This is a genomic window from Arthrobacter russicus, from assembly GCF_031454135.1.
Classification (GTDB): Bacteria; Actinomycetota; Actinomycetes; order Actinomycetales; family Micrococcaceae; genus Renibacterium; species Renibacterium russicum.
Window position 1 is genome coordinate 2,450,886 of record NZ_JAVDQF010000001.1, and the last position, 223,614, is coordinate 2,674,499.

Genomic DNA, 223,614 nt, shown 5'->3' on the forward strand with positions numbered 1-223,614 from the left:
CGCGATGCGCCTGGTGGGTTTGTTGATCGAAGAATGGCAGACGCTGGGAATGGCGCGCCGGGCGCGGGGAGTGGGCAGCAACGCCGGGTTCTTCGGCCGGCTCAAAGCCTCCTGGGGGCAGGCCATGGCGCTTCTGGTGCAGGCGCTTCGCCGGGCCGGACGCTTGGCCGTGACCATGGAGGCCAAGGGCTTCGGTTCCGGGCCGCGGACCTGGGCGCGCGACTCGACCTTCGGCTGGTTGGATCTCTGGGTGGCGCTGGGCGCCCTGGCGGTGATCGGGCTTTCGATCGGTTTGGCGATTGCTGCAGGGCGGTGGAACCCGGTCTTCTGGTAATCGACCGAGCGCCAAAATATCGCATGTAACGAATAGATCACGACTCGCTGCGGTCGGCTGCGTGTTCAATTGTTGCATTTATGCTTCCTGTGATATTTTTTAGACGTGACGACCGATGTGCAAGAAACCGCAGAAACCGTAGCCCAGATCCTCCGCGACGCCCGTCTGGGCAAAGGCTGGACGCAAGGGAAGCTCGCTGCCGAGCTGGGGACCAGCCAGAGCGCAGTCGCCCGGATGGAACAGGGCAAGCAGAATCTGAGCCTGAAGATGATCCAGCGGATGGAGACGATCTTCGGGCACAGCATTGTCAATGTCGGAGGCTCGATGAAATCCAAAATGACCCACCTGCGGGTCACCGGCGGGCACACCCTCTCCGGCGTCGTCGACGTCAACTCGTCGAAAAACGCGGGCGTGGCCCTGTTGTGCGCTTCGCTGCTCAACCGGGGGACCACCACCTTGCGCCGGTTGGCCCGGATCGAGGAAGTCAACCGGATCGTCGAGGTGCTGACGTCGATCGGCGTGGAATGCACCTGGCTCAACGCCAATGACTTGCAGATCCGCAGGCCCGCGGTGCTGGACCTCGACTCGATGGATGTCGAGGCTGCCCGGCGGACCCGCAGCGTGATCATGCTCCTCGGACCGTTGCTGGACCAGGAAGAGACCTACCGGCTGCCCTACGCCGGCGGCTGCGATCTGGGCACCCGGACGGTCGAGCCGCATATGCAGGCATTGCGCCAGTTCGGTCTTTCGGTCGAAGCGCACCAGGGTTTTTACGGCGTGCAGACTCCGCCGGCCGATGCCGAGGACCGGATCTTCGTGCTCACCGAACGCGGCGATACGGTCACCGAAAACGCCATCATGGCGGCCGCGCACCGGGTGGGCAAGACCGTGATCCGCAATGCGAGCCCCAACTACATGGTCCAGGACCTCTGCTTCTACCTGCAGGAATTGGGCGTATCCGTGGAAGGGATCGGCTCCACGACCTTGACCATCCGGGGCAAGGCGCTGATCGACCTGGACATCGAATACGCCCCTTCGGAAGATCCGATCGAGGCGATGAGCCTGATCACCGCGGGCATCGTCACCGGTTCCGAAGTGACGATCCGCCGGGTGCCGATCGAGTTCATGGAAATCGAGCTTTCGGTGTTGGAGCAGATGGGCTTCAAATACCGCAAAACCGAGGAATACACGGCCCGGAACGGGCATACCCGGTTGGTCGACATCACCACCTTGCCGTCCGAGTTGAAGGCCGCGCCGGACAAGATCCACCCGATGCCGTTCCCCGGCTTGAACATCGACAATCTGCCGTTCTTCGCAGTGATCGCCTCCTGCGCCGAGGGCACCACGCTGATCCACGACTGGGTCTACGAGAACCGGGCGATCTACCTGACCGAGCTCAACAAGCTCGGCGCACGGGTGCGCTTGCTCGATCCGCACCGGATCGACGTCGAAGGCCCTACCCGTTGGCGTGCCGCGGAGATCGGCTGCCCGCCGGCATTGCGGCCGGCCGCGTGCATCCTGTTGGCGATGCTGGCAGCCCGGGGCACCTCGGAATTGCGGAACATCTACGTGATCGAGCGCGGTTACGAAGACCTCGCCGAGCGGTTGAACACCCTCGGCGCCGAGATCGAATACTTCCAGGACTGACCGTTTCAGATAGCCTTCTGCGTCTCGGATAGCCGTTTGCGCGTCAAACCGCTATCTCATGCGCAAGCGACTATCCGAAACAGGGCTTAGCGTGCAGCGAGGGCTTGGGCCAGGTCGCCGCGCAAATCCTCGAGGTCTTCCAGTCCTACGGACAGCCGGACCACGCCGTCGCCCAGCCCGATCGCGGCGCGGCCTTCCGGGCCCATCGCGCGGTGCGTGGTGGTCGCCGGGTGTGTGATCAGGGATTTCGAATCGCCCAGGTTGTTCGAAATGTCGATGACTTTGAGCGCATTGAGCAGCGAAAACGCTTCGGCCTTGCCGCCGCCTGCTCCCGTAGCGCGCAGCGCGAAGGTCAACACGGTGCCGCCCGCGGACATCTGCGCCGCGGCCAGTTCATACTGCGGGTGCGATTTCAGCAGCGGGTACTTCACCCATTCGACCTCGGGCTGCTGTTCCAGGAACTCGGCCAGGGCCAGCGCCGAGGCCGAAGAGTGGTTCACCCGCAGCGCCAGGGTCTCCAGGCCCTTGGTCAAAACCCAGGCATTGAAGGACGACAACGACGGCCCGGTGTGCCGCATCAGTTGTTTGACCGGTCCGTCGATGAATTCCTTGCTGCCCAGGATCGCGCCGCCCATCACCCGGCCCTGGCCGTCGATGTGCTTGGTCCCGGAATAGACCACGACGTCGGCGCCGAGCTCGGTGCAGCGCTGCAGCAACGGGGTGGCGAAGACATTGTCGGCGACCACGGTGGCGCCGGCCGCATGCGCCAAATCGCAGACCGCCCGGATGTCGACGATTTCCTGCATCGGGTTGGACGGCGACTCGAAGAACACCGCAGTGGTCGGCGCCGACAGGGCTTCGCGCCATTGCGCCAGGTCCGGCCCGTCGACGAACACCGTTTCGACTCCCCATCGCGGCAGGATCTCGTTCAGAATCACGAAACACGATCCGAAGAGCGACCGCGAGGCGACCACCCGGTCACCGGCTGCGAGCAGCGCACCCAAAGCCACGAACACTGCGGACATCCCGGAGGCCGTGGCGAAGCAGGCTTCGGTGCCTTCGAGCAGCCGGAGCCGTTCCTGGAAGGTCGCCACGGTCGGATTGCCGTAGCGCGAGTAGACGAATCGTTCGTCCTCCCCGGTGAAGGCGCGTTCGGCGGCTTCGGCGGAGTCGTAGACGAAACCGGAGTTGGTGAATATCGCCTCCGAGGTTTCGAAGAAGCCGGTCCGGTCCAAGCCGCCGCGCACCGCCTGGGTGTCCGCGGCCCATTCGGCAGCCAAGGGGTTGAAAGCCATCGCTTTATGCCTCCAGGCGGTTCTGGTCGGCGAGCGTTTTCCAGGGCAGTTTGCGGTTCTTCCAGCCGTTCACGGTGCGGTCGCCATAGGAGTTCGGTACGCCTTCGAACCCTTCGAGCACGTTGTAGGCGGTGAACCCGGCCTCGGTTGCGGCTTCGGCGGCGGAAATCGATCTGGCTCCGGAGCGGCACAGGAAGACCAGGTCTGCCCCGGCCGGAACCGCTTCCGCCAGTTGCGCCAGGAATTCGGAATTCCAGACGTTTCCGGCCAGGTTCCACTGCACGAACACCGGTTCGACGGCGATCGAACCGGTGTCCGGCACTCCGATCACCTGCCATTCGGCTTCGGTTCGCACATCGACCAGGGTCGCGCCGTCGGCGACCTTCTGCCAGGCTGCCTCCGGGCTGAGGTCTCCCGCGTAGCTCATCGGGCGTCGGCCGGATCGAAGCTGGGCAGGATCACGGCTTGTGCCACCACGATTTTGCCGCCATTCGCGGTGATCGCCGGGCTGCCGTGGAGCACATAGCCCTCGGCGATCGCATCGGACACCCGATGACAGAACGATGAATCGTCGGGACCGGTCAGTAGCCGGTAGGTCAGGCGGTTTTCAGCCATCGGAAACTCCTTTTGCAGTGGGTGCAAAAGGGAGCGAACCCGCTTGCAACCCGTTGACGTTGCCGAGTATTCACCTGAGGCACCCCGCCGGAAGAGAGGGTTGCCGGCCAGCAAGTCAGGGCGGTGCGACGGAAGCCTCCCCTGGGGGAATTCCGGAGCGTGCTGGCGCTCGTTACTCGAGAGCAAAATTAGCACAATCCGCCCGGCCGGGTGGCATGGGCGTGACTTTGTTTCGCGCTCAGATTGTGACGCCCGAAAATCGCAGCGAGCCGCCTGGTGCGGTCTGCGCTCCGAGGTGCAGTGATGCGTTTGAACTATTCATTCCCGAATCATTGACGGGAAGGGTGCCGTGCCTGAAAATTTGATTCGGGCGGTTTAGGCGCCCGAACCCTTGGCAGCTTCGGCGGGAACGTCGAGCGGCTATCAATTATCCATTACATCGATTTATTGGGGGAGAATTTATGGAGTAATTTCGATGAACCCGATCATTCGGCGAGCCAAAAAACTGGCCACATATACGGCGGTCATATGTTTGCTTCTGGCGTCGGCATCGACGCCCCTGCCGGCCATTGCAGCCGGAAATGCCGGGGAGCTGGTGATCGACGCCCCGGAATCCGCGCCAATCTCCGGTCCGAGCAATCCGAACTCGCTGAGCTACTCGTTCGGCAGCCGATGGAACTCGTTGACCGGCTCCGTCCAGCAACTCGGAGTCACCATGCCGATGAGCGCGAACGGTATGGTGAACGTCGTCGACGTCGACATCGACACGAGCCGACTAGGCGCCGCGGACCGCAGCCAAAGCATCCTTTCACGGGAGATCTTCAACGACGAACTCGAACGTGCGGGGGAATCAACCCTGACGCTGCAAGGCGGCCAACAGGTGATGATTGGCACTACCTTGGGCGAATTGGTCAATGTCAGCCTGGCCGATTTGCAAACTACTGCGGTCGGCATTCCTGCCGGAACCGCTTCGTCGATCCTCAATATGTACGATGACGGCCCGAATGTCCTCCTGGGCACCCGTTCTGCGACCTACCGGCAATCCGCCGATCGGGGCAGCGGACAGGTGTTGAAATTGAAATACTCCTGTGTTTATGCGCAATGCAATGAGACCGAACGGTGGACCCGATACGGTGCTCCGGTAGCTGGGAATACCCATGTTTATGGGGTGAGTTCGTGGCGGGGGGCGGTCATTGCCGCAAGCGGCGACCAGCGAGCGGTATTGAGCATCTACCAGAATGGCGAGTGGCAAGAACTGGACACGGTCCCGGCATCCGGAGCCGGCCAAGCCGAGCGCTTCACTCAAGCACGCGTCATGGGGGATTACCTCTACGCGTCCTACCAAGGCACGAATACGACGAAATACGGGACTCATGTGTACCGGCTGAGCCAGGACGCCAATGGCCTGGTCGCCGCAACCTGGGTGCGAAACCTCGGCGCGACGGCCTGGATCGTCAGCCCCGTGGCGCCAGGCATGGGGTACAGCGAATCCAGCATTTTGTACCGCGGTCCGGGGGATTCATTGACCATTTTCGACCCGCTGGCCCCACCAACCGGCGCCAACACGGTTTGGGGCGTATTCAAGCCGCAGCAAATGCCCGAGGGAAGCGGCCTCGGGGCATTGCCGACTTCTTCCTGCTGGATGACTCCGGCGAAGATGTGCGCCACCTGGAACCCCGGGGGCAGCGACATCGTACTTGCCACGAAAGCCGGAGGCTCCGGCTCCGAGACCATCAAGCAGGTCCGTTCGATCTCTGCCGGGGACGCAGTGGTCATCAATGGCGGACGCCGCAGCATTTCGAGGCTTGCTGCCGGGCCGGGCAACTCCGGACTATTTGCCAGCACTTCCTATTTCGGCCATTACGTGCGCCAGATCAACCCCAATACTGGTCAGACGAAAGATCGACCACTGCGCTCCAACCGTGACAGTCTTGGCGGTGCGCCGCAAGTGGAGGGGTTGGGCGCGGTGGGCGATCAACTTCTTGCCGGCATCTATCCGCAAGGCGGCACGATATCCCAGATCGACCCGGCGAAGCCGGTGACCTGTGAGAACCAGATTGACCGAAGCGGCGATGATTGCAACCCTACGATCACCACCGGCGACCGGATCATCGGCTTCGGGCAGGCGCGACCAGTGGCGATTGCGGACCTCGGCGGCGGCCGCGCGGCGATTGCCTCTTATGGTGCCCGGAACAATGCAGCCGGGGCGTTGACTCTTTACAACACGACGACGAAGAAAATCACCGACCGCATCCCACTCCAAGACGCCAACGGAATCAAGCTCAGTGAAATGGGCCTGTCCACCGTCGCCGACCGGGACCTCGCCGCGACCGGTGGCTGGATTTACGCCGGAACCAACGCTGCGCCACCGGACAACACCTCCACCCAGCCGCGGGCAGCGGTCATCAGATACAACGTCACGACGAAAGTCACCGAAGCGATTGAGGTTTCTCGCAAGCTCGTCAGCGCGCTCAAATTCGGCGCCGACGGGCGGCTGTATGCGATGACTGGTTATAGCTTCCTCACCATCGATCCGGGCCTTGACGGTCGGCCGTTCGCTGTAGTCGACAGCATCAACATCGGTACGCGGTGGTCGGCTCCGGGCGCCTCGATGGCGGCCCTGGCAGATGGAACTTTCGCGGTCGTGGCGGGTTCTGGGGATACCTATCCTGGTCCGCTATACCTGGTCGATCCGCGCGGTGCAGGCAAGGCCCGGGCTACCTCGCTCGGCGGCGAGGAAGCTTACGGAGTCGTGGTCGTCAGTGCTCCCTCAGGGCTTGGCTCTCGTTGGTATTACACCCGGGGATTCGGCATCTTCTACCAGGACCAGCCCCAGATCGCTGGACCGTTGCGTTGACGCAGTTTGCCAAGGCTCAGCGGTTTCCAGGGTACGGTGCGGCCGACTCCACGCTCAGGCCGGAGTCTGCGGTAGCGCGGAATTGACTTGTTCCGCATACAGGGCGGCATAGCGCCCGTTGAGCGCCAGCAACTCGTGGTGCGTGCCGCGTTCCACGATCCGGCCCTGTTCGACGACGAAAATCACGTCTGCGGCGACCACGGTGGACAACCGGTGCGCGATGGCCACCGTGGTCCGCCCATGCGCCGCGGTCTCCAGCGCGGACTGGACCACGCGCTCGGAGATCGAGTCCAGCGCGCTCGTGGCTTCGTCCAAGACCAATACCGCGGGATCCTTCAACAACACTCGGGCAATGGCGATCCGTTGCTTTTCGCCGCCGGACAGCCGGTACCCGCGTTCGCCGACCAAGGTGCCGAACCCGTCTGGAAAGCTCATGATGGTTTGGTGGATATTGGCCCGGCGGGTGGCTTCTTCCAGTTCGGCCTGGCTGGCGTCCGGCTTCGCATAGCGCAAATTGTCGGCGATCGTGGCGTGGAAAAGGTAGGTTTCCTGGCTCACGATGCCGATGTGGGCTACCAGGGATTCCTGCAAAAGATCCTTGACGTCGCTTCCGCTGAACTCGATCCGGCCGGAACTGGCCTCGTAGAGCCGTGGGATCAGATAGGAAATCGTGGTTTTCCCGGCTCCGGACGATCCGACGAAGGCCGCGAATTGCCCCGGCTCGATCCGGAACGAAACTCCGTCCAGAGTGGGACGTTCCCCAGGTTGGGCATCCGGATAGGCGAAGCTCACCCCGTCGAACTCGATCCGGCCCAGCTGGCCCAGGTCGCGGAGCGGTCCGGCGCCGGACCGGTCGGCGATGGCCGGTTTCAGGTCGAGGTATTCGAAGATCCGGGCGAACAGCGCGCCGGAGGTCTGCACGTCCAGCGCCACCCGCATCAGGCTGGTCAGCGGGAACAGCAACCGCGCCTGGACCGTGGTGAACGCGACGATGGTTCCGGCCGTGATCGCCTGCGCGCCGCCGTCGACCAGCAAACCGGCCACGAAGTAGACGATCGCCGGAATCGAGGACAAGAAGATCGTGACGATCGCGAAGAACCATTGGCCGCTCATCGCCTGGCTCAGCTGCAGCCGGATCTGGTTCTTGTTCTCCGCGGAATAGCGTTGCACCTCAGCGCCCTGCATGTTGAAGCTCTTGGCGAGGAGGATTCCGGAGACGCTCAAGGTCTCCTGGGTGATCGCGGACATCTCGGAGAGCGATTCCTGGGTCTTGGTCGCGATCCGGGCCCTTACCCGGCCGACCCGGCGCTGCGCGATCACCAGAATCGGCATCAGCACCACCGCGACCACGGTCAATTGCCAGTTCAATAGCAGCATCGCGACGAAAGCCGCGATCACGGTGACGGTATTGCCCAGGATCGAGGAAACGGTATTGGTCAGCACACTCGCCACGCCGCCGACGTCGTTCTGCAAGCGGGATTGGATCACCCCGGTTTTGGTCCGGGTGAAGAAACTCAAATCCATGGCCTGCAGATGCCCGAACAATCGCACGCGGAGCGCGCCCATCACCTGGTTGCCCACCGAAGCGGTGAGATAGGTCTGCCAGACGCCGAGCAGCGCGGAACCAATGTAGACCAGGATCATCAGGCCCACGATCAGGCTCAGCACTGGAAGGTCCGGCCGGCCGGCGGCTGGGAAGAGGCCGTCGTCGAAGGCCCGTTGGGTGAGCAGCGGCGGTACTACGGAGAGCGCGGCACCGATCAGAACCAGGATCGCAGTGCCGATCAGTGCCCGGCGGTGCGGCGCGAAAAGGCCGTAGACCCGGCGGAACAAATGCTCGATCACCGGGGCCTGGGCATTCGCCGCGCGTTGTGCCTCTTCGTCGCTGCCGCTGAGCCGTCCCCGGCCGCCGGCTGCTGCTCGCATCCCGCTCATGGTGCTGAGCCTATCCTGCAGAGCGGAACCGGCGGTGCCCAGGCGTGGCACTTTGAGTTGCCTGAAAGTCCCTGGCCGCAACATCCCCGGATGCATAGGATTTTGAGCATCGCTGCTCGCGTGGCCCGACGCCGCACAGCACCGGCCTCTTGCTTCCCGATTCGCTAAGGACCCCCACCCGTGAAGACGCTGTCCCTGTGGCGCTCCGTCGCCACCGCAACCGCACTGTCCGTTTCGCTCCTGACCGGCGGTGCCGCTGCGCAGGCTGCACCCGCGCCCGCTTTTGCGCCGGTGGCGCAGACGCCTGCCGCCAATGCTGCAGCGCACCGGGATTACATCGCCGATTGGCTCAGGGGCCGGATCACGGCTGCCAAGGACCCGAATTCACCCGCAGTCGACCCCTTGCGGGCAGCGCTCTACCAATGGCTGAAGATCCAAGCCGGTCCGGACCAGCACGCGACCATCGAAGCGGTGGTCAAGACCATGCGTGAGCCGGACGGCGGATTCACCTGGAGCCCGGTGACCGGAATCGTGCCGACCCTGGGTTTCGCGGTTTCGCCGTTCCCGAAGCGTTCGAAGACCGTCGACCTGGCCGGGATGAGCGACGTCCAGATCATTGCCGCGGTGCGTGACTACGCCACGCAGAACAACGATTTGCTGGCCAAGCCGGGATACTACTTGGGTGGCTGGAACGATCCGGCCACCGGAATCGTCTACCTGGACGTGTCCACGGTCCTGGACAATCCGTTCCAAGCGCGCAAACTCTGCTTGACCTCGGCGCAAATCGCCTTCTTCGACCTGCAGACGATGTCCAGCGTGACCGCCAAACCGGCTTTGCTGCCGGTGGGCTGACGCGCCCGGGCTTCTACTGCCCAGCTCGGCAGGTTCAACGGGGTAAACAGGTTCACATGTGAACCTGTTTACCCCGTTGAACCTGCTTTTTGTTCGTCCGGAAGCCGGCCCGTGCTAACTTAGGTTTACCTAACTCAGGAGGGCTTCGGTGGGCGAACGATTGGAGCGGGCACTGCTGCGTGCCTTCCGGGCGCCGAGTTTCGAGCTCCGGGTGGTCGGCACCGAGCATCTGGCGCCGAGATTGCTGAAGCTGGACGTCGACTGCCCGGATTTCATCGAAGCCGCGGAGATCCATCCCGGGCTCTGGCTCCGGTTGTGGATTCCGGGCCCGCAAGGGAAATTCCAGCGCGCCTATACCGTGATCGGGGCCGACCGCGAGGCCGGGACGTTCAGTCTGGAGTTCTACTTGCACGGCGGCGGCGGAGTGGCGGAGACGTGGGCCCGCGCTGCCCGGCCCGGTATGCGGATCGAGGCGGCGCTCTACGAAGGCAAAAGCGTTTTCGATCCGGGTGAGGCTGCGGAAGTGCTCCTGGTCGGGGATCTGACGTCCCTGCCGGCGATCAATGAGATCTGTGCGAGCACCGAGTTGCCGAAGACCGTGATCCTCGAGGCCACGGCTCCCGGAGACGAATCGTTCCCCACCGAGGTGGACCGTCCGCTGTGGCTGGAGCAGCGCGTCGACAGCGCCAACACCTTGGCCGCGTTGCCGAAACGGGACCTGTCCGGATGCGCCTGCTTCATCGCCGGAGAAACCTCGATGGTGCGATCGGTGCGCAAGGAGCTGCTGGCACGCGGGGCGCAAAAGCGGTTGCTGAAAAGCCAAGGCTATTGGATTCGCGGGCGTTCGATGGGCACTGCGGTGAAATGAGCCTCAGTCCAGCAGCGGGCCCAGGGTTTTCGCCCAGATCGACTCGTTGCCGGCCCGGAAGAAACCGAAGTGGCCGATCCGGGAAACGCCCAGGTCCGCCGGGGCATAGCGCAGCATCCGCCGGTTCCGGAGCGGATACAGATCGTGCAGCGTGCTGATGCTCGCACCGGAGAGCAATTCGTCGTCGGTGAAAGAAATCGAGGTCAGCGGTGTCTGGAACTCGGCGAACCTGGCCCGCAACTCCGGGAACTCGCCGATCAGGTAATCCGGGTGCATGCACCAGCGGGACCATTGCCGCATCACATTCGGCGGCAGGTCGCCGAGCAGCTTCAGCTTGGCCCCCGGGTAGTAGCCGGTCAGTCTGATCGCAGCCGGGCCGATGCCTTTCCACAGCAGCGGCGCGATGAACCGCAGAGCGCCCGGATTGCTCCGCCAGTACCCGCTGCCGGATGCCACCGTGATCGCGGAGGCCAAGCGCCGGTGCTCCGCCAAGGGGAGCACTAGGCCGCCCAGGCTGTGGCCCAGCCAGGTGACCGGCACGCCGTCGGCGCCGTCGAGCAGCCAATCCAGAGTGTCCGCCGCGTCCTGCGCCCAGCGCATCAGGTCATTGCGCACTTTGCGCAGGTCGCCGTCGCCGGAATCGCCGTAGCCGCGGTAATCGAAGACCAGTGCTGCGATGCCCTGCCCGCTGAGCCATTCGGCCAACGGCGTGTAAAAACGGGCCTTGGTTGCCATCGCCGCGGCGATCAGCACGATCCGGCGCGGTGGCCCGTCCGGCCGGAACCAACGTCCGTTCAGGGTGACGCCGTCGTCGGTGGGGATCTGCACGGACTCGGTTCCGGGCATCAGGCGACCGCGGGCAGATCAGGGTAGCCGACGCCGGTCAGCTCCTCGCTCGCGGACCAGAGCCGAGCCGCTACGCCGCGGTCCGAGACGTAGCCGCGGACTCTGGCCCGGGCCACATTGCCGCGCATCTCGAAGAGCCCCCCGGGGCCGAAGTACTCGCCACCGGAGAGCTCCGGATCGGTGGCCGCGAAAAGCTGCGGCAACGCGCCCGCCGCGTCGCTCTGGAAGAAGACCCGCAAAGCCTTGCCGCCGATTCGGACCACTGGCCCGGCCGCCATTCCGGCCATCAGATTGGTCTTGGCGATACCGGGATGCGCCGCGACTACCGCCAGCCGTTCGCCGCGCGCTTTGAGCCGGCGGTCGAATTCCCGGGCAAAGAAGAGATTGGCCAGTTTGCTCTGCGAATACGCGGTGCTGGCGCGGTAGGACCGTTCGCCGTGCAGATTCGCGAAGTCGACCTTGCCGCGCAAATGCGCCAAGGAGGAAACCACGACGATGCGCGGGCCCAAAGCGTGGTTGCTCTGCCGAAGCCGGGGCAGCAGCAGCCCGTTGAGCGCGAAGTGGCCGAGGTGGTTGATCCCGAGTTGCTGCTCGAAGCCGTCTTTGGTCCGGCTGAAGGGGGTCGCCATGACGCCGGCATTGTTGATCACCAGATCCAGCGGCCGATCCCACCGTTCGGCGAAATCCCGGACGCTCGCCAAATCCGCCAGGTCCAGCGGCTCGAATCGGGTCGCGTGGTTCCCGGAAAGCTCCCGCACCCGGGACTGCGCCGCCAAGCCGCGTTCCCGGTCCCTGCAAGCCAGGGTGACCACTGCACCACGCTGCGCCAAGGCGACCGCGGTGCGGAAGCCGAGGCCGATGTTGGCGCCGGTCACGATCACCTGACGGCCTTGTTGGTCGCCGATCGATTCGGCGGAAAACGGAGTCATCTGCTTGGCCTCTCCGGGAGCTGGAGGATCTAACCTGTCCAGCGTAGTCGCAGCGAGATGCGAATGGCGAGGAGTTGTTTCAGCGAATGGTGGCGAGCAGGGCGTTCAGTTCCGCAGTCAATTCCGCATCGTGGTTGATTTCGGTGCCATCGATCCGGTTGACCGGGGCCAGCAGGCGGATGCTGGAGACCAGCCAGACCGCGTCCGCGTCGAACAGGTCTGCCGGGACCAGTGGGCCGTAGCCCAATTCCCAACCGGCATCCTTCGCCGCCGCGAACAAGGCGCCCTGAGTGGTGCCGGGCAGGATGCCGGAATCCAGTTGGGTGGTGATCAACCGCTTCACGGCACCGTCGCGGTGCGCGATCAGCACCGAGGAGGTCGGGCCCTCCAGGACCCGGCCGTCGGCACTGGTGAAGATCACGTCGTCGGCGTCGTGCTGGTGGGCATAGCGCAAGGCCGCCATGTTCACCGCGTAGGAGAGCGTCTTCGCGCCCAGCAGCAGCCAGGGCGCGCGTTCGGCCAGGCCGGAATCGTAGCCGCGGTCCAGGAGCAGCACGTCCAGGCCTTTTTCGCGCAGGGCTTTGCTGCTTTCCGGCAGTGCCGCAACCTGGACCCAGGCGGTGGGCTGCCCGGCATCTTCGACGCCACGGGTGACCAGGAGCTTCACAATGGCTTCGGGTTGCGCGAACTCGGCCAGTCCGGTCTGGATTGCGGCCAGCCAGGCAGCTGCCGCCGGAAGCTCGAGTTCGAGCAGTTCCGCCGAGGAGGCCAGGCGGTCCAGATGCGCCTGGACCTTGCGCGGCCGGCCGTCCAAAGCCAGCAGGGATTCGAAGATCCCGTCGCCGCGGGTCGCGCCCAGATCGGTGGCGAAGAGCTGCGGTTGCCGGGAGTCGGCCAACCGGCCGGCGGGGTGGGCGGGGTCGAGGAACACCAGGATGGTCTGAGGCATGAGTTCAGAATAATGCCCCAGCCCAACTTCCACGCCGCAAAGCGGGGCTGGGGCGCTTCTGCCCCGGAACCGGGGGTGGATCTTGGGCTGGAGCCTAGTCGGCGATCAGCCGTTTGCCGAGGTCGACCGTGTCGTCGATGGTGTAACCCAGGTGCCGGTAGAAGTCGACCGCGTCCTGGTTGCCGGCTCGGACCTGGAGGGAGACTTTGGGGCAGCCGAGCCCGTGCAAGGCTTGCTCGGCATGTTCGACGAGCGCCCGGCCGACCCCGAGGCCACGGGCGCCGGGACTGGCCGCGAGATAATTCAGCCAGCCGCGGTGCCCGTCGTAGCCCGCCATGACCGAGCCGACGAGGTTTCCCGAGTCGTCCTCGGCAACCACGAAAAGCTCCGGCTGCACCGAAGCCTTCCGCGCGATGTCCTTGCGCGGATCGTTCCACGGCCGGGTCAGCCCGGCGGCCGTCCAGAGTGCGACGACCGCATCGGTGTCTTCGGGGCGGAATCGCCGGATGCGCATGGCACCAGTGTTCCAGACCGGGCGGACCCCTGGTGAAGCGGCGCCCGGATCAGGCGATCGGGTACCCTTCGACGCGTCCGGCGGTGTTCGGCTGCCAACCCAGCTCCGGGGCCACGTGTTCGGCGAAGGCGGAGAGCACGTGCATGTTGTACTCCACGCCCAGCTGGGTCGGGATGGTCAGCATCAGGGTGTCGGCGGACATCACTGCCGAGTCGTTGCGCAGTTCCTGCACCAATTGGTCCGGTTCGCCCGCGTAGGTCTTGCCGAAAGTGGAGCGGAATCCGTCGATCATGCCGACCTGGTCTGCGTCGCTGCGGCCGAAATACCTGCGGTCCAAATCGTTCATGATCGGGAACACGCTGCGGCTCACCGAGACCCGCGGGGTGCCTGCATGCCCGGCTGCGGTCCAGGCCACCCGGTAGCGCTGGATCTGTTCCGCCTGCAGCTCGTGGAACGGGACGCCGGCGTCTTCGGTGAGCAGCGTCGAGGACATCATGTTGACGCCCATCGTGCCGGCCCATTCCGCGGTGTCCCGGCTGCCGGAGCCCCACCAGATCCGTTGCCGCAGTCCTGGTGCGTGCGGCTCGACGCGGAGCAGGCCGTTCTGCCCGGTCATCCGCGGGTCCGCCGGGGCGACGCCCTCGCCATCGATCGCCCGCAGGAACAGCTCGAACTTCTGCCGGGCGATGTCACCGCCGCGCGGGTCCTCGCTACCGGTGTAGCCGAAGGATTCGTAACCGCGCAATGCGGTCTCGGGCGATCCCCGGCTCATGCCCAACGCCAGCCGGCCGTCGCTGATCAGATCCAGCGAGGCGGTTTCCTCGGCCAAATACAGCGGGTTTTCGTAGCGCAGATCGATCACCCCGGTGCCCACCTCGATGTGCTTGGTGCGGGCGGCGATCGCGCTCAGCAGCGGAAACGGTGCGGATTGCTGGGTGGCGAAGTGGTGGACCCGGAAATAGGCCCCGTTCACGCCGATCCGGTCAGCTTCGACGGAGAGCTCGATGGCCTGCTGCAATGAATCTTTCGCGGTCACGGTCTGCGATCCGCGGCCTGGTCCGTAGTGTCCGAATGATAAGAATCCAAAACCTTTCATGCCGGCTAGAACTATGCGTTTGCATGTATTATTCCCGGCCGGCCGCCGCTGAGGAAGCGGGGGAGCGACTCACCTTGTGGTTGGGACATTCAGAGGCACGAATAACTCACCGGGAACGGCAGCTTACACGAGACATCTATTCCGGTAAGCCACGATCTATGAAAGAATACTTTTCAAACGGTCTCGTCCAGTCTGCGTGTTTGGGGAACTGAGTGAAAATTGAATCAGAAGACATCGATTTAGAGTCGCTTTTATCTAGCAATTATTTCAGCATTCCACGATTTCAACGCCCCTACTCTTGGACGGATGAAAACATTCAGGATCTTTGGGACGATGTGGTTTCCTCAGAGAATGACGATTATTTTATTGGATCGATGGTTGCGTATAGGCGTGAGAAGCAATCATTCGCAATTGTTGATGGACAGCAGCGTCTGACAACATTAACTGTTTTTCTTTGCATCCTTCGGGACGAGCTTAAACGTCTTGACGAAGAGGATTTGGCCGCTGGTATTCATCAGCTTGTCGAGAGAAAAGACAGGAACAATAGAAATCAGTATGTTCTTCAAACTCAAACATCTTTCCCGTTTCTACAAGAAAAAATTCTTCGATTCGGAGATCCGGAACTCAGCGACATAGTTGAGATGGCCGAAGAGCAATCACTTAGAGCAGCGTATCAATCGTTGTCCAAGAAAATCAATTCGATGCTAGAGGCGGTTGATCAGGATGCATCAATTTTGGAAAATGAAAAAAGGGGAATAAAAGTTGATCGTGTTGTAAAGATTCGTGATGCAGTTCTCAATTTGAAGCTAATTTTTGTAAAGCTTGAGAACGAAGAAGATGCCTATTTGATATTCGAGACACTTAATACTCGTGGAAAAGACCTAGCTCTATCAGATTTGGTAAAGACACACTTCACGAAGAATCTCAGGATCACAAATACGATCGATGCCGTTAAGGAAAAGTGGAGCTCGTTGATGGAGACTATTCACAATTCATCAGCAGATATCACACCCGATTCCTTCATATACCACTTCTGGGCCTCGCGCAATGAGGCGGTTCCGCAAAAGAAACTCTATCCGATTATTAAAAAGCAGATCGGTGAGAATAATGCGAGAAGTCACTTGGATTCTTTGGTTCAAGATTCCGTTTATTATCGCGCAATCCATGAGCCTGGATATTTTTGGGGGGTGAACGAGGCAAGAGTTGCTCGCTCTCTTGCGGCGATTCAATTATTTAGACTAGTGCAACCCACGCCGGCGCTACTCTCGTTGGTTCGTTCATATAAGAATGGAACAATTAAACTTGGAAAACTTGTTGAGGCGCTTGAGGCGATTGAGAAATTTCACTTTGCCTTTACGGCGGTGACATCATCTCGATCTTCAGGTGGAATATCTGGAATGTATTCTGCGTTTGCTCGACGACTTTTTGAATGCGATGATTCTCAGGCTGCTGCATTAGAGATAAAGAGTCTCGTTGGAAAACTTCGCGAGAGAGTTCCCCCATATGATGAATTTCTGGCAAGTTTTCGTCAAATTAATTTTACCAACTCCAATTCTAAACAGAAGAATTTGGTAAGATATATTTTGAGAAAATTTTCAATTGAATCAAATCTCAAATTTTCTGCAGATTTCGACGAACTCACAATTGAACATTTTTCACCGCAAGCAAATATTGGTTCAAACGGCTGGGACTCTGGAGTCATTGGGCAATTAGGAAACCTGTTTTTTCTCGAACCTTCGATGAACGAGATGTTGGGTTCAAAGTCCTTCGATAAGAAAATGGAATTAATTAAGTCGAAAAATCTGAATGTCCCTCTCGATGTTTTGAGTGCCGAAAAATGGGATCCGGCAGATGTTCTAGCGCACACTGATCGGCTGGCGCATGTGGCCTATACGAAGATTTGGAAGGTCTAGATTCATCCAGTGTCTCGGTTCAGTCGTCGGGGAAGGCCAGGCCGAGCGCGTCCAGCACGCCGAAGGCCTTGGCCCGGACTTCCTGCCATTCCTCCTCCGGAGCCGAATCCGCGGTGATCGCGCCGCCCACGCCCAGGGTCGCCTGCCCGTGGTCCAGGACCAGCGTGCGGATCAACACGGACAAATCGCTGCCGCCGTCCCGGGAGAAGTAGCCGATGGCTCCGGAGTAGGCGCCCCGGGGCGCCGCTTCGAGCTGGTCCAGGATCCGCATGGTGCTGATTTTCGGCGCCCCGGTCATCGAGCCGGCCGGGAAGGCCGCAGCGATCGCTTCCGACCGGGACGTGCCGGGCCGCAGCCGGGCTTCCACGGTGCTGACCATCTGGTGCACTGTGGCATAGCTTTCGATGGCGCACAGCCGACTCACCCGGACGCTGCCGGGTAGGGCGAAATGCGAGAGGTCGTTGCGCATCAAGTCCACGATCATCAGGTTTTCCGCCCGGTCTTTGACCGAAGCCGCCAGCTCGGACCGCAACTCCGCATCCTTGCCCGGATCCGGATCCCGGCGGCGGGTTCCTTTGATCGGCTCGGCGGTGAGCGCGCCGCCGGGGCTCATCCGGAGCAGGCGTTCCGGCGAAGTGCTCAAAATGCTCAGTCCGCCGAAAGCCAGAAAGGCCGCGAAGGGCGCGGGATTCGCCTGCCGGAGCGTGCGGTAGAGCCCGAGCGGGTCCGCATCGGTGCGGAAGGCGAGGCAGGTGGTGAGGCAGATTTCGTAACTGTTGCCTTCGAAGATCTGCGCTTGGGCCAGACCGATTTTGGTTTTGTAAGCAGAACGGTCGTCGCGGACCGAGACCGTGGTCGGGTCGGGCCTGGCCGCCGTCCCGGGCGCGTGCTTGGCGGCGGCCCGGGTAACGGTTTCCGGCCATCCGTCGTCGGCCAGGCTGAGCGCCCAGGCCAGCTGCTCCTGATGGTCGACGACGACGGCCCGCCCGGCATGCAGCAGGCCGGCGTCAGGGGTGTCCGGGCTTTGCCGGCTGCCGCCGGTTTCCCGCTTGAGTTCATAACCCAGATACCCGATCCAGCCCAGGCTGAACGGCAGTCCTCCGGCGATCGGCGCGGAGGTTCCCGGCCATTGCGCGTCGAGCCAACGGAAGAACGGTCCCGGGACCTCGACCGTGATCCCGCGGAAGCTGTGCCGCGTCATGCCGTCGCGGTGCCAGGCGATCTGGCCGAAGTCGCCGCCGTCATCGGCCATGATGGAGAACCGGCTGCGCTCGCCGCGCTGCTGGGCATCCGAACTGTCCAGCCAGACCGCGTTCTCCGAATGGCCGAAAAGCGCCTCGAAAAGCCCTGCCGGATCACCGGTGAACGGGACCGGGGCGGCCAGCGTGGCACGGGCGTGCTCGCGTTGCAACTCCGGGGCCAGCAGGTTCTTCAGCTGCGGCAACAGGCCCAGCGCCTGCAGCACGTCGGACGGCAGCACCGGTGAGTCCAACCGCAGGTCCGCATGTTCTGCAGGGTGGTCGGCAGCCAGCAACTCGGCTTCCTGAGCGGCCCAAAGATCCCAGTAGGGGGCGTAGGTCTCGCCGTCCCGGGCCAGCGCCCGCTCCTTGCGCAGGGCCTCGGCGGCTTCCACCCAGATCACCGCGTCCAGCATCGGCCGGGCCGGAGCCTGCGCGGCACCGACGCCTTCGACGATGACCACGTCCGAGGCCGTGGTCTGCCGGGCCTCCCCGTCGAAGTGCGCGGACCAATCCCAACTGGTCCACTGGGCATCCACCCCGCGGTGCAGCGGGTTGAGCACGGTTTGCAGATAGCGGTCGACTCCGGCAGACAAGCCGTTCCATCCGGGGTAGACATCCTCCAGGTGGAAAACCGAGACTTTGCGGTGCTCCCGCAGCAGCGAGGCCAGTTCCAACGCCAAGGAGGTCTTGCCGCTTCCGGACCGGCCGTCGACGGCGATGATCACCGGCCGGCGGGCGGCTCCGCCGCCCGATGCTCCAGATACTGCTGGTTCTGCCGGAATGGCTTCAGACATGGTGCCGCGGATCAGCGGCGCCTATGTGTTCGAGGATTCCGGGGATGGCCGCATCAATGAGCCGGTAAGCCTCTTCGAAGTCTTCACTGCCGCCGTACCAGGGGTCGGCGATGCCCAGTTCGCCGGGTTCGGCGGCCGGATCGAACTCGCGGATCAACTGGACCTTCGCCCGGGCCGCCGGGGTCGGTGCGTGCTCGCGCAGCCAATCGAAATGATCGGTGTCCATGGCCAGGATCAAATCGTTGTCGATGAAGTCGGCGGCCGCGATTTTCCGGGCCCGGTGCAGGCCGGACGACGACTGTGCCTCAGTGCCGTCGGGGATGCCGCGCTCGCGAAGCACCGCAGCGGCTCGGGGATCGATCGGGTTCCCCTCCTCCCACTGCGTGGTGCCCGCAGAGTCGATGCGGATGCCTTCGTTTCCGGCAACCGCATGCCGCAGCATCAGCTCGGCCATCGGGGATCGGCAGATGTTTCCGGTGCATACGGTAATGATCCGATAAGGCAGGGTCATATTGTCAGCTTACCCAGATCACCCCGGACCGGCCGGGCCCTCGACAAGTGTTTCCGAGAGTTAAGCCCGGTGTTAAGCTGCTCCGGGTCAATTGTTCATCGCGCAACTGCCGGAGCCGGCGGGTTGGTAACGGAGACGCGCGGACTTGCAGTGCATCCGTTCTCGCCGGCCGGGTCAGATCGGCTCCGCGGTCACCAGAACGTGTTCAGCGGGGCGAAGTCACGCAGGGTGTCATCCGCGGTGATCAGAGTGAGGCCTTCGATCGTCGCCTGGGCCAGGAGGATCCGGTCGAAGGGGTCCCGATGCTGCCAATCCAGACGCCCGGCTTCGATGGCATGGGTCGAATCGACGGCCAGTTCCGAGGCCCGCAGGTTTGCCACCTGCCGGGAAAACGACGAGATCAACGGCTCCACCGCCGGGAGTTTCCCCACTTGGTATTTGAAGGCGATCTCGTAAGCGCTGGCCGCGGAAACCCAGATTTCGTGGTCCGCTTTGAGAATCGCATTGCGGGCTTTGACGGAGAGCAGCTTGGGCGAGGTCAATGCCCAGATCAGGACCTGGGTGTCACAGAGATAGCTTGTCATCTGACAGCCCCAGCTCGTCGGCGGTCCACGGATCGCGGAAAGCGTCGTCCGGGATGTCCAGTTTCAGGAACCCGAGCCTGCGCTTGGCCGGCGGTGCAATCGGAACGATCCGGGCCACCGGGCGGCCGGCCTTCGCGATGACGACGTCTTCGCCGTTCGCCACCAGGCTGAGCAACTCGGAAAGCCGGGTCTTGGTCTCCTGAACGTTGTATTGGCCCATGTTGACCAAGTCTAGTTGGTCAACTTCGAATTCGATCGGTTCTACCCAGTAGTTGGGCGGGTGATTTGTCATGTGAACATGGTGGCCGGGATGATCGGCCGGACGCCAGGAGAGTCGGCTGAATGTGTGGAAAGCAGCAGATCCCCCGGCCTGTTGCGGAGGAGTGCGACCGGCGGTGCGAGACGCGGACGGTGGCTCAGACGGCGTCGAAAACCCGACCCGACGCCGCCGGGTGGGCTACCCCGAAACTCGCCAGCACCTGGACCGGGATGTCCGCGTGGCTCAGTTCCCGGGCCGGCCCGTTGAGGCCCGGCCCGGAAGCTGCAAGCCATGCAGTCCGTTCTTCGGCGGAATCGCCGCCATGGCCGCCGTCGGCCAAGTGGCCGTGGTCGGTGACCACGAAGACGGTCCAGGCTTCGCGCGACCGGTTGGGCCGCGCGGCGACCGCATCCAGCAACTGGCCCAATCTGGCATCGCTGGATTCGATCGCCCGCTGGTAATCCACGCCGGTGCCCACGTCGTGGCACACCACATCGGGGACCCCGAAATAGACGAAGGCCAGATCGACCGGTTCGGCCCGCAACCGTTGGGCCGCGTACTCGGCCACCTCGGCGTCGGCGGCATAGGCGTCCGCCACCGATCCGGAAGCATCCGGATCGGTGGGCGATGCCCATCCGCCCGAGGAGAAGAGCGGTCCGTTCCCGGAGCTCCGGACCAGTGGGTGCCAGGAAGCGGCGATCAAGGCCGTGCTGCCGGGGCGGGCCCGTTGCAGCACGGCGGCAAAGTCGTCGAACCGGTCCAGGGCGGCCGGTCGTCCGGAGTTGTCCAGAACCCCGTGCTGATCGGCATCGACGCCGGTGGCCACACTGGACCACACCGGTGCCGAAATCGTGGGATTGGCGCCGGCCACTTGGATCGGGGTCAGGAAACCGGCAGCGGCAACCAGATCGAGGTTCGGGGTCTCCGCTTCTTGCAGGGAATCGAAGCGGACTCCGTCGATTCCGACCACCAGGACATGGGTCGAACGCTCAGCAGGCATGGCCTCCAGGGTAGTCCGGCGGAATCGATTGCACCATGCCCGGAAGCCTGTCCGGGCTGGCTGTCGGATGCGCTATCGAATCCCGTTCACTATGCTGAACGGAACTGCGGACCGAACGGAATCGCAGACTGAGCGACCTTGAATGTGAGGCTTCCGTGAGCACACTCTCTCCGGCCCCGGCGGTGACCCGGGCCGCAGCCGCCCTCGACGCCTTGGCGGCCTCGGCTAGCGGCGTGATGACTTTGAGCGATCTGGCCCGCGAGCTGGACATTCCGAAGTCATCGGCGTCGAACCTGCTGCAGGCGCTCGAGGAAGCGAACCTGGTCCGCAAACAGGGGGCCGGCTACGGCCTGGGCCGCAAACTCGTGGAACTCGGCGCGGCCTATCTGGACCGGCAGGACGACGTCCGGGAGTTCTACCGGTTCTGCGAGGAGTCGCCCGCCTTGGTCAACGAAACCGTCCGGATCGCCATGCTGGACGGTGAAAACGTGATTTATCTGGCGCGTTATGAGGGGCATCCGGCGGTTCGGTTCACCTCGAACATCGGCGACAAAATGCCGGCCTCGCTCTGCGCCGTCGGCAAGGCCCTGCTCGCGCGGTTGCACGCCAAAGACCTCGAGGCGATGTTCCCGGACGGCAAGCAGCTCCCGGCCCTGACCCCGCATTCGATCACCGACCCGGTGACGCTGCGGGCTGCCCTGGCCGAAGCGCAGCAGCGCGGCTATGCCTTCGAAGACGAAGAATCCACGTTGGGCGTGGTCTGCGTCGGCGTCGCGATTCCCACCAGGGGCACGCACGGCCCCAGCCTGGGCCTCTCGGTGACCGCATTGAAGGCCACCTTCACCCGTGAGCTGGAGCGGAAATTGGTGACCGAGCTGCAGGAGCTCGCCCGTTCGCTCGGCGCGCCAATGTCGTTGGTCCGTTAGCCAGCGGCTTTCCCGCACTTTGGCCTCTTCCGCCTTTGTTCAACATGCTGTACGGTGTGCAATAGGGTGATCAAGCTCGCACTGATCGCCGCTTTCCAGGCCAAGGGGGTCCCGGAATGGAACAAGGGGGCAGGTGCACACCGGCATGAACACCGAACAACCGGCAGCGGCGCAGCAGGCCGCAGGAACCGCGCATGACGAGGCTCCGGTCGAACCGGAGCAGTTGCGCCGCGCCACGCTCGCCAGCTCCATCGGCTCGGCCCTGGAGTATTACGACTTCTACATCTTCGGCCTCGCCACGGCGCTGATCTTCGGCCCGTTGTTCTTCGAGCCGTTCGGCGACGCGAAGGTCATCGCATCCTTCGCGACGTTCGGCATCGCCTATATCGCGCGCCCGCTCGGCGGCGTGCTCTTCGGCTTCATTGGGGACCGCTACGGGCGCAAGGTAGTGCTGCTCAGCACCGTGGCGCTGATGGGCGCGGCAAGTTTCCTGATCGGATTGCTGCCCACCTACGAATCGATCGGGGCTGCTGCGCCGATCATGCTCGTGGCGCTGCGCATCCTGCAAGGGCTCGGTGCCGGGGCGGAGCAGGCCGGTGCGACTACGTTGATTTCGGAATTCGCCCCGCCCAAGCGCCGCGGCTTCTTCGCGGCCCTGCCTTTCGTCGGCATCCAGCTCGGCACCTTGCTGGGCGCCGGGACCTTCGCGATCCTCGGCCTAGTGGACCGGACGGCCCTGACCACCTGGGTCTGGCGGGTACCGTTCCTGGCGAGCTTCATCCTGATCATCGTCGCCGTGGTGATCCGGCTCAAACTCAAGGAAACCCCGGTCTTCCGAGAAATGGAAGCGCACAAGACCGTGGTCAAGAACCCGGTGAGCGCGGTATGGCGGACCTCGCGTTGGAACATCCTCAAGGGGATCGGCATCCGGATGGCCGAAAACGGCAACTCCAGTCTGTATTCGGCGGTCATGGTCAGCTTCATCGGGGGGATCGCCGCGTATCAGAGCAACAACAGCCTGGGCCCGACGGCGTTGCTGGTCGCGGCCGGCGCGGCTGCCGTGATGGTGGTCTTCTTCGGCTGGCTCTCCGATCGGGTCGGCCGGGTTCCGGTGTACAAATGGGGTGCGTTGTTCCAGGCGGTGGTGGCGGTTCCGGCGTTCTATCTGATGACCCTTGGCCAGCCCTGGCTGGTGATCGTGGTCGTCGTGGTCGGCGTCGCCCTCGGGGTGCAATCCATGCTGGGCCCGCAGTGCGCCTTGCTGCCGGAACTCTTCGGTTCCACGCACCGCTTCACCGGGGTGGCGTTGAGCCGGGAGATCTCCGCGATGCTGGCCAGCGGCCTGATCCCGGTGCTGGTGGCGGCACTGCTCGCGGCGACCGGAAACTCCTGGCTCGTGATGGCCGGCGCTTCGCTGATCCTGTCCTTGATCAGCTTCGCGACGACGTTCGTGCTGCCGGAGACCGCGGGGCGGGATCTGCGCAGCACCCAGGACGCCTGAGCGGGAGCGCGGCAACGGGGTACCCTGGGGCAATGCCTCTCGTTTTAGTCACCGGGGCCGCCCGTGCCAACAGTATTGCGGCCGGCATCGTGCCGCGCCTCGCCGCGGACGGCTGGGACGTGGTCACCAGCGATCTGCAGGGCGCGGACTATCCCTGCGATTTGGCCGCGCCGACCGGTCCGGAAGCCCTGATCGGAGCCGTCGCGGCGGACCGCGGCCCGATCGACGCGCTCGTGCTCAGCCATGCCCACGACGTCGAGTCCGGGATCTTGGACACCACCGCGGAAAGTTTCGACCGGCACATCGCGGTGAACGCGCGGGCCAGCCTTTTGCTGATCGCGGCCTTCGCCCGGCAAGTCCCGGACGGTGGCGGAGCGATCGTCGCGCTCACCAGCGACCATACGACTGGGAATCTGCCCTATGGCGCTTCGAAGGGCGCCTTGGACCGGATGGTGATTTCCGCGGCCCGGGAGCTCGGCCCGCTCGGGGTGTCCGCGAATGTGCTCAATCCCGGCCCGATCGACACCGGCTGGATGGACGACGAAGTGCGGGAAACGCTGACCGCCGGATACCCCTTGGGCCGGATGGGTCTGCCCCGGGACATCGCCGGAGTCGTGGCCTTCCTGCTCTCCACGGAAGGGCGCTGGATCTCGGGCCAGTTGCTCAACGTGGACGGCGGATTCTCCGCGCGGTTCTGAGCACCCGCGGAACTGTCCGTTCCCGGGCGCTTCGTTCCCGGGCCGACCGGCCCGCAGGTGGTCGCCGGTGGGCACTCAGCCCGGCAGACGTTGGAAAGCCCGGCAGGCACTCAGTAGAAGTGCACCGGATCGACAGTGTGCGGCATCGCTTCGTCGGCCCGGAACCGGGCGAGGTTCGCGATGAACCGCTCCGCGATGAGTTTGTTCTCCGCCGCGCTCAAGGCGGCCGAATGCGGCGAAACCAGGACCCGCGGGTGCGTCCAGAGCGGGCTCGCGGCCGGCAGCGGTTCCTGTTCGAAGACGTCCAGGCAGGCATAGGAAACTGTGCCGTCGGCCAGCGCGGCCAAGAGCGCGGACTCGTCGACGACGGAGCCGCGGCCGACATTGACGAAGATGGTTCCCGGTGCGAACGCAGCGAACATTTCGGCGTCGAAGAGGTGCTCGGTCTGCGGTGTGCCGGGCAGCGTGTTGACCACCGCGTCGGCGCCGGCCAGCAGTCCGGGCAGGCCGCTGTTGTCGACCACCGATTCGATCCCGTCGATCGGGGCCACCTCGCGTTTGCTGCCGCTGACCGTCATGCCCAGCGCTTTGGCCAGCCGTGCGGTTTCCAGGCCGATTTCGCCCAGTCCAGAGATCACCAGCCGGGAGCCGGCAAGCAGCCGGGTCGGCACGCGGAGCGTGGGCCAGTGCTTGGCTTGCTGGTCGGCTTGCATCTCGGCCACCCGTTTGAAACCGCTCAGCAGTCCCAGCAGGGCGAATTCGGCCAGGGGCAGGGCATGCACCCCGGCCGAGGTGGTCACCTGCACCCGGGACAGCTCAGCGGAGCTCAGCCCGGCGGCGCGGACCGCTCCGCCGGCTCCGGCCGCCATCGCGTGCACCCAGCGCAGTCGGGGATTTTCCCGGATCGCCCGGGCCAGATCGGCCGGTGATTCGTTGGGGATCCCGTACAGCACGTCGGCGGCGAGGATGTTGGCCCAATAGCGGGCTTCCTGTTCCGGACTGCGCCGGAAATCCGGATCGCCGTGGTGATCGGCCGGGTAGCGCTCCGGGGGCAGCAACCCGGCGTCGTACAACACGGTCGCCCCGGGTGCCGATCGCTGGATCTGCGCCACGAGTTCCGCCTCCAGAGGCACGCAGATGGCGATCGTGGGGTCGGTGGGCGCGGTGCTGAAAGTCGACATCTGTTCATCATACTGAAAGGTGGCTAGTATGTTGGACATTATGGATGCATCGGAGCAACGACCACGGATCGCCTTCTTCGGCCTTGGCAAAATGGGCGAACCGATGGCGCGGAACCTGCTGCGGGCCGGGTTCGAAACCTCGGTGTGGAACCGGTCCCGGCCGGCTGCCGAGCGGTTGCGGGAGGCAGGTGCCCAGCTGCTCGGGGATCCTGCGGAAGCGGCCGACGCCGACGTCGTGATCGCGATGCTGCCGGATTTGCCGCAGATCGAGGAGCTGCTCGCCCCGCTGATCGTCCGCTGGGGCGGGGCGCCGGTGGCCCGGCCACGCACCCTCGTGGTGATGAGCACCGTCTCGCCGGCCGCCGTGGTCCGGTTCGGCGCGCGGCTCGAGGGGCTCGCGGAACTGATCGATGCTCCGGTCAGCGGCGGTACCGAAGGCGCCGAACAGGGCACGCTCGCGATCATGGCCGGTGGTTCTGAAGCAGCGTTCCAGCGGGTCAAACAGGTCTTCGACGCAATGGGCAGGGCGCAACGGCTCGGCGGACTCGGCGCCGGTTCGCTGGCCAAAGCCTGCAACCAAGTGCTGGTCGGATTGACCGCAGCGGCGCTCGCCGAAGCCGTGGTGGTCGCCGAACGCTCCGGCCTGGACGGCCAGCAGCTGCTCGAGGTCCTCTCCGGAGGTTTGGCGGATTCTGCAGTGCTGCGCCAGATCGGGCCGCGGATCGCAGCCCGGGATTTCCGGGTCCGCGGTGCTGCGCAATTCATGCTCAAGGACCTTGGCTTCTTCCTGGACGCCGCGGAACAGAGCGGAACCGACGCTGCACTGAGCCGTGCCGCCCGCGACCGGTATGCAGCGCTGGTGGAGCAGGGGCTCGGGGGCCAGGACCTCGCAGTGGTGCGGACTGTCGTGGAAGGACGGGAATGATGTTCGATCTGACCGGCAAAATGGCCCTGGTCACCGGATCCAGCCGGGGCATCGGCCGCGCGATCGCGGAAGGGCTGGCCGAGGCCGGTGCCACGGTGGTGCTGCACGGCCGGCAGGCCGAGCGGGTCGAGGCTGCGGCGGCGGAGTTCCGGGCCAGATTCGGTGCCGGTCGAGTCCACACCAGTGCCTTCGACATCACCGATCCGGAGCAGGTTTCAGCCGGGATCGCCGCAATCATGGCGGCGGCCGGCGTACCGGACGTCTTGGTCAACAACGCGGGCCTGCAGCACCGGGTGCCGTTGTTGGAGTTGGAATTCGCGGATTGGGAACGCGTGTTGAAAACCGATTTGAGCAGCCTGTTCCTGATCGGCAAAGCGCTGGCCGCGCCGATGATCGACCGCGGCAGTGGGAAGATCATCAACATCGGCTCGGTGCAGAGCGAATTGGCCAGACCGACGATTGCGGCCTACACCGCGGCCAAGGGCGGGGTGCGGAACCTGACCCGGGCGATGGCCGCGGAATGGGCCAAGCACGGCTTGCAGATCAATTCTCTGGCCCCCGGTTACATCCACACCGAAATGACCCAGAGCCTGGTCGACGACGCCGCGTTCAATTCCTGGGTGTTGGGCCGGACCCCTGCCGCCCGCTGGGGGACCGTGCAGGATTTGGTCGGGCCGGCCGTATGGCTTGCCTCGGACGCCTCGGATTTCGTCAACGGGCAAACCATTTTCATCGACGGCGGCATGACCGCCGTCGTCTGAATCGGTCGGCCGAGCGGCCGCCGGAACCATCGGGAGCAACCATGGACGCAAACCTCGCAGTGCAGATCCACGCCAAGGGCGATCTGCGTTTGGTCGAATTGCCGATGCCGGAACCCGGCCCGGACGAGGCCTTGCTGCAGATCGCCTACGGCGGGATTTGCGGGTCCGATCTGCATTATTGGCGGCACGGCGCGGCGGGCCAGTCGATTCTCCGCGAGCCGATGCTGCTGGGCCACGAAGTGGTGGGCACCGTGCTGGAAGCCGCCGCGGACGGCAGCTCGCCCGCGGCCGGCACCCAGGTTGCAATCCACCCCGCGACGCCGCGTGCCGATGCCGACGGCACCCCGTACCCGGCTGGCCGGCCGAACCTGGCGCCCGGCGGGACTTACCTGGGCAGTGCCGCCCGTTTCCCGCACACCCAGGGCGCCTTCGCCCGTTATGTCGCGCTGCCCGGGCGGATGCTGCGCCGGTTGCCGGACGGCCTGCCGCTGCGTTCGGCGGCGATTGCCGAGCCGGCTTCAGTGGCCTGGCACGCCGTGGAGCAGGCCGGACTCCGGCCCGACGGCGGCAGTGTGCTCGGCGGGGCCAAGGTGTTGGTGATCGGGGCCGGGCCGATCGGTTCGCTCGTCGTCGCGGTAGCCAGGACGCTGGGTGCACGGGAGTTGATAGCCGTCGATTTGCAGGCCAAGCCGCTGCAGATCGCGCGCGAGCTCGGCGCCACCGGGACCTTGCAGGCCGCGACTGAGGATCAGATCAGCGCGATCCATGCCGACGTGGTTTTCGAATCCTCCGGGCATCACAGCGGACTGGACCTGGCGCTGCGCGGCGCAACCCGCGGCGGGAAAGTGGTGATGGTGGGTTTGCTGCCGGCCGGTCCGCAACCGGTGGATATTTCACTCGCGGTGAGCCGGGAATTGCAGTTGGCCGGTTCGTTCCGGTTCAACGGCGAACTGGACCGTGTGCTCGGCGCGCTGGCCGACGGCTCGTTGCGGGCGGATCCGGTGGTGACCCAGGTCTTTCCGGTCGCGCAGATGCTGGAGGCGTTCGAGCTAGCTGGTGATCCGTCCCGCTCGGGCAAGGTCCTGCTGGAGTTCTGAGCCGGGCCGCCGGGCCCGTCCGCTGTTCAAGCCACGGCGAGCAGCACCCCGACGCCGATGAACAGTCCGCCGAAGACCCGGTTGAGCATGATTTCGCCTTGCCGGCTCGTGGTGAATCGCCGCAGTGAACGGGCCGCTGCGGCGAAGAACAGCCACATCACCGCGATGTCCACCAAGACCACGGTGGCCGCCAAGACCAGATATTGCGGCAGCAACGCCGCGTCCGGCCGGATGAACTGCGGTACGAAGGCCAGGAAGAACACGATTGCCTTCGGGTTGAGCAAGTTCACCCAGAAACCCCGGCGGAACATCGAGAAGGCGCTTTCCCGTGCTGCCGATGCCGCCTCCGGGGCAGGCTCAACGGGCCGGCTGAAGATCTTGCGCACGCCGAGATAGACCAGATACGCCGCCCCTGCATAGCGGATCAGGTGGAAGGCGATCGGCGAGGAGGCGACCAGGAGCCCGACGCCGGCGGCGACGATGGCGATTTGCAGCAGCAGAGCGGCCTGCTGGCCCAGAATGCCCCACAAAGCACGGCGGAATCCGGAGCTGAGCGCGTTGCTCATGGTGTTGATCGCGCCGGCGCCGGGCGTGAAGCTGATCAGCAGGCAGGCGGCCAACAAGGCCAGCCACAGGGATGGTTGCACCTGGAAATACTAGACGATCGCCGATGTGCGTGGTGTGACGCAGGCCGGCTGGCTTCCACTCCGGATCAGACGCCGAATTCGGCCGGCATCCGGCCGGTTTTCACTGCCGACTGCAAGGCGGCGTAGTCCTTTTCGCACTGGTCGGCGTAACTGGCCGACCAAGCCACGATCGCTTCGTCGAACCGCTCGCTGCGCCCCAGATAGCCGGCCGCGACCGCGCCGGCCCCGGTCTGGCTGTGCGCCCGGGCCAGGAGCCGGGCGCACCACTCGACGTAGCTGGTGAAGTTGGCGGCGGACAAGCCGTTGGTCTCCACCGAACCCTTCATATCGCGGAACTGGCGCCAGTAGTAATCGACCCGGCGGCGATCGTCGTCGTCGCCGGCGAATCCTTGGATCCAACCGAGGAAGGGGTCTGAGGAGGCCTGCAGGATCTTCTGGTTGGCGACCACCCGGTGGCCCTCCGAGCCGCCCCGGTGCGGATCCACTCCGGGCGGCAGTCCGTTGGGCATTCCGCCGTAAACCTGCAGCACCGAGGGCGGGGCCTCCTTGGCCTGCAGGAACAACGGTTCGCCCGCGGGCCCTTCGAGCAGCATCACATAGCAGCGGGTGCCCACCGAGCCGACGCCGACCACCCGCAGCACGTAGTCCACCAGAGTGAATTGCTGCAGGAGCACCGCGATGTCCGAGCGCACCGTGCTGCTGTACTCCTGGAACAGCCGGGCGAATTCGTGCGGCTCGGCATGCGGCACATGGCGCATGATCGGCGGTTGGTCGACGATTCGGGAGACGCCGTCCTCATGCCGGGCAACGATTTTGCCGAGTACCTGTTCCGACGTGCGTCCACGGGCTTTTTGGCTGGCCTTGCGCAACAGCTTCTGTTCGTCGGAGTTGAGCTGGTCCTGGACCCCGTCGGTGTTGACTTGGAAGTAATAGCGTTCCAGGGCGGTCAAAGCCATCAGCCGCAGCAGTGTCTGCCGATAGCCGGCTACCGCGGACCGGGTGGCGCTGGTGGCCTGCTGCTCGCTCATCGAGTTGTCCCGGGCGCCGACCATGACGCTCGCAGCGAGTCGTTTCAGGTCCCATTCCCAAGGCGCCAAACCGGCTTCGTCGAAGTCATTGAGGTCGAAAATCAACTGCCGCTCGGCCGATGCGAAAAGCCCGAAATTGGAAATGTGCGCATCGCCGCAGGAAGGCAGCAATACTCCAGTGTGCTGGTTCTGCGCCAAATCCGCGGCCATCACCGAGGCGGTGCCCCGGTAGTAGGCGAACGGCGACTGCAGCATCCGGCCGATCCGCACTGGCACCAGCTCGGGCAGCCGGCTGCGGTTCTGGTCCTGCAGGATGCTCACCGGGTCCCGGTCCAAGGCGGCGAAATCAGCCTGCGCCGCACGTGGCAGGCTGCCGCGTAGTTTCTTTCCTTGTCCAGTCAGCTCCGCAATGCTCGGCGACATGAATTCCCCCAATATTGTGTTGTGCTTTTGGTCCGCCAAGTCTAGGCCGCAGTGCCCCTGGTCCACACTTCATCCCAGGGCCGGTAGCCGATGGCCACTGAAGTCCGGGCTGCGATCTCGGCCCCGGCGAACCGGTCGGTGATCCACAACGCCAGGTCCAGACTCGAGGTGAGTCCGGCTGCGGTAATTCGGTCCCCGTCGTCGGCCACTTTCTGCGGGACCACAAAACTTCCGGCCGCCCGCAACTCCTCCAGGACGCCTTGGCTCGCGGTGGCCGCCCGGCCGTGCAGCATGCCCGCGGCCGCCAGCACCATCGCGCCGGTGCTCACCGATCCGGCCCACTGCAGGCCGGGTGCGATTTCGGCGAGTTTCCGGGGCAGGAATCCATCCTGCACCTGGGCCCAGGTGCCGTGGGCGGGTTTGGCCACCCAGCCGCCGCCGGGGATGATCACCGCGTCCGGCTTGCCGAGCACGTTTTCCACGAAGATCTGGGTCTTCCAGGCGGATTGAACCAGGCCCGGGCTGCGCACACCGACCAACTCGACGTCGAAGGGGGCGCCCTCCCTGGCTGCGATGTTCAAAACCTCGGCCGGGGCCAGCGCGTCCAGATCGTCGAATCCGTCGAAAATCACGATTTCAATGCGCATGCATCTATCGTCCCTGGTGGGCGGAGCCGGGCGGAAGGAAAGTTACCGGAGAGTAATCGGTCTTTGCGAAATCTTTACATTCCCGGATTTCCGTGCCGCCCGGCTCCGGCCGCGGTTCAGGCGTTTTCCAGCTCGGCCAACAGGCCTTCCAGCTGGTTGAGCGTCATGGTCATGCCTTCGATCATGCCCATCGCGACGATCTGATCGCGCTCTTCATTGCTGGTGAAAGCGACCTCGTTGCGGAAGGTGGTCACGCCGTCCTGCTCGGTCAGCGTAATGGTCATGCTGCCCTGGGGCAGATCTTCATTGACATTCCCCTCCGCATCGCAGAAGGCGTCGGTCCAGACGATCTTCTCCGGCGCCACGATCTCGACGTAGCTGGCCTTCGACCAGAACTCTTCGCCGCTTTCGTCGCTGCGCATGCTGTACAGCCACTGTCCGCCCGGACGGAAGTCCATGGTCGAGTTGTTGACCGGGAAGCCTTCCGGCCCCCACCACTGCTGGATGAGGTCGGATTCCGAGAGGGTGCGGAAAACCAGTTCCCGCGGAGCGTTGAAATCGCAGCTGAGGATGATGCCGTGCTCAATGATTTCCTTGCGTACTTCAGTCATTTTCCGGTTCCTTTTCAGGTGTAGTTGCTTGGAGTTTTTCGAGGAGGGTGTCAAGGCGCTGGAGGCTGCCTTCCCAGAGATTGGCATAGTGTTCGGTCCAGTCTTTGAGGTGCACGAAGCCGGTCGGTTCGAGGCTGCAGGTGCGCCATTGTTGCTTCACCGTGCGTTTGATCAACCCGGCTTTTTCCAGGATTGTCAGGTGTTTCGAGATGGCGGGCGTGCCCAACTCGAACGGAGCCGCCAGTTCATTGACCGTGGCATCGCCTTGATGCAGCAAATCGATGAGGTGTCTGCGGACAGGGTGCGCCAAGGCGGAGAAAATCGCGTCGAGCCGGGCTTCTTGCGCCGGTTCGGCCTCGTATTTTCCAATCTTGGAACTTTCCATATATGGAAACTAAACCTCGAGTGGATTCCACGTCAACCCCTTTCGCCGAATTCGCCGAATTCGAACCGCCCTCACCTCGCTTCGCCCGCCCCGCGCCCGTCCAATTCGGGTTTTCGGTGGGCAGGGACGGCTGAGCCCGGTGAAGGGTGCGATTGGACGGGCCTGGTGGCCACTATTCTCAAAGGTGGGGTGTCAACAGTGGGGCTGCCGAGGCCGCCCCGGTCGGAGAAAGGGTAGCGGGTGGAAAGCCAGGGGCGCAGATATGCCGGTGAGCCCGATTCGACGCGTGCGGCGGGGCGCCGGCTGCGGCTGCTCGAATCCGGCCTCGAGCTGTTCGGCACCCGCGGCTACCGGGCGACGACGGTGCGGGAATTGTGTTCTGCGGCGCGGGTTTCGCACCGCACGTTCTACCAGGAGTTCGCCAGCACCGAAGACTTGCTGCTGGCCGTCTATGCATCGTGTTTGGACCGGCTGGTCGAGGTCGTGGTTGCGGCGATTCCGCTCGATGCGCCAGATCTGACCGGCACCTTCTGCAGTGGTGTGGATGCCTTCCTCTCTGAGATCCGGGCGGACCCCCGCCTGGCCCGAGTGGTCTGGTTCGAAGTGCTCGGGGTCAGCGAGCGGGTGGAAGCGGCCTATCTGGGCCGGATGGAGGAATTCACGGCGTTCTTCGGCGGGCTCCTGGATGCTTGGGGGCTTACCTTCCAGGTGGCTCCGGTGACGCGTACCGTGATCCTCCGCATGCTCACCGGCGGAATCAGCCATGTCTCGATGGTCTGGGTGAAGCAGGGTTTCGAGGAGCCGCAAGCGCAGATCGCCGAGGCTATCGTGCGGTTGTTGCAGGCCTGCGCCGCAATGTTGGTGCAGCTGGACGAGACGCTACCGGAGCGCCCGAGCGAATAATCCGAAAAAGTGTGACCCCGGGCACACTTTTTTGATAATCTGGTCACAATCGTTACCACTTTGGGGAGGCTCGATGTCCGAACAGATCCGGCAGGCCGCCGTCGTCATCATCGGGACCGGTTTTGGGGCGATGGCCGCGGCGGCGAACCTCCGACGGCGTGGCATTGACGATTTCCTGCTCCTGGAGCGACGCAGTTTCATGGGCGGGACGTGGCAGCAGAACAGCTATCCCGGCGCTGCGGTCGATGTGCAATCTCCGCTGTATTCGCTTTCTTTCGAGCCGTACCCCTGGTCCCGGATGTTCGCCGGGCAACCGGAACTCGCCGGCTACACCGAACGCGTCATCGCCCGGCACGGCTTGGCCGAACGCACGGTGCTCGGCGCCGAGGTGACCGGGCTGGAATGGGACGGGCCGGCGGGCGAATGGTTGATCAAGACCCGGCAGAGCGGGGAATTCCGCGGCCAATTCGTGATCAACGCCACCGGCCCGCTGAGCACTCCCGTGGTGCCCGATTTCCCGGGGAAGGACAGCTTTGCCGGCCCGGCCTTCCACACCAATGACTGGGACCATTCGGTCCCGCTGGCAGGAGCCCGGATCGCGGTGGTCGGTTCCGGAGCGAGCGCGGCGCAGGTGATCCCGGCGATCCAGCCGGAAGTCGCCGAACTGCACGTCTTCCAACGCAGCCCGCACTGGGTGATGCCCCGGCCGGATCGGGAATTCAGTCCGTTCCAGCGCCGGCTGGTCAATGCTCCGGTGCTCCGCCGAGTGGTCCGGGCCGCCATCTACGCGGGGTTGGAAACCCGGATCATCGGGTTCAAGTACTCCGAACGGATGCTCAATCTGGTGGCCAGGCGCCGGGCATTGAAACTCATCAGCTCGCAGGTGGCCGACCCGGAGCTGCGGCGCAAAGTGACGCCCGGGTACACCATCGGCTGCAAACGGATCATCCTTTCGAATGCCTACTATCCGGCGTTGGCAGCCGGCAACACCACATTGCACGACGCCGCGGATGGGATCGATCGGATTGACCGGGAAGGAATCTGGACCGTTTCCGGCCGGCACATCCCAGTGGACGCGATCGTCTGGTCTACCGGCTACGATGCGACGGACGGTCTCATCCCGTACCCGGTGACCGGGCGCGCCGGGTGCGGTCTGGCCGCCTTCTGGGCCGATTTCCCGCGCGCCTACCTGGGCACCACGGTGCCGGGGTTCCCCAACCTGTTCCTGGTCACCGGGCCGAACACCGGAATCGGCCACACCAGTGCGATTTTCGTGATCGAGGCCCAAATGGAATACATCATGCGCTGCATCGGCGAGGTCCGTGCCCGGGGCGCGACGGCGATCGAAGTCAGCGAAGCGGCCGAGGCCAAGTACACCCGACGGATCCACGCGGAGATGGAGCAGACCGTTTGGAAACGCGGCGGCTGCAATTCCTGGTACCAGTCCCGGGACGGGCATGTCACCGCGATGTTCCCCGGCTTCACCTTCACCTACCGGCGCTGGGCGAAACGGTTGCAACGGTCCGACCACCTGCTGACCTGGCGCGGCGGATCGGACCAGGCACCGGGCGCGGTTCCCGAGGCGGAGGTCGCGGCGTGAAATCGTTGAACGGGAAAGTCGTGGTGGTCACCGGGGCCGGATCCGGTATGGGCAGGGCTTACGCGCTGGAAGCGGTGCGGCGCGGTGCCCGGGTGGCGCTGAACGACGTCGACCCGGGGGATCTGGCCGAGACCGTACGTCTTTGCGCGCCGGCCCAGGTTCTAGCCCGGGTTTTCGATGTTTCTTCGATCGCCGATTTCACGGCATTCGCCGAAGCAGTCGCCGCGGAACTCGGCCCGGCGGATGTGGTCATCAACAACGCCGGCGTCGAAGGCGAAGGGCAACCCTTTTGGGCCACCTCGGAGGAATCGTTCGAGCGGGTGATGGGCATCGATTTCTGGGGTGTGGTGAACGGCACCCGCGCATTCTTGCCGCAATTGCTCGACGGCGACCCGGGATATCTGGTGAATGTCTCTAGTTTGTTCGGTCTGATCGGGCCGCCGAACCACAGCGATTACAGCTCAGCCAAGTTCGCGGTGCGCGGTTTCAGCGAGTGCCTTGCCGCCGAGCTGATGGATACGCCGGTCCGGGTGTACACCTTGCACCCCGGTGGCGTCGACACCAACATCACGCGGAGCCAAGCCACCCAGGCCTTCCGCGGCAAGTACCTGAAAACCTCTCCCGAGGATGTGGTTCGACTAGTCTTCAATCGGCTGGGCAGCTCGCGGACCAGGATCGTCTATGGCAACCGGGCCGCCAGCACCTGGTTGGGCGCCCGGCTCTTGCCGCAGCGGCTGATGAATCGGCTGGTCTCCGTGGATATGAAGTCGATTCTGGACCGCTCTGCCTACCCGGCTTCGGCCTGGCTTGCCGCACGTCGGCCCGATGGTGAAGCATGAGCGCGGCCGGTGCGCTGCGCCGAACCTATGAGCGGTTCGGTCAGCTGCTGTACGCCGCCAATTGGCAGGCGGAAGCACGGCTGCGCGGTCTGGCGACCGGAGTGGTCCCGGTAGAGGGTCTTCCGCTCAGCTATTTCGACGGCGGGGACCGCGAGGCAGAGGCGGTGGTGCTGTTGCACGGTTTCACTGCGGACAAGCGGATTTGGATCCGTTTCGCCGGGCGACTGCTGAATTCGTACCGAGTATTGATCCCGGACCTTCCGGGCCATGGGCAGACGCCTTTCCGGCCCGGCCTCGGGTATTCGCCCCGGGACCAGGCGCGCCGGGTCGTGGCGATGCTCGACAAGCTGGGGATTCCGACCGCGCATGTCTACGGCAATTCGATGGGTGGCTTCATCGTCGCCCATCTGGGTCTGGGGCATGCCGGGCGGATCGCCAGCATCGGGTTGAGCGATGCGGCAGGGGTCGACGGGCGGGAGCCAAGCCGGTTGGACCGGCTGGTGGCTGCGGGGGACAATCCGTTCCTGCTCGACTCGCCGGCGGATTTCAGCCGCCTGTATCCGATGACCATGCACCGGCCCCCGTTCAATCCGGCTCCGGCCCGGGCCGGCTTGGCCCGGGACTACATCGACCGGAAGCAGTCCTACGCGGAAATCTTCGCCGATTTCCACGGTTTTGAGCCACTCGGCGAGGCGGATCTCGCCGGGCTGGCCGTGCCGACGCTGGTGGTCTGGGGAGCCCGCGACCAGTTGGTAGACGTCAGTGCGGCCCATCTGCTGCACCGGCGAATACCGGGGGCAGAACTCAATATCTACGAAGACCTCGGCCATATGCCGATGCTCGAAGCACCGGGCCGGGCAGCGGACGATTATCTGGAGTTCCTGAGCAGGAACCGATCGCAGAGCAGGGGACGAGCATGAAGAATCTCAAGGGCAAGGTAGCGATCGTCACCGGAGCCGGCGGCACCGGCATCGGCAACGCGCTGGCCAACGAACTCGCCAGCCGGGGCGCCATCGTCGCGTTCTGCGACATCACCGGGCTGGAGCAGACCGAGGAGCAGCTGGCCGGCAAAAGAGCCGAGTTCTTCGCCGAACGGGTCGACATCTCGGACCGGCAAGCTGTGGACCGTTTCGTCGAGGCGGTGTTGGCGCGCTTCGGTGGCTTCGATCTGCTGATCAACAATGCCGGGATTGCGCTGGGCGACCGGACCTTTGGCGATCTCACGGCGGCGGACTTCGAACGGATCACCGGGGTGAACTATTGGGGTGTGGTGCACACTACCCAGCTCTGCTATCCGCACTTGCTGAGCCGTCCGGAGGCTGCGATCGTGAACATCTCCAGCAGCCAAGGCATCCTCGGTTTGCCGTATCTGGTGCCCTACTGCACCACCAAGTTCGCGGTGCGCGGATTCACCGACAGTTTGCGGGCCGAGCACCGGATCCGTGGCATCCGCCATGTCACCGTGCACACGGTGCACCCCGGCGCGGTGGCCACTGATATCACGCTGCATGCCGACTACCAGGACGGCTCCAGCCAGCGATTCCATGAGATGCTCCAGCAGGGGACGCAGCCGGCCCGGGCGGCGCGGATCATCCTGGACGGTGTGCTGCGCAACCGGGCGCGGATTTTCATCAGCGACGGACGAGCGCAGGATTTGCTGGCCAGGCTGCTGCCAACGGCGAATGTCCACGTGGTGCGTGCGGTGATGCGCTTGAAGGGCATCGCACCGCGCTGAATTGGATTCGGCCCGGTCCCACTGAGTTCGCCAACTGAGTGGGACAAACCCGTTCTGTCCCAGTCACGCGGTCGACTCAGTGGGACCACGCCGCAGCGCGATCGATGGTCGCCGCACAGCTTTTTCCAAAGTTGAGCACAGATGGCTCAACTTAGACTTGACATTGGTCGACTCAAGCGTAAAGTTGATATTAGAACACTCAACTTGTAAGAAATCCCGAAAGGAAAAAACATGTCACGTGCAGTAGGCATCGACCTCGGAACCACCAACTCGGTGGTTTCCGTCCTCGAAGGCGGCGAGCCCGTCGTCATTGCGAACGCCGAAGGCGGCCGCACCACCCCCTCAGTCGTCGCGTTCTCCAAGAGCGGTGAAGTCCTGGTCGGCGAAATCGCCAAGCGCCAGGCCGTCAACAACATCGATCGCACCATCGCCTCGGTCAAGCGCCACATGGGCACCGACTGGACCGTCGGCATCGACGACAAGAAGTACACCGCGCAGGAAATCTCCGCCCGCACCCTGATGAAGCTCAAGAACGACGCCGAGTCCTACTTGGGCGAAAAGGTCACCGACGCGGTGATCACGGTTCCTGCCTACTTCAACGACGCCGAGCGCCAGGCCACCAAAGAAGCCGGTGAGATCGCCGGCCTGAACGTGCTGCGCATCGTCAACGAGCCCACTGCGGCGGCGCTGGCCTATGGCTTGGACAAAGGCAAAGAAGACGAACTCATCCTGGTCTTCGACCTCGGTGGCGGCACCTTCGACGTCTCGCTGCTGGAAGTCGGCAAAGACGACGACGGCTTCTCCACGATCCAGGTCCGCGCCACCTCCGGCGACAACCGCCTGGGCGGCGACGACTGGGATCAGCGGATCGTCGACTACTTGCTGAACCAGCTCAAGGTCAAGGGCATCGACCTCTCCAAGGACAAGATCGCGCTGCAGCGTCTGCGCGAAGCTTCCGAGCAGGCCAAGAAGGAACTCTCCTCGGCCACCAGCACCAACATCTCGCTGCAGTACCTCTCGGTCACCCCTGACGGTCCGGTGCACTTGGACGAGCAGCTGACCCGGGCGAAGTTCCAGGAACTGACCGCTGATCTGCTCGAGCGCACCAAGAAGCCGTTCCAGGACGTGATCGCCGAGGCCGGGATCAAGGTTTCCGACATCGACCACATCGTGCTGGTCGGCGGTTCCACCCGGATGCCCGCAGTGACCGAATTGGTCAAGCAGCTGGCCGGTGGCAAGGAGCCGAACAAGGGCGTCAACCCGGACGAGGTGGTCGCCGTCGGCGCCGCGCTGCAAGCCGGCGTGCTCAAGGGCGAACGCAAAGACGTGCTGCTCATCGACGTCACCCCGCTTTCCCTCGGCATCGAAACCAAGGGCGGCGTGATGACCAAGCTGATCGAGCGGAATACCGCGATTCCGACCAAGCGGTCCGAGACCTTCACCACGGCGGACGACAACCAGCCTTCGGTGGCCATCCAGGTGTTCCAGGGCGAGCGCGAGTTCACCCGGGACAACAAGCCGTTGGGCACCTTCGAACTGACCGGCATCGCACCGGCTCCGCGCGGCGTGCCGCAGGTCGAAGTCACCTTCGACATCGACGCCAACGGCATCGTGCACGTGTCGGCCAAAGACAAGGGCACCGGCAAGGAGCAGTCGATGACCATCACCGGCGGTTCCTCGCTGTCCAAGGAAGACATCGAGCGCATGGTCGCCGACGCTGAGGCACACGCTGCAGAGGACAAGGCCCGGCGTGAGCAGGCCGAGGCCCGCAACAGCGCCGAGCAGCTGGCGTACTCGGTCGACAAGATCCTCACCGACAATGACGACAAGCTGCCGGAAGAGGTCAAGACGGAGGTCAAGGCCGACGTCGAGGCGCTCAAGACCGCGCTGGCCGGCACCGATGAGGACGCGGTCAAGGCGGCCTCGGAGAAGCTGCAGGCTTCGCAGACCAAACTCGGCGAAGCGATTTACGCTTCGGCCCAGGCCGAGGGTGCCGGCGCTGCCGGTGACGCCCCGAGCGAAGATGCCAAGCCCGACGAAGACATCGTCGACGCCGAGATCGTGGACGAAGAAGAACCGAAGAACGAGAAGAAGTAGTCATGTCCGACCAGAGCCAATCTGATCAGGGCCGCAACCCCGAAAAAGACGAAACCGACGTGGACCCGGCAACGGGTCCCGCCGGGGACGTTCCGGAGGAGCAGGATCCTTTGGCGCAAGTCGAAGACATCCTGAACAATGCCGAGGTGCCCGCCGACGAGTCGGTGGCCCAGGGCGCCGGGCAGGTGGATGCCGCAGAGCTCAAGAACGATCTGCTGCGCTTGCAGGCCGAATACGTGAACTACCGCAAACGCGTCGAGCGGGACCGGGCGGTCGCGGGGGAGAGCGCCGTGATCGGCGTGCTGAACTCGCTGCTGCCGGTGCTCGACGACGTCGATGCGGCCCGCACGCATGGCGATCTGACCGAGGGCCCGTTCGCCGCGATCGCAGCCAAGCTCGAAGCTGCGCTGAAGACCTATGGTCTGGAGCGCATCGACGAAATCGGCGTCGAGTTTGATCCGAACGTGCACGAAGCGCTCATCCAGCAACCCAGCGCCGAGGTCCAGACCGACTCGGTCAGCCAGGTGCTGCGCTCCGGTTACCGCAAGGGCGAGCGGGTCTTGCGCGCCGCCCAGGTGATCGTTGCGGTCCCGGAATAATTCGCATCGAGTGGCCAGATCTGCAGGTTTCAACCAAGTTTTAGCCTGCAGATCTGGCCGCTCGATAGTCTTCAATAGAAACGAAAGGAGATACCTTGGCTAGTCAAGACTGGGTCGATAAGGACTTCTATGCAATCCTCGGTGTCTCCAAGGACGCCTCGGATGCGGACATCAAGAAGACCTATCGCAAGATGGCCCGCAAATACCACCCGGACCAGAACCAGGGCGATGCCGCCGCGGAGAAGAAGTTCAAAGACATCTCCGAGGCCTATTCGGTGCTTTCCAGCGCCGAGGACCGGGAACAATACGACGCGATCCGCGCCATGGGCTCAGGCGCCCGATTCAGTGCCGGAGGCGCCGGTGGGCAAAGCGGCGCCGGCTTCGACGATATGTTCGGCGGCCTGTTCAACAACGCGCGCGGCGGCTCCCGCAGCCGCGGCTACGATGCTTCCGGATTGCCCCCGGAGTTCGCCGATATTTTCGGCGGCGCCTACCAGGGCTACCAGCAGCCGCGCCCGACCAAAGGGGCGGACCGTACCGCGAAAACCACGATTTCCTTCGCCGGATCGATCAACGGCACCACGATCGGCCTCCGCGAGCCGGACGGCGAAGTGATCGAGGTCCGCATTCCGGTCGGGATCAAAGACGGACAAAAGGTCCGGGTCCGTGGCAAAGGGCAGCCCGGAGCCGCCGGTTCCGGCGATCTGATGGTCGAAGTGCAGGTCACGCCGCACGATTTCTTCGTCCGGGACGGCAACAACATCCGGATCCACGTGCCGGTCAGCTTCCCGGAGGCTGCCTTGGGTGCGACCATTTCGGTGCCGACGCTCGACGGCGAATCGGTCAAGGTCCGGGTGCCCGCCGGCACCCCGTCCGGCCGCACGCTGCGGGTGAAGGGCAAAGGCGTGAAGACCTCGAAGGCCACCGGTGATCTGCTGGTGACCATCGATGTGGCGGTGCCGCAGAAACTGAACAAAGAAGCCGAGCAAGCGGTCAAGGAGTTCGAAGCCGCGACCTCGGGGGAGAATCCCCGGGCCGATCTTGCCGGGAAGGCCAGGCTTTAGCCGATGATTTCCCAAGACCACGCTCCGTTGTACGTCATTTCGGTCGCCGCCGAACTGGCCGAGATGCATCCGCAGACCTTGCGCCAGTACGACCGTTTGGGTCTGGTTTCACCGAGCCGGGCGCCGGGCCGTTCCCGCCGCTATTCGCCTTACGACGTCGATATGCTGCGGGAAATCCAGCGGCTCTCCCATGCCGGTGTTTCGCTCGAGGGGATCAAGCGGATCATGCAGTTGGAAAACCAGGTGGCGGCCTTGCAGGCCAAGGTCAAGGAGCTCGGCGACCAGCTGGCCCAGCAGGGCAATGCCCAACGGGTGTTCGCTGCTGGTTCGACCGGTGATGTGGAGAGCCTGCTCCGCGGCCAGCGGCCGCGGGCGCGGAGCCAGGCCATGGTGATCTGGCGCCCGGTCCCGCCCATCCACCACGACTGAGCCCTGTGGAGATCAAGCCCTTGCGGCCCGTACTGAATTCAGTACGGGCCGCAAGGTTTTAACGGTGTTCGGTCAGGCGGTTCAGCTGATCGCGGCATGCGCGCGGCGGTGCCCGGGCGCTGGCTGATCAGGCTCGGCGGCCGGGGGCTGATCGTGCTGTGGAATTCCGGATTGGTCCCGGAAATGGCCGACCATGGTCAAAACCAACCCGGCAACCAGCCAGCCGGCCAAGACCAGCCATTGGAACGCGGTGTTCGCGCTCGGGAAATAGGACAGATCCCGCAACAGCGTTCCGGAGGCTCCGGGCACGAACCATTGGCCGATCTCGCCCCAGGGTCCGGGCAGGAATTCTTTGGGCTGGGTGAGTGAGGAGAGCGGGTTGCCGATGAACATGGTCAGCACCGAGCCGACCGCGATCCCGGCGCGGCCGATGAAGGCATTCAGCCCGACGATCGCGGCCGCGGTTGCGCCGACTGCCAGGAAAATCGCGGCAGCATTGACCAGGAAATCGCCCTGCAGGATGTGCAGCCAGCCTTGCATGATGGTGGTCAGGCCCAGGCCGCCCAAAACACCATAGCCGGCGACCGCGGCAAGCCTGCGCCAGGTTCCGGTGACCAGCAGCGAGATCAGCACGCCGCCGACGATTCCACCCATGGCCAGGGGCAGGCCCGCGACGGCCAGCCCGGTGCCGCGAGGGTCATCGGTGGAAAGCGGTACGACGTCGGTGATCTTGACTGTCGGAATCGCTGCCGCGGGCGCCCCGGCGGCCGGCGCCCCTTGGGCCAGGGCCTGTTGCAAGCCGGTGATGGCTTGTTGCTGGATCTGCGACTGCAGTTGGGTGCCCAATTGGGTCAACAGCTGCGCCGAGATCGGGCTGGCAGCACTGGAAACCAGGATTTCAGGCTGGGCGCCGAGGATGACCGCGCCGTAGATCTCGCGGTTTTCGATCTGCGCTTTGGCATCGTCCCGGCCATTGGCGGAGCGGATGTCCAGGGCTCCTTCAGGCGCTTTCTGGGCGAGCTGGGCGATTTGCTCGGAGCTGCCGAGCACCGCGATCGGCAGCTGTTGGACCTTTGTGGTGACGCTGGGCCAGGCGAAAGCCAACAGCACGATGCAGACGGCCAGGGCCGCGAGCAAAGCGGTGCGGGCTACTACGGGCCACGGGGTGTGCGGATTGTGCAAGCCGTCCTTGATCGGGCTGGGCTGGTTGGACATTGCGGTTCCTTAGGCGGAGAGGTTAAAACGAATGTTCGTTCTCTATTATGGAGCGTGTCGCCCTAATGTCAAAACGAACGTTCGTTTTTGATAATATGAAACCATGCCGAAAGTGACTGAAGCGCATCGGGAGCAGATGCGGAAGCGGATTCAAGACGCGGCCTTGGCCTGTTTCGCCCGAAAAGGCTTCTCCGCGACCTCGATGGCGGACATCGTCGCCGAGTCGGAACTGTCGGCGGGCGCGATCTATGGCTACTACCGGGGCAAGGACGAACTCACTGCGGATGCCGCCCGGGCCATGTTGCAGGAACGGATCGGAGCGATGCTCGAGCTGGCTCAGGGGGTTGAGATACCGCCGCCGAGCGAGGCGGTCGCCAGGTTCCTGCGCAGCATGCCCGAAGTGGCCAAAACCGGGCTGGCGCTCCAGGTTTGGGGTGAAGCAGTGCAGACGGACGCGATTCGCTCCGTTGCCGCGGCTGCAGTCCAGGAACTCACCGGGCAAATGGCGGAATACCTGCGCCAGTGGTTCCGCCGCGGGCGGGGATTGGACGATTCGGCGGCCGAGGACCGGGCCCGGCTCTTGGCGCCGGCCGTCGTCGGACTCTGCCAGGGATACATCGTGCGTCGCTCCATGGCGAAGGACGAGTCTGCAGAATCCTATTTCGCCGCAGTTGCGGCATTGCTGGAAGGGCTCTGATCCGAAAAGGTTAGCCGCCCGGCTTTGCGATAGCGGTTTGACGGATATCCGACTATCGCAAAGCCAAGCGGCTAACTGGAATCGAGATTGCCAGGTACTACTTGACTACTTGGCGAGTTGGGCGTTGATCGAATCCACGTAGCTGGTCACCCGGGTGTAAACGCCATAAGCGTTCTTGCCGGCGCAACCATAGCCCCAGGAAACCACGCCGACCAGCCGGCCGTTGATCACCAACGGACCGCCGGAGTCGGCTTGGCAGGAATCCTTGCCGCCCTGGGCGAATCCGGCACAGACCATCGAGTCGTTGTAGTAGGTTCCTTTCGAGCTGCCCTGCGGGTAGGCCGATGCGCAAGCCGAGTCACTCGTGATCGGCACATCGACCTTGCGCAGCTTGCTCTGGTAGTTGGAGGAGCCGCTCGCGGTGGTGCCCCAGCCGAGGACCGTGGCATTGGTGCCGGCGGCATAGACTGCGGGATTGGTCTCCAGAGTTGCCACTGGTCCGGAGAAGTTCGTGTTGAGGGTCAGGACCGCGTAATCGTTCTCGAAGGTGCTGCCGTTGTAGTTGGGCGCCATCCAGATGCTCTTCACCGTTGAAGAGTTCGGGCCGCCCGTGCGGTTTGCGCTGCCGCCGTTGACGCTGAAGAAACCGGGAGTTTTGCCGTCAACGCAGTGCGCAGCAGTGAGCACCTTGTTCGCGGCCAGCAAGGTGCCTCCGCACCAGTTGCCGCCATTGGCTTGGTTGACCGCGACGATGGCGGGATAGTCGCTGATGCTGGCGGTGTCGCCGCCGACGATCCGCGGGCTCGGCGTGCTGGCCGCTCCGGCAGTGCTGGTGCCCGTGAAGACCAGGCCTAGGGCGATCATTCCAAAGAGTGCTGCTTTGACGCTCTTTCGCATTGTCATCCTTATGTCGATGGGGTTCCGGGCCCATCTTGCGGATCGGCGGGTTGCCGACCACGGCGATGGGTTCCATCAACCATTGATGCGCAGACTGGATGCTTCCTGGGAATAGACCATTAACCGTCGGGGAATGGAATGAATTCGATGTTTCGCCGGTTTTCTGGTTGTTATAGGCAATCTTTTGGTTTTCTCGAACCCGATGCCGGAACAAATGCCCGGCGAAGGATTCGACCTGGGGAGCTCACCAGCTCAGAGTGTTGATCAGGCCCCGGTGGTCGCTGCCCGCCGGTGCCAGTACCGCAGCGTGGTTCACCGTCATTCCTTTGCTGAAGATGTGGTCTGGACGGGTGGCCGGAAACTGGGCCGGCCAGGTGAAGCCGAACCCGCCGTCGCTGGCGAGGTGCTCGGTCATCCCTTGCTGGAAGCCGGCCAGCACCCGGTCCGTGCTCGCGGCATTGAAATCGCCGAGCGCCAGCGTGCGTTCTGCCGGATCCTGTCCCATCCGCTGCTGCAAGTCCGCCAGCATGGCGTCCCGTCCGGCATATTCGCCCGGCCGGACCGAGGCCGCATGCACCACATAGACGCTGATATTCCCGACCGGAGTCTGCACTGTGGCATGCAGGGCCCTGACCCAGCTCAATCCTTCGAGCTGCAGCGACTGCGATTCCAGGATCGGGAACTTGCTCAGCAGCGCCACGGAGCCGCCCTGGGCCTGGTACGGGTAGTCGGCGTCGAGATTGTCCGGCAGTCGTCCGGAGGGCAGTTCCTGCACCGCGATCAGGTCGGCGTTCTGCGCCAGCAGCGAGCTGCCGGTGCCGAGGACGGACCGGTTCGCCTGCAGATTCTGCGTGGCGACAACCAAGCTGTTTGCGGAAGCCGGAGCGGATGCCGGTTGCGGCAGGATGCCCGGGACGAAGATCAGGCACCAGGCGATCACCGGGACCAGCCAACTGGCCCAGGCGAGGATCGAGCGGGAACGGACCGCCGGAATCAGCAGCACCGCACTGAGCAAGCCGAGCCAGGGCAGGAAGCTCTCCAGTGCCATGCTGAGTCCGCCCGCACTGGGCAGATTTCGATGCCAGAGCAGCAGTGCGGCCAAGGCCAGGCTGAGCAGAATCGTCACGAAGGCGCTGAACGAGCGAATCCGTCGGCGGGCTTTCGGCGTGCCGGGCCGGGCTCCGGGTGCACTTCTGCCGCCCGACGAACCGTCGTCCAGGTAGAGCCGGGGCAGGGTTGCGGTATCCATCAATTCACCATCTCCGCCGAATCTGTGCGGTCACTGTGCGGCTTGTAACCGCAGTCGCCGGCTTTGTTGCATACCCCGCGTCTGGCCGCGGAATCACGCCGGGCTCATACCGCAGGAGGATTTTCCGAAAGTCCGGTTCCCGGTGCGGCGGACCTGCACCGAATGTGTTCCGGAGATTCGCCCAACGTTCACCCGCAAATCATGGCCGAAGCCGAAACCGCTGAGTACCTTCGACAGTGTCAGGCAAGCCAGCATCTTCCACCCGAGTGAGGATCCAGCATGAGCAGCGTTCAGACCAAGCCCATTTTGTCCGAAGAAAGCCTTGCGGCCGGAAACGACGACGTCGTCGACGCGAACGTCAGCATCGTCAATGCGCTGTTCGACGGGTATCTCACCGATGCCGAAATCGCCGCCGATGCACTGCGCAGCTACTACGCGGATTTCTATTTGACCCAAGTGCTCGAGGGCGGGTTCGAGCAATTCATCTTCACCTCGGATCTGGACGAGGATCTGCTCGGTTACCTCCGCGAAGGGTTGACCGCGATGGGGGCCACGGAGCATCTGGCACTGCTCGAAAAGGGTCTGGCCGAATTCGCCGCGCTGCCCGAGGAAGAGCAGGATTTTTACCTCAACGGCTCGCTCGACGATGACGACGAAGATGACGATGACTACGACGATGAGGACGATGCGGCTCGCCTCGCCGACGAGGCGGCCGACGACGAATCGGTTGACGATGATGACGACGACGAAGCGGACGGCGTCGAGGGGCCCTTCGACGACTTGGACGAGGAAATCGCGGTGCAGAATGAACACACCGACTTGACCGAGCTGAACGGGGCGTGGCTGCGCGGCCTGGATCTCGAGGTGCTGCCGGAAGCCGACATCGACGCCGCCGTCGATGCGCTCAGCGCGGCCTTGCCGGATCTGGCCGAACGGCAGGCCGCAGCGGCGGAGGCCGCACAGGCCCAAATGCCCGATTTCGAGATCATCATCCGCGAACTGTGCGATGTGGCCGGCTACGAGCTGCAGAACATCACGTTGGGCCAGCCGGACTTCGAGTACAACGGCGAAAGCGGATTCGCCTGGCACTTCAGCACCGACCACGGCGACTTCGTCATGGTCGAGGAAGAGACCGAAGCGTTCATGCTCGAACCCGCGACCGGCAAGGTGGTCGCGGCCGTGGAATTCGAGGAAATCGACGACGAGGAACTCGAAGACGCCTCGGTCTGACTTCGGCGTCCGCCGCGACGCCCGTCCGTCAGGGTTTCCGCGGGGAGGAACGTCTCTGCCCGCTGGATCCGGTGATTGGACGGGCGTGGCGGTAGCTTTGGTGGGTAGTTCTGCCCATGGTCATCCTGTGCTTGGTCTGTGTAGCTTAGAGCTTGAACCTAAGCTGCTTTGACGGTACGACGCCGTCGCGACCAAGAGGACTCGGATGAATGACCAAATGCTCGGTGCGGATACCGATCAACTGCGCGCCCTGGCGCAGGCATTCGGCAGCGCCGCCGACCAGATAAATTCCGCCGTGGGTTCCTTGAGCCCGGCGGTGCAGCACAGCCCGTGGAGCGGCGGCGACGCGATGAAGTTCCGCGCCGATTGGAACAGTCGGATGCGGCCGCAGCTCAATGGCACGGCGAATGCGCTCAGCGGCCTGTCGAAGAAACTCGTGCAGCAGGCGGCGGACCAGGATCGGACGTCGGCGGTCGACGGTGGCGGCCCGGGCGGGGTGCCAGGCCCGACGCCGGAGCAGGTCAAGCAGCATCAGGCGGACCTGCGCTCGCAATTGGCCAAGATGCAAGGGGCCTCCAAAGACGAGGTCGAGAAGTGGTGGAATGGTCTTTCCGATGAGGACAAGAAGTACCTCATGCAAGGAAAGGACAGCCGGGGCAACGCGTTGGGCTCGGATCTGCTGGCGATCCAGTCGAAGCTGCCGGCGGGAGCCGTGGAGCAGCTCCGCTCGGATCTGACCAATGAGGCGAAAGCCACGATCCCGGTCTTCAAAGAAAAAACCACGATCGGCATCGATGGCCGGGCCGGCTGGGTGCACGGCGGCGCGCATTTGGCGTCGGAAATCACCGAAAACGCCGACGGTTCGGCTTCGCTCAAAGTTTCCGGGGACATCGGCGGCGGGGTCAACAACCCCGGCGGTGGGAACGCCAAAGACGAGAACAGCAAGCCCGGCGTCAATGCGGGTGCCACCTTGACCGGCGAAATCAGCCGGACCTACCTCTTCAAGAACAAGGCCGACGCCGAGGGCGCATTGAACGGAATGGTGAACGGACTGCCGCCGGACGGGTTCGGCGATGTCAAGAAGATCGTGGGCAATCCCGTCGATTACATCAACGACAAACTCAACGGCGCGGCGCAAGCCAACCACTCGGTCTCGCAGAGCGATTCGGTTAAGGGCACCCTCTCGGTTTACGCCGACGGCAAGCTCGGCGGCGGCGACTCCGGGGTGAGCGGCGGGGTCAAAATGGATCTGGCTTACGAACACAACCTCACCAAAGACACCTCAAGCGCCTCCGGCACGCTGAACGTCAAGGCCGATTTGGACCTGGGCAACAACTTGAAGCTGGCCGGCGACGGCGAAGTGGGCGCGAAGATCACGATGGATGGGGACAACAACATCCAGAAGCTCACGATCAGCGCCAAAGGCAACCTGTCCGAGTCCTTCGGTGCGAAATCCGAAATCGACGGGCTGGACAAGGGGGCGTTGGGCGGCTTCAAACTGAGCGCCGGCGACCAGGGAACCGTGCAGATGGACATCCCCTACACGGCGCAGAACCAGCAGATCATCACGCAGTTCATGGGCCACATGGGTACCGGAGACACCGCGGCCATGGTCGGTGATCTGCAGCAGATCTACAAGGGCAGCGCGGTGACCATGCAGGTCAACACCGTGGCCAAAGCGGAGACGAATCTGGTCGACATGGACGCTTGGGCCGCGTCGTTGAAGATCGGCAAGAGTACTGAAGTCACCAGCAATGTGGGTACGCTTTTCAAACTGGCCGGAGACGAGAAAATCCAGGCCTTCACCCCGGTCGGCCACCGATGACGGCCAACCGAAAACCGCAGCAGGCTCCGGGATCGTGCCGGATCGAAAGGACGTTGGTTGAGCGTGTCGATTGAACTTCACTCCGCACTGGGTTTCAGTGCCGTGCTGCCGGACGGTTCGTTCCTCCTGGCGGACTCCAGCGGCGGTCCGCAATCCGAGCAGATCAGCATTCCCGGCGACATCCTGTTCTCGATGGTCCGGGACGACGACACGGTGCACGATTACGCCCAAACCATCGAATGGACCGAAAAGTTCGCGAGCTTCTACACCTTCACCTACCACGGGGTGATCCAGATGGCGGGCAGCATAGCTAGTGAAGGCAAGCAGAGCTACGCGGTCGCGGTGGACTTCACCGATCAGAACGGGAACCAGCGGATCGCCACCGTGGTGGGCATGAAGTTCGGCACCGGTGAATTCTTCGGCCTCACTCTGCTCGACCCGGTGACCGAGCCCGGGCAGCAGCCCGATGCGCAGTGGGTCAAACAGATCGTCGACGGCATCTCGGTGAATGCCGCTGCTGCTTAGGCCGGTTTGCGGTAAGTCAGATCCCGGACCGTGCGACCGGCCAGATGGGCCTTGTTCTCGAAACTGGTGATGATCCGGCCCTCGAACCGCGGCGCCCAGGCTTCGTGTTCATTGAGCAGGGTCGAGGCTTCACCGATCTCGAGCATCTGTTCGGCGTAGTGTTCCCAATCCGTGGCGAGCCGCCACAGCCCGCCGGGGCGCAGCGAACGCGCCACCAGCTCCGCGAACTCGGGGGTCACCAAACGGCGTTTTTCGTGTTTGGCTTTGGGCCAGGGGTCGGAGAAAAAGGTCCAGACCTCGGCGAGCGATCCAGGCCGGATCATGGTCGCCAGCACCTCGGGGGCATTCGCCTGGACTACACGCAGATTCTGCAGGCCATTGGCTGCTGCCCGCTGCACGGTCTGCGCCAAGCCGGGCAGGTACACCTCGACCGCCAAGAAATCTCGCTCCGGCGCTTCGGCCGCGGCATGGACCACGGCCTCGCCCAGCCCGGAACCGATTTCCAGCACCAACTCGGCATCCCGGCCGAAAGCCGCGGCTGCGTCGAAGCGGTACTCCGGATCGACCGAGGTGTCCGCCAAAGCCCGCGGCACATCGATCAGAAACTGCTCGCGGTTCTCTTCCCAAGCCTTTTCCCGGCGCCCTTGGAGGCGGCTGCCCCGGCGCACGAAGGAGACCGGTTGCGGGCGGTATGTGCTGTTTTCCATCGCCTTCCAGCTTATCCTGCACCGATACCCGCATCGGTGTGCCGGCGCAGCGCGAGCCAGGCCAGGACCATGGCCAGGCCGGCCAGGACGATCACCATGAGCGCCAAGGCGTCCCAGCCCAGCGATTGGAAGACGATGCCGCCGCACCAGCCGATCAGACTCGAGCCGATGTAATAGAACAGGTTGTACAAGGCTGCCGCCTGGGCCGGCCCGGTTTTGGCCAAGACCGGCGTCCAGCCGGAGGCCATCGCATGGGCGGCGAAGAAGCCCGCGGTCAGCACCAACAGGCCCAGGAGAATCACCGGCAGCCACGGGGCCATGGTCAGGGCGACCCCGACGATCATCACCGAAGTGCCACCAGCCAGCACCCGGCGGCGACCCAGGCGGGCGCTCAGGCCACCGGCGAACCGGGAGGAAAAAGTCCCGGCCAGGTAAGCCAGGAACAGCAAGCTGGTCAAGGTGGCCGGCAGGAAAAACGGATCCGCACCGAGCCGGAAGCCCAGGTAGTTGTAGACCGCGACGAAGCCGCCCATCAGCAGGAGCCCCTGCGCGTAGAGCACGAGCAGGGCAGGGTTGCGCAGATTGGCGAGCAGCCGTCCGGCCAGGCCGGGGCCGCCGTCGTGCTTCGAGCGTTTCGCGAAGCCCCGCTGCCGGGGCGCCAGCAGGATGAAGCCGACTGCGGCGAGCCCGGAAAGCAGACTGACCGCCAGCACACCGATCCGCCAACCGGCGAAGTCGCCCACCGGTCCGGCGACGACCCGGCCCAGCAGGCCGCCGATCGACGTCCCGGCGACGTAGGTGCCGGCCGCGATCCCGGCGTGCAGTTTGTGCACTTCTTCGGTCAGATAGGCCAGTGCCAGGGCGGGTATCCCGCCCAAGGACACGCCTTCGAAAAAGCGGACCACCAAGATCGCGGACAGGTTCGGCATGAGCGGGACGATCAGACCGAAGACCGTGGCTCCGATCACGGCAAAATACATTGCGCGCAATCGGCCGATCCGGTCTGCCGCCGCGGACCAGGGGATCACCGCCAAAGCGAGTCCGACGGTGGCTGCGGAGACCGTCAGCGCGGCATCCGCGGCGCTGACCCCGAGGTCCGCGGAGATCAGCGGCAGCACGCCCTGGACCGAATAGAGCTGGGCGAAAGTGGCGACGCCGGCGCAGGCCAGGGCGACCAGAATCCTGCGATAGGCATTGCTCCCGCGCGGGTGGCCTTCCCAAGCGCGGCCGGCGGACGGGGGCGCTGCAGGCATGTCTTCATGGTAAGCGTGCCGGGCGACCCGGATCGCCCGCCGCCGTGATGCCGGACACGTTGTCCGAAAATGATTCGCAATACTGTTACACTGGTAACACTTGGTGCGGATTTGTATCCGTACCCTGCGTCGATGAACGCGATCGTTCGGTCCCGCTGTGTGAATCCCCTTGGTTTGGGAGTGCGGTTGACTGCAATGTCTCTTATGCATTTCTTCGGCGAACCCTTGCGCCAACCGGCCGCGGGGGACGACGCCTCTGCCGCTGTCCGCGATTGACATCGCGCTGCCGGAAGAGACTCAGCCCGAAAGATTTTCCTGACCATGCAAACATTTGCCTCCTTGGGTGTGCCCAAGGCCCTCGTTTCAGTGCTCGATGCGCAAGGCATCAGTGCTCCTTTCCCGATCCAAGCCAAGACACTGCCCGATTCGCTCGGCGGCCGCGATGTGCTGGGCCGTGGCCGTACCGGCTCCGGCAAAACCCTGGCCTTCGGCTTGCCGTTGGTCGCCCGGCTCGCCGAGCGCGAAGCGGCTTACCTGCGCAAGCCCAACCGCCCGCTGGGCCTGGTGCTAGCACCGACCCGCGAACTGGCCACGCAGATCAATGCGACCATCGAGCCGCTGGCGAAAGCCCTCGGCTTGAACACCACGGTGATCTACGGCGGAGTCTCGCAGCAACGCCAAGAGCGCGCGCTCAAAGCCGGCGTCGACATCGTGATCGCATGCCCGGGCCGCCTCGAAGATTTGATGCGGCAGAAGCTGGTCACCCTCGAATCGGTGGAAATCACCGTGCTCGACGAGGCCGACCACATGGCCGACCTCGGCTTCCTGCCCGTGGTCAAGCGGATCATGGACACGACGCCGGCCCAGGGCCAGCGCTTGCTCTTCTCCGCGACTTTGGACAACGGTGTGGACAAGATCGTGCAACGCTACTTGAGCCAGCCGGTCACGCACTCGGTCGACGAGCCCAAGGCCGCGGTCTCCACCATGGAGCACCACGTGCTGGCGGTCGCCGATCAGAACGTCAAAAAGCAGCTGATCGTCGAGCTCGCCTCCGGAACCGGCCGCCGGGTGCTCTTCATGCGGACCAAGCACCATGCCCGCAAGCTGGCCAAAACCCTGACCGACGCCGGAATCCCGGCCGTCGACCTGCACGGCAACCTCTCGCAGAATGCCCGTGACCGGAACCTCGCGGAGTTCTCCTCCGGCGAAGTCCGGGTGCTGGTGGCCACGGACGTCGCCGCGCGCGGGGTGCACGTGGACGACGTCGAACTGGTCATCCATGTCGACCCGCCCACCGAACACAAGGCTTATCTGCACCGTTCGGGCCGGACCGCCCGGGCCGGTTCGGATGGCACGGTGGTCACGATCTCGCTTCCCGAGCAGCAGCAGGACGTCAAAAAGCTGATGCGCGCGGCGGGCGTCGACGTGGCCTTCGAAAAGGTCACCGCGACTTCGCCGCTGATTGCCAAGCTCGTTGGCGACGTGGCCGAGAAGATCGACCCGCGGACCCGGGCCGCGCTGCTCGCGGCGAAAGCCCCGCAGCAAGGCGGCGGCCGGTCCACCGGGGCAAACGCCGAGCGGAAGCGCACCCAGCGTGCGGAAGGCGGCCGAGGCCGTTCGCAAGGCGGCCAGCGCGGCGGTCAGCGTCAAGCTGCTGCCGGCAACCGCGAGGAACGCCGCCGGGATCAGCCGCAGGCGCCGAGATTCGGTTCGGATGCTCCGCGGAGTGTCCGTTCCAATGGCCGGACCGATTCGGCCCGCACCAGTTCGCCCCGTACTGCCGGAGCCGGCAACGGCTCCCAGCGGGGCAGTGCGGGCCGGAACGCTTCTGGCCATGGCAGCGCCAACCAGGGCGGCTCCATCGAGCACGCTCCGGCGCAGCGCCGCAGCCGTCCTTCGGGCCCGCGCCGGGCCGGCGCACCCGCATCGAACGCGCGTCGGGGCTAGCCCGGCCGCAACTGCCGACCATGCCCCGGCATGGACCTTGAGCGATAGGCGCTCCTGCTCGCTGATCGAAAGATACAGTGAGCAGGAGCGTTTTGCGTTGTGGCAGAAGAAGGAGACCCTGTGCCCGGAACCACCGGTGGCCGAAGCCTGCTGGAGAAGCACAGCATCGACGTGGTTCCGGCCGAGGAACGCCATGGCCGGCCATGGCATCAATTCACCCTGTGGTTCGGTGCGAATCTGCAGATCACCGCGGTGGTGGACGGCGCGCTCGCGGTGGTCTTCGGCGCCGATGCGCTCTGGGCGATCATCGGCTTGCTGATCGGGAACATCGCCGGTGGCGTGGTGATGGCCCTGCACTCCGCGCAAGGGCCCAGGCTGGGACTTCCGCAGATGATTTCCAGCCGGGCGCAGTTCGGCGTCTATGGGGCGGTGATCCCGTTGGTCCTGGCGATCCTGATGTACTTGGGTTTCGCCTCCACCGGGGCGGTGCTCGCCGGCCAAGCCGTGAATGTGATCACCGGTTGGCAGAACCAGGCCCTGGGCATCGTGGTCTTCGGGGTGCTCACCGCTGCGGTGGCCACCATGGGGTACCGGTACATCCACGTGCTGGGCCGGATCGCGACGATCGCCGGGTTGCTCGGATTCGGTTATCTGACCTTCCGGCTGTTCGCCCAATACGACGTCGGCGCCCTGTTGGGGGCGAAGGCCTTTGCGCCCGCGAGCTTTTTGACCGCGATTGCGCTGGCCGCCGGCTGGCAGCTCACCTATGGGCCGTATGTGGCCGACTATTCGCGCTACCTGCCGGCGCAGACCCCGCAGCACAAGACATTTTGGGCCACCTTCGGCGGCAGTGTGCTCGGCTCGCAGTGGTCGATGTCGTTGGGGGCCTTGCTCGCCGCGTTGCCGCTTGCCGCCGATGCCGGGTTCCTGGGCAATCAGGTCGGGTTCCTGGGCCAGCTCGGCGGGCCGGGGGCGTTCACCGTGTTCATCGCCCTGGTGGTGCTGATCGGCAAGCTCACGGTCAACACGCTCAACGCCTACGGCGGCTTCATGTCGTTGCTGACCACGGTCTCCGCGTTCACCGGACGCAGCCGGATCCGGCAAGCCGTCCGGGTGCTCTACATCTGCGGGTTCCTGCTGCTTTCGGTGCTGATCGCGGTCGGCGCTTCGGCGGACTTCCTGGGCAACTTCAAATCGCTCGTGCTGTTGCTGCTCATGGTGTTCATCCCATGGAGTGCGATCAATCTGGTGGACTACTACCTGATTTCCAAAGAACGCGTGGACATCCCGGCGCTCTACGACGTCAACGGCCGCTACGGGAAGTGGAATCGGGCGGCCTTGCTCAGCTACGCGGCCGGAGTCCTGGTGCAGATCCCGTTCCTGGCGCAGACGCTCTACACCGGGCCCTTCGCGGCGGCCTTGGGCAGTGCGGACATCTCGTGGCTGGTGGGCCTGGTGGTCTCCGCCGCGATCTACTACCCCTGGGCGAAACGCCTGGTTTCAAGGCGCACCGACGAGCACGCCCAGCGGAGTCAATGAGCGCGTAGGCCGATTGCCTGGCAACTCCGTCGTCGAGTCGGTCAGGTCTGCGCCGGGTCGATGCTGATGATCGCCACGAAGCCGCGGCCGCTGAGCTCCGGCGCCTGCTCGCCGTGGCCGACGACGGCGTCGTACCGTGCCAAGGCGACCGGCTCACCGGCGCTGCCATCGGGCCCCGGAACCGAAACCGTGGCCGCGCCTTGCAGCAACACCGCCCATTGCCCGGGGAACACCGGGTGTGGGCGCTTTTTGGACAGCTCCAGGACCGTGGTGAACCCCTGGAAGGCGCCGCGCCGGGTCATCACATTCAAGTCGGTACTGGACCCGACCGGCTCTCCGGACACTGCGGAATCCCCGGAGAATCGGAACGGCCGGTACTTCTCCAGGCCGTGCTCGGCGCCGTCGACGTCCAGCAGCAGGAATTCGCCCTCGATCAAGGTGATCACCCGGTCGATGCCCGGCAGTGCGGAAAACGGCCCGGCCTGGTCGATCGAGGCGATGCTGATCCGCCAGCCGAAATCACTGCCGGGCGCATCCGCATCGAGCACCCGGGTGTTACCGCCGCCATTGAGCCAGGGCTGTGCCTTGAGCTCGGCGTATCTGATCACTCGCATTCAGTCGTCCACCGTTTCCACACTGATCACACGCATCCGTTTCGGCTCTTCACGCCGCCGCCGAATCGCTCGCCGGATCCGGTTGGTCGCGAATCCCAGGACCGGCGCCAGGGCCAAGGCCAGAAGCAGCTTCAGGATGAACGGCCAGGGCACCAGGCTCAAGACCACGAAGATCAGCACGAAGCCGGCTACCTGCAGGCCGATGTCGAGCCAATCGATACGTGAGCGCATGGGTCCAGCCTACGGGGTCTGCGGCGCAACGGGGCCGGGATCAGTCCTTGATCGCGGTATGCCGGGGGCTGTCCGGGTTCATCATGGAGTGCCGGCGGCCGTAGCAGAAGTAGATCACCAGGCCGATCGCCAGCCAGGCCACGAACCGCAGCCAGGTTTCCCAGTGCAACTGCAGGATCAGGAACAGTGAGAACAGCACGCCGATCGCCGGAACCACCGGCATGAACGGGAGCCGGAAAGTCCGCTCCGCCTTCGGCTTCGTGTAGCGGAAGACGATGACCGCGACGCAGACCACGACGAAAGCCGCCAGAATGCCGATGTTGGTCAGATCGGCGACTTCGCGGATCGGGAAGATCCCGGCCAGCACCGCCGAACCGACGCCGGCGATCCAGGTCACCCGCTGCGGCACGCCACGCCGGTCCACCTTGGCGAACCACTTGGGCAACAGGCCGTCCCGGCTCATTGAGAACCAGACCCGGGTCACGCCGAGCAGGAAGGTGAGCATCACGGTCATGATCGAGACCACGGCGAAGACCGAGATCACCGTGGCGATGACCGGCAACCCGACGCCCTGGAAGGCGGAGGCGAAGCCGGCCTTGGGGTCGATGTCCTGGAAGTTCTGCATCCCGGTGAGCACCAGGGTGGCGCCGACGTAGAGCACCATGGCGATCACCAGGGACAGAATAATGGCTTTCGGCATGTGTTTCTTCCCGTCCACGGACTCTTCCGCGGCGGTGCTCATCGCGTCGTAGCCGAAAACTGCGAAGAAGACGGTCGCGGCGCCGGCGACCACCGGGCCGAAGCCGAAGGGCATGAACGGAGAATAGTTCTCGGTGTTGATGTAGAACATGCCCAAGCCCACGATGAACAGGATCAACAAGATCTTCAGCCCGACCGCGATCAGTTCGAACCGGCCGAGCGCTTTGGTGCCGCGGCTGAGGATGAAGGTGACCAGGAGGCAGATCACGATGGCCGGCAGGTTGATGAAGCCGCCGGGGGAGTCGGCGGTTTGCGTCATCCAGGTCGGCAAGTGGATCCCGAAGCCGGAGAGGAAGGCATCGAAGTAGCCCGAAATGCCAATCGCAACGACAGCCACGATCGCGATGTACTCCAGCAGCAGGTCCCAACCGATGAACCAACCGGTGACTTCACCCAGCGCCACGTAGCCGTAGGTGTAGGCGGAGCCAGCGCGCGGGATCATCCCGGCGAACTCTGCGTAAGACAGGGCTGCCGCCGCCGAGGCCAGGCCCGCGATCAGGAAGGAGATCAGCACCGCCGGCCCGGCGGCGGGGTTGTTCGGGTCTCCGGCTGCGACCAAACCGGCCAGGGAGAAAATCCCCACACCGACGATGCCGCCGACGCCGATCGCGGTCAGCTGCCAGAGCCCCAGTGATTTGAACAGGCCACTCTGCTGCGTTTCGTCCTCGACTCCGTCGATCGGCTTGCGCCGCCAGATCGAATACGGATTGGCTGCGCGTACTGGTCCCATGGGGCTCGCCTCCGGTGCGTCGACATTGATGCCGGTGAAGTATTGCTGTTCTGACTGGCCAATACTAGACCGGAAACTTGCTCGAGGCAGCAAGTTCCGGCGGATCGGATCTCCGGTGACGGCTTGCTCAGGTGGCGAGTTTGTTTTCGTAGTATGCGATTTTTACGTCCACTGCGGCCAGATCCGATTGCACCTGTTCGAATTGCGAAAGCACCTTGATCCGATGCTCCAGCAACAGGGTCATTCGTTCTTGGTGGGTTTCCGCCCCGCCGGCCAACAGTTGCACGAAACGTTGCATGTCGTGCACCGACATTCCGGTGCGGCGGAGTTTGACCAGCAGCATGATCCGGCCGATATCTTCCTCGCTGTACTTGCGGCGTCGATCGCCGCCGCGGGCGATCCGCGGGAACATGCCCTCGCGTTCGTACAGCGCAGCGTGTCTTGGCTCAAGCCGGTGGCGTCGGAGACGTCCGAGATCGAAAGTTGGGTTCCAGTGCTCATACGCCCAAGCTAAGACCTGGAGTGCACTCCAGCACAAGTGCTCCGGCCGGTTTCATCGAACGGATTCGGCCAGGCCGACGGCGGCTCAGCGGTAGCCGGTGACGAAGGGCTGGCTCGTCGGCACGATCTGCTTGCCCAACGGCATCAGCGAAACCGGAATCAGTTTCAGGTTGGCGATCGCCAACGGTATGCCGATGATCGTGATCGCCATCGCGATCGCGGTCATCACATGGCCGATGGCGATCCAGATGCCGGCCACCAGCAACCAAACCACATTGCCCAGCGTTGCCGCGATTCCGACGCCGCCGGGCTTGTCCACCACCATCCGGCCGAACGGCCACAGGGCATAGCCAGCGATCCGGAACGAGGCGATGCCCCAGGGGATCGTGACGATCAGAAGGCAACAGACGATGCCGGCCAGGAAGTATCCCAGCGCGAGCCAGATCCCACCGAAGAGCAGCCAAATGACGTTCAAAAGTGTTTTCACGATTCCATCTTCCCGCATGGAACGATGCGGCACATCAGGGACAGCCCTGAGACCGACCCTGGTTCAGAGCCGCTTTTCGTAGATCAAGGTGTCCCGCCACTGCCCGGCCAATGGGCCGTAAGACATCAGGCCGACCCGTTCCCGGTAGCCGATCTGCCGGAATCCGGACTTTTCGTGGAGGGCTTGGCTCGCCGTGTTTTCGCGGAAGATCGAGCATTGCACGGTCCAATAGCCGAGGCTTTTCGCGTTCGCGAAGAACTTTTCCAGCAGCGCCCGGGCGATTCCCTGACCGGCAAAGGCCGGGTCGACGTACACGGAATGTTCGATGACTCCGCGGTACACCTCCCGGGGGGATACCCGGGTCGCGGCGATCCAGCCGGCCATCGGCGCGGTCTGCGGATCGGTTCCGGAGCCGCGGGTTCCGGCAAACCAGGCAAGCCGCAACTCCGGCACCCGGCTGGCGAAGAACTGCGCCGCACCGGGTAGCGCCGGATCGAAGGTGGCATGGCCGCCGGCGATGCCAGCGGCATGGATCCGTTGCACCTCCGGCCACGAAGCGTCGTCGAAGGCCGCGATGTTTCCAGGGCTGGCGCCCAACAAATCAGGCATGGCGAAAGCATAACCCGGAGCCGTGACCGTCCGGAGCCGAGGTTGACAGGGGCCTGACCGCTCGGCATGAATAGAGGATGCCTTCACGCGATCCTGAGTCGATGACCTTGGTCGTCGACGCCGTTTTCCGGCTCAACGGTGCATTTCTGGCCGCTGGCGACCGGCTTGCCGAGCCGTCCGGAATCACTGCGGCGCAGTGGCAGGTGCTGGGATATCTGCGCAGGCAGGAACTCGCGCAGCAGCAGACGACGGCGGCCGAGGTGGCCCGATCGCGCGGCTTGCGCCGGCAGAGCGTCCAGGAGACCGTCAACCGCCTAGTCGGGAAGGGCTTCCTGCGCCGCAGCAGCAATCCGGACGACCGGAGAGCACCGCTGCTGGAGCTCACCGGGCAGGTCAGGGAGGCCTTGGCTTCGGTTGACGCGCGCCGGGAGCGATGGGTGCAGGCGATGCAGCAGCGGGTTCCGCCGGCTTCGTTGGCGGCATTGCTCGCCGGGCTCGATGAGGTCCAGGCCGCGCTCGACGAGGCTGAGCGGAACTGAGCAGCTCGACTCGGTTCCAGTGCTTCGGAATCAGCCGGCGAGTTCCCGGTTCAGATTGATGCGGGCCTGTTCCAGCCAAAGATCTTGCGCTGCCGGCAGCCGGTACAACGGGTCCAAGGACAGCAATCGCCGGACCACGGCGGCGCGTCCGGCGGCGAAATCGGCATCCGGAACTGCGGCGTAGTCCATTCGGACCGCGTGCAGGTAGCGGGCATAGGCTTCCGGGGTGGAGCCGAGGATGGCCAGATCCGCGTCGCACAGCAGTGCTCCGGCCGGGTCGTCCGCCTCCGGTTGGTGGCCTGCCGTGAGCCGGACAAGCCGCTGCACTTCTTGAAGTTCCGCAGCCGGCACGGCGCCGTCGAGCAAGCTGCCGGCCAATTCGGCCGAGTCTGCCTCGTCCTGGCCGGCCACACCGCGATAGACGGCGTCGTGGAACCAGGCCGCCAAACGCACGCTCCGCGGGGCTTCCGGCGCCAATAGGTCGATGGCTTCCAGGATTCCCAGCAGATGGGTCCGCGAGTGGTAGTGCCGGTGCGGCTCGGCCCAGCGTGCGAGCAAATCGCCGCCGGTCCCGTCGTGCCCCGGGAGCAACGACGTCCAGCGGAGCCGGAGTGCGGTTTCCAGGGATTCGCTGCGCTGCCGGGCCGGGATCCGCAGGCCGCTCGCGATCAGCCGCCGGGTGAGTTGCCGGCCGTCGACCGGGATCGCGCCGAGCCGGATCAAGTCCGGGTAGCGGCGCAGCGGGACGTCGTAGTGATCCCGGTCGAAAGCCCGTTCCGTGAGGCCGGCATCCGCTGCCATGCGGTGCAGCTCGGCCAGCGACTGATCGGAGACCAGATGCGAAAAATAGGTACCGTGCGCCGGCCACGTCGGCGGATCTATGTAGACGGCCATACCGGCAGCTTAGTGCGGTCCGCCGCCGCCGGACGCGCTTTCTGCGCTCTGCCTGAGCGGATTGGCACCGTGTCGCAAGTAGGATGTTGATACCAAAAGCGCCGACATCGGTCGCGCCCGCCAGTAGGAAGACAATCGGATCGTGACTTTGCGAAGCCCGCTCGCCAAGAGCCTCATCACCTTGGCGGCGCTTATCGTCGCGGCGGGTCTGATCGCTTGGGCCTTCTGGATTGCACCGGTTTTCGGCCTGGATTTCCGGGTCTACGTCTCTGGTGGGGAAAGCGTCCTCGGCGGCGGCGGGGACCTTTACAGCAAGGTCTACAACGGACTGCTCTTCACTTACTCGCCGTTCTCCGCGCTGTTCTTTTCGCTGCTCGCGCTCTGCGGATCCGACGTCGGCCTAGTGATCTTCATCGCATTGTCGTTGGCGATCGCCCTGCTCACCGCGGTCTACGGTGTCCGGTTCGTTTTCCGGCAGCGCAGCGTCACCGCGGTTCTGCAGCATCCTTGGTTGCGGCCGGCCGCAGTCGTGGCCTTCGGCTTCGTGGTGGCGCTGGGGCCTTGGCGGGAGACCGTCGCCTTCGGCCAGATCAATGTCGTGTTGTTCGGCCTGATCATGGCGGACTTCATGATCAACCGGAAGCGTTGGCCCACCGGGTTGCTGATCGGGATCGCCGCTGGAATCAAGCTCACCCCCTTGGTCTTCGGCCTCTATTTCCTGGCCACCGGGAATTGGCGTGGCTTGCGCAATATGGCTTTGGGCTTTGTCGGCACCATCGCTTTCGGATTCCTGGTGCTGCCCAAGGAGTCCATCGCCTATTGGCTTCAGCTGTTGCCGGACACGTCCCGGATCGGTGGCGCGGGATATGTGGACAATTTGTCGGTCAAGGGCGCGATTCTGCATTTCTTCGGCCCTGACTTCGCGGTGAACGCCCCTTGGCTGATCATCGGCATCCTGCTGGCGGCGATGACCTTCCTGACGGTGCGGCGCAGTGCCCGGCAGGGTGAGCCGATGACCGGCATCGCGGCCACCGCGTTGCTGATGCTCTTGATCTCACCGATCAGCTGGTCGCACCACTGGGTCTGGGTTGCCCTCTTCTTCCCGGTTCTGATTCGCAACATCGCCGACTTGCCCGCGCAAGCCCGGGTCCTCCGGGTGACCGGTTTGGGCTTGGTGCTGCTGGCGGTTCCGATTTTCATGTTTTCACCGAAGACCATCGGGGCGCTGTTCGGCTCGGAGAATCTGAACTCGCAGATCCCGACGGTCTGGCTGATGGCTTCCAGCGTCGGCGTCTTCTGGGGCCTGGCAGCCGTGTTGTGGTGGCTGCTGGCTTCCCGGCTGAAGCCCGTGCGACGCGAGCTGCCGGCATCCGGTGCCGAGCTCGCGCAACTGCGACAGCGTGCAGACTGAGGCCCGCGGCGATGACCACACCTGAGCAGCAGAAAAACACCAGACGCCGCCTCATCATCGGCGGCTTGGTGGGATTCGTCGTGTTTTACCTGTTGTCGATGATTTTGCGCTCGTTCGGCAATGACCTGGGTTGGGTGAACACCGCGCTGCTGATCACCAGCATTCTCAGTATTGCCAGTCTGATCGTGGGCGGCGTCGGTGTGGTCTGGCACCTCTGGCGTTCCCGGAGGGGATGATTTGCCTTGCGGCACCCGGCCTCCGGCAGGTCGATGCTTTGCCGGAGACCGGGCGCTGCCGGGGTTCGAGCCTCAGATGTAGGTGATGTCCCAGTGGTTGCCTTCATCGCAGTAGGTGTTGCCGGCCGAGGAGCGCCACTGCGGGTAGCCGTCGCCGCGGTCGGCGATTTTGCTGAATGAGTTCTTGACGTAGGCGTCGATGCAACTGCCCTTGGCGACGTCGACCTTGTAGCCGTTGTAATGGCTCTGCGTGCCTGAAGCATGGCCGACTTCGGTGCCGCCGGTGATGTTGATGGCACAGCCGCTGGCCTTTTTGAGCGTGACCACGCCGGTGACCGTTGACTGGTTGATCTGGTCGAATGAGGTGCAGGAGGCGTTGGAGCGGGTGCTGCAATTGCCGCTCGATGACCACGTGATTCCGGCCTGCTTGAGCTGGGCGGCCGCATCGGCTTGGCTCAACTTGGTGACTGCGGAGGCCGGCGCCGAAAAGCTGAACAGCGCTACTGCGGCCAGGCAGAGCACGAGCAGGGTCTTGCTGAGTGTTCGCAACATGTGGCGATTCCTTCTGGTAGGTGGACCTTGAGGTCGCTTAGGAACTTACGCAACCGTCTGTTGCGCGACAAGAGCGAGGGCGGCATTCCCGGGAAGTTGCCAGCCGTGCTTCACGAAATCTTTTTCAGATAGCCACCTGCTGTTGCGTCGATCGAGCGCGCAGCGGCTGTGGATAACTTTCCTTTTCAACTTGAGCATAGTAGACTCAAGTTAGTTTATATCATTCAAGTCAAGCAGAGACAGGCCCGCTGATCCGTGCCTATATTTGCAGTAGTCAGTAGAGCCAAAAGGAAGGAGCTCACGTGGACACGAAATTCACTACCAAGAGCCAGGAGGCTCTTTCTGCCGCGGCGATGAACGCCTCGACCGCCGGAAATCCGCAGGTTGAACCGGTGCACATGCTCAAGGCGTTGATGGACCAACGCGAAGGCGTGGCCGTGGCATTGCTCAGAGCCGCCGGGGTGGACCCGGATTCGGTGAGCGTCGAAGCATCGAGCGCGATCAAAGCCCTGCCGGCGACTTCCGGGAGCACGGTGGCCCAGGCCCAGTTCTCCCGCTCCGGCCTCCAGGTCATCCAGGCTGCGCAGCAGGACGCCGAAGCAATGGGGGACAGCTTTGTCTCCACCGAGCACCTGCTGCTCGGAATCGCTGCCGGGAATGATCCGGCAGCCCAAATCCTGCGTGAATCCGGTGCCTCGGCTGAGGCATTGCGCGCTGCGCTGCCCGGAGTCCGCGGCGATCGCAAGGTCAATTCGGCGGATCCGGAAAACACTTTCCAGGCCTTGGAGAAGTACGGCACCGATCTGACTGAAATCGCCCGTTCCGGCAAGCTCGATCCGGTGATCGGACGCGATTCCGAAATTCGCCGGGTGATCCAGGTGCTGAGCCGGCGCACGAAGAACAACCCGGTGCTCATCGGCGAGCCCGGCGTGGGCAAGACCGCCGTCGTCGAGGGCCTGGCGCAGCGCATGGTCGCCGGCGACGTGCCGGAGAGCCTGCGCGGGAAGACCCTGATCAGCTTGGACCTCGGCGCCATGGTGGCCGGAGCCAAGTACCGGGGCGAGTTCGAGGAGCGGCTCAAGGCGGTGCTGGAAGAGATCAAGGGCTCGGACGGGCAGATCGTGACCTTCATCGACGAGATCCACACTGTGGTGGGCGCCGGTGCTTCGGAAGGCGCCATGGATGCCGGCAATATGCTCAAACCGATGCTCGCCCGCGGTGAACTGCGCCTGATCGGTGCGACCACGCTGGACGAATACCGCGAGCATGTGGAAAAGGATCCGGCGCTGGAGCGCCGGTTCCAGCAGGTTTATGTCGGCGAACCGAGCGTGGACGACACCATCGGCATTCTGCGCGGCTTGAAGGAACGCTACGAGGCGCACCACAAGGTCTCGATTGCGGATTCGGCCCTGGTGGCCGCCGCGGGTTTGTCGAACCGCTACATTTCCGGTCGGCAGTTGCCGGACAAGGCCATCGACCTGGTCGACGAAGCGGCCTCCCGGCTGCGCATGGAAATCGATTCGGCGCCGGAGGAGATCGACCAATTGCGGCGTTCGGTGGATCGGCTGACCATGGAGGAGCTCGCCCTGGCCGGGGAAACCGATCCGGCATCGATGGAGCGGCTCGAGGCATTGCGTGCCGACATGGCCGACCGCAAGGAAGAGCTTGCGGGGTTGAATGCGCGCTGGGAAGCGGAGAAGGCCGGGCTCAACCGGGTGGGCGAACTGAAAGCCAAACTGGACGAACTCCGCTCGATTGCGGAGAAGGCCCAACGCGAAGGCGATCTGGAGCAGGCTTCACGGATCCTGTACGGAGAGATTCCGGGCCTGGAGCGGGAACTCGATGAGGCGCAGCAGGCCGAAGAGACGCTCGCCGGGGACGCCGCGCAGAACAAACCCGAGCTGATGGTTGCCGAAGAAGTGACCGCGGACGACATTGCGGAAGTGATTTCGGCCTGGACCGGAATTCCGGCCGGCCGGATGCTGCAGGGCGAAAGCCAGAAGCTGCTGCACATGGAAGACGTGCTGGGCTCCCGGTTGATCGGCCAGGCCAAGGCCGTGGAAACCGTTTCCGATGCGGTGCGCCGATCCAGGGCCGGGATTTCCGACCCGGACCGGCCCACCGGCTCGTTCCTGTTCCTCGGCCCCACCGGGGTGGGCAAAACCGAATTGGCCAAAGCTTTGGCCGACTTCTTGTTCGACGACGAGCGGGCGCTGGTCCGGATCGACATGAGCGAATACTCGGAGAAGCACTCGGTTTCCCGACTGGTCGGGGCCCCGCCAGGGTATGTCGGCTATGACGAAGGCGGGCAGCTGACCGAAGCCGTGCGCCGTCGGCCGTACTCGGTGATCTTGCTGGACGAAGTCGAAAAAGCGCACCCGGAAGTCTTCGACATCCTGTTGCAGGTGCTCGACGACGGCCGGCTCACTGATGGGCAGGGGCGTACCGTCGATTTCCGCAACGTGATTTTGGTGCTCACCTCGAACCTGGGCTCGCAATTCCTGGTCGATCCGTTGTTGGACGAGAAACAGAAGCGCGATTCGGTGATGGCGGTGGTGAATGCTTCGTTCAAGCCGGAGTTCCTCAACCGGCTCGACGACATCGTGATGTTCGAGGCCTTGACCGTCGAGGAATTGTCCAAGATCGTGGACTTGCAGGTCCAGGCCTTGGCGGCCCGGCTGCAGGGCCGGCGACTGACCTTGGAGGTGACCGACGGAGCCAGGGCGTGGCTCGCGATGACCGGTTTCGATCCGGCGTACGGAGCCCGCCCGCTGCGCCGGCTGGTGCAGCGTGAAATCGGCGACCGCTTGGCCCGGGCTTTGCTTTCCGGAGAGATCGCCGACGGCGATGCGGTCCTGGTGGACACTGCAGCCGACGTCGACGAGTTGGAAGCCGGTGGCTCCGGAGCCGGACTCACCGTCCGGAAAGCCTGACCGACCCGTTTCCGGGGTGCTTCAGCAGGGCTTGCTGAAGCACCCCCCCGAGTGCCAGAAAGGGCCCCGCACCACATGGTGCGGGGCCCTTTCTGGCTATGCCCGTGCGGCTACTTGATCAGGTTTTCCTTGATGATTTCGCCGCCCTTGGTGTAGGCGATGCAATCGATCCGGCGATCGCCCTTGTTCCAGGTCGATTCGGTCGGGTAGCCGAATTGCTGCCGGATGTCGTAGTTGCTCGCCGAGGCGGTCAATTCGATGCCGGCGCAATAGTCGTCGCCTTTGTTCCGGAGCGCTTCTTCGCCGGGGAAGCTGTCGCCGCTGCCGTAGCTGAAGGTGCCGATCAGCTGGCCGGAATGCCCGGTGCTGCAGCTGACCACGTCGGCCCGGGTATTGATGTCGACGTAACCTTTGATGCAGTCGCCGACCTTCCAATTGGTGGGGCTGACGTTCGCCTGGATCACCGAGCCGTCGGCTCCGCTGGACTGCGGCGTGGCTGCGTCCGACGTCGAACTGGCCGTGGTGCCGGTGTTGGCCGCCGAGTCATTGCCTTTCAGCAAGCCCATCAGGAGCCAAATCAGCAACGCAATGAGCGCCAAGACCACTACTGCACCAGAGACGAAGATCCACAGCTTGGCGTTGCTTTTGGGTTGCCCGCCCGCCGGGGCGAAGGGTCCGCCGGGCCCTTGTGGGCCGTTCGGACCGTAACCGCCTTGGGGGCCGCCAGGCTGTTGCGGCCAGGCGGAGTCCTGCGGGTTGTTCTGCGGGGCGCCGTACGGCGGTGCGGGGTTCGGCCCCGGTTGGCCCGCGGACGCCGGTTGCGCCGACGGGAAGCCTGGTGGGGCGCCGTAGGGTGCGGCGGCCGGAGCGGCCGAGCCCCACGGTTGGTTCGGCGTCGGCGGCTGGGCCGCGGCGGGCGCGGCCCAGCCGGTTGGCGGTTGCGGCTCGGCGGCCGGTTGCGGGTCGGCGGCTGGAAGCGGGCCGTTGGCCGCAGGATCAGTGGTCGGTTCTGCCGCTTCTGCGTCGCGGGCCGGTGCCACGCCCGATGGCTCGGCTTCGGGCAAAGGTTCCGGTTGTCTGTCGGCGCTTGCCGGGACCCGGGAATCTGCGGCCTGGGGATCTGGAACCGGGGAATCCGCCGTCGGAACCGGAGCTGCTGCGTCCGCCATCGGAACCGGAGCCTCCGCGGCCCCGATCGAGTCGAAGGCGTCGTCCCAGCTGTTCGAATCGTTGCCGTCGTTCAGCCAGGAGGATTCGGCCGGCGTGCTCGCAACCGGAACGGAATCCGTCGGTCCCGAATCCGCCGGTCCGGGAGCCGCCGGTGCCGTACCCAGGGGTTCCGAAACCGTGGCCTGGGCTTCGGCTTCAACCCGGGCTGCTTCCGCTTCGGCCGCTTCCAAGGAAGCATTTTCAGCCGCCTCCGGGCTGATCGCGGCGTCGTCGAGCGTCGGTTCCGGAAGATTCGGCTCCGTGCCGGGCACGCCGTCCTTCGGGTTGTTTTCCTGGTCGCTCATCCGAACCCCCTGCATTGTGCTGTCCAAGCTGGACCGACGGTCTGTGCGACCGTCCGGGCCAGACTGGCCATACTGCTGATTATTTCCATTCTTGAGACGTGACTCTACCGAAGTTCGGGCCCAGTTGGCAGGGCCGTTCAGGCAAGCAAGTCCGGGCGCGCTGTGAGGTAGAAGACAAAGTTCGCACAGAGCCCGCACAAAGCATGTAATCTATAGATACGACAAATTGACCGAAAACTCCGGGGCCTCGCCTGACGCCAAGGCGACCACCTCCGGTACAAGTACAAAAGGGGGTCACGCCATGGGGCGCGGCCGTCAAAAGGCAAAAGCTACTAAACAGGCTCGGGACATGAAGTACTACTCCCCGAGCACTGATTACTCTGCGCTGGAACGCGAGCTCTCGCATCCGTCCAGCCCTGCCTCCACACGCTTCTCGGAAGTGCCGCCGGAGCCGGATTATTCCGGTTACGAAGACAAGTATGCGGATGAACCCGAGGACGGCGACGAGGATGCTGTAGATAGCCGACGGATCGGTTAGTCCTTCTACATCAGGTTCCCTGACTCCGAACACGTCTGCTGGTTGGTGCAGCACATCGGTCACTTGCTGCCGAGACCGTCGTGTGCGAAGTCGCGTTGGCCCGCGCCCGATTCCGGGACGTGGGCCATTCGTGTGCCCAGACGGTGTCCGGTGCCGGCCGGGGTGAGGGTTCCGCTCCGGGTGCTGCTGTGCTTGGATGATTCCGAGGACCGGCACCGGGTCGGCCCACCGTCCCTGGGAGCGTCATGAGCATCGTGCAGAGCTACAAACCGGGCACGCCGTGTTGGCTTGATCTGTCCAGTTCGAATCCGGCTGCCGCCAAGGAGTTCTACCGGGCACTGTTCGGCTGGGAGTTCGTGGACATGCCGATCGGTCCCGGAATGACCTATTCGATGGCGAAGTTCAAGGGCGAATGGGTCTGCGGGATGATGGCGCAGATGCCAGAACAAGCGCAGGCCGGATTGCCGTCGTTCTGGGCGGTGTACATTGCGGTCGACGATGCGGATGCGGCAGCCGCCGCGATCGAATCGGCTGGCGGCAAAGTCTTGATGCCGGTCGACGACGTGCCCAATGGATCCGGGCGGATGGTCGTGGCGGTGGACCCGGGTGGGGCCAACGTGGGCTTCTGGCAGGCTTTGAACCATCACGGAACCGGAATCGTCAATGAAGTGGGTACCGTGGTCTGGCACGAACTCACGGTGGCGGACGTGCCCGCGGTGTTGCCTTTTTACCAAGCCGTGGCTGGCATGGCGGCCGAAACCTCGCCGATGGGCGAGGTCGGCGAATACACCAGGTTCCTAGTGGACGGGGAGTCGGTGGCCGGTGCAATGCAGGCGCAGCCCGGCATGCCGAATGCCTGGACCGCTTACCTCGCGGTCGAGAATTGCGATGCGGCATTGGCACGGATTCCGGAACTCGGCGGCTCCGTCCTCTCGCCGGCATTCGATATCCCGTTCGGACGGATGGCCGTCGTGGCCGATCCGGCCGGGGCGGTTTTCTGCGTGATGGACCTGGCGGAGAACCCGGGGGCGTAGCTTCGCTGGGTCGGGATGAGCTTGAGTCGGGCGGGTATGTCCCACTGAGTTCGATCACCCGGTGGGACAGAACGGGTATATCCCAGTGAGTTATCGAAGTCAGTGGGACCCAGTCGCGGAAATCGTAGCCAGGGCTTGGCGGACCAGAGCGATGAACTCGGCTGGCCGGTAGATCACTTGGGCGTAGCCGACCCGCAACACCGGGACGCCGGAGACCGTGTATTGGTTGAACCGGCGGAGGTCCTCTTCAAAAGCCGCCGCGCTTAGGTGAAACTCTTTACCCATGAGTTCCAAGGCCAGGACCCCGTCGATGAGTTGGTCCATCCGTCCCAGCCCGGGCAGATAGACCTGCGAGGCAACGATGAAGCCGGCATTTTCCAGCTGAAAGCGGGCTGCGACTTCGAGCACCGACTCGGAGTGCGGATCGAACCTTTGCAGAATTGAGCGGGCTTTTGCCGAGCGTTGACCGCAGAGCCGCTGGGCAACTTCCTGAATGCTGACCTCTTTTGTGCGGATTGCGGAGCACAGCACGACCAGAGCATCGAGCTCGGGTGCGCAGTGCAGAACCTGCAGCACGATGTCGAGTGCGGACAACGGCAATCTGGACCGGTGCTTGACGACCTCGGGCACCGGGCGACCATGGTCGACGGCGATATGCGGGGTGGTCGGCGGCTGCAAGATCCACCAACCTCGGTCCTGCGCGGCATTCAGACAGGCCGGTACACCCGCGGCCCGGTATACCGCGATGCGCTGTCGGCTGGTGCCGGGCAAGGCGTAGACGCCGGAGCCATGCCGGACCACAGCGCCGGATTCAACCGCGCGACGCAGGGCACTCTCCGGCACTCCGGCAAGCAGCAGATCTCGCCACCGGCCGCATCCGGCCATCCGATTGAGCACTGCTACCGGATCAGCCATTGTCAAACTATGCCGGATTTCCGCTGCCGAAACGGGATCGAGCCGTCTGTTGTGAGGAGGTAGCTTCAATGACCTGGTTGTGCAGGAGGACTGTCGGCTCTTTCGGCCAGGACTATGTCCCACTGAGTTCGGCAGTCCGGTGGGACAAAACGGGTATGTCCCACCGAATCGGTCAACTCAGTGGGACCTACCCGCCAAAAGAGATCAGGCCCGCGAAATCAGGCGTAGTTGCCGACCATGCGCACAGCACCGCCGTCGACGCCCTTCGCACCCTGGACGTAGTCCGGACCGTCTTTGGGGCCGTTGTCGGAGGCACTGACCGTGCCCATCACCCAAGCCGGCAAACCCCGGTTGTTCAAATGCTCCACGACGGCGTCGGCGGCCTGCGGGCTCACGATCGCCACCATGCCCACGCCGAGGTTCAGCGTGCGCTCCAAGTCGGCCAGCGGCACATTGCCCAGTTCGGAAACCAGCTTGAAGATCGCTGGCAGTTCCCAGCTGGACCGCTCCACCGTGGCGGTGAGTCCTTGCGGCAGTACCCGGGCCAGATTCGCGGCCAAACCGCCGCCGGTGACGTGGCTGAAGCCGTGCACCGCCAGCTCCGCGTCGACGTCGAAAGTGCGCGCCAAGTCCAAGCAGTCAGCAGCGTAGACCCGGGTCGGTACCAGCAATTCCTCGCCTAGAGTCCGGCCCAGCTCGCTCACTTGGCGGTCCAAAGCCCAGCCGGCATGATTGATCACCCGGCGCACCAGCGAGTAGCCATTGGAGTGCAGGCCGGAGGAAGCCATCGCGACCACCACATCGCCGTCGCGGACCCGGTCCGGTCCCAGGAGCTTGCCGGCTTCGACCACACCGGTCGCCGCGCCGGCCACGTCGTACTCGCCCTCGCCGAGCAACCCCGGGTGCTCTGCGGTTTCGCCGCCGACCAGCGCGGTGCCGGCCTGTTGGCAGGCTGCCGCGATGCCGCGTACGATGTCCGCGATCCGTTCCGGAACCACTTTGCCGCAGGCGATGTAATCGGTCATATAGAGCGGCTCGGCGCCCACCACCACGATGTCGTCTACGACCATGCCCACGAGATCGAAGCCGATCGTGTCGTGGATGTCCATGGCCTGGGCGATTGCGACTTTGGTGCCCACGCCGTCCGTCGAAGTAGCCAGCAGCGGTTGCCGGTAGCTGAGCAGTTTGCTGACGTCGTAGAGTCCGGCGAAGCCACCGACGCCGCCCAAGACCTGAGCGCCGTGGGTGGCTTTCACGGCCTCCTTCATGAGTTCGACGGCCTTGTCGCCAGCCTCGACGTCGACTCCGGCGCTGGCGTAGGTGATCGCTTCGCTCATACTTTTTCGGTCCTGTTTTCTTGTCGGCGGGCCGCCCCGTGCGGGTCCGCTTCATTCAGCAATTTTTCCAGTTCGGCACCCGGGCCCGGGTCGCAGCCATTGGCACCGGGATGCGAGCCGTCCGGCTGCGGCGCAGCGGCGCGTTCCAAGAGGTTCTTGCCCAAGCGGTCCGCAGCGGGCAGCTCGATCGGGTACTGCCCGGTGAAGCAGGCGGTGCAGAGCCGCTCCCGGGGCTGCTCGGTCGCGGCGATCATGCCGTCCTCGGAGATGTAAGCCAGGGAATCCGCGCCGATCGACTTGGCGATCTCCTCGATGGCTGCGCCATTGGCGATCAGCTCGGCGCGCGAGGCGAAGTCGATGCCGTAGAAGCATGGCCAGCGCACCGGCGGCGAAGAGATCTTCACGTGGACCTCGGCGGCCCCGGCTTCGCGCAGCATCCGCACCACGGCCCGTTGCGTGTTGCCGCGGACGATCGAATCGTCCACGACCACTAGGCGCTTGCCCCGGATCACCGACTCCAAAGCATTCAGCTTGAGCCGGATGCCCAGTTGCCGCAAGGTTTCGGAGGGCTGGATGAAGGTCCGGCCCACATAGGCGTTCTTCACGAAGCCGTGCGCGAACGGGATGCCGGATTCCTCGGCGTAACCCACGGCGGCCGGGGTTCCGGATTCCGGCACCGGAATCACGATGTCCGCGTCGAATTTGTTCTCCCGGGCCAGCTGACGGCCCATTTCGACCCGGGATTCGTAAACCGAACGGCCGGCGATGGTGGCATCCGGGCGGGCCAGGTAGACGTACTCGAAGACGCAACCGGCGGCTTTGGCCGGCGCGAACCGCTGGCTGCGTACGCCGTCGTGGTCGATCGCGATGAATTCGCCGGGTTCGATTTCCCGGATGAAGCTGGCCCCGACCGTGGCCAGTGCCGCCGACTCGGAGGCCACGACCCAACCGCGTTCCAACCGGCCCAACACCAGGGGGCGGACGCCGTGCGCGTCCCGGGCGGCGTACAACGTGCCTTCTTCCATGAAGACGAAGCAGAATGCGCCCTTGATCCGCGGCAACAAGTCCATCGCGGTGGTTTCCAGGCTGTCTTTGCCGCTGCCCTGCAGCAAGGTGGTGACCAACGCGGTGTCCGAGGTGTTGCCCTGCGCCATTTCACCGACTTTGGGCCGGCCGTAGCGCTCCATGACCAGTTCGAAGAGTTCGGCGGTATTGGTCAGGTTGCCGTTGTGCGCCAGGGCCACCGTCCCGGTGCGGGTGGCGCCGAGGGTGGGCTGGGCATTCGCCCAAGTGGAGGAGCCGGTGGTCGAATACCGGCAATGCCCGACGGCGATGTGCCCTTTGAGCGTGTTGAGCGTGGATTCGTCGAAGACTTGGGAAACCAGACCCATGTCTTTGTAGACGTTGATCCGGTCGCCGTCGCTGGTGGCAATGCCAGCTGATTCTTGGCCTCGGTGCTGAAGCGCGTACAGACCGTAATAGGTCAGTTTCGCTACTTCCTCGCCGGGGGCCCAGACACCGAAGACGCCACATGCATCTTGGGGGCCTTTTTCGCCAGGGAGAAGATCGTGGGAAAGTTTACCGTCGCCGCGTGCCACTGACTCATTCTAAGGCATTGGCCCGGCGACGGCGGACAGAATCCGCGGGCTAGGCCCCGGCGGGTTCCCCGGGGTCCGGTTCAGTGGTTTCTTCGACGTAGGCGACGGTCGCCTTCCGACGGCCCAGCCAATCGATCACCAGGGCCACCAAGCCGCCCAACCCGGTGCCCGCGATGATCAGCAACACCACGAAGAAGCCGAACACCGTGCTCTTGTCGTACTGGCTGTCCTGCGGCACCACGGCCACGACGACGGCGGCGATGATGCCCAGAATTGCCCCCGCGATCAAGAACGGCACGAACTTCGGTGCCCGTCGGATGCTGACGCGGGTTTCTTCTGGTTGCGGGGCTGCTCCGGACGCGGGTTCAGTCATGGTTCAAGCCTAAGCGCTTTGCAGCCTGGTCAAAATCACCACAGCGGCAGCAGCCCCGCCAGATCGGCGCGCAGCCCGGAAGCCGAAACGCTGCTTCCGGCGACGGCATCGTCCCAACTGATGCTCCCGGTGGCCAAGCCCAGCCAGGTCGGGGCATCGGTTTCCACCACATTCGGCGGCGTGCCCCGAGTGTGCCTTGGCCCTTCGATGCACTGGGCCACACCGAACGGCGGAACCCGGACCTCCACCGAATTCCCCGGTGCCCGGGCCGACAGCTCTTCGAGGCTGAAGCGCACCGCTGCCGCCGTCGTCGTCCGGTCCGTGGCCCCGGCGCGCCAGGCGGTCAGCGCAGCCTGGCCGTCGGCCTCCGAGATTCGCCGTCGTGCGGTCATTGCTCCAGCAACGCCGAAACCGCGGTACCGAGCCGGAGCTGGCCGACCACCGAGGATCCGCCAGTGATCGGATCCACGACTTTGCCCAGGACTTCCGCGACCCGGGACACGTCCACGGCTCCGCTGGCCGCCAACGCGGTCAGGCCCACCAAGGTGGCGGCGCGGCCGTTCCCGTCCAGCATCTTCACCGCGACTCCGACGCCGGTTTCGGTGCCCAACGCGAGCACTCCCTCGGCACCCAGCTTGGCCAGAATGCCCAGGTCTTCCATCACCACGGTGTTCGGCTTGCCCCGGCCCTCCACGGTCCACGGATAGTCGAGCATGGCGGTGGCGATCGTCGCAGCGCGGGCATTGGCGTTCTTGTCGCTCGGGGACTTGCCGAGCTTCCCGTAGCCGCGGGCCAAACCGAGCAACGAGATCGCGGCCACCGGAGCGCCGCAGCCGTCGATGCCGACGTGCACCGGCTTTTCGCCGCAGTACTCCTCGATCAAAGTCAGCACCAGGCGTTGCAGGGGGTGGTTGGGTTCCAGGTAGCTGCGCAAGTCCCAGCCGTTTTCCTTGCAGGCCCAGAGGAACGCGGCGTGCTTGCCGGAGCAGTTCATGGCCAGCCGGGATTTTTCCTTGTCGGTGCGGATCATCCAGCGGTAGGCCTCGGAGTCCTGCGGCCAGGCCGGGGGGCACTGCAGGTCTGATTCGCTGAGTTCGGCTTTGTCCAGCATGCTGCGCACCAGGTCCATATGCTCCAGGGAGCCCACGTGGCTGGCGCTGGCCAGAGAGGCCTGGGCGCCGCGCAATGGGGCCCCGGCCTGCATCGAGGCGAGGGCCTGGAAAGGTTTGAGCGTGGAACGCGGATAGATCGGTGCGGTCGGGTTCCCGAGGCTGGTCACCACGGAGCCGTCGGCAGCGGTGACCACGAGGGACCCGATGTGCCGGGATTCGATGAAGCCGCTGCGTTCGACGACGGCAAGTTCTACGGCGTCCTGCGCCAGGAAGGTATTGACCACGGATACCAGTATCCCGGATTGCAGCCGAAATAGTCGCGGATCCGCAAAATAGTCCAGTTCCGCCCGGGTGGGTAGGCTTGGGGTTTGTGAAGGTACTCGTCATCGGCGCCGGCGGCCGCGAACATGCCATTGTCCGCTCATTGCTCTCCGACCCCTACGTCCACGAGGTCCATGCTGCCCCCGGCAACGCCGGAATCGCGCTGCTGGTGCCCACCCATGCGATCGATGCCAACGACCCCGCTGCGGTGACCGCGCTCGCGGCGAAACTCGACGTCGATCTGGTGGTGGTCGGGCCCGAGGCGCCTTTGGTCGCGGGAGTCTCCGATGCCCTGCGGGAGCGCGGCATCCCGGTCTTCGGGCCGAGCCGTGCGGCAGCGGCTTTGGAGGGTTCCAAGGCCTTCGCGAAACAGATCATGGCCAGCGCCGGGGTGCCGACCGCGATGGCCAAAGTCGCCGCCGACCTCGAAGAGGCGGCCGAGGCGTTGGATACGTTCGGCGCGCCGTACGTGGTGAAGGACGACGGACTCGCTGCCGGCAAAGGCGTGGTGGTCACCAGCGATCGGGCCGAGGCCTTGGCGCACGCGCAGGCCTGCTTCGAAGCCGGCGGCACCGTGGTGATCGAGGAATTCCTGGATGGACCCGAAGCTTCGCTCTTCGTGATTTCCGACGGTACCGATGTGGTTCCGCTGGCCCCGGCCCAGGACTTCAAACGGATCTTCGACCAAGATGAAGGCCCCAATACCGGTGGCATGGGCGCATACTCGCCGTTGGAGTGGGCCCCGGCGGGATTGGTCCAGGAGGTCATCGACCGGGTGGCGCAGCCGACCATCGATGAAATGGCGCACCGCGGCACGCCGTTCGCCGGAGTACTTTATTGCGGGCTCGCGCTGACCTCACGCGGTACCAAGGTGATCGAATTCAACGCCCGGTTCGGCGATCCGGAAACCCAGGCGGTTCTGGCGCGGTTGCGGACGCCGCTGGGCGGGCTGCTGCTGGCGGCCGCGAAAGGGCAGTTGGCCGACGTCGAACCTCTGCGTTGGACTGAGGAAAGCGCGGTCGCAGTGGTGGTCGCCGCGGAGAACTATCCGGGCACGCCGCGTACCGGAGACCGGATCCGTGGGCTGAAAAAGGCCAACGCGATCGAGGGTGTGCATGTGCTGCACGCCGGTACCGCGAGCGACGACGAAGGCAAAGTGGTCAGTGCCGGCGGCCGGGTGCTCGCCGTGGTCGGTTTGGGCGAAGACCTGGTCGAGGCCCGGGAACGCGCTTACGAGGGCGTCGGGTTGATCCAGCTTCCAGGCTCGCAGCACCGGCAGGACATCGCAGCGAAGGCGGCCCGGAATCTGATTGCGGTTCCGGCGGCCCGGAGCAATGCGGGTTCGTCCACCGAGGCGGGTGCCTGATGGCCGGCTTCGAAGCGCAGGCGCTGGAGCTCCCGGGGTGGCGGCACGTCTATTCGGGCAAGGTGCGGGATCTCTACGAGCCGGTGTCCGGACCGGCGGACCGGGTTCTGGTGGTCGCCAGCGATCGGATCAGCGCCTACGACTTCGTTTTGCGCACCGAGATCCCGGACAAAGGGAAAATCCTGACCCAGCTGAGCCTTTGGTGGTTCGGCCAGCTGGAGGTGCCCAACCATGTGCTGGCGAGTTCAGTGGCCGAGGGGGTTCCCGCGGAGGTTGCCGGGCGGGCGATGATCTGCCGAAAGTTGGCGATGTTCCCGGTGGAATGCATCGCTCGGGGATACCTGACCGGTTCGGTACTGGCGGAGTACCGGCAGTCGCAGAGCGTCGCCGGGCTGCCGTTGCCGGCCGGATTGCTCGACGGCTCACGCCTGGACGAGGCGATTTTCACGCCCTCCGCGAAAGCCGAAGTGGGCGAGCACGATGAGAACATCGACTTCGCCGCCGTGGTCGCCGCAGTGGGTTCCAGCCATGCGGATGCGCTGCGTTCCCTGACCTTGGACGTCTACCGCCGGGCCGAGGCGATCGCCCGGGAGCGCGGCATCATCTTGGCCGACACCAAGGTGGAGTTCGGTCTCGATTCGGACGGCGTGGTCACGCTCGGCGACGAAGTGCTCACCCCGGACTCCTCGAGGTTCTGGGATGCTGCACTTTGGCAGCCCGGAAAAGCGCAGGCAAGTTTCGACAAACAGTACGTCCGGGATTGGCTCACTTCTGCCGAATCGGGCTGGGACCGCAATGGCGAGCTGGCCCCACCGGCCTTGCCCGACGTCGTCGTCGAACGGACCAGGGCGCGCTACGTCGAGGCCTACGAGACGTTGACCGGCTCAACCTTCTGATTTCAGATAGTGTTCCGTACTTCGGATAGCCGGTTGCACGTCAAAGCGCTATCTAGAAAGCGAGCCGCTATCCGAAACCGGGATGAGCAGACCTAGGAGGCCGAATTGACCGCGTGGCCGAAGCGGCATCGATTACTGACGGTCCTGTCTGTCCTGCTGCTCGTAGTAATGTTTCCGATTTTTTCCGGGATCTGGTTCGGCCGTGGCCCGTGGGCGTTTTTGCCCACGGCGATCTTGCTGGCGATTTCCTGGTATCTGCTGGAGCGATTTGCCTCCAGGCAACGTCAACGCATCTTGCGGGAACTGGCCGCGACGGGCCGATTCTGCTGCGCCATCCGATGGCCTGACGCGCTGCCGGGTTCCTTGCGAGAGGGTTGGGCGCCAGGCGTCGGCAGCCTGGTGGTTGACGGATTCGGGTTCCAGTACGGGGGTGTCGGCGGCGAGATTCCGTGCGGGCCCCGTGAGGATCGCGAGTTGCTGGAGCGCCTTGGCCGTCGGGATTTGCAGGCCGGTGAAGTCCGGTCTTTACGGCTGATCGCCTCGTCCATTGGAAGGTATCGGACTAGGCTCGGGGTACTCGAAATCTGCGCCACTGCGGAGCATCTAGGCAGGCTGGATGCCGTTGCCGGAGCAATCGACAAATCTGCGCCGTGAACCCTCTCCCGGGTTCAGATAGCGTTCCGCACCTCGGATGGCCGGTTGCGCGTCAAAACGCTATCTAGGCTGCAAAAGGCTATCCGAAACCGGGGATTGGCTAAACTCTAACAATGGAAGCCCAGGAAAGGCGGCGGTGGTCGGTCAACCTCCTGGTCGACAACCTGTTCTTCATCTTCAGCGGAGTCGCTTCGGTGTGGCTTGCGTTGCTGGTGCTCGGCGAGAGCTTCACCGGGGGCTGGACCCGGGTCTGGTACGTGGTGCCGTTCTGGTTGGTGCTGGCCTATGTCGCTTTGCCCCGGTTGCACCGGATTCTGACCAGCATCTACGTTCCGGATTACTTCATCGGACGTTCCCGTACGGCGGACGGACTGCTGGGCGACCCGATCAACCTCGCGGTCTGCGGCTCCCAGGAGCAACTGGAATCCTCGATGGTCGCCGCCGGTTGGACCAAAGCGGACGAGATCACCCTGCTCAGCAGCTGGCGGATCATCGTCTCCACACTGACCCGGCGCAGCTATCATGAAGCCCCGGTGAGCACGCTGACCCTCTTCGGCCGACAACAGGATTTCGCCTATCAGCAAGAGGTCGAAGACAGCCCGGCGAAGCGCCACCACGTGCGCTTCTGGCGTTGTCCGGAAGGCTGGCTGCTGCCCGGCGGGCACCACGCCGATTGGCTCGCCGCCGGAACTTTCGACAAGAGCGTCGGACTGTCCCTGTTCACTTTCCAGATCACGCACAAAATCGACGAACACATCGACAAAGAACGCGATCACATCATCGACACCTTGGCCCGGGTCACCCCCGGCATCCGGGTCGAGGTGATCAAGGACTTCTCCACCGGCTACCACTCCCGCAACGGCGGCGGGGACGCGATCAAAACCGACGGCGACCTGCCGATCGTCTATTTGGATGCGGTCCCGGTGACCAAACCGGCGGTGACCGATGAAGAAACTGCGGAAATCCCCGGGACCGAGGTGGCCGTGCCAATCCTGGAACGGCCGCTGCCGACGATGTTCGGGGCGTTCTTCGGCTTGTTCTCCGCGATCACCACGATCATCTGGGGCATGCTGTTCCTGACCTCGAGTCTGAGCAGCGAAATCCTCCAGGGCGAAGCCGGCAGCCCGGCTGAACTGGCTTTGCTGGTCGAGGGGGTGACCGCGGTAGTCGTGACCTTGCTCGGGTTGATCGCACTGGTCCAGCTGGTCCTGGCGGTGTTCGTCTGGACCGGGCACAATTGGGCGCGGATCACCTTGATGGCGGTGACCTCGCTGTCGACCGTGATCGCCTTCATCACCGCGTTCCAGGACGGCACCAGGATCACCTTGAGTGCGGACCTGCTGAACACCAACCTGCTCACGATCACCCTGCAGATCCTCACCGTCCTGGCTTTGTCCAGCTCGAAGGCCCGGGCTTATGCGCGACGCCGGCGGGCTTGAGCCCGGGCCGATTCTGGCGTGGATGCGGTATCTTGGCTACTGATGCATGATTTCAGCCAACCGGTGATCGCCCTGGCGACCTTCGAGCTCGAAGCGGGCAACAAATTCGACGAGCACGTCCACGACGTCGACCAGCTGGCCTGGGTCCGCGAGGGCGTGCTCATGGTGACCGTCGGCAGCCGGCATTGGATGCTGCCGCCCAGTTTGGCGCTGTGGATTCCGGCCGGGACCTGGCACACCACCACCTCGGTGCGCAGCGGGACCATGCAGGGGATCTACTTGAACCCAAGGGTTTCCGCGGTGCAGTGGAAGGAACCCACGGTGGTGAGCGTCCCGACCCTGCTCCGGGAAATGATCAACTACCTCGGTGCCGACTTGGCCGAGGAGCCGCGCAAGCGCGCCGAAGCCTTGATGCCGGATTTGCTGCAACCGGTGAGCACTTTCACGATCGAACTGCCGATGCCCTCGGATTCCCGCGCGATCGCGATTGCCGAGAGCCTGCTCGCGAACCCGGCCGATCCCCGCGACCTGGCCGCCTGGGGGCTTACTGTGGGCGCGAGCACCCGGACCCTCTCCCGGATTTTCGCAGACGAAACCGGTTCCGGATTCGGCCAGTGGCGCACCGCGCTGCGGCTGCGGGCGGCCCTGGCGCATTTGGCCGAAGGCGCTGCGGTGAGCCAAGTCGCCACCCGGGTGGGCTACTCCTCGACCAGCGCATTCATCGCAGCCTTCCGGAAAATTGCCGGCCAGACGCCCGGTGCATACTTCGCGCAGCTGAGCCCACAGCCGGAATCTGCCTGAGCCCTGCGCAGCCGAGCCCTGAACCGGTCGCCGGACCGTCCCGGACTCCGCCCGGGTTCCCGGACGGCGGGATGGCAGGCTCCGTGGCTATAGTGGCAAGAGTCTTCCTGCGGATTCGGGACGGACGGGCACCGACGAGAGGCGGCTGGCGGCAATGGCAGCAACGAACAAGAAACTCCAACTGAAAGTCATCGGCTTGGCGATCTCCGCGGCGGTGGGCGGATTCCTCTTCGGCTTCGATTCCTCAGTGGTCAACGGCGCCGTGGACGCGGTGCAGGGCCAATTCGCCCTGAGCGAGTTCGTCACCGGCTTCGCGGTAGCCTCCGCGCTGCTCGGTTCCGCGGCCGGCGCGTACTTGGCCGGCAACGTCGCGGACCGATTCGGCCGCCGGGCGACCATGTTGCTCGGCGCCTCGTTGTTCTTGGTCTCTGCGCTCGGCACCGGCTGGGCCTTCGCGATCTGGGACCTGGTGCTTTGGCGGATCGTCGGCGGTCTGGGCATCGGCATCGCTTCGGTGGTCGCGCCGGCCTATATCGCCGAAATTTCGCCGAAACTGATCCGTGGCCGCTTGGCCTCGTTGCAGCAGCTGGCGATCACGCTGGGTATTTTCGCCGCGCTGCTCTCGGATGCGGTCTTCGCCAATGCGGCAGGCAATGCTTCGGCACCGTTCTGGTTCGGTTGGGAAGCTTGGCGGTGGATGTTCCTGGCCGGCGCGGTTCCGGCGGTCGTTTACGGCGTGCTCGCCCTGCGCTTGCCGGAATCGCCGCGCTATCTGATGCAAAAGGGCCGGGACGCCGAGGCGCACGAGATTTTCGCCAAGCTCTGGCCGGCCGACGACGTCGAAAAGGCGGTCCGGGACATCCACAGTGCGATTTCCGAAGACGCCAAAGCCAAAAAGGCCACATTGTTCGGTGGCCGGTTCGGCTTGTTGCCGATCGTCTGGATCGGCATTGCCTTGTCGATGTTCCAGCAGTTCGTGGGCATCAACGTGATCTTCTACTACTCCACCACCTTGTGGAAATCCGTGGGGTTCCAGGAATCGGATTCCCTGTTCATCTCGGTGGTGACCTCGGTCACCAACGTGGTGGTCACCGTGGTCGCGATCCTGTTGGTGGACCGCTTGGGCCGGCGGCCGATCCTGCTCGCCGGTTCGATCGGTATGGCGGTCAGCCTGGGCACCATGGCGTTGGCTTTTTCCACGTCGTCGGCGGTGAACGGCGAGGTCTCGTTGAGCGGGGCCTGGGGTCCGGTCGCGCTAGTTGCCGCGAATCTCTTCGTGATCGCCTTCGGGGTTTCCTGGGGTCCGTTGGTCTGGGTGCTGCTGGGGGAGATCTTCCCGAACCGGATCCGGGCCAAAGCGCTGGGCGTCGCGGCAATGGCGCAGTGGATCTCCAACTTCGTGATCACGGTGAGTTTCCCGGGGCTGGCCGCGATGTCGTTGCCGGTCACCTATGCGATTTACGCCGGCTTCGCGGCGCTGTCTTTCGTCTTCGTGTTCTTCAAGATCCCGGAGACCAATGGCATGTCGCTCGAAGAGGCGGAGACGCTCTTCGTCAAGAAACCCAAACCGGGCCGGGCCTAGCGGATTGCTGCGGCCGGCAACGCCTCGGCCAACTGATTCTGCGCGCCTGGGCGAGATCCGGGCCGGTTCGGCCGCCTCCAGTTTTCCGCCGACTTAGGGCAGCTAGTTACTAGGAAGTCCGAGTATATTTTGCGGTAGGGCATGAGCCAGATCACAGGCCGTGCCGGCAACGATGCCAATTCGCAAGGAGATCCCACGCCATGGTGCGCGAACTTTCACACTACGTCGGCGGCCAGCATGTCGCGGGCACGTCCGGTCGTTTCAGCGATGTCTTCAATCCGTGCACCGGCGAGGTTCAGGCCCGGTTGCCATTGGCCAGCAAAGCCGAAACTACCGCAGTGATCGACAATGCGGCTCAGGCGCAGCTCGGCTGGGCCGCGACCAACCCGCAGCGCCGGGCCCGGATCCTGCTCAAGTTCGTCGACCTGGTCAACGAGAATATGGACGAACTGGCCGAGCTGCTCTCCAGCGAACACGGCAAGACCTTTCCGGACGCCAAGGGCGACATCCAGCGCGGCATCGAGGTCGTGGAGTTCTGTGCTGCGGCACCGCACCTGCTCAAGGGCGAATTCTCGGACAGCGTCGGGGCCGGCATCGACGTGCACTCATTGCGCCAGCCGCTCGGCGTGGTCGCCGGGATCACCCCGTTCAATTTCCCGGCGATGATCCCGCTCTGGAAGGCCGGACCGGCGCTCGCCGCGGGCAACGCTTTCATCTTGAAGCCCTCCGAACGGGACCCCTCGGTGCCTTTGCGATTGGCCGAGTTGTTGACCGAAGCGGGCTTGCCGGACGGTGTTTTCAACGTGCTCAATGGCGACAAGGAAGCCGTGGACGGCTTGCTGGAGGATGACCGGGTGCGGGCGATCGGATTCGTCGGCTCCACCCCGATCGCGCAGAGCATCTACGCCTCCGCGGCCGCCCACGGCAAGCGGGCGCAGTGCTTCGGCGGTGCCAAGAACCACATGGTGATCATGCCGGACGCCGATCTGGACATGGTGGTCGACGCGCTGATCGGCTCGGCGTTCGGTTCTGCGGGCGAACGTTGCATGGCGATTTCGGTGGCGGTACCCGTGGGCCAGGAGACCGCCGATGCGTTGGTGGCGAAACTCCAGGAGCGGATCAAGGAGCTCAAGGTCGGTCCCAGCATGGACCCGGCGTCGGACTTCGGCCCGGTGGTCGCCCAGTCGGCCAAAGACCGGATCGAGGATTACATCCAGGTCGGCGTCGACGAGGGGGCGACGCTGCTGGCGGACGGGCGCGGTTGGACGGTCGACGGTTACCCGGGCGGATTCTGGGTGGGTCCGACGCTCTTCGACAATGTCACCACCTCGATGCGGATCTACCGCGAGGAGATCTTCGGCCCGGTGCTTTCGGTGATCCGGGCGAAGGATTACGAAGCAGCGCTGCGCTTGCCGAGCGAGCATGAGTTCGGCAACGGGGTGGCAATTTTCACCCGCGACGGCGACGCTGCCCGGGACTTCGCCAGCCGGGTGCAAGTGGGCATGGTCGGCATCAACGTGCCGATTCCGGTGCCGATCGCGTATTACACTTTCGGCGGCTGGAAGGCCTCCGGTTTCGGCGATCTGAACCAGCACGGCGCGGACGCCTTCCGGTTCTACACCAAGACCAAAACCGTGACCACCCGCTGGCCGTCGGGCATCCGGCAGGGTTCCAGCTTCATCATGCCGGAAGGCAGCTGATGACCGCCGAGACCGTCGATCCGGCAGAGCCGCCGATCCGGTTCGAGCGTCGCGGCCACTTGGGCGTGGTGATCCTGAACCGGCCCAAAGCGGTGAATGCGCTCAACGAGCCGATGGTCGAAGCGATGTTGGCCCAGTTGCAGGAATGGGCGGCTGATGATTCGGTGCAGACGGTCCTGGTCTACGGCAGCGGAGACCGCGGTTTGTGCGCCGGTGGCGATGTCACTGCGATCTTCAACGACATTCCGGCCGGCGGCCTGGGCACTTCGAACTTCCTGCGCACCGAATACCGGTTGAATGCGTTGATTTCGAATTATCCGAAGCCCTATGTGCCGTTCATGGACGGGCTGGTGCTGGGCGGCGGGGTCGGGATCTCGGCGCACGGCAATACCCGGGTGGTCACCGAACGCACCCGCTGCGGGATGCCGGAGACCACCATCGGATTCGTGCCCGACGTCGGCGGTACCTATCTGCTCTCCCGGGCTCCGGGGGAGACCGGGACGCACGCCGCGCTCACCGGGGCGCACCTGAGCGGGGCGGATGCATTGTTCTTGGGGCTGGCGGACAGCTTTGTGCCTTCGGAGAATCTGCCGGCTTTGGCGGCGGCCTTGGAGAACGAAGCTGCCGCCGAGGCCGTGGCCCGTTTCGCGCGTCCCGCCCCGGCCTCGGAACTGGCGGGGCAGCAGGGTTGGATCGATCAGGCGTACGCTTCCGACGACGCGGGCCAGATCGTACGCAACCTCCGCGAACTCGGTTCCGAATTCGCCGCGACGATCGAATCGAAATCGCCGACGGCGGTCAAGGTGGCGCTCGCTTCGCTGCGTCGTGCGGCCCGGTTGGCCAGCCTGGAAGAAGTGCTCGACCAGGAATACCGGGTGGTGCTCCGGTTCCTCCGCGGCACCGAAATGTGTGAAGGCATCCGGGCCCAGGTGGTGGACAAGGACCGGAACCCGCAATGGAACCCGGCCACGCTCGCCGAAGTCAGTGCGGCCGAGGTCGAGTCGTACTTCGCTCCGTTGGGCGCTTCCGACATCAGTGGCGAATTGAATCTGGCAGGGAAGGACGCACGATGAAAATAGCATTCTTGGGCTTGGGCCACATGGGTTTGCCGATGGCGGTGAATCTGGTCAAGGCCGGCCATTCGGTGCTGGGCTTCGATGTGTTCCCGGCAGCCCTCGAGGCGGCCACGCGGCAGGGAGTCCCGGTTGCCGACTCGGCGGAAGCCGCTGCGGCGGAAGCCGAGGTGGTGCTGACCATGTTCCCCAGTGGGAAGCATTTGCTGGAGGCCTACCGCGGCGGATTGCTGACTGCGGCGCCGGCCGGCTCACTGTTCCTGGACTGTTCCACGATCAACGTCGACGAGGCGCGGGAAGCCGCCGGTTTGGCGGTGGCCGCGGGCCACCGTGCGGCGGATGCCCCGGTGTCCGGAGGAGTGGTCGGCGCCGAGGCCGGCAGCTTGACCTTCATGGTCGGCGCTTCGGCCGAGGAGTTCGCCGTACTGCAGCCGATCTTGGATGTGATGGGCAAACGTGCGGTGCACTGCGGTTCGAACGGTGCCGGGCAGGCGGCCAAGATCTGCAACAACATGCTTCTGGGCATTTCGATGATCGGCGCCGCCGAGGCCTTCGTCTTGGGCGAAAAACTTGGCCTGGAGCACCAGGCGCTCTACGACGTGATCTCCACCGCGTCCGGTCAATGCTGGTCGGTGACCACCAATTGTCCGGTGCCGGGGCCGGTGCCGGCCAGTCCGGCGAACCGCGACTACCAACCGGGATTCGCCGGCGCCCTGATGTCGAAGGACCTCGGCCTGGCGTTGAATGCCGTGCAGAGTACGGGTGTTGCCGCTGAGCTGGGCCCCTTAGCGGCCGCGATCTACGCCCGCTTCGCTGCCGGGGAGGGTGCCGGCCGTGATTTCTCCGGCATCATTACCGATATTCGAGACCACTCAAACTAGGGGGCACCATGACCGAATCAATCACATCCGAACCCAATGTGCTGATCGAAAAGCGCGGTCGGGTGACCTTGCTGACGCTCAACCGGCCGCATGCGCTCAATGCGCTCAATGAAGCCACCATGAACGACCTGGTGGCCGCTGCCACCGCAGCGGACGCCGACCCGGAAGTGGGCGCCGTGGTGATCACCGGCTCGGCAAAGGCCTTCGCCGCGGGCGCCGACATCAAGGAGATGGCAGCCAAGGATTACATGGAAATGTACTCCTCGGACTGGTTCCGGAACTGGGAGAATCTCACCCGGCTGCGGATCCCGATGATTGCTGCGGTTTCCGGCTTCGCGCTGGGCGGCGGCTGCGAATTGGCGATGATGTGCGACTTCATCATCGCCGGTGATAACGCCAAATTCGGCCAGCCGGAAATCAATCTCGGTGTGCTGCCCGGCATGGGCGGTTCCCAGCGATTGACCCGTGCGGTGGGCAAGGCCAAGGCAATGGACATGATCCTCACCGGCCGGATGATGAACGCCGAAGAAGCCGAGCGTTCAGGTCTGGTAGCGCGCATTGTGCCCGCGGACGACGTCGTCGAAGAGGCGGTGCAGGCCGCCGAGGTGATCGCGTCGAAGTCCAAGCCGGTGGCGATGATCGCCAAAGAAGCGGTCAATGCGGCTTTCGAGACCGGCCTGGTGCAGGGTGTGCTCTTCGAGCGTCGGTTGTTCCATTCGGTGTTCGCGACCGAAGATCAAAAAGAGGGCATGGCGGCGTTCGTCGACAAACGCACGCCGGAGTTCAAAAACCGCTGATACCCCCTCGCCGAGCGGCCAGATCTGCACGCTAAAATCGCGATTTAGCATGCAGATCTGGCCGCTCGATGCGTGTTGCAGGCAGAGCCCGACGGGGCGGAGTTACTGCTCGCGCCGGTTTTGGCTGGTCACCCATTGGCCGGCGGATACGCCTTCCGGGTACTCGGCCACGGTGAGCGAACCGAGGGGTTGCCGCGTGCTGCAGCTCACGGTGTTCCAATGCAGGGTCGAACCGGCCAGGGTCGTCGCATTTCCACCGGCTGCTCCGACCCGCTGGCTCTGGTAGACCACTTCGCCGGGCGACATGGCGACTCCGCCGAGGTCTAGGTATTGCAGGCAGGCATTGTTTCCGATGTCGACGACGACGGCGATGCCTTCCGCCGGGTTCGCGGACGGCCCGGCTTCGAGCACGATTCCGGCGGCCGAGGACATGACCGAGGTCCCGCTGGGCAGCGTCAGATCCACTGCTCCATCGGGGTCAATCTGGGCGACTTGGTATGTTTCGGCGGCCGGGAAAGGCAAATAGAGCGGGGTGGCTGCCATGGTCGGTGCGGCCGAGGCGGCGATGCCGCCGCCGATTGCGGTAACGGCGATGAGCGTGGCTAGCGTGCTTCGGACGAATTTCTTGGTGGTAGCTCTTCTCAATTGATCCAACCAGAGAAACCTGGTACCTACCACGGTGCAATTGGCGAGGGCTGGCTGCGGTGAACTTTGCCCGCATGGAAGACGTCTGCCCGGTGAACGTCAAGAACTCGGCGCTTAGAAGTCGCCGGAATGCGAGCGGAACCGGCCCAGCACATCGATCAGGGTGTGCACGTCGTCGGTGCCGAAACCGGACTGGCTGAAGATCTCCTCATTGAGCGCCGCCGTCGCGCGTTTCACCACGCTGCGCCCTGCGGGCGTGAGTTCGATCAGCGTGGCCCGGCCATCGGTCGGATGCGGTGAGCGCAGCACGAATCCGGACTCCTCCAACCGGTCGACGGCGTTGGTCACCGAGGTCGGGTGCACCTGGAGCAGCGCGCTGGCCTTGTTCATCGGCAGCTTGCCGAGCTTGGAAAAGCCGAGCAGCGCCAGCAGTTCGTAGCGGGCGAATTTGAGTCCGAACGGCTTCAACACGTTTTCGATCCGCAACAGCAGGATCTGCTGGGTCCGCATAATCGCGGTGATCGCAGCCATCGGTGCCGCGGTCGGTTCCCAGCCCTGCCGTTCCCAATTGCGCTGCGCTTCGGCGATCGGATCCCTGGACAGCGGGTGGTTCATGCCTTGAGCCCCGGGAAGTCGGCGTCCGAATATTCGATGTCGAGGCCGGATGCCGCGGTCCCGGCGCCGCTGTGCCGCAATTCTTCCGCGCGGCGCAGCTCCACCCTGCGGATCTTGCCGGAAATCGTCTTCGGCAACTCGGCGAACTCCAGTCGTCGGATCCGTTTGAACGGGGCCAGATGCTCGCGGCAGTATCGCAGGATGTCCTCTGCGGTTTCCGGACTGGCCTGGTAGCCCGGGGCGAGCACGACGAAGGCCTTCGGCACCGAAAGCTTCAGAGGGTCGGGTGAAGGTACGACGGCGGCCTCGGCGACTGCCGGGTGTTCGATCAGGACACTTTCCAATTCGAAGGGACTCAGCCGGTAGTCGCTCGACTTGAAGACGTCGTCGCCCCGTCCCACATAGGTGATCACGCCGTCGGCATCGCGTTCGACCATGTCCCCGGTGTGGTAATAGCCGTCCCGGAACGCGAAATCGGTCTTTTCCGGATCGCCGTAGTAGCCCTTCATCAGTCCGATGGGGCGACCGTAGACCGAGTCCAAGCGCAAGCACAGCTCGCCGGCTTCGCCTTCCGCGCCGGTCGCCGGGTCGACGAGCACCGCTTCGTAGCCGGGAAGCGGTTTGCCCATGGCGCCGACCTTCACCGGTTGGCCGGGTGTGTTGGCAATTTGCACCGTGGACTCAGTCTGCCCGAAGCCATCGCGGATGGTCTGCCCCCAGGCTCTTTTGACCTGCTCGATGACCTCGGCGTTGAGCGGTTCGCCGGCGGAGACCACCTTCCGCGGCGGGTTCCGCAAGGCGCTCAGATCGGCTTGGATGAGCAGCCGCCAGACCGTGGGCGGCGCGCAGAAACTGGTCACCCCTTCGGCGTCCATCTGGGCCATCAACGCTTTGGCGTCGAAGCGTTCGTAGTTGTAGATGAAAACACAGGCTTCGGCGATCCACGGTGTGAAGATGTTCGACCAAGCATGTTTGGCCCAGCCGGGGGAGGCCACGTTCAAATGCACATCGCCGGGTTCCAAACCGATCCAATACATCGTGGAAAGGTGCCCCACCGGGTAGGAAGTGTGCGTGTGTTCGACCAGTTTGGCCTTCGAGGTGGTGCCGGAAGTGAAATAGAGCAGCAAGGTCTCCTCGCCCCGGGTCGGCGCATCGGCGGTGAATTCCAGACCGGCCTGCGCTGCATCGGCGTACTGCAACGCTTCGGGATCGTTGGCTGAGGCGCCGACTTCAATCAACCGGTAGTCTCCCGGCACCGAAGCGAACTTGCCGACGTCGGCGCTTCCGGCGAGGGCCCAACGCGCTTCGCCGCGGGAGACCCGATCCTGCAAATCCGCCGCGCCCATCTGAGTGGTGGTCGGGATCAACACGATGCCGAGTTTCATGCCGGCCAGCATGGTTTCCCAGAGTTCGACCTGATTGCCCAGCATCACGATCATCCGATCGCCTCGGCGGACGCCTTGCGCACGCAGCCAGTTGGCGACTTGGTTGGAGCGCTGCGACAGCTCGGCGTAGCTGCGACGCAGCGCAGAACCGTCCGGTTCCACGATCACCAAGGCGGGATTGTGCGACTTGGCCGGATCGGCCGCGATCGAGTCGAACCAGTCGAGCGCGAAGTTGAACTCTTCGAAGTGCGGCCAGCGGAATTCCGCGCATGCGGTTTCGTAGTCTTCCCGAAGCGCGACGAGGCGGTCCCGGACGGCACGGAATTCGTCGGTTGCGCTCATGGCTGGCTCCTCGCGGCGTAGTGATCTGTCTCACTGTGCAATACTCACTGTGCAATATACTAGGACTTCCAAGGGTTTGAAAGCGCCAAAAGCACTTGCATGCCCGGAACGGCGCAGAAAGAGAGCCTACGTGCAGGATCAGAACGGCACCGTGAAGGTCAGGGATTCGGCGATTCCGGAGGCTGATCTAATGGGCATGATCGGGTTGCTCCCGGCAGCTGAGCATGCCCGCTACCTGGCCGCCCGGGAGGTCCTGCAGCGCCGGATCCGTCCGGCGAGCATCGATTACTGGAACCGGGAAGAATTCCCGCACCAGATGTTGCCTGGGCTGGCCGCCCTCGGCCTGGGCGAATTGCAAGTCGATGGCAGCAGCCAACTGTTCAAAGGCCTGATGTATTTCGAAGTAGCCAGGGCGGATGTCTCGCTCTCTGCTCTGGTCGGCATCCACAATGAGCTGATCGTTGGCATGATCGACCGGCTCGGCTCTCCGGCGCAACGCGAGCGGTGGCTGCCGGGATTGCGCACGTTCCAGTCGCTCGGCGCCTTTGCGCTCACCGAGCCGGAACACGGCTCGGATATCGCCGGCGGGTTGGCGACCAGTGCCGAATTGATCGACGGCGAATGGGTCATCCACGGTGCCAAGCGCTGGATCGGTTCCGGCACGATTGCCGATTTTGCCCTGGTCTGGGCCCGGGACAAAGCGGATCAGCAGATCAAAGGCTTCATCGTGGAAACCGATCGGCCCGGTTATTCGGCGACCAAGATCGAACACAAGATGGGCTTGCGGATCATGCAGAATGCGCACATCCGGTTGGACGGGGTCAGGGTCCCCGCGGACAACCTGCTCCCCGGTGCGGTCAACTTCGCCGCCGCGAACGAACTGCTGCGGGATTCCCGCGCCTGGGTGGGTTGGCAGGCCGCCGGCATCCAATTCGGTGCCTTCGACATCGCCCGGGACTATGCGCTCGAGCGCTTTCAGTTCGGCCGGCCGCTCGCGAAATTCCAGCTGATCCAATTGAGCCTTGCCGAGATCTTGGGCAATGCCTCGGCTTCGCTCGCGCTGATGCTGCAATTCGCCCGGATGCAGGAGTCCGGCACCGCGCAGATGGCGCAGGCCGCCATGGTCAAAGCCACGACGACCAGGCTGGCCCGGGAGTCCGTGGCGCAGGGGCGGGCTTTGCTCGGCGGCAACGGAGTGACCAGTGATTACGAGATGGCGAAACTCTTCGGTGACGCCGAAATTCTGTATTCGTACGAGGGGACCTATGAGATCAATTCGCTCATCGTGGCCCGCGCGATGACCGGGCTGGGCGCATTCGTCTGATTTCTGCGATGATTAATTGATCGGATCTTTCACCCGAGTGAGGGGGGCTGGTGGAAAAGTTTGCCGATCAGGGCCCATGTTGGGTAGACGTGATGAGTTCCGACCGCCCAGCAGCAGAACGGTTTTACGGGGAGTTGTTCGGCTGGCAATGCACGCCGGTCGATTTCGAGGGGTTCGGCGACTATTCGATCTTCCGGAAAGACGGTGCACCGGTTGCCGGGCTCGGCACGAACACCCCGGGGTTCGTCGATTCCTGGACCACTTATCTGTCCGTGGCCGACGTCGAACAGGCGCAGGCCGACGTGGCGAAACATGGCGGCACCGTGCTCATGCCGACCATGGACAATGCGGAGTTCGGCAAGATGGCCATCATGATGGGCCCGGGCAAGGCCGTAGTGGGACTTTGGCAGCGACGGGATTACCCGGGGTTCCGGTGCCCGGATGAGCCAGGGTATCCGATCTGGCACAGTCTGAACACCTATCGGTTCGACGCGGTGTTCGATTTCTATTGCACGATCATGGATTGGACTCCGCTGCTCCCGGAGGAGAAACCGCAAGTCCGTTATGCCACCTTCCAGACCGGAGACAGCATCCGGGTGCTGATCTACGATGCTTCGGCCGCGGAGCCGAAAAAGCCCTCGCGCTGGACCGTGAGCTTCGGCGTAGCCGATCTGGCGGAATCGGTCAGGGTCGTGGAGCGTACCGGCGGCCGGGTTTTGGTGGAGCCCTTCGACACCTTTTTCGGTGGGATAGCCTTGGTCGCCGATCCGGGCGGTGCGGAATTCTATTTGACCCCGACTGGCAATCGTCCCTTGGCCATGCCCAGGGACCCTTGGGATGTGTCCTGGGTTTCCGATCTGTGAGCGGGTGGCCTGGCGCGGACCGCCGGGTGGAATTGTTTTCGTGGTCATTGGTGCCGATCACGTCGATGCCGGGAATCGTGAACTTCTCGTCGAGTAAAATCCGGTATCCGAAAATATGAAAGCCCTGTGAGCGGCCGGATGTTCCTATAATCAATTGATTGGTCTGTCCTGGCGTTTTACGGTGAAACGGTATTGCTCGGGCGAAGCTCTCCATTTCACGGAGGGCGATGGGGGAGGCCGAGCAGGTTCCGGACCCGCGGTCGATCCGGCAACGGGTGCCTGCCGTTCTCCTGCCGCGTCGGAGAGATTGTTGAGACAAGCAGTCCTCTAGTGGATCGGATGGCATTATGGAAATCACTCGTCGGCAAGTTCTTACCAGCACTGCGCTGGGCGCCGCTGCGGCACCCTTGGTATTAGCCGCCTCTGCCGGCACCGCCCGGGCTGCAACGCCCGCGGCGTCGCTGCAGCTGCAAGACGAACTCCTGCTCGGCGTGGTCTTCGAGGACCCGACGCTTGCGGCGGTCCGATTGAAGTTCACCGACTCCGCAGGCTCGGTGAGTTGGCGGATCATCGAACGTTCCGCGCACGGCAAGGACGGCGAGCTCGCCACGGCAAGTGATCCGGTGGCCATTTCGGCCGAAATGGGTGCCGTCGAACTTGACCCGGCACACGTCGGCCGGGCCCGCCTCGGTGCAGTCGACGGGAAAACCAGCCGGTTCGCCCCGCAACGCAGGTCTACTGGTTCAGGCACGGTTGACTTCTTGGGCATCCCAGTCGTTTCCCGTTCAATGTGGGGCGCCGATGAGAGCCTGATGCAATGGAACCCGGAATTTTCTCGGACGCAGATCCTCACGGTGCACCATTCGGTGATTGCACCGAAGGCCGGCGACGTGGCCAGTACGGTGCGGGCCATCTACCAATTGCACGCGGTGACCAATGACTGGGGCGATATCGGCTACCACCTGCTGATCGGTCCGGACGGCACGGTCTTCGCCGGCCGTTCGACCGGGAACGACCGGCAGCCGGTGTTCCAATCGGCGGTGCGCCACGGACAAGTCCCGTCCGGCGTCACCGCGGCGCATTCCGGCGGCTTCAATACCGGGAACATCGGGATTTGCGTTCTGGGTGACTTCACCACGAAACAGCCCACTGCGGCTGCGTACGGTTCGTTGCTGAATGTCCTGGCCCGGCTGTGCCACGCGGTGCAATTGAACCCGTTGCGCGGAGTGTGGCCGATTCCGCCGGTGGCTTACCAGAACCCGGTGTCCGGGGTGAAGAAGCCGAATCCGGCGATTTCCCGGCATCGCGATTGGAACACCACCGAATGCCCGGGCAATGCCTTTGCGACGCGCTTCGATCTGCTGCGGCCGGAGGTCAAGCTCCGCATGGCGATGCTGGGCTTGCTGGTCTGAAGCTGCGGACGGGGCGGCCGCACCCGGTGCTGCCGCCCCGCTCCCGGTCAGCCGTTGCGCCGGCGCAGACTGCTGCCGAGTACTGCGAAGCCGCCGCCGAGGACCGCGACTGCGGCCAGGCCCAGCAGGGCCCAGATGCCGGACGGGGTCCCGGTGTCCGGCAGCCGCTGCAGGTTGGAAGCGGCCGGATTCACCACCGTTTCCGCACCGGCTTCAGTGTTTTCGCCGGGTTGCCCGGAATCGACGATGCGCGGATCCGTGACCTTCTCCGGATCCGGTTTGGTCACCGGAGGGGTGACTTCGGTGTTCCCGTCGCCGAAGGCCGCCTTGCCCGCGACTGTGCCGCCGACCAGCGGCAAGCTGAACTGGCTCCGTCCTAGATTGGCCGAAAGCACAGTTCCGGCGGGAGGCAGCACATTGCTTTCGGCGTCCGAAGCGAAGAGCATGATCTCCAGCTGGTTGCCGGCCTTGAACACATAGTCGGTGGAGATGAATGGGATGTCGATTTGGTATTCGGTACCTGGGACTACGGTTTCCGAACTGGTGAGGCTGTTCCGGTTCTGCGGATCAGCCCAGCCTCTGGTCACTACCGTGGCGGTGCCGTCAGGCGCCCGATCCAGGATCTGCAGAGAGATGTTCGCGGCAGGCCTGGAGAAACTCAGGGCCAAATTAGCGTTGGCGAAGCCGCTGAGCCGGACCGCGGATTTCGCCGGTGCCGTCGCGTAGAGCAGACGGTTTTGCGAGTTCGGCGTCGAGGCGAGCGTGCCGGAGGTGATGCTGCCATCGTCGCTCAACGATTCAATGCCGGGCTTCGGGGCATCTGCGAGTACCAGACCGCCGCTGCCATTTCCGCCGGAAAGTGGCCGGAAGGCCGCGGGCGCAGAGCCGACGGCGGGCCAGGACGGCTCGTTCTGCCAGCTGCCGTCTTCACGCTGGATCCGAAGATCCGGTGCGTTTTCCACCCCGTTCTGCACGTTGAAAAGGTATCGGGTGAACCACTTGTTGAGCATATTGGTCCATTCCGAACCGGCCACGGTAGCCGGGTCCACATGGTCTTGCTGGTGCAAGAGCAGCTTGGTGGGGACGCCGCGCTCCTTCAAGGCCAGGAACCATTTGGTGGTCTGATCATTGCGGACGTTCCAGTCTTTGAGCCCGGCGCTGATCAAGGTCGGCGTGGTCACCTTGCCGATATTGGCGAAGAAGTTCCGCTCATTCCAGAAATCGCTGTACTGTCCGGTGGCCCGGTCCTGCTGGTCCAGGAATTCCTGCGAGGTGGCCTGGCAGCTCTGCTCGTTCGGACGGTTGGTGCTGACCAGTTTGACGTAATTGTCCAGATCTTCGCCGTTGTACCCGGTCGGTTCCACCACGGCTCCGCCGACCCGGTAGTAATCGTAGAAATTGCTGAGCGGGGACATCGGCACAATGGCGTCCAGGCCTGCTACTCCGGTGGTTGAGGCCAAAATCGCTTGGGAACCCAGGTACGAAATGCCCCACATGCCGACTTTGCCGCTGGACCAATCAGTAGTCACTGAATTTCCTTGCAGGTCCAGTCCGCTGATCCGGCCGGTGACCCAATCGACGGCGGCTTTGGTTGATTCTGCTTCTTTCGCATTGAGCATCTGGGTGCAACCGGTGGAACCATTAGTGCCGATCGAGTCGATGGAAACGAAGGCGAAGCCGCGGTCGGTATAGAACGGGTAGTTCCGGCGGGCTCCGGTATTGAACCAGCCGGAGCTGGGCACCGTGCCGAAGGTCGGCTTGGGGATCGGTTTGCTCGGATCCCACAGTTCGCGTTTCATGTCGTGTACCAGGGTGTTGTTAGCCCCGGCGTTGTATGGGCTCATCCGGATCACTGTGGGGACTTTGAGCCCGTTCTGGGTGTCTTTGGGCCGGTACACCGTGGCGCGCAACCGTTCATTCTGGCCGTCTCCATCGGTGTCCACCGGGGTGGGGATCCACAATTCTTCGGTGATCAGGTCTTTACCCTGGTAGACCGGCTGGGCCATGCCATCGGCGAACTCGGGCTGTTGCACCGCAGCGGCCGAGGCGGTGCCGGTCGCCGGAGAGCTGGGAGTCGGCGTCGCCTCGGCCGGGTCCGGATTCTGGCTCGGCGTACTGCTCGGTTCTCCCGTCGGAGTAGCGCTTGGCGGGGCCGTGGCTTCGGCTGAGCTGCTCGGCGGGGTGCTACTGGTCGGGGTGCTACTGCTCGACGGCGTGCTGCTCGGAGCGATTTCCGAGGGCGCCGACGGCGAAGCCTGGCTGCTGGACTGCGTGGCATCGGGCTGGGCGGGTGGGGCATCGGTCATTGCGAAAGCGGTCAGCGGCAGGCCGGTGAAGACCAGGGCGGTCAGCGTGGCGGCGGCCGCGAAACGGCGTCGGAAATGGTGGGTGCTTTTCACAGTGGGCAACGTCGCTCATTCTCCGAATCGGGGTTGAAATCCATATCGCCCACAAGATTAGCAAGCTATTCTGTGGTATCGAGGAAAACCTCGGAATACGCCGCGGAGAATCTAAATCTGATTTAGCGATTGGTTGGACCGGATGATTTTTTCGCGGAAAGCTCAGGCGGGGACGTAGTGCACCGAGGCGCCGTGGCTGCAGCGCTGGCAACGGTGGCGACGGCCGCGGATGACCGCTTCGCTGATGCCCAGGCTGTAGACACCGCCAACGATCCGCACTGCGAGCATCGTCCAACGGACCCAAGGGACCCAGTTGCAGGTTTTGCAGTTGACGCACTGGGTGACCCGGCGCATCTGCGGTGCCGGAAGCACCGGCGGCGGAACCTGTTGCGGGGTCGCGGCAGGCGGAAGGTTCGGATTTTCGCTCATGGGGCCATCGCTTGGTCGAGGTGCTTGTTCCGGTCAGTTTTACAGTGGGGGGTGCGGATGCAGCCCAACTTCCAAGCGGCAGAGTTGAGCCACAGTGTTTCTGCCCCGTTTTCGGGCGGCAAAGCTGGGCCGTAAACGGGAAAAAGGTGGAGGGACGCTTTGCGTCCCTCCACCTTGCTGGTCGGGGTGACAGGATTTGAACCTGCGGCCTCGTCGTCCCGAACGACGCGCGCTACCAAGCTGCGCCACACCCCGATGCTTCCCGGCTGGTAACCCGCAAAGCAACCTCTCAAGGATAGCCGACGATGGCCGTCCAGCCCAAACCGGTCCACTGCATCTGGGGGAACCCGGGGATCGGGTCAGGGAAAACCACAGATGGGGGTTGCCCTGAGCGAGCCGGCCTGGCAGGGTGGCAGCACTCGTCACCTTTTTCAAACAAGCTATTCAGGCTCCTGAAAGGCAGTGAAAAGTATGCGTGTGCACAGACGACGAAGCAAAGGCATGGTTGCCGCAGTGGTTGCGACATCGGTGGTATTGGTGTCATTGGGTGCGGTGACGCCGGCAACAGCGGCATCGCAAAAAACCCTCCCGGAGCAGTTGACCGCCAAAGTGACCACCGACGGGGTCTACCGGCATTTGCGGGCCTTCCAAAGGATTGCCGACACCAATGGCGGCAATCGGGCCGCCGGGACGTCCGGTTACCAGAAGAGCGTCGACTATGTGGTCAATGCACTGACCCGAGCCGGGTTCAATGTCTCCACCCCGGAATTCAGCTATTCGAGCACGACCGTCAAAACGGCCCAGGCTACGTTCGACGGAACGGTTTACCCGGTGGGTGTTCTGACCGGATCCGGGAACTCCGCACCGGGTGGCACTCAGGCGAAACTCAGTATTGCCGCCGCCAACGGCTGTGCGGCCCAGGACTACCCGGCATCGGTGCAGAACTCGATCGTGCTGATCCAGCGGGGTGCATGCAATTTCTCGCAGAAACGGGACCTGGCCACAGCGGCCGGGGCCGTGGGCGCGGTGATCTACAACAATGTGCCGGGTTCGTTCAGCGGTACCTTGGGCAGCGCGCAAGTTTCCGGAATCCCGGTGGCAGCGATTTCGCAGGCCGAAGGGGAGGCTGCGTCGGCCAAGCCGGGGAGCCAGGTTTCCTTGGATATCCAGATTGAGGAAAAGCAGGTCGTCACGCAGAACGTGATCGCGGAGACCCGCACCGGGCGGGTGGACAACGTGGTGATGGCGGGGGCGCACTTGGACGGTGTGCCGGCCGGGCCCGGGATGAACGACAATGGCAGCGGCTCCGCAGCGCTGCTGGAAACGGCCTTGCAATTGGGCGGCAGCCCGAAGACCGAAAATGCGGTGCGCTTCGCCTGGTGGGGCGCCGAGGAACTCGGCTTGCTGGGGTCCTTCGATTACGTCGGGAACCTGACTTTCGAACAACAGTTGGACATCGCGCTGTACATGAACTTCGACATGATCGGGTCGCCCAACGCCGGATATTTCGTCAACGGCGACAACCCGGACCCGAATGCCCAGGAACCGCTGGGCTCGAAGAGCATCGCGAAAGTCTTCGCCGATTACATGCAGAGCGCCAAGGGCGTGGTGCCGGAAAAGGGCCCACTGGGCGGTGGCACGGACCACGTGCCGTTTGCCCGGGCGGGCATTGCCTCGGCCGGGCTGTTCACCGGGGTGAACAACCTGATGAGCGAGGAGCAGGCGAAGAAGTGGGGTGGCCAGGCGAATCAGCCCTATGACCCCAACTACCATCAGCGCGGTGACAATCTGAACAACATCAACCGCACGGCGATCGGAGTGAATTCTTCGACGATGGCCTGGGGCGTCGGCACGTTCGCGATGGATACTGCCGAAGTCAACGGGATTCCGCCGCGGGAACAGCGTGCCAATGCGCAGCGTTCGCTGATGCGGTCGCCTGGCGGGGCCGAGGCCTTTCCGGTGAACGATCCCAGCCGGGGCAGGACACCGGTTTCCTGATCAGCCCAAGCGCTGAAGCATGCGGCCCGAGCCGCTGCGGCGTTCATCCGCCGCAGCGGCTCCGGGTCAGACCAGCGAGTCCTGCCAGGCGCCGTGCAGAGTGGCGAAGCGGCCGCCACCGGCAATCAGATCGGCCGGAGATCCGTCCTCGACGATCTCGCCGTCGTGCACCACCAGCACCCGGTCGGCGATCTCCACGGTGGAGAGCCGGTGCGCGATGATGATCGCGGTCCGCGAGGATCCGGTGACCGATCCGAGCAGCTTCTTCAGGCCCTGCTGCACGATCCGTTCCGAGGGGATGTCCAGCGAGGCGGTGGCTTCGTCGAGGATCAGCACGGCCGGCGCGGCGAGGAACGCCCGGGCAAAGGAGAGCAGTTGCCGTTGCCCGGCGGAGACCCGGCCGCCGCGTTTGTTCACATCCGTGTCATAGCCCTCCGGCAACGCCATGATGAAATCGTGCGCGCCGACGGCCTTCGCTGCGGCTTCGATCTCTTCGCGGCTCGCCGAGGGTTTACCCAAGGCGATGTTCTCCGCGACCGATCCGCTGAACAGGAAGGCTTCCTGGGTCACCATCACGATCGCCCGGCGTAGATCTTCCGAGCTGAGCCGGTCCAGCGGCACGCCGTCCAGCCTCAACGAGCCTTTGGAAACGTCATAGAACCGGGCCACGAGTTTGGCCAAGGTGGATTTTCCGGCCCCGGTCTGCCCGACGACGGCGACGGTTTGGCCGGCCGGAATGGTCAAGTCCAAGTGCGGCATGACCAGCGGTCCGTCGCCGTACCGGAATTCGACGCCGTCGAACACCAATTCGCCGCGCGGCTCAGACAAGGCGATCGGGTGTTTCGGCGGGCGTACCGTGGGTACTTCTTCGAGCAACCCGGAGACCTTTTCCAATGCGGCCTGCGCGGATTGGAACGAGGTGTAGAACATCGCCATCTGGTCCACCGGGGAGAAGAACCGCTTGGTGGCCAGGATCAAGGCGAGCAGAGCACCCACTTCTAGGCCGCCGGAAAGCACCCGGAAGCCACCCAGCAGGAGCACCACGGCCACGGCGACATTGCCGATCAGGATCAGCCCGGGCTGGAAGATGCCGTTCAGGTTGATCGAGGTCACGGTGACCTTGCGGTAGTCCTCGGAGAGCTCGGTGTACTTGGCATTGTTCGCGCGTTCGCGGCGGAAGGCTTTGACCGCGCGGATGCCGGTCATGGTCTCCACGAAGTTCACGATCAGCTTCGCGGAGACCACCCGGGACGCCCGGAAAGCCACTTGCGAGCGCTTCTGATACCAGCGGGAGAGGAAGAACATCGGAATCGCGGCAAGCAGAATCACGATCCCGGTCGGCCAATCCAGGGTGAAAATGCTGATCGCGGTGAACACCATGAAGATCACCCCGGAGGCCAATGAGGCGACGCCGGAGTCCAGCAATTCGCGCAAGGCTTCCAAATCGGAAGTCTGCCGGGAGATGATCCGCCCGGAGGTGTACTTTTCATGGAATTCCAGGCTCAACCGCTGGGTGTGCTGGAAGACCCGGCGGCGCAGGTCCAGCAGCATCGCCTGGCTCAACTGCGCCGTCGTGGTGACGTATCCGGCGGTCATCCAGGCGGTCAGGGCCGCGGCCAACACGTAGCCGCCGCCGGTGATCAGGATCTGTGCCGGATTTCCCTGCTGCAGGGCCGGCAGCGCGTGGTCGATGCCGAAGGCGATCAGCAACGGCCCGAGCACCCGGGTGGCTTGGGAGAACACCACGAGGATGACGGTCAGGATGAATTTGCCGCGCACCGGTCGGATCAGCGAACCCAACAGGCGCAGCGAGCGGGCGCGCACTGCCTTGGAGTCGGCGCGGTTGAGGCTGACCCGGTCTTCGTCTGCGGTTCCGATGCTCATCGGCCGGCTCCTTCCAGGTCGCCTTCGAGGTCTTCGAGGTCGCTGTCCAGGTCCTTCGGTTCCTCGCTCAGGCTGGCCAGTACGTAGCGATAATGCGGATTGCCGGCCAGCAGCTCGGCATGCGTGCCGACGGCGGTGACCCGGCCGTCTTCCATCAGGGCGACGCGATCGGCCAGGGCCACGGTGGAGGGGCGGTGCGCCACGATCAGCGTGGTGGTTTCGGTGAGCACCTGGCGCAACCTGGCTTCGACCAATTCCTCGGTGTTGACATCGAGGGCGGACAACGGATCGTCCAGCACCAGCACCGCGGGCTTGGCTGCGATCGCCCGGGCCAGCGCAATCCGCTGCCGCTGGCCGCCGGAGAGGCTCAGCCCTTCTTCGCCGATCAGGGTGTCCACGCCGTCGGGCAGGGCGTAGGCGAATTGGGCTTGGGCGATTTCCAGGGCCTGGTGCAACAGCTCATCGGCAGGGTCGCCGTCGAGCCCCAACAGCACATTGTCGCGGACTGAGGAGGAGAACAGGATGGTGTCTTCGAAAGCGACCGAGACCAGGGTGCGCAGTTCGTCGAGGGTGAAGTCCCGGATGTCGGTGCCGTCGATCCGGATGGCCCCTGCGGTGACTTCGTAGAGCCGGGGGACCAGTTGCAGCAAGGTGCTTTTGCCGCAGCCGGTGACGCCGACCAAAGCCATCGTTTCACCGGCCTGGATGTTCAGGTTCAGCCCGGCCAGGACGTCGCTGGACGAGTCCGCGTAGCGGAACGCGACGCCGTCGAATTCGACGGAGCCGCGCACGGTGCCCAGGGTCTTCGGCTGCTCCGCGTCGACGATCGTGTTCTCGGTGTCCATCACCTCGAAATGCCGGTCGATCGCGGTTTTGGCGCTGAGCGACATGGCGACCAGCGGGCCGATGAACTCCACCGGACCGGCGACCACCGCAGCGGTCGCGAAGAAGGCGACCAGGGCGCCGACGGTGAGTTGCCCGGTGGATACGAGCAGCACGCCGAGGGTGAGCGCGGTGCCCAAGGCGAGCTCCGGCAACAAGGTGACGATCATCGAGAAGCGCGCCAAAGACTTGGCCTTGGAGATCTCGGTGGCCTGCAACTCTTCGGCCTGGCCGCTGAAACTGGCCAGCGCCTCGCGGCTGCGGCCGAAGGCTTTCAGGACCCGGATGCCGTGCACCGACTCTTCGACCGCGGTGGCCAAGTCGCCGGCTTGGTCTTGGCTTTTCCGGCTGACCTCGCGGTAGTAGCGGCTGAACCGGTAGCCGCTGATGATGATCGGGATCGCTGCGGCCACGAAGACCAGGCCCAGCGCCCAGCTGAGCGTGAACATCAGGAAGGTGCCCAAGACCACGGTGATCGAATCCACGACCAGGATGATCGAGCCGAAAGCCATCCAGCGGCGGACCAGATTCAGGTCGCTCATGGCGCGGCTGAGCAGCTGCCCGGAACCCCAGCGGTCGTGGAAGGCGACGGTGAGGTTCTGCAGGTGGTTGAAGAATGTGGTGCGCATTTTCGCTTCCACCATGGTGGAAGGCGCGATCACCAGAAACCGGCGCAACGCGACGAAGAGCGCTTCCAGGGCGCCCAGGACCAGTACGACGCCGGCCGCGATCCAGACGCTGGTGGTCTCGCCGCCTTGATGCAGGGCCGAGTTGATCAGGACTTGATAGACCTGGGGGACGAGCAGTGCCACGACGCTGGCAGCGAGTGCGCTGAGCAGCCCCAGCACGAGGCGCGGCAAGATCGGTTTGAGGAAGGGGAATAGGCGACTGAGGGAGTGCAGGAAGGAGTTCTGTTTCAGTTTCGTATCTGTCATGCCAGCTTCTTTAGACCCGTGCAATTTAGTTGACCAGAGTAAATAGCCTAGTACTTTTTGTGGCTCAGGTCACCATGGTTTGGGACGCGTTGTGGCGGTTTTCCGGCATATTGTCCGGGCCGCTGGGTGCCTGTTGCCCCGGGGGTCTCAGAAGTGGCCGTGGACGATGGGGCAACGCGGCTGGGCTCGTGCAAGCAGAGTCCGCGAAAGTTCTGGATCCGCGGACAATTGGCCGGATTTGCCCCGATTTGGCTCGATCCGCGGACTCTGCTTCGGCGGCTTGTTCATTGGGCGATGGCTTCGACGTAGTCAATGATGTAGAAGTCTTGCCAGGGGATCAGCTGAACGTACCAACGGGCTCGCCTGTCTGCGCTCTGCCAATCGATTCCGGCGGTTGAATCCAGGGTTGCTTCAAATTTCAGATAGTTGCCCGAAGGGTTGACGTTGGTATCGATGATCCGGTCTAGACGGTAGCTGGCGGGCGTCATCCAGACGGCATTCGAGGTTGAGGTGCGGAGTGCTTCGAGGATTTTCGCGTTCAGGTTCGTTTGGCCGTTGAAATATTCCAGCCAAGCGGCACCAGTTTGATTGCTGAAGATGGAACTGGTGTAGGCATTGCCGTACGCCGAAGCGAGCAAACTGGTGCAATGCGCGGGCGCAGCCCGCCATTCCATTGAACCCATCAGTTCCGTGCCCGAACTGAGCCAAGCAGAATAGGTGTTCAAGACGCTCGTCACCATGTTTTCCGGGCCACCAGCCGGAATTCGCAACGCTTGCACACTGCTTGCTGCGACTGCAGGGCATTCGGGCGGCAATACCGAAGCATTGGGGTCTGGGCTTGGGGTGGCCGGCGGTGTTGGTGTTGTCATTGGGGCCGGCGGCGGAGCAGCCACGGGCTTGGCCGGCCCCAGCGCCGCTGATTGGCTGGCGGAGAGCAGACCCGCGCCGAGGCAGAGCACGAGCCCGCAGGCGATGGCGGTGGCCAGGGTGGTGTTTTGCCGCCACCAGTCCTTGGCCTGGGCCAAAGTGTGCAGCCCGGCAGCAACCAGCAGTGCGCTCAACGCTGCCGGAAGGGCAAATGCGGCCAAGACGTAGGCGGATCCGGTGCCGGCGATGGCGCTCGGGTCTTTGCCGGTTTCGGCTTCCCCGGAAAGCCCGAACAGCAGCAACGCCGGTGGGATCGCGGTGAGCAGACCGAGCAACAACGCGGTGAGCGTCCCGCGGTAAAAGGTTGCCGACGTGATCACCTGCCGAGCTCCGATTGACCAGCGGGCGCCCAAGGTCAGCACGATCAAGAGCGAGAAGGAACTGGTCATGGCCCAGAGCGTCTCGGCGCCCCGATTGCCGTTGTCAGGAGGAGCTGCGGCATACCAGCTGACATTGGTCAGCAGAGTCAGGAGCGGAACCGCGATGAGCCAGCCGGCCTGGCGGATGAGCTGCCGGTTTTTGTTCGAGCGTTCGGTTGTTGTCACCTGGACTGCCTTTCTGCCCGCCGGGCCTGGAGGGCCTTGACGATCGAGGGGCTCGAGAGCGCCAGCAAGCTGACAGTCACCCCGGCCGCCCGGTTGACGGACCGTTCCATGCGGGTTCCGCTCATCAGGGCCCCTTGATGTATTGCGGTTGGGCGCTGAAGCTCTGCATCTGATCCAGACTGAACGCGCTGGCCAGAAGTACGACGACGGCGGCCAGGTCCCGGCAGGCAGTCGCTTTGGCCTCAGCGGCACGCAGGAAATCTTCAACGGACATGCCATTCAGCTTGCCGCAGTGGTGAGGGTCAAAACGTCATGCCGTGGTTGGAGATCGTCGAGGTTGCTGCTTTCCGAGCAAGCGGCCGCTGCAGTCCCGGACCGCCTCAGCTGAAAGCGCTGACGATCCCAGCGCCTTCCCCGCCGGGTTGTTCGTCCCAACCGCGGATCTTTGCTGCGGTAGCCTTGAGCCGCGCGTCGCCGGGGCGTACCGCGATGTCGAAGTGTGATTCTTTGGGGGTCGCGGCGTTGCCGCCCCAGGCAACTATGCCGTTGAGTTCTGCGAGGATGTCTTTGATGACGGCCAGCTCATTGGGGTAGAACATGCCGCCTGCGCCGACCGGGTAGAGCAGTGGGCGGATGGCGATCGCCGTTCCGGAGAGATAGTTCGATTCGTAGGGTTGGGCGATGCTTCGGTTGGAGTTGTGGGCGGTCACGTCGCCGGGGCGTAGGCTGTCGACTTCGTAATTGAAGCGCCGGGCTACGTACAGGAGCACGGTGGCTGGGTCGCCGTCTGCCAGGTTCGCCGATTCGCTGCTGCCCTCGATCCGGAAGGTCGGTGCCGTGTTCAGCACTGGCCAACCGTTTGCGGAGGTCGAGCCTTTCCACGTCGTGCTGCCGGTGGCAGGTGCGGCAAGGGCCGCTGCTGGAAAAGCTAAGGCGCCCGAGGCTGCCAGGGCTATGCCGAGGATGCCACGTCGGCTGAGTTCAGGAGTTTTCATTGTTCCGGCTTTCAGCTCGACGGGCTTTTGCCCGTTGGATGAGTGCGACGATGAGGAGAATCAGACAGGTCACGGCGAGGATAGCAAAAATAACCAAGGCCGGATTGATCCAAGGTGGAACCACATCGTAATTCGCATTGCACTTGTTGTGTAATGGAAACCAGAGGCTTGCTTCTTCTGAGTTTTGAGCACGATATTCTCTATCGTATGTTTGGCCAGCCGCGATACAGGTTTCTGTGATGTCGTTGCCTGCTCTGGTCACGCCGATAACGAAGGTAACGCACAGCGCGGCGAGACTGAGGAAGATTCCCCATTTCCAAGTTCGGGGATGGATCTTGGCCAACCGATTCATTTTTGAGCCTCGGCGTGAGTTCGATTCAGGCTGATTTGTTGATCATGCCCCATGCGCTATTCCGTTCCCATACGTGCGATGAGGGTGTCGGTGAAGCCTTGTTTGAATTCTTGGAGCTTGTTGGCTGGCATCGCGATGGGTGGTATGTCCACTCCGGCGAGGAATAGTTGGGCGGCGGCTAGCCTGACATCGTCATTGAGTGATAGGACGAGGAGGTCGTGGGCGAGGGCGTTGCAGGTTTCGGCGTTGGTGAAGCGTTGTTGATAGTAGTTGGTGAAGCGTTTCAGACCGCCGTTGCCGTTGTAGTGTTGCCGTACCGCGGTGGCGATGTCGGTTCCGGCGGCGACTTTGCGGGCCAGGAGGTAGCCGTCTGCGTCTTCGATCAGGTCGGAGAAGCCAAATCTCGACGCGATTCCTGGTTTGGCGAGTTTTTCCATAGCGAAGGTGTAGCCGGAGGAGTAGCTTGCTGAGGCATTGCGCCAATCGGCGTAGAACGTGAGCAGGTCACCACCCCAACCAGTGATGTCACCGGCATTGACCTGCTTTGGATTACCAGGCTGGGGAAAGGCGAGATGCCCATTGGCGGTCGCCATCATATGCTCGGCACCAATGGTGTAACCGGTGAAAGGATCAGTGAACTCTGCCATCACAGAGAAACCGTTGCCATTGGCGAAATTGATGAAGTCTCGGTTGACGGCGCCTAAGACAACTTGCCAGGGCGGGTCGTTGTACTTTTTCTCTCGGAGGTATTCCATGACTAGCTGGTTGGGGTTGCCTTTGCCGTATTGGCGGGCGCAGTCGTAGAGATTTTGCACGTAGTTGATGAAGGCGTCAGCGGCTCCAACAGTGCTGTTGATCGAGGTTTGTCCGGGGTCTCCGCCTTCGGTTCGCCAGATGTTCCGGTCCAGGTCGAAGGTATCGGCCCCGTTGACAACCTTGAACTCTTTGATCTGGTTGAAAGACCAGTTCGGCGGCAGCGGAAAGCCGAGATTGCCGGAGAACCCCCAGGACATGCCGGAGACGAAGGAGTGCCGGGCGTAGGTTTTCTTGGTCACGTTGGAACAGACGTTCCGGGAGCCGTACACCCCGTGCACATACTTTTTGCCGTTGTAGGCCAAGCCGGCTTGCACGCCCTGGAAGTACGGGATGATCGCGGAATCGATGTCATCTTGAGTCGCATCATAGTCGACCGCGAAGTAGATGACGGTGCCCCGGTTGAAGCCGTAGCCAGCAGCTCGTTCGTGTGCCATTAGGGCATGTTGGTAGCCCTGGGCGTAGGTGAAGTCGGAGAGCAGTCGTCCGTTGTCCGGGTAGATCGACAAGACGCTTAAGCCGGCGTCGAAGATGGTTTGGAGTTCACCCCGCTTGATGTCCTTGTCCAAGGTCGATTCCGGAGGGTCGTAGATGTAGCGGCCGATCGCACGGTAGCCGTTATTGACCAGCCATTGTGCCCGAGACGGTGTGATCGAAAAGCGGGTATCGCAACCGGCCGCCGGTCGGTCAGGATCGCCCATGGAAACCAGAAGTTGCGCCCACGTCTGATAGTCGCCCTGCCCGGTCGCCGGCAATTGCGAAAACTGTTGGAAGGCGCTGACGTACTCGGCGAGCTTGGCGTCGAAAGTCGTCCGTTTGGAGGTCCGGACATCGCCGATGTCGCCGCCCAGGGGGACTGGCTCATTGAAGACACAGGCGGATGAAAACAGCTCGACGAAAATCCCGGAATCGCCTTGACGCAAAGTGCGCGAACGCAGCCCGGCTTGGGTTCCCGGGCCGAAGTTCCCGGTCGGTATCGCAACGCCGAGTTCGTACTGCAACGCGATCATCAGTGACTTCTGCACGTCACGGGAGTAGATGCCATCGCATGGACCAATACTGTATTCCTCCTTTTGCCAGTAGCGTCCATTGAGCCACTGCTGGATTTCCCGGACATTCGCAGTTCCGCCAGCGAGCACCACATACGCATCCATATTCAGGACACAACGGAAAACTACGGGGCTGGTGGCTCCCAGCGGCAAGCCCATATTGGCCCGAAGTTTCTGGACTGCATCACTGGTCCACGAATCGAAGTTTCCATACTCGTTCGCACCCCAGTAGCCCTTGCAGAACAAACGGGTCTGCTGCGTGGCTGAGACATTGTGTTTTGTCAGCTAGGCAGCGGACTCGTCTGGCGAATGAGCTTCAGCTAGTGCAGAAACCTGGATGACATCCCGGGATGCCTCTATATGTGTCAAGGGGGGCGCAGCCGAGCGGTCATTTCGAACAGCCATGAGCCCTCTACAGTTGCGCGTGTAGAGGACTCATGGCCTACTTGCGGGTCTGGGATCGGTCTCTGTTGGCCCAGGTCTTTGAATTGTAAAGATTCTTGATGGCAACAGCGGCATCGGATGCGATGCCTAGACTGTTGTCTTTGTGCTCGAAAATCGGAGTATAGCCTTTGCGGAGGGCGAACTCGTTGGCCATCTCGACCGCTCTATTGGGAGTGTCGGGGGTAGTTTCGCCATTATTGATTTTCTCAATGGTTTCCTCGGCGCCTGAGGATTGGATGATGCCCATCAGCTCGAAGTTCATGAATTCATGAGGTGGAACCCAGGATCGTAGCGGATGAGGGCCCATGTCAGTGCGCCCTGCGCGGACCTCTCCATATTCAAAATTCACCACAGCACGATTCTACCGGGTGCATCTTGCGGTGCTTTCGCCAACTTTTTGGTTTCCGTCGTAAAGGTAGACAGTTGCCCATGCAGAGTTGTATCCACTTGCTGGAACACCCGCCCAAAACGTCGACGTGGTCAGGATCCCGTTGCTTCCAGAGTTGATGTACTGCTGTGCGACGTCCCATTCTCCTGAACCATCGACACCAACAGCCCAAATCGTCCGATAGGTGCGATTGGCCGACAGATCCCAAGCGTTCGCGTTGTAAGCTGGCCGCGGGTTGTTACAGGAGATGAAAGCTTGAATCTCAGCCCACCACGGTCCGCGTGGTTGCACCTCGGTATCTACAGGTTGAGGTGTTGGCGCCTGGGCCCCGTTTGCAGGAGATGCGGCCAGTACCCCGCCTAGCACAAGGCCCAGCGCCACGAACGTCGTTGCTACAGATTTCAGAGGGCGTTTGAACATGATTCTTGCGTCCTTATCTCTAGATTCGAACTGACGGAAATCAGCTTATCTATTTCCTAGAGATTTAATCCTGTGAATGCAATGACATTCGTGAATTCAGCTAAAATTGGCATGTCCTGCTCATCAAGGACCTGCGATTCTGGGTTCGTTGAGGGACCGATAAATTTGGCGGGTGATGTAGCGTTTGAGGCTGCGGATGATCTCCTATCTCCTTCTTGTTTCGACCCTCCGCAGTGCGGCGTTGAACGTATTCGCGGGTATCTGGGTGGCTGCGCATTCGGACAATGGCGATGGTATGGATCGCTTTATTGAGTTGACGGTCTCCGCTGCGGTTGAGCCGGTATCTGATAGTTGAACCCGAAGATGCTGAAACTGGGCAGGTTCCTGCCAATGATGCCAGGGCTGTTTCTGAACGAACGCGGCCAGGGTGCGACCATGCGGTCAGGATCGTCGCGGCACCTACCGGTCCGACTCCAGGCAGATCTAGCAGTTGTGGTTGGGTTTGTAGTACCAACGAGTTCATCGCGGTTTTGTTCAATTGCAGTTGGTCATCCAAGCTGAGGATTTGCTTTACCAGCCGGGTCGCTTCTCGCCGGCTGATACGAAGGCCGAGGTCTTCCTCGCGTGCCCGCTAGGCTGCAACCGTGCGAATGATTTTACCGGTCGGCGATTTGCGAGATTCGATGCCTAGGTCGACAACTCGAAGGAGCGCGGTGAGCGAGTTGATGGCTGCGGTTCGCTCTCTGGTCATTGATCGCCTCGCTACGACAAGAACCCGTAACGCGGTGTGATACTGCCCAGCGCGAGGTTCACGCAGCATCTTCACCTCCGTTGCGAGGACGGCTCGGGCTGCCCGGACGGCTCGGGCTGCCCGGACGGCATTGATGCTCTCTGACTTTCCACGTTGACGACCGAGCCTGCGCTGCGGGAGCGGCGCCTCAACCACGCGATATTCGTGTGCTGTTGCCAACTGTCGCAGCTTGGCTCCGCAGGAGCCCGTCCCTTCCATCGAAATCAACACCCTGGAAGAATCATTGGTGCTGCGCCGGGATAGCCAGGCCAAGGCCCGGCGCATCCCGGGGCTGGTTGTTGGGAAAGTCTCGGTGGCAATTTCGGCACCAAGATCCGTTGAGATGATCGCTAGCGTGTGTGTTTTCGAATGGGTGTCAACACCGACGACATAATCGTATTCTTGCGCTACCACGGGCATCTCGGACTTCCAGTGATTTTGTTTGACTTTTTCGGATCCGGTCGGCGGATTCTGCTTGGCAGGTCTGGAATGAGCCACGAACCAGAAGTTGCTGGCATGCTTCTAATCAAGCCATTGCAGGAGACCAGACTGGTACCGGACTTCGGTTGAGCGGGCAGATCCAGAGAAACGTACCCCCACGATCAGGAGCAAGACAACACATGAGCCACGCTCTGCCAAAGTCACAGCACCAGCCTGCCAGCCAATCTCAGATCAGCTACTCAAACAATCCCAGACAACACAACACAGAGCGCGTGCTACCGGCTCACCAGCTCCAACAGCACGGCTTCCGGCCGGCAGGCGAAGCGCACCGGGGCGAACCGTGAGGTGCCGATGCCGCCGGAGACGTTGACCGGCGTCGTGAGCCCTTTGCTTTCCCAATCATTGAGGCCTTTGGCCCGCCAGGTGGGCAGGTCGCAATTGCTCACTAGGGCGCCGTAGCCCGGGATGCAGAGCTGGCCGCCGTGCGTGTGGCCGGCCAAGATCAGGTCCGCGCCGGCTTCCGTGAAGTGGTCCAGCACCCGCTGGTACGGCGCATGGGTCAGGGCCACTTTCACGTGCGGAGCAGTGCCCTGGCTGGTCGAGCCTTTCGGCCAGCCGGCATAACGTTCGCGCTTCAAATGCGGATCGTCCACACCGCTGAAATCGAAGCGGATGCCATTCAGCGACAACGACTGATTGCGGTTGGTCATCTCGATCCAGCCACGCGCACCGAAACCGGCATGCATCCGGGCGGTGTCGAGCTTCTTCGGTTGCTTTTTCGGCGCGCTGTGCTTGTTGCGCAGGTAGATCGCGGGGTTCTTCAGCACCGGAGCGTAGTAGTCGTTCGATCCTGGCACGAAGACCCCGGGGAACTGCATGAGCGGTTCCAAGGCTTCCAACAAGGGGTCGATCGCCTTCGGATTGGTCAGATTGTCCCCGGTATTAACCACCAGATCCGGCGTCAAATCGGCCAGGCTGCGCAACCAGTCCGACTTCCGCTTCTGCCTCACGTCCATGTGGATATCGGACAGGTGCAGCACCCGGAACGGTGCGGAGTTGACCGGCAGCACCGGCACGGTTTCGCGACGCAGATCGAACCAATTCCGCTCGATCAGCGCACCGTAGGCAATGCAGCCCGCGCCGAGCCCGGCCAGCGCGCCGACGCCGGCCAGCCAAGGATTGACTGACCGGCCCGATTCAGCGCGCATCAGGGGTTGGTACCACCGCTGGCTGGCGGACTTGCCGGTGGAGCCGCTGGCGGGGTAGCCGGTGGTGAACTGGGGCTACTGGGGCTCGGCTGCGCCGGAGGTGCAGGCGGCGGATTGCCGTTCACCATCCTTGCCGGCGGCGCAGGGAACGGAGCTGTGTTGAAGTTCCCGGCAACAGCGTTCATGTAGCTACTGAATGCGGTTCCGGCGATATACGCACCATCCAGCCGAGGGTAGGTCCTGCCATTGAAGGTTTTGTTTTGGTTCTGATAAAACACGTCTGTCGTGTTGCCGGTAGGATTGCCAAACCACGAAGCTGTGGCCAAACCGCTGGTCGTACCCACTACCCAGGTGTCTTGGCTAAAGTCGGTGGTTCCGGTTTTTCCACCCATATTTGCGACATTTTGGCTGGGCCGCGGATTGATGGCGGATCCTGAGCCCCCTGGTGCCGTGAACACTTGTTGCATCGCATACAGTGTTCCGGCGGCAACCTCGGGGGTGATAATGGTTGATTTGCAATCCGCGCTGGGCACTGGGAGCTGTTTGCCAGTGCCATCAGTAATGCTTTCGATCGCGATCGGGCTGCAGTAGGTGCCTTTGTTCGCAAAAGTAGCGTACGCATTGGCCATGGTCAGCGGATCGATTGAGTCGATACCGAGGAACTGTGATGCTTGCTCGAAGCTGAGTGGTTGCCGGGTATCGCCGGTTCGGAGCCCAGCAGCCTCAGTGATCTTCTTGATATTGCAGATGTCTAACTGGGCAGCCTCTGCAAAGGTGATTGTGTTGATCGAGCCGACCAAACCTGCCAGGGCGGTCCGAGTATTGTAGTCGCCATTACTGTCGTTAGGCAGCAAAGGCGTATCTGTTCCAGTGCCTGAGTAGTTACTGGAAGTGGTGCCGCAACTATTGGTCCATCTGAAGCTCGAGGGGTAGTCCCGCTTAGCACCATTGACCAACGTGTTCATGGATTTACCGGCCTGAAGCCAAGCGGCAAAGACGAACGGCTTCATGGTCGAGCCGACCTGCATCTTGCCCAAACCGTTCAACGGATTGCCTTGGAGATCCACAGCCGGCACGCTGAAGTTGTACGAGGTCTGCCCGTTGGCAGCAACATCGGACATCTTGAAGTTCTGCGCCATCGCCCGGATCTTGCCGGTGCCCGGCTCCACGCTGACCATTGCCGAGCCGCGGTTCAAACGCTGGATGTCTTCCGGGCTGCTGGTCTTGTTCTGCTGATCCTGGGCGATGGTCTGCGCACCGGCGTCGAGCGTGGTCTTGATGGTCAAGCCGCCCTGGTACAGCAGCCGTGCACGATCGTCAGCCGTGGCACCATAGTCGGGGTTGTTCAAGAAGGTCCGCAGCACGTAATCGCAGAAGAACGGCGCGGTCGAGGACGTGGCGCAGCCCTGGGTCCGCGGCTGGACGTTCAGGGTCAGCGGCGTCGCGACGGCCTCGTCGTGCTGCGCCTGGGTGATCATTTTCAGATCCAGCATTCGGCCCAAGACCAGATTGCGCCGGTCCGTGGCGTTCTGCGGCTGGGCGATCGGATCGAAGTAGGACGGGCTGTTCACCACGCCGGCCAGCACTGCGGCTTGCGGCAGCGAAAGGTCTGCGGCATTCACGCCGAAATAGAGCTGCGCGGCAGACTGGATGCCGTAGGCGTTGTTCGCGAAGTTCACGATGTTCAAGTAGCCCTTGAGGATGTCCTCTTTGGAGTACTGCTTCTCCATCGCGATCGCGAGCTTCATTTCGCGGATTTTGTCCCCGGCGGTCTTCTGCGCACCGAGCTTGGCCTGATCGCCCTTGCCCGCGGCTTCCAGGTTCTGGATGATCGTGTTGTTCACGTACTGCTGGGTGATCGTGGAGGCACCCTGCCGGTCGCCCTTGGCGAAGGTCGCCACGATGGCACGTAGGATGCCGGTGGTGTCCACGCCGCCGTGCTCGTAGAACCGAGAGTCCTCAATCGCCACGATCGCGTTTTTGATGTTCGGCGACATCTGGTCCAGCTCGACCGGAACCCGGTTCTGGTTGTAGAGGCTGGCGAGCACCGTGGTGCCGTCGGAAGCCATGATGTTGGTGACGCCTTGTGGGGTATTCACGTCGAGCTGCGCCGGCAGATTGTCGAAGGCGTTGATCGAGTTGCTCACAGTGCTGCCACTGAGGGCGGTAGCGGGCACCAGAAGGCCCGCCACTAGGACGCCGCAGAGCACACTCACACCCAAGAAGCCGATGAGCTTCCCCAGCGTGGTGGCAGTGTTGATGATCGGATTCTTTCGCACAGCCATTTCCCCAGTCTAACGGGGGCAGGCTAATCTGATGCTATGACCAAGTGGGAGTACGCGACCATACCGCTCATCATCCATGCCACGAAACAGATCCTCGACCAGTGGGGTGACGACGGCTGGGAGCTGGTGCAAGTTGTTGCCGGACCCGATGGAAAAGGCCTCGTGGCCTACCTGAAACGGGAGAAGCAGTAAACGTGAACGATTCGCAGAATGGCGCGCCGTTGCAGGCGAACCCGGCAGTCAGCTCGGCGGTTGAAAGCCGTCTGGCCGAGCTGGGCCACAACCTGCCGCCGGTTCCGGCGCCGGTGGCCGTTTATGTCCCGGCCGTGATCAGCGGCAACCAGGTGTACACCTCGGGCCAACTGCCCACGGTGGCCGGAAAACTCACAGTAACCGGAAAGGTCGGCGCCGAAGTTTCCGCCGAGACCGCCAAGGAGCTTGCCGCGGTCTGCGCGATGAACGCCCTGGCCGCGGTGAAGAGCGTGATCGGCGATTTGGACCGGGTCACCCGGGTGGTCAAGGTCAACGGATTCGTGTCCTCGGACCCGGCGTTCACCGGCCAGCCCGGTGTGATCAACGGCGCATCCGAATTGCTCGGCCATGTTCTGGGCGATGCCGGTGTGCATGCGCGTGCGGCTGTGGGGGTGGCGGTCTTGCCGTTGGACGCCCCCGTGGAGGTTGATCTGATTGTTGAGTTCCAGTAACCCCGCCGTAGCCAAATCGCCGTTGAAGCGGCGCTTTCAGCTCTGGCAGGACGAACTCGAAGCGGCGCAGAGCTGGGTGGAACACGGCGAACGGACGCCGACCAAGGCCCGCTACGCCTCATCGCTGGTGCTGCTGCGGGACAGCTCAAAAGGCCCGGAGACCTACCTGAACTACCGGCGCGGCAATTCCCCGCTCGGCACCGTCGCTTTCCCCGGTGGCAGCGTCGAAGTGGCCGACGACGTCGATTCCGGGATCGGTTGGGCCGGCCCCAGTGCGGCCGTCTGGGCCAAAACCCTGGGCATCGAAGACGCTGCGCTCGCGCGCAAACACCTTGTCGCGGTGATCCGGGAAACCTTCGAAGAGACCGGCATCCTCCTGGCCGGATCGGACGCTTCGTCCTTGATCGACGTCGTGCCCTCGCCGGAGTGGATGCGCAAACGCGAGGCTTTGGCCGCGCAGGAATTCTCCTTCCAGGAGATGCTCGGCAAGCGCGGGCTGGTGCTGCGTACCGATCTGCTCCGGCCGGTGGTGAACTGGATCAGCCCGGACTTCGCGCACCGGCGGTTCAACACCCGTTACTTTGCCGCCGCGACCCCGGTCAACCAGACGCCGACTCCGTTGGAGAGCAAGAGCCCGTGGGCCAGTTGGGTCTGCCCGGCCAAATTGATCGAGGAACGGGAGACCACGAACCTGGGTGACTCGATCGGCCAGCCGAACACCGTGGGCCGGACCTTGGGCGAGTTGGTCAGCTCCGGCTGCGACTTGATCCTGAGCAAGATCGCGCTCTCCCGCGGGTGCATCGCCTATTTGAACCACAAGCGGTCGGGCCTGGCATACCAGCCCCGGCTCGTGGTGGAAGACGGCACGTTCTGGCTGGAAATCGACGTCGCCACGCTGCCTGACGGAGTGTGCCGGGAGCGCTGATCCCCGCCTAACCGTTCCGGTCTAACCGAAGAACGCCGCCGTTTTTGGATCACGCCATAGAAATTTCCGTGGCGTGATCCAAAAACGGCGGCGTTCGTTGACCTAGGGTGGCGCGTCAGCGACTCGAAAGGGCCAGCGCTTTATCGGCTGCGCTGGCGCAAGCGGTTGATGTCCAGAATCACCACGGCGCGGGCTTCGAGCCGCAACCAGCCGCGCTGCACGAACTCGGCGAGGGCTTTGTTCACGGTCTCCCGGGAAGCGCCGACCAGTTGGGCCAACTCTTCCTGGGTCAGTTCGTGGGCCACCAGGACGCCGTCCGTGGCCGGCCGGCCGAAGCGCTCGGACAAATCGATCAATGCCTTGGCCACGCGGCCGGGCACGTCGGAGAAGACCAGGTCGGAAAGGTTGTCATTGGTGCGGCGGAGCCTGCGGGCCAGGGCTTGCAGCAATTGTGCGGAAACTTCGGGGCGGGTCTGCAGCAACGCCCGAAGGCTCTCATTGCGCAGCCCGGCCAGCCGGGTCTCGGAAACCGCGGTAGCGGTCGCGGTCCGCGGGCTGGGGTCGAAAAGCGCCATTTCACCGAACAGTTCGCCCGGGCCCAGGATCGCGAGCAGGGATTCCCGGCCGTCCGGGGCAGTGCGTCCCAGCTTCACTTTGCCGGAGACGATGAAGTACAGCTGGTCACCTTGATCGCCCTCGTGGAAGACCGAGGCGCCGCGGGAGAGGTCCACCTCGGTGAGCTCGTCCGTGAGCAACCGGAAAGCCTCGTCGTCCAACGTCGCGAAGAGCGGTGCCCGGCGAAGTACTTCGATGTCCATGAATTCTCCTGAGTAAAAGTCAGCGCGTACTGGGCCAATTGTTTCAGATAATTCGCAAGAATGTGACGAACTTGGCATTGCGTTCGGTTTCAGCCGGTTCTGGACCCCGTTGAAGCAGGACTGGGGCACGCTGCCGGAGGCGTCGGCCCGGCTTGTTGCGAGTGATTCTAGGCAGCAGCTTTGGATCGATCATGAAGCCCTGAAAAGCCGGTGCAGCCGGCCGGGGAGCGGCTAGACTGGCAGTTCGTCTTTATCCAGGCAGGGGATGGTGCATGTTCGGTCTGAGCTGGCTCGACATACCGTTGATCATCTTGCTCATCTGGCAGTTGTTCTATGGCTGGCGGGTCGGTTTCCTGATCAGCCTCTGCGGCGTGCTCGGCTTCGCCGCCGGGGCGGCCGGCGCGTTTTTCGCGGTGCCGTTGGTCAGTGCTTGGATGGGCGATTCCGGTTGGCGGCTGGCCGCCATCGCGGGCGCTGCCCTGGCCCTGATCGTGGTCGGATACTCGATCGGCGTCGGCATCGGCAGCTGGCTCAGCCGCGGTGTGAAACTCCGCCCGCTCAAAGCCGTGAACCGGGTCTTCGGCGCGCTGGCGTCCTTCGTGATCGCGGCTCTGCTGATTTCTCCGGTCGCGTTCAGCCTGTCCAACCTGGGCGTGCCGTTCGTCTCCCAGGCGCTGAGCCAGTCCGGCGTGATCCGGACCATCGATTCACTCACCCCCACGCCGATCCGGCAGGCCATCGCGCAATGGCGCTCCGCCGCAGTGAACCAAGGCATCCCGCAGCTCTTCAACCAGCTCGGACCGGTCACCCCGGTGCCGACGCCGGACGCCCGCACGGACACGCCGAGCCTGAACAACGCGGCGCAATCGGTGCTCAAGATCACCGGAACCGCCTTCCAATGCGGACAGAACCAGACCGGCACCGGCTTCGTGGCCGCGCCCGGCCGGGTGGTGACCAATGCGCACGTGGTTGCCGGGGTGAGCCAGCCGGTGGTGGAAACCCGCGGCGGCGCTTTGCCGGGCCGGATCGTCTACTTCGACCCGGTGCAGGATCTCGCGGTGATCGCCGTGGACGGGCTCAACATCGCCCCGCTGGCCGTCGGCCAAGACCTGGCGATCGGCGATCAGAGCGCCTTCCAGGGCTACCCCTTCGGCGGGCCGTTCCAGTCCAAGCCGGCAGCCGTGCAGAGCAAGGGCAGCGTTCTGGTGCCGGACATTTACGGTGCCAACCGGCACCCGGAAGAGGTGTACCAGCTGGCCGGCGACGTGCAGCCGGGGAACTCCGGCGGCCCGCTGCTGGATTTGGACGGCCGGGTGGTCGGCGTGGTCTTCGCCAAGGCAGATTCCAATGAGCAGATCGGCTACGCCTTCACGCTCACCGAAGTCGCTCCGGTGCTGCAACAAGCCGCCGGGCTGAACAATCAGGTGTCCTCCGGGCAGTGCGTCAAGAAGTAGCGCACCGCGCCAAGCCGCACACCGGGCTCAGCCGAGCAGCTTCGCCAAATGCTGGATCGCCAAAGCGTAGCCGTTGATCCCGGCGCCGACGATCACCGCGGAGGAGACCGCGGAGAGCTGCGAGTGGTGCCGGAATTCTTCGCGGGCGTGCACATTGGAGATGTGCACCTCGACGGTGGGCAGCCCGACGCCGGAAATCGCGTCGCGCAGGGCGATCGAGGTGTGCGAATACGCTCCGGCATTGATCACGATGCCGTCCGCAGTGCCCCGGGCGGCATGGATGGCGTCCAACAGGTCGCCTTCATGGTTGGACTGGATGCATTCCACCGAAAAGCCGGCGGATTCCGCGGTCGATATGCACAGCTCATTGACCTCGTCCAAGGTCGCGGAGCCGTAGACGGCCGGCTCGCGGCTGCCGAGCAAGTTGAGATTGGGCCCGTTGAGGACCAAGAGGTTGCCGGTGGAGGTCATGGCTTCAGTATGCCCTAACCACCGGCTCCGTTTTGGCTGAACTGCCGGGTGCTGCGGGATCGACCAGGTGCAGCTTCGGCAACCGGTCCTGCAAGAAGCTCTGGGCATCGGCGGGCAGGCCGACGTCGGAAATCATCTCTTCGACCTGCTCGAAGGAGGCGATCGAGGAGATCCCCATGGTGCCCCATTTGCTGTGGTCGGCCAGCACCACGACCCGGCGGGAGGCCGCGATTAGCGCCCGGTCCATCTCCGCTTCGAGCATGTTCGGCGTGGTGAACCCGGCATGCGGATCGACCCCGTGCACGCCCATGAACAGCAAATCGAGGTGCAGATGCCGCATCGATTGGATCGCCATCGGGCCGACCAGGGCATCCGACGGTGTCCGCTCACCGCCGGTGAGCAGCACGGTGTGCGTGGATCCGCTGTCGTAGAACACGCTGGCGGTGCGCACCGAGTTGGTCACGATGGTCAGTTGCTTCAGCGGCAGCAAATGCTTGGCCAGGGTCCAGGTGGTGGTGCCGGCGCTCAACCCGACCGCCATGCCGTCGTGCACCAAGGGCAGGGCTGCCCGGGCGATGGCTTCTTTCTCCGGCCCGGCTTGGGTGGATTTCAGCTCGAATCCGGGTTCGTAGAGGCTGGACTCGCTGCGTGCCTTGGCGCCGCCGTGGATCTTTTCCAGCTCGCCGGCATCGTGCAGGGTGTCGATGTCGCGGCGCACCGTCATCAACGAGACGCCGAGCGATTCGGCGAGATCGGCCACCCGGACCACGCGCTCGCGTTTGACCGTCGTCGCGATCACATTCCTGCGTGCTTCAGCCAGCATGACTCAACCTTTGCTCGAACCAAGGGTCAGCCCGGCAACGAATTGCCGTTGCAGGACCAAGTAGATCAACAAGGTGGGCAGCACCGTGATGATGGCGCCGGCCGCAATCAAATTGTAGTTGGCCAGGAACTGGCCCTGCAGATTGTTGATTCCTGCGGTGATCGGCAGCAGGTCCCCGCTCTGGATCAACAGCAAGGGCCAGAAGTAGTCGTTGTAGATGAAAATGACTTCCAAGGTGGCCAGTGCGGCCAGCGCCGGCCGGCACAACGGCAGGATGATCGACCAGTACTGGCGCCAGATCCCGGCGCCGTCCACGAGCGCCGCTTCGGTGAGGTCGGTGGAGAGCGCCTTCATGTAATTGCTCAACACGAAGGTGCAGAAGCCGATCTGGAACGCGGTGTTCACTGCGATTACCGCTAAGGTCGTGTTCAATAGGCTCCCGGAAGAGCTGATCGAGTAGGGCAGCTCGATGTGTTTGAAGATTTCGAACAGCGGAGCGGCCAGCACCTGCGGCGGCAACAAGTTGCCGGCGGTGAACATGATCAACAAGGTCAGATTGAATTTCCAACTGACCCGGCTCACCGCAAAAGCCATCATCGAAGCCAGGAACAACGTGATCAACACGGTGGGGATGGTGATCACCGCGGAATTGACCAGGTATTTCAGCATGCCGCCTTGGCTCCAGGCGTCGATGAAATTCTGGAAATCGAAGCTGCCGCCGAAGCTGAAATAGCCGTATTCATCGGTCGAGGCTTTGGGCCGCAAGGCGGTGAAGACGCTCCACAGCAGCGGGATCAGCCAGATCACCGCCATCACGGACAGGAACAGATGGGTGCCCCATTTGGGTTTCCGCCGGGTCGCCGGCCGGCCCGGGGTCCGGTCGTGGGGCGAAGTGCGCTGGGCATTGGTCAGGGCGCTGGTCATGGGCCGGCCTTCCGGAAAGTTCGGATCAGGTACCAGACGATGGGCACCAGGGAGATCACCAGCAGGATCACCGCGAGCGCGGAGCCGACGCCGATCACCTGCCCTTCGCCGACCAGGTTCTGGATCACCAGTGCGCTGAGCAGTTCCAGGCCGTTGCGGCCTTTGTTGATCACCCAGACCACGTCGAAGGCGCGGAGCGATTCGATGATGGTGATCACCACGATGATGATGTTCACCGGCTTCATGGCCGGGAACACCACCCGGAAGAACGTCTGGGTGGCACTGGCGCCGTCGAGCGCGGCCGCCTCGCGCAAGGTCGGGTCGACGCCTTTGAGCCCGGCCAGGTACAGGATCATGACGTAACCGGCGTGCCGCCAGGTGGCGGCCACCATGGCGGCCCAGATGTTCACGCTGGAGTCGCCGAACCAGTCCACGGCCTGCGGCGTGCCCGCCGTGCCGAGCAGGAAGTTCAGCAGGCCGTTGTCTTTGTTGTAGAAGAGCTGCCAGATCACCCCGATCAGCGCCATGGACAACATCACTGGGATGAAGAAGATGCTCTGGTAGATTTTGCTGCCGCGGATCTTCTGGTCCAGCAGCACGGCCAGGAGCAGGCCGAGCGGAGTGCCGATCACGCCGAGGAAGAGCAGCCAGAGCACGTTGTGCCCGACGGCCGGCCAGAACGGCGGGTAGTCTTGCGCCACGTACCGGTAGTTGTCCGTCCCCGCCGGCCTGAGGTCTGCCAAGTCCAGGCCGTTCCACCGGGTGAAGGAGAGCCCGATCGAGAGCAGCGTCGGCCCCCAGACCAGCAGGATCTGCACCAAGGTGGGGATGCCCACCATCAGGGAAAGTACGACGACGTCGCGCCGGGTCAGCCTTTTGAGCCGGCTTTTCCGGGCGGGTGGTCTTTGCGGCGCGCGCGGCGGTGCCTGTGCGGTCATCCGGGCAGCTCCGGCTACTGGGCCGCGTAGAGCGATTTTGCCTGGGATTCCAGGTTTTTCACGTCCACGGCGCCGTCCTTGATGAACGACTGCAAGGCCGGGATCATCACATTGCTGGCCATCGCGGGCAGGGCGTCGCGGTCGAAGAACTGGCTGACGTTCTTGGCCGAGCCGATCGCGTCCGCGCATTTTTTGTTCAGCGGGGAGTAGTTCGAGGTATCCGCGCCTTTGGCCGTGGCCAGGTTCGAGGTGTCCACGGAACGATAGGCATTCTGCCCCTCGGGGGTGCCGATGAATTCCACGAAGTCCCGGGCGGCCTGATTCTGGCCGCCCTTCTTGGACAGCATGAAACCGTCGATCGGCGCCTCGATCGAGTCCAGTCCCTCGACGGCGAGCTCCGGGAACGGCATGAATTCGATGTCCGCCAAGACTTGCGGATCGGTGAACTGCTGGGTGAGGAATGCGCCGAGCAGGTACATCCCGGTCTTCTTGGCCTCGAGCGATTTCGCGGCATCCTGCCAGGTCTGGCCCAGCGCGGCGGGGTCCTGGTAGGGCAGCAGCGCCTTCCAGGTGTCGAAAACGTCGCTGACTTTCTTCTGGTCCCAGCTCTCTTTGTGCGCGCACAAATCCATGTGGAATTGGAAGCCGTTCAACCGCATATTGAGGTAGTCGAAGGTGCCCATGGCCGGCCAGCCGTCCTTGTCCGCGAAACCGATCGGGATCAGACCGTCCTTCTGCATCGTGGCGCAGAGCGTTTTGAGTTCGTCGAAGGTCTTCGGCTCGGCGTAGCCGCGTTCCTGCCAGAGGCTTTTGCGGTAGAAGAATCCCCAGGGGTAGTTGTAGTTGGGCACCAGGTACTTTTTGCCGTCCGCGCCGGTGGCTGCGGTTTTGAGCGCATCGGAGAAGTTGCCGCCGATCTTCTCCCAGAGGTCGTCGACCGGGGCGACCAGGCCTTTTTGCGCGTAGTACTGCATCCGGTAACCGGCGAACCAGGTGAAGGCGTCGTCCGGGCTGCCCTGCAGGTAGGAATTGATCTTCTCTTGGAAGTCGTTGTGCGGAACCACGTTGGTGGTCACGGATTTTCCGGTTTTTGCTTTGAATGCAGCCACTACGGCGTCCCCGGCGCGGCGTGGCACGTCATCGGAGCCGCTGGAGCCGAAGGTCAGCGAGTCGGCGGAGGCCGCACCGCCGCCTCCGCAGGCGGCGAGCAGCGGCAACCCGGCCAGTACTGCGGCGCTGAGTCCGAGGCCCGTGAGCAGGGTGCGGCGGTTGACGTCGGGTGCAATATGCAGTGCAGGCATGACTTCCCCTTTGAAATCAGTGACCCTCGCAACGGTGTTGTGAGGTCTGCCCCAATTAACATCAATAATGAACATTTAAGATCATGATTGCAAGGATTCCGTCGATGAATCTTGGCTTCGGCCATCGTGCGGGAGAATATTTTTCGCTTGCAGGCCAGAGCGTCGTCAGACTGTTTGATTTTGTTCCGCCTGACCTGGTTCCGCCGGGCCCGGCGCAACCGCCGGGCCTAGCGCCGCCGGGCCTAGCGCCGCCGGGCCAGCCCGCTGAGGTACTCGTTGTAGTCGGTCAGATCCTGCGGATCGCTGCCGGAGAGATCGGCTTCGACGTCTTTGGCACGCGCCGTACGGGAGTCATCGCGCTGCCAGCGGAACAGGATCAGCATGAGCAGCAGCACCGTGGGCAGTTCGCCATAGGCCCAGGCCAGGCCACCGGCTACGCCCTGGTCTTTCATCGGGTCGATGCCCCAGGAAGCGGGCATGTCCTGGAAGAACGCCACCATCGGCACGGTGGCCATCATGATCACCACGCCGAAGAAGGCGTGCAGCGGCATTTCCACGAAGATGTCCACCATTTTGCCCAGGTGGGTTTCCCGGCGTGGCCGCGGGTCGGTCGAAATGAGCGGAATGGTGAACAGGATTCCGGCGACCAGGAAGATCACTTCCAGGCCCACATGGCCGGTCCAGGAGCGCAGCATCGAGTCGGCCAGGCCGGAGAAGTAGAGGCCGTAAAAGCTCATCAGGAACAACGGGATGGTGAACGCCGGGTGCAGCAGGAAGGCGCCCCAGCGCGAGCGCAGCCCGCTGATCGCGCCCCGGAGCACCACCCGGCCCAATCCGCGGTGCGGCATGGCGCGCAGCAGCAGCCTGCCGGGAGATCCGAAGACCAGGAGCGGCGGGACGGCCATCATGAGCGTGAGTTGTTGGAACATGAAGATCGAGAACATCTTCAGCCCGTAGCCTTCGATGCCGGCGCCCATCACCACGATGATGGTGAGGCAGCCGGCCAAGAACGAGGCGGTGGCCACGATCGACCATTTGCGGCCCTGCCGCCAGAGCCGGATCGCACCGGCCAGGTAGAGCAGGGCGGCGATCGCGGCGATCGCCGGGATCAGCGGAATCGGCTGCAGATTGGGTGCCAAGTACTCCGCCATGTTCGGCGGAGCAGTGGGCAGCCAGATGGGTCCGCTGATTCCGGGGTCATTCATCTGAGAGGGTTCCAATCACGTCCTGGCCGGGGCGTGATTCTGTGTGGATGCCCCCAGCTCCTGCCTCTACTCAACCACAGCGCCGCAGAAGCGGTGGCTGGAGGCAACGTTCCAGTCGAGCCTGCTGCGCATATTTAAGTATTTACAAATATACATATATAAATACCGTAACTCAATGCGCCTGCGCCGGCCGCCTGGTTCAGACCCCGGCCAGCACCGAGCGAAGGCATTGCTGGCCTGCGCCGAGCAAGCCGGCTTGCGAGCCGGCCAGCGATTCCTCGATGCGCAGGTCTTTGGTGGCCAGTGGGTGGCAGCCCGCGTACAGCTGAGATTTGATCGCAGCGATGTACGGTTCGGCTTGGGACAACCCGCCGCCCAGGACCACGAGCGAAGGATTGATGAAATTGACCACGGTGCTCAGCGTCTGGCCGAGCAGCTTGCCCGCGGAACGCAGTCGAGTGGTGGTCCGGATATCGCCACTGTGCGAATGCCGGACCACGTCATTGAGGTCCCGCACAGCCAAACCGGCGGCCGCGAGCTCGGCCACGATCGCATTGCCGCTGGTGACCGTCTCCAGGCAGCCCCGGTTCCCGCAGGCGCAGGGCAACTCGCCGGCCGCGGTGACTTGCACGTGGGCGATGTCGCCGGCCGCCCCGGTGGCACCGCGGTAGAGCTGGCCTTGCAGGATCAAACCGCAGCCGATCGCGGCACCGGCTTTGAGGAACAACGTGTCCATGCGGTTCTTGGTGTCCGGGTTCTGCTGCTGCCGCAAGGTGTATTCGCCCAAGGCCATCATGTTCGCGTCATTGTCGACGCTGGCCACCGTGCCGAACTCCCGGTAAAGCCAGTCCCGGACCGGGAAGTCATGCCAACCACGCATCCGGGACGGCGAATCCACCACGCCGCGGTTGAGGTCCACCGGGCCCGGCAAAGCGACGCCGACGCCGCGCACCGGCGGTCCCGCGGGTTCCAGCAGCGAGCGCATCGCAGCGGCCACCGCGGGCAGCACTTCTTCCGGACCCTGCGAAATGTCGATTGTGATCAGGCTCGAATCGAGCAGCGTGCCGGACATGTTCAGCCGGCCGACCCAGGCGTGGGCCGCGCCCAGATCGGCGGCCAGGATGCAGCCGGCGTCGGCGACCAGGCGCAACAGCGTCGGCCGCCGTCCGCCGGTGTGGCCGCCGGCTCCCGATTCAGTGATCAGGCCGGCGTCGATCAGCTCATTGACCCGCAGTGTGATGGTCGACGGCGCCAGGTTCAACTGGCGAGCTAGATCGGCCCTGGAGGTGGCCGCTCGATTGGCGATGAGCGACAGCATGGCCGAGGAAAATTCGGTCAGAGCCAGGTCTTTCGGGCCGGTCTTGCGGATGTGTTTGGCGTATGACGGACGGTATCCCATGGCCGATCCCCTCCCAGAGTGATACCAGAAGGGTATTCGGCTCCACCGGGCGGGACAATTTCTGCCGCCGGAGGCCCGGTTCAGGACTTTTCCGGCAGGTTCCGGGGCATCCGGTTCCGGCCGAGGTCAGCCGCTGGCCGCCTCCCGGGCCAGCAGCGCGGCGCCGAAGGTCCCGGCCCAGCGGCCCAATTCGGCGGGCACCAATCGGGGGCGGCGGTGGAAACTGAGCAGACCGTGCAGCGCGGCCTCGAGCGGCGCTGACAACGCCTCGCCGGCTTGCGCCATGCCACCGCCCAGGACGATCAGTTCCGGTCCGAGCAGGGCGGCGCACTGGGCCAAGGCCAGCGCCAAAGCATCGATCCCGAGGCGGAGCGCCGCGGCCGCTTCGGGATCACCGGCGGCGGCCGCGGCGAAGACCTGCTCCGCGCCGGGCACCGTGCGGCCGGTCCGCCGGGCGTATTCGGCAACCAGCCCACCCGCTGAAGCGACCGTCTGCAAACAGCCGATGGCGCCGCAGCTGCAGGCCCGTGCCCGCGCGTCGCCGATCGGGAAGATCCGGGCGTGCCCGATTTCCCCGGCGTAGCCTCCAGCGGAAAGCAGCTGCCCGTCGACCAGCAAGGCGCTGCTGATCCCGGTGCCGAGTACTGTCACCATGGCGTTGCGGGCGCCCCGGGCCGCACCCAACCGGTGCTCCGCGAGACCGGCCAGGTTCACATCGTGCCCGATCGCCACGGGCATGCCGAGCCGGGCGGCGAGCTCATCCCGCAGCGCGAAGTCGCGCCAACCGAGGTTGGCCGAATGCCGGACCACTCCGGAGAGCGCGTCGACGATGCCCGGCGCGGTCACGCCCACCGAGCCGGGCCGGATGGTCGGTCTGGCCCCGGCTGCCCGGGCGCTGTTCAGCCCGGCGACCAGACCTGCGACCAGACCGGCGAGCTGCTCCAGCGCTGCCTCCTGCCGGTCCAGGACCAATTCCCGGACGCCGCTGTGCGCGATTCCGCCGTCGTCGTCGAACACCGCATACTTCACCGAGCTGGCCCCGATGTCGAGCGCCAGGACCGGGGAGCCGGGGCCGAGCGCCGTACCGTGCTGCCGGCTCACCCCTTGACCGCGCCGGCGACCAGGCCCTGCGCCATCCGCTTCTGCACGATTGCGAAAAGGATGATCACCGGTACTGCCATGAGGGTGGATCCGGCCATCACACCGCCCCAATTGGTGCCGGCCAGCTGGGTGCTGAACCCCTGCATCCACAGTGGCAAAGTCTTCGCATTGTCGCTGCTGAGCAGCACCAGCGACAAGGTGTATTCGTTCCAGGAAGCCAAGAAGGCGAAAATCGACGACGCCACCAGTCCGGAACCCAGGAGTGGAAAGGTCACCCGGAAGAACGCACCCATCCGGCTGCAGCCATCGATCATCGCGGCCTCTTCCAGTTCGATCGGAATGCCGTCCACGAATCCCTTGAGCATCCAGATCGTGAACGGCAGCGAGGCCCCCACGTAGAGAATGCTCAGACCGAGGACCGAATTGAGCAGATGCCAGCCGTCGATCATCTTGTACTGCGAGATGAACAACGCCTCGGCCGGGATCATCTGGATCACCAGAACCGCCACGATCAGTGCGCGTCGGCCGCGGAACCGAAACCGGCTCAGCGCGAGCGAAGCGAAGAAGGCGAAGACGATCGCGGCCAGGACCACCAGCAAGGCGGTGAAAAAGCTCATCCGCAGGGCCGAATAGAACGCGCCGTCGGAGAGGATCGATTGGAAGTGCTCCAAGGTGAACGGTGCGGGGAAGAACGACGGCGTCCGGGACTGCAACGCCGATTCCGGCGAGAACGCGCTGCTCACCAGCCAGTAGACCGGGAAGACCCAGAGCAGGGCGAAGAGGACGCCGAGCGCATTCAGACTGATCCGCCTCGGCAGCGGCGCTTTGCGGGCCATCAGAGGTCTCCTTGTTTGATCACGAGTCGGACGTAGCGCCAGGTCAGCAGCAAGGTGATGGCGAGCATGATCAATGCCGTGGCCGAGGCCACGCCGTAGTCGCCGCCGGCCAACCCGACTTGGTAGATGTAGGTGCCCAGCACATTGGTCTGCTCGGTGATCCCGCTGCTTTTCTGCAGGATGTAGATCTGGGTGAAGACGCGCAGGTCCCAGATCACCTGCAGGATGCCCACCAGCAGCAGGACCGGGGCGATGGTAGGAACCGTGATTTCGCGGAATTGCTTCCACCCGTTGGCGCCGTCGATCGTGGAAGCCTCGAGCATCGACTCGTCGATCTGGGTGATCGAGGCGTAGACCATGAAAAGCACCAGCGGAACGCTCATCCAGACCACCAGGAGCCCGGCCATCACGAAAAAGGTCAGCGGATTGGAGAACCAGTTGAAGTTCTCCATTCCGGCGAAGCCGAGCTTGCCCAGAACCCAATCGACCACGCCGGATCGGGCATCGAAAATCCGTTGGAAGACCTGCAGCGAGGACAGCACCGGCAACGCCCAGGCCAGCAGCATCACGGATTGCACCAGAACCGAGATCGGACGGAAGAGCTTGGTCAGCAATACCGCGCCGCCGACGCCGATCAACATGGTCAGCGCGGCGCAGACCAGGCAGAACAACAGCGAGCGGGCCAGAACCAGCCAAAAGGCCGAATCGGTGAGCACGGTGACGAAGTTGCCGAACCAGATGAATTCCGGCTCCGCGCCGAATTGCTGGGCCAGTGAGAATTCCTGGAACGCCATGATGCATTGGCGGACCAGGGGATAGCCCATCGCCAGGGTCACCGTGGCCACGGCGGGCAGGAGCAGCAACAACGGGAGTTTGCTCTTCTTGCGGCTTCGCAACTGCCGGTTCAACGGCTGCCGTTCAGCTTGCCGTTCTGCGGTGCGCAGGCTCATCTATTTGCCGTTCAGGATCGAGGCGATCTTCTCGTCGGCGGTTTTGGCCAGGCTCACCGGATCTTTGCCCGAACCCATGGCGACGAAGAAGTCATCGATCACCTTGGCGCTTTCGACCAGGGCCCAGTTCTTCGCGGCGGGTGTGCCCACCGAATTGCGCACCGCGTCGACGGTCAGTTTGGACAGCTCGTCGCTGCCCAGGGCGCTGGCATATTTGAGGTTGCCGGGCACCCAGCCGCCGTCGGTGGCGAAGGCTTCCTGGAATTCTTTGCTGAAGATCAGTTTGAGCACTTCCTTGGCCAGACCCCGATTCTTCGATTTCGCCGAGATCGCGACGTTGGATCCGCCGGCGAAGGGGTGGCTCGCGCCGCCGGCCGTGGCCGGAGGGAAGCCGAAGTAGCCGACTTTCCCGGACTGCACCAGCTCCGGGGTGAGCTTCTTGACGTGGAAGTTGAAGCCGAAGAACATGCCGGTTTCCTCTGCGTTGAACGCGGTGTACGGAGCGGTGGAAATCGACGTGTCGGTGATCGTCCCCGAGGTGGATCCGGTGCGCCAGATCTCCTGCAACTGGCCGATGGCTTTTTGGGATTCCGGTGCGGACAAACCGCCCTTCCACACGCCGCCGTCTTCACTGGCCAACCGGCCGCCATTGGTAAACAGCCAGGCGAAGGCGGATTGGTTCGAGATGCCGCTCAAGAACATCGCCGAGAAGTGCTGGTTCTTGGGCGGGTTCGCGGCTTGCAGCTTGGCCGCTGCGGCGCCCAACTCGTCGAGCGTCGTGGGCACTGCGATGCCGGCGCTTTCAAAGAAGTCCTTGCGGTAAATGAAGATCCGGCTGCCGGCATAGAACGGGGCGGCGAACAGCTTGCCGTTGAACGTGCCCAAATCGACCAGGGACTGGGTGAGGTCGCTGCCGCCGAGCTCGGATTTTAGATCGCTCAGATCCGCCAAGGCGCCCACCGCACAGAACGTCGGCGCCTGGGTATTGCCGAGTTCGATCAGATCAGGCGTCGATTCCGGGCTGGCCAAAGCGGTTTGCAGTTTCGGCACGATCCCGTCGAAGTCCTGCTGTTCGATCACCAGGGACGAACCAGGGAACTTCTTGGCGAACTCGTCGGTGAGCCATTTCTGCGCCTTGTCCGAGACCGAGTCCTTCATGAACCAGACTCTGAGTTTGGCCGGCGTCGAGGTCGAATCACTGCCGGGGTCGGTGCTGCTGCTGCCGCATGCACTCAGCAGGGCTGCCGCACCCAATGCTCCGCCCAATCCCAATAAACCCCGCCGGGACATCCGTTCCACTGTGGCCTCCTCGAATCCGCCTCGGCAAGCCCGAACCGGCCGCCGTTTGATATCGAAGAGAACCACAAGGCACTGGTGCCGCGGAACCGTTTGCGGATTAGTTCGGCGCCGAAGTTTCTGCGGCGGGTGCTCCGGGGCGGCCCGGTTGCGGAGTCTGCTCCGGCCAAGGATCGGCGGACGCCGGGATCCTGCGCGCGGAAAGGTCGGGCTGGAAGCCGTCGTCGTACGGGAACATCGGCCGGAGGATCCGGCGGCGGCCCAACCGCTGCAGGTCCTGGTCCACTCCGCCGGGGGTCAGCGCCAACATCCAATCGGCGGCCATCGCGAACAGCTCCGGCTCGAGGTAGCCGATCTTGACCAGGACCAGATCCGCCGCCCGGGGGTCCAAACCATTCCGGCTGAAGTCGGATTCCAAGTGGTAGGGCTTGCGCCGTTCGGTCAGCAAAATCTGCAGTGGACCCGATTGCAGCACGATTTCAATTCCGGCGACCGGATCCGAGTCGGTCACCCGCCGGATCGTTCCGGTGACTTCGACCGGCGGCTCCGGCCGATCGTCGATCCGGGCGCCGATCCGCACGGTGACCTCGGCGCCGGTGCCGGCCGCCTGGCAATACCGGGCGGACTCGGCATCCGGAATGGCCGCATAGATCACGGTTTTGCCTGCGAAGTCCGCCTCCCGGGCACCGCCGGGGCCCATTGCTTCAAGCAATCGGGCCAGCGTCCAGGTGACGTCTCCGGCGCCGCCGGCGGTCGGGTTGTCCCCGGAATCGCTCAGAAAAAACGGTGTGGCCTGGCTGGCGACGGCTGAATCGAGGCATTCCGCCAAGCTTGCCGCGGGTGCCACGAACTGGAACCCGGAGCGCTGCCGCCACATGCTTTCCGCGATCGCCTCCGCCTCGGCCGCGATCCGGGGCCAATCCTGGCCGGTGACCATCACCACCGCATGGTTGCGCGGCTCGTCGGCCCAGGCGTATCCGATCCACAGGCCGGCATCGAGCACCCCGTCCCGCTCGGCGGCCGCGGCGACCTGCCGGTACAGCCCCTTGGCCGGTTCGTCCCGAGTGCTGGTTTTTTCGCCCGGCAGCAGGATCGGCACCGGGATCCAGGCCTTGAGCGGCCGGGTTCCGGAGGCGATCACGGCGAGCAGGTTCGCCGCAGTGCGCTCCTTGGTTTCGAGCCAGTCCTCGTGCGGCGCCATCCGGTAGCAACTGGGCACGTCCAGCTGCCAAGCCAACGTCGCTGAAACGTTCCCGTGCAGGTCCATGCCGGAGCCGAAGACGGTCTCGGGTCCGGTGAGCGCCCGCAGAGCCAGCAGCAGGTCGGCTTCCGGGTCATCCAGACCCACGACGCTCATCGCGCCATGGATGTCGAAGTAGAAGCCCTGCAAAGGCCCTTCGGGCAGGGTTTCCCGAACCGCCTGGCAGATGGTGGCTTTCATGGCCTCGTAGTCCGCACGGGGCACGGCGCCGCCGGGGATCGCCCGGTAGTGGACCAAGGGCAGCCATTGCGCGGCTTCCCGGATCCGGCTGCCCGGCGCGAAAAACGGGTAATAGTCCAAGATCTGCTGGCCATCGCGCCGGACGAACCCGGCCTCCGGCGTCCGGGCCGGCGAATAGGTGCTGGCTTCCAAAGCGATTCCGGCGATCGCGATGCGGGGTTTGCTGCCGAGAGGGGAGTTCACGGCAGCCAGCCTAGGCCACCCGGGATGAATCCGGCAGGGCCGGCAGTTTCTTCGCCCGCGAATAAAGTTCCGGCCGGTGACGGAAGTTCCTCTGCACGAATAAGCTCATTGCAAGCTGTCAAAGATCAAAAACACAACAAGGAGCTTCATGAAGATTGGATTCAGTTCCTACAGTTTCGCGGGCGCGATGACGGACGGCCGGCTCGATCTGGCCGGAGTGGTCGACTGGGCGGCGCAGCACGGCGCCTCGCATCTGGAGATCGCCGAAGCCGGGCTGCCCGAGCCGCTGACCGTGGAATCGGCACGGGCGCTGCGTGCTGCCGCCGAAGCCGCAGGCCTGCCGATCATCAACTACGTGGTGGCCGCCGACTTCCGAGGCACTGAGCCGGCTGCCGAAGTGGACCGGATCCGCGGCCAACTGGACATCGCGCAGGCCCTGGGCGCGCAGTTCTTCCGGCACGACGTCGTCGAGTGGGCCTGGCGGGAGGCTTCGCAGGCGGAGTTGGAAAGCGTTTTGGCGACCATTGTTCCGGCCTGCCAGCAGATTGCCGACTATGCGGCGGGCTTGGGCATCACCACCTCGGTGGAAAACCATGGCTTTTTCATGAACCACAGTGAACGGATCGCCCGTTTGCTGCACCTGGTGGACCGGGACAATTTCAAGACCACGCTCGACGTCGGCAATTTCCTCTGCGTCGACGACTCGCCCTATGCCGCGGTGGCGAAATTGGCCCCGAATGCTTCGGTGGTGCACCTGAAGGATTTCTTCATCCGGGAGAATTTCCCTGGCGAGGGTTGGCTGGAGACCGTGGCGGGGAACTTCCTGCAAGGCTCGGTGCTCGGTTTCGGGGACTTGGACCTGGCCCGGATTCTCTGGACGGCGAAGGAAGCCGGCTTCGACGGCTTCCTTTCGATCGAATACGAAGGCGCGCAGGATTGCCTGGTGGCCTGCGAACTCGCGCTCGCCAATGCGCGGCGTCTGGTCGCCGAGCTCGAGGCCGACGTTGCCGGAGTCCCGGCATGAGCGGTGGAGGCCGCGCTCCGGTGCGGGTCGCCGTCATCGGCTTGGGCACGATCGCGGACGAGCACCTGAAGGCCTACCGGGATTCCCCGGAAGCTGAGTTGGTCGCGGTCTGCGACATCTTCGCGGAGCGCGCGGCGCAGCGCGCCGAGCAGTACGGCGCCCGCGCGGTCACTGATCCGGCCGAGGTTTTCGCGGATCCGGAGATCGACGCGGTCAGTATCTGCACGCGCAATGACACGCACGCGGAACTGGTCCTCGCGGCGTTGCGGGCCGGAAAGCATGTGCTGATCGAAAAGCCGATGACCGCGACCCTGGCTCAGGCAGAGGAAGTCGCCGAGGCTGCCGCGGCATCGGCGGGCAAGCTCCAAGTGGCCTATGTGCGCCGGTTCTCGCCCAACGCGACGGTGCTCAAGCAATTCATCGACGCCGGCGAGTTGGGGTCGATCTACTATGCCAAGGCGTCCTGTTTGCGGCGCGCCGGCAACCCCGGCGGATGGTTCGCGGACAAAGCCAAGTCCGGCGGCGGGCCGCTGATCGATCTGGGCGTGCATTTTTTGGACATCTGCTGGTACCTGATGGGCTGCCCCAAGGTTTCCCGGGTGTCCGGAGCGGTGTTCCACAAATTGGGCAACCGGGCGAACATCAAGAATCTGAGCCGCTACCTTTCCGCGGACTACGATCCGGCGCAGAATTCGGTGGAGGATTTGGCCTCGGCGCTCGTGACCTTCGAAAACGGCGCCGTGATGCACTTCGACACGAGCTATTCGCTGCACGGGCCGGACGAGGTCAAGGTGCAGGTGTTCGGCGAGAACGGCGGTGCCAGCTTGGAACCGGCGCTGAAGATTTTCACCGAGAAGCACGACACGTTGCTGGACATCACCCCGGTGATCGACTCGCTGGGCTTTGACCCGGTCGGCTACCGCAACGAGATCGATTACTTCTTGGCCACGGCGCGGGGCGAAGTCGCCGAGGCGGCGCCGGCCGAGCACGGCCTGGAGCTGATGAAGATCATTGCCGCAATCTACGAATCCGCCGAGCAGGGCCGGGAAATCGTGCTCTGAGGTCTCGCTGTTACGCCACGCAGAGGCAGAACGGGTGCCCCGCGGGGTCTAAGAACACCCGGAAGTCGTTACCCGGCTGATACTCGTGCTTGGTGGCACCCAGGGCCAGCGCCTCGGGTTCCGCGGCGTCGAGGTCGTCTACCATGAAATCGAGGTGCATCTGCTGCGGCTGAGCTTGGCCGGGCCACTGCGGTGGCGTGAAGTTTTCCACCTGTTGGAAGTGCAGAGCGTCGCCGTAATCGGCGCGGATGGTGAACCAGTCGCCGTCGCCGGTGACCGGCCAATCGAGCAGAGCTCCGTAGAACTCCGCGAGAGATTTGGGGTCCGGGCAATCCAGGACCACATTGGGGATGCGTGCGATAGCCATAATCGAACTCTAAAACCTTTTCCGGACAAGTAGTGTCCTAGTCGTCGGCCTAGGTGCAAAGAGGGCGCTCTACGCAAAACCAGCACTTTATGGGCGACTCGCCAGACGGACTCATTGATTTTCTGCGGTACCGCCGTCATAAAGTGCTGGTTTTGTGTTACTCGGTAAAGTCGCTCAGTGGATCAGCTCCCGCCAATTCGCCGGCACTTTGCCTTCCGGGCCTGGCGAGGGCTGGTCTTCCGGGCGGCTCAGCGGTGCCGCGAGTTGACCGGCCCGGGGGAACGAGCCGTCCCGGTAGTCGAAGAACCAAGCTTCACCTGGTTCGAAACTGCGCACCACCGGGTGACCGGTTTCCCTGAAATGCGCGGTCGCGTGCTGTTCCGGCGAGCTATCGCAGCACCCGATGTGCCCGCATTGGGCGCATCGGCGCAGATGCACCCACCAGCCGTCCGCGGCCAGGCATTCCCGGCAGCCGGTTCCGCTGGGCAGGACGTCACGGCGGATTGCTGGATCGTCGGTCATCTGAGCTCCTCGGTGGGCGGCGTTCCGGGTTCGATTACTTTTTCAAACTCTCCGAAATCAACTGCATGATTCCGGCATCGGCAAGGGTCGTCGCATCGCCGGCTTCGCGGCCTTCAGCGATGTCCTTGAGCAGTCGGCGCATGATTTTGCCGGATCGGGTCTTCGGCAATTCGGGCACCACCAGGATCCGCTTGGGTTTGGCGATCGGGCCGATCTCCTTGCCCACGTGATTGCGCAGGGTCTGCTCGACGTCGGGGTCCTCCGCCGCGGAGCCGCGCAGGATCACGAAGGCCACCACGGCTTGGCCGGTAGTCTCATCCGAGGCCCCGACGACGGCGGCTTCGGCCACGGAGGGGTGGCTCACCAGCGCGGATTCGATCTCGGTAGTGGACAACCGGTGCCCGGAAACGTTCATCACATCGTCGACCCGGCCGAGCAGCCAGATGTCGCCGTCCTCGTCTTTTTTGGCACCGTCGCCGGCGAAGTACATATTGTCGAAGCGGCTCCAGTAGGTTTCCTTGTAGCGCTCCGGATCGCCCCAGATGCCGCGCAGCATCGACGGCCATGGCGATTTCACCACCAGGTAACCGCCTTGGCCGTTGGCCACCGGCTGGCCCAAATCGTCCACCACATCCACTTCGATGCCGGGCAGCGCTACCTGCGCGGAGCCCGGTTTGGTAGCCGTGACGCCGGGCAACGGCGAAATCATCATGCCGCCGGTCTCGGTCTGCCACCAGGTGTCCACGATCGGAGTCTTGCCGCCGCCGATGATTTCCCGGTACCACATCCAGGCTTCGGGATTGATCGGTTCGCCGACCGAGCCGAGCAGCTTGAGCGAGCTCAAATCGTACTTGGCCGGAATCTCCCGGCCCCATTTCATGAAGGTGCGGATCGCCGTCGGCGCCGCATAGAGGATGGTGACTTTGTACTTCTCGATGATCTCCCACCAGCGGCCCTGGTGCGGGGTGTCCGGGGTGCCTTCGTACATCACGATCGAAGCGCCGTTGACCAGCGGGGAGTACGCGATGTAGCTGTGTCCGGTCACCCAGCCGATGTCGGCCGCGCACCAATAGACGTCGCTTTCCGGCCGCAGGTCGAAGACGTTCTTGTGCGAATAGGCAGTCTGCGTCAAATACCCGCCGGTGGTGTGCAGAATGCCTTTCGGCTTGCCCGTGGTGCCGGAGGTGTAGAGGATGAACAGCGGATGTTCCGAATCATGCAGGACGGCCTCGTGTTCTGCGCTCGCCGCATCGACGGTTTCCGTCCACCACCGGTCGCGGCCCTCGGCCCAGGCCACCGGTTCGCCGTTGCGTTTGACTACGACGACGTGCTGCACGGTGTGGCCCGGGGCTTCCAGCGCGGCATCCACCGCTGGTTTGAGCGGGCTCGGCGCGCCCCGGCGATACGTGCCATCGGCGGTGATCACGAGCTTGGCCTCGGCGTCGTCGATCCGGTTGCGCAGCGCATCGGCAGAAAATCCGCCGAAGACCACGGAATGGATCGCGCCGATCCGGGCGCAGGCCAGCATCGAAATCACGGCTTCCGGGATCATCGGCAGGTAGATCGCCACCCGGTCGCCCTTGGCGACGCCCAAGGCCTCGAAGGCATTGGCGGCCTTCTTGACCGCTTCGGTGAGCTGCGCGTATGTGTACTCGCGGGTGTCGCCCGGTTCGCCTTCCCAGTAAATGGCCACCCGGTCGCCGTTGCCGGCTTCGACGTGCCGGTCCAAGGCGTTGTACGCGGCGTTGATTTTGCCGCCGACGAACCACTTCGCGAAGGGGGCTTCGGACCAATCCAGGGTCTGTTCGAAGTCCTGGCCCCAGCTGAGCAGCTCTCGGGACTGTTTGGCCCAGAAGCCGAGCCGGTCGGCTGCGGCTTCCTGGTAGAGCGCTGCGGTGGCGATCGCGTTGGCCGCGAAGTCCTCGCTCGGCGGGAATTTCCGGTTCTCGTGCAACAGATTTTCGAGCGCGTCGCCGGCTTCGTTTTCGGGCATTCTGGTTCCTTTGCAATCCCTGTTCCGTGGTGTCCCCACGCGTCTTCCGCTTTGATTCCTACCCTAGCGCGAGCCGGCCGCAATGCGTGTCCCAGCTCACACATTGGCCTGATATGACGCGGTCAACGGTTGCATTTGTGCGCCCAATTGCGCAGAAACTTGGCGGGGCAGGGCGTCGGAGCTTTGGTTGGCGCGGCCGGTTCACTACTCTGAAAGGGGATATTCACCGAAAATCGGCCCTTTCGAGCGGGCCGGCAAGGAGTTCACGTGAACGACATCCAGCCTGGAACCGTGGTTGGCACTGTGGCGCCGTCGACGGCGTCCGGTCAGCCAGCCGGCCCTGCCGCCGCACCCGGCGGCGCAGTTTTGGGACCCTTCACGCTCCGCGACCTGGTGATTTTCGGATCGGTGCTGGTGATGCTGGTGGGCACCGTGCTGCCGATCGCCGGGGCCGGCGGAAGCAACTTCTGGAACAGCTCCACGGTCTATTTCCTGGTGATTGGCATCGTCCTGCCCTTGGCAGTCGCGGTGATGTTCCTGGTGCAGCGTTTGAACCGGAGCGGTTTGATCCGCGTGGGTTCGCTCAGCTTGGACCAGTTCGGCTCCGTGGTGGCGTCCTTCGCTGCCGGCTATTTCTTCCTGCTGACCGTGGGCGGCTTCTCGCTCGGCTACTTGATCTCGCTGATCGGCGCACTCGGCTTGTTGGCCGCCACGGTGGCTGCGAAATGGCTGCCTTTCTTCGGTACGGCGACGGTGCCGGCCCCGGCGCTGGCGGCGCTGGGCCAATCGGTGCCGGGCCAATCGGTACCGAGTCCGGTCCAGGAACCGCCGGTGGACATGGTCGCTTCCACGTTCGCCGAGCCCCCGGCGGCCGCCGAGCCCCAGCCGTTCGTGGTGGGCCAGCATTTCACCTCCTTGCCGTCAGAGGACTCGGCAGCTCCTGAAGCTGCCGCCGACGTCGAACCGGAACCGGACCTGACCGGTCCCGAGGCAGCACTGCCGTTCGGAACCGAGCCGCCCGAGGCGGCGGACCAGGCAGTGGAAACGGACCCGGCAATGGAAGCCAGGTCGGCGGCCGAGCCCGAGCCGCCGGTGGAGACCGCAACGGATGATTCCTGGACCCGGTCCTTCGAGGCGCCCGCCGAGCCCGCGACCGCGGAAGAACTGGAACCGGAGTCATTTGCCGCTACGGTCGATCCGGCGAGCCGGCCGGGCCAGGACACCGGCGGCCAATTGGTCTATGAAGCATTCTGGTTCGCCGTGGACCGGCCCAAGGCCGTGCTCGACGAGCACACCGGCGGATTCCTCTACAACATCGAGCCCGGAACCTGGTTCTTGGCCTTGCAGGACCGCGGTCACGATTTCATCGTGCAGAACTCCGATGGCCGGATCGGCGTGCTGCGGGACTTGAGCAGCATCGAACGCGCTCCCGAAGATGGCTGAATCCCGCCTTGCGCTCAAGCGCAGGGCCCGCAAGATCAATCGGCTGCTCGCCGAAGCGTACCCCTACGCGCATGCGGAATTGGACTTCCGGAACCCGTTCGAACTCCTGGTGGCCACCGTGCTTTCGGCGCAAACCACCGATGTCCGGGTCAACCAGACCACTCCGGCGCTGTTCGCGCGCTATCCGGATGCCCTGGCCTTGGCGCAGGCGGAGCCGGCAGCGTTGGAGGAACTGATTCGGCCCACCGGGTTTTTCCGGGCCAAAGCGAAATCGCTGATCGGCTTGGCGGGCCGGATCGTCGACGAGTACGACGGCGAGGTCCCGGGCAGCCTGGCCGAACTGGTCACGCTCCCGGGCGTGGGCCGGAAAACCGCCAACGTGGTGCTCGGCAACGCTTTCGGGGTGCCCGGGATCACGGTGGACACCCACTTCGGCCGATTGGCCCGCCGCTTCGGGTGGACCGATTCCGATGACCCGGTGGTGGTGGAGGCCGAGGTGGGCGAATTGATCGAGCCCGCGGACTGGACCATGCTTTCGCACCGGGTGGTGTTCCACGGGCGCCGGGTCTGCCACGCCCGCAAACCGGCTTGCGGGGCATGTGTCGTGGCCGGACTGTGCCCCGCTTACGGGATGGGCGAGACTGATCCGGACCGGGCCAAGAAACTGCTCAAATACGAGCTGGCGCCGGGCAACGAAGCGCTTTTGGCGGCGATGCTGGCGGATACCGCGGGTGCCGCGGAACTCCGGCAGGATTTCCAGCGGCAGGTTTTTCGCGCGCAGGACGTTACACCGACGTGAATGCATATCAGGATTTGAAAGCGCTCGCGCAACGCTCAGCGGCCGGCATAATCCCGGCGATGCGGGATGAAATCCGGGATTCCCTGCCGGATCCGGCGTTGGCCCGGCAAGCTTCGGTGCTGGTGCTTTTCGGCTCCGGCAGCAGTGGACCGGCCTATTCCGCGGACCCGGAGGACTGCGATGTCCTGCTGGTGGAGCGGGCGGCGACCTTGGAGGACCATCCGGGCCAGATCGGTTTCCCCGGCGGCGGTGTGGAACCGCAGGATGCCGATGTGATTGCGGCAGCATTGCGCGAAGCGGTCGAGGAGACCGGGCTGGACCCGGCCGGCGTCGAAATTCTGGGCCAATTGCCGCAGACCGCACTGGCGGTCAGCAATTTCGCGGTGACCCCGGTGCTCGCCTGGTGGCGGGCGCCGTCGCCGGTCTTCGCCGTCGACCTGGCGGAGTCCGCCCGGGTGTTCCGGGCCCCGGTCCGCGAGTTGTTGGACCCCAGTTTGCGCCGGATGGCCGCAGTCCACCGGGGCCGGAGCACCTTCCGCAGCCCGGCGTTCCTGGTTCAGGACACCGTGGTGTGGGGCTTCACCGGCGGCATTCTGAACAAGCTGTTCGACGAACTCGGTTGGAGCCGGGATTGGGATCGCAACCAGGAGATGCTGGCTCCGCTCTGAGCCGTGTCAGCTCCGGTTCATCCCGGTTTCAGAACGGAGCGGCTGCTATTTGGCCTCGTCGTAATGGTCGACGACGGCGAGCGTCACCGGGAAGTTGATCGGAGCCCGACCGTAGATCAGGTCCTTGGCGGATTGCGCTGCCTCGGCGATCAACGTGCTGACCTGGGCGACGTGGGTTTCCGGGCAATGCACCATCACCTCATCGTGCAGGAAAAACACCAGTTCCGCGCCGAGTTCGGGCCTCGAACGCAGCGCCCGGCGCAGCTCGGCGAGCCAACAGGAGGCCCATTCCGCGGCCGAACCCTGGACCACGAAATTCCGGGTGAACCGTCCCCTCGAGCGGGCCAAGTTGTCCGCCCATCGTTGCTCCTGCTCGTTGGTGGTTTGTTGCGCGGTGCGCCAGGCCGCGGAGGGCGGCGGCGAGCTGCGGCCCAAGAATGTGCTGACCACCTCGCCGCGCTCACCGGCCCTTGCCGCCTCTTCGACCAAACCGACCGCCCGGGGATAGGTTCGGGCCAACTGCGGCATCAACCGCCCGGATTCCCCGGTGGTGGCACCGTAGATCGCGCCGAGCAGGGCGACCTTGGCCTTGGCCCGATCGCCGCCGAATCCCTGTGCCGCGATTCCGGCATACAGATCGCTGCTCTGCGCTGCTTCGGCCATTTTCGAATCCTGGGCCAGCGCGGCCAGCACCCGCGGTTCCAGCTGGGCGGCATCGGCGACGATGAGCTTGTGGCCCGGATCCGCGTGCACCGCGGCGCGGACCTGTTTCGGAATTTGCAGCGCGCCGCCGCCGCGGGACGCCCAGCGTCCGGAGACCACCCCGCCGACCACGTATTCCGGACGGAACCGGCCATGGCGGACCCACTGGTCCAACCAGAACCAGCCGTTCGCGCTGAACAGCCGGGAGAGTTTCTTGTAGGCGAGCAAAGGTTCGATCGCCGGGTGGTCGATCTCCTGCAATTCCCAGCTGCGTGCGCTTTTCGCCTCGATGCCGGCCCGGTGCAGGGCCCGCAGCAGCTCCTGCGGCGAGTCGGGGTTCACCGTGGCCACGCCGAGCTTTTCCCGCAGTTGCGCGGCCAGGGCTTCCATCTTCGCGGGCCGTTGGGTGCCTGGAGGCCGCGGGCCCAGAGCTTCTACGAGTAGTTTTTCGTGCAGATCAGCGCGCCACGGGACGCCGGTGTGCTGCATTTCGGCGGCGACCAGGGCGCCTGCGGATTCCGCGGCCAGCAACAGTTGCAGGCGGGCCGGTCGGGTGGAAGCGCGGATTGCCTGGAGTTGGGCGCGGAATTCCGCAAGCAACTCCTCCGGCCCGGCCCCGCGGGCTCCGGTCGCGGCCTCGAAGAGGCTGTCCTGGGCCGGGTCGACCAGGCCGCGGGGTTCGAACGGTTCGGCGGCCGGCGGGACTTCGCGCGGATACCCGGTGCCCGCGGTGGATTCGGCCGCGGCCAGGATCGCCTGGCACAGCGAGAGGTCATGGCAGCGTTCCACGGTGACTCCGGCCGAAAGCAGCTCCGGGTACCAGGCCTGGGCCCGTTGCCACACCCAGCGCGGTCGGTTCCGGCGTTCCAGCGCGGAAACGGCATCGGACAGATCCGGCCTGGCAACGATCCTCGGTTCTGCTGCGGGCTGGCCTGCGGCATCCAGCAGGAGCAGGCAGGCCTGCCCGGCTTCCGGGCCGCTGGCCAGCAGGATGTACATGCGTCTATTCTGCCGGGCAATCGAACCCTCGGGTGCACGGCCGGCCCGGCAGATCCGGAGAATCAGGTCAGCTTTTGTCCGTGACCAGTCCTGCACAGGACCGGTGGATCGGGGGTTTCCCCACATCCGGAGTTGTCCGCTGGCGGAGGGCCTGGCCGGTTCGGCAGCCTGGTGGCATGAACGGTGGAGCAAAGCGGGGACGCATTCCGGACTGGACGCCGAGGTCGTTCGCGCCGGTTTGCCTGCTCAGCGGCATTCCGGCGCTACGCGAGTTGGCTGCCGGGATTGTCACTGCTGCCGGGACTGATCTGGTCGATGGTCTGCCGGCGGGTTCGGCGGCTTCGGCGGTCTCCGCGGTGCTGATCGGGCCGGATCTGCTCGCCGGCGTGCAGGGGCACCGGGCGATGGTCGAGCGCCGCGCCTGCCCGAGGATCCTGATCGGCATCGCAGACGAGGGGCATCCGGACCTCTGGCAACTCGCGGCGAAGGCGGACATCGACCATGTGGTGCCATTGCCGGAAGGAGCCGCTTGGCTGGCCGAATTCCTGAACAGTCTGCAATCGGCTCCGGAACTTGGCCGGACGATCAGCATCGTGGGCGGCCACGGGGGAGCCGGAGCCTCGACCACCGCGGCTCTGCTGGCCCTTCGTTCGGCCGCAGCGGGGCACCGGACGTTGCTGATCGATGGGGACCCCTGGGGGCCGGGCATCGAGTACGCGCTGTCGGCCGAACCGGCTCCGGGGCTCACCTGGTCCGATTTGCGGCAGAGCTCCGGAACGCTCAGCCCGATTCAGTTCTCGGCGGCCCTGCCTCAGTCGGCAGGCTGTGATGTTCTGGGGTTCGGCCGGATTCGCACCGGGGCCGGCGAATCGGCCGGGCCGCACGGCCCGGGGCTGGCTTCCGACGTCGTCCTGGCGGCTCTGGAGGCTGCTTCACGGGCTTTCGAGCTGGTGCTGGTCGACGTCGGCCGCTCGACCGGAACGGTAGAGCTGTTCGCTCCGCAGAGCGATCTCTTTATCTGCCAATCGACCGCCGGACTGACCGGGCTTTTGGCAGTGCGAAAGTTGTTACCGGCCTTGCCCGCCTCGACCCGGCTGGTGGTGCGCCGGCCGTTGCCGGAAGGTCTGGACGCGCAATTGGCCGCCGACTCGGCCGGCCTTCCGCTGCTGGGCGAATTCCCGCTGTTGCGCGGCGTCGGCCGGATCGCCGATCGCGGAGCATTGCCCGAACTGGTCAACCACCGGGGCGTCCGGCGGCTGTTCGGAGCCCTGTCGGCCGCGCTCGGGACGGCGGCGAGATGAAGCGCGGGGCGGAACCGGTCGAATCGGCCGTCGGCAAAGGACAGGCCCCCGATCCCGAGCTGCTGGAGCGGATTCGGGACGATGTGCTGGCGCAGGGCCGTCCATTCAGCTCGGCCGGCGTCGCCTCGGCGCTGCGTACGAGCGGCCGCGTGCTGGGGACGGCAGGTTCGTTCGCTGCGGTCGCGCGGATCAGCGCCGAGTTGAGCGGATTGGGGCCGTTGCAGCAATTGCTGGCGGACCCGGAACTGACCGACATCTTCGTCAACGCCCCCGAGCAAGTGTGGTTGCAACGCGGGCGGGGGTTGGAACCCAGCCCGGTGAAGTTCGTCGGCGAGGCGGAGGTCCAGGCACTGGCCCGGCGATTGATTTCCAGCGCCGGAAAGCGCCTCGATGAAGCGAATCCGTGCGCGGACGGCCAATTGCCCGGCGGCCTCAGGGTCCACGCAGTGCTGCCATCGGTGTCCGGCAGCGGCACTCTGCTTTCGCTGCGGGTGCACCGGATGGAACCATTCGACCTGCCGGAACTGGTCGAGCGAGGCGTGCTCCCGCCCGGAGCGGCGGATCTGCTGCGCGAACTGATCGCATCGGGGCGGAATTTTTTGATCAGCGGCGCCACGGGGTCCGGAAAGACCACGCTGCTCAATACCCTCCTGGGGATCTGCGGTCCGCAGGAACGTTTGATCGTGGTCGAAGACACCCCGGAGCTTTCACCAGGGCATCCACACGTGCTTTCGTTGCGGAGCCGTGTCGCGAACGTCGAGGGCCTGGGCGCGGTGGATTTGCGGCAGTTGGTCCGCGAGGCCTTGCGGATGAATCCGAGCAGACTGATTGTCGGCGAGTGCCGCGGTGCCGAGATCCGCGAGCTGCTTACCGCACTCAACACCGGGCACGGCGGCGCCGGCACGATCCATGCCAACGGCGCGGCAGACGTTCCGGCCCGGTTGCAAGCCCTGGGAGCCCTGGCCGAAATGAGCCCGCAAGCGGTCTCGCTGCAAGCAGTCAGCGCCATCGACGTGGTCCTGCACATGTCGAATACCGCCAGTGGCCGGCGGCTTGTGCATCTGGGGTTGCTCTCCCTCGAGGAGGCGCAGTTAGGCGTCCAGATGGCCGCGGCATTTTCAGCCGAAGACGTGATTCCTGGGCCGGCTTGGCGGAAGTTGCAAAGGAGATTGGCCGGATGAATCTCCAGGTGTTGCTGCTGGGCCTCGGTGGAATCTGTTTGTGGTACTGGCCGATGAGGCATCCGGCAGGCCTCCGGCGGGGTGCCGGGTCGAAACCGCAGGCCGGGTCGGCCGGTCAACCGGTTCGCATCGGCGAATTCGAGCTGTTCGTCCGGCACGTTGCGGCGCTGCTTTCGGGTGGCTCCGGGGAATTGGATTTGTGGCGCGCGGTAGCGGCATCGAATCGCGCCTCGGCCGTGGCAAACCTGGCCGAGGCCTGTGCGGCGCGTGCCGCGGCAGGACTCGGCGCCGCACCGGTCTTCCGGAAGATTGCGGAGCTGGCGCCGCAGCGTGATCCGGTCCGGATCGCCGCGATCGAGTTCGCGGCCTGCTTGGAGCTCGCCGCGCGCAACGGTGTGCCGATGGCCGAGGTATTGGAAAGGCTGGCCGGGCATCTCGACTCCGCCGCCGAGGTCCGGGGTTTGCAGCGGATCGCGATGGCGGGTCCATCGGCGACCGCAACCTTGCTGGGCTGGCTCCCGTTGCTGGGCTTGGCCTCCGGGTATTTGATGGGGCTGGACCCGCTCGGGGTGCTGATGTCTTCGCCCTTGGGCTGGGCGGCACTCATCGCGGGCGGCGGGCTGTTGCTGCTGGGCCGGTTCTGGATGTCGGCGCTGCTGCGGTCTGCTGGGACCGTGCGATGAATCTCCTGGTTTTCGGTTGCGGCCTGCTCGGGGTGCTTTTGCTCTTTTCCCCGACGGCGGGCGACCGGGCTTTCCGGCCGGCAGCCGCCCGACCCAAAGAGCCCGACGGCGTACAGGATTTGCCCCTGCTGCTGGATCTTTTGGCCGCCCTGCTGGCCGCCGGTCTGCCCCTGGACCGGAGCTTGCGGGAACTCGGCGCAATCTGCAGCCGGTCCCTGGGCGGCAGCTTGGCTATGGTCGGCGCAGCCCTGGGTCTGGGCTCCGAATGGTCGGCCGCGTGGCGGGGAATCCTGAATGCGGCGCCATTGCGGGCCCTCGTGGACTTGGAGCGGTCAACTCGGCTTTTGGCCTTGACCGGTGCGCCGTCTGCCGTATTGCTCCGGGCCGAGGCAACCCGATTGCGCCAGGAGAGGCAACGAGAACTGCAACGCCGTGCGGCAGCGCTGGGGGTGAAACTCGTGCTGCCGATGGGGCTCTGCGCATTGCCGGCCTTCATGTTGTTGGGCGTTGTGCCGGTGCTGATCGCGCTGCTGCCCGGATAAACCCAGTACGAGATAAACCCAGTACGAGATGAACCCAGTCCAGACTCAAGCAAAATCCGACCGAAGGAGAATCCAGATGAACCAGCAATGCCGAGACCGGGCCGAAGAAATGCGGACCGAAGAGGTGCCGGCCAGCCGTTCTGAATCGGGCCAAACCGGACGGCCAGGCATGTCCGCCGACGTGATGCCGACCTTCCGTACGGCGCCGGTCGAGGCGGAAGCCGGCCCGGAACGGCTTTCGCGAAGCCGGGAACTGGGCATGGCGACCGCCGAATATGCGATCGCGACCTTGGCCGCGGTGGGCTTCGCCGGATTGCTCGTGGTGATCCTGCGCAGCGACGAAGTCCGCGGGTTCTTGCTCGGCTTGATCCGCAACGCTTTGAGCATCGGATGAAGCTGCCACCGCGGCGGGCCGGTGAACGAGGTTCGGCAACGGCTGAATTGGCGGTGCTTTTCCCGGTTCTGCTTTTGCTGCTGGGTTTTCTGTTGTTCAGCGCGCAGACCGCAGTGGCCCAAATGCGTTTGGAAGACGCGGCCCGTGCCGCCGCCCGGGAAGCGGCGCGCGGCGCCGCGGCGGAGGCTGTCGACTCGGTGGCCCGCCGGCTCGGCGGCGCCGATGCCAACGTCGTGGTGCGCCGCGAAGGCGGGTTCCTCGAGGTCGAGGTCGGCAGCCGATTGGCCGGTCCGTTCGGGGACTTGCTGGGCAACCAACTCAAAGCCAAAGCCACCACCCGGGCCGAGGATTCCGAGGCGCCCGGAGCGATGCCATGATCCGGGTGCCATGAAGCGCTGCGGCCGGGCTTCCGGTCAGCCGCAGCGGGGATCGAGCACAGTGCTGGTGGCCGGGGTGGCGATTGCCGCGATCATGTTGTTGCTCGGCATCTCCTGGTTTGCCCAAGCAGCGCTAGCCGGTCAGCGAGTCAGGACGGCGGCAGACCTTGCCGCGTTGGCCGCCGCTGATGCGGCGCGCGGGCTCAGCTCCGGTGATCCGTGCGGGCTTGCCGGGCGAATCGCGGCGGAGCACGACGTCGAACTGGTCAGCTGCCGGGTTCTGGGCCAGCGCCAGGAAATCGTCGAGGTGTACACCGCGCTTCGGCTACCCGGGATCTTGGGCGGGGCCACTGGTCGGGCCCGGGCCGGACCGCCGGGATCAGCATCCGGGGGCTGAGCCGGAGCGCCGGTCAGGCGGTCGGGTCGGAGGCAAACACCAGGCGGAGCAGCTCGATGGCGCCGGACTTGTCCAGGGGATTGTTCTTGTTCCCGCATTTGGGCGATTGCACGCAGGACGGGCAACCGGATTCGCATTCGCAGGCCGCAATCGCGTCGTGCGTGGCCTGCAGCCAGCGTCTGGCCATGTCATATCCGCGTTCGGCGAAGCCGGCACCGCCGGGGTGGCCGTCATAGACGAACACAGTGGGCTGCCCGGTGTCCGCGTGCAGCGCCGTCGATACCCCGCCGACGTCCCACCGGTCGCTCGAGGCGACCAAGGGCAGCAGTCCGATCGCTGCATGTTCCGCGGCATGCAAGGAGCCAGGGAAACGGGCTTGGGCCAGGCCGTTCGCGACCAGGAATGCCGGTTCCACGGTGAACCAGACGGCTTTTGTGAACAAATCCCGGGCGCCGAGTTGCAGGGGTTCTTCACCCAGGATTTCATTCGAAACCAGCGCTTTGCGCTGGAAGGAGACCACTTGCGTGGTCACTTGGACTTCGCCGAAGTGCAAGGTCACCGGTCCCCAGACGGATTCCTTGAGGCTGTTGACCACTTCGATCTGAGTGACGTCGCGAGCCGTGGTGTAGAAGTCTGGCCAGGCCCGGCGCACGACCGCGCAATGGTCGGCTTCGTTGAGCTCTTCGACGAGGTAGTTCAACCCTTGATGGACGTAGACCGCCCCGGCATGCGCCTGGTAATGCGATTGCGGTGAACCCATGGTGCCCAGAACGGTCCCGGTGTCCGCCTCGACGATGCTGATCGGTCCGCCCCCGTCCTCGCGGAGATTCACCATGCCGGCGGCGCTTTGCGGATGGGTCCAGAACCAGCCGGCGGGCCGGCGTCGCAAATAGCCTTCTGCGACCAAGGAGTCCAACAGGGCTTCGGTACTGGCTCCGAAGAGTGCCAGGTCGTTCGGGCCCAAGGGGATTTCGGCGGCGGCGGCGCACAGCTGCGGGCCCAACACGAAAGGGTTTCCGGGGTCGAACACACTGGCCTCGACCGGAACGTCGAAGATCGCTTCCGGGTGGTTGACCAGATAGGTGTCCAACGGGTCGTCACTGGCGATGAAGGCTGCCAAAGCATCCTGCCCCGCTCGGCCGGCACGGCCGAACTGCTGGAAAAGCGAAGCCCTGGTGCCGGGCCAGCCGGCCACCAGCACCGCGTCCAGGCCGGAGACGTCGATGCCCAGTTCCAAGGCGGAGGTGCTGGCCACACCGAGCAGCTTTCCGGAGCGCAGGGACTGCTCCAACTCGCGCCGTTCTTCGGGCAAATAGCCGCTCCGGTAGGCGGCGACGCGTTGCGGCAGGCTCGGATCCACTTCTTCGAGCAGGCGTTTGGTATTGCCGGAGATCGCCTCGGCACCGCGTCTCGACTTGATGAACGCTATGGTCCGAACCCGGGCCGCGACCAGATCGGCCAGCAGATTCGACGTTTCCGCAATGCTGGTCCGCCGTTCCGGGGCGCCGTTCTCACCACTGACTTCGCTCAATGCGGGCTCCCAGAAGGCCACCGTGGTGGCACCGTGCGGCGAAGCGTCCTCGGTCACCGCGGCCACCGGCATCCCGATCAGCCGGCCGAAGGATTCCTGCGGTTGGGCCGAGGTCGCCGAAGCCGCGATGAAGACCGGGGCCGAGCCGTGCTGCCGGCAGATCCGGCGCAGTCTGCGCAGCACCGCCGCCACGTGCGAGCCGAACACGCCCCGGTAGCCGTGCGCCTCGTCCACGATCACATAACGCAGGCGGCGGAAGAACTTCGCCCACCATTCATGATTGGGCAGCACGCCGAAATGCAGCATGTCCGGATTGCAGAGCACGAAGTTCGCGTGCTCGCGGATCCAGCGGCGCTCCGACGCTTCGGTGTCGCCGTCGTAGGTCTCCGCACGCAAAGCGGAGAGCCCGAGGGCGCGGAGCGAGCTCAGCTGATCGGCGGCGAGCGCTTTGGTCGGAGCCAAGTAGAGCACGACGGCGTCCGCTGCCTCATCGACGAAGCGTCCGGTCGCGGCCGCTTTGGCTTCTTCCGCCCGGCAAATCGCGTCCAGTGCCGGAAGCTGGTAGCCGAGGGACTTTCCGGAGGCGGTGCCGGTTGCCAAAATCACGTGCTGACCGGCATGCGCCAATTCGGCGGCCTCGACCTGGTGTCGCCAGGGCTGCTGGATCCCCACGGACCCCAGGGCCCGGATTACTTCGGGATGCGCCCATCGGGGCCAGGGCGCTTCAACCGCCGCGCGAGCCGGCAAGACCCGGACGTGGCGCAGCTGCTCCGGTTCCGGGCCCCGGCCCAAATACTTCAGCAATTGCGACGGCTCATCCACCGTGCCATTATCCACCGCAGCCACGGCCAAGCCCGCCCCGGCTCCGGGCGGGCCTGGAACCGGGGCGGCTGGGTAAAACCGGATGCCGGGGGAGTCAGCTCAATTGACGGCGACACCGGTGGTGCTGGTGATCCAGTCGGCAGAGGCCGGTACGGAAGCGTACTCCACGTCGTTGGGGTCGTTGTAGCTGTTGGTGCCGGAGCAAACCCCGACCAGCTTGCCGTTGACGATCAACGGTCCGCCGGAGTCGCCCTTGTAGGCTTGGCCGCTGCCGCGGGTCTCCACGATCGACGGTCCTGACCAGCCCTGATCGTCGGTGCCGGCGATGGTCACGCTTGCGGTCTTCAGTTTCGCGGCGGCCGGTGCTCCCGGAGCGGTGCGGCCCCAACCGTAAATGTCGCCGGGGGTGCCCTGGCTGGGTGTGCTTCCACCCAGCGTCGCGTAGCTGCCCTGGTACGGGGCGGTCAGCTCGGCCAGGGCGACGTCGCCCTGGGACCATTGCGCAACCCGCTTGACCTTGACCGCGGTGCCGCCGTTCAAGTCGGCACTGCCGACTTTGAAGCTGATCGAGCTGGCACTGTTACCCTCCACGCAATGCTTGGCCAAGATCACCCAGGTCGGCGAAATCAGCGAAGCCGAGCAGTTGAACGAGCCGTTGACGAATTCCCGGGCAGCGAAGGGGACCTTGGCGAAATCGGCATTGCTGCCGTCGATGATCCGCGGGGAGACACTGGTGCTTTTCGCCAGGGGCGCCGCTTCGTGCGTGGCGGCGGTCGCGCTGGACATTCCGGTGAGCGACAGCATGGCGGCGGTGCCGATGACTGCGGCGAGGGGAGCCAATTTCATGGGAAGACCTTCCAGTGATGTGGTTGACATGCGGTTCCGGTATTCATCGTCGAAAAACGGAGCCACCACAACTTAGCCAGGCGAATCTGGCAAACGCCTCCGGATCGGCTCAAAGACCGCTCCACGTGATCCGGCGGAACCGCCGGGGAATTGCCGCAGCGCAATGCTTGCCGTTGAATGGACGGATGCCCGCAGATTCCGAATCCGCCCCGTATTACCAGGTTTCCTGGCCGCAACTCATGCTCGGCGCGGCATTGTTCGCCGTGCTCGAGGTGGTCTTGACCTTTCTGGCCGGCAACCTCGCGGCCATGTTGCTGACCATGGTCGCGGCGCTCGCCGTCGTGGTCATTGCCGGCCGGCTGATGCGTGGCCGGGCGGCATCCCCGAAGGTGTGGTTCGGCGGCCGGCATGCGGCGTCCCTGGGGCTGGGATTTCTGGGCTCGTTGTTTTTCCTGGTGGCATTCATCGCGGGCGTGTATCTGCTGTTCTGGCTCCGCTCCGGATTCGAACTCGCCGGATTGCCGCTGCCGTTGTCGGTCATCCTGTGCGGATTGATCGCGCTGCTGCTGTTCGCGGTGTATTACCGGTTCATCGAAGCCGTGATGAACCTCTTGGCCTCCAGGGTGTCCGGGCGGGGCTAAAATCGATGGGTGGCAATACACCGAATCGTGCTCTTCTACGCCTTCACCCCGGTCGCGGATCCGGAAGCGGTGCGGCTGTGGCAGCGTGCCCTCGGTGAGTTGCACGGACTGACCGGTCGGATCCTGATCTCCAAGGACGGCATCAATGCCACTGCGGGCGGCGAGCTCAACGCGGTCAAGCAATATTTGAAAGCAACCAAGGAATACTTCAAGAACATCGACGTGAAGTGGTCTGAAGGCTCCGCTGCGGACTTCCCCCGGTTGAGCGTGAAAGTCCGGGACGAGATCGTCAGCTTCGGGGCTCCCGGGGAGTTGGCCGTCGACGAAAACGGCGTGGTGGGCGGTGGCAAGCATTTGCGACCGGAAGAGCTGCACCAGTTGGTGGCGGAAAAAGACGTGGTGTTCTTCGACGGCCGGAATGCTTTCGAGGCGCAGATCGGCAAGTTCAAAAACGCGGTGGTGCCCGAGGTCGCGACCACCCGGGACTTCATTTCTGAACTGGACTCCGGCAAATACGACCACCTCAAGGACCAGCCGGTGGTCACGTACTGCACCGGCGGAATCCGCTGCGAAGTGCTGTCCAGCCTGATGGTCAAGCGCGGGTTCTCCGAGGTGTACCAGCTCGACGGCGGCATTGTCAGGTATGGCGAGAAGTACCGGGACTCCGGACTCTGGGAAGGCTCGCTCTACGTTTTCGACAAACGGATGCACTTGGAATTCAGTGAGGACGCCAAGACCATCGGCGAGTGCAGCAGATGCGGCGCACCGACCAGCGATTTCCACAATTGCGCGAACCTGGCCTGCCGCCAATTGAGTCTGTACTGTGCCGAGTGCGCCGCCGATGCCGCTACTTTGCGCTGTGCCGAAGGTTGCCCGGAGGCGGGCTAGGAGCCGCGGCTCATCCCGCGATCAATTCGAGCACCGGTCCCTGGTGCACGGCCACGTAGACACGATCGCGGAGCCGATTGGCCTCGGCCACGGTCAAGGTCCGGTCCAGGGCCTGCAAAGTCAGTCTGATCAAAGCGTTGGACTGATTCGGCTGCACCCCCAATCGGGCCACAGCGGCGGCGGGCAGCGCCGCCGCTGCAGTCACCTCCAGCACTTCCAGCTCAGCCAGCACCTCGGCGTCCGCGCCCAGCGCCGCCCTGGCCAGATCGCCCAAGGTCTCGGCATCGACGTCGGGCGGGCAGACGATGGAGAGGTCCCGGCGCATCGGCGGCATCACGGAGATCTGCTGCCAGGGTTGCAGATCTTCCAGCTGGCGTTGCGCACGCGGTTCCGTCGATCGCAGCAGTCTGATGTCATCGATCCCTTTGCGCAGCATCAGCGCGCGGTCCAGGCCGAGGCCCATCGCCAAGCCGCACCAGCGCCGCGGGTCCAAAGCTGCCGCGCGGAGGATCGGGGCTGCGATCAGTCCGCATTCCGCCAGTTCCAGCCACTCGCCGCCGACCAGGACGTCGAGCTGATGCCCATGCGCGGTGTACGGGTGCCGGGTGGGCGTCGCGCGCCATTGGCAGCCGGGCAACACGGACTCGGCAACCAGCGCCATCATTTCTTCCAACTCGGCCAGACCCAGGAGCCCGCGGGACTTGAGCCGCCACAGATCCAATTGGTGCGGGGTGCCGACGTGGGTGCGGTCCACCGAATCACGCCGGTACACCAAACCGGGCAGAACGTGCAGCTGGTCGTAGTGCTCAAGGGTTCCGGCCAAGGAATCCAAGAGCGCGGGGATTCCTGCCGAGGTATGGCTGCGCAGCATTACGGTGGGCGAGACCTGCCGGGTGTACCGGGCGTCCCGGGTGGTGGCGGCCGGGCTGTAGCCCAGCCGATCGTAGTTGTCCCGCACTGAGACCAGGGGGCTGAGCCGGTGCAACTGCTGCGGAATCCGCCATTTGGCGTCCAACGATTCGAGTATTTGGGCCAACAGCTCCTGCATCGCGTGCGTGCGGTCCGCTGGATTCTGCGCGGGATCGCTCAGGTCGCGAATCGCTAGGGATTGGTTGAGTTCGGTCAGTGAAAGGTAAGGGGTTTCCATGGGTGCTCCTCGAGAGGTCGTTGCAAGGGGATGTCCACCCTCGACCGCGGAGCGCCGGGCTCAGTGCCTTTGCGGCACAGCGATGCTGCCCAGACGGCCGGACGGCCGAGGGCAGCTAAATCGCGGTGCGGAATTCATGGAATCCACTATACGTCGGAAATGCCGGTCAATGCCCGGGGGCCGGAGAAATCGGGATGTTGTTCGCGGTGCCGGCCCGGACCAGCCGGGGCCCGTCGGGTCCGAACGCATCGCGGGGCTCCGGGAACGCCGTCAAGGCGGCCAGATAGAGCACGCCGGCCAGGCCGAGTGAGATCGGAATGCTCAGATCCACGCCGCCGGCCAGGGTGCCCAGCGGGCCGACGAACTGGCCCGGCAGATTCGCGAAGAGCAGCCCCGAGACTGCGGCGATGCCCCAGGGGATCATGGCCCGCCAATTCCAGCCGTGCTCGAACCAGTAGCGGCCGCCGACCTGTTTGCGGTTGAAGACCTGGAGCGAGTCTTTGTCGTACCAGCCGCGGCGGACGAAGTAGCCGATCGTCATGATCACCATCCAGGGCGCAGTGCAGGTCACGATGAGCGCGGCAAAGGTCGAGATGCTCTGCACCGCGTTGAACACGAATTTGCCCACGAAGATGAAGCAGATCGCCAGTGCTCCGACGAAGACCGTGGCCTGCACCCGACCGAACCGGGTGAACACGCTCGAGAAATCGAGACCGGTGCCGTAGAGCGCGGTGGTCCCGGTGGACATGCCGCCGATCAAGGCGATCAAGCACAACGGGGCGAAGTACCAGCCTGGCGAAATGCTGAGCAGGCCGCCGACGTAGTCCCCGGACTCCAGCCAGCCGGGTGCCTGGAGTGCGATCACGGTTGCCGTGACCAAGCCGAAGACGAATGGCACCAGGGTCGCGATCTGGGACAGGAAGGCCGCGGCCATGACCCGCCGCTTCGCTGTCGAGGCCGGAATGTAGCGGGACCAGTCGCCGAGAAACGCTCCGAAGGAGACCGGATTGGCCATCACGATCAATGCGGAGCCGATGAAACTGGGCCAGAACGCGCCGGAAGCTCCGAGGGTGCCGGGGTAGCCCGGGTCGAAGGCGTTGAAAAAAGCGAATCCGCCGCCGATGAACAGCAAGGTTGCGGCCACGACCGCGATTTTGTTGACCCACAGCATGAACCGGAACCCGTAGATGCACACGATCAGGACCAGGAGCGCGAACAGGCCGTAGGCCAGCGACAGGGTCAACGGATTCTGCGGCAGTCCGATCAGCCGGTTCGCACCGCCGACCAAAGCATCGCCGGAACTCCAGACCGAGATCGAGAAGAACGCCAGGGCGGTGAGCAAGGACAGGAACGAGCCCACGATGCGGCCGTGCACGCCCAAGTGGCCGGAGGAGGACACGGCATTGTTGGTTCCGGTCGCCGGGCCGAAGAGCGCCATCGGGGTCAGGACGACGGCGCCGACGAGCAAGCCGAGCGCGGTGGCCAGCAGGGCCTGCCAGAACGACAGGCCGAAGACGATCGGGAACGAGCCGAGTACCGCGGTGGCGAAGGTGTTCGCGCCGCCGAAAGCCAAACGGAACAGATCCAGCGGTTTGGCGGTCCGCTCCCGGTCCGGAATGGATTCGATCCCGTGGGTTTCCACGGCGATGGTTTTCGAAGCGGTTCCGCCACGGTGCTTTGACATGGTTCCCCTGAGTCAGCGGTGCAGTCCGGCCGGCGTCTGCGGTGGGTGGGAGCGCCGGGCGACCGAAGGTAATCAGATGTTGCTTCTTGGGCAACATTTGGCAAATGTACCACTCGGTGCACGGATCGGGCTGGAATCATGTCGAATTCGGACTCGACGAATGCGCTTTCGGGCAGCTCGTGTTGACTAGAGTTGTAGTTGTGACAGTTGATGCTCCGTTAGCGGAACCGGGTTTGCTGAGCGGGCTTTCCAGAGATTTGGCCGATGCCGGTTTCAGCGTCGACGGGGTCGCCGGGTTCCTGGGCGAGGGCGCCTATGCGGCGCTGAATCGGGAGCAGTTCATCCCGGCACTGGCGATTGCCGAAGCTGCGCAGGGGCCCACCGCGACGCTGATCCGGTTCTTCCTGCTGGCTTTGCCGGCCAGCGCGGCGGAACTCGATGAGGCGCTGCCCCGGACCAGGGCAGCCGGTTTGCAGTCCCTGGGCTTGGCCGCGGTCGAATCCGGAGCCTGGCGCAGCCTGGTGGATTTGCGGCCCTATGCATTCACGGATCAGGACGGCGAGGTCCAACTCCATGTGGCGAGCGATTTGGGCGCGCACCAGCGGCCCGGTGCGCTCCGGCACGATCATGTGCTCGGCATCGGGCAAGCCTCGCTGACCTTGGCGCAGAGCACGATCCGGACGCCGGTGGAAAAGGCTTTGGACTTGGGCACCGGCTGCGGCATCCAGACCTTCCATTTGCTCCGGCATGCCCGGCACGTCACGGCCACGGATATTTCGCCCCGGGCCCTGGCTTTCACCGAATTCAATCTGCTGCTCAATGCCGATGCGTTGCGGATCGACCCGGCGAATCCCGGAGGCCGGGTGACGCTGCGTCAAGGCAGCCTGCTTGGGCCGGTGCGCGGTGAGCGATTCGACCTGGCGGTATCCAACCCGCCGTTCGTCATCACGCCGCGGCATCGGGGCGAATCGGCCGAGGACCAGTACACCTATCGGGACGGCGGTTTGGCCGGCGACGAGATCGTATCGTCGTTGGTCCGGGGCTTGCCCGGAGTGTTGGCTCCGGGTGGACGCGCCCAGTTGCTCGGGAACTGGGAGGTGCATTCCGGCGACGCCGCCTGGCACGAGCGGCTCGCCAGCTGGTTCGACGGCGAATGCTGGGTGATCCAGCGGGAGCAGCTGGGTCCGGAGCATTATGCCGAAACCTGGCTGCAGGATGCTTCCCAGGGGCGCGACGCGGAAAGTTATGCGGCGGCCTACCGGGACTATCTGGGCGACTTCGCGGAACGCGGCGTCGACTCGGTGGGCTTCGGCATGATCTGGTTGCGGGCCCCGCAGCCGGCAGCCGGATTGCCGCAGCCCGGTGCCGGATTGCGCAGGTTCGAGGAAATCGGCCATCCGATCGAACAGCCGGTCGGCAGTACGCTGGCCGCCGCCGTCGAGCGTTTCGACTGGTTGGCCGGGCACGATCTGCCGGCTGCCAAGCTGGTGGTCGCGGAGGACGTCACGGAGGAGCGGCATCAGCGCCCCGGAGCCGAGCATCCCGGGGTGATCCTGCTCCGCCAGGGGGCCGGGCTGCGCCGGACGACTCTGCTGAGCAGCGAGCTGGCCGGGTTCGTCTCGGCCTGCGACGGGACTCTCACGGTGGCTCAGATCATTGCCGCGCTGGAGGCTTTGCTGGCCGTAGAACTGGCGTTACTCGACCCGGTCCGCGAGTTGTTGCTCGACGGATTCCTGCTCCCGGAACCGCAGTAGCAACAGCGCAGCGCCGCACAAGCTGGCCAGCAGAGCGGCGCTGCCGCTGGCCACGAACCCGATCCGGGGACCGAAGACGCTGCCCAGGAATCCGCCCAAGCCCAGGGCGCCGAGCGCCGCCGCTCGGCTGAGGGCTTGGGCGATCGAACTGACTTGGCCGCGCCGGTGTTCCGCAGTGCGTTTGATGACCAGAGCTCCGAAGGCCGCGTTGAGGACGCCGATGCCGAAGCCGGGATCGGGAAAATTGCGCTGGATTTCCAGCATGATCGCCACGACGACCGCGGTGTAGCCGACGGTGGAAACGAACCGCGCTGCGCTCGTGATGAAAAGTCCCGGCTCGCGGTGTCCACTCGGGTCGAATATTTATGAAGTGAGTCTTTTACAAATATGAAACTAATGCTTCATGAAAAGGATGTCAAAGACATCTTTCAAAAATTCGTTAGGCTGGGCAGATGTCCGAGGATGAACCGTCAGTACTCGTCATCACCGAGCCGCAAGCCATCCGCGCCCTGGCCCATCAGGTCCGTCTGGAAGTCATCGACGAGCTCTTCGGCTCCGATCGCAGTTACACGGCAACCGAGTTGGCGGTTCGATTCGGCGGTACGCCAAGCGCCATGAGCTACCACCTGAGGGCTTTGGAGAAGTGGGGCTACCTCCGGCGCAGCGGCGCCGTCGGGGACGGCCGGGAACGGAGGTGGGAAGCGGTAGCGGAAACTCTGCGGGTGGGGGACGGGATGGCCGCAGTGGCGCGCTTGAACGGAACCCTGGTGGACCTGCAACTGAATCAGCTCCGGGAACGGATCGCCGCCGCCTCGGCGTCGCTGGAAGCTTCTGGTGCCGAAGCAGTTCCGGCGACCGTGATGACCTCGGCGAAGCTGAAGCTGAGCCGGGCGCAGCAAGCGGAATTCGTCCGGGACTACCATGCCCTGGTCGAGCGGTACCGGAAGTTGGGCGAAAGATCCGCGGAGCCGCAGATGTACCTGCACATGGCCTTCGTTCCGGAGCCTGCCGAGCGCTCCGGCTCCGGCCCGGAGTAGCGCATCCCGGGGGTTAGCCCTACCCTGCTGTGGGGGAGGTCCGCTCAGCAAAACGGCCGCATGCACCAGTGCGCGGCGGGGCGGCGGACGGCAAGCTTGAGTCATGCATACCGTTGTTGAGACCGATTCCAAGGAACCGCCCGTGCCCAGTCCAGAAATTCCACGCGCTGTTCCGGCTGGAACGCAGCTGATTGCCGCCGACTTCGATGCCCCGGCCGGCCCGGCCGCCGCACCGCACCGGCTCGGTTTTTTCCGGCAACTCGGCCGCGATCTCGGTTACAGTCTGGCCTCGTTCTTCATCTCGATTCCCGCATTCTCGGTCGTCGTGACGCTGTTCTCGGCCGGGGTCGGCACCCTGGTGATCTATCTGGGGCTCTTCGTGCTGATCGGTTGCCTGTTCTGCGCCAGCTTCTTCGCCGCAGCCGAGCGAAACCTGGCCGAATGGAACCGGGGGCCGTTGCCGCCCCACGTTTACAAGCAAATCGTGTCCCGCGGCCAAAAAGGCCTGCTCACCCCGCTGAGCGATTCGCTGCGCTGGCGCGAGGCCATCCATGCGGTGTTGGTGTTCCCGATCCGGATCGCGGTCTTCTGCCTGGCGCTGACCTGGCTGTTGACCGGGCCCGGCGAACTCACCGCGTTTTATTGGAAACGGTTCCTGCCCGAGGACAACCGGGACCTTTGGGACCTGCTCGGCGTCAACCCGGTTTACCACGACTGGATCGACGTCGGAATCGGCCTCTTCTTCATCGTCACCCTGCCGTTCGTGCTCAAAGGATCGGCGTTGCTGCTTCGGGTCTTCGCACGTTCCATGCTGACCAACCAATCGTCGGTGCTCAAAGAACAAGTCCGGCGTGCCGAGGCGTCCCGGGATTCCGCAGTGGCCGCGGAAGCCGGAAACCTGCGCCGCTTGGAACGGGACATCCACGACGGCCCGCAGCAGCGGCTGGTCCGGGTTTCGATGGATCTGAAATCAGCACAGCGCCGATTGGCCCGGGGGGAGGCCGGGGCCAGCGAACTGGTGGCCGAAGCGTTGAAGCAGACCCAGGACACCTTGGGCGAGCTGCGCGCGATATCCCGGGGGATCGCGCCGCCGATCCTGGTGGACCGCGGGCTGCCGGCGGCCGTGGAAGCAGCGGCCGCCCGCACTCCGGTCCCGGTCACGGTCCGCGTGGAAGGCCTGGGCAAACGCAGACTGGCCGAGAACATCGAGAACACCGCCTACTTCGTGATCGCGGAATCGCTGACGAATGTGGCCAAGCACGCGCACGCGACGTGCGCCGAAGTCACCCTGCGCAAGGAGCCGGGGCAGCTGACCGTGCAGATCGCCGACGACGGCCAAGGCGGAGCGCATTTGGGCAAAGGGCACGGGCTGGTCGGCTTGCAGGAACGCGCAGTCGCCAACGGCGGCAGCCTCGAACTGGCTTCGGACGGATCGGGAACCACGGTCTCGCTCACCCTGCCGCTGGCAGGCTGAACCGGCGAAATCCCGCGGCTGGGCAGGGACTACGCTGAGATGCGTGACTGCGATCAGAGTTGTGCTTGCCGAAGATTCCGTGTTGCTGCGCGAAGGATTGGTGCGGCTGCTCGGTGAGGCGGGCTATCAAGTCGCGGCCGCGGTCGGCGATGCCGAATCGTTGCTGACCGCGGTCGCCCAGGCCGAACCCGAGCTGGTGGTCACCGACGTCCGGATGCCGCCGGGGCACAGCGACGAGGGGCTGCGCGCGGCCTTGCAGATCAGATCCCGGAATTCCGGGATCGGGATCCTGGTGCTTTCGCAATACGTGGAACTGGCCTACGCCCGGGACCTGCTGGCCACGGCGGGCGCCGGCCGGGGTGTCGGCTACCTGCTCAAGGACCGGGTCACCGATGTCGACGAACTCGCCGACGCCCTGCAACGGGTGCATGCCGGCGGCACGGTGCTGGACCCGGAAGTCGTCTCCGCATTGTTCGCCGGGAATGCCAAAGGGCCCTTGCACGACCTCACTGCGCGCGAGCGCGAGGTCATGGGGCTGATCGCCGAAGGCCGGAGCAATGCGGCGATCAGCGAACAGCTGGTGGTCTCCTCGGGCGCGGTCGAAAAACACATCTCTTCGATCTTCGCGAAACTCGACCTTCCGCCGTCGGCCGAGGACCATCGCAGGGTACTGGCAGTGCTGACCTGGCTTCGACAATGAGTGCTGGAGCCGGTGGCTGGCGTCAATCTCGCCTAATGTATGGTGAACTAGGTTTTTGGACCGAGGCCGTTGAACCCGGTCCGAAGGCAGCATCGACAACAGAACTTTCAGCAATACCGTAGGAGAAACGTGCCCACCAAGGCATCTAGCAAGCGCGCATCGACCGGCAAGAAGCTGGTTATCGTGGAGTCCCCGGCAAAGGGCAAGACCATTGCCGGCTATCTCGGCGAGGGCTTCGAGGTCGAAGCCTCCTACGGCCATATCCGCGATCTGCCGCAGCCTTCGGACCTCCCTGCCGAGTTGAAGAAATCCTCGGTGGGCAAGTTCGCCGTCGATCTGGACAACAACTTCGAGCCGTACTACGTGGTCCCGGTCGACAAGAAGAAGCGCGTCGCCGAGCTCAAAGCGGCGCTCAAAGACGCCGACGAACTCTATCTGGCAACTGACGGTGACCGCGAAGGCGAAGCGATTGCCTGGCACCTGCTCGAGGTGCTCAAGCCCAAGGTGCCGGTCTATCGGCTCACCTTCCCGGAAATCACCAAGGAAGCCATCCAACGCGCGATGGGCGAACTGCGCGACGTCGATATGCCGATGGTCGATGCGCAGGAAACCCGACGCGTCCTGGACCGGCTCTACGGTTATGAAATTTCCCCGGTGCTCTGGCGCAAGGTTTCCCGCGGGCTGTCCGCGGGCCGGGTGCAGTCGGTGGCCACCAGGCTGGTCGTCGAGCGGGAACGCGAGCGGATGGCTTTCCGTTCGGCGGAGTATTGGGATTTGCTGGGCGAATTCTCCCCGGTCGGATCGGCACAGACGTTCAAAGCGAAGCTGGTTGCCCTCGATGGCGCGCGGGTCGCCACCGGGCGGGACTTCAGCGACACCGGAGCGCTGACCGGCAAAGGCGTGGCGCACCTCGATTCAGCCACGGCTACGGCTCTGGCCGAAGGTCTGCAAAACGCCGAGTTCGCAGTCCGTTCCGTAGAGCACAAGCCTTACACCCGCCGCCCCGCGGCGCCGTTCACTACCTCGACGCTGCAGCAGGAAGCGGCCCGCAAGCTGCGTTTCTCCGCCCGGGTGACCATGCGGGTGGCGCAGAGCCTGTACGAAAACGGCTACATCACCTATATGCGTACCGATTCGACGGCGTTGAGCGCCCAGGCCGTCAACGCCGCCCGCCGTCAGGCTGCAGAGCTGTACGATCCGTCCTTCGTGCCGGATGCACCGCGGGTCTACGCGGGCAAAGCCAAAAACGCCCAAGAGGCGCATGAGGCGATCCGCCCGGCCGGCGATTCGTTCCGGATTCCGGCACAGGTCGCCAAAGCGCTCAGCTCGGACGAGTTCAAACTCTACGAATTGATCTGGAAGCGCACCGTGGCGTCCCAGATGGCCGACGCCAAGGGTTCCACCGCTTCGGTCCGGTTGGGTGTCACGTCGGCAGCCGGTGCCGATGGGAAAAAGCACGACGCCGAGTTCGCCGCCTCCGGTACCGTGATCACCTTCCAAGGCTTCCTGGCCGCCTATGAAGAAGGCCGGGACGAGGGCCGGAACAAGGACGACGCCGACTCCGACGGCGGCCGACTGCCGAACCTGGCCGCTCAGGACGCGCTCGAAGCGCAGGTGCTCGACGCCGTCGGGCATGAGACCTCGCCGCCGCCGCGCTACACCGAAGCGTCCCTGGTGAAGACCCTCGAAGAGCGCGGCATCGGCCGTCCTTCGACGTATGCCGCGACGATCTCCACGATCATGGACCGCGGCTACGTGAGCCAGCGCGGTTCCGCCTTGGTGCCGAGCTGGGTCGCCTTCTCGGTGGTGCGGCTGTTGGAGCAGTATTTCCAGAACTACGTGGACTACGACTTCACTGCCGGGATGGAAGAAGACCTAGACCGGATTTCCCGTGGCGAAGAGACCGGGCCGCACTGGCTCAAGCTCTTCTATTTCGGCAACGACGACGGTTCCGGTTTGCTGCCGATCGTGAACAATCTGGGCGAAATCGACGCCCGGGAGATCAATTCGGTGCCGATCGCCGAAGGCATCACGCTGCGGGTGGGCAAATTCGGTCCCTACCTGGAAAAGCCGGTGCCGATGGATTCCCCGGAGGGCACCGAGCCGGAGCGGGCGAACGTGCCGGAGGACTTGGCTCCGGACGAGTTGACCGCCGAGAAGGCGATCGAGTTGATCAACACGGCAGCCCCGGAGGAGCGCGTGCTCGGCAACGACCCGGTCACCGGGCGCGCTGTGGTGGCCAAGAACGGCCGTTACGGCGCCTATGTCACCGAGATCATCCCGGAGCCCACGGCTGAGGAGTTGGCCAACGCGCCGGTCCAGTACTACAAGAACGGCAAGCCGAAGCCGCCGAAGAAGCCGGTCAAGGCCAAGCCGCGCACCGGTTCGCTGTTCGCCTCGATGACCGTGGAGTCGGTGACTTTGGCCGAAGCGCTGCAGCTCATGTCCCTGCCCCGGGTGCTCGGCGCCGACGCCGAAGGCAACGAAATCACGGTGCAGAACGGCCGCTTCGGCCCGTATCTGAAGAAGGGCAGCGATTCGCGCTCGATCGGTTCCGAAGAGGAGATCTTCACGATCACGTTGGAACAAGCCCTGGAGATCTATTCGCAGCCGAAACAACGCGGCGCCCGTGCCGCGGTGCCGCCGCTCGCCGAATTCGGCGACGACCCGACGTCGGGCAAGAAGATCGTGGTGAAGGAAGGGCGCTTCGGCCCGTACATCACCGATGGCGAAACCAACATCACGGTGCCCCGGTCGACGTCGATCGAAGAGCTCACCCGGGAGCGCGCAGTCGAACTTCTGGCCGAGAAGCGCGCCAAAGGGCCGGTCAAGCGCCCGGCAAAGCGCCCGGCGGCCAAGGCAAAAGCCGGCAGCCGCCGCTAGCCGAGGCCCTCGCCACGTAGGGACCCGCGAACGCACACGTGAGCGTTCGGCCCTTTCGTGTCGAACTCCGTTCGCCACGTAGGGACCCGCGAACGCACACTTGCCGAGGGTGCTTTTGTGCGCGGCGCCGAGTCCGCCGGTGCGCTACGACATAATGTGATCATGCGACTCGGCGTTCTCGACATCGGTTCCAATACCGTCCATCTGCTTCTCGTCGATGCGCACCCCGGAGGGCAGCCGGTACCCTTCGCCTCGCACAAACGTCCGCTCTCCTTGGTGCAGTATTTGGACCAGGACGGCGCGATCAGTGAGGCCGGTCAGGCGGAGCTGATCAGTTTCGTGCTCGAGGCCTGGGAATTCGCCGCGAAGCACCAGGCCGAAGACCTCCTGGCCTTCTGCACCTCGGCGATCCGGGAGGCTGCCAACGGGGCGGAGGTGTTGCAGCGGGTGCAGACCGAAACCACGGTGCAGCTGCGCGAACTGACCGGCGCAGAGGAAGCCGCCATGACGTTCTTCGCGGTGCGCCGTTGGTACGGTTGGGGCGCCGGAACGATTTTGGACCTGGACATCGGCGGCGGTTCCTTCGAAATGGCCATGGGCGGCGATGAATTGCCGACGAAGGCGGTATCCGTCCCGCTCGGCGCGCAGCGGTTGACCCGGGACTGGTTGCCCGACGATCCGCCCAGCGCCAAAAGCGTCAAGGAACTGCGCAAATACATCCGCAGCACGCTCAAACCGCACATCAAGGATTTCCTGTCCCTGGGCGTCCCGACTTTGGTGACCGGTACCTCGAAGACTTTTCGCTCGCTCGCCCGGATCACCGGGGCCGCGCCTAGCGGCATGGGACCCTTCGTGCGGCGGGAACTGCACGGCGTCGACCTCGGTTTGTGGACGCAACGGCTGACCGCGATGAGCGCTGCGGACCGCTTGTACTTGCCCGGAGTTTCGCAGGCCCGGGCCAGGCAACTGCTGGCCGGCGCCTTGGTGGCTGAAGCCGCGCTGGAGGCGTTCAAGGCGAGCACGCTGCAGATTTGCCCTTGGGCGCTGCGTGAAGGCCTGATCCTGCGCCGATTGGACCAGTTGGTGTTCGACGGCCCGCTCGACCCGCCACGGCACGTCACAGCGCGTCCTGCCGCAGCATCTGCACAGCCTGCCGTGGCAAAATAGCCCCGATGACTGAGCAGACAGCAGCGAACCCGAAGCGTCCGGCAATCCCGGTTGCGCTCTCCAGTGCCTCGGTTTATCCGCTTTCCGTCCATGACGCTTTCGCCGTCGCACACGACCTCGGTTACGACGGGTTGGAGGTCATGGTGACCAACAATGTCACCAGCCAGGACCCGCAGGCCCTGCAGACGCTGAGCGAGCGCTACCGGATCCCGGTGCTCGCGGTGCACGCACCCACTCTGTTGCTGACCCAGCAGGTCTGGGGGAGCGCTTGGAGCAAAGTCGAACGTTCGGTCGACATGGCCGGCCAGCTCGGGGCCGGCGTGGTGGTGGTGCACCCGCCGTTCCGGTGGCAGAGCGACTACGCGGAGAGTTTCAGCCAGGGCGTCCGCGACTTGGCCGATTCCAGTGGGATCCGGATCGCAGTGGAGAACATGTACCCCTGGCGGATGCGCGGCCGGGAAGCGAAGGCGTACCTGCCGCACTGGGACCCGATCGAACAGGATTACGACGACGTCACCTGGGACCTGTCGCATGCCTCGACCGCGGGGGTTGCTTCGCTCGAGGGTGTGCGCGCCTTGGCTGGGCGGTTGCGCCATCTGCACCTCACGGATGGCTCCGGCTCCAACCGGGATGAGCATTTGGTCCCGGGGCACGGGGATCAGCAAGCCGCCGAAGTCCTGCAATATCTGGCCGGTGCCGGATTCGACGGGACCGTCGTCGCGGAAATCTCCACCCGCAAGGCCAAAGCTGCCGGCGAACGGGAAGACTGGCTCAGCGAGACGTTGCGGTTCGCCCGGCAGCATCTCGGCCAAGCGGACTGAGTATCCGCGCTGAACCAGATGAGATAGCTAAAACGCTTTGAGATAGCAAGAGGGCGGGCTTCCTGCTATCTCAAAGCCAGCTGGCTATCTGGAACGAGGGGTTAAACGAGAAAGCACCGGAGAGTCGAAGTTGCCAGTGGTTGGGGGGAAACGCTGGCAGACTCTCCGGTGCTACAACCGATCAGGCAAAACCCGATCGATCCGCAATCACTCGCACCTTTATGAGGTACTTACGAATTTAGGACCCGTTTCTGGGGAAAACCTGCCGTGAACCTGGGAATAAGCTGGTAATAAGGTAACCAGAGAGTGAAGTATCACTTTTGGCTGAAATCCTTGAAAATAAAGCAAAGTAAGCCATCGAATCGTGAAAATGAAGCAACCCCTTTTTTCGGTACCCGGCCGGGGTTGGTGACAGGATGGACGGATGATCAACAGAATTGCATTCTTAGGCTGCGGCTCGATGGGCGAAGCCATTTTGGCGGGCCTGCTCGCGGGATCGTTCGAGCCGGCCTCGGCCATCGCAACCGTCCGCCGGGCAGAACGGGCCGCGGAATTGGCGCAGCGCTACGGCATCACCGCCGTGGCGAATTCCGAGGACGCCAATGCCAACCGGGCGGCGGTCGCCGGTGCCGACGTCGTGGTGCTGGGCGTCAAACCGGCCCAGATCGCGGCACTGTGCCGGGAAATCGCCGGATCATTGGCACCGGGAACCGTCGTGGTGAGCGTCGCCGGGGCAGTGACCATCAAGCAGATCGAAGCCGCCTTGGCTCCCGGGCAGCCCGTGGTGCGCACGATGCCGAACACGCCTCTGATGGTCGGCCGCGGCGTCGTCGGGCTGGCTTTGGGCGGCTCGGTCGACGCCGGGCAAGCGGCAGCTGCCCGGGAGGTCTTTGCCGGCTCCGGGGTGGTGTTGGACGTCGCCGAGTCGCAGATGCAGGCGATCGGGGCGATCAGCGGTTCCGGCCCGGCGTACGCGTTCTACCTGGCCGAGGCCATGGCGGCCGCCGCGCGGGAATTCGGCTTGGATCCGGAAACCGCGAAAACCCTGGCCAACGAAACCGTTGCCGGGGCCGGGCTGATGCTGGCCGCGCCCGGGGCCGACGCCACCGCGCTGCGCAAGGCCGTGACCAGCCCCAACGGCACCACGGAGCAGGCGATCGCCACCTTCGACGAGCTTGGCTTGCCCGCCACGGTCTTGGCCGGGGCGCGGGCTGCGGCAGCGCGTTCGGACGTGATCACCGCGGAGCTGGACGGCCTCTGACCGGGCCCGGGCCTGGCTTCGAATCGGAACCGTGCCGGTTCAGGGGCGGGCCGCGAACCGTTCCAAAAGGTCGACGTGGCCGGACACGATGAGCGTGTCCCGAGAGGAGACCTTGGTGTCCGGTTGTGCATAGGTGAAGTCTTCACCCGGTGACTTCACCCCGACGATTGTCACGCCGTACTTGGAACGGACTTTGGACTCCTCCAGCGTGAAGCCCTGGGTCTCCTTCGGCGGGTTCATTTTCACGATCGCGAAATCGTCGTCGAACTCGATGAAGTCGAGCATCCGGCCGGAGACCAGATGGGCGGTCCGGATACCGGCGTCGGCCTCGGGGTAGATCACGTGGTTGGCGCCGATCCGGGTCAGGATTTTGCCGTGCGACTGGGTGATCGCCTTGACCCAGAGGTGCTCGATCTCCAGATCGACCAGATTCACCGTGATCAGCACGCTGGACTCGATCGAGGTTCCCACACCGACGACTGCGGAGGCGAAATCCTGGGCGCCCAACTGCCGGAGGGCGTCGATGTTCGTCGCATCGGCCTCGACTACGTGGGTCAAGGTTCCGGCCCACTTCTGCACCAACGCGGGGTCGCGCTCGATCGCGAGCACCTCCCGGCCCTGCCGTACCAGCTGTTCAGCGGTCGCCGAGCCGAACCGGCCCAAGCCGATGACCAATACCGGCGCATTGTGCGATGGACGTTGGGACCGTGATTTCTCAGCCAATGATCGGCCTCTCTTCCGGATAGCGGAACAATTGTCGGCGCTGGCGCAGTGCCAACGCCGCGGCCAGGGTTATCGTGCCCACCCGGCCGGCGAACATCAAAAGCGAGAGCACATACACCCCGGCCGGCGGCAGCTCCGCGCTGAGCCCGGTGCTCAGGCCCACGGTGGCGAATGCCGAGATCACTTCGAAAAGCACCTTGTTCAACGGTGCGTCGGTGATCATCAAAAGCGCGCCGGTGGCGAGCAGGACGAAGGTCGCCCCCATCATGATCACCGAGATCGCCACCCGCATGGTGCCTTGCGGGATGGTGCGCCCGTAGACCTTCACGTCCGAATCGCCACGGGCCTCCGCCACGATGGCCAGGAACATCACCGCCAGGGTGGTGACCTTGATACCGCCGGCGGTGGAAGCCGAACCGCCGCCGGCGAACATCAATGCGTCGGTGAACACTTGGGAGACCGGTGTCAGCGAGTTCATATCGACCAAGTTGAAGCCGCCGGAACGGGTCATGATCGAAGCGAAGACCGAATGCAGCAATTTGTCACCGGGGCTGAGCCCGCCCACGGTTCTGAGGTTGTTCCACTCGAAGACGGCGAAGCCGATCATGCCGACCAGGACCAGGATCACCGAGACCTGCACGGTGAGTTTCGTGTGCAGGTTCCACTTGGAAATCCGGAACCCCTGGGAGAGCAGGACCATCATCACGGGGAAGCCCAAGGAGCCCAGGAACACCCCGACCATGAGCGGGGTCAGGATCCAGGGGTCGAATTCATAAGGCACCAGGCCATCCGACTGCGGCGTGAAGCCGGCATTGTTGAACGCGGAAATCGAATAGAACACACCGTGCCAAACGGCTTGCCAGAAGTCTTCGCCCAAGATCATGAAGCGGGGGATCAAAAACAGGGCCAGAATCACTTCGATCGCCACAGACGTGGTGATCACGATCCGCAACAAGGTGCCGACTTCGCCCAAGCGGCTCGCGTTCATTGCTTCCTGGGCAATCAGCTTGCCGCGCACGCCGAGGCGTTTAGAGACCATGAGGGCCATCAGCGAGGCGAGGGTCAAGATGCCCAAGCCGCCCACGAAGATCGCGATCAGAATGACCAGCTGGCCGAAGAAGGACCAGTGCAATGCGGTGGAAACCGTGGTCAGACCGGTGACGCAGACCGCGGAAACCGCGGTGAAGAGCGCGTCGTGGAAAGCTGTGACTTTTCCGCTGGCCGAAGCGATCGGCAGGGTGAGCAAGGTGGTGAAGAACATGATCACCAAGGCGAAGACGATCAGCGCCAAGCGAGCCGGGGACGAGTTCGCCACCGAGTCGATGAAGTCTCTGATGACTCCGATGAACGCAAAGCGTCCGCGCTCGGCCGGCGGGTGCCAGCCAGATTGACTCCTGGTCATCTGGGGTGAAACTTTCTGCCTGCGGAAAATGTTGATCTGACAAGTAGTTAACCACCTTTGCCGGGCTTTGCCGCATGCGCCCCGGGAGTTCCTGCCGAACCGGAAGCGAATGCACCCGATTGCGTGGCTGTGCGGGAGATCACGTAGCCTGTCAAAGATGGACTTGAGTTCAGAGCCGACGACGGCGCCGCTGCCAAAGACCTGCGTGGTCTGGGACCCGGCGCTCACCGCATACAATTTCGGTCCGGGCCACCCGATGGATCCGGCCCGGCTCGCTTTGACCGCAGACCTGGCCGAGCAGCTGGAGTTGTTCTCGCGTGGCTCGGTCCACCGGGCGGAGCCGTTCGTGGCCAGCGATGTACAGCTCAGCACGGTGCACGCCCCGAGCTACATTGCAGCGGTGCGATCGGTCAGCGAGACGCCTCGGGAACTGCCGGAATGGGGGCTCGGCACGGTCGACGATCCGGTGTTCCCCGGGATGCACGAAGCGAGCGCCCGGTTGGTCGGCGGCTCGCTGCTCGCGGCCGAGGCAATCATCGACGGCAGCGCGCAGCGCGGAGTCAACTTCTCCGGCGGCATGCACCATGCCAGCCGGGACCGGGCCAGCGGTTTCTGCGTCTACAACGACGCGGCCGCTGCGGTGCAGCGGCTGCTCGACTCCGGGGTGCGCAAAGTCGCATATCTGGACGTCGACGCGCACCATGGCGACGGTACGCAAAGCATTTTCTACGACGACCCGCGGGTGCTGACCGTCTCGCTGCACGAAAGCGGGCTCTCGCTCTTCCCAGGCACCGGTTTCGCGAACGAGACCGGTGGGTCGGCAGCCATCGGCTCGGCGGTCAACATCGCGTTGCCGGCCTACACCGGCGACGGCGGTTGGCTGCGTGCCTTCCATGCGGTGGTCCCGCAGGTCACCCGAGCTTTCGGTCCGGAGGTCATCGTTTCGCAGCACGGCTGCGACTCGCACCGGGAAGATCCGTTGACCCATCTCGGTACCAGCGTGGACGCGCAGCGCGAGGCTGCGCTGACCATCGGCATGCTCGCCGACGAGCTGTGCGAAGGGCGTTGGCTGGCGACCGGCGGCGGGGGCTACAGCGTGGCGGATGTGGTGCCCCGGGTCTGGTCGCATCTGATCGCGATCGTCTCCGGAAAGCCGGTGCCGGTGCGCACCGAGGTGCCGGAGCAGTGGCGGCAGCGGGTGCGCGCCGAGTTCGGTGCCGAGGCACCCCGATTGATGGGCGACGACGTCGAACTCTGGTGGCGTTCCTGGCAAGTCGGCTACAACCCGGCCGACGCCGTCGACCGCTCGATCATGGCCACCCGCAAGGAGATCTTCCCCCTGTACGGGCTGGATCCCTGGTTCGACTGAGATTGGGGCGCTCCCATAGTGTCGCGCTCGCTTGGGCGCAGGTGCTCGCTGGGGGCACAGATGCCTTTTGGCGTATATATCGCTAGGGTAGTTCCATGGTGAACGAAGATGTCTTTACCGTGCTTGCCGAGCAGACCCGTCGGGAAATCCTCGCGGCGCTTCGCGATGGCGACAAGGCAGTGGGCGAATTGGTCGACGAACTCGGCGCGAGCCAGCCCACGGTCTCGAAACATTTGCGCGTTTTGCGCGAAGCCGGCCTGGTCACGATGCGGGCCGAAGGGCAGCGCCGCTACTACAAACTCGAAACCGCCCCGCTGAACGGGATCAGCCAGTGGCTGGACGGTTTCGGTCTGCCGTCCACCCGCCCGCTGCTCGTCGAGGGCCCTGCCACCGAGCCTTCCGCCGCATTGGCGGTAGCGGAAAATGAGCTGTCGATCCCGGAGGGGGATCCGGAGTCCATGCCGCAGCAGATCGGCCGAAGCGTCGGCCGGGCAGCGACCAAAGCTGCGGATCTTTTGGCCAACTTGCCGAAGTTCGGTCGCCGCAAGGAATCCTGAAACCGGTCTGCCGGGGGATCAGCGCCGGTCGCCCGGGTTCAGACGGTTTCCGCCCGTTGGTTCAGGTGGTCCGGGTTGAGTTCCGCGACCGTGGAGACCCCCAGCAGTTTCATGGTCCTGGTGATTTCGGATTGCAGGATCGCCAAAGCCCGGCTGACCCCGCGTTCGCCACCGGCCATCAGCCCGTACAGATAAGCCCGGCCGATCAAGACGAAGTCCGCACCGGAAGCGATGGCCGCGACGATGTCCCCGCCGGACATGATTCCGGTGTCCATCATCACGGTGGCCTTTTCGCCGAGGGCTTTTCTGACCTCCGGCAACAGGTGGAAGGGCAGCGGTGCCCGGTCCAGCTGCCGTCCGCCGTGGTTGGACAACACCACGCCGTCGGCTCCGTGGTCCATGGCCCGTTGTGCGTCGGCGACGGTCTGCACGCCCTTGACCAAAAGGTTTCCGTGCCAGTTGGCACGAAGCCATTCCAGGTCCTGGTAATCCAGGCCGGGGTCGAAAGCGCTGCTGAGCAGTTCGGAAACGGTGCCTTCGAAGCTGCTCAATGAGGAGAACTCGAGGGGCGCCCGGGTCAAGAAGTTGAACCACCAAGCCGGCCGGTAGGAGGCATCGAGCACCGTTTTGAGGCTCAGTTGCGGCGGAATCGTCATTCCATTGCGCACGTCGCGCAAACGCAGACCGCCGACGGCGGTGTCTACGGTGAGCATGATGGTGTCGTTTCCGGTCGCCTCGGCTCGCTGGATCAAAGACAGATTGCGTTCTTTGTCCTGCGTCGCGTAGAGCTGGAACCAACGCCGGGCTTGCGGCGCATGTGCCGCCACCTCTTCGACCGAGGCGGTGCCCAAAGTGGAAAGCGTGAAGGGGATGCCGGCCGCTGCGGCTGCCGCACTCCCGGCGTATTCGCCCTCGGACTGCATCAGCCTGGCGAAGCCGGTAGGGGCGATGCCGAAAGGCATGCTGGAAGTCCGGCCCAGGATCTCGGTGCGCAGATCGACCTCGGCGACGTCGCGCAGCACCGCGGGATGGAACTCGATCTGCCGGAAGGCCTCGCGGGAGCGGTTCATGGTGATTTCGCCGTCGGCGGCACCATCGGTGTAGTCGAAGGGTGCGCTCGGCGTGCGGCGCTTCGCGATGGCGCGCAAGTCCCAAATGGTGGCGGCCTTCGCCAACCGGGCTTCCGTGCCGAAGCTGGGCAAGCCGAATTTCATCAACTCGCCCAAAGCCTGGACATCGGGCAGTCGTCGGCGCAGTGCTGGTGGTGTGCTCATTCGTCCTCCGTCGTCGATCAGATGTGGTTGGACCACATTGTTGCCTGCACTTTACCCGATGTGGTCCAACCACAGATAGCATGGCTTCATGCGGACCCATCAATTGGTGCTCGGGTGGATCGAGGAGCAGCTGCGTGCTGGCAGCTTGGCGATCGGGCAGCGACTCCCCGGGGAGCGCGCCCTGGCCGAGCAGTTCGGCCTGTCCCGGACTTCAGTGCGCGAGGCGATCCGGGTCCTCGAAGCCCTGGGGGTGGCCCGTTCCGGAGTCGGCTCCGGGCCGGAGTCCGGAACCACCATCGTCGCGGACCCCTCCACGGCGCTCGGCTCCGCGTTGCGATTGCACGTGGCAAGTTCGCATCTCCCGGTCGCGGACATGGTGCAGACCCGGATCATGATCGAGAGTTGGGCGTGCCTGCACGCTGCGCCCGATTCGCCGGCGCTGCCCGAGGCGGCGGAATTGCTGACTGCCATGGAACGGCTCGGTCCAGAGGAGATCGAACAATTCCTGTTGCTCGACGTGCGATTCCACTTTGCCCTGACCGAAGCCGCCGGAAATGCCGTGGTCAGCGCAATCATGCTTTCCTTGCGCGAGGGCATCAAAGGCTATATCTCTGCCGCTACGGACGGCCAGGAAGAATGGCCTGCCGTGGCAGCTCGGCTGCACACCGAGCACCGGGGGATCCTCGCCGCGATTCAATCCGGACGATCCCGCGAAGCGTCGGATTTGGTCGCCGAACACATCGAGGGGTTTTACCAGGATCTGCGGACCGGGCGGCTCACCGGACCGACGAATTGAATATCAACCTATGAATTGGCAAGTTGTTGCTCCGGGCATGGCACTATTTAGAAATACTGTTATACCAAGATAGACAGCAGTACTCCGGCAACGGCTCGGGCCGGAGTGGACAACCGAGGTGGTGGCGATGAAAACGGTTGATCGAGTCGCGGAGCTCGGCAGGCTCATCGAAGTCAATGCTGCCGATACCGAATCTGCCTTGGTGGTCATCGGTGACGCCGGTCTGGGCAAGACCTATTTGCTGGAACGCTTTTCGCAAGAAGCCGAGGGCGTGATCCTGGTCCGGGCGAATCCGGCCGAGCGGGCCTGGGAATTCTCCGGGCTGTCCGCCTTCCTCGCCGCATTGCGCGATCCGCAGGCGCAGGCGCTGTCGAGTGACCTGAGTTGGGCCGGCACCGAGGGGCCGTTCCGGGCCGGGCAGGAGCTTTTGTCCCGGCTCACTGCGATGGAACTGCCGCCGACGACGGTGGCGATCGACGACGTCGACATCATGGACGATTCCAGTCAAGCAGTTCTGGGCTTCTTGGCCCGCCGGCTCGGCGGCACCGGGCTGAAGCTGATCTTGAGCTTGGCCGAGCTGGGGCCCTGTGGGCCGTTTTCGTTGCTCCCGGAGCTCGCTTTGGCGGAGCTCGATCCGACGAAAAGCATTCTCCTTGGTCATCGTCTGGCCAAACCCGGCACCGATCCTGCGGCCATCCAGATCATTGCGGTGATCGCCTCGGGAATCCCGGTGTATTTGCGCGAGGGCCTGGAAGCCTTGACCGAGGCCGAACGCCAAGGCCGGGATCCGCTGACCTATCCGGTGCAATTCGGCCCCCGGGCCGCGTTCGCAGCGCAGACCCTGCTCGCCGCGCAGGACGACTGCGGCAAGGAGGTCGTGCGGTTGGTGAGTACCGCTCCCGTGCACCTCGAAGTGGCCTTGCGCGAGATTCTGGCCGAACACCAATCCGCGCTCGACGAGTTGCTGGCCCGCCGGATTCTGGTCCGCGCCGGCGATTTCATCCGGATGCGGCAAGCCGTGCTGCGGTGTGCGTTGTACGTTTCGGTGGCCGCCGTGGAGCGGCAGAGACTGCATGAGCAATTGGAAAAGGCGCACCGCAAGCACAAATCCAGTCTGGAGCAGTGGCACTCGAGCTTCCTGCACGATGGTGAGACCTCGCCCCGGATGCTCCTGAGCACCGCTTTGGAGTTGGTCGAACGCGGCGACAGCGGCTTGGCGACGGCGTACGCGGACCGGGCGATCTTGCTGCTGAGTTTCGAAACCGAGGAGATTTCAGATCTGCTCTGCGATCTCAGTACTGCGATGGTGGACATGGGCGAATTGGCCTACGCCTCGCGGTACTTGCGCAAGGCTGCCGAGCTTTCCAATGATCCGACCATCCGGATCCGGAGCATGCACCAGTTGATCCGGATCCGGTACATGTCCACCCACGACTTGAACAGCCGGGACGTGGCCGGAGTGCTCAAGCAGTACGGCACGGAGTTTCCGGATCTCTGCCTGGAGCTGGCCAGCATGGTGACGATCTTCCACGCCGAAAGGTGGGAGATGAAGTTGGCCGAACGGATGCTCAAGCTGGCCGAGCCGTTGGTCCCGATGGCCGGCGAAGTCGCCAATGGCGTGCACCGGTTCGCCCTGATGACGGTATCCGTGCTGAACGGAGATCCGACCCCGGCCACCGAGCAGCTGAAAGCGGTGACCGCCCTCGGGCTGCGCGAAATACCGATCCCGGTGCTGATGATGCTCGGCCGGTCGCTGACTTTCGCCGAACGTTATGAAGAGAGTCGGATGGTCTTCGATTCGCTGCTCAGCAGAACTCCGCCGCCCAAGCCTATCTGGTTGGAAACCATCAGATTCTTCCGGACCGAGAACGAAATGCGCGTCGGCAATTTCCACCGGGCCGGAGAAGCCGTCGAATCGTTGCATTCGTCGCCGGACGTCAGGCAGTTCCATGTGACCTACTTGCACATCCTGCGGTCTTGGTACTTTTTGGTCCAGGATGACGAGGCGGCGGCGCAGACGCACATCGACGCGGTGCTGACGGTCGCCAGTGGAGGCGGGAATTGGATCAATGCGGCCCGGATTTCGGCGCTGCGCGGCCGGCATGCGCTCGCGCACGGCCGATTCGAGGAAGCGTTCCACCATTTTCTCAGAGTGCACGAATCCGGCGGTGGAAAACTGAACCCGGCGTTCCTGCGCTACGAGGGCGATCTGATTGAAGTCCTGGTGGCATTGGGCCGGTCCGCAGAGGCCAAGCGGTTCATGATGGACCTGGAGTTGCGCAATCGGCAGACTCCCTCGCTCTGGGCCACGTTGGTCGCGGCCCGATGCCGGGCACTGGTTGCCGACGGCGAGCTTTCGCTGCAACTCTTCCGACAGGGCATCAAACTCGCGCGGGAGCTGGGCACCGGCTACGAACAGGCCCGCAGCCTGCTGGACTTCTCCGAGCGCTTGCGCGAGTTGGGCTATTTGGCGCAGAGCGAGCAGCAGAAGAACAAGGCGAAGGTCTTGTTCGAGGAGCTCGGGGTGCCTTCCTGGTCCGAGCGGCCGCCGATCGACCGGCGCGGCCGTAGCGGTACGGTGCCGCGGTTGCGCTCGGCGCTCGGCAAAGACGGTGCCCGGAGCATTCTGGGCGCACCGCTTCCGGAGCCGGCGGCGAATCTGCCGGTAGCCGGTCCGGACGCCCCGGCCAGGGGCGCCGAGCTGATGCGGAAACTTTCGCCCGGCGAGCACCAAGTCGTGGAGCGGGTATTGAGCGGGTTGCGGAACAAGGAGATCGCCGCTTTGCTGGGTGTCTCGTTGCGGACGGTCGAAACCAGGCTGACCAATGTCTACAAAAAGACCGGAGCTTCCTCCCGGGCCCACCTGGTGGCGTTGATCAATGAAGAATCCGGAGCACCTCGGGACGCGCCGGACCACGGGAACGTGGTGAATTTGCGCTCGCTGGAAGGCCTCACCGGCGGCTGACTCGGACTCTCTTCCACCGCCGAAGGGGTGGTCCACAGACGGAACCGCTCCGTGGACCACCCCGCCATGCTGCCCGTCGCGACGGTCCAACCTGAGTCGGAGCTACTTCCTCGCCCCCAATAACAGCACAGGAAGGAGCATCGCCGCTCCCGAGTTGTTTGCCCGCTGCATATGGCGGTTGCCGCGGTGCAACTCGGTAGATTTATATTTATAGCTTTCGAGTTTGGCCAAACCCTGATTTACCCGGTGGTTAACCACAGAATGGCTTGGCCTTACGGGTTTTGGCGGCTAACGAGCCGCTGAAGGTCACAAATGGGTGAGTGGTTGCGGTTAGCCCCCGCACCGGCCACTTCCCGATGTCGCCGTGGCGTTGACCGGTTGCTGTGTAAAGTTATGGTAAAGCACTTTCACTTTGGTCACTCCAGCATCTAGAGTATCTCTGAGCGGATGAGTGGCTGGTTGAGCGTCTCGCCGTCATGGGTTGCGTTTTCAACTCTTTGACCTAAGGAAGCAAGATATGGCCGAGGCGAACACCTTTTCCAACGTGCGATTTCTGACCGTGGCAGAAGTCGCCGAGGTGATGCGTGTGTCCAAAATGACGGTCTACCGGATGGTGCATTCCGGAGAACTCCCGGCGGTCAGGTTCGGACGCTCCTACCGGGTTCCGGAGAACGCCGTGAACGAACATCTGCGGGCCGCAGGACTGCACGGTTCGGCGGACACTGCTTGAAGGCTGTACCCTAGTAGGGATCCAGTCGGACATTTTATTTAAGACACTCTGGCGCTCGCAGTCGATTGGCTGTTGCCGGAAGAGACGTTTGTGAGGACTTTGTGGGTTCAGTAATCAAGAAGCGCCGGAAGCGGATGGCGAAGAAGAAGCACCGTAAGCTGCTTCGCAAGACTCGTCACCAGCGCCGCAACAAGAAGTAAAACGGCGCCTCAGCGCTCAAAGGCCCGTCATGGAAATGGCGGGCCTTTTACGTGCCCGGGGCAAGGCTGCTGCCGGGGTCAGTGCCGGCGCATCCGGCTGAAGCCGCGCCAGAGGCCGTAGACCGCCCCTGCGACGGTCGCGGCGCGCAACCCCAGGGTCGCGGCCCGGCGGCCGGCGCGGAAGTCGTAAATCGGCCAATTGTGGTCCCGGGCATGACGTCGCAGTTTGCTGTCCGGGTTGATCGCCACCGGGTGGCCGACCAGGGACAGCAACGGAATGTCGTTGTAGGAGTCGCTGTAAGCCCAGCTGCCGTCCAGATCCAGGCCATGTTCTTCGGCCAAAGCCTGCACCGCGACGGCTTTTGCCGGCCCGTGCAGGATCTCACCGACCAATCGACCGGTATAGGCCCCGTCCTCGATTTCACCCACGGTGCCGAGGGCGCCGGTCAGCTGCAAGCGCGAGGCGATCACCTGGGCCACCTCGATCGGCGTCGCAGTGACCAGCCAGACCTTGCGGCCCACGCGCAAATGCTGCTCGGCCAGCGCCCGGGCGCCCGGCCAGATCTTCGACTCGATCATTTCGTCGTAGACTTCCTGGCCCACTTGGGCGACGAAGTCCGCTTGGATCCCCGCCGCGAGGGTCAAGGCGGAGTTCTGCACCGAATGGATGTCATCCAGGTTTTCACCGCGCAAGATGAACTTCGCCTGCTTCCAAGCGAAACCGCAGGCCTGGCGGAGCGTGAAGGCCTTTTTCTGATACATCTTCCGGGCCAGATGGAACAGGCTGGCGCCGCGCATCAGAGTATTGTCGACGTCGAAAAATGCAGCCTCGCCCGGGTGGCCCGAGGTGGCCGAGGGCAGCTCGGCGACATGGGTATTCACTTCGGGCATGGTACTGAGTTTAGTCAGTCTTTGCCCAGTGCCTAAGTTCCCGCGCGGACACGGTGCCGAAGTAGGCTGGGAACATGCCCGAAGACGCCCTGCTCCTCTTGGTGAAATCCCGGTGCCACCTCTGCGCCGCAGCCCGATCCGTGGTCTCCGAGGTGGCCGCCGAGTTCGGTTTGGCAGTCGCCGAACGCTCGATCGATGGCGACGCCGATTTGGCCGGCCGGTACGCCGAGGAGGTGCCGGTGCTCTTCATCGACGGGGTGCAGCGTGATTTCTGGACCATCGATCCGGACCGGTTGCGGCGGCTGCTTTCGGCGCGCGCCGGCTGACCAGGTCGGGCCGCCGGGGGCAATCGGGTTTTGGGAATGCGCAGACCGAGGATCTACAGTGGAAACATTCCCGTGCAGCACGGCCTCGGGTGCTGACTCGGTGGCCGCGGCACGGAGGCTTCGACGTCCGACGATGGAGAACAGGTGACCGCAGCGCAGATCCCGCCGCAAGGCAGTGCTGCGGGTTCTCCGGGCGCGGAGCAAGATGTCGAAGCCCGGGTCATTCCGCCGGCCGCGGTGGCCCGATTGACGCTTTATCTGCGGGCCTTGAACGTCTTGCTCGCCGAGGGGACCGAGCGGGTGTCCTCCGAAGAGCTGGCCGAAGGATGCGGCGTCAGCTCGACCAATGTGCGCAAGGACCTCTCCTACCTGGGTTCCTACGGCACGCGCGGGGTGGGCTATGAGGTCCAATACCTGAGCAGAAGGATCTCCAAGGCGCTGGGGCTGACCCAGGAATGGCGGGTTGCCATCGTGGGCGCAGGCAACCTGGGCCGAGCCCTGGCCCGCTACGCGGGTTTCGAAAACCGCGGGTTCGACGTGGTGGCGCTGTTGGACGCGGACCAGATGGTGATCGGCCAGGAAGTCGGCTGGTTGCGGGTCAGCGATGTGCTCGACCTGGAAGCCGTGCTGCACCGCACCCGGGCCAATATGGTGGTTCTGGCGCTGCCTGCCGGCGCCGCGCAGACCATGTGCGATCGGGTGATCGAAGCCGGTGTGCACAGCATCCTCAGCTTCGCACCGGTGATGCTGCAGGTCCCGGAGCACGTCAACTTGCGGAAAGTGGACATGGCCACGGAATTGCAGATTCTGGCCTATCACGCCCAACGGCTGCCGGAACCCGGTGCTACTAGCGCTTGAAATACTCCCGGCTGGGCGCCAACCAGCAGTAGACGATGCCCAGGACGCCCAAGCCGACCTGGACGATCGCGAAGGGGCTGCCGACCAACATCGTCAAAGACAAAACCGCGAGCACGGTTCCCAGCATCCTGGCCCAGCGCTTGCCGGCCCGGATGTTGAATGCCACCAAAAGGTAGAGCGCGAGTCCGATCGCATTGAAGACGAACGACAACGTGATCACGGTGTCGACCATCGAGGCGTTCAGCTCGGGGAATTGCGCCATGGAGTCCAAGACCACGGACCGCATTTGCGGAATCTGGAACAGCCCGATGACCGAAATCGCCAAATGCACGATCGCTGCGGCGATGATCATCACGAACCCGCGTTGCACCAAGGCCGGGACTCCGGCAGGCGTCGGCGCAGCGGGCTGCCACGGTGGCGGGCTGTGCGGGTCCGGCACCGGCCCGGCCTGGTTCGGTTGAACTTGTTGGTTCGGCGGAACGTAGCCCTCCGGGGCGTACTGGCCATAGCGGGGCACTCCCGGGGCGATTTCCGGGAATTGGCCGGGGACAGCGGGGCTCGAACCGTCGTGGTCCTGCGGGCCGGGGCCCTGCGGCGGAGTGCTCATCTGAATCCTTGCCAATCGAATCGCGTACGGGTGCCGTGCCGCGGTATTCGCTTCGGGTACGAAAAAGCGGGCCGGGGCAGGTTATTCAACCCTACCCCGGCCCGCCCGGTGTGCGCCTGCCGTAGAGCTCAGGCAGTGCCTTGCTTCTGCGAATTGATCCAGGCCGATGATTCCGGCAACCACATCAAGACCGCTGCGATGACTCCCAAGAAGCCGATTCCGGCTCCGAAGAACACCAGGATGAAAGAGATCACGGCGAGGACGCTCAACGCCATCCGGGGCCATTGCAGACCCTCCTTGAGCTTCATCGCGGAAACCACGATCGCGGCAATCACCACCAGGGCGACGATCGAAAGGACGATGCCTCCGATGCCCTGCGCCGTGTAGTCGTAAACCACCACGCCCAGGATGCTGTCGCTTTTCCGGACCAGCAAAGTGAAGGAGAAGATCAAGCCGATAATCGTGGTGAGCAGCCACAGGCCGGCTCCAATGATCCAGATCAGGTAGGAGATTTTCAGGAGCATCGGCAATCCGTTGACATTGAAAATCCCGCTGAAACCGCCCTTGGGCATGACATCGTTGATGGATTTCGGCGCATCGGCCGGGATCTCGAACTTGAAATCGTTGCTCGCGCCCGGCTGTTGCGGAGGCTGCTGGTACTGCGGCTGCTGATACTGCGGCGCCGCATATCCTGGCTGCTGCGGGGTGCTCGTCCCGGGTCCTTGCGAAGCGGGATTCCCAGTCGGCGCACCCGCTGCTGGCTGCTGCGGCGGCTGGTACGGCGGCTCGCCTTGATTCGGGTTTTCGGGGGTTGTACTCATGCGAACACTGTATTGCTCCAGATGGTTTTTGCATAGGGTTTTCGGCTGGCCCTTAAGCTGGAAAAACCCCGGAAATCCGGGGTTTTTCCAGCGCCACAGCAAAAATCTTGCCTCAATGCTGATGAGAATGGCATTCATTCCCGGCGACAGCGTCCCGAAAATATGCCTCTAGGGGCACATTTTCGGGTTCGGCTCAGGCTCGGACGAATTCCAGTTCGAGGCTGATCGTGACCTTGTCGCCGACCAGAACGCCGCCGGCTTCCAAGGCCGCGTTCCAGGTCAGGCCGAAGTCTTTCCGGCTGATCGTGGTTTGTCCGCTGAAGCCCGCGCGGGTGGTGCCGAAGGGGTCGACGACCGAACCGTTGAACTCGGTTTCGAAGGTGGTCGGCAGCGTGATCCCGCGGATCGTGAGGTCGCCGGTGAGCGCATAGGTTTCGCCCTGGCCGGCGAGCGAGGTGGAGACGAAGGTCAGCTCCGGGAACTGCTCGGCATCCAGGAAGTCTCCGCTGCGCACGTGCGCATCGCGATTCGGGTCGCCGGAGAAGAAGCTCTCCGTCTTGATGGTTGCAGTCACCGAAGAATCGCCCAGGGTCTCGCCCACGGTCGCAGTTGCTTCCACTTCGCCGAACTTTCCGCGGACTTTGGAAATCCCGGCGTGCCGCACGGAAAATCCGACTTCGCTGTGCGAACCGTCCAGCGTCCAGGTGCCGGCATCCAGGCCGCTCGGGGTGCTTTCGATGGTCATAAGTCCTCCTCGTATGGCGGTCGGCCGCAACGGGCCGGTGCTCGATTTTGCCGACGGTGTGTCCGGCTCACTTACAAGAATCATGCAAACGCATCTTTTATTCCAGGCTTTCGGAAAAATTCTCAGGGAAGCCGATTACCCCCGGCAACCCGATTTTGAGAGACTGGGGGCATGCCTTCTGCCACCGTCCATCTGCTCCGTCATGGTGAGGTCTTCAACCCGGAGGGCGTCCTCTACGGACGGCTGCCGAATTTCCATCTCTCCGACCGGGGCGTGGCGATGGCGGTACTGGCTGCGGAATACTTCCAGTCCCTGGCCGGTCGAGGCGCGGTGTTCGCGGTTTTGCGGGCCTCGCCGTTGACCCGGGCGCAAGAGACGGCGCAGCCCACGGCCAGTGCACTCGGTTTGGCGATCGGCACGGACCAGCGGTTGATCGAAGCCGGGAACGACTTCGAGGGACTCAAAATGTCGCCCGCGGAATTGCTCAAGCCGATTCATTGGCCGAAGCTGGTCAACCCGTTCCGGCCTTCTTGGGGCGAGTCCTACCGGGCGCAGGTGGACCGGATGCGATTGGCCGTCGATGACGCGCGGCGGGCCGCCGTCGAACGCGCGGGCGACGGCGCGCAGGCGATTTTGGTGAGCCACCAATTGCCGATCTGGGTGAGCCGGCTGAGTGCGGAACGGCGTCGGCTCTTCCACGACCCGCGCCGGCGCGACTGCAGTTTGGCTTCGGTCACCTCCTTGGAGTTCGACGGCGAGCGGTTGTCCGGCGTCGGCTATCACGAGCCGGCCGCAGGGCTGTTGCCGGGGGCAACCGCTACCGCAGGAGCTTGAGCGTGCTCCGGGGATGCGTAACAATTGAATTTCGACGTCTTGTAGAATTGTCTCGGACGGACTGAATCACGAACTCGAATGGGCAGGATCTGGTAGTGGACGCTTGGCGTTTTACGAAACCATCGAATCGACAACCAACCGGAACGCTGCGGCGGCCGGCGAGGCCGAGTCGGCGTTTCCTGTTCGGCGCAATGGCGCTCGGTGCGGCCTTGGTGTTGAGCGGATGCTCGGCCAATGACTCATTGGCTCAGCAGGCGAATGCCGGAGACAACAAGAATTATGTGGCCGGGGACGGCTCGGTCACCGAATTCGCCGCGGACAAGCGTGGCGAACCAGTCAAGTTCGTCGGTACGCTCTACGGCGGCAAAAAGGTCGATTCGAGCTCGTTCGTGGGATCGGTGACCGTGCTCAATTTCTGGTTCGCCGCCTGTGCGCCGTGCCGGGTGGAGGCGCCGGACTTGGAAGCGCTTAACCAAGAACTCGGCCCTAAAGGCGCCAACTTCTACGGGGTCAATGTCCGTGACGCGGAAGGCACCGCGCTGCCGTTCATCCGGACCTTCAATCTGACATACCCGAGCTTCGAGGACAAGGACGGCGCAGTTCTGCTGAGCGTTTCGGCCACCGTGCCGCCGGCGGCTGTGCCCACCACCTTGGTCCTGGACAAACAGGGCCGGGTTGCCTCCCGAATCCTGGGCCTGGCCGAAAAGAGCACCCTCGACGCCTTGATCAAAACTGCTTTGAACGAAGCAGGCCCGGACGCCGGTACGGGCAGCGGCTCTGCTTCGCCCTCGGCGCAGAAGTGAACAATCCGTTCGCCGAGGCGATTCAGAACGGCTCGCTGCTGCTGGCAATGCCGGTGGCGCTGCTGGCCGGTCTGGTCTCCTTCCTTTCGCCCTGCGTCCTGCCTTTGGTGCCCGGGTACCTGGGGTATGTCACCGGCCTCACCGGAGTAGACCTGGGTCAACAGCGCCGCGGCCGGATGTTCTTGGGGATTTCGCTCTTCGTGCTCGGATTCACCGTGGTCTTCGTCGCTTTGGGCACGGCGCTGGGCGCCATTGGGACCTGGGTCTCCACCAATGCGGGCTGGATCACCCAGCTGATGGGCGTCGTCGTGATCGTGCTCGGCATCGTTTTCATGGGCGGTTTCGGGATGTTCCAGCGCGAGGCGCGGATCCATGCCAAACCGCCGGCCGGGCTCTGGGGGGCGCCGGTGCTGGGCCTGACGTTCGGCTTGGGCTGGGTGCCCTGCATCGGCCCGACGCTGAGCGCAGTCCAATTGCTTTCCTTCTCGGGCGGCACCAGCGCCACCAAGGGAGCGTTGCTGACCTTCATCTACTCTCTGGGGTTGGGGCTCCCGTTCCTGCTGATCGCGCTCGGTTTCCGGCGGGGCATGGGCGCGCTGGAGTTCTTCCGCAAGCACCGCTTGCTGCTGCAGCGGGTCGGCGGTGGCATGCTGATCGCAGTGGGTCTGCTGATGGTCACCGGAGTGTGGAATCTTCTGATCAACCAATTGCAGCTGTGGGTCTTCACGGTTAAGTTGCCGATTTGATGGGTGAGAAATTGAGTTCGAAGAAAAAAACGTCCGGAGCAGCGGACCAGACGGCCAAGGACGATGTCGCCCTGCCGAAGTTGGGATTCCTCGGCATGCTGCGCTGGATCTGGACCCAGCTGACCAGTATGCGGACGGCACTTTTCCTGCTGCTGATGGTGGCTGTGGCCTCGGTGCCCGGCTCGATCTTCCCGCAGCGGATCCAAAGCACCGCAGTGGTCGCCAAGTACATCCAGGACAATCCGGTCTCCGGGCCGATCATGGACTGGTTCCAGCTGTTCGACGTGTTCGAATCATCCTGGTTCTCGGCAATCTACATCTTGCTTTTCATCTCGCTCATCGGCTGCGTGGTGCCGCGGGCCCGGCAGCACTACAAAGCCATGCGCTCGGTGCCGCCGCGCACCCCGGCGCGGCTCTCCCGACTGCCCGAATACGGCACGCTGCAGATTCCGGCGGCCGCCGGCCTGAGTGCGCAGGCGGCGATCGAAGACGCCCGGGCCATCTTGAAGAAACGCGGTTACCGGGTCGACGTGCGGGACGGGGACCGGCCCAGCGTCGGGGCCGAGCGCGGATTCCTCAAGGAAATCGGCAACCTGGTGTTCCATGTATCGCTGATCGGTGTGCTGGTCGCGGTGGCGATCGGCGGCCTGTTCGGCTTCTCCTACCAGCGGGTCTTGGTCACCGGGGACACCGTGGTCAACAACCTCGCCTCGATCGACCAATTCACCAAGGGCACGAACTTCGACCCGAATTGGCTGCAGCCGTTCTCGGTGCAATTGGACAAGTTCGATGTGCAATTCGACCGGAATTCGACCTCGCGGAAAGTCCAGCCACTGGATTTCACCGCGTATCTGACGGTCAAAGACTCACCGGAGGCGCAACCGCAGCAGAAGATCCTCAAGGTCAATGAGCCGCTCGAAGTCGCCAACACCTCGCTCTACCTCTTGGGCAACGGCTATGCGCCGCACTTCACGGTCAGGGACGGGAACGGCAATGTCGCGTTCTCCGACTTCGTCGTGGCCAGGTTGCAGGATCCGGACTTCACTTCCTCGGTGGTGATCAAGGTCCCGGATGCCAAACCAGACCAACTGAGCTTCTCCGGGCTGTTCCTGCCGACGGCTTTCCAGGGCGCGGACGGGGTGGACATCTCGATCGATCCCGATCCCGGCAACCCGAAGGTGCTGCTCAATTCGTACTACGGCGACCTGGGCCTGGACAATGGCCAACCGCAGAACGTCTTCGTGCTGGATGCATCGAAGCTGAAGCCGCTCAACGACCGGAAACTCCCGGCCGGCGGAATCAGCCTTTCCGGCGGGCAGACCTACCAGCTGCCGGAGGGCAAAGGGTCGATCACCTTCGACGGGCTGACCCGGTATGCGGGCATCGAAGTGCGGTCGAACCCGGCCCAGCAATACGTCCTGCTCTTCTCGGTCACCGCGGTGATCGGGCTGCTCGGATCCTTGTTCCTTTCGCGGCGTCGGATCTGGGTCCGCACGGGTGAGCATCCGGACGGCCGGGTGATGGTGGAGTACGGTCTGCTGGCCCGCGGCGAGGACTACCGTTTATCCTCCGAGGCGAGCGGTTTGCGCAACCAACTGGTCAAGACCTGGAATATCTCGGAGAATAGCGAACAGGATGAACGTGCTGGGGCCGAAGACGCCACCGCTGCCGAAGATCCGAAAGCAAAGGAAGACTAATGCCAGAGATCAATGAATCACTCGGCCAATACAGCGCGTTGTTCATGCTGTTGGCGGCCGCCACCTATGCGGTTGCGTTCTGCGCATTCACCTGGGATCTCGTGGTTTCGAGCCGGACGACCAAAGCTGTGGAACTCCAGTCGAAAGCCGCCCAGGACGCGATGCTGCGGGAGCCGGTCAGCGTTGGCGCGGCGTCCAAGGCCAATGGCATCACCGAAGATCTCGCGGAACGGCCGGTGACGCCGTCGTCCTCCGGATCGGCGGCGATTGCGCCGGACTCCATGAAGTACGCGGGCGAGCGCCGGGTGGCTGCGAGGGTGGGCGTCGCGCTGACCCTGCTCGCGGTGCTGATTCACGGCGTCGGCGTGGTGACCCGAGGGGTAGCCTCCGGCCGGGTGCCATGGGGCAATATGTACGAATTCTGCACCACTGGCGGATTCCTGGTTGCCGCAGTCTTCCTGATCGTCCTGATTTGGCGTGATCTGCGTTTTCTGGGCACTTTCGTGATCGGGCTGGTGCTGGTGATGCTCTTCGCCGCGGCCAGTGCCTTCTACGTGCCGGTGGGACACCTGGTGCCGGCGCTGCAAAGCTATTGGTTGATCATCCACGTTTCGATCGCGGTGCTCTCCTCGGCACTCTTCACGCTGACCTTCGCGATGAGCGTGCTGCAGCTGATCCAGTCCCGCCGGGAAGGGCGCCTGGCTGCCGGCAAGCCCGACAAACTGCCGTTCATGCGTTTGTCCCCATCGGCTTTGAGCCTGGAAAACCTCTCCTACCGGTTGAACGCGATCGCCTTCGTCGGTTGGACGCTGACCTTGATTTTCGGTGCCATGTGGGCTGAAAAAGCCTGGGGGCGTTACTGGGGCTGGGACACCAAAGAAGTCTGGACCTTCGTGATCTGGGTGGTCTACGCGGGCTATCTGCATGCCCGGGCGACCCGTGGCTGGACCGGTACCCGCGCCGCCTGGCTTTCGATTGTGGGCTGGCTCTGCGTGGTCTTCAACTTCACGATCGTGAACATCTACTTCTCCGGTTTGCACTCTTACGGCGGAGTAGCACCGGGCTAAACCGGTCGCATGACGAACCATGCAAAACGCCCTCGGGGCGGAAGCTCCTGCTTCCGCCCCGAGGGCGTTTTGCATGTGGCGAACCAGCTCAGCTGTCTTGGTCCCGGAGTTTGCGTTCGCGTTCCTCGAGGTCCCGACGCAGCTTTTCCAAACGTTCTTCTTCAGCCCGCTGCCGGCGGGCGACGTCGAGGTTGCGCAGGAACTCCGGATCGTCGTCGGGTGCGAGCACCGCGGGCCGGGCCGCCGGGCCTGCCGCGTTATACCGGGGTCGGCCCAGGGTGAACCAGAGCACCAAGCCGACGATCGGCAAAAGGATGATGATTAGCACCCAGGCGGACTTGGGCAGGGTGCGGACATCGGCGCGTTCACTGCGGAGGCAATCGATCAAAGCGAACAGTTCTAGGCCGACGATGATCAGGAGCGGCACGTAACGAAGCATGCTCTAGTCTATCGTCGCTGGCTGTGCAGCCGCCAAAGCCGCGGTTCCGGACCGGCAAAGCGGATGCCCAGCGAAGCCGGGTAAACTGGCTCCGTGGCTTTCTGGAAATACTTCCTCATCCGAGTAGCGGTCTTCGTGCCGCTCTTCATCGTCTTCCTGATTTTGCAGTTGGGCGCCATTTTCTCGGCGATCGCCGCAGCGTTGATCGCATTCTGCATTTCCTACCTCTTCTTCCGCCCGCAGCGCGACGCCGCAGCAGCGGCAATGCGCAGCGCGGTCTCCCCGGAAGCGCGCCGGGAACGGGCCAAGCGCAAAGTCACCGACGGCGACATCGAAGACTCCTTGGTCGCGGAGAATCCCGAGGTCACGATCAACTCGGCCCAGAAGCCGGCCAAGCCGGAGGACCGGGCGGGGCAGATCCCGAAAGACTTCCTGGCCAACTGAGCCGTCCTTGCCGATTCGGCAGAGCCTCAGAAGCTTTTGGCCAAGACCAACGCCACAGCGTAGAGCACGCTGAATCCGAGGTTGATCAGACCGGTCTGCTGCAGCACCGGGATCAGGGCTTTGCGGGTTTTCCCGGAAAGCATGATCCAGCTCGGCAGCAGGATCGCCGGGACCAGCAGCAGCACGATCAGCAGCCAAGGGTGTGCTGCGACCAGGACCAACGGCAACAGGATCGCGACCGCGAGCATCACCACATAAGCGCGCCGGGCATTCCGGTCGCCCAAACGGACGGCAAGCGTGCGTTTGCCGGCCTGGGAGTCGGTGGGGATGTCCCGGACGTTGTTGGCCATCAGGAGCGCCGTCGCAATCAACCCGGTGCTGACCGCGCCGATCACGGCTTCCCAGCTGATCCTGCCGCTCTGCGTGTAGGTGGTGCCCAGGGTGGCGACCAGGCCGAAGAACACGAAGACGAAGAGGTCGCCCAGACCCAGGTAGCCGTAGGGATTTTTCCCACCGGTATAACCCCAGGCCGCGAGGATGCATCCAGCTCCGACCAGGAGCAACCACCAGGATTGCGAAATCACTACCAGCAGCAGGCCGGCCAGCATCGCGACGCCGAAGGTGGCGAAAGCCGCGAACTTCACCTGCCTCGGCGACGCCGTGCCGGAACCCACCAGACGCAAGGGCCCTACCCGTACGTCGTCGGTGCCGCGCACGCCGTCCGAATAGTCATTGGCGTAATTGACCCCGATTTGCAGGAACAGCGCCACCACCGCGGCGAGCAACGCGTTCAACAAGCTGAAGCTGCCCATCAGGTAAGCGGCGGCCGAGCCGATGATCACCGGTGCTATCGCCATCGGCAGGGTGCGCAACCGGGCGCCTTGGATCCACTGGCTCACGGTTGGTCGACGGGCAGGGCTGGCCACAGGGGTCCTTTCCACGGAATTTTCGTTCAACGTTGACCATTCTCCCCGAGATCGTCCGAATCCGCCGCGCGCAACCGTTCGATCAGCGCCTGCCGGTCGATTTTGCCCTGCGGCAGATACGGGAATTCCGGCAGGACCAAGAACCGCTTGGGCACCTCGTGCGGGGCCAGCAACTCTTTTGCGGCCGCACGCAGCCTGGGTTCACCGAGTTCGCTGCCAGGATCGAGCAATACCGCGGCAAGCACCCGTTGCCCCCACTCCGGATCCGCCACCCCGGTGACGAAGGCGTCGCGGACCCCGGAAAGCTGTTGCAGCTGCCCGGCCAGCGTTGCGGCGGAGACCTTGAGCCCGCCGGTGATGAGCACATCATCGGCGCGGCCGATCACCCGGAGCCGGCCGGACTCGTCGAACTCGCCCAAATCCTCGGTCCGGTACCAGCGTTTTCCGTTGAGTTCGCGGAACGTCGCTGCGCTGCGCTGCGGATCGCCGAGATAGCCGGCGGCCAGGACCTCGCCGCCGAGCAGGATCCGGCCGTCGTCGACCGCGACCTCCACGCCGTCCAGCGGTTCGCCGTCGTAAACGCAGCCCCCGCAGGTTTCCGCGCTGCCGTAGGTGGTGAACACATTGAGTCCGAGGTCCAGCGCCCGGTGCAACAGCTGCTCGCCCGCCGGGGCGCCGCCGAGCAGGATCGCATTGAACCTCCGGAGTGCGGAGAGCGACTCCGGGGCGTCGATGAGGCGCTGCAGCTGGGTGGGGACCAAGGAGGTGAGGCGGAAGGGATCGGTCATCTCCTGCGCTGCGGCGGTGAAGGCTTCCGGGCTGAAGGCGCCTCGCATCACTTCGGGCCGGGTCCCGGCGAAAAGCGAGCGGACCAGGACTTGGACTCCGGCCACGTAGAACGTGGGCAAGGCCAAGAGCCATTGCCCTTCACCGCGCAGCGCGACTGCAGTGCCCATGCTGGAGGCAGCCAGGGCGTCGACGCCGAGCATGGTCCGTTTGGGCCGACCGGTGGACCCTGAGGTGCCGACCACCACGGCGGTGCCTTCCGGAGCTCCGGCAGATTCGGCGTCGATCAGTTCCACGCGGTCCGGGCTGAGGCTGACCGCGCGGCCTTCACCGGCCAGCGCGGCGGCGAGCGCCTTGAGCAATTCGTCGGGGTTCACGGGTGGGCCTCAGAAGTAGTACGGGAAGTTCTGCCAGTCCGGATCGCGCTTCTGCAAGAACGCATCCCGGCCTTCCACCGCTTCGTCGGTCATATAGGCCAGCCGGGTCGCCTCACCGGCGAAGACTTGCTGCCCGGCTAGGCCGTCATCGGCCAGGTTGAACGCGAATTTGAGCATCCGGATGGCTTGCGGCGACTGCCTGGCAATGTCCGCAGCGTAGTCCAGGGCGACATTTTCCAGCTCGGCATGCGGCACTGCTTCGTTGACCGCACCCATTGCAACCATCTCGTCCGCCGAGTACTCGCGGGCCAGGAAGAAGATCTCGCGGGCGCGCTTTTGGCCGATCTGCCGGGCCAGCAGCGCGGAACCGTAACCGGCGTCGAAACTCCCCACCGTGGCGTCGGTCTGTTTGAACTTGCCGTGCTCTTTGGACGCGATGCTGAGATCCGCGACCACGTGCAGCGAGTGGCCGCCGCCGGCCGCCCAACCGTTGACCACGGCGATCACCACTTTGGGCATGGTGCGGATCAGGCGTTGCACTTCCAGGATGTGCAGCCGGCCGGCGCGCGCCGGGTCGATGGTTTCCTGGGTCTCGCCTTCGGCATAGCGGTAGCCGTCCCGGCCCCGGATCCGCTGGTCGCCGCCGGAGCAGAAGGAATGTCCGCCGTCTTTCGGGCTGGGACCGTTGCCGGTGAGCAGCACAGTGGCCACGTCGGGCGTCATCCGGGCGTGGTCCAAAGCCCGGTAGAGCTCGTCCACGGTTCCCGGCCGGAAAGCGTTGCGTACTTCGGGCCGGTCGAAGGCGATCCGCACGGTGGGCAGGTCGACACCGTTTTCGTGTTGCCGGTGGTAGGTCAGGTCTTGGAAGTCGTCGAAGCCGCTGACTGCGCGCCAACGGCTGGGATCGAAGATGTCCGAGACTGATTCGGTGCTTGATTCGCTCACCCCGCCAGTTTACTGATCGGAAAGCCCACGACGACGTTTCACGCTCACACCGGATGGACGGATTCGCCACGCTCATGGCTTCAGCCCGGCCTGGGCGAGCCCGGACTATCCGATGCAGAACTCGTTGCCTTCCGGATCGGCCATCGTGTACCAGTTGTGCGGCCCCTGGCTGGCTGCCCAGAGGAAGCTCGCGCCCCGGGCTTCCAGCTGGGCGCGGACTGCGTCTTTGTCGTCTCCGGCCAACCTGATATCCAGATGAACCCGGTTTTTGACCTGCTTGGCTTCGGGTGCGGTCTGGAACAGCATCCGTTCGGCCGGGTTCGGCCCCGCATCGCCGGGTTTGCGGATTGCCGCGCCGTCCTTCCACACCAGAACGCCCCGATGCAACGCGGTTTGATCCTCAGTGGCGAAGCCCTGAGCGATCATCGAGCGGATGAACTCCTCGTTCGACGGCTCGACCTGCCAACCGAGAGTTTCCGCCCACCAATCTGCTTGGTCGTGCGGGTGTTGCGCGTCGACTGCGATTTGGACTGAATAGGTCATGGCCAAACGCTACGCCGCAGAACTCCGGGGCGACAGGATATCGCGGACAGCTTCAGTCCTCGAAGGCAGCCAGCTCTTTCCGGTAGCTGCTCGGCGGCCGGCCGAGCACCCTGGCGAAATCACGGGAAAAGTGCGCTTGGTCCGCGTACCCCGCCTCGGCAGCCAACTCTGCCAAGGTGCACTGCGGCCGGGCGGCCAAGTGTTCCGCGGCCGATTGCAGCCGGGCGCGGGAGAGGATCCATTTGCTGCCCAGGCCCACCTGCTCGGTGAGCAGCCGATTGGCACTGCGCGTGCTGATCGCGAAGAGCCGTTCCAGATCGGTTCCGACGCGCAGTGCCGGGTTTCCCATGCGATTTGCGAGCCGGGTGCGGTCGGTGGGCCGGGCCCGAGGCGAGAGCCAATTCTGGGCTGCCTGGCAGCGTTCGGCGAATCCGTCGCTATGCCAAATCCGCGCTGCCAGATCTGCGATTCCCGGGATTCCGGCTCCGTCCGCCGTGCGATCCGTGAACTCGCCCGGGGCCAGGCCCAAGGCTGCATGGAATCCCGCGGGCCGGAACTTGATCCCGAAGACTTCCCCTTCGCCGGACAGTTCGCGTTGCCAGACCCGCTGATAAAGCCCGGTGATCCGGATGCTGCACACACCGTCCAGTCTTTCGAAGGTCAGATGCTGGCAGGGGAAAGGCAGCGTCTCGGTAGTTTGCGGCCGCCCCGGCGGAAAGTCCCAGCTGGTCTGCCAGAAATGTTCGACGACGTCGTCCAGCTCGCTCCGGTCCGGGAGCTGCCGCTGCGGCAAGGCGTTTCGAACCCCGTGGGCCGATGATCCCCTGGGTGCTGGTCAATCGCTCGATAGCGCCGGGCATGGACCAATCGTAAAGGACGCTGCTACCGTTGAAACATGGACAACTGAGCGCAATCCACCCGAAACGTCTACCCACGTTCGATTGCGAGGTCCACTATGGCGTTTTCCCGCCACGTTAGATTCGACATGCCAACCCTCCCGGCCACTGCTTCGGCAGCGGTGCCACTGCTGCTGCGCGGCGTCTCGCACGGCTACGGTGACCGGCTGCTCCTCGACTCGGTGGATTTGAGCATTCCGCCCGGCGAACACGTCGTCGTCATCGGGGAGAACGGCGCCGGCAAATCAACGCTGCTGCGCTTGCTCGCCGGGCAGGAGTTGCCGGAAGCCGGGCAGGTGCAGCCCGCGACTGCGGCGGGATATCTGGCGCAGCAACACCGCTGGCCGGAAGGCAGCACGGTGCAGACGGCGCTTGACGCGGCCTTGTCCGAGGTGCGGGCGATGGAAGCCGAGCTGCACGTCCTCGAGGCGCAGCTCGCGGCGGCCGATCCGGAGACGGTCGACCGTTACGACGAGTTGGCCACCCGCTTCGCGCTGCGCGGCGGTTACCGTGCTGAGGCTTTGCTGGATGCGGCGATGGACCGCTTGGGCCTGGGCCGGATCGTCCGGGACCGCAAGGTGTCCAGCCTCTCCGGCGGTGAGGCGGAACGGTTGGCCTTGGCCTGCCTGTTGGCGGATCCGGCTCCGGTTTTGCTGCTGGACGAACCGACCAATCACTTGGACGCCGCCGGCTTGGATTGGTTGGAAGGCCGTTTGGCCGGGCACCGCGGCACGGTGGTCGTGGTTTCGCACGACCGGGTTTTGCTCCGGCGGATTGCGCAAACCGTGCTCGAGGTCGACGCTGACCGTGCCGAGCTCCGCCGGTACGGCAATGGCTATACCGGTTATCTGTCCGAAAAACGCGCTGAACGGGCCCGCTGGGAACAGGCATACCAACACTGGTTGAGCTCGATCGCCCGGGAACGGCAGAAAGCCGCGGGGGCCGAGGGCAGGGTTGCCTACGGCCGGATCAAGGACAAGAACAAAATGGCTTTCGACCGGCACACCGGTTTGGTCGAGGCTGCGGTCAGCTCGCAGATCCGCAATGCCCGGGAACGATTGCGCCGGTTGGAAGCCAACCCGATCGACCGCCCGCCGGAGCCTCTGCGGCTCGCCGCGCAGCTGGGTGCACCGAGCACTGCCGGCGCCGTGCTCGAGGCGCGGGGGCTGCGGGTTCCCGGCCGGCTGGACCGGCTGGACTTGTCGGTGGCGGCCGATGCGAAGCTGCTGGTCACCGGGCCGAACGGTGCGGGAAAGAGCACTTTGCTGCATGCGCTGGCCGGCGCCGGCCAGGTGGCGGTGCAGGGCGAGGTGCGGCGTCGTGGCAACATCGGGTACCTGCCCCAGGATCTTCCGCTGCCGGAGCGGCCGAACCAGCGCTTGTTGCCGGCCTACGCGGCCGGCCGGGTCGGTGACATCGATGAGCACGCCGAACTGCTTTTGCGCCTGGGGTTGTTCCGCAGTGCGGATTTCGCCCTGCCGGTGGGAACCTTGTCCGCGGGCCAGTACCGGCGGTTGGCCTTGGCGCGTCTGCTGTCGGCTGGGCACGACGTGCTTTTGCTCGATGAACCGACCAACCACTTCGCCCCGCAACTCGTCGATGAGCTCCAAGAGCTCTTCGGCCAGTTCGCGGGCGCTCTGCTCGCGGTCAGCCACGACCGCGACTTCCGGCGATGGTTTGGGAGCTTGCCCGGTTCCCGGGAGTTGGCGATGTCGCAGGGCCGGGTTGCCGAGTCCCGGGCAGCTCAGTCAGAGCATCGAATAGAAGACCAGCAGGGCGAGCAGGTTCTTGGCCAGATGCAATGAGTAAACCAGGAGCAGGTTCCGGCCGCAGAGCACATAGACCAGCACCAGCACCAAGCCCAGACCCAGATAGGGCGCCAGCGTGGGGAAAGTGATCGCTTCCTTGCCGGCCAGGTGCAGCAAAGCGAAGGCGAAGAGCGAAATCGCTGCGCAGATCCAGACGTTCAGGTATCGGCTGAGTTTGCCGATCAGCAGATGCCGGAAGACGAATTCCTCGACGAAGGGGCCGGTGACCACCAGCAACGGGACGACGGCGGCCGGGGGCAGCACCCGCATCATCGATTCCAGCCCGCTTTGGTTCACCGACCCGGCGGGGCCGCCGGCGGCGAGTACCAGCGCCGCGGTGCTGATGAGCATCGCCACCAAGGCCAAGGGGACGATGCCGAAAGCCAGGAGCGGCCGACGCCGGTAGAGCAGACTGTCCTGCTGCAGGGCCGGCCAGGCCGCGATCAGTGCGAGGATGAAGAGGCAGCTGGAAAGCGCCAGATTCACCGCGAGATTGACCGCTTCCGGGCGGTGCAGGATGCTCAGCAACCACTCCGAGAGGGCGCCGTCGACGGTGATCGCCGCAGAACTGAAAAGCAGCAGGCTGCCCAGGAAAAGCCCTGCGACCACCAAGTCGAGGACCCGGAATCGTTGCAGGGGACGGTTCGCGGCAGGCATGTTTCCAACATACGCGGTGCCGCAGCGGTGATTGACCGCACTCGCGGCGCTGTGGAATGCTGGAGGCAATTAGTGAACGATTGGTCAGTAATTGACTGACGGTCTTCAGCGTTGAGGAGTGGCAATGGCGCAAGCGTTTCTGGTCGATGGGGTGCGGACTCCGGTAGGCCGCTATGGCGGGGCGCTCTCCTCGGTGCGCCCCGACGATCTGGCCGCCACCGTGCTTGCGGCGTTGCTGGAACGCACCGGCATCGATCCGGCAGCGGTCGACGAAGTGATCCTGGGCAATGCGAACCAATCCGGGGAGGACAACCGGAACGTGGCCCGGATGGCTTTGCTGCTGGCCGGATTCCCGAATACCGTGCCCGGGATCACCGTCAACCGATTGTGCGCCTCCGGAATGTCTGCGATCACGCTCGCTGCCCAGATGGTCGCGGCAGGTGCCGCCGACGTCGTTGTCGCCGGTGGAGTCGAGTCGATGAGCCGGGCGCCCTGGGTCATGGCGAAACCGGAGAAGGCCTTTGCCCGGCCCGGACAGATCTTCGACACGTCGATCGGCTGGCGTTTCAGCAACCCGAGGTTCAGCGAACGGGATACCTTCTCGATGCCGGAAACCGCCGAAGAAGTCGCCGCGTCGGACGGCATCACGCGCGAGGTCGCCGATGCCTTCGCCCTGCGTTCGCACCAGCGGGCCGTCGCTGCCGTCGATGCCGGGCGATTCGAGGCGGAAATTGTCCCGGTGGAGGCAGTGGCGGGCAAATCCACGGTGCTGGTCACTGCAGACGAAGGACCGCGCCGGGATACTTCATTGGCCTCGCTGGCGGCACTGCGTCCAGTCGTCCGGCCGGGCGGCGTAGTCACTGCCGGGAATGCCTCTCCGCTGAACGACGGGGCCTCGGCCGTGCTGGTGGTTTCCGATACAGCGCTGCAGCGCTTCGGGTTGAAGCCCAGAGCCCGGGTGGTCGATGGCGTCGCAGCGGCCCTGGAACCGGCGATCATGGGGCTCGGCCCAGTGCCGGCCACCGAGAAGATCTTGGCGCGGACCGGCGTCGGGCTGTCCCAGATCGGTGCGGTGGAACTCAACGAAGCGTTCGCCACGCAGTCACTGGCCAGCATCCAGCGCTTGGGCCTGGACCCGGAGATCGTCAATGCCGACGGCGGCGCCATTGCCTTGGGGCATCCGCTCGGTTCCTCCGGCGCCCGGATCGCGATCACTTTGCTCGGCCGGATGGAACGGGAAAACGCCGCACTGGGTTTGGCGACGATGTGCGTCGGCGTCGGCCAGGGTACGGCTTTGCTGTTGGAGCGGGCATGAACCGGCAGCCGGAAGCTGATTGGCAGACCCTGATCATCGAGGAATCAGCGGATCGGGTGCTGGTCCGGCTCAACCGGCCCGAGGTGCGCAATGCGATCGACCAGCAGATGGTGGACGAACTGCACCGGGTGTGCGCGTCGCTCGAAGCGAGTCCGAAGATTCTGATCCTGACCGGAACGCAGCAAGAGCGGGGCGGCTTTTTCGCCTCCGGGGCGGACATCGCCCAGCTGCGTGAACGCCGTCGTGCTGATGCCCTGGCCGGGATCAACATCAAGCTGTTCATCCGGATCGCGCAGCTTCCGATGCCGGTGATCGCGGCGTTGGACGGTTATGTGCTCGGTGGTGGCGCAGAACTGGCATTCGCCGCGGATTTCCGGCTGGGCACACCGTCGATCAAGATCGGCAATCCGGAGACTTCGCTCGGGATCCTGGCTGCGGCCGGTGCCTCTTGGCGATTGCGCGAGCTCGTGGGGGAGCCTTTGGCGAAAGAAGTACTGCTCGCCGGCCGGGTATTGGACGCCCAGGAGTCGCTGGCTGCAGGTCTGGTCTCCGCGCTGCATCCCCCGGAAGAGCTGATCGCGGCGGCGAACGCGCTCGCCGATCGGATTGCCGCCCAAGACCCGCTTGCCGTGCAGTACACCAAATCGGTGTTCCATGCCCCGGCGGGGGCGCATCCGGAAGCCGACATGGAAGCCCAAGCGGTGCTGTTCGAAGCGCCGGCGAAGTTCGAACGGATGACGGCATTCCTGGAAAGGAAGAAAAAATGAGCAGCCTGCCCAGCGCTAGCGGTTTGCCCGGCAACGTCGGGGTGATCGGCGGCGGTCGGATGGGCGCCGGCATCGCCCACGCCTTTCTGGTCAACGGCTGCGCGGTGACCGTGGCCGAGGCCTCGGCGGAGTTCATCGCCGCAGCCCGCGGCCGGGTCGAGGAGGCAGTGCTGAAATCTGCGGACCGGGGGATGCTGGCGGGCCCGCCGGAGCGTGTTCTGCGCAACCTCTCGGTGGTCACCTCGATCGAGGAGCTCAGCGGCTCAGACCTCGTGGTCGAAGCGGTTCCGGAAATTTTCGAACTCAAAGTCGCAGCGCTGCAACGGGCTGAAGCGGCATTGTCCGCCGGAGCCGTGTTGGCGACGAACACGTCCTCGCTGTCGGTCAACGGGCTGGCTGCGGTGCTCGGCCGGCCGGAACAGTTCCTGGGGATGCACTTTTTCAATCCGGTGCCGGCCTCGACCATGGTGGAACTGGTGCGCGGTGAACGCAGCCCGGACGCCTTGGTCGCGACCGCGAAGAACTGGATCGAAGCGTTGGGCAAGCAGGCCATCGTGGTCCGGGATGCTCCGGGGTTCGCTTCGTCCCGGTTGGGCGTGGCCATAGCCTTGGAAGCGATGCGGATGCTCGAGGAAGGCGTCGCCTCCGCGGCGGATATCGATACCGCGATGGAATTGGGCTACAAGCATCCGATGGGGCCGTTGCGGACCACAGATGTCGTGGGCCTGGACGTGCGTTTGGGCATTGCCGAATATCTCGCCGGCACCGTGGGGCCGCGCTTCGAGCCGCCGCAGATCTTGCGGGACAAGGTTGCCCGCGGCGAACTGGGCCGCAAATCGGGGCAGGGCTTTTTCAGCTGGTAGCAGCCCTGCCCCGAGTGCTCGGTAAACTCGCGGTTTGCCGTGAGGCGGCTTATCAGCTGAGCGCTTTTGCCTTCAATGCCGCATATTCGGTCGCGTCGATGCCGCCTTCGTCCAAGAGGATCTTGGCGGCGGCAATTTGCTCGGTCGGCCATATCGTCACCATGGATGATCAGGTGCACCAGCGCTGCGAACACTGGGAAGACCAGCAGGAAGAATACCCAGAGGGCCTTGGCCAGGCCGCTCTGATCGCGGTTCCGGAACAGATCCCCAACGATTTGGAAGAGCAGAATCAAATAGCTTACCAAGACAAAGAAAAAGACAATCGCCCAGATTGTTTCCCAAAAAATCATATTTCCCCCATAAAATATGTTTTCAACATGGATCGTCTCATCAAACGGGCTGCCTGAAGGGCATTTCATCCTAACAGAAACGGGATTCCGTTGATTCCGGAGTGTGGGTTACGCATTTTCGGAGAACGGGTCGAGTATTTCCGCGAATGATTGTTATCATTTCCTATTTCTTAAATCAGAAAAAGAGATTCACTACCTCAGTTGAAGAGATGATGTCTTCTGCGAGCCGATTCACGGAACTGCCGGTGGGTTCCGGGTCCTAGGATGGGGATCATGACGTCGATCCTGCCCGTGACTTTGACCGGAGAATACGTCCGTCTCGAGCCGCTCAGCCAGGACCATCACGATGGTCTGGTCGATGCGGTCAATGACGGCGAGCTGTGGAAGCTCTGGTACACCGCGATCCCTGCACCGGAAGCAATGGCGGCGGAGATCGACCGCCGGCTGGAGTTGCAAACGCAAGGGTCGATGCTGCCGTTCGCAACCCGTCGGCTCGGCGACGGCAAGCTCGTCGGGATGACGACTTTCATGAACATCGACGCTTCGCTGCCCAGGGTGGAAATCGGATCCACCTGGAACGCTGCCGGGGCCCAAGGTTCCGGTACCAATCCGGATTCCAAACTCTTGTTGCTTTCGCACGCTTTCGAGACGCTGGGTTGCACTTCGGTGGAGTTCCGGACCTCTTGGCACAACCACCAGTCGCGTGCGGCGATCGCCCGGCTCGGCGCCAAGCAGGACGGCGTGCTGCGCAGCAATTCGCGGCTGCCCAACGGCACGCTGCGCGATGTGGTGGTCTTTTCGATTCTGCCCAACGAATGGCCGGGTGTGAAGGCCGGCTTGGAATTCCGACTGGCCAAACGGCGCTGAACCGATCAGCGCGGTTCCAGCAAGAGGTTGCTGATCCGGAGCGTGCAGAGCCTTTCGCCGGCCTCGTTGGTGATCAGCACTTGGTGGCTGGTCATGGTGCGGCCCAATTGCAGCGGCGTGGCGATGACCGTGATGACGCCGTCGCGGGCGGATTTGTGATGGGTTGCGGAGACGTCGACGCCGACGGCGGTTTTGCCCAAGGTCGAGGCGTGGATCACGGCCGCCCAGGAGCCCACGGCTTCGCCGATGGCCAGCGATGCGCCGCCGTGCAGCAGGCCGAACGACTGGCGGTTTCCGGCCACCGGCATCGTGGCCACCACGCGGTCGACCGACTCTTCGACGATCTGCACGCCCATTTTCCGGTCGAGTTCGCCCAGTTCTATTTTCCACATGCGACCAGCCTATTAGGCTCGGAGCATGGCATTCGATGACGGCAGTGCGGGCGATGCCGACTACACGGCGATCGGAGCAGATTATGCCGCCTACCGGCAGCCGGAGCCGGTGATCGCGGCAAAGATCCTCGAGGCGCTGGGTGGGGCGCGTACGGTGCTCAACGTCGGTGCCGGTGCGGGTTCTTACGAGCCGCTGGACCGGGCGGTCACCGCCATCGAACCCAGCGCCACAATGCGGTCGCAGCGACCGGCCTGGTTGAGCCGGGCGATTCCCGGATCGGCGGAAAGCCTGCCGTTTCCGGACGGCCACTTCGACGCCGCGATGGCCACCTTCACGGTGCACCAATGGCAAGACCTCGACGCCGGTCTGCGGCAGCTGCGGCGGGTCACCCGCGGGCCGGTGGCGGTGCTCACCTGTGATCCGCAGTTGTTGCACCGGTTTTGGCTCGCCGAATATGCGGCCGAGGTGATCGCCACCGAGGCCCGGCGGTATCCGGCTCCGCAGCGGATAGCGCGGGTGCTGGGGGAGGTCAGAAGCGAGACCGTCGAAATTCCGCTCGACTGCCGGGACGGATTCGGCGAGGCGTACTACGGCAGACCGGAAATGTTCCTGGACCCGCTGGCCCGCCGGGCGAACTCCGCATGGAGCTTCATCACCGCGGAACAAGAAGCGGCCGCCGTGCGGTCTTTGGCCGATGACTTGGCGTCCGGGGCCTGGGATGCGCGGTATGGAGCGCTCCGGAGCCAGCCGTTCTTCGCCGGCTCTTTGCTGCTGATCGTCAGCGAGCCGGCGGAGCACTAGTCTAATAGACAGATGTCTATTAGACTGCAGGCATGGCAGGCTCAGCCGAACCCCTGATCCCTTCTGGCCGGGCGCCGGATCCCCGGAAGGTGCGTACCATTGCCCGGCTCCGCTGTGCCGCGATGGAATTGCTGGGTGCTGAGGGCCGCACCGGAGTCACGGTGAGTGAACTCGTGAAGCACGCCCGGGTGAGCCGGGCGGCTTTCTATTTGCACTACGACGATGTGGAATCGGTGCTCGACGACGCGCTCGGCGCCGAGCTGCGGGATATCTCCAAAGCTGCGGAAGGCGCCCATTCCCCGGGGTTCGCCATGGATCCGGCAGCGCCGGCGCAGAATATTCTGGCCTTCTTCCGGCATGTGGACCGGCATATCCGGCTCTACCGGTGGGTGTTCAGTGAGAACGGCAGCGCGCGAATCCAAGCCAACCTTTTGAAGGGGTTCATCGAGATTGCGGCCGAAGGCGCCGAGCACTATCCGAAGCGCCGGGGTGCCAGTGACCTTCGGGTGGCCCGGACCGCGGCCTTTTTCGGCGGCGCGATTTTCGGCGTCCTGCACGAATGGCTGCATTCGGCGAACCCCGGCGATCCCGACGACGTCGCCGGTTGGCTCTGGCGCAGATTCGTCGATTTCGATCGGATCGCCAACGCGGAAGTCCCGGAACCGGCACGCGCCGGGGCTGACGCCACGGCGCGATTGCGCTAAGCTAGGATCATTTACTGACCGCTCGTTCAGTAAAGTTTTCAGTGATTGAGCCAGTTCCCGGATCCAGCTGAAGGAATGTCGACGATGACCAGCACGGCTACTGCCCTGACGATTGTGCCCAGCTACCTGGAAGGCGCTTGGTGGACTCCGGATTCTGCGCCGGAGAACGCGCCGATCGCCCGCGATGCCAACACCGGCGAGGCCTTGGCCGCAGTCAGCGCCGAAGGAGCCGACTTGGCCGCCGTCGTCCGCTACGGCCGGGAAGCCGGGCAGCGGAACCTGGCCGATTCCACCTTCCACCAGCGCGCGCTCAAGCTCAAAGAACTTGCCCAGTTCCTCAACGGCCGTCGTGAGGAGCTGTACCGGATTTCGGCGCAGACCGGCGCGACCAAAATCGACAACCTGGTGGACATCGACGGCGGCATCGGAGTGCTGTTCACCTTCGGTTCCAAAGGCCGGCGCGAGTTGCCGAACTCGAACGTGGTGATCGACGGGCCGCTCGAAGTCCTCTCCCGCGACGGATCCTTCGTGGGAGAACACCTTTACACCCGGATACCCGGCGTCGCGGTGCAGATCAATGCCTTCAACTTCCCGGTCTGGGGCATGCTGGAGAAGTTCGCCCCGGCCTTCCTCGCCGGGGTGCCCAGTATCGTCAAGCCGGCCACGCCGACCGGGTACCTGACCGAGGCGATGGTCCGGTTGATGCTGGAATCCGGGATCCTGCCGGAAGGCGCGATCCAACTGATTTCCGGATCCGCCAGGGATCTCCTGGACCACTTGGATTACCGGGACCTGGTTGCCTTCACCGGCTCGGCGTCCACCGCGAAAGTGCTCAAGGGGCACCCGAATGTGGTCTTCGGCGGCGTCCGGTTCACCTCGGAAACCGATTCGCTCAATGCTGCCATCCTGGGCCCCGATGCCGGCCCCGGGACGCCGGAATTCGATGCTTTCGTCCGCTCGGTGGCAACCGAGATCACGGTGAAGGCCGGGCAGAAATGCACCAGCATCCGGCGCACCATCGTTCCCGAGGTGCTCAAGGCCGACGTCGTCGCCGCACTATCGGCCCGGCTGGCCGAAAAGGTGGTGCTGGGCGATCCACGGGCTGAAGGCGTGACCATGGGCGCGCTGGCCTCCTTGGACCAGTTGGCCGACGTCCGGGCGGCAGTGCAGGCGATGCTCGATGCCGGCGGCGAATTGGTCTACGGAACCCTGGATTCGCCTCAGGTGACCCGGCGCGACGGATCGATCGGTCTGGTCGAATCGGGTGCCTTCATGTCTCCGGTGCTGCTCAGCTGGGATGATCCGGACACCCGGGAAATCCACGAGCTCGAGGCTTTCGGCCCGGTGACCTCGGTGATTGGCTACCGCAGCATCGATGAAGCGATCCGCCTGGCGGCGCTGGGTGCCGGGTCACTCGTGGCGTCGGTGTGCTCCAACGATCCGTTGATCGTGCAACAGCTGGTTGCCGGAATCGCAGCGCACCACGGCCGGGTGCTGGTGCTCAATCGCGAGGATGCCCGGTCCTCCACCGGGCACGGCTCCCCGGTGCCGCATCTGGTGCACGGGGGGCCGGGCCGGGCCGGTGGCGGCGAGGAGCTCGGTGGCATCCGTTCGGTGCACCATCACATGCAGCGCACCGCGATCCAAGGTTCACCGAACATGCTCACCGCGGTGACCGGCGTCTGGCACCCCGGGGCCGACCGCAATTTCGACGCGGTGCACCCGTTCCGAAAGTCGCTCGCCGAACTGCGGATCGGCGACGCCTTCGGCTCCGGGCTGCGTGAAGTCACGCTGCAGGACGTGACGGACTTCGCCAACTCCACCGGCGATACCTTCTACGCGCACACCGATGCCGAAGCCGCGGCCGCCAATCCGTTCTTCCCGGGGATCGTGGCGCACGGCTATCTTCTGCTCTCCTGGGCGGCGGGGCTGTTCGTGGAGCCGGCCCCGGGCCCGGTGCTGGCCAATTACGGCTTGGCGAACCTGCGCTTCATCACCCCGCTCGCGGCCGGTGATTCATTCCGGGTGACGCTGACCGCGAAGCAGATCACGCCGCGTGAAGACCAGGACTACGGCGAAGTCTGCTGGGACGCGATTCTGCACAACCAGAACGATGAGATCGTGGCGACGTACGATGTGCTGACCTTGGTAGCGAAGACCCAGGACGGGGTGGACGCTTCGCAAAGCGCCCTTTTGACCCAGTGATCTCAGGCCAGTGATAGCGTCAACGGATGACCGCGCAAACTGAGCCTTTTCTGCGACCGTGGCGGGCCGGCGACGCCGAATCCGTTCTCGAAGCGTTCCGGGCGCCGGACATGGCACATCAAGGGCCGCCAATGCTTGACCCTTCTGCGGCGACGCGCTGGATCGCCGATCACCGGTGGGCCGCCTCGCCGAGCGAGTTCAGTTTCGCCATCGACATTGCCGGAATCGCGGTTGGCAATGTCGCGGTGCGCGATCTGGAATCCCGGCACCAGACCGGTTGGGTCTCCTACTGGGTGGCGGAATCGGCCCGGGGCCGAGGCTTGGCCAGCCGGGCAGTGGCTACCGTATGCGCCTGGTTGTTCCTGCAGGGCGAGACTTTTCGGCTGGAACTCGGGCATCGGGCCAATAATCCGGCGTCCGGCGCGGTTGCGGCACGTGCCGGCTTCAGCGTTGAGGGGTTGCAGCGGCAGAAACTGCGCTACGGGACGGAACGGTTCGACGTCGTCGCCTGCTCGCGGTTGGCCACCGATCCGCCGCCCGCGGTCGAGCTGCTGAGGATCGTCGACCTGCCATAGCAGCGCTGCTTTCCACGCCGAATCCTGGGCTGCAGCACTTCTGCTCAGGATCCGGGCTCGGAAGCGGGGCAGGAGTTATCCACATCCCGGTGTCCGCGGGCTGACCTGGCGGCACCTTCAGGCGACGATGGGTGGATGCAGAGCAGGGTGCGGGAAATTGCCCAATCGCAAGGCGGCGTGCTGCGGCGCCTTGAGTTGCTACGGGCCGGGATCAGCCTCACGACGATCCAAGAAGCGGTGGATTCCGGGATTCTGCTCCGGCATCCGCGCGGTGTTTATGCGTTGCCGGAGGCTTCGGATTGGTGGGTCGAAGCGCGCCGCCGCGGTGCCGAGCTCGGTTGTGTCTCTGCCGCAGATGCTCGCGGCCTTTGGGTACTGCACCGGCCAGGCCAAGTGCATGCGGCGGTGACGAACAGCCGGATCAGCGGCCCCTTCGTGAAGCACCGGAGCAGGGCGCGCTGCAGCCTGCTCGAGGTCGTGCTCCAATGCCTGCGCTGTTTGCCGGAGCTCGAGGCGCTGGTGGTTGCAGAGTCGAGCGTGGCGTTGCGGAGGCTTTCCTTGGCTGAGCTCCGCGCTGCCACGGTGGGCCATCGGAATGCCAGGATCCGCAGCATCGTGGACCGGATCAACCCGGCGTCGGAATCGATTTTGGAGACCGTGGCGAGATACCTGCTCGAAAATGCCGGTTACCAGGTGCAGGTCCAAAAGTATGTTCCCGGAATCGGCCGCCTGGACCTACTGGTGGACGGGGTCCTGGGCGTCGAACTGGATGGGCGGGAACACCACAGTTCGGCGCACGCCTTCGACGAGGACCGCCGGCGGAACAACCAGTGCGTGATCAACGGGATTCCGACTCTGCGGATCAAGTATTCGCTGCTGATCTTCCACGCGGAGGAGTTCTTGGCCCTGGTGGCACAGGCGATGCAGCCCCGGAACCGGCAGTGAAACTGGGGCTGCAGCACTTCTGCTCAGCTTCGGGGCCTGGAAGTGGGGCAGGTCTCAGCTGCGCAAGCCGTCGAAGACCATTGAAATGATCTGGTCCGCGAGTTCCGCCGCAGTGAGCGGCCCACCCGGGCGGTACCATTCCACGATCGAGTTGATCGTGCCGAAGAGCAAGCGTTCCGCGGTCCGCGCGTCCACATCCGAGCGCAGCGCCCCATCGGCTTGGGCCGCCGCCACCAGTGCCGCGATCTCCCTGTCGAAGTCGCGTCGCCGGCGCAGCGCGCCACGCTCCATCGCAGTGTTGCCGCGCAGCCGGAGCAACAACGTGACGTAGGGCAGTTTGTCCACCAGGACGGCCACCGTGCCGCGCAAAACGTATTCGAGCCGGCCCTCGGGCGCCCCGGAACTGGCCCCGGGTTCGGACAGAATCGCCTCCAGCCCGCCCAAGGCTTGATCGAGGGCGAGCTCCAGCAAGGCTTCTTTGGAGTCGACATGGTGGTAAATCGCAGATTTCGAAACGCCGAGCCGTTCCGCCAGCAGGCCCATCGAGGTAGCCTCATAACCGTGCTGGTTGAATGCCTCGACGGCGATCCTCAGCACGGTTTCCTGATCGTAACCGGGCCTGCCGCGCTTGCTCCCCGTGGCAGTGCTCATTTCGGCTCGCGCAGATCGTACACCCGGCGGAGTTTGCCGTTCGAACGTGCCAGCGAACCGGGTTCGACGACGGCGATGGTCGCGGAGGAGCCGATGTGCACTTTGATCTCCTTGCGCAAGTTGTCTGCTGCCGCCTCGCGTTGCTGCCCGGTGGTTCCTTCCCGGGGCTCGATCTTGACGGTCAACTCGTCCATTCTCTGGCCGGCCGGCCGATTGATCTCCAACTGGAAGTGCGGGCTCAGGTCTGGGATCCGCAAAGCGAGTTCTTCGATCTGGCTGGGGAAGAGATTGACCCCGCGCAAAATGATCATATCGTCGGTCCGCCCGCCGATCCGGGCCATCCGACGCATTCCGGGGCTCGCGGTCCCGGGCAGCAGCTTGGTCAAATCCTTGGTCCGGTAGCGGATGATCGGCAGCGCTTCTTTGGTCAACGTGGTGAAAACCAATTCGCCGACTTGGCCGTCCGGCAGTGTCGCATCGAGCGAGAACGGGTCGACGATTTCGGGGCGGAAGTGGTCTTCCCAGATATGCGATCCGTCCTGGGACTGCACGAACTCGCCGGCCACGCCGGGACCCATCACTTCGGAGAGGCCGTAGATGTCGCAAGCCTTCAGATCGAGGCCGGATTCCAGTTCTTGCCGCATCTCTTCGGTCCAGGGCTCCGCTCCGCAGACTGCGAACTTCAGCGACGAACTGCGCGGGTCCATCCCCTGATGCCGCATGGCATCCATGATGGTCAGCAGGTAGGTGGGCGTGCACATGATGACTTCCGGCCGAAAATCCTGGATCAATTGGATCTGCCGCTCGGTTTGTCCTCCGGACATCGGAATCACGGTGCAGCCCAAGGCTTCCGCGCCGTAATGTGCGCCGAGCCCGCCGGTGAACAGTCCGTAGCCGTACGCGATGTGGACCTTGTGGCCGGGCCGCACGCCGGAAGCCCGCATCGAGCGGGCCACCAGGGATGCCCAGGTTTTCAGGTCTTGCGCGGTGTAGCCGACGACGGTCGGCCGGCCGGTCGTGCCGGAGGAAGCATGGATCCGGGCGATCCGCTCTTGCGGGACGGCGAACATGCCGAACGGGTATTCGGTGCGGAGGTCCTCTTTGGTGGTGAACGGAAAACCGGCGAGGTCCGAGAGCTGGCGGAGGTCCTCGGGCCGGACTCCGGCGTCGTCGAATTTGCGCCGGTACAGCGGAACCCGCGCATAGGCATAGGCGAGGGTGTGTTGCAGCCGGCTCAACTGCAACGCTTCGATCTGTTCCCGGTCGAAGCGTTCCGCGGAACCAGTCTCGGTCAGATCAGTCACTGGGTGCTCCTGCGGGTGGGAATGGTCCGGGAACGGCCGCGGAACTCGGCAATCAGTTGCTGCGCACCGTCGGCTGATTCGGCAAAAACCTGGACGTCATAGAGTCCGCTCCGGCCATTGCTGGAGCGCCGATCGGCCACCGCGGTCAGCTTCTGCCCGGCATGGCTGGGTGCCAGGAAATTGATGTCCGCACCGGCTGCAACGGTCTGGCTGCTGCCATCGGAGCCGGCCGGGTTGCAGGCGAAGGCGAAGGCGGAGTCGGCCAGCGCGAAGATCATTCCACCGTGGCTGACCCCGAATCCGTTCATCATCTCCGGGCGCAAGACCATAGACAGGGTGGCGTGGCCATCGTCGATTTTCTCGATCGCCACACCGAGCCAGCCGGAGGCGGCATCGTCAGCGAGCATGGGGTGCGTCATAGAACCTCCAGAAAGCTGATCAGGCCGGGCTGGTTTACTGACCGAATGTTCATTAGGTAATCCGGTTTTCGGATCTGTGTCAAGACTATGACGTTGTCCTCAGCGGATGCTCAGCGGGCCCTGTTGGGCGCGGGCATGCGGTATTCTCAACCCTTAAGCCACCTTGAGGGAAGAACAGATGCGAGAAGCCGCCACCAGCCGTCGGAATCGACGGCGTGAATCACCGCGCCATCTGACGTCGCCGGATGCCCCGGCCTCGAACGGCCGGATTGTCGGGCTGTTGTTCCTCAACGTGATTCTGCCGGGCGCTCCGCGGTTCCTCCGTGGGTCGAAGGGCTGGTCGAGGTGGGTTTTCCTCCTGATTCCGGCGATTTTCTGGGCGGCCGGGTCCTACTTGGGCGTATCGGTGCTCGTTGATCGGGCCTCCGGGATTTCCTGGGTCACGCACCCGGGCCGATCCTTGGTCCTGCTGATCGGACTGATCCTGCTTTCCGCCTGGTACTTGGTGACTTTCCTGGACATTTTCGGCCTGATCCGATTCCGCAGGCTCCAGCCGGGCGGCAAAGTACTCACGGTGCTCGTCCTGGTTCCGCTCTTGGTCATCACTTCAGGGGGCACGGGGTATGCGGCGTATCTGCTCAATCTCAGCAGGAATGCGCTTTCCGATATTTTCACCGGTCCGCTGAGCGGAGGCGATGGGAAGCCGGTCTCGCCGTTCTTGAACCCGGTGGACGGACGATACAACTTCCTGGTCATGGGCGGCGACGCCGGGGAAGACCGGACCGGGCGGCGGCCGGACAGCATCATGGCGATCAGTGTGGACGCGGCAACCGGTGCCACCGCGACGATCAGCGTGCCGCGGAACTTCCAAGGTGCACCATTCCCGGCCAGCTCCCCGTTGAAGAAGGTGATGCCGGACGGATTCAGCTGCGGTGATCAATGCATCATCGGGAATCTGTATTCCAAGGTCACCGAACAGTACTCGTCGCTCTACCCCGGAGTGGCCGATCCCGGGGCCAAAGCCATGATGGAGACGGTCAGCGAGATCCTCGGCTTGACCATGCAGGCGTACGTCATCGTCGACATGGACAATTTCTCCACCTTGATCGATCTCTTGGGCGGGGTGAAGGTCAACGCCGGCGGCTGGGTGCCGATCAGCGGCGAGGCTACCGACGAAAACGGCGGGCATCTGCCGCCGGAGGGCTGGATCGCCCCCGGGCTGCAAACGCTGAACGGATACCAGGCGCTCTGGTACGCCAGGTCCCGGGAATGGACCACCGACTATGCGCGCAGCCTTCGGCAACAATGCGTGGTCCAGGCCCTGGTCAAACAGATGGATCCACTCAAAGTGCTGACCAAATTCGGCGAATTGGCCAAGGCCGGCACCCAGATCATGGAATCGGACATCACCACGGACCAACTGAGCACCTTCGTGGAATTGGCACTGAAATCCCAGAGCCAGGAAACGAAGCGGCTCACCTTGGGTCCGCCGGATTTCAGCACCGAATTCTCCACCTATCCGGATTTCGAACAGATCCGGATCCGGGTCGCCCAACTGCTGGGCAAACCGGTACCGTCGCCGTCGTCGACCGGCCGCGCGACGACTCCGCCGATCGGAACCCTCACCCCGCCGCCGACCTCCGAGGGCACGCCGAGCGGCACACCGAGCGGCACGCCGAGCGGCACGCCGACTCAGGGTCCGCCGCTCACCGAGCAGTACCTGCAGCAGCTGGCCCGGATGGGGGCCACGAACACCTTGGTGGAATTGCTCGCCAACAACGGGACGTGTTCGCCGGGCTAACCCGGCACCGGGAACTGTGAACCGGGCAGGAAAGACGAGTATTTGCTCACAAAGCTCCCGGTAATGCGCCTGGCTTTGACAGGATGGGGGAGTGACTCAGGGAATCTACGTCTCCGCTGCAATGCCGGGCTCCGGCAAATCGCTCATCACGCTTGGCCTGGCTGATGCCCTGCATCGAAGGGCAGACCGGATCGGTTTCTTCCGTCCGATCATTTCCGAAGCCGACGCCGGTCAGGACCCGATGGTGGCGATGATGGCCAGAACCTTCGATCTCGCACCGAGCGTCTGCCGGGCGGGGCTGACTGCGCAGGAGGCCCGGACCCTGCTGGCATCGGGGCAGCGCGAGGAAATCGATTCGCGCTGCGTGGCGATTTATGCGGAGATCGCCAAACAAGTCGACGTCGTGATCGTCGAAGGCACCGATTTGACCGGGCAGGACGCCGCGGTCGAATTCGACCTCAACGCCCGGCTCGCCAACAATCTGGGCTGCGTGGTGCTGTCCGTGGTCAGCGCCAAAGACCGTACGACGGCGGAAGTCGCCGACGCGGTAGACGTCTCCAGGAAGGCCCTGGCTGCCGCCAACTGCACACTGCTGGCCATGATGGTCAACCGTGCGGAGCCCGCGGAGTTGGCCGAGATCGGCGCATCGCTGCGTCCGGGAGTTTCGGGGAAGCCGGTTTACATCCTGCCCGAAATCGCCCAAATCTCCCGCCCCACCGTCGGTGAAGTCGCTACCGCGCTGTCCTTGCGGCAAATCGCAGGCAGCTCCGAACAGGAGCGCGACGTCGAATCGATCAAGGTCGCGGCGATGAGCGTGGGCAATTTCCTCAATGTGCTCGACGCCGGCGCCCTGGTGATCGTGCCCGGCGACCGTGCCGACGTCATGGTGGCAACCCTGGCTTCGACATTTTCACCGGAATTCCCGGTACCCTCCGGGATGATCCTCACCGGCGGTCTGGCCCCGGACGCGCATATCTACCCTTTGCTGGCACAAGCGCCGTTTCCGATTTTCGACAGTCCGGAGGACACCTACCACACGGCCAAGCAGGTCAGTGAAGTGCGGAGCGAAATCTGGTCGTCGCAACGCCGCAAAGCGGCCGCTGCACTCGGCGCCTGGTCCAAGCACGTGGACGAATCCGAACTGCTGCACCGGATCGACATCCCGCGCCCGGTCCGGATGACACCGCTGCGGTTCCTGCACGAACTGATCGAGCGGGCGCGGAGCGACCGGAAACACATCGTGCTCCCGGAAGGCGGCGATGTGCGGATTCTGCGTGCCGCGGAGATCCTGCACCGCCGCGATGTCTGCGATCTGACCGTCTTGGGCGAGCTCAACCAGGTGCGTGAACTGGCGGCAAGTCACGGCATCGACCTGAGCGGGATCACCTTGATCGACCCCGCGGCCAGCGAACTGCGGGAGGAATTCGCCGAAGAATATGCGCGGTTGCGCGCACACAAAGGGATGGACCTGGGCCGAGCCCGCGAGATCATGCTGGAGCCCTCGTACTTCGGCACCATGATGGTTCAGCTGGGCGTGGTGGACGGCATGGTGTCGGGCGCGGCGCACACCACCGCGAACACTATCCGGCCGGCCCTGGAATTCGTCAAAACCGCCGACGGCGTCAAGATCGTCTCCTCGGTGTTCCTGATGCTGTTGCCGGATCGGGTACTGGTCTACGGCGATTGCGCGGTGAACCCGGAGCCGAACGAGGAGCAACTGGCCGATATCGCGATCGCCTCGGCACAGACTGCGCAGCAATTCGGGGTGGAACCCCGGATCGCCATGTTGTCCTATTCCACCGGGGAGTCCGGGACCGGCGCTGCGGTGGACGAGGTCCGGGCGGCGACGGAACTGGTGCGCAAACTCCGGCCCGATCTCCCGGTCGAAGGCCCAATCCAATATGACGCTGCGGTGGATGCCTCGATTGCGGCGTCGAAATTGCCGGCTTCGCAGGTCGCCGGGCAGGCAACGGTGTTCATTTTCCCGGATCTGAACACCGGGAACAACACGTACAAGGCGGTGCAGCAGTCCTCCGGAGCGGTCGCCGTCGGGCCGGTATTGCAAGGCCTGCGCAAGCCGATCAATGATCTTTCCCGGGGCTGCACGGTTGAAGACATCGTCAATACGGTGGCGATTACTGCGGTCCAAGGCCAGAATTCAGCGGCGCCGGCCGTGCCGAATCAGGAAGCATAGGAGTCCCGATGCAGGTTCTCGTGATCAATTCAGGGTCTTCTTCGCTCAAATACCAAGTGCGGGACATCGAAGCCAACGAGGTGCTCCTGGAAGGGCTGATCGAAAAGATCGGCGAGCCGGAGGTGCCCGATCACGCTGCAGCCTTGGAGCTGGTCAGTGCGGCGCTGGGCGACACCCGGATCGACGCGGTCGGGCACCGGGTGGTGCATGGCGGGGAGCGTTTCAGTTCCCCGGTGCTGATCGACAACGAGATCATTCGGGCGATCGAGCGGCTCAATCCGCTGGCCCCCTTGCACAACCCGGCGAATGTGCTGGGGATCCGGGCGATCGCGAAAAAATGGCCGCAGCTTCCGCAGGTGGCGGTTTTCGACACCGCGTTCCACCGGACCTTGCCGGAGGAGGCTTGGCGCTATGCGCTTCCGGAAGAGCTGTACCGGAACCACGGGATCCGCCGGTACGGCTTCCATGGCACCAGCCACCAGTACGTCACCGGGCGCAGCGCCGAATATCTGGGGATTCCGGTGGCCGAGTTCGACGGCGTGATCGCGCATCTGGGCAACGGCGCGTCGATCACCGCGGTGAAGTCGGGGAAGAGCATCGACACCTCGATGGGCTTCACTCCGCTGGAAGGTTTGGTGATGGGTACCCGCAGCGGGGATTTCGATCCTTCAATTCTGGTTTTCCTGGCCCGGCAGGGCTATGACGCAGACCAACTCGACGCCTTGGTCAATCGGGAGTCCGGACTGTTCGCGCTCGCCGGCAACAACGACATGCGAACGGTCGTCGATGCCGCGGCAGCCGGCGACGCCGCGGCGAAGACTGCACTTTCGGTGGCGGCCTACCGGCTGGCGAAATACATCGGCGGCTACCAGGTGGCCGTCGGCGGGGCCAAGGCCCTGGTGTTCACCGCGGGGATCGGCGAGAACTCGGCGGAATTCCGGGCTTTGGTGGTGGACCGGTTGGCAGCGCTGGGTTTGTTCCTGGACCGCGAGGCGAATGCGCTGTGTTCGAAAGAGATCCGGACGATCAGCCGCGAAGACTCTGCCTTCCCGATCCTGGTGGTGCCGACCGACGAAGAGCGAGCGATCGCCGAGGCCACCGCTGCGGTCGTCGCGGCGGGCTGAGGGGTGGGTCCCATCCAGTCGGCAAACTCACTGGGCTGCAACGAGTATGTCCCACTGAGTGCAGCGACTCAGTGGGACATACTGCGACGGAAAGATGAGCGCGCTCAGCCTGCAGTATTTCGGGGCGGCAATTCCGTCGCACCGAGCGCATCGGCCAGGAACGCGTAGTCCCAGGCACGGGTCTTCCAGCCTTCATATCGGCCGGACGCGCCGCCATGGCCGCCGTCCATCTCGACCTTGAGCACGATCGGGGCCTCGCCGGTGCTGGTCTCACGGAGTGCCTGGACCCATTTGGCGGGTTCCACATAGAGCACCCGGGTGTCGTTGAAGCTGGTCACCGCGGCGATCTTGGGGTAGGCCACGGGCCGTACGTTTTCGTAGGGGGTGTACTCCTTCATGTACCGGTACACCTCCGGATCGGTGATCGGGTTGCCCCACTCCTCCCACTCCAGGGCTGAAAGCGGCAAGTCCGGATCCAGAATCGTGGTCAACGCGTCTACGAACGGCACCTGGGCGACGACTGCGGCGTATTTTTCCGGTGCCAAGTTCAGGACCGCGCCCATCAGCAAGCCACCGGCGGATCCGCCCATTGCCGCGATTCGCGTCGGATCCGCCCAGCCGGATCCGGCCAGCCAATCCGTCGCGGCGACGAAATCCGTGAAGGTGTTCTTCTTGTTCAGTTTTTTGCCGTCTTCGTACCAGGCCCGGCCCAGCTCGCCGCCGCCGCGGACGTGCGCGATCACGAAGACGATGCCGCGGTCCAGCAAGGAGAGCCGGGGGATCGCGAAGCCGGGGTCCATGCTCGCTTCGTAGCTGCCGTAGCCGTAGATCACTGCGGGATTGCCGGCGTCGCGGGCCAGATCCGCGCGCCGGATCACGGACAGCGGAATCCGGGTGCCGTCGTCGGCTGTGGCCCACTCGCGTTCCGCGACATAATCGGAAGCCCGGAAACCGCCCAACACCGGAGTTTCCTTGCGCAGCACCAATTCCCCGGTGGACAGCAGGAAGTCGTAGACCCGGGGCGGGGTGACGAAGGAGGTGTAGTTGAGCCGGACCAGCGGAGCCGCGAACTCGGCCAAGGACAGCTCGACGGTGTACAGCGCTTCGTCGAAAGCCGGTTCCACGGGTGGTGCCAACAGGTCCGCCAAAGGCAGGATCTGCACTTTGTCGGTGGTGTCTTTGCGGACCGAGATGAAAGCGTGGCTGGCATTGGACGCCGTCCCGTTCACCCGCACGGTCTCGCTGTGCTCGACCACCGTGGTCCAGGCCTGCTGCTCCAGCGGTTTGGCCAATTCGGCGAACGGCACCAAGGAAACCATCGAGTTGCGGGCATTCCGGTTGTGCGTGATGATCAGCTGCTTTTTGCCGTCCACGGTGACCGGGTCCACGTCGTAGAGCACCCGTTCGTCGCGGGAGATCACGGTGGTCAAACCGGCCTCGCGGTTGCCGAAGTCGAGGATCCGGGTTTCGCTGTACTCCGAGCAGCCGATTGAAATGAGCAGTTGCGAGCGGTCTGCGGAAAGATCGAATCCGGTCCACATGCCCAGGTCGTCTTCTTGGTAGAGCACGGTGTCCTGTGCGGCCGGGGTGCCCAGGATATGCGACTTGATCTGGTAGGGCCGCCAGGAATCGTCGACGACGGTATAGAACAGCTCGGTGCCGTCGGGGGAGAAGGCGATGCCGTAGAAGATATTGCTGATCTCGTCGTCGAGCAGCGTGCCGGTTTGCAGATCTTTGATCCGCAGGGTGAAGCGTTCGTCACCGGCATTGTCGACGGCGAAGGCCAGGAGTCGGTGGTCCCGGCTGAGCGCCTGGCCGCCGATCGAGAAGAACGGCTTGCCTTCGGCTTCGGCATTGCCGTCCAGCAGGATTTGTTCGCCGGGGACCGGTTCGCCGGCGGCGACCGTGGGCGGCGTCCAATCGGCAAGCGTGTCCCCGGTGTCCGAAGCCGCCACCCGGCAATGGATCGCGTATTGCTTGCCCTCCTCCATCCGGACGTAGTACCACCAGTCGTCGCGGCGGTAGGGGACCGAGAGGTCGGTCTCCTGGGTCCGGGTCTTCATTTCATTGAAGATCGCTTGCCGGAGCGGTTCCTGGTGTTCGGTCACCTGGTCGGTGAAGGCCTGTTCGGCTTCCAGATGGGCTACCACCTCGGGATTTTCCTTCTCGCGCAGCCATTCGTAGTTGTCGGTGAAGACGTCGTTGTGGTGGCTGCGGGTGACGGGGATCTTCTTGGCGATCGGGGCGGAAGTCATGCTGCTCACTCTATTGCGCAGTCCAGCGGGGCCGGAAGCGCGTTCGCTGCGGGCTATCTTCCGGGCTCTCCCTCGTAGCGGCAGGCCAGATCTTCCGATTGCTGATGAAACCGGGCTTGAGACTGGACTTCGATGGCCAGGATCAGCCCGCTGGTATAGAGCTCCGGCCAGCAGAAATCCCCGTTTTCGTGGATCATTTTGAAGCGCACTTCGCTGAACCCGGGAAGCGACGGAGCTCGCAGACGAACTGAGATCGTGGCGACTTTGTCCGGCATGGTATCCGGAATGGGAATGATCATGGCCGAATGGGGATAGTAGATCGTCAGCGGAGTCAGCCGCTGGATCGAGCGATTGACCCAGGGGACGTTTCCGGCGTTCCTGAGTAGCCAGGTCTTGGTGAACTCGGCGTCTTGCGGAAGGATCGTTCCGTCCGGAACGGTTTCACTGATGAATTCGTTGCGGTCGAAATAGCTTCCGGTCCCGGCGGTTTCGGGATCGGCGCTCCACCCCGGGTTTCCGGCAGGGCGCAGGACCACTCGTTGGGTTTCCCGAGAGGCTACGGCGTAGTGCCGGAAGGCCTCCCCGGATTGCAGCGCCTCGCGCAATGCATCAACCAAGGCTTCTTGGAAGAATCTTCTGGCATTCTGCCCGGACTTGTAGGTGTAACTCAGGTGCGGATCAAATCCTTGCGCTCGTTTGTACTCCATGAACGCCCAGGTGTCACGGAATTTTTTGGTGAATCTTCCGGTGAAGGCCACTGCCGGATTGCCCAGTTTCACCAGGTAGGTGTCGTGATCATCGGGCACGACGTTGCACATGATGAAGGCCAGCGCCCCGCGGAGTCTTGCCCGTCGGTCCGACTCGGTGAATTGGCCGGATCCTTCGGCTCGTTGCGCCGCGAAATAGACCAAGTCGTTGAGGTCGCGTTCGTTGGCCATCGTCGAATTGAAGACATCCCTGGCCAACTCGGCGAGTTGCGGGCAGCTTCCGGGCAGTAGGTTCGGACTTTCGGTCCGGCTGGTGAATCGGGCCGAAAGTTCCTGGCAGCATAATGCGATAAGGGCCGAATCCATTCTAGTTGTCCCCCTTGGAATGCCCAGACGTCTCCGGTCAGGAAAACCTGCGGTGCCGAACCGGTAGACAGCTGCAAAGCTTTGTCTCGCCTATCGTAATGCTTCGGCATGCGTCCGGGTGCAAATTGTACTTTTGGAAGCTTTCCGGGAAGTCATTGGAAATCTCCGGAGAAAGCATATTCCGTCCGGGAATCCCCGCTTAGGGTTGATCTCGCCCAGCGGCGTGGCACATTGAGTGCCGGGGCCGGCGGACTTCATGCCGCAGAAAGATTTTTGTTCAGCTAAGGGGAATCAAGCAATGAAGATATTGAACCGGGTTTCGGCGGCAGTTGTCGCCACGGCGTTGCTGGCAGGCGGCGCGGTGATCAGTGCGGGTCCGGCTTCGGCGGCAGTTCCGCTGTACTTGCCGTTCACCGCGGGATCGACTTATCAAGTGACGCAATACCCGCATCTCAACCAGGGGCCGTACAACGACGGCGCGATGGACCTGGCTTTGCCTTCCGGGACTCCGGTACTGGCCTCGGCCCCGGGAATAGTGCGCGAAGCGGGCCAGTCTTCGATTTGGCAAGAAGGCATTTCGGTCATGGTGGACATCGGCAACAATGTCTGTCTGCAGTACCTCCATCTGTCCGGGGTGAATGTTTCAGCGGGCCAGCAGGTGTCCCAGGCCCAGCAGGTGGGCAGGTCGGGAAACACCGGCTACTCGAGCGGGCCGCATCTGCACTGGAACACCGTGAGCTGTTCCAGCCGGCAAGCCGTAGGGTCCCTCAACGTCGTCGAGTACCCGGGTGGAGTCCGGAACGGGCAAAACGTCACCAGCCAGAACCGGCCGGCTGTGCCGAACGGCCAGCCGAATGACACGGTGGTATTCCAGGCTAATACCGGTTCGCTGTTCCAAGTCGGCCCAGCTGGAACTTCCGACCTGAGGTTGGGGGTCATGCCGGGAACCAGCCCGTCGATTGCGAAGCTCGCGAATGGCCAAAACGTGATCGCGTTCCAGGCTAATACCGGTTCGCTGTTCACGACGGGTGCTGGTGGGACGAAGGATTGGGGTTTCGGGATGATGGCCGGGACGAGTCCTTCGGTCACTGCGGTGGGCAACGACTTTCAGATCAGTGCCCAGGCGAACACCGGTTCGCTGTGGACGTTGGGCGCTGGGGGAACCCGTGACCTGCGTCTGGGCATGATGAAGGACACCAGTCCTTCGATTACGACGTTGGCGAATGGCGCGACGGTGACGGCGTTCCAGGCTAATACCGGTTCGCTGTTCACGACGGGTGCTGGTGGGACGAAGGATTGGGGTTTCGGGATGATGGCCGGGACGAGTCCTTCGGTCACTGCGGTGGGCAACGACTTTCAGATCAGTGCCCAGGCGAACACCGGTTCGCTGTGGACGTTGGGCGCTGGGGGAACCCGTGACCTGCGTCTGGGCATGATGAAGGACACCAGTCCTTCGATTACGACGTTGGCGAATGGCGCGACGGTGACGGCGTTCCAGGCTAATACCGGTTCGCTGTTCACGACGGGTGCTGGTGGGACGAAGGATTGGGGTTTCGGGATGATGGCCGGGACGAGTCCTTCGGTCACCGCGGTGGGCAACGACTTCAAGCTCTCCGCCCAAGCTAATACCGGTTCGCTGTGGACGTTGGGCGCTGGCGGTGCGGGCGACCTGCGTCTGGGCATGATGGCCGGCACCAGCCCGTCCGGCGGGCGCTGAGCCCAGGCGCAGTCCCCACGAGCGAAAGCCCGGGCCCGGACCATCCTTGACTTGGATGGCCGGGGTCCGGGCTTTTGCGACTCGGGGTCATCGTGCGGGCCGGATCAGCGCGCAGGACTAGGCACGTCTGACGGACTCGGCAGAGCGAATCGCCGGAATCGTGCCATCTCGACGTCCGAGTCCCTCACTGGTGCCCGGCTTCCAAGGTCCGGCCCGGCGTTGACCTCCGCGGATCCTCCCGGATATACTGAACGAACGGTCAGTAATTCGATTCCGGACGCGGAATCCGAACCCGTAGGGAGCAGCAATGGCGCAGACCTTGGAATCGGTACCCACCGATGCCGCCGACCTCGCCGGCCAAGCCGCCTTCGACCGCGTGATCGCGGCCGATTCGCGGATCGAGCCGCGCGACTGGATGCCGGAGGCCTACCGCAAAACCCTGGTCCGGCAGATCTCACAGCACGCGCACTCGGAGATCATCGGCATGCAGCCCGAGGCCAACTGGATTTCCCGGGCGCCCAGCCTCAAACGCAAAGCCATTCTGATGGCCAAGGTCCAAGACGAGGCCGGTCACGGCCTGTACCTGTACTCGGCGGCTGAGACGCTAGGCACCCCGCGGCAGAAAATGACCGAAGACCTCATCGCGGGCAAGGCACGCTATTCCTCGATTTTCAATTACCCCACGCTGAGCTGGGCCGACGTCGGCGCGATCGGTTGGCTGGTCGACGGCGCCGCGATCTGCAACCAGGTGCCGCTGTGCCGCGCGTCTTACGGCCCCTACGGCCGGGCGATGGTCCGGGTCTGCAAAGAAGAGTCGTTCCACCAGCGCCAGGGCTTCGAGATTCTGCTGGAATTGGCCAACGGCACGCCTGCACAAAAGCAGATGGCGCAGCACGCGGTGAATCGTTGGTACGCGCCGTCGTTGATGATGTTCGGCCCGCCGGACGATGATTCGCCGAACTCGATCCAATCGATGGCGTGGAACATCAAGCGGTTCTCCAATGACGAACTGCGTCAGCGCTTCGTCGGCATGATGGTGGAGCAGGTCGAAGTACTTGGTTTGACGCTGCCGGATGATCAGATTCGCTTCAATGACGAGACCAATAAGTGGGAACACGGCCCACTGGATTGGGACGAGTTCAAAGAAGTTCTGGCTGGTCGGGGTCCGTGCAATTCTCAGCGCCTGGAGCGTCGTCGGGAAGCGCATGAAGACGGTGCCTGGGTACGCGAAGCTGCTGCCGCTTACGCCGCGCGCAAGCACGCTGAGCAAGAAGGAGTTGCCTGATGTCTGAAGCGCAGAATCAGCCTTGGCCGCTGTGGGAAGTGTTCGTCCGATCTTCCCGCGGACTTTCGCACGTGCACGCTGGATCCCTGCACGCGCCAGATGCCTCGATGGCGTTGCGGAATGCTCGCGATCTGTACACCCGCCGCAATGAAGGCGTCTCGGTCTGGGTGGTGCCTGCGGAAGCCATTTCCACCTCGGACCCGGATTCTAAGGGTGCGTTCTTCGAATCACCGCAGGGCAAGGACTACCGGCACGCCACGTATTACACGAAGAGCGAAGGCGTGAAACACCTGTGACTTCAGAATCAGCCACCAGAATTACGCCGGGTAATGCGCTCCGCCCGGAAGATATTGCCGACGCCGGCGCGAAGCCCAGCGAAGCCGTCGCCGAATATGCGCTGCGGCTTGGCGACGACGGTCTGGTGCTGGCGCAGCGGCTGGGCTGGTGGATATCTCGCGCGCCCGAGCTGGAAGAAGATGTGGCGCTCGGCAATATTGCTTTGGACGAATTAGGCCATGCCCGCTCTTTTCTAAGCTATGCCGCTGGTGCATTCAGCCGCCCGGACGGCACACCGCAGACCGAAGACGATCTGGCCTATTGGCGCGGCGAAACCGAGTTCCGCTGTGCGCAGCTTTTCGAGCAACCCAATGGAGATTTTGCCCGGACTATTGCCCGTCAGCTGGTCGTCTCGGTCTTCCAATTTGAGCTGTACTCCCGGCTGCAACACTCTAGCGACGCCACCTTGGCGGCGATTGCCGCTAAGGCAGTCAAAGAGGTCGACTATCACCGCGACCACGCTAGCCAATGGGTGCTCCGGCTCGCGCTCGGCACCGAGGAATCCCGGCGTCGAATGCTGCATGGTTTGGCGCTGACCTGGCCTTATGTTGCAGAACTCTTCGACGAAGACGAGCTGTATCTGACGCTCGGCAATGTTGCCGACGGCGGTGTGGCAGTTCCGCCGTCGTCGTTCCGCGCTGAGTTCGATGCCTTCATTGACTCGGTGTTCACCGAAGCTGAGCTCGAAGTGCCGCAAACTCCGCGGGTGAGCGGCGGCGGCAGACGTGGACAACACAGCGAACACCTTGGTTACCTTTTGGCCGAGATGCAGGTGTTGGCGCGCGAGCATCCGGGGGCCGGCTGGTGAAAACCCTGAATCGAGAACTGCCGGCTCAAGAAGACCTTTGGGACATTGCCGCTCGGATCAACGATCCGGAGATCCCAGTACTCAGCATTGCCGAGCTGGGCATCCTGCGCGCGGTTGAAGCAGCTGAGCACGGGGTAAAGGTGACGATTACGCCCACCTACTCGGGCTGCCCGGCAATGGATGCGATCCGTACCGACTTGATCAGCGAGTTCCGCAAGGAAGGACTTGCCGCGCAGGTCGAGTTGGTACTGGCACCGGCTTGGACCACGGATTGGATGAGCGAATCCGGCAAGGCGAAACTGGCTGAGTACGGCATCGCGCCGCCGACCGGCCGGTCCGGAGTCGGCAGCCAGAGCGGTCCGGTCCGGCTCAACCTGGCGGTCAAATGCCCGCAGTGCGATTCACTGGACACCAGGGAACTCACCCGTTTCGGCTCCACCTCCTGCAAAGCGCTGTACCAATGCCAGGAATGCCGGGAACCCTTCGACTACTTCAAGGTGCACTGACCATGGCGGTTGTCCGCAAACCGGCGAACCGCCGGGCCAGTTTCCACGCGCTCAACGTCAAGGAAGTCCGCCGGCTCACCGCGGACGCCATCGAGGTGGCTTTCGACGTGCCGCCGCAGTTGTCCGGCCAATTCGACTACCTGCCGGGCCAGTATGTGGCTTTGCGAACCGAGCTCCCGGACGGTTCCGGCGCACCGAAAGAGCTGCGCCGCAGCTACTCGATCTGCGCTGAGCCGCGGACTTTCGCAGACGGCAGCAGCGAGATCCGGGTGGCGATCAAAAAGGATCTGGGCGGGGTGTTCTCCACCTGGGCCAACTCCGAACTCGCCGTAGGCGACAGTCTGGACGTGATGAGTCCGATGGGCGCGTTCACTTCGAAGCACCACAATGTGCTCACCGATCTGAACCGGCCCGAAGAACTCGCCGGGAGCCTCGCGGCCGGATCCTTCGTCGCGATTGCCGCAGGTTCCGGAATCACCCCGGTGATCGCGATCGCCCGCACGTTGTTGGCCGCGGATCCGCGGAACCGGTTCGACTTGGTCTACGCGAACAAGGCCGCCATGGACGTGATGTTTTTGGAGGAACTCGCGGATTTGAAGGACCGCTACCCGGCACGGTTCGCCTTGCACCACGTGCTTTCCCGCGAACAGCGGATCGCCCCGGTGCTCTCCGGCCGGATCGATGCCGAGAAGCTGCAGAGCATCCTCGGGTCAGTGCTGCCCGTGGACCAAGTGGATGAATGGTTCCTCTGCGGCCCTTTCGAATTGGTGCAGCTCTGCCGGGACACCCTGGCCGAACGCGGTGTGCCCGCGGAGAAAATCCGCTTCGAGCTGTTCACCACCGGTCGGCCGGAGCAGCCCGAGGGGCAGATCGGCCGGCCGGTCGTCGTGGACGATTCCGATGACAGCTTCGACATCACCTTCACCCTGGACGGGCTCAAGGGCTCGGTCAAAAGTCCGACGCACGCCCGGGAGTCGATTCTCAATGCGGCATTGCGGGTGCGCCCGGATGTGCCCTTCGCCTGCGCCGGCGGTGTTTGCGGAACCTGCCGGGCGAAAGTGGTCGACGGAACCGTGGAGATGGTGGAAAACTATGCCCTTGAGCCCGACGAATTGGCCAAGGGGTACGTCCTGACCTGCCAGGCGCACCCGACGTCGGAATCGGTCACCGTCGACTATGACGTCTAATCCGGTACGAGAGGAATCAGCATGATCGAACTGACGATTGCCGACGGGGTCGCCGAGGTGGTGCTGAACGCGCCGCAGAAACTCAACGCCATGGACGGGCGGGCCTTTCTGGATCTGCGCGCCGCAGTCGATGAAGCAGCAGCCGGTGGCGCTGCAAAAGTGCTGTTGCTGCGCGGCGAGGGGCGGGCGTTCTGCGCCGGCCGCGATTTGGGCGGCGTGGACATTGAGAATGACAATGCCTTGGCCTTCCTCGAAGAGCGCATCGTGCCGGCGATGCAAGCTATCATGGCCTTCCCGGGGCCGAGCTTCGCCGCGGCGCAAGGCGCTTCGCTGGGCGCCGGACTCGGTTTGCTGATTGCCGCCGACGTCGTCTATCTCGCCGAGGACGCGAAGATCGGCTCGCCGTTCGCGAACCTCGGCATGGTCCTGGACTCCGGCGGGCATTGGCTGTTCACCGAACGCCTGGGCACACATCGGACTCTGGACCTGGTCTATACCGCGGATTTGATCAGTGGTGCCGAAGCGGTGCGCTCCGGTCTGTTCAGCCGGGCCTTTCCGGCGGAGGCGCTGCTGGACGAAACCCGCAAGATCGTGGCCCGGGTGGCCCGCGGCCCGATCAACGCCTACCAGGACGGCAAGAAACTGGTAGCTGCGATCCGGGACCAACGACTGGGTTTCTGGGACGCTTTGGACCTGGAGAACAAAGTGCAGGGCGCCATCGTCAGCACGGACAATTACAAAGAGGGCATGGCCGCGTTCTTGGAAAAGCGCCGGCCGAATTTCAGCTAGGCCGAGGTCACGCCGTGAGGCATTCGAAGTAAGCCTGGACGTCGTCCCGGCGCAGCTCGCGGAAACCGTTTTTCAGCAGCACCGTCTGCGATGCGGTGTTGTCCAGATCGGTGACGGCCTGGACTCGTCGTGCGCCGTGGGCCGCCGCGATTTCCAGCAGCTGTGCCACCGCAGCACTTGCCCGACCCGCGCCCCGGGCTGACGGGACCACGTTGTACCCGATGGTGACCGCGCCGTCGTCGTCGGGCGGGCCGTAAAACCCGATCCCGCCCACGGCCAGGCCGCTGGAATCGCGGATGGCATACACCCCGAACGCAGCCGGCTCCGGCGACGGCTGGGCCAGGAACATCCGCATCGCATCGAGTTCGTCCGGCCATGGGTAGTCGGCAGCCCAACGGTCCTGCGGAAGCGGGGCATCCTGCAGAACTCGCTCCGCGGTCGCGCGGTCAACGGGGTCCAGGGCCACGGTGGTCATTGGACGAGTTTAGCTTTGCTGAAAACCGTTGCTTTATCGGGTGGTTTCCGAGCCGGCGCCTTGGATTCTCCAGGAACCGGCTCTATAAAGCGATGGTTTTGGACGGCGGTGGGGCTAGCGGGCATCCACGTCGTCGAAAATCAAGGACGTTTGCGTGTCCAGCACTCCGGGCATCGATTGCAACCGGTCGAAGACCAGCCGGCGCAGATGTTCATTGTCCACCGTGCGGACCAAGAGGATCACGTCGAAATCACCACCCACCAGCGCGATGTGGTGCACTTCGTCGACGGCCTTCAACGATTCACGCAATTCCCGCCAGGAATGCTGCTTCACCTTGAGCGTGACATAGGCCGATGACTTCAGGCCGGCCTTGATCGGATCGATCACGGCGGCGAATTTGGTCAGCACGCCGCGCTCGGTCAGCTGGGTCACCCGGTGGTAGGCGTGCGCCCGGCTGATATGGATCTTTTCCGCCAATGCGGTGATCGAGATCCGGCCGTCTTGGGTCAACTCGGCCAAGATCCGGCGATCCACATCGTCCAGGGAGTCGGTTGTAAGCTGGGTCACTTCGACAGTATATCTCTGATAATTCCATTTCTAGATCAATTCGTCTCCTGATCATAGGGCAACTGGCGGATAAAATACCAAAAACCGCATACTGGAAGCCATACTGCAAATCAGCAGCGGAATGGACGGACGGTACGATGACGATCTCCGCAGAGCAAGAAAACCGGGTGCGCCAAACCTTCGGCATCAGCGTCGAGGACTATATGCTGCCGGCGCACGAGCAGATCCAGATGGTGGATCCGCAGGGCCGCCGGGCGGAGCCGGGAGTGCGGCAAGCCGGCCACGAATACCCGGTCCCCGATGACGCAGCACTGCTGGAGGCATATGCCCAGCTGGTCATCGGCCGCCGGTTCAACGATCAGAACTCGGCTTTGGTCCGGCAGGGCCGGATGGCGGTCTACCCGTCGAGCCACGGCCAGGAAGCCTGCCAAGTCGCCGCGGCACTCTGCCTCGACGATGGCGATTGGCTGTTCCCGACCTACCGGGACGCGGTCGCGGTGATGAGCCGCGGGGTGGATCCGGTCGAAGCGATGACGCTGTTCCGCGGTGATTGGCACGGCGGCTACGATCCGATGGCGTACCGGGTCGGCATCCAGTGCACCCCGCTGACCACGCAGTTGCTGCACGCCGTCGGGGTGGCGCATGCGGCGAAACTGCGCGGCGAGAATACCGTGGTGATGGCCCTGTGCGGCGATGGCGCCACGAGCGAGGGTGATTTCCATGAGGCGCTGAACTTCGCCGCAGTCTTCCAGCTGCCGGTGATCTTCTTCGTGCAGAACAACAAGTACGCGATCTCGGTCCCGCTGGCGCAGCAATCGGTGGCGCCGTCCCTGGCGCACAAAGCCGTCGGCTACGGAATGGCCGGCGAACATGTCGACGGCAACGACGTGGTTGCGCTGTTGGCCGTGCTCAAGCGTGCGGTGGCGCTGGCGAAGTCCGGATCCGGGCCGCTGCTGGTGGAAGCAAACACCTATCGGATCCAGTCGCATACCAACGCCGACGACGCCACCCGGTACCGGCAGGACAGCGAGGTCGCCGAGTGGTTGGCGAAAGACCCGCTGACCAGGATGCAGGCCTTCCTGCGTTCCGAGGGCCTGCTCGACGACGACGCGGACGCCGAAATCGCGGCGCGCGCCGAAGCGATCGCCACGCGGTTGCGGGACGGGATGAACGCCGAGCCGGAAGTCGACCCGCAGGACCTTTTCCGGTTCCTCTACACCGAGCCCAACCCGCAGCTCGACGAACAGTCGGCCCAACTGGCCGAAGAACTCCGACGCGAGGGGAGCGCCTCATGACCGCCGCGCCGATTCCGGGCAGCCCGGCCCAGACCGAGCAGGCCGCTCCAGTCACCTTTGCCAAAGCACTCAACCGGGCGCTCGCCGACTCGATGGAACAGGACCCGTCGGTGCTGATGTTCGGCGAGGACGTGGGCACTCTGGGCGGGGTGTTCCGGATCACCGACGGGCTCACCGCCCGGTTCGGCGAGCAGCGTTGCTTCGACACCCCGTTGGCCGAGTCCGGAATCGTCGGCATGGCGGTCGGCATGGCGATGAACGGGATGCGCCCGGTGGTCGAAATGCAATTCGACGCCTTCGCTTACCCGGCCTTCCAACAGGTGGTCAGCCATGTGGCCAAAATGGCGAACCGGACCCGAGGTTCGGTCCGCCTGCCGATGGTGATCCGGATTCCCTATGCCGGCGGGATCGGCGGTGTAGAGCACCATTGCGATTCTTCCGAGGCCTACTACGTGCACACCCCGGGACTTACCGTGCTCACACCGTCGACGGTCGCCGACGCCTACACGATGCTGCGCGATGCCATCGCCTCGGATGATCCGATTGTCTTCATGGAGCCCAAAAAGCTCTACTTCGCCAAAGACCTGGTGGATTTGGACGCTTTGGCCGCGCGGTGGCCGGAAGCAGCGAAACAGAGCATCGGCCGGGCCGTGGTGGCCCGGGAAGGCAGCGACGCCACGCTGATCGCCTACGGGCCTTCGGTGGCCGCCGCATTGACCGCGGCCGACATCGCCGCGGGCGAAGGCCGCTCGCTCGAAGTGATCGATGTCCGTTCACTGTCGCCCTTCGACGATGAGACGGTATGCGCCTCGGTACGCAAAACCGGTCGTGCCGTGGTGGTCGCCGAAGCCCCGGGATTCGCCTCCATGGCGGCCGAGATCGTGGCCCGGGTCCAAGAGCGTTGTTTCCATTCCTTGGCGGCTCCGGTGCGCCGGGTCACCGGGTTCGACGTGCCGTACCCGGCGCCGAAACTGGAGAACTTCTTCCTGCCCGGGCCGGACCGGATTCTCGACGCGGTCGACGAGTTGCAATGGGAGGACGCGCTGTGAGCGCCGCGCTGGCCAAGCAACAAGTCTTCCTGCTGCCGGATTTGGGTGAGGGGCTGACCGAGGCGGAGCTGGTCCGTTGGCTGGTTTCAGTGGGCGACAACCTGGTGGTCGACCAGCCGATCGCCGAGGTGGAGACCGCCAAATCACTGGTCGAGATCCCTTCCCCGTTCGCCGGGGTCGTAGCGGTGCTGCACGGCGAAGCCGGCCAGCTGATGGATGTGGGCAAACCGTTCCTCACGGTGGACGGCCCGGACGCGGCGGACCCGCATGAGGGATATCGCGAGGAGGAGCGCGCCGGCAGCGGAAACGTGCTCATCGGTTACGGCACCAGCGGGCATACTGCGAGCGGACGTTCCCGGCCGCGCAAGGCGGCAGCGGCAAGTGTACCGGGGGGAGCTGCGGCGGCTGCCAACACACCGGCCGCCAACGCACCGGCTGCCAATACTGGGGTTGCACCGCTGGTGATTTCGCCGTTGGTGCGCAAACTGGCCCGGGAATCCGGCATTTCCTTGCACGGTGTCACAGGTTCCGGCCCGGGCGGGCTGATCTTGCGCAAAGACATCGTGGCGCTCGGTGCCGCGATCACGTCCGCAGACCCGGCGGCGCTGCCCGGGATCGACCCGAGGTCAGGGCTCTCGGTGGTTTCCCGGACTCCGCTGACCGGGGTCCGCAAGGCCATCGCGGCCAATCTGAGCCGCAGCCGGAGCGAAATCCCGGAAGCCACGGTCTGGGTCGAGGTGGATGCGACTGCACTTGTGGAGATGCGGGCCGCGCTGAAGCAGACCGACCCGGCGAACACCCCGGGGCTGTTGGCCTTCATCGCCCGCTTCGTGCTCGCCGGTCTGGCGAAGTTCCCGGAGTTGAACACCCGGATCGACGACGGCGCCCTGCTCGCTGTGGACGGGGTCAACTTGGGCTTCGCCGCGCAGACCGACCGTGGACTGGTGGTGCCTTCGATCCGGGCCGCGGAACTGCTCAGCGCCCGGGAAATCGACGTGGAGCTCCGTCGGCTGACGGAGCTGGCCCGGGCCGGGAAAGCTTCGCCGGCTGAGTTGAGCCGGGGCACCTTCACCCTGAACAACTACGGGGTGTTCGGGGTGGACGGTTCGGCGGCGATCATCAACTACCCGGAATCGGCGATCCTGGGCGTGGGCCGGATCATCGACAAACCGTGGGTGGTCCAGGGCGAACTCGCGGTGCGGAAAGTCACCGAACTGACCCTGGTCTTCGACCACCGGGTCTGCGACGGCGGCACAGCCGGTGGATTCCTGCGCTATGTGGCCGACGCGATGGAGAACCCAGCCACGGTCCTTGCCGATCTTTAGGCCTCGGCCGGGGCAGAATAGATCCATGGCGTCGTGGCAGGAGTTGGGTCCGGGTAACTTTATTTTGGCGACCGCCGGGGAACTGCTGAACACCGGTCTGGTGCTCGGCAGCGAACGGGCGCTGGTCATCGACACCGGCTGCGGGCCCCGGCAAGCAGCCGGGATCCTCGCTGCGGTCCGGGAGATCACGCCGTTGCCGCTCGTGGTGGTCAATACGCATGCGCACTACGACCATTTCTTCGGCAATGCGGTTTTCGCGGCGGACGGGGTGCGCGAATTCTGGGCGCACGAAAACGCCGCCCGCACCATGGCGGAGCACGGCGAAGCGCAGCGGCGGATGCTCGATTCCGCACACGAACCGGAGATGGCGGCGGCCGACGGCGAGCTGGCCGAGATCGTACTGCCTACCGCGCTGGTCAAGGACCAGCCGGTACTGCTCGATTTGGGCGGAGTCGTCGCGACGCTGTTCTACCTGGGCCGCGGCCACACTGACGGCGATCTGCTGGTGGGCACGCAGAGCACGGTGTTCTCCGGCGATTTGGTGGAACAAGGTTCACACCCGTCGTTCGAGGATTCCTATCCGGCGGAGTGGGCGGACACCCTGCGACAGCTTTCCGCCTTGCGGCATCGCTACGAATTCCTGGCGCCCGGGCACGGCAAATCGGTCAGCGACGACTTCGTCAAGACCATGGCCAACACCATGTCCACGGCAATCCGGATGGCGCGTGAAGCGGCCCGGGAGACGCCCAATGACGCGACCAAAGCGATTCCGATCCTGCCCTACGGCCCGGAACAGTCGCGCTGGTTCATGGCCCGGTTGCGGCAAACCGCCTGAACGCCGCCAACCCCCGCGCGAGTGCACAGTTGTTTCCCGCGACGGATTGTTGGGTAGTCGATGGGGATCGGCGAGTTCCGAGGATCCGGGAGTAGGCTCGACAGCGTGAGTCAAGACGACGCGGCATTCAGCTTCAAGAAGATCGCGTTGCCGGCCTTCGGCCCTTCCTTGTTGTTCGGCCTGGGCGAGGGGGCGATCCTTCCGGTGATCGCGTTGAGCGCCCGTGATCTGGGCGCCTCGGTGGCGGTTGCCGCGCTGGTCGTGACCCTGATCGGAATTGGTTCCCTGCTGAGCAATATCCCCGCCTCGATCATCACGGACAAATACGGCGAACGCTGGGCGATCGTCGGAGCCGCCGGGCTCAGTGTGATTGCGATGCTGCTCTGCTTGAGCGCCCCCAACCTGGTGGTCTACGGACTGGGCATCCTGCTGATCGGCGCTGCTTCGGCGGTGTTCAATCTGGCCCGGCAGAAGTACCTCACCGAGGCCGTCCCGGTGCGCTTCCGGGCCAGGGCGCTGTCCACGCTCGGCGGCGTGATGCGGATCGGGGTCTTCATCGGACCGTTCCTAGGCGCGCTGGCGATCAACTTCCTGCAGCTCTCCGGCGCCTATTGGGTCGGCGTCGGCGCCGTCGTGCTGGCCGGGCTGATCGCCCTGAGCATGCCCGATCTGGTCCACCCCGGCGGCGCGGACGGCAGTGCGCCTTCGCCCAAGGTGGCCAGCATCATCACGTCGTACCGCAAGATTTTCCTGACCGTGGGCATCGGCGTGCTGCTGGTCAGCGCGGTCCGGTCTTCACGCCAAGTGGTGATCCCGCTCTGGGCCGAAGGGATGGGCCTGGACGCCACCACGACGTCGCTGATCTACGGGCTCTCCGGTGCGGTGGACATGCTGGTTTTCTACCCGGCGGGGAAACTGATGGACCGCAAGGGGCGGGCCTGGGTGGCGGTGCCTTCGATGCTGATCATGGCCGGGTCGCTGCTCGCCATGCCGTTCACCGGGGGAGCGGCGAGCCTGCTGCTGGTGTCCTTGTTGATCGGTTTCGGAAACGGGATCGGGGCCGGCATGGTGATGACGCTCGGTGCAGATTACTCACCGGACTCCGGCCGGGCGCAGTTCCTGGGCATCTGGCGGTTCTTGTCCGATCTGGGTTCGTTTTCCGGCCCGGCCCTGCTTTCCGCGATCACCGCGCTGGCCACCTTGGGCCTTGGCATCGCAGCCACCGGAGTCCTGGGCCTGGCAGCGGCGGCGGTGCTTTGGTACTGGATTCCCCGTTCGGCGAATCCCGAACCGGCCTAGCCCGAGGTCCGTCGCCGGGTTTCCAGGCTGAAGAGCAGCACCCCGGCCACCGAAATCAAATATCCGGCGATCGCGATCATCGCGCTGCCGGCCAGGAAATAGTTGCTGGTGCTAACCGCTCCCGGAGCGTCCAGCGCGCGCAATTCGTAGACCGCGACGGCGGTTGCCGCCAACCCCAGCAGCACCGAGACCGCCGGCCAGAGAGCCGAGGCCCGCTGCCGGGATTCCTGGTTCCAGCCGGCGCCGGTACGGAGCACCGCCCAGCCGGCCAGCGCGGCCCAGGCACCGACCATCAAGAAGGCGGCCAGCACATCGGCCGGCCGGTGCCACTGGTTGATCAGGAGTGAGAAGCCGGAAAAAATCGCGTAGCTGGCACCGACGAAGGCCGCGAGCGGACGCCAACGCGGGCTGGCCACCAAGAACACCGCGGCGGCAGCGCTCGCCGCGAGCGTGGTGTGCCCGGAGGGAAGGGAATTGAAGTCGAGCGTGGTCACGCCGCGGTCCGGCCGGTCCGGCAGCGCCGCTTTGAGCAACTGGGTGCTCACATTGGCGCCGACCATTGCCAGCACCGCAATTCCGGCCGCCAGCCAACGCCGTCGAAAGAGCGTGACCAGCAGCAACACCACGCCGCCGATCACCACCGAGCTGACCGGCAGCACGTCCAAGAACTGGGCGGTCTGCTTGCCCACCCAACGTTGCGCGGCCGGTGCCTCGACGAGCGCCGATTCATCGATGTACTGGCCGGTGGTGGTGCGCACGAAATACAGATAAGTGCTGATCAGTCCCAGCACGGCCAGCGCAGCGGTCAGGAAGAACAGGCCAGGGTGCAGCGGGAACCGTGCCGATGGGCCGGAGTTGCCGGCTGATTGCTGAATCCCCATCCCCCAACCCTACGTGCTGGGACTCCGGGCAGGCGGTTCCGCGGAGTAAGCTCGGGACGTGATCTTGCCTGCATTGGATGAACTTCTGGCCGGTTCCAGAGTGGTCGCGTTGCCCCTGCGGGTGAAATTCCGCGGCCTCCTGGTCCGCGAAACCATGCTGCTCGAGGGCCCCGCGGGCTGGGCCGAGTTCGGGCCGTTCACCGAGTACGACGACGCCGAAGCGGGCCGCTGGCTGCGCGCGGCGATCGAAGCGGGCTGGCAGGGTTTCCCGACGCCGGTCCGGAACCGGATCCCGGTGAATGCCACGGTTCCCGCGGTCGCTGCAGCGCAGGTCGCGGAGGTGCTGCGGCCGTTCGGCCAGGTCCCGGCGGTCAAAATCAAGGTCGCCGAGCCCGGGCAGAATCTGCAGCAGGACGTAGCGCGGGTGGCTGCGGTCCGCGCGGTTCTGCCGGATGCCGCCCTCCGGGTTGACTCGAATGCCGGGTGGAGCCACCTCGAGGCACTCGAAGCCTTGCGCCGCCTGGCGGACTTCGGTCTGGAATACGCGGAACAGCCGGTTCCCGGGATCGACGGTTTGGCCCGGCTGCGCGAAGCGCTCGCCGGCGAACGGATCCCGGTGTTGATCGCGGCCGACGAGAGCGTCCGCAAAGAGACCGACCCGCTGGCGGTGGCCCGGGCCGGAGCGGCGGATCTGATCGTGGTGAAGAGCGCGCCGCTGGGCGGGGTGCGCAACGCCCTGGAGATCGTGGCCCGGGCCGGGTTGCCCGCGGTGGTGAGTTCCGCCCTGGACAGCTCGGTGGGCATCCGGGCGGGCCTGGCGCTCGCTGCCGCGTTGCCGGAGTTGCGGTACGCCTGCGGGCTGGGCACGGTATCGTTGCTGGCTGCGGATGTCTGGGCACAACCGTTGGCAGCGCAGGACGGGGCCATCGATGTGCGCGAGGCGGTGCCCGATGCGGATTTGCTCGACCGGTTCGCCGCACCTCCGGACCGGGTGGCCTGGTGGCGGGCCCGATTGGGCCGGGTGCTGGCCGGGTTTGAAGGCACCCGGATCTAGCCTCGTGCGATGAA

Annotated in this window: 216 protein-coding genes, 1 tRNA gene and 1 pseudogene (1 of these 218 cut by a window edge); 114 read left to right on the forward strand and 104 right to left on the reverse strand. The window is 64.3% G+C overall.

The window, feature by feature from the left end; translation table 11 throughout:
* Together JOE69_RS11410 and JOE69_RS11415 are read left to right on the forward strand one after the other, a co-directional pair.
* A protein-coding gene (locus tag JOE69_RS11410) for an energy-coupling factor transporter transmembrane component T family protein (protein WP_309798805.1) crosses the window boundary here: on the forward strand, positions 1-334 show its final stretch. The gene continues 479 nt to the left of window position 1, outside the view; the window shows 334 of its 813 coding nt (coding positions 480-813); its start codon lies beyond the left edge, outside the window; it ends in the stop codon at positions 332-334.
* A 105-nt stretch (positions 335-439) separates the two neighbouring features.
* Entirely contained in the window at positions 440-1,981 is a 1,542-nt protein-coding gene (locus JOE69_RS11415; RefSeq protein ID WP_296364514.1) for a UDP-N-acetylglucosamine 1-carboxyvinyltransferase, read from the forward strand.
* An 86-nt stretch (positions 1,982-2,067) separates the two neighbouring features.
* Here the strand turns inward: JOE69_RS11415 and JOE69_RS11420 are convergent, their stop codons facing one another.
* Genes JOE69_RS11420 through JOE69_RS11430 form a run of 3 tightly spaced genes read right to left on the reverse strand, consistent with a single transcriptional unit; the run spans position 2,068 to position 3,891 of the window.
* A complete protein-coding gene (locus JOE69_RS11420) occupies positions 2,068-3,276 on the reverse strand; it encodes an O-succinylhomoserine sulfhydrylase (RefSeq protein ID WP_309798808.1) in 1,209 nt (402 codons plus the stop codon).
* A gap of 4 nt (positions 3,277-3,280) precedes the next feature.
* Positions 3,281-3,703, reverse strand: coding sequence for a rhodanese-like domain-containing protein (locus tag JOE69_RS11425; RefSeq protein WP_309798810.1), 423 nt, complete (start codon positions 3,701-3,703; stop codon positions 3,281-3,283).
* Positions 3,700-3,891, reverse strand: a complete 192-nt coding sequence (locus JOE69_RS11430) for a DUF1737 domain-containing protein (protein ID WP_309798812.1) — start codon at positions 3,889-3,891, stop codon at positions 3,700-3,702. Before JOE69_RS11430 ends, JOE69_RS11425 begins: the two co-directional genes overlap by 4 nt.
* 475 nt (positions 3,892-4,366) lie before the next feature.
* Here JOE69_RS11430 and JOE69_RS11435 point away from each other — a divergent pair, with 475 nt between their 5' ends.
* Complete coding sequence (locus JOE69_RS11435; protein WP_309798814.1) at positions 4,367-6,748, forward strand: hypothetical protein; 2,382 nt, start codon at positions 4,367-4,369, stop codon at positions 6,746-6,748.
* 54 nt (positions 6,749-6,802) lie between these two features.
* Here JOE69_RS11435 and JOE69_RS11440 read toward each other — a convergent pair whose 3' ends face one another.
* A complete protein-coding gene (locus tag JOE69_RS11440; RefSeq protein WP_374709698.1) occupies positions 6,803-8,683 on the reverse strand; it encodes an ABC transporter ATP-binding protein in 1,881 nt (626 codons plus the stop codon).
* Between the two features lie 180 nt (positions 8,684-8,863).
* Between JOE69_RS11440 and JOE69_RS11445 the strand changes: the two genes are divergently transcribed.
* Complete coding sequence (locus JOE69_RS11445) at positions 8,864-9,535, forward strand: hypothetical protein (RefSeq protein ID WP_309798816.1); 672 nt, start codon at positions 8,864-8,866, stop codon at positions 9,533-9,535.
* A 148-nt stretch (positions 9,536-9,683) separates the two neighbouring features.
* Positions 9,684-10,403 carry a siderophore-interacting protein gene (locus JOE69_RS11450; RefSeq protein ID WP_309798818.1) on the forward strand — a complete coding sequence of 240 codons (720 nt, stop codon included), beginning with the start codon at positions 9,684-9,686 and terminating at the stop codon, positions 10,401-10,403.
* A gap of 3 nt (positions 10,404-10,406) precedes the next feature.
* Here the strand turns inward: JOE69_RS11450 and JOE69_RS11455 are convergent, their stop codons facing one another.
* The 5 genes from JOE69_RS11455 to JOE69_RS11475 form a co-directional block, all read right to left on the reverse strand.
* Positions 10,407-11,249, reverse strand: a complete 843-nt coding sequence (locus JOE69_RS11455) for an alpha/beta hydrolase family protein (RefSeq protein ID WP_309798820.1) — start codon at positions 11,247-11,249, stop codon at positions 10,407-10,409.
* On the reverse strand, positions 11,249-12,178 hold the full coding sequence (locus JOE69_RS11460) for an oxidoreductase (protein ID WP_309798823.1): 930 nt from the start codon (positions 12,176-12,178) through the stop codon (positions 11,249-11,251). Before JOE69_RS11460 ends, JOE69_RS11455 begins: the two co-directional genes overlap by 1 nt.
* Positions 12,179-12,257: 79 nt before the next feature.
* Positions 12,258-13,127: an aminodeoxychorismate lyase gene (locus tag JOE69_RS11465; RefSeq protein WP_309798825.1), complete on the reverse strand. Its 870-nt coding sequence runs from the start codon at positions 13,125-13,127 to the stop codon at positions 12,258-12,260.
* A gap of 94 nt (positions 13,128-13,221) precedes the next feature.
* The gene (locus JOE69_RS11470; protein ID WP_309798827.1) at positions 13,222-13,641 is read right to left on the reverse strand and encodes a GNAT family acetyltransferase; all 420 of its coding nucleotides are present in this window, start codon (positions 13,639-13,641) and stop codon (positions 13,222-13,224) included.
* Between the two features lie 49 nt (positions 13,642-13,690).
* Positions 13,691-14,737: an LLM class flavin-dependent oxidoreductase gene (locus JOE69_RS11475; protein WP_309798829.1), complete on the reverse strand. Its 1,047-nt coding sequence runs from the start codon at positions 14,735-14,737 to the stop codon at positions 13,691-13,693.
* A 212-nt stretch (positions 14,738-14,949) separates the two neighbouring features.
* On the opposite strand from JOE69_RS11475, the gene JOE69_RS11480 reads away from it, so the two are divergent.
* Positions 14,950-16,650 (forward strand): DUF262 domain-containing protein, encoded by a 1,701-nt coding sequence (locus JOE69_RS11480; RefSeq protein ID WP_309798831.1) that lies wholly within the window; start codon positions 14,950-14,952, stop codon positions 16,648-16,650.
* 19 nt (positions 16,651-16,669) lie between these two features.
* Here JOE69_RS11480 and pabB read toward each other — a convergent pair whose 3' ends face one another.
* From pabB to JOE69_RS11505, 5 genes are all read right to left on the reverse strand, one after another.
* A complete protein-coding gene (gene pabB / locus JOE69_RS11485) occupies positions 16,670-18,685 on the reverse strand; it encodes an aminodeoxychorismate synthase component I (RefSeq protein WP_309798833.1) in 2,016 nt (671 codons plus the stop codon).
* The gene (locus JOE69_RS11490) at positions 18,678-19,196 is read right to left on the reverse strand and encodes a low molecular weight protein-tyrosine-phosphatase (RefSeq protein ID WP_309798835.1); all 519 of its coding nucleotides are present in this window, start codon (positions 19,194-19,196) and stop codon (positions 18,678-18,680) included. Before JOE69_RS11490 ends, pabB begins: the two co-directional genes overlap by 8 nt.
* A gap of 191 nt (positions 19,197-19,387) precedes the next feature.
* The gene (locus tag JOE69_RS11495) at positions 19,388-19,780 is read right to left on the reverse strand and encodes a type II toxin-antitoxin system VapC family toxin (protein ID WP_296364494.1); all 393 of its coding nucleotides are present in this window, start codon (positions 19,778-19,780) and stop codon (positions 19,388-19,390) included.
* Positions 19,761-20,072: a type II toxin-antitoxin system Phd/YefM family antitoxin gene (locus JOE69_RS11500; protein WP_309798837.1), complete on the reverse strand. Its 312-nt coding sequence runs from the start codon at positions 20,070-20,072 to the stop codon at positions 19,761-19,763. The genes JOE69_RS11495 and JOE69_RS11500 overlap by 20 nt, the downstream gene beginning before the upstream one ends.
* 124 nt (positions 20,073-20,196) lie before the next feature.
* Positions 20,197-21,039 carry an alkaline phosphatase family protein gene (locus JOE69_RS11505; protein ID WP_309798839.1) on the reverse strand — a complete coding sequence of 281 codons (843 nt, stop codon included), beginning with the start codon at positions 21,037-21,039 and terminating at the stop codon, positions 20,197-20,199.
* A gap of 155 nt (positions 21,040-21,194) precedes the next feature.
* Between JOE69_RS11505 and JOE69_RS11510 the strand changes: the two genes are divergently transcribed.
* The 3 genes from JOE69_RS11510 (at position 21,195) to JOE69_RS11520 (ending at position 24,164) form a co-directional block, all read left to right on the forward strand.
* Positions 21,195-21,965, forward strand: a complete 771-nt coding sequence (locus tag JOE69_RS11510; protein WP_309798840.1) for an IclR family transcriptional regulator — start codon at positions 21,195-21,197, stop codon at positions 21,963-21,965.
* A 145-nt stretch (positions 21,966-22,110) separates the two neighbouring features.
* Positions 22,111-23,466: an MFS transporter gene (locus JOE69_RS11515; protein ID WP_309798842.1), complete on the forward strand. Its 1,356-nt coding sequence runs from the start codon at positions 22,111-22,113 to the stop codon at positions 23,464-23,466.
* Positions 23,467-23,498: 32 nt separating this feature from the next.
* A complete protein-coding gene (locus JOE69_RS11520; protein WP_309798844.1) occupies positions 23,499-24,164 on the forward strand; it encodes an SDR family oxidoreductase in 666 nt (221 codons plus the stop codon).
* Between the two features lie 110 nt (positions 24,165-24,274).
* On the opposite strand, the gene JOE69_RS11525 is transcribed toward JOE69_RS11520, so the two are convergent.
* Entirely contained in the window at positions 24,275-25,345 is a 1,071-nt protein-coding gene (locus JOE69_RS11525) for a D-2-hydroxyacid dehydrogenase (protein ID WP_309798846.1), read from the reverse strand.
* Between the two features lie 28 nt (positions 25,346-25,373).
* On the opposite strand from JOE69_RS11525, the gene JOE69_RS11530 reads away from it, so the two are divergent.
* Genes JOE69_RS11530 through JOE69_RS11540 form a run of 3 tightly spaced genes read left to right on the forward strand, consistent with a single transcriptional unit; the run spans position 25,374 to position 28,128 of the window.
* Positions 25,374-26,270: an NAD(P)-dependent oxidoreductase gene (locus JOE69_RS11530; RefSeq protein WP_309798849.1), complete on the forward strand. Its 897-nt coding sequence runs from the start codon at positions 25,374-25,376 to the stop codon at positions 26,268-26,270.
* On the forward strand, positions 26,270-27,031 hold the full coding sequence (locus JOE69_RS11535) for an SDR family oxidoreductase (RefSeq protein ID WP_309798851.1): 762 nt from the start codon (positions 26,270-26,272) through the stop codon (positions 27,029-27,031). The genes JOE69_RS11530 and JOE69_RS11535 overlap by 1 nt, the downstream gene beginning before the upstream one ends.
* Before the next feature lie 41 nt (positions 27,032-27,072).
* On the forward strand, positions 27,073-28,128 hold the full coding sequence (locus JOE69_RS11540; protein WP_309798853.1) for an L-idonate 5-dehydrogenase: 1,056 nt from the start codon (positions 27,073-27,075) through the stop codon (positions 28,126-28,128).
* A gap of 26 nt (positions 28,129-28,154) precedes the next feature.
* On the opposite strand, the gene JOE69_RS11545 is transcribed toward JOE69_RS11540, so the two are convergent.
* The 5 genes from JOE69_RS11545 to JOE69_RS11565 form a co-directional block, all read right to left on the reverse strand.
* The gene (locus JOE69_RS11545) at positions 28,155-28,775 is read right to left on the reverse strand and encodes a LysE family transporter (RefSeq protein WP_309798855.1); all 621 of its coding nucleotides are present in this window, start codon (positions 28,773-28,775) and stop codon (positions 28,155-28,157) included.
* Positions 28,776-28,840: 65 nt separating this feature from the next.
* Positions 28,841-30,226 (reverse strand): DUF2252 domain-containing protein, encoded by a 1,386-nt coding sequence (locus JOE69_RS11550; RefSeq protein ID WP_309798857.1) that lies wholly within the window; start codon positions 30,224-30,226, stop codon positions 28,841-28,843.
* Between the two features lie 41 nt (positions 30,227-30,267).
* Positions 30,268-30,873, reverse strand: a complete 606-nt coding sequence (locus tag JOE69_RS11555; protein WP_296364483.1) for a DJ-1/PfpI family protein — start codon at positions 30,871-30,873, stop codon at positions 30,268-30,270.
* Between the two features lie 116 nt (positions 30,874-30,989).
* The gene (locus JOE69_RS11560) at positions 30,990-31,484 is read right to left on the reverse strand and encodes an SRPBCC domain-containing protein (protein WP_296364482.1); all 495 of its coding nucleotides are present in this window, start codon (positions 31,482-31,484) and stop codon (positions 30,990-30,992) included.
* Positions 31,477-31,869 carry an ArsR/SmtB family transcription factor gene (locus JOE69_RS11565; protein WP_309798861.1) on the reverse strand — a complete coding sequence of 131 codons (393 nt, stop codon included), beginning with the start codon at positions 31,867-31,869 and terminating at the stop codon, positions 31,477-31,479. Before JOE69_RS11565 ends, JOE69_RS11560 begins: the two co-directional genes overlap by 8 nt.
* Positions 31,870-32,109: 240 nt before the next feature.
* Between JOE69_RS11565 and JOE69_RS11570 the strand changes: the two genes are divergently transcribed.
* The 9 genes from JOE69_RS11570 to JOE69_RS11610 all read left to right on the forward strand — a co-directional run bounded on the left by JOE69_RS11570 (position 32,110) and on the right by JOE69_RS11610 (position 41,135).
* Positions 32,110-32,772 (forward strand): TetR/AcrR family transcriptional regulator, encoded by a 663-nt coding sequence (locus JOE69_RS11570; protein WP_309798863.1) that lies wholly within the window; start codon positions 32,110-32,112, stop codon positions 32,770-32,772.
* A 73-nt stretch (positions 32,773-32,845) separates the two neighbouring features.
* Positions 32,846-34,372 (forward strand): flavin-containing monooxygenase, encoded by a 1,527-nt coding sequence (locus JOE69_RS11575; RefSeq protein ID WP_309798865.1) that lies wholly within the window; start codon positions 32,846-32,848, stop codon positions 34,370-34,372.
* Positions 34,369-35,211, forward strand: a complete 843-nt coding sequence (locus JOE69_RS11580) for an SDR family NAD(P)-dependent oxidoreductase (RefSeq protein WP_309798867.1) — start codon at positions 34,369-34,371, stop codon at positions 35,209-35,211. The genes JOE69_RS11575 and JOE69_RS11580 overlap by 4 nt, the downstream gene beginning before the upstream one ends.
* On the forward strand, positions 35,208-36,131 hold the full coding sequence (locus tag JOE69_RS11585) for an alpha/beta fold hydrolase (protein WP_309798868.1): 924 nt from the start codon (positions 35,208-35,210) through the stop codon (positions 36,129-36,131). The genes JOE69_RS11580 and JOE69_RS11585 overlap by 4 nt, the downstream gene beginning before the upstream one ends.
* Positions 36,128-36,946 carry an SDR family NAD(P)-dependent oxidoreductase gene (locus tag JOE69_RS11590; RefSeq protein ID WP_309798870.1) on the forward strand — a complete coding sequence of 273 codons (819 nt, stop codon included), beginning with the start codon at positions 36,128-36,130 and terminating at the stop codon, positions 36,944-36,946. Before JOE69_RS11585 ends, JOE69_RS11590 begins: the two co-directional genes overlap by 4 nt.
* A gap of 231 nt (positions 36,947-37,177) precedes the next feature.
* Positions 37,178-39,043 carry a molecular chaperone DnaK gene (dnaK, locus tag JOE69_RS11595; RefSeq protein WP_309798872.1) on the forward strand — a complete coding sequence of 622 codons (1,866 nt, stop codon included), beginning with the start codon at positions 37,178-37,180 and terminating at the stop codon, positions 39,041-39,043.
* Positions 39,044-39,045: 2 nt separating this feature from the next.
* Positions 39,046-39,642 (forward strand): nucleotide exchange factor GrpE, encoded by a 597-nt coding sequence (locus JOE69_RS11600; RefSeq protein ID WP_309798875.1) that lies wholly within the window; start codon positions 39,046-39,048, stop codon positions 39,640-39,642.
* A gap of 95 nt (positions 39,643-39,737) precedes the next feature.
* The gene (locus JOE69_RS11605; RefSeq protein WP_309798877.1) at positions 39,738-40,706 is read left to right on the forward strand and encodes a DnaJ C-terminal domain-containing protein; all 969 of its coding nucleotides are present in this window, start codon (positions 39,738-39,740) and stop codon (positions 40,704-40,706) included.
* Between the two features lie 3 nt (positions 40,707-40,709).
* On the forward strand, positions 40,710-41,135 hold the full coding sequence (locus JOE69_RS11610) for a heat shock protein transcriptional repressor HspR (RefSeq protein WP_309798881.1): 426 nt from the start codon (positions 40,710-40,712) through the stop codon (positions 41,133-41,135).
* A gap of 81 nt (positions 41,136-41,216) precedes the next feature.
* Here JOE69_RS11610 and JOE69_RS11615 read toward each other — a convergent pair whose 3' ends face one another.
* Positions 41,217-42,350: an ABC transporter permease gene (locus tag JOE69_RS11615; protein ID WP_309798884.1), complete on the reverse strand. Its 1,134-nt coding sequence runs from the start codon at positions 42,348-42,350 to the stop codon at positions 41,217-41,219.
* Positions 42,351-42,453: 103 nt separating this feature from the next.
* Between JOE69_RS11615 and JOE69_RS11620 the strand changes: the two genes are divergently transcribed.
* On the forward strand, positions 42,454-43,047 hold the full coding sequence (locus tag JOE69_RS11620) for a TetR/AcrR family transcriptional regulator (protein WP_309798886.1): 594 nt from the start codon (positions 42,454-42,456) through the stop codon (positions 43,045-43,047).
* 105 nt (positions 43,048-43,152) lie between these two features.
* On the opposite strand, the gene JOE69_RS11625 is transcribed toward JOE69_RS11620, so the two are convergent.
* Together JOE69_RS11625 and JOE69_RS11630 are read right to left on the reverse strand one after the other, a co-directional pair.
* Positions 43,153-43,944, reverse strand: a complete 792-nt coding sequence (locus JOE69_RS11625; RefSeq protein WP_309798888.1) for a S1 family peptidase — start codon at positions 43,942-43,944, stop codon at positions 43,153-43,155.
* A gap of 244 nt (positions 43,945-44,188) precedes the next feature.
* Entirely contained in the window at positions 44,189-45,193 is a 1,005-nt protein-coding gene (locus JOE69_RS11630; protein ID WP_309798890.1) for an endonuclease/exonuclease/phosphatase family protein, read from the reverse strand.
* A gap of 279 nt (positions 45,194-45,472) precedes the next feature.
* Between JOE69_RS11630 and JOE69_RS11635 the strand changes: the two genes are divergently transcribed.
* From JOE69_RS11635 to JOE69_RS11645, 3 genes are all read left to right on the forward strand, one after another.
* On the forward strand, positions 45,473-46,423 hold the full coding sequence (locus tag JOE69_RS11635) for a DMP19 family protein (RefSeq protein WP_309798892.1): 951 nt from the start codon (positions 45,473-45,475) through the stop codon (positions 46,421-46,423).
* A 205-nt stretch (positions 46,424-46,628) separates the two neighbouring features.
* A complete protein-coding gene (locus JOE69_RS11640) occupies positions 46,629-48,248 on the forward strand; it encodes a WXG100 family type VII secretion target (RefSeq protein ID WP_309798894.1) in 1,620 nt (539 codons plus the stop codon).
* A 63-nt stretch (positions 48,249-48,311) separates the two neighbouring features.
* Positions 48,312-48,773 (forward strand): hypothetical protein, encoded by a 462-nt coding sequence (locus tag JOE69_RS11645; RefSeq protein ID WP_309798896.1) that lies wholly within the window; start codon positions 48,312-48,314, stop codon positions 48,771-48,773.
* Here the strand turns inward: JOE69_RS11645 and trmB are convergent.
* The gene (gene trmB / locus JOE69_RS11650) at positions 48,770-49,480 is read right to left on the reverse strand and encodes a tRNA (guanosine(46)-N7)-methyltransferase TrmB (RefSeq protein ID WP_296365634.1); all 711 of its coding nucleotides are present in this window, start codon (positions 49,478-49,480) and stop codon (positions 48,770-48,772) included. The two genes, JOE69_RS11645 and trmB, sit on opposite strands and share 4 nt — an antisense overlap.
* A gap of 11 nt (positions 49,481-49,491) precedes the next feature.
* Positions 49,492-50,733, reverse strand: coding sequence for an MFS transporter (locus tag JOE69_RS11655; protein WP_309798899.1), 1,242 nt, complete (start codon positions 50,731-50,733; stop codon positions 49,492-49,494).
* A gap of 321 nt (positions 50,734-51,054) precedes the next feature.
* On the opposite strand from JOE69_RS11655, the gene JOE69_RS11660 reads away from it, so the two are divergent.
* Both JOE69_RS11660 and JOE69_RS11665 read left to right on the forward strand, forming a co-directional pair.
* A complete protein-coding gene (locus tag JOE69_RS11660) occupies positions 51,055-52,680 on the forward strand; it encodes a DEAD/DEAH box helicase (RefSeq protein ID WP_309798901.1) in 1,626 nt (541 codons plus the stop codon).
* Positions 52,681-52,800: 120 nt separating this feature from the next.
* Positions 52,801-54,219, forward strand: coding sequence for a purine-cytosine permease family protein (locus tag JOE69_RS11665; protein ID WP_309798903.1), 1,419 nt, complete (start codon positions 52,801-52,803; stop codon positions 54,217-54,219).
* A gap of 41 nt (positions 54,220-54,260) precedes the next feature.
* Here JOE69_RS11665 and JOE69_RS11670 read toward each other — a convergent pair whose 3' ends face one another.
* The 6 genes from JOE69_RS11670 to JOE69_RS11695 all read right to left on the reverse strand — a co-directional run bounded on the left by JOE69_RS11670 (position 54,261) and on the right by JOE69_RS11695 (position 58,150).
* The gene (locus JOE69_RS11670; RefSeq protein ID WP_309798905.1) at positions 54,261-54,833 is read right to left on the reverse strand and encodes a HutD/Ves family protein; all 573 of its coding nucleotides are present in this window, start codon (positions 54,831-54,833) and stop codon (positions 54,261-54,263) included.
* On the reverse strand, positions 54,834-55,064 hold the full coding sequence (locus JOE69_RS11675) for a hypothetical protein (RefSeq protein ID WP_296365624.1): 231 nt from the start codon (positions 55,062-55,064) through the stop codon (positions 54,834-54,836). It abuts the gene before it with no gap.
* A 40-nt stretch (positions 55,065-55,104) separates the two neighbouring features.
* Positions 55,105-56,553, reverse strand: coding sequence for an amino acid permease (locus tag JOE69_RS11680; protein WP_296365622.1), 1,449 nt, complete (start codon positions 56,551-56,553; stop codon positions 55,105-55,107).
* Positions 56,554-56,680: 127 nt separating this feature from the next.
* Positions 56,681-57,091, reverse strand: coding sequence for a MerR family transcriptional regulator (locus JOE69_RS11685; protein WP_309798907.1), 411 nt, complete (start codon positions 57,089-57,091; stop codon positions 56,681-56,683).
* A gap of 48 nt (positions 57,092-57,139) precedes the next feature.
* The gene (locus JOE69_RS11690) at positions 57,140-57,541 is read right to left on the reverse strand and encodes a YccF domain-containing protein (protein WP_309798909.1); all 402 of its coding nucleotides are present in this window, start codon (positions 57,539-57,541) and stop codon (positions 57,140-57,142) included.
* A 63-nt stretch (positions 57,542-57,604) separates the two neighbouring features.
* Complete coding sequence (locus JOE69_RS11695; protein ID WP_309798911.1) at positions 57,605-58,150, reverse strand: GNAT family N-acetyltransferase; 546 nt, start codon at positions 58,148-58,150, stop codon at positions 57,605-57,607.
* Positions 58,151-58,251: 101 nt separating this feature from the next.
* Between JOE69_RS11695 and JOE69_RS11700 the strand changes: the two genes are divergently transcribed.
* Positions 58,252-58,689: a MarR family winged helix-turn-helix transcriptional regulator gene (locus JOE69_RS11700; RefSeq protein ID WP_309798913.1), complete on the forward strand. Its 438-nt coding sequence runs from the start codon at positions 58,252-58,254 to the stop codon at positions 58,687-58,689.
* Positions 58,690-58,719: 30 nt separating this feature from the next.
* Here the strand turns inward: JOE69_RS11700 and JOE69_RS11705 are convergent, their stop codons facing one another.
* Positions 58,720-59,583 (reverse strand): DUF4031 domain-containing protein, encoded by an 864-nt coding sequence (locus JOE69_RS11705; RefSeq protein ID WP_309798915.1) that lies wholly within the window; start codon positions 59,581-59,583, stop codon positions 58,720-58,722.
* A 142-nt stretch (positions 59,584-59,725) separates the two neighbouring features.
* Here JOE69_RS11705 and JOE69_RS11710 point away from each other — a divergent pair, with 142 nt between their 5' ends.
* Together JOE69_RS11710 and JOE69_RS11715 are read left to right on the forward strand one after the other, a co-directional pair.
* Positions 59,726-60,994, forward strand: coding sequence for a glycosyltransferase 87 family protein (locus JOE69_RS11710; RefSeq protein WP_309798917.1), 1,269 nt, complete (start codon positions 59,726-59,728; stop codon positions 60,992-60,994).
* 11 nt (positions 60,995-61,005) lie between these two features.
* Positions 61,006-61,230, forward strand: a complete 225-nt coding sequence (locus tag JOE69_RS11715) for a hypothetical protein (protein ID WP_309798919.1) — start codon at positions 61,006-61,008, stop codon at positions 61,228-61,230.
* Positions 61,231-61,302: 72 nt separating this feature from the next.
* Here the strand turns inward: JOE69_RS11715 and JOE69_RS11720 are convergent, their stop codons facing one another.
* Positions 61,303-61,782, reverse strand: a complete 480-nt coding sequence (locus JOE69_RS11720; RefSeq protein ID WP_309798921.1) for a hypothetical protein — start codon at positions 61,780-61,782, stop codon at positions 61,303-61,305.
* A 302-nt stretch (positions 61,783-62,084) separates the two neighbouring features.
* Between JOE69_RS11720 and clpB the strand changes: the two genes are divergently transcribed.
* A complete protein-coding gene (gene clpB / locus JOE69_RS11725) occupies positions 62,085-64,715 on the forward strand; it encodes an ATP-dependent chaperone ClpB (RefSeq protein WP_309798923.1) in 2,631 nt (876 codons plus the stop codon).
* A gap of 110 nt (positions 64,716-64,825) precedes the next feature.
* On the opposite strand, the gene JOE69_RS11730 is transcribed toward clpB, so the two are convergent.
* Positions 64,826-66,229 (reverse strand): septum formation family protein, encoded by a 1,404-nt coding sequence (locus tag JOE69_RS11730; RefSeq protein WP_309798925.1) that lies wholly within the window; start codon positions 66,227-66,229, stop codon positions 64,826-64,828.
* Positions 66,230-66,530: 301 nt separating this feature from the next.
* Here JOE69_RS11730 and JOE69_RS11735 point away from each other — a divergent pair, with 301 nt between their 5' ends.
* Both JOE69_RS11735 and JOE69_RS11740 read left to right on the forward strand, forming a co-directional pair.
* On the forward strand, positions 66,531-66,767 hold the full coding sequence (locus JOE69_RS11735) for a DUF3073 domain-containing protein (protein ID WP_296362422.1): 237 nt from the start codon (positions 66,531-66,533) through the stop codon (positions 66,765-66,767).
* Between the two features lie 245 nt (positions 66,768-67,012).
* Positions 67,013-67,801, forward strand: a complete 789-nt coding sequence (locus tag JOE69_RS11740) for a VOC family protein (RefSeq protein ID WP_296362413.1) — start codon at positions 67,013-67,015, stop codon at positions 67,799-67,801.
* Between the two features lie 99 nt (positions 67,802-67,900).
* Here JOE69_RS11740 and JOE69_RS11745 read toward each other — a convergent pair whose 3' ends face one another.
* From JOE69_RS11745 to JOE69_RS11770, 6 genes are all read right to left on the reverse strand, one after another.
* Entirely contained in the window at positions 67,901-68,716 is an 816-nt protein-coding gene (locus JOE69_RS11745) for a type IV toxin-antitoxin system AbiEi family antitoxin domain-containing protein (RefSeq protein WP_309798927.1), read from the reverse strand.
* Between the two features lie 218 nt (positions 68,717-68,934).
* A complete protein-coding gene (purM, locus tag JOE69_RS11750) occupies positions 68,935-70,053 on the reverse strand; it encodes a phosphoribosylformylglycinamidine cyclo-ligase (RefSeq protein ID WP_309798929.1) in 1,119 nt (372 codons plus the stop codon).
* Positions 70,050-71,651 carry an amidophosphoribosyltransferase gene (gene purF / locus JOE69_RS11755; RefSeq protein ID WP_309798930.1) on the reverse strand — a complete coding sequence of 534 codons (1,602 nt, stop codon included), beginning with the start codon at positions 71,649-71,651 and terminating at the stop codon, positions 70,050-70,052. Before purF ends, purM begins: the two co-directional genes overlap by 4 nt.
* A 49-nt stretch (positions 71,652-71,700) precedes the next feature.
* The gene (locus JOE69_RS11760; RefSeq protein ID WP_296362406.1) at positions 71,701-72,024 is read right to left on the reverse strand and encodes a hypothetical protein; all 324 of its coding nucleotides are present in this window, start codon (positions 72,022-72,024) and stop codon (positions 71,701-71,703) included.
* A 35-nt stretch (positions 72,025-72,059) separates the two neighbouring features.
* Entirely contained in the window at positions 72,060-72,416 is a 357-nt protein-coding gene (locus JOE69_RS11765; protein WP_296362404.1) for a sterol carrier family protein, read from the reverse strand.
* Complete coding sequence (locus JOE69_RS11770) at positions 72,413-73,420, reverse strand: asparaginase (RefSeq protein WP_309798933.1); 1,008 nt, start codon at positions 73,418-73,420, stop codon at positions 72,413-72,415. The genes JOE69_RS11765 and JOE69_RS11770 overlap by 4 nt, the downstream gene beginning before the upstream one ends.
* An 86-nt stretch (positions 73,421-73,506) precedes the next feature.
* Between JOE69_RS11770 and purD the strand changes: the two genes are divergently transcribed.
* The 10 genes and pseudogenes from purD to JOE69_RS11820 all read left to right on the forward strand — a co-directional run bounded on the left by purD (position 73,507) and on the right by JOE69_RS11820 (position 84,646).
* A complete protein-coding gene (gene purD / locus JOE69_RS11775; RefSeq protein ID WP_309798936.1) occupies positions 73,507-74,823 on the forward strand; it encodes a phosphoribosylamine--glycine ligase in 1,317 nt (438 codons plus the stop codon).
* Positions 74,823-75,719 (forward strand): phosphoribosylaminoimidazolesuccinocarboxamide synthase, encoded by an 897-nt coding sequence (locus tag JOE69_RS11780; protein WP_309798938.1) that lies wholly within the window; start codon positions 74,823-74,825, stop codon positions 75,717-75,719. The genes purD and JOE69_RS11780 overlap by 1 nt, the downstream gene beginning before the upstream one ends.
* Positions 75,720-75,824: 105 nt before the next feature.
* Entirely contained in the window at positions 75,825-76,373 is a 549-nt protein-coding gene (locus tag JOE69_RS11785) for a hypothetical protein (RefSeq protein ID WP_309798940.1), read from the forward strand.
* Between the two features lie 113 nt (positions 76,374-76,486).
* On the forward strand, positions 76,487-77,812 hold the full coding sequence (locus tag JOE69_RS11790; RefSeq protein WP_309798942.1) for an LssY C-terminal domain-containing protein: 1,326 nt from the start codon (positions 76,487-76,489) through the stop codon (positions 77,810-77,812).
* A gap of 42 nt (positions 77,813-77,854) precedes the next feature.
* Complete coding sequence (locus tag JOE69_RS11795) at positions 77,855-78,613, forward strand: helix-turn-helix domain-containing protein (RefSeq protein WP_309798944.1); 759 nt, start codon at positions 77,855-77,857, stop codon at positions 78,611-78,613.
* A 124-nt stretch (positions 78,614-78,737) separates the two neighbouring features.
* A pseudogene (locus JOE69_RS11800) lies at positions 78,738-80,195 on the forward strand (sugar porter family MFS transporter); the annotation flags it as partial.
* Positions 80,196-80,395: 200 nt separating this feature from the next.
* Positions 80,396-81,895 (forward strand): CoA-acylating methylmalonate-semialdehyde dehydrogenase, encoded by a 1,500-nt coding sequence (locus JOE69_RS11805; protein ID WP_309798946.1) that lies wholly within the window; start codon positions 80,396-80,398, stop codon positions 81,893-81,895.
* Entirely contained in the window at positions 81,895-82,968 is a 1,074-nt protein-coding gene (locus tag JOE69_RS11810) for an enoyl-CoA hydratase/isomerase family protein (RefSeq protein ID WP_309798948.1), read from the forward strand. Before JOE69_RS11805 ends, JOE69_RS11810 begins: the two co-directional genes overlap by 1 nt.
* A complete protein-coding gene (mmsB, locus tag JOE69_RS11815) occupies positions 82,965-83,849 on the forward strand; it encodes a 3-hydroxyisobutyrate dehydrogenase (protein ID WP_309798950.1) in 885 nt (294 codons plus the stop codon). Before JOE69_RS11810 ends, mmsB begins: the two co-directional genes overlap by 4 nt.
* 8 nt (positions 83,850-83,857) lie before the next feature.
* Positions 83,858-84,646, forward strand: coding sequence for an enoyl-CoA hydratase (locus JOE69_RS11820; RefSeq protein WP_309798952.1), 789 nt, complete (start codon positions 83,858-83,860; stop codon positions 84,644-84,646).
* 102 nt (positions 84,647-84,748) lie between these two features.
* Here the strand turns inward: JOE69_RS11820 and JOE69_RS11825 are convergent, their stop codons facing one another.
* The 3 genes from JOE69_RS11825 to JOE69_RS11835 all read right to left on the reverse strand — a co-directional run bounded on the left by JOE69_RS11825 (position 84,749) and on the right by JOE69_RS11835 (position 87,633).
* On the reverse strand, positions 84,749-85,291 hold the full coding sequence (locus JOE69_RS11825) for a M23 family metallopeptidase (protein ID WP_309798954.1): 543 nt from the start codon (positions 85,289-85,291) through the stop codon (positions 84,749-84,751).
* 114 nt (positions 85,292-85,405) lie between these two features.
* A complete protein-coding gene (locus JOE69_RS11830) occupies positions 85,406-85,906 on the reverse strand; it encodes a MarR family winged helix-turn-helix transcriptional regulator (protein WP_309798956.1) in 501 nt (166 codons plus the stop codon).
* Positions 85,903-87,633, reverse strand: coding sequence for an AMP-binding protein (locus tag JOE69_RS11835; RefSeq protein WP_309798958.1), 1,731 nt, complete (start codon positions 87,631-87,633; stop codon positions 85,903-85,905). The genes JOE69_RS11830 and JOE69_RS11835 overlap by 4 nt, the downstream gene beginning before the upstream one ends.
* A gap of 190 nt (positions 87,634-87,823) precedes the next feature.
* Between JOE69_RS11835 and JOE69_RS11840 the strand changes: the two genes are divergently transcribed.
* From JOE69_RS11840 to JOE69_RS11850, 3 genes are all read left to right on the forward strand, one after another.
* Positions 87,824-88,957 carry an acyl-CoA dehydrogenase family protein gene (locus JOE69_RS11840; RefSeq protein WP_374709749.1) on the forward strand — a complete coding sequence of 378 codons (1,134 nt, stop codon included), beginning with the start codon at positions 87,824-87,826 and terminating at the stop codon, positions 88,955-88,957.
* A 92-nt stretch (positions 88,958-89,049) separates the two neighbouring features.
* Complete coding sequence (locus tag JOE69_RS11845) at positions 89,050-89,820, forward strand: VOC family protein (RefSeq protein WP_309798960.1); 771 nt, start codon at positions 89,050-89,052, stop codon at positions 89,818-89,820.
* Between the two features lie 347 nt (positions 89,821-90,167).
* On the forward strand, positions 90,168-91,232 hold the full coding sequence (locus JOE69_RS11850; protein ID WP_309798962.1) for a peptidoglycan recognition protein family protein: 1,065 nt from the start codon (positions 90,168-90,170) through the stop codon (positions 91,230-91,232).
* A 47-nt stretch (positions 91,233-91,279) separates the two neighbouring features.
* On the opposite strand, the gene JOE69_RS11855 is transcribed toward JOE69_RS11850, so the two are convergent.
* The 3 genes from JOE69_RS11855 to JOE69_RS11865 all read right to left on the reverse strand — a co-directional run bounded on the left by JOE69_RS11855 (position 91,280) and on the right by JOE69_RS11865 (position 94,315).
* Positions 91,280-93,631, reverse strand: coding sequence for a CocE/NonD family hydrolase (locus tag JOE69_RS11855; protein WP_309801274.1), 2,352 nt, complete (start codon positions 93,629-93,631; stop codon positions 91,280-91,282).
* Between the two features lie 162 nt (positions 93,632-93,793).
* Entirely contained in the window at positions 93,794-94,060 is a 267-nt protein-coding gene (locus JOE69_RS11860) for a hypothetical protein (RefSeq protein WP_309798964.1), read from the reverse strand.
* 178 nt (positions 94,061-94,238) lie between these two features.
* Positions 94,239-94,315, reverse strand: a tRNA-Pro gene (locus JOE69_RS11865).
* Positions 94,316-94,537: 222 nt separating this feature from the next.
* Between JOE69_RS11865 and JOE69_RS11870 the strand changes: the two genes are divergently transcribed.
* On the forward strand, positions 94,538-96,058 hold the full coding sequence (locus tag JOE69_RS11870) for a M28 family peptidase (protein WP_309798966.1): 1,521 nt from the start codon (positions 94,538-94,540) through the stop codon (positions 96,056-96,058).
* A gap of 66 nt (positions 96,059-96,124) precedes the next feature.
* Here JOE69_RS11870 and JOE69_RS11875 read toward each other — a convergent pair whose 3' ends face one another.
* The 13 genes from JOE69_RS11875 to JOE69_RS11935 form a co-directional block, all read right to left on the reverse strand.
* Positions 96,125-97,942 (reverse strand): ABC transporter ATP-binding protein, encoded by a 1,818-nt coding sequence (locus JOE69_RS11875; RefSeq protein ID WP_309798968.1) that lies wholly within the window; start codon positions 97,940-97,942, stop codon positions 96,125-96,127.
* Complete coding sequence (locus JOE69_RS11880; protein ID WP_309798970.1) at positions 97,939-99,759, reverse strand: ABC transporter ATP-binding protein; 1,821 nt, start codon at positions 99,757-99,759, stop codon at positions 97,939-97,941. The genes JOE69_RS11875 and JOE69_RS11880 overlap by 4 nt, the downstream gene beginning before the upstream one ends.
* 284 nt (positions 99,760-100,043) lie before the next feature.
* Entirely contained in the window at positions 100,044-101,231 is a 1,188-nt protein-coding gene (locus JOE69_RS11885; RefSeq protein ID WP_309798973.1) for a hypothetical protein, read from the reverse strand.
* On the reverse strand, positions 101,228-101,356 hold the full coding sequence (locus JOE69_RS11890) for a hypothetical protein (protein ID WP_309798974.1): 129 nt from the start codon (positions 101,354-101,356) through the stop codon (positions 101,228-101,230). The genes JOE69_RS11885 and JOE69_RS11890 overlap by 4 nt, the downstream gene beginning before the upstream one ends.
* The gene (locus JOE69_RS11895; protein ID WP_309798976.1) at positions 101,356-101,505 is read right to left on the reverse strand and encodes a hypothetical protein; all 150 of its coding nucleotides are present in this window, start codon (positions 101,503-101,505) and stop codon (positions 101,356-101,358) included. The genes JOE69_RS11890 and JOE69_RS11895 overlap by 1 nt, the downstream gene beginning before the upstream one ends.
* A 106-nt stretch (positions 101,506-101,611) precedes the next feature.
* Positions 101,612-102,226 carry a hypothetical protein gene (locus tag JOE69_RS11900; protein WP_309798978.1) on the reverse strand — a complete coding sequence of 205 codons (615 nt, stop codon included), beginning with the start codon at positions 102,224-102,226 and terminating at the stop codon, positions 101,612-101,614.
* The gene (locus JOE69_RS11905; protein ID WP_309798980.1) at positions 102,213-102,569 is read right to left on the reverse strand and encodes a hypothetical protein; all 357 of its coding nucleotides are present in this window, start codon (positions 102,567-102,569) and stop codon (positions 102,213-102,215) included. Before JOE69_RS11905 ends, JOE69_RS11900 begins: the two co-directional genes overlap by 14 nt.
* 65 nt (positions 102,570-102,634) lie before the next feature.
* Positions 102,635-104,545 carry a glycoside hydrolase domain-containing protein gene (locus JOE69_RS11910; RefSeq protein ID WP_309798982.1) on the reverse strand — a complete coding sequence of 637 codons (1,911 nt, stop codon included), beginning with the start codon at positions 104,543-104,545 and terminating at the stop codon, positions 102,635-102,637.
* A 337-nt stretch (positions 104,546-104,882) separates the two neighbouring features.
* Entirely contained in the window at positions 104,883-105,236 is a 354-nt protein-coding gene (locus JOE69_RS11915; protein WP_309798984.1) for a hypothetical protein, read from the reverse strand.
* A 556-nt stretch (positions 105,237-105,792) separates the two neighbouring features.
* Positions 105,793-106,215: a transposase gene (locus tag JOE69_RS17865; protein WP_374709750.1), complete on the reverse strand. Its 423-nt coding sequence runs from the start codon at positions 106,213-106,215 to the stop codon at positions 105,793-105,795.
* Between the two features lie 108 nt (positions 106,216-106,323).
* Positions 106,324-106,980 (reverse strand): IS110 family transposase, encoded by a 657-nt coding sequence (locus JOE69_RS11925; RefSeq protein WP_309798989.1) that lies wholly within the window; start codon positions 106,978-106,980, stop codon positions 106,324-106,326.
* A 218-nt stretch (positions 106,981-107,198) separates the two neighbouring features.
* Positions 107,199-108,131: a metallophosphoesterase gene (locus JOE69_RS11930; protein ID WP_309798990.1), complete on the reverse strand. Its 933-nt coding sequence runs from the start codon at positions 108,129-108,131 to the stop codon at positions 107,199-107,201.
* Positions 108,131-110,416 carry a transglycosylase domain-containing protein gene (locus tag JOE69_RS11935; protein WP_309798992.1) on the reverse strand — a complete coding sequence of 762 codons (2,286 nt, stop codon included), beginning with the start codon at positions 110,414-110,416 and terminating at the stop codon, positions 108,131-108,133. Before JOE69_RS11935 ends, JOE69_RS11930 begins: the two co-directional genes overlap by 1 nt.
* 36 nt (positions 110,417-110,452) lie before the next feature.
* On the opposite strand from JOE69_RS11935, the gene sp36 reads away from it, so the two are divergent.
* The 3 genes from sp36 to JOE69_RS11950 are packed head-to-tail and all read left to right on the forward strand — an operon-like array spanning position 110,453 to position 112,045.
* Positions 110,453-110,608, forward strand: coding sequence for a Sp36 family protein (gene sp36 / locus JOE69_RS11940; RefSeq protein ID WP_296362359.1), 156 nt, complete (start codon positions 110,453-110,455; stop codon positions 110,606-110,608).
* A gap of 2 nt (positions 110,609-110,610) precedes the next feature.
* Positions 110,611-111,120: a RidA family protein gene (locus JOE69_RS11945; protein ID WP_309798994.1), complete on the forward strand. Its 510-nt coding sequence runs from the start codon at positions 110,611-110,613 to the stop codon at positions 111,118-111,120.
* Complete coding sequence (locus JOE69_RS11950) at positions 111,104-112,045, forward strand: NUDIX hydrolase (RefSeq protein ID WP_374709700.1); 942 nt, start codon at positions 111,104-111,106, stop codon at positions 112,043-112,045. The genes JOE69_RS11945 and JOE69_RS11950 overlap by 17 nt, the downstream gene beginning before the upstream one ends.
* Before the next feature lie 140 nt (positions 112,046-112,185).
* Here JOE69_RS11950 and JOE69_RS11955 read toward each other — a convergent pair whose 3' ends face one another.
* Entirely contained in the window at positions 112,186-112,863 is a 678-nt protein-coding gene (locus JOE69_RS11955) for a Crp/Fnr family transcriptional regulator (RefSeq protein ID WP_296362357.1), read from the reverse strand.
* Between the two features lie 272 nt (positions 112,864-113,135).
* Between JOE69_RS11955 and JOE69_RS11960 the strand changes: the two genes are divergently transcribed.
* Positions 113,136-114,317 (forward strand): MarP family serine protease, encoded by a 1,182-nt coding sequence (locus JOE69_RS11960; protein ID WP_309798997.1) that lies wholly within the window; start codon positions 113,136-113,138, stop codon positions 114,315-114,317.
* Positions 114,318-114,344: 27 nt separating this feature from the next.
* On the opposite strand, the gene aroQ is transcribed toward JOE69_RS11960, so the two are convergent.
* The 12 genes from aroQ to JOE69_RS12020 all read right to left on the reverse strand — a co-directional run bounded on the left by aroQ (position 114,345) and on the right by JOE69_RS12020 (position 127,245).
* Positions 114,345-114,788 carry a type II 3-dehydroquinate dehydratase gene (gene aroQ / locus JOE69_RS11965; RefSeq protein ID WP_309798999.1) on the reverse strand — a complete coding sequence of 148 codons (444 nt, stop codon included), beginning with the start codon at positions 114,786-114,788 and terminating at the stop codon, positions 114,345-114,347.
* Positions 114,789-114,792: 4 nt separating this feature from the next.
* A complete protein-coding gene (locus tag JOE69_RS11970) occupies positions 114,793-115,611 on the reverse strand; it encodes a DeoR/GlpR family DNA-binding transcription regulator (protein ID WP_296362352.1) in 819 nt (272 codons plus the stop codon).
* Between the two features lie 3 nt (positions 115,612-115,614).
* A complete protein-coding gene (locus tag JOE69_RS11975) occupies positions 115,615-116,535 on the reverse strand; it encodes a carbohydrate ABC transporter permease (RefSeq protein ID WP_309799001.1) in 921 nt (306 codons plus the stop codon).
* A complete protein-coding gene (locus tag JOE69_RS11980) occupies positions 116,532-117,473 on the reverse strand; it encodes a carbohydrate ABC transporter permease (RefSeq protein ID WP_309799004.1) in 942 nt (313 codons plus the stop codon). The genes JOE69_RS11975 and JOE69_RS11980 overlap by 4 nt, the downstream gene beginning before the upstream one ends.
* 14 nt (positions 117,474-117,487) lie before the next feature.
* Complete coding sequence (locus JOE69_RS11985) at positions 117,488-118,774, reverse strand: ABC transporter substrate-binding protein (protein WP_309799006.1); 1,287 nt, start codon at positions 118,772-118,774, stop codon at positions 117,488-117,490.
* Positions 118,775-119,016: 242 nt separating this feature from the next.
* The gene (locus tag JOE69_RS11990; RefSeq protein ID WP_296362337.1) at positions 119,017-119,979 is read right to left on the reverse strand and encodes a cytochrome c oxidase assembly protein; all 963 of its coding nucleotides are present in this window, start codon (positions 119,977-119,979) and stop codon (positions 119,017-119,019) included.
* A gap of 199 nt (positions 119,980-120,178) precedes the next feature.
* Positions 120,179-121,378: an ROK family transcriptional regulator gene (locus JOE69_RS11995; RefSeq protein ID WP_309799008.1), complete on the reverse strand. Its 1,200-nt coding sequence runs from the start codon at positions 121,376-121,378 to the stop codon at positions 120,179-120,181.
* Positions 121,379-121,504: 126 nt separating this feature from the next.
* Positions 121,505-122,479, reverse strand: a complete 975-nt coding sequence (locus tag JOE69_RS12000; protein ID WP_309799010.1) for an ROK family protein — start codon at positions 122,477-122,479, stop codon at positions 121,505-121,507.
* Entirely contained in the window at positions 122,476-123,315 is an 840-nt protein-coding gene (locus JOE69_RS12005) for a carbohydrate ABC transporter permease (protein WP_296362333.1), read from the reverse strand. Before JOE69_RS12005 ends, JOE69_RS12000 begins: the two co-directional genes overlap by 4 nt.
* Positions 123,315-124,265 carry a carbohydrate ABC transporter permease gene (locus JOE69_RS12010; RefSeq protein WP_309799013.1) on the reverse strand — a complete coding sequence of 317 codons (951 nt, stop codon included), beginning with the start codon at positions 124,263-124,265 and terminating at the stop codon, positions 123,315-123,317. Before JOE69_RS12010 ends, JOE69_RS12005 begins: the two co-directional genes overlap by 1 nt.
* A complete protein-coding gene (locus tag JOE69_RS12015) occupies positions 124,266-125,555 on the reverse strand; it encodes an extracellular solute-binding protein (RefSeq protein ID WP_296362418.1) in 1,290 nt (429 codons plus the stop codon).
* Between the two features lie 106 nt (positions 125,556-125,661).
* The gene (locus tag JOE69_RS12020; RefSeq protein WP_309799015.1) at positions 125,662-127,245 is read right to left on the reverse strand and encodes a M81 family metallopeptidase; all 1,584 of its coding nucleotides are present in this window, start codon (positions 127,243-127,245) and stop codon (positions 125,662-125,664) included.
* Between the two features lie 148 nt (positions 127,246-127,393).
* On the opposite strand from JOE69_RS12020, the gene JOE69_RS12025 reads away from it, so the two are divergent.
* Together JOE69_RS12025 and JOE69_RS12030 are read left to right on the forward strand one after the other, a co-directional pair.
* Complete coding sequence (locus tag JOE69_RS12025) at positions 127,394-128,269, forward strand: sugar phosphate isomerase/epimerase family protein (protein WP_309799017.1); 876 nt, start codon at positions 127,394-127,396, stop codon at positions 128,267-128,269.
* Entirely contained in the window at positions 128,266-129,330 is a 1,065-nt protein-coding gene (locus JOE69_RS12030) for a Gfo/Idh/MocA family protein (RefSeq protein WP_309799019.1), read from the forward strand. The genes JOE69_RS12025 and JOE69_RS12030 overlap by 4 nt, the downstream gene beginning before the upstream one ends.
* A gap of 10 nt (positions 129,331-129,340) precedes the next feature.
* Here JOE69_RS12030 and JOE69_RS12035 read toward each other — a convergent pair whose 3' ends face one another.
* The 3 genes from JOE69_RS12035 to acs all read right to left on the reverse strand — a co-directional run bounded on the left by JOE69_RS12035 (position 129,341) and on the right by acs (position 132,212).
* Positions 129,341-129,697, reverse strand: coding sequence for a VOC family protein (locus JOE69_RS12035; protein ID WP_309799021.1), 357 nt, complete (start codon positions 129,695-129,697; stop codon positions 129,341-129,343).
* A 174-nt stretch (positions 129,698-129,871) separates the two neighbouring features.
* Complete coding sequence (locus JOE69_RS12040; protein ID WP_309799023.1) at positions 129,872-130,219, reverse strand: UBP-type zinc finger domain-containing protein; 348 nt, start codon at positions 130,217-130,219, stop codon at positions 129,872-129,874.
* A gap of 34 nt (positions 130,220-130,253) precedes the next feature.
* Positions 130,254-132,212, reverse strand: a complete 1,959-nt coding sequence (gene acs, locus JOE69_RS12045; RefSeq protein ID WP_309799025.1) for an acetate--CoA ligase — start codon at positions 132,210-132,212, stop codon at positions 130,254-130,256.
* Positions 132,213-132,479: 267 nt separating this feature from the next.
* Here acs and JOE69_RS12050 point away from each other — a divergent pair, with 267 nt between their 5' ends.
* From JOE69_RS12050 to JOE69_RS12060, 3 genes are read left to right on the forward strand one after another with little or no spacing between them, the layout of a single operon-like run.
* The gene (locus JOE69_RS12050; RefSeq protein ID WP_309799027.1) at positions 132,480-133,655 is read left to right on the forward strand and encodes a hypothetical protein; all 1,176 of its coding nucleotides are present in this window, start codon (positions 132,480-132,482) and stop codon (positions 133,653-133,655) included.
* Positions 133,648-134,454 (forward strand): endonuclease III, encoded by an 807-nt coding sequence (gene nth, locus JOE69_RS12055; RefSeq protein WP_309799029.1) that lies wholly within the window; start codon positions 133,648-133,650, stop codon positions 134,452-134,454. The genes JOE69_RS12050 and nth overlap by 8 nt, the downstream gene beginning before the upstream one ends.
* The gene (locus JOE69_RS12060; protein WP_374709701.1) at positions 134,451-135,122 is read left to right on the forward strand and encodes an NUDIX hydrolase; all 672 of its coding nucleotides are present in this window, start codon (positions 134,451-134,453) and stop codon (positions 135,120-135,122) included. Before nth ends, JOE69_RS12060 begins: the two co-directional genes overlap by 4 nt.
* A gap of 45 nt (positions 135,123-135,167) precedes the next feature.
* On the opposite strand, the gene JOE69_RS12065 is transcribed toward JOE69_RS12060, so the two are convergent.
* Complete coding sequence (locus tag JOE69_RS12065) at positions 135,168-136,823, reverse strand: bifunctional 3'-5' exonuclease/DNA polymerase (RefSeq protein ID WP_309799033.1); 1,656 nt, start codon at positions 136,821-136,823, stop codon at positions 135,168-135,170.
* A gap of 176 nt (positions 136,824-136,999) precedes the next feature.
* Between JOE69_RS12065 and ssd the strand changes: the two genes are divergently transcribed.
* The 7 genes from ssd (at position 137,000) to JOE69_RS12100 (ending at position 141,698) form a co-directional block, all read left to right on the forward strand.
* Positions 137,000-138,124, forward strand: a complete 1,125-nt coding sequence (ssd, locus tag JOE69_RS12070; protein WP_309799034.1) for a septum site-determining protein Ssd — start codon at positions 137,000-137,002, stop codon at positions 138,122-138,124.
* Positions 138,121-139,305 (forward strand): TadA family conjugal transfer-associated ATPase, encoded by a 1,185-nt coding sequence (locus JOE69_RS12075; protein WP_309799036.1) that lies wholly within the window; start codon positions 138,121-138,123, stop codon positions 139,303-139,305. Before ssd ends, JOE69_RS12075 begins: the two co-directional genes overlap by 4 nt.
* Positions 139,302-139,988 carry a hypothetical protein gene (locus tag JOE69_RS12080; protein WP_309799038.1) on the forward strand — a complete coding sequence of 229 codons (687 nt, stop codon included), beginning with the start codon at positions 139,302-139,304 and terminating at the stop codon, positions 139,986-139,988. The genes JOE69_RS12075 and JOE69_RS12080 overlap by 4 nt, the downstream gene beginning before the upstream one ends.
* On the forward strand, positions 139,985-140,530 hold the full coding sequence (locus tag JOE69_RS12085; RefSeq protein ID WP_309799040.1) for a type II secretion system F family protein: 546 nt from the start codon (positions 139,985-139,987) through the stop codon (positions 140,528-140,530). Before JOE69_RS12080 ends, JOE69_RS12085 begins: the two co-directional genes overlap by 4 nt.
* A 76-nt stretch (positions 140,531-140,606) precedes the next feature.
* Positions 140,607-140,924, forward strand: coding sequence for a DUF4244 domain-containing protein (locus tag JOE69_RS12090; protein ID WP_309799042.1), 318 nt, complete (start codon positions 140,607-140,609; stop codon positions 140,922-140,924).
* Positions 140,921-141,301 (forward strand): TadE family type IV pilus minor pilin, encoded by a 381-nt coding sequence (locus tag JOE69_RS12095; RefSeq protein ID WP_309799044.1) that lies wholly within the window; start codon positions 140,921-140,923, stop codon positions 141,299-141,301. The genes JOE69_RS12090 and JOE69_RS12095 overlap by 4 nt, the downstream gene beginning before the upstream one ends.
* 10 nt (positions 141,302-141,311) lie before the next feature.
* Positions 141,312-141,698: an Rv3654c family TadE-like protein gene (locus tag JOE69_RS12100; RefSeq protein ID WP_309799045.1), complete on the forward strand. Its 387-nt coding sequence runs from the start codon at positions 141,312-141,314 to the stop codon at positions 141,696-141,698.
* A 13-nt stretch (positions 141,699-141,711) separates the two neighbouring features.
* On the opposite strand, the gene sftH is transcribed toward JOE69_RS12100, so the two are convergent.
* Both sftH and JOE69_RS12110 read right to left on the reverse strand, forming a co-directional pair.
* A complete protein-coding gene (sftH, locus tag JOE69_RS12105) occupies positions 141,712-144,051 on the reverse strand; it encodes a DNA 3'-5' helicase SftH (RefSeq protein ID WP_309799047.1) in 2,340 nt (779 codons plus the stop codon).
* A 99-nt stretch (positions 144,052-144,150) separates the two neighbouring features.
* Positions 144,151-144,897: a S1 family peptidase gene (locus JOE69_RS12110; protein WP_309799049.1), complete on the reverse strand. Its 747-nt coding sequence runs from the start codon at positions 144,895-144,897 to the stop codon at positions 144,151-144,153.
* Between the two features lie 185 nt (positions 144,898-145,082).
* On the opposite strand from JOE69_RS12110, the gene JOE69_RS12115 reads away from it, so the two are divergent.
* Both JOE69_RS12115 and trhO read left to right on the forward strand, forming a co-directional pair.
* Complete coding sequence (locus tag JOE69_RS12115; RefSeq protein WP_309799051.1) at positions 145,083-145,538, forward strand: hypothetical protein; 456 nt, start codon at positions 145,083-145,085, stop codon at positions 145,536-145,538.
* A 9-nt stretch (positions 145,539-145,547) separates the two neighbouring features.
* Complete coding sequence (gene trhO / locus JOE69_RS12120; protein WP_309799053.1) at positions 145,548-146,426, forward strand: oxygen-dependent tRNA uridine(34) hydroxylase TrhO; 879 nt, start codon at positions 145,548-145,550, stop codon at positions 146,424-146,426.
* 10 nt (positions 146,427-146,436) lie between these two features.
* Here trhO and srmL read toward each other — a convergent pair whose 3' ends face one another.
* Complete coding sequence (gene srmL, locus JOE69_RS12125) at positions 146,437-147,573, reverse strand: PheS-related mystery ligase SrmL (RefSeq protein WP_309799055.1); 1,137 nt, start codon at positions 147,571-147,573, stop codon at positions 146,437-146,439.
* A 166-nt stretch (positions 147,574-147,739) separates the two neighbouring features.
* On the reverse strand, positions 147,740-149,257 hold the full coding sequence (locus JOE69_RS12130) for a purine-cytosine permease family protein (protein ID WP_309799057.1): 1,518 nt from the start codon (positions 149,255-149,257) through the stop codon (positions 147,740-147,742).
* 200 nt (positions 149,258-149,457) lie between these two features.
* Between JOE69_RS12130 and JOE69_RS12135 the strand changes: the two genes are divergently transcribed.
* Positions 149,458-151,011: a DUF7059 domain-containing protein gene (locus JOE69_RS12135; RefSeq protein WP_309799059.1), complete on the forward strand. Its 1,554-nt coding sequence runs from the start codon at positions 149,458-149,460 to the stop codon at positions 151,009-151,011.
* Here the strand turns inward: JOE69_RS12135 and JOE69_RS12140 are convergent.
* The gene (locus JOE69_RS12140; RefSeq protein WP_343876520.1) at positions 150,952-151,275 is read right to left on the reverse strand and encodes an MFS transporter; all 324 of its coding nucleotides are present in this window, start codon (positions 151,273-151,275) and stop codon (positions 150,952-150,954) included. The genes JOE69_RS12135 and JOE69_RS12140 overlap by 60 nt on opposite strands.
* Before the next feature lie 188 nt (positions 151,276-151,463).
* Between JOE69_RS12140 and JOE69_RS12145 the strand changes: the two genes are divergently transcribed.
* The 7 genes from JOE69_RS12145 (at position 151,464) to proC (ending at position 160,354) form a co-directional block, all read left to right on the forward strand.
* Positions 151,464-152,048, forward strand: a complete 585-nt coding sequence (locus JOE69_RS12145) for an ArsR/SmtB family transcription factor (RefSeq protein WP_309799064.1) — start codon at positions 151,464-151,466, stop codon at positions 152,046-152,048.
* A gap of 142 nt (positions 152,049-152,190) precedes the next feature.
* Positions 152,191-153,522 carry a sensor histidine kinase gene (locus JOE69_RS12150; RefSeq protein ID WP_309799066.1) on the forward strand — a complete coding sequence of 444 codons (1,332 nt, stop codon included), beginning with the start codon at positions 152,191-152,193 and terminating at the stop codon, positions 153,520-153,522.
* A gap of 43 nt (positions 153,523-153,565) precedes the next feature.
* Positions 153,566-154,222, forward strand: coding sequence for a response regulator (locus JOE69_RS12155; protein WP_425545975.1), 657 nt, complete (start codon positions 153,566-153,568; stop codon positions 154,220-154,222).
* Positions 154,223-154,351: 129 nt separating this feature from the next.
* Entirely contained in the window at positions 154,352-157,105 is a 2,754-nt protein-coding gene (gene topA, locus JOE69_RS12160; protein ID WP_309799069.1) for a type I DNA topoisomerase, read from the forward strand.
* A gap of 162 nt (positions 157,106-157,267) precedes the next feature.
* Positions 157,268-158,272 carry a Ppx/GppA phosphatase family protein gene (locus JOE69_RS12165; protein WP_309799071.1) on the forward strand — a complete coding sequence of 335 codons (1,005 nt, stop codon included), beginning with the start codon at positions 157,268-157,270 and terminating at the stop codon, positions 158,270-158,272.
* A gap of 5 nt (positions 158,273-158,277) precedes the next feature.
* Positions 158,278-159,093: a sugar phosphate isomerase/epimerase family protein gene (locus tag JOE69_RS12170; RefSeq protein WP_309799073.1), complete on the forward strand. Its 816-nt coding sequence runs from the start codon at positions 158,278-158,280 to the stop codon at positions 159,091-159,093.
* A 424-nt stretch (positions 159,094-159,517) separates the two neighbouring features.
* On the forward strand, positions 159,518-160,354 hold the full coding sequence (gene proC / locus JOE69_RS12175; RefSeq protein WP_296362282.1) for a pyrroline-5-carboxylate reductase: 837 nt from the start codon (positions 159,518-159,520) through the stop codon (positions 160,352-160,354).
* Positions 160,355-160,393: 39 nt separating this feature from the next.
* On the opposite strand, the gene JOE69_RS12180 is transcribed toward proC, so the two are convergent.
* Positions 160,394-161,077: a potassium channel family protein gene (locus JOE69_RS12180; RefSeq protein ID WP_309799075.1), complete on the reverse strand. Its 684-nt coding sequence runs from the start codon at positions 161,075-161,077 to the stop codon at positions 160,394-160,396.
* Positions 161,070-162,479, reverse strand: a complete 1,410-nt coding sequence (locus tag JOE69_RS12185; protein WP_309799077.1) for a TrkH family potassium uptake protein — start codon at positions 162,477-162,479, stop codon at positions 161,070-161,072. Before JOE69_RS12185 ends, JOE69_RS12180 begins: the two co-directional genes overlap by 8 nt.
* 157 nt (positions 162,480-162,636) lie before the next feature.
* Between JOE69_RS12185 and JOE69_RS12190 the strand changes: the two genes are divergently transcribed.
* Both JOE69_RS12190 and JOE69_RS12195 read left to right on the forward strand, forming a co-directional pair.
* Positions 162,637-163,848 carry an acetoin utilization protein AcuC gene (locus JOE69_RS12190; RefSeq protein ID WP_309799079.1) on the forward strand — a complete coding sequence of 404 codons (1,212 nt, stop codon included), beginning with the start codon at positions 162,637-162,639 and terminating at the stop codon, positions 163,846-163,848.
* Positions 163,849-163,943: 95 nt separating this feature from the next.
* Positions 163,944-164,405, forward strand: a complete 462-nt coding sequence (locus JOE69_RS12195) for an ArsR/SmtB family transcription factor (RefSeq protein ID WP_309799081.1) — start codon at positions 163,944-163,946, stop codon at positions 164,403-164,405.
* 38 nt (positions 164,406-164,443) lie between these two features.
* Here the strand turns inward: JOE69_RS12195 and JOE69_RS12200 are convergent, their stop codons facing one another.
* A complete protein-coding gene (locus JOE69_RS12200) occupies positions 164,444-165,679 on the reverse strand; it encodes an alpha-hydroxy acid oxidase (RefSeq protein ID WP_309799083.1) in 1,236 nt (411 codons plus the stop codon).
* 88 nt (positions 165,680-165,767) lie between these two features.
* On the opposite strand from JOE69_RS12200, the gene JOE69_RS12205 reads away from it, so the two are divergent.
* The 4 genes from JOE69_RS12205 (at position 165,768) to JOE69_RS12220 (ending at position 170,370) form a co-directional block, all read left to right on the forward strand.
* Positions 165,768-166,475, forward strand: a complete 708-nt coding sequence (locus JOE69_RS12205; RefSeq protein ID WP_309799085.1) for a FadR/GntR family transcriptional regulator — start codon at positions 165,768-165,770, stop codon at positions 166,473-166,475.
* Between the two features lie 127 nt (positions 166,476-166,602).
* Positions 166,603-169,440 carry a LuxR C-terminal-related transcriptional regulator gene (locus JOE69_RS12210; RefSeq protein WP_309799087.1) on the forward strand — a complete coding sequence of 946 codons (2,838 nt, stop codon included), beginning with the start codon at positions 166,603-166,605 and terminating at the stop codon, positions 169,438-169,440.
* A gap of 517 nt (positions 169,441-169,957) precedes the next feature.
* Positions 169,958-170,170: a helix-turn-helix domain-containing protein gene (locus JOE69_RS12215; protein ID WP_296362274.1), complete on the forward strand. Its 213-nt coding sequence runs from the start codon at positions 169,958-169,960 to the stop codon at positions 170,168-170,170.
* Between the two features lie 101 nt (positions 170,171-170,271).
* Positions 170,272-170,370, forward strand: a complete 99-nt coding sequence (locus JOE69_RS12220; protein ID WP_003792170.1) for a 30S ribosomal protein bS22 — start codon at positions 170,272-170,274, stop codon at positions 170,368-170,370.
* Between the two features lie 78 nt (positions 170,371-170,448).
* Here the strand turns inward: JOE69_RS12220 and JOE69_RS12225 are convergent, their stop codons facing one another.
* Positions 170,449-171,261, reverse strand: coding sequence for an HAD family hydrolase (locus tag JOE69_RS12225; RefSeq protein ID WP_296362272.1), 813 nt, complete (start codon positions 171,259-171,261; stop codon positions 170,449-170,451).
* A 74-nt stretch (positions 171,262-171,335) separates the two neighbouring features.
* Between JOE69_RS12225 and JOE69_RS12230 the strand changes: the two genes are divergently transcribed.
* Together JOE69_RS12230 and JOE69_RS12235 are read left to right on the forward strand one after the other, a co-directional pair.
* On the forward strand, positions 171,336-171,587 hold the full coding sequence (locus JOE69_RS12230; RefSeq protein WP_309799090.1) for a glutaredoxin family protein: 252 nt from the start codon (positions 171,336-171,338) through the stop codon (positions 171,585-171,587).
* 159 nt (positions 171,588-171,746) lie between these two features.
* A complete protein-coding gene (locus tag JOE69_RS12235; RefSeq protein WP_296362417.1) occupies positions 171,747-172,445 on the forward strand; it encodes a redox-sensing transcriptional repressor Rex in 699 nt (232 codons plus the stop codon).
* Here the strand turns inward: JOE69_RS12235 and JOE69_RS12240 are convergent.
* The 3 genes from JOE69_RS12240 to JOE69_RS12250 form a co-directional block, all read right to left on the reverse strand.
* The gene (locus tag JOE69_RS12240) at positions 172,435-173,052 is read right to left on the reverse strand and encodes a hypothetical protein (protein ID WP_309799094.1); all 618 of its coding nucleotides are present in this window, start codon (positions 173,050-173,052) and stop codon (positions 172,435-172,437) included. The two genes, JOE69_RS12235 and JOE69_RS12240, sit on opposite strands and share 11 nt — an antisense overlap.
* A gap of 128 nt (positions 173,053-173,180) precedes the next feature.
* Positions 173,181-173,873, reverse strand: a complete 693-nt coding sequence (locus JOE69_RS12245; protein WP_309799095.1) for a hypothetical protein — start codon at positions 173,871-173,873, stop codon at positions 173,181-173,183.
* Between the two features lie 193 nt (positions 173,874-174,066).
* Positions 174,067-174,618: a YceI family protein gene (locus JOE69_RS12250; protein ID WP_309799096.1), complete on the reverse strand. Its 552-nt coding sequence runs from the start codon at positions 174,616-174,618 to the stop codon at positions 174,067-174,069.
* A 171-nt stretch (positions 174,619-174,789) separates the two neighbouring features.
* Here JOE69_RS12250 and JOE69_RS12255 point away from each other — a divergent pair, with 171 nt between their 5' ends.
* The 5 genes from JOE69_RS12255 to ccsB all read left to right on the forward strand — a co-directional run bounded on the left by JOE69_RS12255 (position 174,790) and on the right by ccsB (position 179,765).
* Complete coding sequence (locus JOE69_RS12255) at positions 174,790-175,452, forward strand: histidine phosphatase family protein (protein ID WP_309799098.1); 663 nt, start codon at positions 174,790-174,792, stop codon at positions 175,450-175,452.
* A gap of 191 nt (positions 175,453-175,643) precedes the next feature.
* On the forward strand, positions 175,644-176,255 hold the full coding sequence (locus JOE69_RS12260; RefSeq protein ID WP_309799101.1) for a TlpA family protein disulfide reductase: 612 nt from the start codon (positions 175,644-175,646) through the stop codon (positions 176,253-176,255).
* The gene (locus tag JOE69_RS12265) at positions 176,252-177,001 is read left to right on the forward strand and encodes a cytochrome c biogenesis CcdA family protein (protein WP_296362263.1); all 750 of its coding nucleotides are present in this window, start codon (positions 176,252-176,254) and stop codon (positions 176,999-177,001) included. The genes JOE69_RS12260 and JOE69_RS12265 overlap by 4 nt, the downstream gene beginning before the upstream one ends.
* Positions 177,001-178,698, forward strand: coding sequence for a cytochrome c biogenesis protein ResB (gene resB / locus JOE69_RS12270; RefSeq protein ID WP_309799104.1), 1,698 nt, complete (start codon positions 177,001-177,003; stop codon positions 178,696-178,698). Before JOE69_RS12265 ends, resB begins: the two co-directional genes overlap by 1 nt.
* Positions 178,698-179,765 carry a c-type cytochrome biogenesis protein CcsB gene (gene ccsB / locus JOE69_RS12275; protein ID WP_309799106.1) on the forward strand — a complete coding sequence of 356 codons (1,068 nt, stop codon included), beginning with the start codon at positions 178,698-178,700 and terminating at the stop codon, positions 179,763-179,765. Before resB ends, ccsB begins: the two co-directional genes overlap by 1 nt.
* An 88-nt stretch (positions 179,766-179,853) precedes the next feature.
* Here ccsB and JOE69_RS12280 read toward each other — a convergent pair whose 3' ends face one another.
* On the reverse strand, positions 179,854-180,204 hold the full coding sequence (locus JOE69_RS12280) for a PLD nuclease N-terminal domain-containing protein (protein ID WP_309799108.1): 351 nt from the start codon (positions 180,202-180,204) through the stop codon (positions 179,854-179,856).
* Between the two features lie 93 nt (positions 180,205-180,297).
* Between JOE69_RS12280 and JOE69_RS12285 the strand changes: the two genes are divergently transcribed.
* Entirely contained in the window at positions 180,298-180,648 is a 351-nt protein-coding gene (locus JOE69_RS12285; RefSeq protein WP_309799109.1) for a DUF4229 domain-containing protein, read from the forward strand.
* Positions 180,649-180,674: 26 nt separating this feature from the next.
* On the opposite strand, the gene JOE69_RS12290 is transcribed toward JOE69_RS12285, so the two are convergent.
* The 5 genes from JOE69_RS12290 to JOE69_RS12310 all read right to left on the reverse strand — a co-directional run bounded on the left by JOE69_RS12290 (position 180,675) and on the right by JOE69_RS12310 (position 185,018).
* The gene (locus JOE69_RS12290) at positions 180,675-181,547 is read right to left on the reverse strand and encodes a 1,4-dihydroxy-2-naphthoate polyprenyltransferase (RefSeq protein ID WP_309799111.1); all 873 of its coding nucleotides are present in this window, start codon (positions 181,545-181,547) and stop codon (positions 180,675-180,677) included.
* Positions 181,548-181,600: 53 nt separating this feature from the next.
* Positions 181,601-182,737 (reverse strand): AMP-binding protein, encoded by a 1,137-nt coding sequence (locus JOE69_RS12295; protein ID WP_309799115.1) that lies wholly within the window; start codon positions 182,735-182,737, stop codon positions 181,601-181,603.
* Positions 182,738-182,746: 9 nt separating this feature from the next.
* A complete protein-coding gene (locus tag JOE69_RS12300; RefSeq protein ID WP_296362252.1) occupies positions 182,747-183,682 on the reverse strand; it encodes a 1,4-dihydroxy-2-naphthoyl-CoA synthase in 936 nt (311 codons plus the stop codon).
* Between the two features lie 105 nt (positions 183,683-183,787).
* Complete coding sequence (locus JOE69_RS12305; protein WP_309799117.1) at positions 183,788-184,225, reverse strand: VOC family protein; 438 nt, start codon at positions 184,223-184,225, stop codon at positions 183,788-183,790.
* Between the two features lie 52 nt (positions 184,226-184,277).
* A complete protein-coding gene (locus tag JOE69_RS12310; RefSeq protein WP_309799119.1) occupies positions 184,278-185,018 on the reverse strand; it encodes an AraC family transcriptional regulator in 741 nt (246 codons plus the stop codon).
* A 192-nt stretch (positions 185,019-185,210) separates the two neighbouring features.
* Here JOE69_RS12310 and JOE69_RS12315 point away from each other — a divergent pair, with 192 nt between their 5' ends.
* Complete coding sequence (locus tag JOE69_RS12315) at positions 185,211-186,926, forward strand: ABC-F family ATP-binding cassette domain-containing protein (protein WP_309799120.1); 1,716 nt, start codon at positions 185,211-185,213, stop codon at positions 186,924-186,926.
* Here the strand turns inward: JOE69_RS12315 and JOE69_RS12320 are convergent.
* Entirely contained in the window at positions 186,870-187,586 is a 717-nt protein-coding gene (locus tag JOE69_RS12320) for a CPBP family glutamic-type intramembrane protease (protein WP_309799122.1), read from the reverse strand. The genes JOE69_RS12315 and JOE69_RS12320 overlap by 57 nt on opposite strands.
* A gap of 124 nt (positions 187,587-187,710) precedes the next feature.
* Between JOE69_RS12320 and JOE69_RS12325 the strand changes: the two genes are divergently transcribed.
* The 5 genes from JOE69_RS12325 to JOE69_RS12345 all read left to right on the forward strand — a co-directional run bounded on the left by JOE69_RS12325 (position 187,711) and on the right by JOE69_RS12345 (position 191,748).
* Positions 187,711-188,901 carry a thiolase family protein gene (locus JOE69_RS12325; protein WP_309799124.1) on the forward strand — a complete coding sequence of 397 codons (1,191 nt, stop codon included), beginning with the start codon at positions 187,711-187,713 and terminating at the stop codon, positions 188,899-188,901.
* On the forward strand, positions 188,898-189,668 hold the full coding sequence (locus JOE69_RS12330; protein ID WP_309799126.1) for an enoyl-CoA hydratase/isomerase family protein: 771 nt from the start codon (positions 188,898-188,900) through the stop codon (positions 189,666-189,668). The genes JOE69_RS12325 and JOE69_RS12330 overlap by 4 nt, the downstream gene beginning before the upstream one ends.
* A complete protein-coding gene (locus JOE69_RS12335; RefSeq protein ID WP_309799128.1) occupies positions 189,665-190,531 on the forward strand; it encodes a 3-hydroxyacyl-CoA dehydrogenase family protein in 867 nt (288 codons plus the stop codon). Before JOE69_RS12330 ends, JOE69_RS12335 begins: the two co-directional genes overlap by 4 nt.
* Positions 190,532-190,545: 14 nt before the next feature.
* Positions 190,546-190,938 carry a hypothetical protein gene (locus JOE69_RS12340; protein WP_309799130.1) on the forward strand — a complete coding sequence of 131 codons (393 nt, stop codon included), beginning with the start codon at positions 190,546-190,548 and terminating at the stop codon, positions 190,936-190,938.
* Between the two features lie 216 nt (positions 190,939-191,154).
* Positions 191,155-191,748, forward strand: coding sequence for a GNAT family N-acetyltransferase (locus JOE69_RS12345; RefSeq protein ID WP_309799132.1), 594 nt, complete (start codon positions 191,155-191,157; stop codon positions 191,746-191,748).
* Between the two features lie 5 nt (positions 191,749-191,753).
* Here the strand turns inward: JOE69_RS12345 and JOE69_RS12350 are convergent, their stop codons facing one another.
* Positions 191,754-192,140, reverse strand: coding sequence for a hotdog fold thioesterase (locus JOE69_RS12350; RefSeq protein ID WP_309799134.1), 387 nt, complete (start codon positions 192,138-192,140; stop codon positions 191,754-191,756).
* Positions 192,141-192,165: 25 nt separating this feature from the next.
* Between JOE69_RS12350 and JOE69_RS12355 the strand changes: the two genes are divergently transcribed.
* The 5 genes from JOE69_RS12355 (at position 192,166) to JOE69_RS12375 (ending at position 197,371) form a co-directional block, all read left to right on the forward strand.
* A complete protein-coding gene (locus tag JOE69_RS12355; protein ID WP_309799136.1) occupies positions 192,166-192,942 on the forward strand; it encodes a class I SAM-dependent methyltransferase in 777 nt (258 codons plus the stop codon).
* 32 nt (positions 192,943-192,974) lie between these two features.
* The gene (locus tag JOE69_RS12360) at positions 192,975-193,646 is read left to right on the forward strand and encodes a TetR/AcrR family transcriptional regulator (RefSeq protein WP_309799139.1); all 672 of its coding nucleotides are present in this window, start codon (positions 192,975-192,977) and stop codon (positions 193,644-193,646) included.
* Between the two features lie 84 nt (positions 193,647-193,730).
* Entirely contained in the window at positions 193,731-195,851 is a 2,121-nt protein-coding gene (paaZ, locus tag JOE69_RS12365; RefSeq protein WP_309799142.1) for a phenylacetic acid degradation bifunctional protein PaaZ, read from the forward strand.
* A gap of 26 nt (positions 195,852-195,877) precedes the next feature.
* Positions 195,878-196,426 carry a GNAT family N-acetyltransferase gene (locus JOE69_RS12370; RefSeq protein WP_309799144.1) on the forward strand — a complete coding sequence of 183 codons (549 nt, stop codon included), beginning with the start codon at positions 195,878-195,880 and terminating at the stop codon, positions 196,424-196,426.
* A gap of 135 nt (positions 196,427-196,561) precedes the next feature.
* Positions 196,562-197,371 carry a type IV toxin-antitoxin system AbiEi family antitoxin domain-containing protein gene (locus tag JOE69_RS12375; protein WP_309799146.1) on the forward strand — a complete coding sequence of 270 codons (810 nt, stop codon included), beginning with the start codon at positions 196,562-196,564 and terminating at the stop codon, positions 197,369-197,371.
* A 54-nt stretch (positions 197,372-197,425) separates the two neighbouring features.
* On the opposite strand, the gene JOE69_RS12380 is transcribed toward JOE69_RS12375, so the two are convergent.
* From JOE69_RS12380 to JOE69_RS12390, 3 genes are read right to left on the reverse strand one after another with little or no spacing between them, the layout of a single operon-like run.
* The gene (locus JOE69_RS12380; protein ID WP_309799147.1) at positions 197,426-198,022 is read right to left on the reverse strand and encodes a TetR/AcrR family transcriptional regulator; all 597 of its coding nucleotides are present in this window, start codon (positions 198,020-198,022) and stop codon (positions 197,426-197,428) included.
* Positions 198,019-199,326 (reverse strand): phenylacetate--CoA ligase PaaK, encoded by a 1,308-nt coding sequence (gene paaK / locus JOE69_RS12385; RefSeq protein ID WP_309799149.1) that lies wholly within the window; start codon positions 199,324-199,326, stop codon positions 198,019-198,021. Before paaK ends, JOE69_RS12380 begins: the two co-directional genes overlap by 4 nt.
* A complete protein-coding gene (locus JOE69_RS12390) occupies positions 199,323-199,745 on the reverse strand; it encodes a hotdog fold thioesterase (protein ID WP_309799151.1) in 423 nt (140 codons plus the stop codon). Before JOE69_RS12390 ends, paaK begins: the two co-directional genes overlap by 4 nt.
* Before the next feature lie 178 nt (positions 199,746-199,923).
* On the opposite strand from JOE69_RS12390, the gene JOE69_RS12395 reads away from it, so the two are divergent.
* From JOE69_RS12395 to JOE69_RS12405, 3 genes are all read left to right on the forward strand, one after another.
* Positions 199,924-201,546 carry an LCP family protein gene (locus tag JOE69_RS12395; RefSeq protein ID WP_309799153.1) on the forward strand — a complete coding sequence of 541 codons (1,623 nt, stop codon included), beginning with the start codon at positions 199,924-199,926 and terminating at the stop codon, positions 201,544-201,546.
* A 91-nt stretch (positions 201,547-201,637) separates the two neighbouring features.
* Positions 201,638-203,740, forward strand: coding sequence for a phosphate acetyltransferase (pta, locus tag JOE69_RS12400; protein WP_309799155.1), 2,103 nt, complete (start codon positions 201,638-201,640; stop codon positions 203,738-203,740).
* 8 nt (positions 203,741-203,748) lie between these two features.
* Positions 203,749-204,864, forward strand: a complete 1,116-nt coding sequence (locus JOE69_RS12405; protein ID WP_309799158.1) for an acetate/propionate family kinase — start codon at positions 203,749-203,751, stop codon at positions 204,862-204,864.
* Positions 204,865-204,968: 104 nt separating this feature from the next.
* Here the strand turns inward: JOE69_RS12405 and JOE69_RS12410 are convergent, their stop codons facing one another.
* Positions 204,969-207,119, reverse strand: a complete 2,151-nt coding sequence (locus JOE69_RS12410) for a S9 family peptidase (RefSeq protein WP_309799160.1) — start codon at positions 207,117-207,119, stop codon at positions 204,969-204,971.
* Positions 207,120-207,172: 53 nt separating this feature from the next.
* Positions 207,173-208,057 carry an NBR1-Ig-like domain-containing protein gene (locus JOE69_RS12415; protein ID WP_309799162.1) on the reverse strand — a complete coding sequence of 295 codons (885 nt, stop codon included), beginning with the start codon at positions 208,055-208,057 and terminating at the stop codon, positions 207,173-207,175.
* Between the two features lie 433 nt (positions 208,058-208,490).
* Here JOE69_RS12415 and JOE69_RS12420 point away from each other — a divergent pair, with 433 nt between their 5' ends.
* From JOE69_RS12420 to JOE69_RS12450, 7 genes are all read left to right on the forward strand, one after another.
* Positions 208,491-209,909 (forward strand): M23 family metallopeptidase, encoded by a 1,419-nt coding sequence (locus JOE69_RS12420; RefSeq protein ID WP_309799164.1) that lies wholly within the window; start codon positions 208,491-208,493, stop codon positions 209,907-209,909.
* Between the two features lie 307 nt (positions 209,910-210,216).
* Positions 210,217-211,194, forward strand: a complete 978-nt coding sequence (gene paaA / locus JOE69_RS12425; protein ID WP_309799166.1) for a 1,2-phenylacetyl-CoA epoxidase subunit PaaA — start codon at positions 210,217-210,219, stop codon at positions 211,192-211,194.
* The gene (gene paaB, locus JOE69_RS12430; RefSeq protein ID WP_296362215.1) at positions 211,194-211,490 is read left to right on the forward strand and encodes a 1,2-phenylacetyl-CoA epoxidase subunit PaaB; all 297 of its coding nucleotides are present in this window, start codon (positions 211,194-211,196) and stop codon (positions 211,488-211,490) included. The genes paaA and paaB overlap by 1 nt, the downstream gene beginning before the upstream one ends.
* Positions 211,487-212,338, forward strand: a complete 852-nt coding sequence (gene paaC / locus JOE69_RS12435) for a 1,2-phenylacetyl-CoA epoxidase subunit PaaC (protein WP_309799168.1) — start codon at positions 211,487-211,489, stop codon at positions 212,336-212,338. The genes paaB and paaC overlap by 4 nt, the downstream gene beginning before the upstream one ends.
* Positions 212,335-212,844: a 1,2-phenylacetyl-CoA epoxidase subunit PaaD gene (gene paaD / locus JOE69_RS12440; protein ID WP_309799170.1), complete on the forward strand. Its 510-nt coding sequence runs from the start codon at positions 212,335-212,337 to the stop codon at positions 212,842-212,844. The genes paaC and paaD overlap by 4 nt, the downstream gene beginning before the upstream one ends.
* A gap of 2 nt (positions 212,845-212,846) precedes the next feature.
* Positions 212,847-214,031 (forward strand): 1,2-phenylacetyl-CoA epoxidase subunit PaaE, encoded by a 1,185-nt coding sequence (gene paaE / locus JOE69_RS12445; RefSeq protein ID WP_309799172.1) that lies wholly within the window; start codon positions 212,847-212,849, stop codon positions 214,029-214,031.
* A 21-nt stretch (positions 214,032-214,052) separates the two neighbouring features.
* Positions 214,053-214,820: an enoyl-CoA hydratase/isomerase family protein gene (locus tag JOE69_RS12450; RefSeq protein WP_309799174.1), complete on the forward strand. Its 768-nt coding sequence runs from the start codon at positions 214,053-214,055 to the stop codon at positions 214,818-214,820.
* Positions 214,821-214,827: 7 nt separating this feature from the next.
* Here JOE69_RS12450 and JOE69_RS12455 read toward each other — a convergent pair whose 3' ends face one another.
* The gene (locus JOE69_RS12455) at positions 214,828-215,295 is read right to left on the reverse strand and encodes a GNAT family N-acetyltransferase (protein ID WP_309799176.1); all 468 of its coding nucleotides are present in this window, start codon (positions 215,293-215,295) and stop codon (positions 214,828-214,830) included.
* Between the two features lie 114 nt (positions 215,296-215,409).
* Positions 215,410-215,862: an Lrp/AsnC family transcriptional regulator gene (locus JOE69_RS12460; protein ID WP_309799178.1), complete on the reverse strand. Its 453-nt coding sequence runs from the start codon at positions 215,860-215,862 to the stop codon at positions 215,410-215,412.
* Between the two features lie 137 nt (positions 215,863-215,999).
* On the opposite strand from JOE69_RS12460, the gene pdhA reads away from it, so the two are divergent.
* From pdhA to JOE69_RS12485, 5 genes are read left to right on the forward strand one after another with little or no spacing between them, the layout of a single operon-like run.
* A complete protein-coding gene (pdhA, locus tag JOE69_RS12465; protein ID WP_309799180.1) occupies positions 216,000-217,157 on the forward strand; it encodes a pyruvate dehydrogenase (acetyl-transferring) E1 component subunit alpha in 1,158 nt (385 codons plus the stop codon).
* Entirely contained in the window at positions 217,154-218,206 is a 1,053-nt protein-coding gene (locus JOE69_RS12470; protein ID WP_309799182.1) for an alpha-ketoacid dehydrogenase subunit beta, read from the forward strand. The genes pdhA and JOE69_RS12470 overlap by 4 nt, the downstream gene beginning before the upstream one ends.
* Positions 218,188-219,531, forward strand: a complete 1,344-nt coding sequence (locus JOE69_RS12475) for a dihydrolipoamide acetyltransferase family protein (protein ID WP_309799184.1) — start codon at positions 218,188-218,190, stop codon at positions 219,529-219,531. Before JOE69_RS12470 ends, JOE69_RS12475 begins: the two co-directional genes overlap by 19 nt.
* Positions 219,532-219,556: 25 nt before the next feature.
* Positions 219,557-220,366: an MBL fold metallo-hydrolase gene (locus JOE69_RS12480; RefSeq protein ID WP_309799186.1), complete on the forward strand. Its 810-nt coding sequence runs from the start codon at positions 219,557-219,559 to the stop codon at positions 220,364-220,366.
* Between the two features lie 60 nt (positions 220,367-220,426).
* Positions 220,427-221,665 carry an MFS transporter gene (locus JOE69_RS12485; RefSeq protein WP_374709706.1) on the forward strand — a complete coding sequence of 413 codons (1,239 nt, stop codon included), beginning with the start codon at positions 220,427-220,429 and terminating at the stop codon, positions 221,663-221,665.
* Here JOE69_RS12485 and JOE69_RS12490 read toward each other — a convergent pair.
* Positions 221,662-222,546: a phosphatase PAP2 family protein gene (locus JOE69_RS12490; RefSeq protein ID WP_309799190.1), complete on the reverse strand. Its 885-nt coding sequence runs from the start codon at positions 222,544-222,546 to the stop codon at positions 221,662-221,664. The genes JOE69_RS12485 and JOE69_RS12490 overlap by 4 nt on opposite strands.
* A 58-nt stretch (positions 222,547-222,604) precedes the next feature.
* Here JOE69_RS12490 and JOE69_RS12495 point away from each other — a divergent pair, with 58 nt between their 5' ends.
* On the forward strand, positions 222,605-223,600 hold the full coding sequence (locus tag JOE69_RS12495; RefSeq protein WP_309799192.1) for an o-succinylbenzoate synthase: 996 nt from the start codon (positions 222,605-222,607) through the stop codon (positions 223,598-223,600).
* Positions 223,601-223,614 lie beyond the last annotated feature (14 nt).

Excerpts from the sequence above, each read along its gene's own strand:
- JOE69_RS11560 (WP_296364482.1), bottom strand. The coding sequence starts at position 31,484 with ATGACTGAAGTACGCAAGGAAATCATTGAGCACGGCATCATCCTCAGC.
- JOE69_RS11765 (WP_296362404.1), bottom strand. The coding sequence starts at position 72,416 with ATGACCGCACGACGGCGAATCTCGGAGGCCGACGGCCAGGCTGCGCTG.
- JOE69_RS11655 (WP_309798899.1), bottom strand. The coding sequence starts at position 50,733 with ATGCCTGCAGCGCCCCCGTCCGCCGGCCGCGCTTGGGAAGGCCACCCG.
- JOE69_RS12065 (WP_309799033.1), bottom strand. The coding sequence starts at position 136,823 with ATGTACATCCTGCTGGCCAGCGGCCCGGAAGCCGGGCAGGCCTGCCTG.
- JOE69_RS12470 (WP_309799182.1), top strand. The coding sequence starts at position 217,154 with ATGACCGCCGCGCCGATTCCGGGCAGCCCGGCCCAGACCGAGCAGGCC.
- JOE69_RS11660 (WP_309798901.1), top strand. The coding sequence starts at position 51,055 with ATGCAAACATTTGCCTCCTTGGGTGTGCCCAAGGCCCTCGTTTCAGTG.
- JOE69_RS12080 (WP_309799038.1), top strand. The coding sequence starts at position 139,302 with ATGAATCTCCAGGTGTTGCTGCTGGGCCTCGGTGGAATCTGTTTGTGG.
- JOE69_RS12245 (WP_309799095.1), bottom strand. The coding sequence starts at position 173,873 with ATGAGTACAACCCCCGAAAACCCGAATCAAGGCGAGCCGCCGTACCAG.
- JOE69_RS11620 (WP_309798886.1), top strand. The coding sequence starts at position 42,454 with ATGCCGAAAGTGACTGAAGCGCATCGGGAGCAGATGCGGAAGCGGATT.
- JOE69_RS11695 (WP_309798911.1), bottom strand. The coding sequence starts at position 58,150 with ATGCCTGATTTGTTGGGCGCCAGCCCTGGAAACATCGCGGCCTTCGAC.
- JOE69_RS12320 (WP_309799122.1), bottom strand. The coding sequence starts at position 187,586 with ATGCCTGCCGCGAACCGTCCCCTGCAACGATTCCGGGTCCTCGACTTG.
- JOE69_RS11530 (WP_309798849.1), top strand. The coding sequence starts at position 25,374 with ATGTTGGACATTATGGATGCATCGGAGCAACGACCACGGATCGCCTTC.
- JOE69_RS12260 (WP_309799101.1), top strand. The coding sequence starts at position 175,644 with ATGGCGCTCGGTGCGGCCTTGGTGTTGAGCGGATGCTCGGCCAATGAC.
- JOE69_RS12025 (WP_309799017.1), top strand. The coding sequence starts at position 127,394 with ATGAAGATTGGATTCAGTTCCTACAGTTTCGCGGGCGCGATGACGGAC.
- JOE69_RS12090 (WP_309799042.1), top strand. The coding sequence starts at position 140,607 with ATGAACCAGCAATGCCGAGACCGGGCCGAAGAAATGCGGACCGAAGAG.
- JOE69_RS12255 (WP_309799098.1), top strand. The coding sequence starts at position 174,790 with ATGCCTTCTGCCACCGTCCATCTGCTCCGTCATGGTGAGGTCTTCAAC.
- acs (WP_309799025.1), bottom strand. The coding sequence starts at position 132,212 with ATGCCCGAAAACGAAGCCGGCGACGCGCTCGAAAATCTGTTGCACGAG.
- trmB (WP_296365634.1), bottom strand. The coding sequence starts at position 49,480 with ATGGAAAACAGCACATACCGCCCGCAACCGGTCTCCTTCGTGCGCCGG.
- JOE69_RS12420 (WP_309799164.1), top strand. The coding sequence starts at position 208,491 with ATGAAGATATTGAACCGGGTTTCGGCGGCAGTTGTCGCCACGGCGTTG.
- JOE69_RS11735 (WP_296362422.1), top strand. The coding sequence starts at position 66,531 with ATGGGGCGCGGCCGTCAAAAGGCAAAAGCTACTAAACAGGCTCGGGAC.
- JOE69_RS11460 (WP_309798823.1), bottom strand. The coding sequence starts at position 12,178 with ATGACTCCGTTTTCCGCCGAATCGATCGGCGACCAACAAGGCCGTCAG.
- JOE69_RS11625 (WP_309798888.1), bottom strand. The coding sequence starts at position 43,944 with ATGCGAAAGAGCGTCAAAGCAGCACTCTTTGGAATGATCGCCCTAGGC.
- JOE69_RS12390 (WP_309799151.1), bottom strand. The coding sequence starts at position 199,745 with ATGACGCACCCCATGCTCGCTGACGATGCCGCCTCCGGCTGGCTCGGT.
- JOE69_RS12215 (WP_296362274.1), top strand. The coding sequence starts at position 169,958 with ATGGCCGAGGCGAACACCTTTTCCAACGTGCGATTTCTGACCGTGGCA.
- JOE69_RS11700 (WP_309798913.1), top strand. The coding sequence starts at position 58,252 with ATGACCTTGGTCGTCGACGCCGTTTTCCGGCTCAACGGTGCATTTCTG.
- JOE69_RS12375 (WP_309799146.1), top strand. The coding sequence starts at position 196,562 with ATGCAGAGCAGGGTGCGGGAAATTGCCCAATCGCAAGGCGGCGTGCTG.
- JOE69_RS12075 (WP_309799036.1), top strand. The coding sequence starts at position 138,121 with ATGAAGCGCGGGGCGGAACCGGTCGAATCGGCCGTCGGCAAAGGACAG.
- JOE69_RS11610 (WP_309798881.1), top strand. The coding sequence starts at position 40,710 with ATGATTTCCCAAGACCACGCTCCGTTGTACGTCATTTCGGTCGCCGCC.
- JOE69_RS11600 (WP_309798875.1), top strand. The coding sequence starts at position 39,046 with ATGTCCGACCAGAGCCAATCTGATCAGGGCCGCAACCCCGAAAAAGAC.
- JOE69_RS12190 (WP_309799079.1), top strand. The coding sequence starts at position 162,637 with ATGGACTTGAGTTCAGAGCCGACGACGGCGCCGCTGCCAAAGACCTGC.
- JOE69_RS11860 (WP_309798964.1), bottom strand. The coding sequence starts at position 94,060 with ATGAGCGAAAATCCGAACCTTCCGCCTGCCGCGACCCCGCAACAGGTT.
- JOE69_RS11430 (WP_309798812.1), bottom strand. The coding sequence starts at position 3,891 with ATGGCTGAAAACCGCCTGACCTACCGGCTACTGACCGGTCCCGACGAT.
- JOE69_RS12115 (WP_309799051.1), top strand. The coding sequence starts at position 145,083 with ATGCCCGCAGATTCCGAATCCGCCCCGTATTACCAGGTTTCCTGGCCG.
- pdhA (WP_309799180.1), top strand. The coding sequence starts at position 216,000 with ATGACGATCTCCGCAGAGCAAGAAAACCGGGTGCGCCAAACCTTCGGC.
- JOE69_RS11985 (WP_309799006.1), bottom strand. The coding sequence starts at position 118,774 with ATGCCTGCACTGCATATTGCACCCGACGTCAACCGCCGCACCCTGCTC.
- JOE69_RS11440 (WP_374709698.1), bottom strand. The coding sequence starts at position 8,683 with ATGAGCGGGATGCGAGCAGCAGCCGGCGGCCGGGGACGGCTCAGCGGC.
- paaZ (WP_309799142.1), top strand. The coding sequence starts at position 193,731 with ATGACCAGCACGGCTACTGCCCTGACGATTGTGCCCAGCTACCTGGAA.
- JOE69_RS11675 (WP_296365624.1), bottom strand. The coding sequence starts at position 55,064 with ATGCGCTCACGTATCGATTGGCTCGACATCGGCCTGCAGGTAGCCGGC.
- JOE69_RS11520 (WP_309798844.1), top strand. The coding sequence starts at position 23,499 with ATGCCTCTCGTTTTAGTCACCGGGGCCGCCCGTGCCAACAGTATTGCG.
- JOE69_RS11845 (WP_309798960.1), top strand. The coding sequence starts at position 89,050 with ATGAGTTCCGACCGCCCAGCAGCAGAACGGTTTTACGGGGAGTTGTTC.
- JOE69_RS12325 (WP_309799124.1), top strand. The coding sequence starts at position 187,711 with ATGGCGCAAGCGTTTCTGGTCGATGGGGTGCGGACTCCGGTAGGCCGC.
- nth (WP_309799029.1), top strand. The coding sequence starts at position 133,648 with ATGGCTGAATCCCGCCTTGCGCTCAAGCGCAGGGCCCGCAAGATCAAT.
- JOE69_RS12035 (WP_309799021.1), bottom strand. The coding sequence starts at position 129,697 with ATGGCTATCGCACGCATCCCCAATGTGGTCCTGGATTGCCCGGACCCC.
- JOE69_RS11615 (WP_309798884.1), bottom strand. The coding sequence starts at position 42,350 with ATGTCCAACCAGCCCAGCCCGATCAAGGACGGCTTGCACAATCCGCAC.
- JOE69_RS12455 (WP_309799176.1), bottom strand. The coding sequence starts at position 215,295 with ATGACCACCGTGGCCCTGGACCCCGTTGACCGCGCGACCGCGGAGCGA.
- JOE69_RS11745 (WP_309798927.1), bottom strand. The coding sequence starts at position 68,716 with ATGGCTGATCCGGTAGCAGTGCTCAATCGGATGGCCGGATGCGGCCGG.
- JOE69_RS12005 (WP_296362333.1), bottom strand. The coding sequence starts at position 123,315 with ATGGCCCGCAAAGCGCCGCTGCCGAGGCGGATCAGTCTGAATGCGCTC.
- JOE69_RS11630 (WP_309798890.1), bottom strand. The coding sequence starts at position 45,193 with ATGGATACCGCAACCCTGCCCCGGCTCTACCTGGACGACGGTTCGTCG.
- JOE69_RS12015 (WP_296362418.1), bottom strand. The coding sequence starts at position 125,555 with ATGTCCCGGCGGGGTTTATTGGGATTGGGCGGAGCATTGGGTGCGGCA.
- JOE69_RS12475 (WP_309799184.1), top strand. The coding sequence starts at position 218,188 with ATGGGAGGACGCGCTGTGAGCGCCGCGCTGGCCAAGCAACAAGTCTTC.
- resB (WP_309799104.1), top strand. The coding sequence starts at position 177,001 with ATGGGTGAGAAATTGAGTTCGAAGAAAAAAACGTCCGGAGCAGCGGAC.
- JOE69_RS11805 (WP_309798946.1), top strand. The coding sequence starts at position 80,396 with ATGGTGCGCGAACTTTCACACTACGTCGGCGGCCAGCATGTCGCGGGC.
- JOE69_RS17865 (WP_374709750.1), bottom strand. The coding sequence starts at position 106,215 with ATGAACTCGTTGGTACTACAAACCCAACCACAACTGCTAGATCTGCCT.
- JOE69_RS11500 (WP_309798837.1), bottom strand. The coding sequence starts at position 20,072 with ATGACAAATCACCCGCCCAACTACTGGGTAGAACCGATCGAATTCGAA.
- srmL (WP_309799055.1), bottom strand. The coding sequence starts at position 147,573 with ATGGAAACCCCTTACCTTTCACTGACCGAACTCAACCAATCCCTAGCG.
- JOE69_RS12240 (WP_309799094.1), bottom strand. The coding sequence starts at position 173,052 with ATGAGCACTCCGCCGCAGGGCCCCGGCCCGCAGGACCACGACGGTTCG.
- JOE69_RS12165 (WP_309799071.1), top strand. The coding sequence starts at position 157,268 with ATGCGACTCGGCGTTCTCGACATCGGTTCCAATACCGTCCATCTGCTT.
- JOE69_RS12380 (WP_309799147.1), bottom strand. The coding sequence starts at position 198,022 with ATGAGCACTGCCACGGGGAGCAAGCGCGGCAGGCCCGGTTACGATCAG.
- JOE69_RS12305 (WP_309799117.1), bottom strand. The coding sequence starts at position 184,225 with ATGACCTATTCAGTCCAAATCGCAGTCGACGCGCAACACCCGCACGAC.
- JOE69_RS12335 (WP_309799128.1), top strand. The coding sequence starts at position 189,665 with ATGAGCAGCCTGCCCAGCGCTAGCGGTTTGCCCGGCAACGTCGGGGTG.
- JOE69_RS12195 (WP_309799081.1), top strand. The coding sequence starts at position 163,944 with ATGGTGAACGAAGATGTCTTTACCGTGCTTGCCGAGCAGACCCGTCGG.
- JOE69_RS12110 (WP_309799049.1), bottom strand. The coding sequence starts at position 144,897 with ATGAAATTGGCTCCCCTCGCCGCAGTCATCGGCACCGCCGCCATGCTG.
- JOE69_RS11435 (WP_309798814.1), top strand. The coding sequence starts at position 4,367 with ATGAACCCGATCATTCGGCGAGCCAAAAAACTGGCCACATATACGGCG.
- JOE69_RS11705 (WP_309798915.1), bottom strand. The coding sequence starts at position 59,583 with ATGGCCGTCTACATAGATCCGCCGACGTGGCCGGCGCACGGTACCTAT.
- JOE69_RS11585 (WP_309798868.1), top strand. The coding sequence starts at position 35,208 with ATGAGCGCGGCCGGTGCGCTGCGCCGAACCTATGAGCGGTTCGGTCAG.
- JOE69_RS11465 (WP_309798825.1), bottom strand. The coding sequence starts at position 13,127 with ATGCCTCAGACCATCCTGGTGTTCCTCGACCCCGCCCACCCCGCCGGC.
- JOE69_RS11670 (WP_309798905.1), bottom strand. The coding sequence starts at position 54,833 with ATGCGAGTGATCAGATACGCCGAGCTCAAGGCACAGCCCTGGCTCAAT.
- paaE (WP_309799172.1), top strand. The coding sequence starts at position 212,847 with ATGGCGGTTGTCCGCAAACCGGCGAACCGCCGGGCCAGTTTCCACGCG.
- JOE69_RS12095 (WP_309799044.1), top strand. The coding sequence starts at position 140,921 with ATGAAGCTGCCACCGCGGCGGGCCGGTGAACGAGGTTCGGCAACGGCT.
- JOE69_RS11550 (WP_309798857.1), bottom strand. The coding sequence starts at position 30,226 with ATGTCGCCGAGCATTGCGGAGCTGACTGGACAAGGAAAGAAACTACGC.
- pabB (WP_309798833.1), bottom strand. The coding sequence starts at position 18,685 with ATGTCTGAAGCCATTCCGGCAGAACCAGCAGTATCTGGAGCATCGGGC.
- JOE69_RS12210 (WP_309799087.1), top strand. The coding sequence starts at position 166,603 with ATGAAAACGGTTGATCGAGTCGCGGAGCTCGGCAGGCTCATCGAAGTC.
- purM (WP_309798929.1), bottom strand. The coding sequence starts at position 70,053 with ATGAGCGAAGCGATCACCTACGCCAGCGCCGGAGTCGACGTCGAGGCT.
- JOE69_RS11760 (WP_296362406.1), bottom strand. The coding sequence starts at position 72,024 with ATGACTGAACCCGCGTCCGGAGCAGCCCCGCAACCAGAAGAAACCCGC.
- JOE69_RS11515 (WP_309798842.1), top strand. The coding sequence starts at position 22,111 with ATGAACACCGAACAACCGGCAGCGGCGCAGCAGGCCGCAGGAACCGCG.
- JOE69_RS11975 (WP_309799001.1), bottom strand. The coding sequence starts at position 116,535 with ATGACCAGCGCCCTGACCAATGCCCAGCGCACTTCGCCCCACGACCGG.
- JOE69_RS12450 (WP_309799174.1), top strand. The coding sequence starts at position 214,053 with ATGATCGAACTGACGATTGCCGACGGGGTCGCCGAGGTGGTGCTGAAC.
- JOE69_RS11455 (WP_309798820.1), bottom strand. The coding sequence starts at position 11,249 with ATGCCCGGAACCGAGTCCGTGCAGATCCCCACCGACGACGGCGTCACC.
- aroQ (WP_309798999.1), bottom strand. The coding sequence starts at position 114,788 with ATGACCTCCACCGGCAACCTCTTGGTCCTCAACGGGCCCAATCTCAAC.
- JOE69_RS11730 (WP_309798925.1), bottom strand. The coding sequence starts at position 66,229 with ATGAGCGACCAGGAAAACAACCCGAAGGACGGCGTGCCCGGCACGGAG.
- JOE69_RS12130 (WP_309799057.1), bottom strand. The coding sequence starts at position 149,257 with ATGTCAAAGCACCGTGGCGGAACCGCTTCGAAAACCATCGCCGTGGAA.
- JOE69_RS11475 (WP_309798829.1), bottom strand. The coding sequence starts at position 14,737 with ATGAAAGGTTTTGGATTCTTATCATTCGGACACTACGGACCAGGCCGC.
- JOE69_RS12140 (WP_343876520.1), bottom strand. The coding sequence starts at position 151,275 with ATGCTGGAAATCCAGCGCAATTTTCCCGATCCCGGCTTCGGCATCGGC.
- JOE69_RS11635 (WP_309798892.1), top strand. The coding sequence starts at position 45,473 with ATGAGCAGCGTTCAGACCAAGCCCATTTTGTCCGAAGAAAGCCTTGCG.
- JOE69_RS12370 (WP_309799144.1), top strand. The coding sequence starts at position 195,878 with ATGACCGCGCAAACTGAGCCTTTTCTGCGACCGTGGCGGGCCGGCGAC.
- JOE69_RS12010 (WP_309799013.1), bottom strand. The coding sequence starts at position 124,265 with ATGAGCCTGCGCACCGCAGAACGGCAAGCTGAACGGCAGCCGTTGAAC.
- JOE69_RS11780 (WP_309798938.1), top strand. The coding sequence starts at position 74,823 with ATGGCCGGCTTCGAAGCGCAGGCGCTGGAGCTCCCGGGGTGGCGGCAC.
- mmsB (WP_309798950.1), top strand. The coding sequence starts at position 82,965 with ATGAAAATAGCATTCTTGGGCTTGGGCCACATGGGTTTGCCGATGGCG.
- JOE69_RS11720 (WP_309798921.1), bottom strand. The coding sequence starts at position 61,782 with ATGTTGCGAACACTCAGCAAGACCCTGCTCGTGCTCTGCCTGGCCGCA.
- JOE69_RS12355 (WP_309799136.1), top strand. The coding sequence starts at position 192,166 with ATGGCATTCGATGACGGCAGTGCGGGCGATGCCGACTACACGGCGATC.
- JOE69_RS12250 (WP_309799096.1), bottom strand. The coding sequence starts at position 174,618 with ATGACCATCGAAAGCACCCCGAGCGGCCTGGATGCCGGCACCTGGACG.
- JOE69_RS11540 (WP_309798853.1), top strand. The coding sequence starts at position 27,073 with ATGGACGCAAACCTCGCAGTGCAGATCCACGCCAAGGGCGATCTGCGT.
- JOE69_RS11840 (WP_374709749.1), top strand. The coding sequence starts at position 87,824 with ATGGGCATGATCGGGTTGCTCCCGGCAGCTGAGCATGCCCGCTACCTG.
- JOE69_RS11835 (WP_309798958.1), bottom strand. The coding sequence starts at position 87,633 with ATGAGCGCAACCGACGAATTCCGTGCCGTCCGGGACCGCCTCGTCGCG.
- JOE69_RS11715 (WP_309798919.1), top strand. The coding sequence starts at position 61,006 with ATGACCACACCTGAGCAGCAGAAAAACACCAGACGCCGCCTCATCATC.
- JOE69_RS11995 (WP_309799008.1), bottom strand. The coding sequence starts at position 121,378 with ATGGGATACCGTCCGTCATACGCCAAACACATCCGCAAGACCGGCCCG.
- JOE69_RS12085 (WP_309799040.1), top strand. The coding sequence starts at position 139,985 with ATGAATCTCCTGGTTTTCGGTTGCGGCCTGCTCGGGGTGCTTTTGCTC.
- JOE69_RS12040 (WP_309799023.1), bottom strand. The coding sequence starts at position 130,219 with ATGACCGACGATCCAGCAATCCGCCGTGACGTCCTGCCCAGCGGAACC.
- JOE69_RS12145 (WP_309799064.1), top strand. The coding sequence starts at position 151,464 with ATGTCCGAGGATGAACCGTCAGTACTCGTCATCACCGAGCCGCAAGCC.
- JOE69_RS11910 (WP_309798982.1), bottom strand. The coding sequence starts at position 104,545 with ATGGATGCGTATGTGGTGCTCGCTGGCGGAACTGCGAATGTCCGGGAA.
- JOE69_RS11740 (WP_296362413.1), top strand. The coding sequence starts at position 67,013 with ATGAGCATCGTGCAGAGCTACAAACCGGGCACGCCGTGTTGGCTTGAT.
- JOE69_RS11820 (WP_309798952.1), top strand. The coding sequence starts at position 83,858 with ATGACCGAATCAATCACATCCGAACCCAATGTGCTGATCGAAAAGCGC.
- JOE69_RS11935 (WP_309798992.1), bottom strand. The coding sequence starts at position 110,416 with ATGGCTGTGCGAAAGAATCCGATCATCAACACTGCCACCACGCTGGGG.
- JOE69_RS12170 (WP_309799073.1), top strand. The coding sequence starts at position 158,278 with ATGACTGAGCAGACAGCAGCGAACCCGAAGCGTCCGGCAATCCCGGTT.
- JOE69_RS11890 (WP_309798974.1), bottom strand. The coding sequence starts at position 101,356 with ATGAGCGGAACCCGCATGGAACGGTCCGTCAACCGGGCGGCCGGGGTG.
- JOE69_RS11955 (WP_296362357.1), bottom strand. The coding sequence starts at position 112,863 with ATGGACATCGAAGTACTTCGCCGGGCACCGCTCTTCGCGACGTTGGAC.
- JOE69_RS11850 (WP_309798962.1), top strand. The coding sequence starts at position 90,168 with ATGGAAATCACTCGTCGGCAAGTTCTTACCAGCACTGCGCTGGGCGCC.
- JOE69_RS12490 (WP_309799190.1), bottom strand. The coding sequence starts at position 222,546 with ATGGGGATTCAGCAATCAGCCGGCAACTCCGGCCCATCGGCACGGTTC.
- JOE69_RS12350 (WP_309799134.1), bottom strand. The coding sequence starts at position 192,140 with ATGTGGAAAATAGAACTGGGCGAACTCGACCGGAAAATGGGCGTGCAG.
- JOE69_RS12200 (WP_309799083.1), bottom strand. The coding sequence starts at position 165,679 with ATGAGCACACCACCAGCACTGCGCCGACGACTGCCCGATGTCCAGGCT.
- JOE69_RS12225 (WP_296362272.1), bottom strand. The coding sequence starts at position 171,261 with ATGCCCGAAGTGAATACCCATGTCGCCGAGCTGCCCTCGGCCACCTCG.
- JOE69_RS11590 (WP_309798870.1), top strand. The coding sequence starts at position 36,128 with ATGAAGAATCTCAAGGGCAAGGTAGCGATCGTCACCGGAGCCGGCGGC.
- JOE69_RS12485 (WP_374709706.1), top strand. The coding sequence starts at position 220,427 with ATGGGGATCGGCGAGTTCCGAGGATCCGGGAGTAGGCTCGACAGCGTG.
- JOE69_RS11830 (WP_309798956.1), bottom strand. The coding sequence starts at position 85,906 with ATGAACCACCCGCTGTCCAGGGATCCGATCGCCGAAGCGCAGCGCAAT.
- JOE69_RS11535 (WP_309798851.1), top strand. The coding sequence starts at position 26,270 with ATGTTCGATCTGACCGGCAAAATGGCCCTGGTCACCGGATCCAGCCGG.
- JOE69_RS11420 (WP_309798808.1), bottom strand. The coding sequence starts at position 3,276 with ATGGCTTTCAACCCCTTGGCTGCCGAATGGGCCGCGGACACCCAGGCG.
- JOE69_RS11875 (WP_309798968.1), bottom strand. The coding sequence starts at position 97,942 with ATGAGCATCGGAACCGCAGACGAAGACCGGGTCAGCCTCAACCGCGCC.
- JOE69_RS12395 (WP_309799153.1), top strand. The coding sequence starts at position 199,924 with ATGCGAGAAGCCGCCACCAGCCGTCGGAATCGACGGCGTGAATCACCG.
- JOE69_RS11490 (WP_309798835.1), bottom strand. The coding sequence starts at position 19,196 with ATGACCCTGCCTTATCGGATCATTACCGTATGCACCGGAAACATCTGC.
- JOE69_RS11810 (WP_309798948.1), top strand. The coding sequence starts at position 81,895 with ATGACCGCCGAGACCGTCGATCCGGCAGAGCCGCCGATCCGGTTCGAG.
- JOE69_RS12205 (WP_309799085.1), top strand. The coding sequence starts at position 165,768 with ATGCGGACCCATCAATTGGTGCTCGGGTGGATCGAGGAGCAGCTGCGT.
- JOE69_RS11970 (WP_296362352.1), bottom strand. The coding sequence starts at position 115,611 with ATGCTGGCTGAAGCACGCAGGAATGTGATCGCGACGACGGTCAAACGC.
- JOE69_RS11640 (WP_309798894.1), top strand. The coding sequence starts at position 46,629 with ATGAATGACCAAATGCTCGGTGCGGATACCGATCAACTGCGCGCCCTG.
- JOE69_RS11425 (WP_309798810.1), bottom strand. The coding sequence starts at position 3,703 with ATGAGCTACGCGGGAGACCTCAGCCCGGAGGCAGCCTGGCAGAAGGTC.
- JOE69_RS12405 (WP_309799158.1), top strand. The coding sequence starts at position 203,749 with ATGCAGGTTCTCGTGATCAATTCAGGGTCTTCTTCGCTCAAATACCAA.
- JOE69_RS12185 (WP_309799077.1), bottom strand. The coding sequence starts at position 162,479 with ATGACCAGGAGTCAATCTGGCTGGCACCCGCCGGCCGAGCGCGGACGC.
- ssd (WP_309799034.1), top strand. The coding sequence starts at position 137,000 with ATGAACGGTGGAGCAAAGCGGGGACGCATTCCGGACTGGACGCCGAGG.
- JOE69_RS11575 (WP_309798865.1), top strand. The coding sequence starts at position 32,846 with ATGTCCGAACAGATCCGGCAGGCCGCCGTCGTCATCATCGGGACCGGT.
- JOE69_RS11555 (WP_296364483.1), bottom strand. The coding sequence starts at position 30,873 with ATGCGCATTGAAATCGTGATTTTCGACGGATTCGACGATCTGGACGCG.
- paaA (WP_309799166.1), top strand. The coding sequence starts at position 210,217 with ATGGCGCAGACCTTGGAATCGGTACCCACCGATGCCGCCGACCTCGCC.
- proC (WP_296362282.1), top strand. The coding sequence starts at position 159,518 with ATGATCAACAGAATTGCATTCTTAGGCTGCGGCTCGATGGGCGAAGCC.
- JOE69_RS12360 (WP_309799139.1), top strand. The coding sequence starts at position 192,975 with ATGGCAGGCTCAGCCGAACCCCTGATCCCTTCTGGCCGGGCGCCGGAT.
- JOE69_RS11680 (WP_296365622.1), bottom strand. The coding sequence starts at position 56,553 with ATGGGACCAGTACGCGCAGCCAATCCGTATTCGATCTGGCGGCGCAAG.
- JOE69_RS12345 (WP_309799132.1), top strand. The coding sequence starts at position 191,155 with ATGACGTCGATCCTGCCCGTGACTTTGACCGGAGAATACGTCCGTCTC.
- JOE69_RS11900 (WP_309798978.1), bottom strand. The coding sequence starts at position 102,226 with ATGAAAACTCCTGAACTCAGCCGACGTGGCATCCTCGGCATAGCCCTG.
- JOE69_RS11895 (WP_309798976.1), bottom strand. The coding sequence starts at position 101,505 with ATGTCCGTTGAAGATTTCCTGCGTGCCGCTGAGGCCAAAGCGACTGCC.
- JOE69_RS12480 (WP_309799186.1), top strand. The coding sequence starts at position 219,557 with ATGGCGTCGTGGCAGGAGTTGGGTCCGGGTAACTTTATTTTGGCGACC.
- JOE69_RS11495 (WP_296364494.1), bottom strand. The coding sequence starts at position 19,780 with ATGACAAGCTATCTCTGTGACACCCAGGTCCTGATCTGGGCATTGACC.
- JOE69_RS11990 (WP_296362337.1), bottom strand. The coding sequence starts at position 119,979 with ATGAATGACCCCGGAATCAGCGGACCCATCTGGCTGCCCACTGCTCCG.
- JOE69_RS12410 (WP_309799160.1), bottom strand. The coding sequence starts at position 207,119 with ATGACTTCCGCCCCGATCGCCAAGAAGATCCCCGTCACCCGCAGCCAC.
- JOE69_RS12230 (WP_309799090.1), top strand. The coding sequence starts at position 171,336 with ATGCCCGAAGACGCCCTGCTCCTCTTGGTGAAATCCCGGTGCCACCTC.
- ccsB (WP_309799106.1), top strand. The coding sequence starts at position 178,698 with ATGCCAGAGATCAATGAATCACTCGGCCAATACAGCGCGTTGTTCATG.
- dnaK (WP_309798872.1), top strand. The coding sequence starts at position 37,178 with ATGTCACGTGCAGTAGGCATCGACCTCGGAACCACCAACTCGGTGGTT.
- JOE69_RS12280 (WP_309799108.1), bottom strand. The coding sequence starts at position 180,204 with ATGCTTCGTTACGTGCCGCTCCTGATCATCGTCGGCCTAGAACTGTTC.
- JOE69_RS11505 (WP_309798839.1), bottom strand. The coding sequence starts at position 21,039 with ATGCCTGCTGAGCGTTCGACCCATGTCCTGGTGGTCGGAATCGACGGA.
- JOE69_RS11930 (WP_309798990.1), bottom strand. The coding sequence starts at position 108,131 with ATGCGCGCTGAATCGGGCCGGTCAGTCAATCCTTGGCTGGCCGGCGTC.
- JOE69_RS12100 (WP_309799045.1), top strand. The coding sequence starts at position 141,312 with ATGAAGCGCTGCGGCCGGGCTTCCGGTCAGCCGCAGCGGGGATCGAGC.
- JOE69_RS12415 (WP_309799162.1), bottom strand. The coding sequence starts at position 208,057 with ATGGCCAACGAACGCGACCTCAACGACTTGGTCTATTTCGCGGCGCAA.
- JOE69_RS11790 (WP_309798942.1), top strand. The coding sequence starts at position 76,487 with ATGGAAGCCCAGGAAAGGCGGCGGTGGTCGGTCAACCTCCTGGTCGAC.
- JOE69_RS11795 (WP_309798944.1), top strand. The coding sequence starts at position 77,855 with ATGCATGATTTCAGCCAACCGGTGATCGCCCTGGCGACCTTCGAGCTC.
- sp36 (WP_296362359.1), top strand. The coding sequence starts at position 110,453 with ATGACCAAGTGGGAGTACGCGACCATACCGCTCATCATCCATGCCACG.
- JOE69_RS11880 (WP_309798970.1), bottom strand. The coding sequence starts at position 99,759 with ATGACAGATACGAAACTGAAACAGAACTCCTTCCTGCACTCCCTCAGT.
- JOE69_RS12330 (WP_309799126.1), top strand. The coding sequence starts at position 188,898 with ATGAACCGGCAGCCGGAAGCTGATTGGCAGACCCTGATCATCGAGGAA.
- JOE69_RS12030 (WP_309799019.1), top strand. The coding sequence starts at position 128,266 with ATGAGCGGTGGAGGCCGCGCTCCGGTGCGGGTCGCCGTCATCGGCTTG.
- JOE69_RS11565 (WP_309798861.1), bottom strand. The coding sequence starts at position 31,869 with ATGGAAAGTTCCAAGATTGGAAAATACGAGGCCGAACCGGCGCAAGAA.
- JOE69_RS11525 (WP_309798846.1), bottom strand. The coding sequence starts at position 25,345 with ATGTCGACTTTCAGCACCGCGCCCACCGACCCCACGATCGCCATCTGC.
- JOE69_RS11960 (WP_309798997.1), top strand. The coding sequence starts at position 113,136 with ATGTTCGGTCTGAGCTGGCTCGACATACCGTTGATCATCTTGCTCATC.
- JOE69_RS11470 (WP_309798827.1), bottom strand. The coding sequence starts at position 13,641 with ATGCGCATCCGGCGATTCCGCCCCGAAGACACCGATGCGGTCGTCGCA.
- JOE69_RS12315 (WP_309799120.1), top strand. The coding sequence starts at position 185,211 with ATGCCAACCCTCCCGGCCACTGCTTCGGCAGCGGTGCCACTGCTGCTG.
- JOE69_RS11980 (WP_309799004.1), bottom strand. The coding sequence starts at position 117,473 with ATGACCGCACAGGCACCGCCGCGCGCGCCGCAAAGACCACCCGCCCGG.
- paaB (WP_296362215.1), top strand. The coding sequence starts at position 211,194 with ATGTCTGAAGCGCAGAATCAGCCTTGGCCGCTGTGGGAAGTGTTCGTC.